Consider the following 225,301-nt stretch of genomic DNA (forward strand, 5'->3'; position numbering starts at 1 on the left):
CCGGTCAGGAAGGTCGAGCGGCCGGCGGTGCAGCTCTGCTCGGCATAGTAGTCGGTGAATTTGGCACCCTCGTTGGCGATCCGGTCGATGTTGGGCGTGGTGTACCCCATGAGGCCGAAACTGTAGGTCGACAGGTTCGTCTGACCAATATCATCGCCGAAAATCACGAGGATGTTCGGCTTTGCGGCGCCATCGCCTCCAGCCGTCTGAGCGGCAGCCTGGCCGCCCACGAGGACAGTGCTGCACATGGCCAATACGGCCAAGAATTCCGTTTTCATCGGAAACTCCTCAAGTTAATGACATTTCTGAATCGAAATGCATGAAAATTTGCGCCGGGCGGACCGGTGCGACGTTCCGGCGGAACGTCATTCAGAGGAAGGCCGGAGCCGGGCAATCGCATGGGTGATCTCTTCTTCGAGTTCGGAGGCGATCCGCGCGTACTCCCGGCTCCTGGCGAGACCGAGTTCTCCTTTCGCTTTCCAGTGTTGTTCGGCTTCCAGGGCGTCACAGAAATCCTCGCAGATCGCCGCGAACTTCTCGTCCACTGCTACGAGGCGGCGCAGTGTGAATTCGTCCAAAGCGAAGTGCGTTTTCAGGAAGCTATGCATCACCCCGTCGACCTCCTGTGGAAAAGCTTCCACAAACAGAGGTTGTGCGGTAAGTTCGAACATGTTCGTACGTGGTGACTCTTTTTACCAACCTTTTGGAACATTGTATTTTTTTGGTGCACTATGACTCTTACGAAGCCGCCCCTTCGCGAAGCGTCGCCACCTGACCTCGAATTTTCGAGCGGGTTGATTCGAACCGAATTGAGGCGTCTGCTGGACGATGCGGATTTCCCCGCCAGCGAAATTCGGCGCAAGCTGTTGGCCCATGTGGTCGAGGAAACGATTTCGGGACGCGGCGAGAAACTGAAAGGCGTCGTCCTGGCGCAGGACGTGTTCGACCGGGACGCCGATTTCAACCAGCAGACCGACCCGGTGGTGCGGATCGAGGCCCGCCGCCTGCGGCGTGACCTCGACAGCTACTACGCCCACCATGCCGACCGCTGCGTGATCCGGTTCAGCATCCCGAAGGGCGCCTATGTGGTTGCCTTCGAGCGTCAGGCCGCGCCGGGCTTTGTTCCCGACACACACCCTCTGGTTGATCCATCCGATGGGGCAACCAAGCGCGGGTCGCGCCTGAGCCTGCCGGTGATCGGCCTCCTGGGCGTGATCCTCGTGCTGGTCGCCGCGGTGGTCGCCGCCTTTTTCTACGGCAAGCGCTTTCCGCAGGCCGCGCCGGCGGAGCTGGCGCCGAAGATCGCCGTGGCGGATGTGCGTAACCTGAGCGGCGCGGACGACCTGACCTATTTCGCCGACGGGCTGACCCACCAGATCATCGACCGGCTGATGCGCTATGACAGCTTCTCGATCACCGCCCTGCCCGACGCGGAGACGGTTCTGACGGCCGAGACGCTCGCGGCGCTGCGAGCCGAGCACGGCATCACCCATGTCGCCAGCGGGTCGCTGATGCCGGGCGGCGGCGATGCGGACCTGCGGTTCCTGGTGCAGCTTTATCGCACCGACGGGCAGATCGTCTGGAGCGGCACCTACGGCGGCGAGATGACCGCGCGCAGCATGCAGCACCTGCAGGAAAGCATCGCGACGCAGGTCGCCGGTGTGCTGGCGCAGACCTATGGCGTGGTGGCGCTGGACGAACACAACCGGGTGCAGCCGGACACCGCTGCCGAAGAACAGACCTTCGGCTGCCTGCTGCGTGCGCATTACTATCGCCGGAACTTTGCCAGGGCGCTGCGGGCGCCGGTGCTCGACTGCCTGCGCGCCGCTACGGTCAGCGAGCCGGACAACTCGGACGCCTGGGCGATGCTGGGCTGGGTCCTGCGCGACGCGGCCATGTTCGAGCCCCATGACGAGACCGAGCGGCGTGCCCTGATGGAGCAGGCCCTTGCCTCGACCGACCGGGCGCTGGAACTGGGCCAGAACAGCCAACTGGCCCTGCAGGCGCATTCGGCGAACCTGTACTACACCGACCACTTCGCCGAGGCGGAGGCCCTGATCCGGCGCGCCCATGACCTGAACCCGCAGGACCCCGAGGTGCTGCACCAGCTGGGTTGGAGGCTGGCCGCGCGCGGTCATCTGAGCGAGGGGGTGGGCTATGTGCGCGAGGCGATCTCGCGCTCGATCGACGCCCCCAGCCGCTACTACAACTTTCTGGCGATCGAGGCCCTGATCGATGGGCGCGACGACGACCTGAGGGGCCCGGCCGAGTTGAGCTCCAACGGTGGCTCCGCCGTGGGTGACATCCTGCTTGCCATCGCGCAGCACAGGGCGGGCGCCGACCCCGCCCAGGTCGAGGCGACGTTCCGGCGGGCGGAGCGCCGCATTCCCGGGATCGTCGCGGACCCCGTCGGTTACCTGGCGGGCCATCGGGTCGTTCCGGAGATCATCAATCCGATCGTTGCCGCAATGAAGGATGCCGGGTGGTCGCCGGACCTGGCAAAGGCACAGTAATTCGGTGGGTCTAATTCATTCGGATTAGATTTCGAGCGAACCGGCCCTGCTACAGCAGAAATCTAATTCGTTGGAGCAGTATCGTTTCGCCATTCGCAGGGATTGCAGAACCCTCAATGCGCGCGATGCATCGAGATGGAATGGGCAATTGCGTTTCGGGAAACGAATGAGACGTCTGTTGCTGGTTGCTCTCGTGGTCAACAGATTGCGATGAACAACCCAAGGTTGCGGCCAGCCCCCTGCCCGTTGCAGGGGCCGCCCGAAACGACCGGCAGAACAGACCGGCCAGACAACACGGCGCGCCCATGCGCTGCCGCGTCAACCGATCCGGAAGAGTGAGAAGTGTTTGGAGCGGGCGATGAGATTCGAACTCACGACCCTAACCTTGGCAAGGTTATGCTCTACCCCTGAGCTACGCCCGCGTCCTGTTTACGACGGCAGTGCCGTCGAAGGGTCCATCTGGAGCGGGCGAGGCGATTCGAACGCCCGACCCTAACCTTGGCAAGGTTATGCTCTACCCCTGAGCTACGCCCGCAACCGATGGTGAGGGGCGATGTAGAGGCTACGGCGACGGTCTGCAAGAGGAAATTTGCGCCTCGCCGCGGAAAACCGCACGCGCCCCCGCGTCGGGGAAATCACGGGGACCGGGGAAGGCAAAGGCGGCAACTGGCCGGGCCCGCGCGCGGGGCGACGGATTTTTCCCGGCGGCGCGTTGCAGATGCTATACTGGCAAGGACCACAAGAGGAGACAGGGTCGATGAAAGGTTTCGAAACGGTGAAGATCGCCGTGCTCGGGGCGCTGATCTTCATCGCGATGCTTCTGCGATAGAGTCAGCCCGCGCGGCACCCAACGTCATTCAGCAAGCATCTCAGCCAGCGACCTGACCGTTCGCAGGTTGCGCGCCGTGGCGTCGCAGCCCAGCAGGTTCGGCAGTTGCGCCGCCAGCTTGGAGCGCCCGATTCCCGAGGGCGCGTGCAGGTAGGCCACCTCCCCCGCGATCACGAGTTCCTCGTCCGCCGCCTGAATCGCGGCGATCCTGTCGGTGTTCGGATTCGCCGGGGCGAACAGGAAGAAGAGATGGACGTGGCGGTCGTCCTCGGGCGTCCAGGGACAGCCTGAGAGCGCCTCCAGCAGCACCTGCCCCGGCAGGACCAGCACCCGCACGTCCAGCCCGGTGTCCTGCGCTATGGCAGCGTGCAGAGCTTCGGAGAGCGCCTTGGGCTGCCCTTGGGACCGGAACAGCAGGTTGCCCGAGGCCAGGTAGGTCCGGACGTCCTGCCAGCCGAGCGATCCGGCGATCGACGTCAGCACCTTCATCGGCAGGCGGTTGGCCCCGCCCACGTTGATGCCGCGCAACAGTGCGACGCTGGTCCCGACGGTCACTTCCCAGACCTCCCGACAGGTTGCCGGGCCACCAGGGGCGGCCCGGCCTGATGCTTCACTCCAGCTCGACCAGCAGGTCCTTGGCGTCGATCTGGCTGCCGGGCTGGACGTGCACGGCCTTGACCGTCGCGTCGCGCTCGGCGTGGAGACCGGTTTCCATCTTCATCGCCTCGATGGTCAGCAGCAGGTCTCCCGCCTTGACCGCCTGCCCCGCGCTGACGCCGATGCTGGCGACGACACCGGGCATGGGCGCGCCGATGTGGTCATGGTTGCCCGGCTGAGCCTTGGGCCGCTGGACCGTCTCGGAGGTGACCATGCGGTTGGGAACCCGGATCACCCGGGGCTGGCCGTTCAGTTCGAAGAACAGCCGCACCTCGCCCTTGTCGTCGGTTTCGCTGATGGCCTGCAGGCGGATTTCCAGCGTCTTGCCTGGGTCGATCTCGGCGCTGATCTCCTCGCCCGGCTCCATCCCGTAGAAGAAGGTATGGGTCGGAAGGGTCCGCACCGGGCCATAGAGCCTGTGACGGCCCATGTAGTCGAGGAAGACCTTGGGATACATCAGGTATCCGTTCAGATCCTCGTCGTCGATCTCCTTGCCGTCGAGCTCTTTCGAGAGCTTGGCGCGGGTCTCGTCGATGTCCACCGGCGCGACGTTCTTGCCCGGACGGTCGAGGTTCGGCTTCTCGCCCTTCAGCACCTTCTTGAGGATGGTCTCGGGAAAGCCGCCCGGCGGCTGGCCGAGGTTGCCGCGCATCATGTCGATGACCGAGTCGGGGAAGGACACGTCGGTTTTGGGGTCTTCGACCTGGGCGCGGGTGAGGCCCTGGCTGACCATCATCAGGGCCATGTCGCCGACCACCTTCGAAGACGGCGTCACCTTGACGATGTCGCCGAACATCTGGTTCACGTCGGCATACATCTGCGCCACATCGTGCCAGCGTTCCTCCAGCCCCATCGAGCGCGCCTGCGCCTTGAGGTTGGTGAATTGGCCGCCCGGCATCTCGTGCAGGTAGACCTCGGAAGCCGGGGCCTGCATGCCCGATTCAAAGGCCGCGTACTGGCCGCGCACGGCCTCCCAGTAGTCCGAGATCTCGCGGATCGCCTTGATGTCGAGCCCGGTGTCGCGGTCGGTGTGGCGCAGCGCCTCGACCACGGAGCCGAGGGTGGCCTGCGAGGTATTGCCCGAGAGCGCGTCCATGGCGCAGTCCACCGCGTCCACACCCGCCTCGGAGGCGGCCATGATGGTGGCGATGGCGACGCCGGCGGTGTCGTGGGTGTGGAAGTGGATCGGCAGGCCGACCTCCTCCTTCAGCGCCTTGACCAGCACGCGGGCGGCGGCGGGTTTCAGAAGGCCCGCCATGTCCTTCAGACCGAGGATATGGGCCCCGGCCTCGCGCAGCTGCTTGCCCATCGCCACGTAGTACTTGAGGTCGTACTTGGCGCGGTCCGGATCGAAGAGGTCACCGGTGTAGCAGACCGTGCCCTCGCAGATCTTGCCCGACTCGACGACCGCATCCATCGCCACGCGCATGTTCTCGACCCAGTTCAGAGAGTCGAAGACGCGGAAGATGTCGATGCCGGTCTCGGCGGCCTGTTTCACGAAGAAGCGGACCACGTTGTCGGGATAGTTGGTGTAGCCCACCCCGTTGGCCCCGCGCAGGAGCATCTGGGTCATCAAGTTGGGCATCCGCTCGCGCAGGTCGCGCAGACGCTGCCACGGGCATTCCTGCAGGAAGCGGTAGGCCACGTCGAAGGTCGCGCCGCCCCAGCATTCCATCGAGAAGAGCTGCGGCAGGTTGGCGGAATAGGCAGGCGCTACCTTGATCATGTCGATCGAGCGCATGCGCGTCGCCAGCAGGGACTGGTGCCCGTCGCGCATGGTGGTGTCGGTGATCAGCAGCTGGCGCTGCGCCTTCATCCAGTCCGCGACGGCCTGCGGGCCCTTCTGTTCCAGCAGGTTGCGGGTGCCCATCATCGGCTCGCCCTTCAGCGCGGGGGGCTTCGGCGCCTTCAGGTCGGTCGCGGGCAACGGGCGGTTCTTGGTCTCGGGGTGACCGTTCACCGTGATGTCGGCGATGTAGGTCAGGACCTTGGTGCCCCGGTCGCGCCGCTTGCGGAAGTTGAACAGCTCCGGCGTCTCGTCGATGAACTTGGTGGTGTACTCGTTGCCGAGGAAGGTCGGGTGCTTGAGCAGGTTCTCGACGAAGGCGATGTTGGTGCTGACGCCCCGGATGCGGAACTCGCGCAGGGCGCGGTCCATACGGGCGATGGCCATCTCCGGGGTCGGCGCCTTGGCGGTGATCTTGGTCAGCAGCGAGTCGTAGTAGCGCGTGATGACCCCGCCCGCGTAGGCGGTGCCGCCGTCGAGGCGGATGCCCATGCCGGTGGCCGAGCGATAGGCGGTGATGCGGCCATAGTCGGGGATGAAGTTGTTCTGCGGATCCTCGGTGGTGACGCGGCATTGCAGGGCGTGGCCGGTGAGGGTCACATCCGCCTGCGTGGCCTTGCCGGTCGCCTCGGCGATGGTCTTGCCCTCGGCGATCAGGATCTGGGCGCGCACGATGTCGATGCCGGTCACCTCTTCGGTGACCGTGTGCTCCACCTGCACGCGGGGGTTCACCTCGATGAAGTAGAACCGGGAGGATTCCATATCCATCAGGAACTCGACCGTGCCCGCGCACTCGTAATCGACGTGCTTGCAGATGCGGTAGCCCAGCTCGCAGATCTCGGCGCGCTGCTCCTCGGTCAGGTAGGGTGCGGGGGCGCGTTCCACGACCTTCTGGTTGCGGCGCTGGACCGAGCAGTCACGCTCGAACAGGTGGTACATGCCGCCGTGCTTGTCGCCGAGGATCTGAACCTCGACGTGGCGCGCGCGGGTGATCATCTTTTCGAGGTAGCCCTCGCCGTTGCCGAAGGCGGCCTCGGCCTCGCGCCGGCCTTCCTTGACCTTCTCGGCCAGTTCCTCGGGCTTGAGGATCGGGCGCATGCCGCGACCGCCGCCGCCCCAGCTGGCCTTGAGCATCAGCGGGTAGCCGATCTCGCCGGCCTCCTTCGCGATGGCCTTCATGTCGTCGCCCAGCACCTCGGTTGCCGGAATCACCGGCACCCCGGCCTCGATGGCGACCTTGCGGGCGCTGGCCTTGTCGCCCAGCTTGCGCATGGTCTCGGCGCGGGGCCCGATGAAGGTGATCCCCGCGTGGTCGCAGGCATCGACGAAATCGGGGTTCTCGGACAGCAGGCCATAGCCCGGGTGGATCGCGTCGGCGCCCGACTCCTTGGCGACGCGGATCATCTCGGGGATCGACAGGTAGGCTGCGACTGGCCCCAGCCCCTCGCCGATGCGATAGGCCTCGTCAGCCTTGAATCGGTGCAGTCCCAGCTTGTCCTCCTCGGCATAGACTGCGACTGTCTTCTTCCCCATTTCGTTGGCCGCTCGCATGATCCGGATGGCGATCTCGCCCCGGTTTGCGATCAGGATCTTGGAAAACTCCGGCATTATTGGCCGCTCCTCGGTTATTCTTTGTCCAGCGCCGGGCCAGCGACGCAGGCAGCAGCAAACGATATGCCGCAGCGCAGCGCAAGGGCGATTAGGTCCTGTTTGCGCTCGCAGCGCCAGGCCCCGGGCGCCGCACTGGATCAGATTGCGCGCATCCTTGCCCGCCGACGAAGACCGAAACGACCGGGCGCCAGACACATACGACATTCCGCGCCCGGACGGGGCGGCCCGAGCCCGGCGTCAGCCGGGCAGATCGACCTCACCGCGCATCAGCACGAACCCCTCGCCCGCGATGCGGACGCCGGTGATGGCGCCGGACGTGCCTACCCGCGTCACCAGGGCGCTGCCGGGGCGGTTCATCCAGTGGCCCTGTTCGGCGGTGAACTGGTCCTTGTCCATGAGGCCCCGGGACCAGAGATAGGCGGCCATCGCGCCGGTGGCGGACCCGGTGAAGGGGTCTTCGGCCGGGCTGGGCGGGGCCAGCAGCAGGCGCGAGAAGGTATCGCCCGCCCCGGTCGCGCCCTTGAGCGTGACGAGGAAAGGTTCGGCCATGTCAGTGCCGTCGTAGCCCGAGGCCTCGGCCAGGTCCCGCAGGGCCCCGACATCGAGTTTTGCCGCGCGCAGCGCCCCGTGATCGCGAAGGACGGTGATGCAGAAGGGCAGCCCGGTCGAAACCACCTGCGGCTGGCCCACGACCTCGTCGGGCGACAGGCGGATGGCGCGAGCCACCAGCGATGGCTCGACCTCGGGGCCGAAGACGGGGGCCACCTGGGTCATCTCGATGCGGTCACCGTCGAGCGTGACCGGCACGATCCCTGCCCCGGTTTCGAGGGTGAGGCTGTTGCCCGCGATCATCCCGCGCGCGCGCATGGCGGCGACAGTGGCGATCGTGGGGTGACCGGCGAAGGGGATTTCGCGCGAGGCGAGGAAATAGCGCACCCGGATGTCGGCCACCTCGGACGGGCCGGTGAAGGTGCATTCGACCAGCGAGGTCTCGCGCACGTAGGCCATCGCCACCTCCTGCGACAGCACGGCGCCGCCATGCACCACGGCGCAGCCATTGCCGCCGAAGGCACGGGAGGTGAAGGCATCGACCCAGTCGAAGGGGAACGTGGTCATCGTCGCGGCTCCTGCTCCGGTTCGCGCCGGGCCGCAGGGCCCCGCACGGGCACAGTCGCCCCCGGGGGAACGGAAATCAACAGAACTGCGCCACTATTGTGTCAAATTGCGCTGACACCTTCCGCGCAGCCCCGCCCCGCGAACGCCCGAGAGGTCAGAGCATGGAAGAGATCCTGAACATCCTGCTGGATGGCGGCCGGAACGTCGTGACCGCGCTGGCGGGCCTTGTCTTTCCCGCCGCGCTGGCGCTGATCCTCGCGATCCTGTTCAAGGGCAAGACCTGGCTGGCGGACCTGCGCCGCGCGATGCCCGAGATGCGGCTGACGCTGAAGATCGTGGTGTTCAACGTCCTCGTCACCGGGCCGATGCTGGTCATCACCATGACCGCGTTTCACCAGTGGCTCGTCAACCTCGGCCTGACCCTGTTCGAACCCGGGGACTGGGACGGCCTGCCGAAATGGCTGGTGATGTTCACTGCCGTCTTCATCTGCGACTTCTTCAGCTACTGGCGGCACCGGCTGGATCACATGCCGCTGCTCTGGCCCGCCCACGCGGTGCATCACTCTGACACCCATGTCACCTGGATTACCTCGGCGCGCTGGCATCCGATCAACCTGCTGACCGTGCGGGGGCTCGTCGGCAGCGCGATGCTGCTGGTCGGCTTCCCGGTCTATGCGTTGGTGTTCAATTCGATGCTGCGCGGGCTCTACGGCTACTTCATCCACATGGACCTGCCCTGGACCTATGGAAAGTGGGGGCAGTACTTTGTCTCGCCCGCGATGCACCGCTGGCATCACTCGGCGGAGGAGAAGGCCTTTGACAAGAACTTCGGCGAGTTCTTCTGCATCTTCGACAAGACCTTCGGCACCTTTTACCTGCCCGGCCCCTGCGACGGTCCGCTGGGCGTGAGCGACGACATCGCGCCGACGCTGCGCAGCCAGATCCTCTATGCGTTTTCGCCGAGGGCCTATGGGGGCGTGATCCGACGCTGGGTCGCGCCGGCGAAGAAGGCGGAAGAGACCGTTCTGTAAGCGGTACGGTCCGGAGCGAGGGGCCAGCCCCTCGCGCTCCCCGGGATATTTGCAACCCAAAGAAGCGGGGCGCGGCGGATCAGCCGCGCCGGGTGCGGACAAGGCCGCGGTTTCCCGCGGCCCTCGGTGCCGTGACGGTCGCCCTCAGTGGACGTTGACCGGTGCGTAGTCGTGCTGGCGCGCCAGCGAGAAGGCCAGCTGGCGGTTGGCCACAAGGGCCAGCTGTTCGCCGTCTGCCCCGTGTACCGCGTAGAGATGCTTTAGCTCGCCCGCTTCGGCCTGAACCTCGGCCGGGAGATCCGCCACATCGACAGGTTTCACGTAGACCAGCCGCTGTGCGGTGTCTTTGAAATCAAAGGTCGTGTTCATGGACTTACCCCTTCCTGATACTGATCGTCTGCACCACCGTCTCGGGGACGGCGCGCGTCAGATCGACATGGAGCAGACCGTTTTCCATAACGGCCTCTCCCACCTCAACGCCTTCGGCCAGCACAAAGGTCCGTTGAAATTGGCGTGCAGCGATTCCGCGGTGCAAGAAGACCCTGCCGGCGCTGTCGTCGCGCTGGCGCCCGCGGATGACCAGCTGACGGTCTTCCACGGTAATGGCGAGCTCATCCTCGGAGAAACCGGCCACGGCCAAGGTAATCCGGTAGGAGTGGTCGGAGGTCTGTTCGATGTTGAACGGGGGATAGCCTTCGCTGCCCGACTTGGCGGTACGTTCCAGGAGGCGTTCCAACTGCTCGAACCCCAACAGGTGCGGGTATGAGCCCAGAGTAAGCTTCGACACTTTATTCGGTCCTTTTACGGCAAAGCGACACGATGCAAGGCCCCGATCCGGCGACCTCACGTCAGGAATATGGGAGCAAAAGCCGGGCGCTACAAGGTCTAGGCGAAAACAACCTGCGACGATATCATGGGCTTCCACCGGACTGCCAGGTCATGAGTCGCCCCTGATGAACGCCCCGCTCGAGATTTCGATGAAGACCGACGATGTGCTGCGCGTCGAGCTGGAAGTGTTCCGCCGCCAGCACCGCGATCTGGACGAGGCGATCACCGCGCTGGTGGAGCGCGGCACCGGCGACCAGCTGACGATCCAGCGCCTGAAGAAGCAGAAACTGCGGCTGAAGGACGTGATCGCGCTGATCGAGGACCGCCTGACCCCCGACATCATCGCCTGAGCTGTTGCCGGTCGCCCGGGCATTGCGCCGGGAGCCGGTTGACGGGTGCGCTGTGGGACGTGCGGCCCCGGATCAGGTCCGGGGCGTGGGGGTTCGGGGTGTGGGGGCGGGTTCGGGGCCCCGGAGCAAGTCCGGGGCGTGGGAGCACGGGGCGTGGGGGTTCTGCGCTTGTGCGGGCCTCGCGCAATATCTGCTGCCCCGCGGTGTGCTCCGTTGCACCCCCGTTCCGAACCGGCTAAGCCACGCGGAACTGCGAGACATGAAGGACAGGCAGATGACGGAACCTTTGCGGCTGGGAATTGCGGGACTGGGTACGGTGGGCGTGGGCGTTGTCCGCATCGTCCGAACCCACGCGGCGCTGCTGGCCGCGCGCACGGGCCGTCCGATCACCATCAGCGCCGTCTCGGCCCGCGACCGGGGCCGTGACCGCGGGGTGAACCTGTCGCAATACGCCTGGGAGGACGATCCGGTCGCCCTTGCCCGCCGCGACGACGTCGACGTCTTTGTCGAGCTGATGGGCGGCTCCGACGGCCCTGCCCTCGCCGCGACGCGGGCGGCGCTGGAGACCGGCAAGGACGTGGTGACCGCGAACAAGGCGATGCTGGCCATCAACGGGCAGTCGCTGGCCGAGCAGGCTGAGGCGGCCGGGCGGGTGATCCGCTTCGAGGCGGCCGTGGCCGGGGGCATCCCGGTGATCAAGTCGCTGACGGAGTCGCTTGCCGGCAACGAGATCACCCGCGTCATGGGCGTGATGAACGGCACCTGCAACTATATCCTGACCCGCATGGAAGCGACCGGACAGGGCTATGACGTGCTGTTCGACGAATGCGCGCGCCTGGGCTACCTGGAAGCTGATCCGAACCTCGACGTGGGCGGGATCGACGCCGGGCACAAGCTGACCCTGCTCTCTTCCATCGCCTTCGGCACGCGGCCCGATTTCGACGGCATGGAGATCGAGGGGATCCAGCGGATCACGCTGGAGGACATCCGGCAGGCCGCCGACATGGGTTACCGCATCAAGCTGCTGGGCGTGGCGCAGAAGACCGGGCGCGGGCTGGAGCAGCGGATGCAGCCCTGCCTGGTTCCCGCCGAGAGCCCGCTGGGGCAACTCGAGGGCGGCACAAACATGGTGGTGATCGAGGGCGACGCGGTCGAGCAGATCGTGCTGCGCGGACCGGGCGCCGGACAGGGCCCGACGGCCAGCGCGGTGCTGGGCGACATCTGCGACATCGCGCGCGGCACCCGCCTGCCGACCTTTGGCCAGCCCGCGGCGACGCTGGAGGCCGCGCCGTCCGCGCGTTCGAGCCTGCCCGCGCCCTACTACCTGCGCATGAGCCTTGTCGACAAGCCGGGCGTGCTGGCCAAGATTGCACAGATCCTGGGCAACGCCGGCATCTCGATCGACCGGATGCGGCAGTACAGCCATTCCGAATCCGCCGCGCCGGTGCTTATCGTGACCCACAAGACCACGCGGGAGGCTCTGGACGAGGCGCTGTCGGCGATGGAGGGGATCGACGTCATCATGACGCGCCCTGTCGCCCTGCGCATCGAAAGCGTGTAAGCCTGTTCGCAAGCAATAGAGTGCCCAGAAGGAGATTGGCATGACCAGCACCGTTGAATTCCATGACCGCATGCTGTCCCTGGGCCTGGCCCGCGTGGCGGAACAGGCCGCGCTGGCCTCGGCCTCGCTGGTCGGGCGCGGCGACGAGAAGGCGGCCGACCAGGCCGCGGTCAACGCCATGCGCGAGCAACTCAACAAGCTGGACATCAAGGGTGTCGTTGTCATCGGCGAAGGCGAGCGCGACGAGGCTCCGATGCTCTACATCGGCGAGGAAGTGGGCACCGGCAACGGCCCCGGAGTCGACATCGCGCTGGACCCGCTGGAAGGCACCACGCTGACCGCCAAGGACATGCCGAACGCGCTGACCGTGATCGCCATGGGCCCGCGCGGCTCGATGCTGCATGCGCCCGACGTCTACATGGAAAAGCTGGCCATCGGGCCGGGCTATCCGCAGGGTCTCGTCACCCTCGACATGCCGCCGGCGACCCGCGTCTCGGCGCTGGCGACGGAAAAGGGCTGCCTGCCCAAGGACATCACCGTCTGCATCCTCGAGCGTCCGCGCCACGAGGAGATGATTGCCGAAGTCCGCTCGACCGGCGCGTCGATCCGCCTGATCACCGATGGTGACGTGGCGGGCGTGATGCACTGTGCCGACAGCGCCACCACCGGCATCGACATGTACATGGGCATCGGCGGCGCCCCCGAGGGCGTGCTGGCCGCCGCTGCGCTGAAGTGCATGGGCGGGCAGATCGAGGGCCGCCTGCTGTTCCGCAACGACGACGAGAAGGCGCGTGCCGAGAAGGCCGGCATCACCGACCTCGACCGCGTCTACCTCCGCGACGAGATGGTGACGCAGGACGTGATCTTTGCCGCCACCGGCGTCACCGGGGGCACCCTGCTTCCCGGCATCCGCCGCGAGCCCGGCTGGGTGACCTGCACCACGCTGCTGATGCGCTCCAAGACCGGGTCGGTCCGGCGCATGGAGTACCGTACCCCGGTCGAGTGAGCCCGGCCCTGCACGGGCGGATCCTGCGGGAGCCTCCGGCGGGAGTATTTGGAAAGAAAAGATGGAACGGGCGCGCGACGAGCGGGCCCGTTTTTCTTTTGCTTTCAGGGGATTCCGGCAGGGCGCGCGGCGCGGGGCGGCGGCAGGCCGCTAAAACTTAGCAGATCGACTAAGTTTTTCTTGCGCGGGCCGGTTGCGGAGCTATAGTTAGCAACATGACTAAGTATGAACCCGATCTTTCGCGCCTGTTTCACGCCCTTGCCGATCCGACCCGACGGGCCATGGTGACCCGGCTGGCGCGCGGCCCTGCCCCGGTGAGCGACCTTGCCGAGCCGACAGGCCTGCGCCTGCCGACGGTGCTGCGCCACCTTGCCGTGCTGGAGGAGGCCGGGCTGATCACCAGCGCGAAGGACGGCCGGGTCAGGACCTGCGCCATCGTGCCGGAGAGCCTTGCCCCGGCGCGGTCGTGGATCGACGAACAGCGGGCGCTCTGGGAGGACCGGTTCGACCGGCTGGACGCCTATGTGACACAGGCAATGAGGGAGACCGAGACATGAGCCAGCAGATGACGGACGAAGCCGATCGCACCATGGTGCTGGAGCGGCGCATCGGGGCGCCGCGCGCCCTGGTCTGGGGCGCCTGGGTGAACCCCGAGACCCTGCCGCAGTGGTGGGGGCCGGAGGGGTTTTCCTGCCGCACCGACCGGATCGACCTGCGCACCGGCGGCGAGTGGGTCTTTGACATGATCGGGCCCGACGGCACGGTGTTTCCGAACCACCATCGCTACACCCTGATCCGGCCCGAGGATCTGATCGAGTACACGCTGCTCTGGGGTGAGAACGGGCCGAAGCATGCCGATGCCACGATCACCTTCGCAGCGGAGGGCGAGGCGACCCGGGTCACCCTGCGGATGGTCTTCACCTCGGCCGCCGAGTACCAGCAGGCCAAGGGCTTTGGCGCCGAGGCACTGGGGCAGGAAACGCTGGGCAAGCTGGAACGCTTCGTGACCGCGCGCTGAGCGGGCCTCAGCCGGACCGGGGCATCTCCAGCGCCTCGTCGAGGCGGCGGTGATCGTCGTCGATGGGCAGCTGTGCCCGTGCCCGGGTTAGCGCCACCTCGAGCTGGCGCCGGGCGGCGGCGCGCGAGGGCTCGGGACCGATCGTGGTCAGGGCCTTCAGCGCCTTGGTCAGCCGGAGCACGACCTCGACCTGGGCCGCGCCGTCGCGGGCGATCAGGTTGAAGGCGTCCTCGAACATGTCGTGGTAATCGAGCGCGGGCACCCGCAGGCGCGGATACTTGGGCTCGACCCTGTCGGCCCCCTCCCAGGCGTCGCCCCAGTAGGAGAGCAGCCGGGTCTGGCGCCCGATCACGTCGATGGCGGTGCCGGGATCGTTGACGCCGGGCGAGAGCGCGCGCTGCGCCACCTCGCAGAGCACAACGAGGCCGAAGCGCGGGTCCTGGTCGATGGTGCGGACGAGACCGATGGTGAAGGTATCGCGGATGCGCTCCGCCGCCTCCTCTGCCACCTCGTCCTGTCCCGCCACCCGCGCCAGCACCGAGCCCTGGTAGACGAAGACACCGGGCAGCACCTGGACGTCGATCTCGGCCCCGAGATCCTCGCAGATGGCAGAGAGCTTGTCGGTGTCGATGAACTGGACATAGCCGACGGTGTCGGAAGGCACCGGCGCGCCCCGCGTTTCGTCGCCGAGCGGACCGCCGCCTAGGTAGGGCAGGTCCACCCGCCCCCGCATCGAGGTGTCCGTGGCTTCCTCAATGCGGTCCACGGTGTCGCGGACGCGGCCGAGCTTGGTCAGCTGGTTGATCCAGCGCAGCAGCGCGATGACGATCAGCAGGATCACCCCGAGGGTGACGAAGAACAGGATGGCGCGGCCCTCGGGTCCGTATACGCTGACCTTGAGGGCGACGATGCCCACGATGCTGAAGAGGAAGGAGCCGACAAAGGTGGCCAGCGCGTTCTGCACCAGCTGGTCCTCGGTCAGCAGCGGTGTCGCGCGGGGCGTCGCGTTGGAGGTGGCCGAGCTGTAGGCCGAGGTGAGCGCGCCGACCGAGAAGCTGGTGACCGTCAGCATGCTGGTCGCGATGATGGTCAAGAGGCCCTCGATGGCCTCGGTGCTGACCTCGACCGGAACGTTGCCGTTCAGGAGCCGCCCCCCGAGCGAGGCGAACATGGCGGCGAGGATTCCGAGCAGCGCATAGGCAGAGACACGGACCCAGAGCGCCCGGGCCAGTCGTGACAGGATCCAGTAGAGTTTGGACAAGGTTCGCTCCGCATTGCCGTGATGCGCCCGCTCGGGCCAAGGCACCATATGGGGCGATGGGAGCGGAGGTAAATCGGCCGCGACCGGAAAACCCGGGCCCGGCCGGCGGGGCCGGTGCTGCGGCGGCGCGTTGACCTCGGGCCCCGGCGTTGTAAACCTGAGCCGGAGTGGTGCAATGGCAAACGGGGGTCGCGGGGTGCTGACAGTGACGGAGACGAGCGGGTTCCTTGGCGTATCGCAGTCGCTGACCGGGCGGCGCTGGGTCGGGCCCGGCATCGAGGTCGAGCGGGCTGCGGAGGCCATCGAGCAGGCGACCGCCCTGCCCCGCGCGGTCTGCCAGGTGCTGGCGCGGCGCGGCGTGCCGGTGGCGGAGGCGACCGGGTTCCTCACCCCGCAGCTGCGCGACCTGCTGCCCGACCCGAGGCGGCTGCGCGATATGGAGAAGGCTGCCGCCCGCTTTCTGCAGGCGGTGCAGCGGCGCGAGCGGATCGCGGTGTTTGCCGACTACGACGTCGATGGCGGCTCCTCGGCCGCGCTGCTGCTGGTCTGGCTGCGCGACATGGGGCTGGAGGCGACGCTCTACATTCCCGACCGGATCGACGAGGGCTATGGCCCCAACGACGAGGCGATGGCGATGCTGGCGGCGGCGCATGACCTGATCGTCTGCGTCGATTGCGGGACCCTGAGCCACGGGCCCATCGCCGCCGCCAAGGGGGCGGACGTGGTGGTGCTGGACCACCACCTCGGGGGCGAGACGCTGCCTCCTGCGCTGGCGGTGGTGAACCCCAACCGGCAGGACGAGGATGGCGAGCTGGGCTATTTCTGCGCGGCGGGGGTGGTGTTCCTGATGCTGGTCGAGACGCGCCGGCAGATGCGCGAGGCCGGGGGCGGCACCGGGCCCGACCTGATGGATCTGCTGGACCTCGTGGCGCTGGCCACGGTGGCCGACGTGGCGCCTTTGATCGGGGCGAACCGGGCGCTGGTGCGGCAGGGGCTGAAGGTGATGGCCCGGCGCGAGCGGCCCGGTCTCGTGGCGCTGGCCGATATCTCGCGCATGGACACTGCGCCGAACACCTATCACCTCGGCTTCATGCTGGGGCCGCGGGTGAACGCGGGCGGGCGCATCGGCAAGGCAGACCTCGGCGCGCGGCTGCTCGCCACCTCCTCGCTACACGAGGCGCAGGCGCTCGCGGAACGGCTGGACCAGCTGAACACGGAACGGCGCGAGATCGAGAACGCGGTGCGTGCCGCCGCGCTGGAGCAGGCGGAGGCGCGCGGGCTGGAGGCGCCGCTGGTCTGGGCCGCAGGTGAGGGCTGGCACCCGGGCGTGGTGGGAATCGTCGCCGCACGGCTGAAGGAGGCGACCAACCGCCCCGCCGTGGTGATCGGGCTGGAGGATGGAATCGGCAAGGGTTCGGGGCGTTCGGTTTCGGGCGTCGACCTTGGCGCGTCGATCCAGCGACTCGCGGGCGAGGGCCTGCTGCTGAAGGGGGGCGGGCACAAGATGGCCGCCGGTCTGACGGTCATGGAAGGCCAGCTGGAGGACGCGATGGCGCGTCTGAGCGACCTGCTGGCACGCCAGGGTGCGGGCGAAGGCGGACCGGCGGACCTCAGGCTGGACGGCGCGCTGATGCCGGGGGCCGCGACCCCTGCCCTGATCGAGCAGATCGAACAGGCCGGGCCCTTTGGCGCCGGGGCGGCGGCTCCGCGCTATGCCCTGCCCGACATGCAGATTCGCTTTGCCAAGCGAGTCGGGGAGAGCCACCTGAAACTGTCGATCAGCGACGGAATGGGCGGCGGATTGGACGCCATCGCCTTTGGTGCCTTCGATACGCCCCTTGGTCCGCGCCTCAGCGAACACGGCGGCCAGCGCTTTCACCTTGCCGGGCGGCTGGAGATCAACACGTGGGGCGGCCGACAGCAGGTCCAGCTGCGTCTGGACGACGCCGCACCCGCCTCGGGAGCATGAAAAAAAGGGGTTTCGGAGGGGGGCGAAAAAATCTTCACCGAGGCCCCATTTTCTCTCTTGCACCCACCTGCGCTATTGCCTAATTAGCCCCTCACCAACGCTGGCCCGTTCGTCTATCGGTTAGGACGCCAGGTTTTCAACCTGGAAAGAGGGGTTCGATTCCCCTACGGGCTGCCACTTGGTTCTCCCCCAAAAGTGCAGCAAAAGACGCCCTAGACGAGCGGTGAACGCGTCTGTCTGGCGGTTGCTTTTCTTTCCATGACTTGACGGTTCGAGCGGTCATCGCGCGGATGCGCGGTGCTCGCCGGGATTCGAAAAGGGCCCGGGTGCGCGAGGCTCCCGGGCCCTTCGTGAATCAAGCGAGTCGCGGTGCCCGGACGAGCGGGCGGGGCACGCTGGGCCCTCGCGACATGCCCTACAGCCTAGCGCCCGAATCCCGCCGCGGCGGGCAGCCATGTGGCGAGTTCGGGCACGGCGATCAGGACGCCGAGGCCGGCGACCATGATTGCGACGAAGGGGGCCGCGCCGCGCACGATGGTGCCGAGTTGCGCTCCGGTGATGCCCTTGATCACGAAGAGGTTCATGCCGACCGGGGGCGTGATCATCGCCAGTTCGAGGTTGATCATCAGCAGGACCCCGTACCAGATCGGGTCGATGCCCAGCGAGATCATGGTGGGCAGCAGGATTGGTGTGGTGATCAGGATGATTGCGATGGATTCGAGGAACATCCCGAGGACAAAGATCAGGCCCATTACCACGAGCACAAAGCCGATCGGGCCCAGCCCGAGACTGACGACCGCCTCGGTGACGCCGACCGGCAGGCGGACCAGCGTGATCGCGTGGCCGAACATGGCGGCGCCCGCGATGATCAGGAAGACCATCATCGAGGTCCGCATGGTCGCGTAGGCGCAGTGCCAGAGGTCGCGCAGCCCGAAATTGCGGTAGACCAGCACCGCGACGAGGATGGCATAGAGCGAGCCTGCTGCCGCGGCCTCGGAGGCGGTGAAGATGCCGAAGTAGATGCCCCCCATCACCACCGGCGGTGCCAGCAGCGCCCAGACGGACCGGCGGAAGGCCGCTACGGCGGCAGGCCAGCCTGCCCAGTCGGGCGCGTCGATGCCGGAGCGGCTGCGAGCCTGGATCATGCAGTAGACCGAGAACATCAGCGCCAGCAGCAGGCCCGGCACGATCCCGGCGAGGAACAGCGCGCCGATGGAGGCCTCCGAGACGATGGCATAGAGGATCATGGGCCCTGACGGCGGGATCAGGATGCCGAGCGTGCCGCCGGCTGCGACGACGCCAAGGGCGTCGCGCTCGGCGTATCCGAAGCGCTTCATCTGGGGAATCGCGCTCGACCCGATGGAGAGCGCCGTTGCGACCGACGAGCCCGAGATCGCGGCAAAGATGGTGCACGCCATCACGGTGGCGACGCCGAGGCCGCCTTTGACATGGCCGATGACCGTATGGGCGAAGCTGTAGAGATCGTCGATGACCTTTGCCCGGATCATGACCTGCGCCATGAAGACGAAGAGCGGGATGGTGCTGAGGATCGGCTTGTTCAGGTGGACGTAGACCGCGTCGCCCAGCCCGTCGACATCCCCCTCGACGATCAGGAGGATCGCGCTGGCCGTCAGGCCGAGCGCGGCGAAGATCGGGATGCCTGTCAGCAGGAGAAGGATCAGCCCGGCAAAGACGATGAGCAGCGTCATTGCGGCAGCCCCCTGATCGAGCGGTAGAGGCCCAGCGCCGCCGTGAGGAACAACAGGGCCATGCCGATGACGACGGGCACCTGCGGGATCCATGTCTCGATCTCGATGTAGCCCACCGAGTAGGAGCCGAAGCTGCGCGCGAAGGCGATGCTGTCCCAGATCGACATTCCCACGATCACCGCGAAGGCCATGATCGAGAGGTTCGCAAAGATGCGCTGGAGCCGTGCCACGCCGGGTTTGAGATGGGCCGAGACGAGGTCGATGGAAATGTGGTCGCCGCGGCGCAGCGCCTCGGCGGCGCCCAGCATCACGAGGGTGACCAGCAGGTAGCCGATCATCTCGTCGTTCCACTGGAGGGGCCGGTCGAAGATGTAGCGCCGGGTCACGGCCACCACGATCTGCACGAAGATGACGAGGATCAGCAGGGTGCTCAGCGCGCCGCAGAGACGAACCAGAGCGATGACGATGCGGTCGGGAAAAAGGGGAGCGTTTGCCGCTCCCCCCTCGCTATTGTGCTGCATGTCCCCGCCGGCTCACATCTTGCCGAGCAGTTCGAGCAGCTTCTGGCTGTCGGCGTCGCTCTCGCCAAAGGACTTGTCGAAGGCCGGACGCATGACGGCCTCGAGTGCCTTGTTCTCCTCGGGCGTGGCGATGTGGACCTTGACGCCCTTCTCTTCCAGTTGGGCAGGCCCTGCGGAACCGGCCTCGGTGGAGGCTTCGATCGCCCATTCGGATGCCTTGAGGCCCGCCTCTTTCAGCGCTTCCTTGGACTTGTCCGAGAGGCTGTCGTAGAAGGCCGGGTTCAGATAGCCGTGCAGGTAGGCGGAGAGCACCGGAACCACGGTGAAGGCATCCTGCACTTCGTAGTACTTGCGCGAGACCGCGGCGGCCACGTCGGTGATGGCACCGTCGATCACGCCGGTTGCCAGCGCCTGATAGACCTCGGAGCCCGGCATCGCCGTGGGGGTCGCGCCCAGCGCCGCGAGCGAGGCGTCGAACGGCGGAGTCAGACCGCGCATCTTGAGGCCCTGGAAGTCTTCCGGCTTGACCAGCGGCTCGCCGTTGGTGGTGAAGACCGAGGTATTGGTCTGGAACATCCAGACGACGTTCTTGACGCCCTTCTCCAGCAGCTTCTCCTCGAGGAAGGCGGCAGCTTCGGAGGTTGGCCATTTCTTCCAGATCTCGATGTCACCGAAGGCGAAGGGCGCGACGGTGACGTTCATGATCGGCAGGGTCTTGCCCCACTGGAAGTTCAGCGAGAAGGCGCATTCGATATCGCCCTTGGCGGTCGACACGATGTTCTCGCGCGCGCCGACAAGGCTGTCTGCGCCAAAGACCTGCACGTCGAGCTCGCCCTCCGAGAGCTTCTCGACCTCGGCGGCCCAGCGGTCGACGACCTTGGCAATGTGGTGCGCCGGGGGCAGCTGGTGGCTGCAGCGCATCTCGGTTGCCGCCTGCAGGGCGGGGGCCGTGCTTGCCAGGAAAGCCGCGCCGATGGCGGCGGATGCGAAATACTTCATATGGTTCTCCTCCCAATTAGTCGGTCAAGCCGCTCCCACGGCCTGCCATGTCGCATTCTTTGGCGGGCCTGCGCGATGCAGGGCGCCGTGGAACTCCTCTCCGGGCATCGCCTCCTCCGCGATGGCCCGTGCGTCTTTCAGTTTCTCGAGGTCGATCCCCGTGGCGAAGCCCATGCTCTCGGCCAGGAAGACGACATCCTCGAAGACCACGTTGCCCGTGGCCCCCGGCGCGAAGGGGCAGCCGCCCAACCCGCCGAGCGAAGCGTCGATCACGCGGGCGCCATTGTCCAGCGCCGCGGCGGCATTGGCGACGCCCATTCCGCGCGTGTCGTGCAGGTGGATGATGAAGGGCCGGTCGCCGCAGAGCCGCGTCATTCGGGCGCAGAGCGCGCCGACCGCCTTTGGTCCGGCATAGCCGACGGTATCGGCCACCCCGACGAGATCGGCCCCGGCGTCGAGGCAGGCCCCGGCCAGGCGCACCACCTCCTCGGGGTTCACGTCGCCGGAGAGGGAGCAGCCGAGCGCCATCGCGATCCCTGCGTTCACGATCTTGCCGGGGGCTGTCGCATCGCGCATGGCGGCGACCTTGCCAACAAGCTCGACCGCCGCATCGCGGGAGCGGCGCATGTTGGCCTGGCTGTGTGCCTCGGTGGCCGAAACCACGCAGACCATCTCGCGGATGTCGGTGGCGAGAGCTGCCTCGGCGCCGCGTTCGTTCAGGGTGAGGCCGGCGGAGTGCAGGCCCATGTCCTCGCTGGCCCGGATCATCGCCTCGATGTCGGCGAACTGGGGAAAGCGGGCGGCGGGCAGGAAGGAGCCGATCTCGTAATGCCGGACACCGGCGGCGTGTTCCCGCCGGAGCCACTCGATCTTGGCATCGGTCGACGGCAGCGCCTTGGCCAGTTGCAAGCCGTCGCGCAGCCCCACCTCTCGCAGGGTCACGCGGTCTGACGGATAGATGCCCTCGAGCCGGTTCATGCCAGCATCTCCACCCCGTCCGCCTGCGCGATCTCGTCCTCGGTCATGCCGAGGGCCGCCAGTACCTCGCGCGTGTCGGCGCCGATGGCCGCGATGTCGAGGTCCCCTCCCCGGATCGGCTGGTCGTCGATCTCGAAGGGCATGGCGGGGGCGCGGTAGGTCCCGCCCTCGGGCAGGGTCGAGGTGAACAGCCCACCCGGACGATTGACGTGCGGGTCATCGTACATTTCCGCCGGGCGGTGGATGGGCGAGAAGGGAATGCCCGAGCTTTCGAACTCGGCGATCAGGTCGGCGAAGGTCCGGCCCCGGACGGCCTCGGCCACGATGGGCAGGGTCCAGTCGCGGGCGTTGATCTGGTCCATGCGGGTCTGGAGGCGCGGATCGGCCTTGAGCTCAGCGAGGCCCAGAAGGTTGCAGAGCGTCACCCACTGCCCCTCGGTCACAGCGCCGATGAAGATCTGGCGGCCCTCGGCGGTCTCGAAGATGTCGTAGACGGGCCAGGAGAACTCGCGTTCCGGCATCGGCGGCGCCTCGCGGCCCTCGATGTCGAACTGAACCATGTGCTGCGCCACGAGGAACAGGCAGTTCTCGAAAAGGCCCGTGCGCAGGACGTGGCCCTTGCCGTCCTTCGCCCGCTCCAGCAGCGCCGCCAGCACGGCGAAGGCGCCGAAGAGCCCGCCCATGATGTCGTTGGCGGAGGAACCGATGCGCAGGGGCCGCCCGGTCGGGCCGGTCATGTAGGCCATGCCGGTCATCATCTGCACGACCTCGTCCATCGCCGTGCGGTTCTCGTAGGGCCCCTTGAGAAAGCCCTTGAGCGACGAGACGATCAGGCGGGGATAGCGCGCCCGCAGATCCTCGGGCGCCAGTCCCATTCGGGCGAGCGACTGGTCGCGGAAGTTCTCGACGAAGACGTCCGCCGTTGCCAGCAGGCGGTGCAGCGCGGCCTTGCCCGCCTCGGACTTGAGGTCGAGCGTGATGCTCTTCTTGCCGCGGTTGAAGGTCGGGTAGAACCCGCGCCCCATTCCGGTCAGCGCGCGGGTCTTGTCGCCCTCGGGCGGCTCGACCTTGATCACCTCGGCGCCCAGCATTCCGAGGAACATGCCGCAGGACGGACCCATGATCATGTGCGTCATCTCGACGACCCGCAGTCCGGCCAGCGGCCTGATGTCCGTTGTCATGAAATCGTCCTCCCGACTCGGACCATAGCCAAATCAGACTCCACGGGATATTATAATGTTTCGATGAAACCGTTCTGGAAAACAGAATGCTCGACACCCGTCAGTTGCAGTACTTCGCGGTCATCTACGAACAGGGATCGCTGGCGCAGGCCTCGGCGCAGCTGCGGATCGCCGCCTCGGCCCTGAGCCATCACCTCGCCCAGCTGGAGGCGCGGTTCGGTGCGCCGCTGTTCCTGCGTAAGCCAAGGGGAATGGAGCCGACCGCCGCGGGCCACCGGCTATATGAACATGCCCGGTCGATCCTGCGCGCGATTGCGGCGGCCGAGACCGACATGAACGACCGCGCCGGGCAGATCTCGGGGCCGGTATCGGTGGGCATGTCCTTTTCCGCGGTCAAGGCCATCGGCGTCGACTTCGTGACGCAGGTCGTTCGCGAATTTCCCAAGGTCCAGCTTGCACTGACCGAGAGCCTGTCTGGCGCCGCCCTGCCCCATCTGATGGCCTCGGACGTGGACCTTGCGCTGGTCTACAATCCGCCGGTGGACCCCGTGTTCCAGTCCGTGCCGGTGCTGGAGGAGAAGATGGTCTGCGTCGGGCGGCCCGAGGTGATCGGCGACACCGACGACCCCATCCCCTTTGCCGAGCTGCTGGATCTGCCGATCATCCTGCTGCGGCAGGGCCTGTCGGCGCGCGCCATCGTGGACGATGTCACGCTGCTGAAGAAGATCGAGTCGCGGGCGATCCTCCAGATGAATTCGGTGCAGGCCATCGCGGGTTCCATCGAGGCGGGGCTAGGCTGTGTCATCGGCACGCGGCTGTTCATGCAGGACCAGCTGGATCGCGGGACGGTCAAGGCGCGCCCCATCGTGCAGCCCGAGCTGTCGCGCACGCTGCACCTCTGCCGGCTGGCCTCGCGTCCGCCGACCTTTGCCTCCGAGGCGATCCGCGACACCCTGCTGGCCCTCGTGCGCAAGGCCGTGCTCTCGGGCGCGTGGGAGGCGCAGATCGTCGAGCCCACGTGACCGGGGGCCGCGCCCGGTCGGCCGACACTGGCCGATTGCGGAGGTTTCTGTCGGGCATTGACTTGGACAGGTGCCCCCTGCCCGGCCTACAAAGGCGGCGGGCAGGAACGAGGTATCGAGCATGAAGAAGGTGGCACTGGCCGCAGCGGCCGGTCTGGTCGCGCTGGTATCGCGAGCGGCGGCGGAAGAGCGCGTGGTCTGCACGCTGGCGTGGGAGTTGGGATCGACCGAGCCGCTGGTGTCGGAGGGCGAGTGCGACACGCGGATGTCCTCGGCCTCGACCTTCAAGATCGCGATCAGCCTGATGGGGTTCGACAGCGGCATCCTGAGCGGCCCCGATCTGCCGGAGTGGCCGTTAGTGGAGGGTTACGCGGACTGGCGCCCGGAGTGGAAACGCCCGCAGACGCCGCGCAGCTGGCTGAAGTATTCGGTCGTCTGGTACTCGCAGCAGATCACCCAGCGGCTGGGGCCGGAGCGTTTCGAGAGCTATGTGCATGCCTTTGGCTACGGCAACGAGGATGTCTCGGGCGACCCGGGCAAGAGCAACGGGCTGACCCGTGCGTGGCTGAGTTCGTCGCTTCAGATATCGCCACAGGAGCAGGTCGCCTTTCTTGGCCGGATGCTGGAGGGCGAGTTGCCGGTGAGCGAAGAGGCGGTGGCGCAGACGCGGGCCATTCTCGACCACCGCGTGCAGCCTGAGGGCTGGGAGACCTTCGGCAAGACCGGGGCCGGGCTGCCGTTCGGGCCGGATGGGACGCACCTGAAGGGCCAGCCCTTCGGCTGGTACGTGGGCTGGGCGGAAAAGGGCGAGCGCCGGGTGATGTTCGCGCGGCTGAGCCGCTTCGATGCGCGCCCCGAGCGGACGCCGGGGGAGATCGCAAGGGACGGGTTGCTCGGGTACCTTTTCGCGTCGGACGGTCCGTTGTCCTAGCTGTTGGCCCGGCCTCTTCGTGTGGGGAGCTAACGTCTGGCGAAGCCTTCGCGGCCCCGGCGCCGGGAATCGCACAGGCGGGGCCACGGGGACCCCGCCTGCGACATGAGCCTGATCAGCAGGCCTGGCGTTGCTTGCGGCGTAGGCCGCCCAGCATGAAGAGCCCCGAGAGCAGCATCATGGCCGGCAGCGGGAGCGGAACCGATGCCACGGCATAGGGATCGGTCCAGGCCAGCGCGAAGGTACCGCTGCCGTTTCCGAACAGGCCCAGCCCCTCGTAGCCTTCGCCGAGCGGCAGGAGCAGGTTGGCGTACTCCATGAAGGTATCGAAGGCGCCGCCGATGGACAGGAACTCGAAGTAGTCCCCTTCCGCCGGGAGGAAGTCGTCGAGGAAGTTGAAGCTGATCGTGAAGTCGGACAGCGCGGTGAAATCGCCACCGACGAAGAGGGTGTCGAAGCCATCGGCGCCGATTTCGAAGTCGAGCAGCGAGGCCCCGAGGACGAGGCTGTCGTCGATGAAGAGCGAGCCGACCCCGTCACCGGGACGCAGCGTGCCATTGTCGGTCAGGACGAGGTTGCCGACGTGGCCATTGCCGCCGAGCGCCGCGCCCGACTGGACCGTGACCTGCGACGAGGAGGCGATCGAGCCGTTCACCAGCAGCGTGCCTGCTTCGACCGAGGTCGCACCGGTGTAGGTGTTGTCGGCGTTCAGACGCAGGGTGCCGGCGCCACGCTTGGTCAGGTCGCCGCTGCCGGAAATCACCTGATCCATCGCGACCGCGGCCTCTGCCTCGACCACATCAATCGAGCCGCCTTCGCCTTCCAGCGAGACTTCGCGGTTCAGGCTGTCCATCTCGGTGCCGTCGATCCGCAGGCCCCCGTTGGCGAGGCGCAGACGGGCGTCGGAGTTGCCCAGCGCGGCATCCTCGGTCACCGCCACCACGCCGCCATCCGCGACCAGCGTCTCGGTGATGAAGGAGTGGTCGTCGATGCAGTACTCGGCAATCGCGCCGGCGAGGCGGCCATCGGTGCTGCCGCAGTCCAGCAAGGTCATCTTCTCGGCGTCGGTGAGCCAGTCGAGGATCGGGATGCCGCTCTCGTCCGACACCTGCCCGAGGTAGACATCGGTGCGCATGTTGTTGCGTGTCAGTTCGAACACGCCGTCACGGGCTTCGAAGGTCGATGCGTCCTTGTCCCAGACCAGCCGCTGACCGGTGCCGTCCTCGGTGTCCATCGACTCGAGGCGCGGCCCGACCCAGGTGAACTCGTGCCCGACGGGTTCGTGATCGGAGAGCGGTACGGTCTGACCGTCGGCGCGTTCGACGTAGACCTTGTCGACCACGCCCAGATATTCGTCCGCCGGATCGTCGGTCAGTTCGTACCACTTGGCATAGGGGCGCGAGACCAGGAAATGGTCGATCTGCACGCGGTCCCAGCTGGCCCAGGTGTTGGTGGCGTCTTCGCCGTAGGACGGCCAGGTGGTGGTGCCGTCACCGGCGGTGTGGGGCTCGAACCCCTCGCGGATCGCGTCGGTCTGGAACATGACGAAATCCTTCTTGAGGATGTTCATCGTGACCGGGGTGTTCTTGCTGACGGGCAGCGTTTCGTTCTTCAGGCCGACATCCTTGCCCTCGCTGCGGGCCGCCTGCAGGGCGTCGCCCCACTGCCGCCACGAGAGACTGTCGATGTCCTGAGAGGGATAGGCCTCCTGAATGATGTTGCGCAGCTGCGCCTCGTCGCCCGAGCGAATGTATTCCCAGCTGAGGTCGCGGTAGAGGCTGTTGCTGCCGACGCTGCGGATCAGGCGGATCTGCGCGTCGATGTCGTGCAGGCCGCGTTCCGAGACGTCACCGGCGTTGAAATCGCCGCCCATGATCACCGGGCCTTGCACCGACTGTGCCCAGGTCGAGAGCGCCCTGGCCTCGGTGATGCGCTTGTCCGACCCGTCGGAGTAGTCGAAGTGGACCGATCCGATGGTCGTGGTGGGACGGCCATCCGCGGCCTCGGCGGTTGCATAGGAGATACTGCGGCCCTGGCTGGACACGCCCGGCAGGGTCACGGTGCCGACGTTGCCCTCGAGGCGCGAGATGATGCCCGCGCTGCCGTTGCGGGCGCCCTGGTAGGTGCCGAGACCGGCGTCTTCGAGGATACCCGGCAGGTCGGTCACGAAGCGGCTGCCGTTCTCTTCCTGAAACAGGACGGCATCGTAGTTGCCCGGAACCAGCAGCTGTGCGGCGGCCTGCGGGTCCTGCTTGAGCTTGTTCCAGATGTTGTAGGTGAGAATGCGCAGCGTGTCCCCGTCCGCATGGGCGACGCTGGCCGTGGAGCCCGCCATCAGGGCGGTGGTCAGCAGGAGGGCGGCACGTTTTCGGATCAGGTTGGCAAGGGTGCCCTTGCCGGTGGAGGAGGGAGTAATCGACATGGTGCAAGTTCCATTGAGAAGTGAATGTACTCGGATGTCGACTTACGACCACAAAATGTCATGTTTATTACAATGTGGCATTTTCTGGGCAGAGCGGGCCCAGTTTTCGAGATTTACTCGGCTACCTTGTTGGTGGGTTTGATGGTTGGGTAACGGCGGCGGCAAAGAAAGCGCGCCCAGCGAGTACGTTACCGATCCGACACGCGCGAGACGGGTGAGATTCTGTCAGTCGGGGGCGTCTTCGCCCGCGACGATGACCCGCCCACCGGCCCGCGACAGAATCTCCAGCACCGAGTCGGGCGGCGCGGCGTCGGTCACGAGGCACGAGACCTCGGACAGGTTCCCCATCCGGACGAGCCCGAGGCTGCCGAACTTGCTGTTATCGACCGCCAGCAGCGTGCTGTTGGCCTGTGCCATCGCCGCCCGCACCACCCGGACCTCGGCGGGGTCGTCATCGGCAAGGTCACCGTTCTCGTCGACCCCGGTCACCGAGAGGACGGCGACGTCGAAACGGAAGCCGGAGAGGAAGCCCGGCGTCGCCTCGTGAAAGATCGCGCCATCGACCGAGCGGACAAAGCCGCCGGGCACCGCCAGAACGAAGCTCGTGTGTTCCGAGAGGAAAGCCGCAATGCGCAGGCTGTAGGTGACGACGCGCAGGTCGCGGCACCGGAGCAGCGCATGGGCGATTGCCTCGCAGGTCGTGCCGGTGTCGAGGAACACGGAGCTGCCATCGGGAATTTCGGCGGCGACACAGGCGCCGATGCGTTCCTTGGCGGCGCGGTTGGCGACGCGCCGGTCGCGCAGCGCCCCTTCGCCGATACGGTCGAGGGTCATCGCCCCGCCCCGGACCCGGCGCAGGTGTCCCTTTTCGTCGAGTTCCTGAATGTCGCGGCGGGCTGTCTGCGTGGTGATCGAGAAGATCCGGGAGATCTCGTCCAACGTCAGGTGGCGGTCGGCCGCCAGCCTCTGGAGCAGGCGCCCCTGACGCAGTCCCTTCTTGTCCCCCGTGGTCTCCATACCGTCCTTTGGCGTCATGGTGTCAGGGCATGTAACAGCGCGAGCCGCACCAACACAACGACAACCCGCGTTGGCGGCGGGCTTGCCGGAGCGGGGGGCTTCAAAAGTTCGCAGCCGGGAGAGAGGGATCGCGAGGCCCGGTGGCGCATTCGGCCGTGTCGGGTCTCGCGATGCAAAGGCACCCTGACCGGGCCGTCACTCGGCCAGCGTGATCTCGGTTTCAAGGTGCGCGCCGTTCACGGCGAGCGCCTTGTGGCTGTTGGAGTAGAGGCCCACCCGGAGGACATTCTGCCCCGCGGGCAGGGCCGCGAGGTGGTACCAGTCCCCGTAGATGCGGGCGATCTTCTCTCCGTTCAGGTAGAGGTGCGCGTGCCCCTCGCCCGGAACGTCGCCCTGCCCCGCGTGTTCGGGCGCAAAGCGGAAGTGCGTGGTGACTATATGCAGGTTCCATCCCGACGCCGGGTCGGGCGCGACCTCGAGGTCCACCGTGGGCGCCTCCGGTCCGGAGACCTCCATCATCTCGTCATGGCTGTGGCTGTGGCCGGTGCCTTCGGCGGCGTCGTGCCCGCCGTGATCATGTCCGCCGTGGTCGTGCCCTTCGAGGGTCACGCCGTAGGAAGCAGCGGTCGCGAAACCGAGACCGCCGCCCAAAACGAGACCGATCAGCAACATGCCAAGAGCTCGGTCGAGCATTCTTCAGGTCCTTTCCGCAGCCGGTCTCAGGCCGCGCGGGGCGCAGGGCTTATCAGCGCCTCGCGGCTCCAGAAGTAGCCGCAGAGCGCGCCCAGCGCGGTCCAGACCGCCAGCCCGGAACCAAGGGCCCGTGCTGCGAAGAGACCCGCGATTTCCGGCGGAACCGGCCCGGTGAAGCTCTCGGGCTCGGGCGCACCGACGAGGTGCGGCGCCAGCATCAGCACTACTGCCGCGCCCCATGCCGTCCAGGACTTGCCAAAGGCGATGAGCCAGACGGCGACCCCGGTGGCGATGATGGTCGCGGCCCACCACAGCTGACGGGCGATCACGTCTGCGGCGGCAACGCCCGGCACTTCGGGCGGCAGCGAGAACGCCGGGGCGAGGTGCACGGTTACGAAGCCGGCGATGCCCCAGAGCAGGCCGGTGCGTGCGTTGATGTTGTCACGCGTGGACATCAGCGCGACCATCACGAGCGCGTAGCCGCAGTAGAGCAGCATGTTGAAGACCACCGACAGACCGTCGCGCACGAGGTCGATGCCGCCGAGGTCGGGGTGGGCCGAAACCGGGGCCGCGCCAAAATGGGCAAGCTGGCCGGATTCGTAGAGTTCGGCATGCAGCAGAACAGGCTGTACGAACAGCAGTTGCAGCGCGGCGGCTACGAGCCCCGCGCAGAATCCAGCGAACAGCGCGCTGGTTACAATCCTGGAAAACATGTCAGTGGCAGGGGAAGCCGGTCGCGTGGCGCACGTCGTGTGCCGCGTCGTGCAGGCTCGACGCCTGGACCAGGCCGGTCATGAAAACCATGCCAAGGCCGAGAGCTGCAGCGAAGACAGCGGCGATTGCGCCGGTGCGGACCGAGCTCTGGCTTGCGGAAGTTGCGTTCATCTTAATCTCCTTTTCTGTCACACCCGACAGATTTGAACGTTCCAATTTACGCCTGGCAGGTCTCCTGGCTCGCGGGTCAGGGCCTTGCACCATCCTTCCCCGCCGTCGATGACGAGTGGTTTCGTTGGCACAGGCTCACCGCTTACAGTCGCGGGGGCGGCTCCGGCATTGGGCTGTGGGGCCCGCACCGTATTCCCTTTTGGCACGGCACCGCCGTGCACCAAGCACTACAGGTCTAGCGCGCCGAACCTTGCCGACGCAATAGATAAGTTCCCCGACTCAGGCCGGACGGCGGCGCAGCAGGTAGATGTCCATGATCCAGCCGTGGGCGGCGCGGGCCTCGGCGCGGGTTTCGACGATCTGGTCGGCGACCTCGGACAGGCGGCCGTGGATCAGCAGTTCCTCGGGCATTCCGAGGAAGGCGCCCCACCAGATGTCGAACTCCTCCGGCGGGAGCGTCAGGAACGAGCATTGCCCGTCGAGCATGAAGGCGGCGGTGTCGACCCCGGTCGGCCAGCCGTTGTCGCGGAGCTGGCGGCCGGTGGTGACCACGAAGGGCGCGCCGATCTCGTTCACCGGGATCGCGTGGGCGGCAGTCAGGGCCTGCAGCGAGGTGATGCCCGGAATCACGCGAATCTGCGGCGCGGGCGAAAGCCGTGCGGCGATGCGCAGGGAACTGTCGTAGAGAGAGGGATCGCCCCAGATCAGCAGTGCCACCCGCTCGGCATTGCCAGCGGCCTCGGCCCAGGCCAGCGCGATGGCGTCGTGCCAGTCGTCCACCCCGGCGCGGTAGTCGCCCGAGGCATCGCGGACCGGCAGGTCGAATTCGACGATCTCGGGGCCCGGCGCGGTCAGCACCCGGTCGCAGATCTGACGGCGGAGGTCGGCCAGGTCGGCCTTGTCCCTGCCCTTGCGCGGAATCAGGATGCGGTCGGCGTCCTGCATCGCCTTGATGCCCGCGCCGGTCAGGTGATCAGGATTACCGGTCCCAATCCCGATCAGAATCAGCTCGCGCATCTCAGTCCTCCGCCAGCGGGCCGTAGAGGATCAGCGCGGGGGTGGTGCTGGACGCGCCCTCCAGCCGGGCCGCCAGCGCGCCCACCGTGGTACGGCTCAGCGCCTGATCCGGCGTGCTCACGGCCTCGGCCAGCAGGGCCGGGGTTTCGGGCGGCAGGCCGTGGTCGGCGAGCATGGCGGCGAACCTGGGGAAGGTGCGTTTGCCCATGAAGACGACTGTGGTCGCCTCCGGGTCGGCCAGCGCGGCCATGTTCAGGTTCTCGGGCAGATCGCCCGTCACGTCGTGGCCAGTGACGAACTGCACCCGGCGCGCGGTGAGGCGGCGGGTTAGCGGGATACCGGCGGCGGCGGCGGCGGCGCAGGCAGAGGGGATGCCGGGAATGATCTCGTAGGCGATTCCAGCCGCACGGAGGGCGACGAGTTCTTCCTCGAGCCGCCCGAACAGGCCGCCATCGCCGCTCTTGAGGCGCACAACGCGGGCGCCGCTGCTGGCGTAGTCGACCAGCAGGCGGCTGACGTGGTCCTGCTTTGGCGAGGGGCGCCCTGCCCGCTTGCCGACGCCGACGAGGTCGGCGGTCTCGGGCGCATGGGCGAGGATCGGACCCGAGGAGAGGTCGTCGAACAGGATGGCGTCGGCGCGCTGCATCCGGTCGACGGCCTTCAGCGTCAGGAGTTCGGGGTCGCCGGGGCCGGAGCCGACGAAGCTGACGAAACCGCTCATGGGCGCGCCTCTGCGATCAGGTGGAAGAAGGTGCCGGTGACGTTGCCGCGGCGCGAGCCGGTCTCGGGCACCTCGGCGCCCTCGGCATCGACCACGCGGGCCAGCGGGGCGTCGGGTTCTTCGAGGATGGTAGAATAGTGGAACTCGTGGCCGCGCAGTTGGGTGCCTGCGGCAAAGCCCGGCATGGCCTCGTGCAGGGTGGCAAGCCGGTACCCGAGGTGGAACTTGCGCTTTTCGTAGGAGGTGACGAGGCCGAGCAGGCCCGCCATCCGGTGGCGGTTGCCCTCCTTGTCGATCAGCGCCTCGCCCAGCGCCATGTAGCCGCCGCATTCGCCGTGAACCGGCTTGGTCTCGGCGTGTTTGCGCAGGCCGGTGCGGAAGGTCTCTGCCGCTGCCAGCGTACCGCCGTGAAGTTCCGGGTAGCCGCCGGGGAGCCAGACGAGATCAGCCGACGGATCCGGGGCCTCGTCGTTCAGCGGCGAGAACGGGATGATCTCGGCACCCCCGGCCCGCCAGCCTTCGAGCAGGTGCGGATAGGTGAAGGAGAAGGCCGCGTCGCGGGCCAGCGCGATGCGCTGCGCGGGGGGGGTCGGCAAGGAGGCCGAGGAGGGCTCGCGAGAGACCGAGGAGGCGGCGGCGCGGATGGCGTCGAGGTCGACATGTTCGCGCAGGAAGGCGGCATAGCCGGCGATGGCCGCGTCGAGGTCGGGGTGCTCCACCGCCTGAATAAGGCCGAGGTGCCGTTCCGGCAGGGTCAGGTCGCCCCGGCGAGGCAGGCTGCCGAGCACGCGGAGTCCCGCCTGTTCCATGCCAAGCCGGGTGAGCCGCTCGTGCCGGGGGCTGGCGACGCGGTTCAGGATGACACCGGCGATCTGCACATCGGGGTTGTAGGTGGCAAAGCCGAGCGCGGTGGCGGCGGCAGATTGCGCCTGACCGCTCACGTCGATCACCAGTACCACGGGCCAGCCCATGCGCACTGCCGTCTCGGCGCTGCTGCCGTGGCCCGTCGCGCCGGGGAAAGCGACACCGTCGAAGAGGCCCATCGAGCCCTCGGCGACGATCAGGTCAGCGCCCTCGGACTGGGCCGAGACCGCGCCCAGCAGCACCTCGTCCATCGACCAGGTGTCGAGGTTGAACGAGGACCGCCCCGCCGCGGCGAGGTGGAAGGCCGGGTCGATGTAGTCGGGTCCGCTCTTGAACGGCTGCACCTTGAGCCCGTCGTCGGCGAAGGCGCGCAGCAGGCCGAGCATCACGGTTGTCTTGCCGGTGCCCGAACTCGGGGCCGAGACCAGGAGGCCCGGAACGTCAGCCATCGGCGCGCGTGCCCGTGGCGCTCTGGGGGCGGAAACGGCGGTCGTAGTCGGTGGAATAGAGGCAGCTTTCGGTGAAGCCCTCGCCCGCGAGCGCGGGGCCGACGAGGATCAGCGCGGTGCGCTCGATCTGGGCGGTCATCTGCTCCTCGATGGTCGCCAGCGTGCCGCGCAGGATCTTCTCGTCGGGCCAGCTGGCGCGGTAGACCACGGCCACCGGGCAGTCCGCGCCATAGGCGGGCGTGAGGTCTTCCACCACCTTCTTCAGGTTGTGGATCGACAGGTGGATCGCCAGCGTCGCGCCGGTGGCGGCGAAGTTGGTCAGCGTCTCGCCCGCGGGCATCGACGACGCGCGGCCCGGGGTGCGGGTCAGAATCACCGACTGGGCGAGGCCCGGCAGGGTGAGTTCGGCGCCGAGCGCGGCGGCGGCCGCGGCGAAGGAGGGCACACCGGGGGTCACGCTGACCGGGATGCCCTCGGCACGCAGGCGGCGGATTTGCTCGCCCATCGCCGACCAGACCGAGAGGTCGCCCGAATGGAGGCGCGCCACGTCCTGCCCGGCATCGTGCGCCTTGCGGCACTCGGCGACGATGGCGTCGAGGTCCAGCGGAGCGGTGTTGATGATGGTCGCATCCGCCGGGCAGTGCGACAGGATCTCCTCGGGCACCAGAGAGCCCGCGTAGAGGCACACCGGGCAGGAGGCGATGATGTCGCGGCCACGAAGGGTCAGGAGGTCGGCAGCGCCGGGGCCGGCGCCGATGAAGTGAACGGTCATGTCTCGGGACTTTCTGCGAGGGCGCATGTGGCCATGTGATCGGGCGACACCGAACGCGCCGCGAGGAGCCGCGCGCCGGGACCGGCGGCGACCAGCGCGGCCGCCTCGGCGACGGAACCGGTGCCGCGCTTTGCCTGCACGCGGAGGGAATGGGTCAGGGTTTCGGGCTGTTCCAGCGCCTCGGCGGGCACCGGGGTGACTGGCAGGCCCAGTTCGGCCGCGAAGGCGGCAAAGGCCGGGGCATCGCACTTGTCGGCGGGGGCGGCGATGGCCTGCGGCGCGCGGTCGCCCGCCGCTTCTGCCAGCGCGTCGCGCAGGCTTTGCACCGTGGCGGCGCCCCGAAATCCAAATCCGGCGGTGATCATCTGGTCACGCTCCATTGCACGATGGGATAGCTCGATTTCCAGCCCCGCTTGCGCCCCAGCGGCGCGGCCTGCGCCAGTTCGATGCGCAGGAGGGTGCCGCCGTGGCTGCCCTGCCAGTCGGTCAGCAGCGCCTCGGAGTCGAGGGTGACCGCGTTGGCGACAAGGCGGGTGGCGGGGGCCATGTCCTGCCAGACCACGGTCAGCAGCGCCTCGGACAGGCCGCCGCCGATGAACACCGCGTCCGGGTCGGCAAGGCCGGTCAGCGCGTCGGGCGCCGCGCCCTCCACCACGGTCAGGCGGTGCGCGACGCCAAGGGTCTCGGCATTCTCGCTGATGCGGGCGGCGCGCTCGGGGTCGGCCTCGATAGCGGTGGCGCGGGTGGTCGGGTGCGCCAACAGCCATTCCAGCGCGATGGAGCCGGAGCCTGCGCCAATGTCCCAGAGGTGTTCGCCGGGGCGCGGCGCGAGGGCCGAGAGGGTCAGCGCCCGCACCGGGCGCTTGGTGATCTGCCCGTCGTTGGCGAACCAGTCGTCGGGCAGGCCCGAGGCATGGGTCAGCACTCTGCCCTCACCCGCAAAGGCCAGCGCGGCGCATACGGGGTGTTGGACATCAGGCAAGTCGTAGCCTGCGGCAATGGTTTCGCGGATGCGTTCACGCGGGCCGCCGAGGGCTTCCATGACGGTCATTGTGGTGGCACCGAAGCCCTGCTCCGTGAGCCAATGCGCCAATGCGCCTACGGCGTCGCCATCGCGCAGCAGGACGATGGCCCGCTCGCCGGGGGCGAGGTGCGGGCGCAGGCGCGTGAAGGGGGCGGCGTGGAGGCCGAGGCAGGCGGTCGCCTCCAGCGGCCAGCCGAGGCGCGACGCGGCAAATGCGAAGGTCGAGACACCGGGAAAGGCGCGCCATTCGCCGGGCGTGAGATCGCGGGTGATGACCGATCCGGCACCGAACCAGAAGGGATCGCCGGAGGCGAGCACGACGGTCGGGCGGCCGCGATGGCCCATCAGCAGCGGCAGACCATCTGCATAAGGAACCGGCCAGGTGACAGTCTCGGCCCTGAGGTCCGGCAGCAGCGCGAGGTGACGCGCGGCGCCCATCACCACCTCGGCACTTTCGAGCGCGGCACGGGTTGCAGGCGACAGGCCATCCGGGCCATCTTCGCCCAGACCCACGATCGTCAGCCAGGGAATTGCGTTCTTGCTCTCAGACATGGCACCGAACCTTCTGGTTCTGGGAGGTACCACCGAAGCGACCGCCTTGGCCAGCGCACTGGCCGCGCGGGGGCTTAGCGGCACCTTTTCCTATGCCGGACGGGTCGAAAGCCCGAAGCCGCAGGCCCTGCCCCTGCGGGTGGGAGGCTTTGGCGGGGCGGCCGGGCTCGCCGCCCATATCCGCGAGGCTGGCATAACCCATGTGGTCGATGCGACCCATCCCTTCGCCGCGCAGATGAGCCGCAACGCGGTGGACGCCTGCGCCGAGACGGGCGTGCCGCTGGTCGCGCTGACCCGCGCGCCGTGGCGCCCGGAGGCGGGAGACGACTGGCAGCACGTGCCCGACATCGCGGGCGCCGTTGCGGCGCTGAGCGGTGAGCGTCGGCGTGTGTTCCTTGCTATCGGGCGCATGCACCTCGAAGATTTCGCCACCCGACCGCAGCACTTCTACCTCGCCCGGCTGGTCGATGCACCCGAGGGCGCCCTGCCCCTGCCCGACTGCGCCGTCGAGGTGTCTCGCGGGCCCTTCACCGTGGAGGGTGACGTGGCACTGATGCAGGCGCATGGGATCGAACTGGTGGTGTCCAAGAACTCCGGCGGCACCGGTGCGCGGGCCAAGATCGACGCGGCGCGGACGCTTGGCCTGCCGGTGCTGATGATCGACCGCCCCGCCCTGCCCGTGAGGGCCGAGGTGCACGAGGTGCAGGGGGTGATCGACTGGCTGGCTCATACGGGGACCGACCTCGGGGTATAGACGAGGTTGCCGATGGGCCGCTCCACGATGCGGGTGAGGCTGGAGCCGACGATGACGACGGTGCGCATGTCGGCCATCTCTTCGGTCGCCTGTTGCAGCGGCACGGTGAGGATATGTTCCTCCGGCGTCGAGACGGCGCGGGCGAAGATGATGGGGCGGTTGTCGCCGCAGGCCTGTTTCAGCAGCGCGAGCGCGCGGCCGAACCCTTCGGGGCGCGACTTGGAGCGCGGGTTGTAGAAGGCCATCGCGAAATCGCCCTCGACGGCGAGGCGCAGGCGCTTCTCGATCAGCTCCCACGGCTTCAAGTTGTCGCTGAGGTTGATGGCGCAGAAATCGTGGCCGAGCGGAGCACCGGCGCGGGCGGAGGCGGCGAGCATGGCGGTGATGCCGGGCAGCACGTCGATCTCGATCTCGCGCCATGCGGCAGGGCCGGCTTCCAGCGCCTCGAAGACGGCGGCGGCCATGGCAAAGACGCCGGGATCGCCCGAGGAGACCACCACGACGCGCCTGCCTTCGGCGGCCATGTCGAGCGCGTGGGCCGCCCGTTCGACCTCGACCCGGTTGTCGGTCGCGTGCAGCGTCAGCCCGTCGCGCGGGGCCACGCGTTTGACGTAGGGGATATAGCCCACCACGTCGGTCGCCTCGGCCAGCGCGGCGCTGACCTGCGGGGTCACGAGATCCTCGGCACCGGGGCCGAGACCCGCGATGGTGACACGGCCCGTCACGGGCGGCGCCCCTGCCCGTGGACCACGACAATGGAGAAATAGGGCTGTTTCTCGCAGTCGGCCTCGGCCAGCGGGGTCACGGTCTGGCCCGGCATGGCGGCGTATTGCACCAGCCACGCGCGGTCCGACAGGCCGGCGGTGTCGAGCGCGCGGCGGATCTTGGCGATGTTGCGGCCGATCTTCATGATCACCAGCGCGTCGGTGTCCTTCATGTGGCGCACCAGTTCGTCCTCGGGCAGCGTGCCCATGAGAACGGTCAGGACGTCATCGCCCCAGGTGATCGGCTGGCCGGTCGCGGTCCAGGCGGCGGACATGCCGGTGGTGGCGGGCACGACCTCGACTTTGCAGACGTCCTTCAGCCGCGAATGCAGGTGCATGAAGGAGCCGTAGAAGAACGGGTCGCCCTCGCAGAGCACCACCACGTCCTCGCCCGCGTCTGCCAGTTCGGTCAGGCGCAGGGCGCAATCGGCGTAGAAGGCCGAGAGGACCTCGTTGTAGCGCGGGTCGTCCAGCGGGATCTCGGTGGTCACCGGGTATTCCATCGGGAACTCGATGGCGCCCTCGGGGATCATGCCATTGACGATCTGGCGGGCCTGCCCCTTTTTCCCGGCCTTGCGGAAAAAGGCGACGTGGCGGGCGTTGCGCAGCAGGCGGTCGGCGCGGACGCTCATCAGGTCCGGGTCACCGGGGCCGAGACCCACGCCGTAGATGGTGCCCCCGCTCATTCCGCGCGACTCGCGATGGCGTTGATGGTGGCGACGGTGATGGCGCTGCCACCAAGGCGGCCCTCGACGATGACGGAGGGCACCGGCTGGGCCTCCCACAGGGCGTCCTTGCTCTCGACCGCACCGACGAAGCCGACGGGGCAGCCGATGATGGCGGCGGGGCGCGGGCAGTCGGGGTCTTCGAGCATGTTCAGCAGGTGGAACAGCGCGGTGGGCGCGTTGCCGATGGCCACCACGGCCCCCGCGAGATGCGGGCGCCACAGCTCCAGCGCGGCGGCGGAGCGGGTGTTGCCCATCTCGGCGGCTTTCTCGCGCACGCCCGCGTCATGCAGGGTGCAGATCACCGCATTGTCGGCGGGCAGGCGCGGACGGGTCACGCCCTCGCTGACCATGCGGGCGTCGCAGAGGATCGGCGCGCCGTTCTCCAGCGCGGTGCGGGCGGCGGTGACGAAACCCGGCGAGAACCTGATGAAGGGCGCGAGATCGACCATCCCGGCGGCATGGATCATGCGCACGGCCACCTGCTCCTCGTCGCGGTCGAAGCGCGCGAGGTCGGCCTCGGCACGGATGGTGGCGAAGGACTGCTTGTAGATGGCGGCGCCATCGGTCTGGTATTCATAGGGCATTCAGAGTGGCTCCGTGCCGGTCGTGAGGTCTTCGGGGGCAAGGCCGCGCCGTTCGGGCTCATCCCATGGCAGGCCGTTGCGGACAAGATCAAAGGCGCCGTCCCGTCCCACCAGAACGACATCGGCGGCGCGCGGCAGGGCACAGCCCTTGGCGCAGCCCGATACGTGGAGGTGGCCCGCGACGCGCGGGGCGAGGGCCAGCGCCAGCGCCCGGGTCTCGACCGTGGCCGAGGGACAGGCAGGCGCGCCGGGGCAGGCATGGGTGCGCAGCGCCGGGTGGTTCGGGTCACTCAGGAAGCCGGGGCGCTTGGCCTCGCTCACGCCGGGCAGGAAAAGCAGGCGCCACGGCGTCAGGCGCAGCTCTTCGGGCCTTGCCTGCAGGATCAGCTCGGCGAGGCCATCCGCGTTCATGCTGCCGAAGGCCGCGCCGAGCAGCAGTCCGTCGCGGTGCTTTCCGGCCCTGATCCGTCCCTGCGGCGGGGCGGAAAGCTCCTGTTTCCAAATCTCCGGCACCTCGGGCGCGAGCCATGCCATGCGCCGACGGTCGGGGGTCTGGTTGCGGGAGAACCAAGCGGCGAGGTCTATCACCGCGTCGATGGCCCTGTCCGCCTCGACCGCCCTGCCCCAGTCGGTGCCGTCCGCGCGGACCACGACGCCGCCGACCGGGTCGCGTTCTACCCGGATGTCGGCGGGGGCATCATTGAGGACGGGCGTGTCGCCGGTATCGAGGGCGAAGCCGAACTTGGCGGGCAGCGGCGGCAGCTCGGGCAGGCGCGCGATCAGTTCTTCGCCCAGTTGCTCGGTCAGGTCGCCGGGCTGCCAGAAGGGCGTCGCGATGATGTTGCGGCGGGTTTCGAGGGCGGGGTCCTCGTCGAGCAGGCCGAGGCCCAACAGGGCCTCGAGCAGCGCCTCGTGCTCCTGCTCCTTCACCCCGCGCAGTTGCAGGTTGGCGCGGTTGGTCAGGTCGATGAACCCGTTGGCAAAGGACTTGGCCGCAGCGCAGAGGCCGAGCGCCTGTGTCGCGCTGAGCCGCCCGAGGCGCGGGCGGACACGGACGATCAGCCCGTCGCCCGAGCGCATCGGCGTATAGGCGCCGGGGCACCATCCCTTGACGTCGAAGGTGCTCATCCCAGCCGCTCCAGCTGGGCCCGGATCGAATTGCGGCGGGTCTGCCAGAGGCCGGACTGGGCCAGCGCCGCGAACTGCGATTGCATGGCGCGCAGCGCCTCGGGGTTGGCCTCGGCGAGGAAGGCGGCGATCTCGGCATCGCCCAGCGTGGCATCGAAGTAGAGGTCGAAGAGATGCGGCTGGACCGCCTCGGCGAGGTTGGCGAAGGCGGCCATGTGGTCGAGCGTCGCCGCGATCTCGGCCGCGCCCCGGAAGCCGTGGCGCTGCATCCCGGCGATCCATGCAGGGTTGGCGGCGCGGGCGCGGACCACGCGGGCGATTTCTTCGGACAGCGCGCGGGCGCGCGGGTCGCCGGGGCGGGTGTTGTCGAGGTGGTAGAGAGCAGCCTTGGCCCCGCCGGTCACCGCCTTGGCGGCGGCGAACCCGGCCTCGTGGGTGGCGTAGTCGGCGGCGAGCAGCAGGTCGGATTCGGCGAGGTCCTGCGGGTGGACGAAGGCATCGGCCTGCGTGATGCGGGCGGCAATGCCGTCGCTGTCCTTTGCGATCTGTTCGCCGTCCATCGCCCATGCGCTGGCATCAAGCCACGCCTGCCCCGCCGCGTGGCGGGCGTCGTCGGTGAAGGTCTCGGCGAGGTGCCCCATGCCCAGACCGTAGCTGCCGGGTGCCGGGCCGTAAACGCGGGGGGTGGCGGGCTGACCGGCGTAGGGGTTCCAGTCGGGTGCCTCGTCGCGTTCGGCCAGCGCGCGGATGGCCTGCGCGTAAAGCGCCGAGAGCGTCGGGAAGACATCGCGGAACAGACCGGAGACGCGCAGGGTCACGTCGAGACGCGGGCGGTCGAGGTCGGTGATGGGCAGGATCTCGATGCCCGACACCCGTTCGCTGCCCGCATCCCACGTGGGTTTCACGCCAAGGAGGTGCAGCGCCATGGCGAATTCCTCGCCCGCCGTGCGCATGGTGGCCGAGCCCCAGAGGTCGATCACCAGCCCCTTGGGATAATCGCCCTCGTCCTGCAGGTGGCGGCGCACCAGTTCCTCGGCGAGCTTCACGCCCTGCGCATGGGCCGAGCGCGTCGGCACCGAGCGCGGGTCGGTGGTGTAGAGGTTGCGCCCGGTGGGCAGCACGTCGGTTCGACCCCGGTAGGGAGAGCCGGAGGGGCCGGCGGGGACGCGTTTGCCGGCGAGCGCATCCATCAGCGATTTCAGCTCATTCTCGGGCGAGCCTGTGGTGTCGAAACTGGCGGGCGTGGTGACCGGCTGGCCGAAGACATGCAGCCCCTCGCCGAACTGGCTTTCCTTGATGTCGCAGACGAAGCGGTCGATCCGGGTGATCGCCTCGGCCGGGCTGGCGGCGGCGTCGAGGCCGAGATCTTCCTCCACGCCCAGCGCCTGCGCCTCGGCCCGGATATCCTCCTGCAGGCGGGTCCGGCGGCGCGGGTCGAGGCCGTCGGCGTTGGAGAATTCGTCGAGCAGGGATTCGAGGCGGACGAACCGCTCGGGAGTGCCGCTGTCGCGCAGGGGGGGCGGCAGGTGGCCGATGGTGACGGCCCCGATGCGCCGCTTGGCCTGCGCCGCCTCGCCCGGGTCGTTGACGATGAAGGGGTAGATCACCGGCAGCGCGCCGGTCAGCGCCTCGGGCCAGCAGTCGTTCGAGAGGGCAACAGCCTTGCCCGGCAGCCATTCAAGCGTGCCGTGGGCGCCGATGTGGATGAGCGCGTCGGCGCGCAGGGCGTGGCGCAGCCAGAGGTAGAAAGCGACGTAGCCGTGGCGCGGGGTGCGCGAAAGGTCGTGGTAGTCGTCCTCGCGGGTGTCGGGCTGGCCGCGCTCGGGTTGCAGGGCGATCAGCGCCCTGCCCCGCCGGGTCGCGGCGAAGTGGAAGGCACCGTCGCGGACCGCGGGGTCGGCTTCGGGGGCGCCCCAGGCGGTGGCGAGGTCATCGCGCAGGGTATCAGGGAGCGTGGCGAGGGCGGACAGGTAGTCGGCGAGCGGCCAGGCGATGGTTTCGGTGGCGAGGGCGAGGTGGAGTTGGGGGGCGACGGGTTCGTTTTGGGCGGGGGCGGCCGGGTTGATCGGGGCCCCGGCTCGAGGCCGGGGCGTGGTGGGGGGGGCGGGCGTTGTGAAGGTAGACAACGCCCCGGGCTCGCCCCGGGGCCCCGAGGTAAGTTCGGGCGAGGCCCCGGCGCAAGGCCGGGGCGTGGCGCAAGGCCGGGGCGTTGCGCCAGGCCGGGGCGCAGGCGCCACATCCCAGCCATCCGCGCCGAGCGCCTCCAGCACGCTCTCGGCCGAGGCGAGGGCGTCGAGGCCGACAGCGTGGGCCATCTGCCAGTTCTTGCCGGGATAGGTCGAGAGCACCAGTACCGGCGTCTTCTCGGCAGCGGGGCGCTTGGCGAGGTTCGCCCAGCCCTGCACCCGGTCGGCGATGGCGGCGATCCGTTGCGGTTCGGCGCGGTGGGCGGCGCGGGCGAATTCGAGGTCGGGGTCGCGCTCGCCCGCTTCCTTGAAGGAGGCGACGCCGGCAAAGATGCGGCCGTCGACCTCGGGCAAGACCACATGCATGGCGAGGTCGGCGGGCGAGAGGCCGCGTTCGGCCTCGGCCCAGGGCTGGCGCGCGTTGGTGGAGAGCGCGACCTGGAACACCGGCACCCCGGCGGCGTCGAGCGGCGAGGCGCCGCTCTCGCCGATGCCGGAGAAGGAGGTGGCGTTGACGATGGCGTCGGGGCGCAGGGCGGCGACCTGTTCGGTCAGCCAGCGGGCGGCCTCGGGCGCCTTGAGCGAGGGCGCGAAGAGCGTGGCGACGTCAAAGCCGCGCGCGGTCAGTTCGCTGTAGAGCGCTTCGATGGGCGCCGTGTCGGCGGCGGAGAGATAGGTGCGGTAGAAGGTGATGAGCGCGCGGGGTTTGCCGCTGTCCTCGGGAAAGGCGGTGTCTGGCGCGATCACGCCGCGCGCGGGGTGCCAGGCGCCGAAGTCGGGCAGCACCTTGGCGCCCATCACCGGGGCAGCGTAGAAGCCGGCGGCCAACGCCATCTGCGCCAGCGCGGCCTGCGCCGAGACGGGCCCGCCGGTGTCGCAGAGGTGCGCGAGCCGCCGCAGGGTCGAGACCGGCAGGGTCGAGACCGCATCGAGCCGCTCGTCCACCCGGCCATCGGCGGGCAGCACGGCGAGCGCGAGACCACGCTCGCGGGCGAGCCGTTCGACCTGCTGGATGCCGTAGGCCCAGTAGGGAATGCCCCCGATCAGCCGAATCAGGATGCCCTTGGCGCCCTCCAGCGTCTGCTCGAGGTAGGTGTCGACCGAGAGCGGGTGTTTCAGCGCGGCTAGGTTGGCGAGGCGCAGGGTCGGCAGCGGCGTGCCCGCGTCGCGCGCCCGGTGCCACCCGGCGGCAAAGGCACCGAGGTCGCTGTCGGAGAAGGAGAGCGCGACGAGGTCCGCGGGGCTCTGCCCGAGGTCGCGGGGGGTGTCGGTTTCTTCCAGACCGTGGGATTCGCGAAAGACGACATGCATGGGTCAGGCTCCGCCCCGGAGGTGGGCCGGGAGATGCCGGTGGTGCGGGGCGAGGCCCCGGCTCGGGGCCGGGGCGTGGGGATGAAGCGGAGCGCGGGGTGAGAGAGTCACGCCCCGGGCTTGACCCGGGGCCTTTTGCTCGGGTGAACGGGGGCCCCGGCTCAAGGCCGGGGCGGAGCTCAAGGCCGGGGTGTGTGGATAGGCCGGGGTGTGTGGATGCGTCACGCCCCGGGCTTGACCCGGGGCCCCGATGAGGCGGGGTACGTGGCCCCGGATCAGGTCCGGGGCGGAGGGGGCCGCCCAGCGCATCGCGTTAGCCTGCGAGGACCGCGTGGATGGCGGCGGGGTCGATGTCGTCGTGCTCGGCAATCACCACGAGGCGGGTGCGTTTGGCCTCGCCTGCCTTCCACGGGCGGTCGTACTGGTGGCGCACGCGGGCGCCGACGGCCTGCACCAGCATCCGCATCGGCTTACCCGTCACGGCGACATAGCCCTTCACCCGCAGGATGTTCTGCTCTTTCGCCAGCGTCTCGATCCGGGCGACCAGATGGGCGGGGTCGGCGACCTCGGGCAGTTCCACGACGATGCTGTCGAAGTCGTCATGCTCGTGATCGTCGGCGCCGTCGTGGTGGCTCGGGCGGGCGTCCATGTCGTCTTCGGCGGCGGCGCCGAGCCCGAGGATCACGCGCGGGTCGACCGCGCCCTCGGCCACTTCGACCACCGGCAGCGGGCGCGGTGCCTCGGCGGCGATCACTTCGCGGGCGCGGGCCAGCCCCTCGGGTCCGGCGAGGTCGGGCTTGGTCAGCAGCACGATGTCGGCGCAGGAGATCTGGTCTTCGAAGACCTCCGAGAGAGGGGTTTCGTGGTCGATGCTGTCGTCGGCCAGGCGCTGGGCATCGACCAATTCGACGTTCGGTGCGAAACGCCCCGCCGCGACGGCCTCGGCGTCAGCCAGTGCGATCACGCCGTCGACGGTGATCTTCGAGCGGATATCGGGCCAGTCGAAGGCCTTGAGCAGCGGCTTCGGCAGGGCGAGGCCCGAGGTCTCGATCAGGATGTGCTCGGGGCGCGGGTCGAGGGCCATCAGCGCCTCGATGGTCGGGATGAAGTCATCCGCCACGGTGCAGCAAATGCAGCCGTTGGCCAGTTCGAGGATGTTCTCCTCGGGGCATTCGGGGATTGCGCAGGATTTCAGGATCTCGCCATCCACACCGACGTCGCCGAACTCGTTGACGATGACGGCAAGGCGCTTGCCCTGCGGGTTCTGCATCAGGTGGCGGATCAGCGTGGTCTTGCCCGAGCCGAGAAAGCCGGTGATCACGGTGACGGGGAGTTTGGCGAGGTCGTTCATTCGGGAAGCTCCAGCGGAGGGATTCGGGCGATGCAGTTCTTGCGGAAATGTTCGGGGCGTTCGCGCCAGGGCACGAGACCGGTGTCGGTCGCATGATAGCGGGTGGCGCCGTCGTGCACGACGCCCGCCATATCGGGGGTCAAGCGGCCGTAGACATAGGTCCAGCGGGCGCCGCCGCCGCGCAGGACGACCGAGCAGCCCTCGTCGCAGTTCGACAGACATTCGACGGGTTTCACCGTCACGCCCTCGGGCCAGTCCATGTCTTCCAGCGCCGACATCAGGCGGGCGCCGGGGCGGACGCCGCCCTCGGGGATCTCCTGCCCCATGCGGCAGGTGGTGCAGACCAGCAGTTCGGTCGGGGCCAGTTCCACGGCCGTCTCGCTATCTTTCACAGGCACGCGCCTTTCAGGTTCGCAGCGGGAAAGGGGAGCCGTGTCCGCTCAGGGACCCGTCCCCAGGGCACCCCGCCTGGTTCACGTCGTCTTGCGCTGGCAGGTCTCCCGGCTTGCGGATGTCGGAGCCTCGGCTCCGGCGATCACCCTGCCTTCCCGGGTGAACCCAGTGGCCAGCGGGCGACCTCTCCGGTCACGGTCGCGGGGGCGGCTGCGCTTGGGGGGTGTCCCCTGTCGCATTCCCTTTTCACCCGGGAGAGCCCCGGGCACCAGCAGAAGGCATCTGCGCAGCGGGCGGGGGGGATGTCAAGCGCGGGGTGGCGGATCAGAGCCCGGGCACGCCGGGGATGCGGGTCTGGCGGATGAAGGCGACGTTGCGCATGTCGTTGTCCCCGGCCCGGGCCGCTGCCTCGTCCGGGCTCAGCCCGTGATCGAGCCAGCGCCGCACCAGCCGGTCGCGGAGGACCTCGTCCGGGGCGTCGATGAAGGCCGCGAGAGACCAGAGCGGCATCAGCTCGTGCCACGGCGCCTGCGCGCAGCAGAGGTAATTGCCCTCGACAACGGCGATCCCGTGCTCGGGCCCCACCACGATGCGCCCGGCCACCGAGAGGTCGGCGGCACGGTCGAAATCGGGCAGGATCACCTCGCCCTCCTGCGTCAGCCGGCGCATCGCATGGACGAAACCGGCGGCGTCGAAGGTCTCGGCCGCGCCCTTGCGCGCCCGCAGGCCGCGCCGGTCGAGCACCGCGTTGTCGAGGTGGAAGCCGTCCATCGGGACGAGGATCGCCCCCTGCCCGCACGCGGTCAGCGCCGCGACGAGGTCGCGGGCGAGGGTCGATTTGCCCGCCGCCGGGGGACCGGCAAGCGCCACGAGGTGGCGGTGCTGCGGCCGGGGCAAGGCGGCGATGTCGTTCAGAAGGCGGGCCAGCGCCGTGCTCATGCGGTGCCCTCGCCTCCGCCGACATCCTCGGGCGCGATGGCCACCGATTTGACGACGGCATGGCATTCGACCCCGACCGCGAGGCCCAGCAGATCGGCCGAGCGCCGCGTCACGCGGGCCAGCACCCGGCCCGCCGGGGTCGCCAGTGCGACCATCGCGCCCGGCCCCTCGCCGCCCCGGATGCTTTCCACCGTGCCGGGAAGGATGTTCAGGGCCGAGAGCCCCTCGGGCCTCTGCCGTGACAGGATCACCTCCTGCGCGGCGATCCTGAGGCGTAGTTTGCGCCCCGCGTCCTGCGGCACGCGCGGGATGAACAGCGGGACGCCCCCCGCCGAAAGTTCGGTCAGCCCGTCCTCGTGATGGCGCACCACCACCGCTTCGAGCAGCGCGCCCGCGCCGCGCACCCCGGTCGGCAGGACCATCGGGTCGCCCAGAACCTCGGCCGCCGGTCCCTGACGCAGCACGCGCCCGTCCTGAAGCGCGACCACGGTGGTCGCGAGCCGCGCGACCTCGGCTGCGGAATGGCTGACGTAGAGGATCGGCACCGACACCTCGTCGCGCAGACGCTCGAAGTAGGGCAGGATCTCGGCCTTGCGGGCCTCGTCCAGTGCGGCGAGCGGTTCGTCGGCGAGGATCAGACCCGGCCCGGAGAGCAGCGCGCGGCCGATGGCGACCCGCTGCCGCTCGCCCCCGGACAGCGCGCCGGGGCGGCGGTCCAGCAGGTGACCGATGCCCAGCATCTCGACCACGCGGGCCATATCCTCGCGCGGGGCGCTGCGCGGCGCGAACCAACGGCCATAGCGCAGGTTGCCCCGGACACTGAGATGCGGGAAGAGCCGCGCCTCCTGAAAGATGTAGCCGAGCCTGCGGCGATGGGTCGGCAGGCTGACGCCGGTGCGGGTGTCGAGCAGCGTGCGCCCGTCGATGGCGATGTGCCCCTCCTCCGGGGTCAGCAGGCCCGCCACGGCGTTGACCACCGTGGTCTTGCCCGACCCGGAGCGCCCGAACAGCACGGTGATCCCCGGCGGGGCGTCAAAGGCGGCGTCGAGCGCGAAGCCGGAAAAGCGGTGCCGGAGCGAGACGGACAGCATCAGCGCCCCCCGACCCGGCGGGCCACGCGCGTGGCGAGCAGTTCCGACAGCAGCAGAGCCGCCATGGCGATACCGACCGAGATCAGCACCAGCCGGATCGCCGACCCTTCGGCACCCGGCACCTCGAGGAAGGCGTAGATCGCCAGCGGGATGGTCTGCGTCTGGCCGGGAATGTTCGAGACGAAGGTGATGGTGGCGCCGAACTCTCCCATCGCCTTGGCGAAGGCGACGATGCCCCCGGCGAGGATGCCCGGCAGGATCATCGGCAGTGTCACGGTGGCGAAGACCCAGGCACGCGAGGCGCCGAGCGTGGCTGCCGCCTGTTCAAGCCTCGGGTCGACCGCCTCGATCGAGAGCCGGATGGCGCGCACCATCAGCGGGAAAGCCATGATCCCGGCGGCGAGGGCCGCGCCGGTCCAGCGAAAGGCGAAGATCACGCCGATCTCCTTGAGCGGCGCGCCGATCGGCCCCTGGGTGCCGAAGAGCAGCAGCAGGATGTAGCCGGTCACCACCGGCGGCAGGATCAGGGGCAGATGCACGAGGCCGTTCAGCAGGGCCTTGCCCGGGAAGGCCCTGCGCGCGAGCAGGTGGGCGGTGAAGACGGCAAAGGGCAGGCTGACGAGGGTGGCCAGCGCCGCCACCCTGAGGGAGAGCGCGACCGCCTGCCATTCCTCCGCGCCCAGCCCCCACACGGCTCAGTCGCCCGTGACGCCGAAGCCCTGCCGTTCGAAGGCGGCGCGCGCCTCCGGCCCTTGCAGGAAGGTGAGGAAATCGGCCGCTGTGGCGCCCTGAGCGGCGGCCAGCAGGGCCACCGGGTAGACGATGGACGGATGGCTGTCCGCCGGGAAGGTGCCGACGACCGCGACGCCGGGCTCTGCCACCGCGTCGGTCGCGTAGACGATGCCCAGCGGCGCCTCGCCCGTGGCGACGTAGGCAAGCGCCGCGCGAACGTTGGCGGCCTGCGCGACCTGCGGCTCGACACTGTCCCAGAGGCCCAGCGAGGTCAGTGCGGCCTTGCCGTAGAGGCCCGCCGGAACCGAGTCGACCATCGCCATGGACAAGTGCCCGCCCGCGAGCATCGCGGAGAGGTCGAGACCGGCCCCGATCTCGACCTTCGGCGCCTGCGCGTCATGGGCCACGAGGACGATGGAGTTGGTCAGCAGGTCGCTCCGGGTTTCGGGCACGATGAGGGATTTGTCCTCCAGTTCGTCCATCCAGCCCGGGTTGGCCGAGAGAAAGATATCGGCCGGGGCCCCTGCCTCGATCTGGCGCGCGAGGCTGGAGGAGCCCGCGAAGGACATCACCACCTCGTCGCCGGTGTTCGCCTCGTAGGCGGCGGCGATCTCCTCCAGCGCGTTGCGGGTGCTGGCGGCGGCAAAGACCGTGACGGTATCGGCCTGCGCGACGGACGCGATGCCCCCCGCGAGGACAAGGGACTGGAACGCGAAGCGCAGGGAGGCACGAGGGGGCATGGGTTCTCCGAAGAAAGCGATATGTTTCTTCGGGTATATCGCAGAGCCCGCGCGGCCCGCGCAACCGTTATTTTCCATCGGACATATCGACATGCATCTCCAGCAGGCGCTGCAGGGGTTCGCGCCCTGCCGCTCCGGCGGCGGCCTCGAGCGCGCGGTAGGCTTCGAGCACCGCCTGCCCCGTTTCCGTCACCGAGGCCCCTCCGCCCTTGGACCCGCCCCGGCTGCTGTGCACCACCGGTTCGCGGAACATCGCGTTCATGGTCTCGACCAGCTGCCACGCCCGCTTGTAGCTCATCCCCATCTCGCGGCCTGCCGCCGCGATGGACCCGGTGCGCGCGATCCGTTCCAATAGTTCCGCCTTGCCCGGCCCCATCATGTCGTCGGGTCCGAAGGTCAGGCGCAGGCGCAGGCGCGGGTAGTCTGGGAGCTGTGTCATGCCCGCAGAATGGCCCGCCGCCCGGGCGCGGGCAAGCGGATGTGCGGTGCCGCGCTTTCGCGACGTGCCGGACGGCCCGGGCGCAAGACGAAGGTGACAGTTTCGTGAAGGGAGATGCTGTAAATTCGCGCGCTAAAACTCCGAAATAAAACGCTTTCTTCTTGAACCCGTTCAGCGCCTGAGGGAATCTGTCGGCAAATGGAGACACGCCTCCCGAATGGAGGCGCATAGCGGAGAAATCGCATGCCCCTCGAAGTGAACCGGCGCGCATTTATCGGGGCCACGGCGAGCTTTATCGCTCTCCACCCCTTCTCGGCACGGGCTGCCGCGAACCAGGCGCACCTGCGAATCATGGAGACCACGGACCTCCACGTCCACGTGTTTCCCTACGACTACTACAGCGACAAGCCGGTCGACACCGTGGGTCTTGCCCGCACGGCGGCACGGATCAAGGAAGTTCGCGACGAGAGCACCAACTCGCTGCTGATCGACAACGGCGACTTTCTTCAGGGCAACCCGATGGGCGATTACATCGCCTATGAGCGGGGCATGAAGGAAGGCGATATCCATCCGATCATCGCCGCGATGAACACCCTTGGCTTCGACGGGTCCACGCTGGGCAACCACGAGTTCAACTACGGGCTCGATTTCCTGACCAAGACGCTGTTCGGCGCCAACTTCCCGGTGGTCTGCGCCAACGTCTCGCTCGACCTCGGCAGCGCGCCCGGCAAGGGCAAGACGCTGCTCAAGCCCTACGTGATCCTTGACCGCACGGTCACCGATGGCGCGGGCACGGTGCATCCGATCCGCATCGGCCTGATCGGGTTCGTTCCGCCGCAGATCATGAACTGGGACCGCAAGCACCTTGAAGGCAAGGTGCAGACCCACGACATCGTGGCCGCCGCCAAGGCCTACCTGCCCGAGATGCGCGAGAAGGGTGCCGACCTGATCATCGCCCTGTCGCACTCGGGGATCGGCGAGGCGGATCATATCGAGGGGCAAGAAAACGCCTCGATCCCGCTGGCCGCGGTCGACGGGATCGACGCGATCCTGACCGGCCACTCGCACCTCGTCTTCCCCGGCCCGACCTATGCCGAGACCCCCGGCGTCGACGTCGCAGCGGGCACCATCATGGGCAAGCCCGGTGTCATGGGCGGGTTCTGGGGCAGCCACATGGGGCTGATCGACCTGATGCTGCAGCGCGATGGCGGTATGTGGAAGGTCGTCTCGCACAGCTCGGAAGCGCGCCCGATCTACCAGCGCAACGAAGACCGGTCGATCACCCCGCTGGTCGAGAGCGTCAGCACGGTGCTGGAGGCCGCGCAGGCCGAGCACGAGGCGACGCTGGCCTACGTGCGCCGGGCCGTGGGCGAGACGGAAGCGCCGCTCTACAGCTACTTCGCGCTGGTGGCGGACGATCCGTCGGTGCAGGTCGTGTCCAATGCACAGACCTGGTACATCGCGCAGATGATGGAGGGCACCGAGAACGAGGGCCTGCCGATCCTCTCGGCGGCGGCGCCGTTCAAGGCCGGTGGCCGCGGCGGCCCGGAGTACTATACCGACGTGGCCGTGGGCCCGGTTGCCATCAAGAACGTGACCGACCTCTACCTCTACCCCAACACCGTGCGCGCCGTGAACATCTCGGGCGCCGAGGTGCAGGAGTGGCTGGAGCGTTCGGCGGGCATGTTCAACCAGATCACCCCCGGCGAGGCGGACCAGGTTCTGCTGAACCCCGACTTCCCCTCCTACAACTTCGACGTGATCGACGGCGTGACCTACAAGATCGACCTGAGCCAGCCGTCGAAATACGACAGCAAGAGCGGCGACGTGGTGAACCCCGAGGCGCAGCGGATCGTCGACCTGTCCTTCGACGGCAAGCCGATCGACCCGGAGGCGCGCTTTGTCGTGGCGACCAACAACTACCGCGCGGGCGGCGGCGGCAACTTCCCCGGTGCCAACCCCGGAACCGTGGTGTTCGAGGGGCCGGATACCAACCGCGACGTGATCGTGCGCTATATCGTCGAGAAGGGCACCATCAACCCCAAGGCCGATGCCAACTGGTCCTTTGCGCCCCTGCCGGGCACCTCGGTCCTGTTCGACACCGGCCCGACGGCGGCGGACTATGTCAGCGACGTGCAGGGCCTGACGATCGAACCCGCCGGCGAGGGCCCCGACGGGTTCGCGCGGTTCCGCATCACGCTCTGACCGGGCGAAACCGTTCTCCTGCGCCTCAGACCATGCGGCGCAGGAGGTTGGTCTTCCACCAGAACTGGTGCACGACCACTGCCGCCACGTGCAGGAGGGCGAGCCACATCAGCACCGTGGTGCCGAACTCGTGCGCCTCGGCCGCGGCGCCCAGCTTGCCGAACCACGCCACCAGCCCGATGACCGGCAGGCCGATCAGCAAGACGTACAGCAGCCCGTGGGCCACCTTCGACACCTGCGCGAAGAGGCGCGGTTCGCCCGCCGGGGCGGCCGGCGCGCCGTGGCGGGCCCGCAGGGCAAGACGCCAGAGCGCCAGCAGCAGAACTGCCACGCCGATGACGATATGGGCGAACACCGTGGTCGAGTAAGCGGCGGCGCCGTCCATCAGCTGGTGGAACGGGCGCCCCATCCCGTCGAACAGCAGGTATTGCAGCAGCAGCAACAGCACGACGGCCCAATGCAGGTGCTTTTGCAGCCCGGTATAGGCGGCGGGAGGGTTGGACATGGCGGTGAATCCTTCTGGCTGGTCCTGAATGCAAGGGTTCAACGCGGCAGCACCGCGTTTCCATCGAAGCTGGTCGCGGATTTTTCTTGCGGGAACCTTACGGTCGCGGGTTTGCGCTCCGGTTGAAGGTCCTCGCTTTGGCAGGTTGCGCGGCGGCGCGGCGCTTTTCAGGCGCGCGCCATCGGCAACAGACGCGGGGAAAGGGCGATAATGCCTCGACATTCGCGCCCCTGCCGCCGATAAGGCAATTTCGGTACAAGCGGTAGCGCATGGATCGCAATGAGCTTTGTCGTCTTCGTCAATGGACTTCTGCTGTTGGGGCTGGGGACACTCATGCTCGGCAACAGCGTGTTCTTTGTCGACACGCGGCAGGTCTTTTTCGAGGCCGGGGTCCTGTCGGTCTTTGCCGGAACCTGCCTCGTGCTCTCCACCTCCTCCTCGCTCAAGGGGCTGCACCGGCTGCACACCTTCATCCTGACCGCCTCGGTCTGGCTGACGGCGGCGGCGGCGGGCGCCCTGCCCCTCTGGATGTGGCACCTGACCGCGACCGATGCCTTCTTCGAGGCCATGTCCGGCATCACAACGACCGGATCGACGGTGATGACCGGCCTCGACAGCACCCCGCGCGGTATCTTGCTGTGGCGCGCGCTGCTGCAATGGATCGGGGGGATCGGCTTTGTCGTGACCGGGATCGCGCTGCTGCCGATCCTGCGGGTGGGCGGCATGCAGCTGTTCCGGACCGAGAGCTCGGAAAAGGGTGAAAAAGAAATGGCCCGCGCGGCCCGGTTCGCCTCGGCCACGGTCAGCGTCTATCTCGGGCTGACCCTGTGCTGTGCGCTGTTCTACCTTGCCGGGGGCATGACCGAGTTCGAGGCGCTGGTTCATGCGATGACGACCCTGTCGACCGGCGGCTATTCGACCTCCGACGCGTCCTTCGGCCATTTCTCAAGCGGTTTCCTCGAATGGTCGGGCACCTTCTTCATGCTGGCGGGCGGCCTGCCCTTCGCTTGGTACATCCGCGTCTACAACACCGGGCAATGGCAGAGCGAGCAGGTGCAGGCGCTGGTCGGCGGGCTGGCGGTCTCGACGCTGGCGCTGACCCTGTGGCTGGTGATCATGAACGGCATGCCCTTCTGGGATACGCTCCGCCATGTGGCCTTCAACATCGTCTCGGTGGTCACCACCACCGGGTTTGCCTCGACCGACTACACCCTTTGGGGTCCGCTCGCGGTCGCGGTCTTCTTCTTCCTGACCATCGTGGGTGGCTGTACCGGCTCGACCGCGGGCGGCGCCAAGGTCATGCGCTGGCTGGTCACCCTGCGCGCGGCGCGGGCCAAGCTGATCTCGGTGCGCTATCCCCACAGCCTGACCACCGTGCGCTACGAGAACCGACCGCTGGACCGGCAGGTGATCAGCGGCATCATGGCGTTCCTGACCATCTACGCGGTGACCATCTCGCTGCTTGCCATGATCCTCGGCCTCTACGGGCTCGACCTGCTGACCTCGGTGAGCGGCGCGGCGACGGCCGTTGCCAATGTCGGCCCCGGCGTCGGCACCATCATCGGACCGGCGGGCAACTTCACCACCCTGCCCGACGGGGCCAAGTGGTTCCTGAGCTTCGGCATGTACGCGGGCCGGCTGGAACTGATGACGGTCTTCGTGCTCTTCACCCCGATGTTCTGGCGCGAGCTGGTCTGAACCCCTCGCCCGCCTGAGTCGCGCGAATCCGGTGAGTCGCGCAGGCCCGGATGCGCCCCCAACTGCCCGAAAAATGAGCCGGTCAGGTGCCTGCGCGTTGCCTTTGCAACCGCAGGTCGCACGGCCCGAAGGGATCGCAACGGCAGCCCGGAGCGTGGCGGGAACCGAATGCCCAAGCTTCCGGCAGTGGGTGATGGAGGGGGTCTGGGGAACGGGCTGCCGCCGCGTTAAGCACATGAAATTTCATATATCTTAGACAAAAGACGCCATCCGCCAAACCGGAAACAAACCGCCTGAAATCCGCGACTTGCAGCGTCCTGCGGCAAGATCAGCCGAGAGCGAAGGCGCCGGAAAGAGCCCGAAAACATGGGTCGCAAAGGCGAGCGTGAAACGTACAAATTACTTTAAGCTTGAAAAACTCTGTACTACGCTCGGCCACAACAACAGCAACAAAGCGCCAGCAACCCAACGGGAGAACAAAATGCTGAAAACCCTCAAGGCAACCATCGCGGCCGTCGTCGCATCGGCGGGTCTCGCCGCGGGCGCGGCCTCGGCCGAAACCGTGCTGACCTATTCCTCCTGGATCCCCTGGACCCACCCGGTGAACCTCGCCGTCTACATCCCGTGGATGGAAGCCGTCGAAGAAGCCAGCGAAGGCCGGATCAAGTTCAACCGCCTGCCCAAGGCCGTCGCCTCCCCGCCGGCGACCTACGACGCCATCCGCACCGGCCAGGCCGACGTATCGTTCTCGGTCCACGGCTACGCGCGCAAGCAGTTCGCCTCCTATCTCTTTGCCGAACTGCCGATGCTGGGCGACAGCGCAGAGACCACCTCGATCGCGCTGCAGCGCACCCATGACAAGTTCATGGCCGACAAGGACCTCTACAAGGGCGTTCACCTTGTCGGGATGCTGATGCACGGCCCGGGCCAGGTGAACCACACCAAGAAGATCATCCAGACCCCGGCCGACATGGAAGGCCAGAAGATGCGGACCGGCGGCCCGATCCCGACCGCGATCACCGAAGCCTGGGGCGGCGTCTCGATCCAGCAGCCCTCGTCCAAGTCCTACGAGATCCTCTCGTCGGGCATCGCCGATGGCATCATGTTCCCCTTCGAGAGCGTGACCAGCTTCAACCTGACCGACATCGTCCCCTACACCACCACCCTGCCGGGCGGCTGGTACTCCTCGAGCCACTTCCTGCTGATGAACCAGGCGGCCTATGACAAGCTGCCCGACGAGGACAAGGCGATCATCGACAAGTTCTCGGGCGAAGCCTTTGCCAAGCTGGCCGGCCAGGGTTGGGACAAGATCAACGCCAAGGGTCTGGAAGACATCCTCGCCAACGGCAACACTGTCGAGGAAGCCTCGCCGGAGCTGATCGCGGCTGTCGAAGAGCTGAAGAAGGGCTTCCTGGAAGAGTACTATGCCGCCGCTGCCGAAGACGGCATCGATGGCAAGGCCGTCATGGAGTACTTCAACGCCGAAGTCGCCAAGCTGGACGCCGAAAAGGCGTCTAACTGATCCGGCGGCAGGAGCGAGACATTGGATCTTCAGCCAGCCAAAGAGACCGCGGAGGACATCCGCGGTCTCACCCCGATCAGCAAGTTCCTTGGCCTGATCGCCTGCTTTCTCCTGTTCTGCATGATGATGGTGACCTTCGTCGACGTGGTCGGGCGCTACCTGTTCTCAAGTCCGCTCCCCGCCGCCTACGAACTCGTCATGCTGATGATGCCCACCCTGATCTTCTGCGCCCTGCCGCTGTCGGTGCTGCGCGAAGGCCATGTCACCGTGGACCTGCTGGACAGTTTCGTTCCCGCATCGCTCGCGAAGTTGCAGGCCGTCCTGATCAACATCTTCTGCGCCGCCTCGATGGCTCTGATCACGTGGCGTCTCGGGGTTCGCTCGATGGACCAGTACACCTTTGAAGAGGTGACCGATGTAATGATCATTCCGCTCTGGCCCGTCAGCGCCTCGATGACCGTCCTCAGCGCCGTCGCCACCATCGCCTTCCTGGCGAATGTCTGGCAGTCCGCGACCCGCCGTTCGTGAGTATCCAATGACCGAAGCGCTTATCGGCCTTGCCGCCCTCCTTATCCTTGCCTTCATGCGGATTCCGATCGCCTTTGTCATGGCCGCGATCGGTTTCATCGGCATGGCCTACGTCAACAACCCGATCGCCGCGCTGTACAATGTCGGGCAGACCACCTTTGACGCGGCGCTGAATTACGAGCTGTCGGTGGTGCCGCTGTTCGTGCTGATGGGCAACTTCGTTGCCCGCGCACAGCTGGCCGCGCAGCTCTACAACGCCTCCAACGCCTTTCTCGGCCACCGCAAGGGCGGGCTCGCCATGGCGACGGTCGTCGCCTGCGGCGGCTTCAGCGCGATCTGCGGCTCGTCGCTGGCCACCGCCGCGACCATGTCCAAGGTCGCCATGCCCTCGATGCGGCGCTACGGCTATGCCGACACGCTGGCCACCGGCTCCATCGCCGCGGGCGGCACGCTCGGCATCCTGATCCCGCCCTCCGTGCTGCTGGTGATCTACGGCATCCTGACCCAGCAGAGCATCGGCAAGCTGTTCGCCGCGGGCATCCTGCCGGGCCTGATCGGCGTGCTGTTCTACCTTTTCGCCGTGCGCTACGTCACCTGGCGCCGTCCCCAGGACGGCCCCGCCGGTGAGCGCATGAGCTGGCCCGAGCGGTTCCGCACCCTGTCGTCCGTCTGGGGCGTGCTGCTGCTGTTCGTCATCGTCATGGGCGGCATCTACGGCGGCGTCTTCAGCCCGACCGAGGCCGCAGGCATCGGGGCCTTCGGCGCCTTCGTCTTTGCACTGGTGCGCGGGGCGCTGACCTGGAAGGTCTTCATCGAGATCATGGAAGAGAGCGTCGCGACCACCGCCATGCTGTTCACCGTGCTGATCGGGGCGCTGCTGTTCGCGAACTTCATCAACCTGACGGACTTCCCGCAGGCGCTGGTGCGCATTGCCAGCCTGTTCGAAGATACGCCGTGGATGGTGATCGTCGCGATCCTGGTGATCTACATCCTGCTCGGCTGCGTGTTCGAGAGCATGTCCATGATCCTGCTGACCGTGCCGATCTTCTTCCCGCTGGTCGACCACCTGGGCTACGACCCGATCTGGTTCGGCATCGTCTGCGTGGTGGTGACCGAGATCAGCCTGATCACCCCGCCGGTGGGCCTGAACGTCTTTGTCCTGCGCGGCGTGCTGCCGGATGTGACCACCGGCACGATCTTCAAGGGCGTGACGCCCTTCTGGGTGGCGGACATCTTCCGCCTTGCCGTGATCGTGCTGGTGCCCTGGGTCTCCCTGTGGCTGGCGGGCTATGTTTCCTGAGCCCGCCGCCGGGTCATGTTCAGCTGAGCGAGAAGGACACCGCGCCAAGCCCGCTCATCTGAACATCGACCCGGGAATTCTCGGGCTTGAGCGTCATCAGAGGCAGGTGGGTGCCGCACATGATCACCATGCCGGGCTCGGCCTTGAGCCCGTGCGCGGCAAGGTGGTTCAGCAGCCAGGCGACCGCGTCCAGCGGATGCTGGGGCGCGGTGTTCACCGTGTCGCCCACGCGGGCGCCGTCGATGTCCAGCGTCACCTGCATGCTGGCAAGGTCGAGGTCGCCCGGCGCGATGCTCTCGGGGCCGAGCACGATGCCCGCGTTGAAGACGTTGAGCGCGATGGCCTGCGCCAGCTCAAGGGCCGGTACGGCGTAGCCGCGCTGGTCGATCAGTTCGATGGCCGGGTGGAACCGGTCGATGGCCGCGAGCGCCCCGGCGCGGTCCACGGTGCCGAAGAGCGCGCTGACGCCCTCGCCCAGCACTGCCGCGATTTCGGGCTCGATGCTGACCGCGTCGTAATCCGCCTTGGGCAGCGCCACACCGCTGTCGTGGACCTCGCCCGCGAAAATCCGCGCCGCCGCCGGGGCGTCCACCCCGAAATGCTTCTGCTGCGGCGCGCCGTTCACCGCCAGCTTGTACCCAGCGACCGGCTTGCCGACCGCGGCGACATAGGCGTCCTGAAAGGCATAGGCCTCGTCGAAGGGCGCGCCGCCAAGTCCCTGCGGCAGCTCGTAGACGGAAACGGAAGCCCGCGCCTCGGCGACGGCTTTGGCGGCGGTATCAAAAGTGCTGGTAGTCATGACAGGTCCTGTGCAGTTTGCGCGCACTGTGACCTGCCGGCGGCCGGATTTCCAGATTGAACATGTCAGTACACTTGTCACAAGGCGGAGGACCCAGATGACAGACGCCCCTACCCCCCCGAAGAAGCTGCGTTCCCGCGTGACGGTCGACGGGCTCGACCGGGTCCCCCACCGCGCGTTCTATCGCGGCCTCGGCCTTGACGACGAGGCGATGTCGCGCCCGATGATCGGCGTGGTCAGCACCCACGGCGAAACCTCTCCCTGCAACGCCAACCTCGGCGATCAGGCGGCGCATGCCTATCGCGGCGTGCAGGAAGCCGGTGGCACCCCGCGCGAGTTCACGACGATCAGTGTCTCGGACGGGTTCTCGATGAACCACCAGGGCATGAAGAATTCGCTGATGTCGCGCGACCTGATCGCGGATTCTGTCGAGCTGGTGATGCGCGGCCATGCCTATGACGGCCTTGTCGGCTATGGCGGCTGCGACAAGAACCTTCCCGCGCTGATCATGGCCATGGTGCGCTGCAACGCGCCGTCGGTCTTCGTGTTCGGCGGCTCCACCCTGCCGGGGATGTACAAGGGCAAGACCGTGTCGATCCTTGATACCTACGAGGGCGCGGGCGCGGTCATGGCCGGGACCATGACGCAGGAAGACCTCGACGGGATGGAACGCGCGGCGATGCCGACCGTGGGCGCCTGCCCGGGCCAGTTCACCGCCAACACCATGGGCATGGTCTCGGAAGTGCTCGGGATCGCGCCGCTGGGCAGCGCCACCATGCCTGCCGTCTACGCCGAGCGCCGCGCGCTGGGGGAAAAGGCCGGGCGGCTGGTGATGGATATCCTCAAGCGCGGCGGCCCCCTGCCCCGCGACCTGATCACCCGCAAGAGCCTCGAGAACGCCTGTGCCATCGTCGCGGCAACCGGCGGCTCGACCAATGCCGGGATGCATATCTCGGCCATCGCGCATGAGGCGGGCATCTCGTTCACCATGGATGACGTGGGCGCGGTCTTCGAGCGCACGCCACTGATCGGCAACCTGCGGCCCGGCGGCGCCTATTATGCGCTGGACGTGCATCGCCTTGGCGGTGTGCCGATCATCATCAAGGAACTGATCCGCTCGGGTCACATGCATGGCGATACGCTCACCCTGACCGGCCAGACGCTGGCCGAGGCGGTGGCCGACGCGCCCGCGCCCGATGGCGAGATCATCCGCCCGGTCGAGAACGCCATCGACACCTCGGGCGGGGTGATCGTGCTGAAAGGCAACCTCGCGCCCGAGGGGGCCTTTATCAAGGTGGCGGGCCTGAAAGTGCGCGTGCACGAGGGCCCGGCCCGCGTGTTCGAGAGCGAGGAGGATTGCATGGCCGCCGTCCGCAAGCGCGACTACAAGGAGGGCGAGGTCATCATCATCCGCAACGAGGGCCCCGCAGGCGGCCCGGGGATGCGCGAGATGCTGGGGCCCACCGCCGTGATCTACGGTCAGGGCATGGGCGAAAAGGTCGCGTTGGTGACCGACGGGCGCTTCTCCGGGGCGACGCGGGGCATGTGCATCGGCTATCTCTCGCCCGAGGCGCACAACGGCGGGCCGCTGGGTCTGGTCGAGAACGGCGACATAATCCGCATCGACACCAATGCCGCCCGCGCCATCGACCTGCTGGTGGACGACGCGACGCTGGAGGCACGGCGCAAGGCGCTGGCCGCCCGCCCGCCACGCCGACTGGCTGGCGCGCACGAAAAATACGCCGCGCAGGTGAAGAGCGCCTATTACGGCGCGGTGACCCACTCCGGTGCGGTGGACTGGCCGATGGATGGACTGGACAATGAGTAAACCGAAACTGGGATATCTCGGCACCGGCCTGATGGGCCTGCCGATGGTGCTGAACCTGCTGAAAGCGGGCTATGACGTGGTGGTGTGGAACCGCACCGCCAGCAAGGCGGATGCCGCCGTGGCGGCGGGGGCGACGCTGGCCGATAGCCCGGCGGATTTGGCCGCCAAATGCGACGTGGTGATGGCCTGCCTCACCAACGCTGCGGCGGTCGAGGCGGTGTTGTTCGGCGAGAACGGGGTGGCCTCGGTCAAGGGGCCCGCGCTGTTCGTCGACTTCTCGTCGATGGACCCGGAACTGACCAAGACCTATGGCGCGCGGCTGCGCGCAGCCAACGGCATGGGCTGGATCGATGCGCCGGTGTCGGGCGGCACCCCCGCCGCCGAGGCCGGGACGCTGACCATCATGGCGGGCGGCACGGAGGCGGATTTCGCCGTGGCCGAGCCGCTGATGGCGCCGATTGCCCAGCGGGTCACGCTGATGGGGCCTGCGGGCGCGGGGCAGATGACCAAGCTGGTCAACCAGATCATCGCGGGCTGCACCATGACCATCGTGGCCGAGGCGGTGAACTTTGCCAAGAAGACCGGCGTGGATGCCACCCGCCTGACCGAGGCGCTGGCCGGGGGCTTTGCCGATTCCAAGCCCTTCCAGATCTTCGGGCCGCGCATGGCGAAGGAGACCTTCGAGAACCCGCTCGGCACCGTCGCGATGATGCTGAAGGACCTCGACACCATCGCCGCCGTGGGCGCGGGCAAGGCGGCCACCCCGATGACCGAGGCGGCCCGTTCGATCATGCGCGAGAGCGTGAACCGGGGCCGGGGCGAGGCGGATATCTCCACCCTCGTCACCACGATCTCCGAGGACAGCTGAACCATGACCCGCATCGGCATGATCGTTCCGCCCGCCGCCGGGCATGTTCCGCCGGAGCCGCCGGAGCTTTACCCCGATCTCGACTTCATCGCCGAGGGCATGGCCCTGCCCCGGCTGACGCCCGAAGGCTATGACAGCGTGATCGACCGTGCCGCCGAACTGGCGGCGCGACTGAAGGAGCGCGGGGCCGAGGCGGTGTCGATGATGGGCACCTCGCTGAGCTTCTATCGCGGTCCGGAGGGCAATGCCGAGGTGCTGGAGGCGATGGGCGCGGCGACGGGCCTGCCGGTCACCACGATGACCGACTCGGTGCTGGAGGCGCTGGCCGCCTTCGGGGCACGGACGGTGGCGGTTGCGACAGCCTATACCGATGCAGTGAACCAGCCGCTGAAGGACTACCTTGCCGCCAGCGACTTTCAGGTCGCCGGGCTGGAGGCGCTGCACCTGACCGGCGTTGCCGAGATTCAGGCCACCACCGAGGAGCAACTCCTCGACCTCGGGGCGCGGGCCATTGCCGCCGCGCCGGGGGCCGAGGCGCTGCTGATCTCCTGCGGCGGGCTGAAGACGATCAACGTCTGTCCGGCGCTGGAGGATCGTTTTGGCCTGCCGGTGATTTCCAGCGCCACCGCCGGGGCATGGGGCGCGGTCCGGCTGACCGGTCATACCGGGAAATCCGCAGGCCACGGGCGGCTCTTCGAGCTCGGGTAACCAAGTCTTTGCCGACGCTGGCGCGAGCCCCTTGGCGGGGTTCGCGCGGCGCGCTATCACGGGCCTCCCGAAGATCAGGAGACCGCCTTGGACATCACCGCCGACCGCATCGCCCGGACCATCGCCACCGAGATCGCCGCGACCTCCAAGCAGGTGACCTCTGCCGTCGCGCTGCTGGATGAGGGCGCCACCGTTCCCTTCATCGCGCGCTACCGTAAAGAGGTGACCGGCGGGCTGGACGACACCCAGCTGCGGACGCTGGCGGACCGGCTGGCCTACCTGCGCGAGCTGGAACAGCGGCGCGCCTCGATCCTCTCGTCGATCAAGGAACAGGGCAAGCTGACCGACGAGCTGGCCAAGGCCATCGCGGGCGCCGAGACCAAGGCGACGCTGGAAGACATCTACCTGCCCTACAAGCCCAAGCGCCGCACCAAGGCGATGATCGCGCGGGAAAACGGGCTGGAGCCGCTGCTGGAGGCGATCCTCGCGGATCGGTCCAAGGCGCCCGACGTGCTGGCCGAGGGATTCGTCACCGAGGCGGTGCCGACGACCAAGGCCGCGCTGGAAGGTGCGCGCGACATCCTCGCCGAGGGGCTGACGGAGAAGGCCGGACTGCTGGGCAAACTGCGCGATTTCATGCGGGCCGAAGCCTTCATTAGCGCCAAGGTGATCCCCGGCAAGGAAGAGGCCGGGGCCAAGTTCTCGGACTACTTCGACCACCGCGAGAAATGGGGCGACATCGCCTCGCACCGGGCCTTGGCCATCCTGCGCGCCTCGAAGGAAGAGATCGTGACCATCGAGATCGCGCCCGACCCGGAGACGGGGGCCGACCGCGCGATCACCATGGTGGCCGCCGAGATCGGCGTGGCAGGCGACGGGCCGGGCGACACCTGGCTGCGCGACGCGGCGCGCTGGACATGGCGGGTCAAGCTGAGCCTGTCGATGTACCTCGACCTGCTGGGCGAATTGCGTCAGCGCGCGCATGAAGAGGCGATCACCGTTTTCGCCCGCAATCTCAAGGACCTGCTGCTGGCCGCCCCCGCCGGGACCAAGGCGACGCTGGGGCTGGACCCGGGCATCCGGACCGGCGTGAAGGCCGCCGTGGTCGATGCCACCGGCAAGCTGCTGGCGACCGAGACGCTTTACCCGTTCCAACCCAAGAACGACATTCGCGGCGCGCAGGCGAGCATCGTCGAGCTGGTCAAGCGCCACGGCGTCGAACTGATCGCCATCGGCAACGGCACCGCGAGCCGCGAGACGGAACGGCTGGTGGCCGAAACGTTGAAGCTGCTGCCCGCCTCCGTCAAGCAGCCGACCAAGGTGGTGGTGTCCGAGGCCGGGGCCTCGGTCTATTCCGCCTCGGAACTGGCAGCGCGCGAGTTTCCCGATCTCGACGTGTCCCTGCGCGGTGCGGTCTCGATCGCCCGGCGCCTACAGGACCCGCTGGCGGAGCTGGTGAAGATCACCCCGCAGTCCATCGGCGTCGGCCAGTACCAGCATGACGTGGACCAGCGCCGCCTGAGCCAGGCGCTGGAGGCCGTGGTGGAGGATGCGGTGAACGCCGTGGGCGTGGACCTCAACACCGCCTCCGCCCCCCTGCTCGCCCATGTGGCGGGCCTCGGGCAGTCGCTGGCGCAGACCATCGTGGTGCATCGCGATGCCAACGGCGCCTTTCCCTCGCGCAAGTCGCTGCTGAAGGTCGCGGGCCTCGGCCCCAAGGCGTTCGAGCAATGCGCGGGCTTCCTGCGCATCCGTGACGGCGAGGAGCCGCTGGATGCCTCCTCGGTTCACCCCGAGGCCTATGGCGTCGCGCGGCGGATCGTGTCGGCCTGCGGGCGCGACCTGCGCGCGATCATGGGCGACGGCAGCGCGCTGAAGACGCTGCGCGCCGAGGATTTCGTGGACGAGACCTTTGGTCTGCCGACGGTGCGCGACATCCTGAGCGAACTCGAGAAACCGGGCCGCGACCCGCGCCCGAGCTTCAAGACGGCGAGCTTTGCCGACGGGGTGGAAGACATCAAGGACCTGAAACCCGGCATGTCGCTGGAGGGCACGGTGACCAACGTGGCCGCCTTTGGCGCCTTCGTGGACATCGGGGTGCACCAGGACGGGCTGGTGCATATCAGCCAGCTGGCCGACAAGTTCGTCAAGGACCCGCACGAGGTGGTCAAGGCCGGTGACGTGGTCAAGGTCCGCGTGACCGAGGTGGACGTGGCGCGCAAGCGCATCGGCCTGACCATGCGCAAGGATGGTGGTGCGGCCACTGGCGGCGGGCGCGAGCGTGACGAGCGCGGCAAGGGCAATGCCAGCGCCCCGCGCCGCGACGGTGGCAAGCCGCAGCGCGGCGGCTACGCGGGCCCGGCCAAGGGTGGCGCCCGGTCCGACGCGCCCGGCGCCCTCGGCTCGGCGCTGATGGACGCCTTCAAGAACAAGAAGTGACGCTGCGCGGCGCGCCGCCCGGTGTGGTGCGCCCGCCTCTCAAAGCCTTTGCACCTTGGCGCGCGCGGCCCTATATGCGGGCGAATGAGCACCAACCCGCCCGATCTGCGCCCCGACCTCGCCCCGCGTGCGAAGTTTGGCGATGCCCCCCGCCCCGGCCAGCCGACAATCGGCATGGTTTCCCTCGGCTGTCCCAAGGCGCTGGTCGACAGCGAGCGCATCCTGACCCGTCTGCGGGCCGAAGGGTACGGCATCTCGCCCGACTACTCGGGCGCCGACGCGGTGATCGTGAACACCTGCGGCTTCCTCGACTCGGCCAAGGCCGAGAGCCTCGAGGCCATCGGTGAGGCGCTGAAGGAGAACGGCCGGGTGATCGTCACCGGCTGCCTCGGCGCCGAGCCCGAGTACATCACCGGCGCGCACCCCAAGGTGCTGGCGGTGACCGGCCCGCACCAGTACGAGCAGGTGCTGGACGCCGTGCACGTGGCCGTGCCGCCCGATCCGGACCCGTTCATCGACCTGCTGCCAGCCTCCGGCGTGTCGCTGACCCCGCGCCACTACAGCTACCTGAAGATCTCGGAGGGCTGTAACCACAAATGTAAGTTTTGCATAATCCCCGACATGCGCGGCAAGCTGGCCTCGCGCCCGGCCCATGCCATCCTGCGGGAGGCGGAAAAGCTTGTGGATAACGGTGTGCGTGAATTGCTGGTTATCTCTCAGGATACCAGTGCTTACGGGCTGGACCGTAAGTACGACACGAACCCGTGGAAAAGTGCCGAGGTGCGCAGCCATATCCTCGACCTCTCGCGCGAGCTGGGCAAGCTCGGCGCGTGGACAAGGTTGCATTATGTCTATCCCTACCCCCATGTGCGCGACCTGATCCCGCTGATGGCGGACCCGGAAAACGGCGTGCTGCCCTATCTCGACATCCCCTTCCAGCACGCCCACCCCGACGTGCTGAAGCGCATGGCCCGCCCCGCCGCCGGTTCGAAGACGCTGGAAGAAATTGCCGCCTGGCGCGCGATCTGCCCCGAGATCACCCTGCGCTCGACCTTCATCGTCGGCTACCCCGGCGAGACCGAAGCCGAGTTCCAGACCCTGCTGGACTGGATGGACGAGGCGCAGCTCGACCGGGTCGGATGCTTCAAGTACGAGAACGTCGACGGCGCGCGCTCAAACGCCCTGCCCGACCATGTTCCCGAAGAGGTCAAGCAGGAGCGCTGGGACCGCTTCATGGAAAAGGCACAGGCGATCTCCGAGGCCAAGCTGGCCGCCAAGGTCGGCAAGCGCCTCGAGGTGATCGTGGACGAGGTCGACGAGGACGCCGCCACCTGCCGCACCTGGGCCGACGCGCCCGAGATCGACGGCAACCTCTTCATCGACGAGGGCTTCGAGGAGCTGAAACCCGGCGACGTGCTGACGGTCGAGGTGGACGAGGCCGGGGAATACGACCTGTGGGGCCGGATCGTCTGACCGGCTCTTCTTTGGGTTTCCAAGTATCCCGGGGAGTCTGAGGGGCAGCGCCCCTCAGTCCCGCATCCGCAGCCTGCGCAACGCTTACTTCCGTCCGAAAACCTCATCCGGCGTCCAGGTGCGCTTGCCGTCCAGCGGGCCCCATTTCATGTGCAGGCAGGAGGTGCCGAGGCGCTGGAAATAGAGGATGTCGACCGGGTACCAGCCGGGCTCGGGCACGCTGACCTCGATCACCCGGGTCGAACCGCAGGCCTGCCGTCCGTCGAAGTGCCCGACCCGTTGTCCGCCGATGCGCGCGTCGAGGCCGTCGTTGGTCAGGAACTCGATGTCATAGGACCCGGCGGCGTCGAACTTCACGTAGCCGGTGATACGGGCCGCCACGTTCTCGACCCGGTCCGAGGTCAGGGTCACCTGCCCGGGGCTCGTATCGGAATAGTCGAGCCCGGTCAGGGGTTTGCCTGCCTTCGGGGCGGCGTTCAGGGCGGCGGTCGCGTCGGCGAGGCTCTTGATGTCGGACCCGGGGTAGGCATAGGTCACCGACAGGCCGGATGACAGCCCGCCCGGCTGCGGCGAGGCCGGGGTGAGCGGCAGCGGATCGGCGGCGGCGGCGCTGGCGGCCAGCGTCAGAGTGGCAAGGAAGGCGGCAATTCGAGTCATCGGTCGGCTCCGGCAGGCAGCTCCGGACGTCCTGTCCGGCCCGGCGAGCCTAGACCGGCAGGGCCGCTCCAGACAAGCGCCGCGTGCCCTGCCCGGTCCGGGGACGGATCCCCTCAGGCAGCCTCGGGCGCCCAGGCCGGGAGACCCTCGTTCCAGAAGGCGATGCGCCGCATCTCGCGACGGTGGCCGTGGTAGTCGTTGATGGCATAGTGCTGGGTCGCGTAGTTGTCCCAGACCACGATCATGTCCTTCTCCCAGCGGATCCGCAGGCTGTGCTCCGGCAGGGTGCAATGGGCGAAGAGCTCCTGCAGGATCGGCCGGCTCATCTCCTCGCTCAGCCCGTCGAGGCGCAGCGCGTAGGTCGGGTTGATGTAGAGCCCCTTGCGGCCGGTGACCGGGTGGGTCAGCACCGCCGGATGCATCCGCTCGCGGTCGGCGTCCGGGTCGCCGCGCTTGGTCGAGCCCTTCATCGCCTGCTCTTCCAGCGGTGGTGCCCACTTGATGCCATAGGGCTTGCCCACGTGGGCGACGCGGCGGCCGTCGAGCAAATCCTTCAGGGCAGGCGCGAGCGAGTCCCACGCAGCCTGTTGCGAGCAGTACATGGTGTCGCCGCCATAGGGCGGCACCTCGAGCGAACAGAGCACCGATCCGCCCGGCGGCTGGTCGAGGAAGCTGAGATCGGTGTGCCAGCCGCCGCCGAAGACGCCGGTGCGCTCGTGCGCCTCCTTCACGATGTAGGTCATTTCGGGGTGCGCCTCGGGGCCCGGGGCATAGGGGTTCACCGCCGGGCGGCCGAACACGCGGGTCAGCGCATAATGCTGGTCCTCCGAGATCGCCTGATTTTTCAGCACGATCACCAGATGATCGGCCAGTGCCTGCCGCAGGAAGGAGGCGACCTCGTCGGTGATCGGTGCGGCGAGGTCCACGCCGGTGATCTCGGCCCCGAACAGGCCGGTGATGGGATGGGTTTGCATGTGAGAGCCTCCGCGCGGTTTGCGGCGAAGGTTCCAGCCCGGGGCCGGGCTGTCAATCCGTTGCCGCGCGCGGTTCGGCCTGCCTGTTCGCGGCCTGCGTCCGGCCCAGCGCCATCAGGAAGACCCGGTTGCGGCAGGGCTCCGGCGGGTCCGCGCGATGCGGATGGCGGTCCAGCCAGTCGGCACAGCCCTCGGCCCAGGCGCAGCCCCGGCAGGAGCGGACCAGATCGCACCAGCCCTGCTGGCTGATCGCACCCGAGTCGTAGGCCGCGGCGAGGTTCACCCCGGCGGCCTGACCCATGCGCATCACCAGCCTGACGTGCCGCCCGGTCTCGCCCAGCAGCTGCATGGTCAGGCCCTCAGGCGCATCAGCAGGTCACGGTTGCGGCAGTAGGAGGGCGTCTGCTCGGCCGGCGTGCCGTGCAGCGCGAGCCAGCCGGCGCAATGGCCCGGATCGGAACAGTCGGTGCACCGCAGCACAGCGTCGGCCAGTTCGTCCATCCGCATGGTCCCGGCGACCAGAACGGCCTCTTCCAGGTCAACGCCCACGGTCGTTGCCATCCGGTCCAGCAGGTCGGCATGCCGCCGCAGCTTGGCTTGTTCGATCATCTCGCAGGTTCCCCGCTTGCTATCGCCCCTCTCGGATCACGATAGCGTGGCGGAGCGCCCGCGGCCTTGATTCAGGTCAAGCGGACAGGGACCCGCTCAGAAGCCCAGCCGCCGTGCCGTCCGCTTGACCGTGGCGATGCGCTCGGCGTTGGGCGGATGGGTCCCGAGGAAGCGGTCGCCCGGGTCGGGAATGCGGGTGAAGTAATTCGCGCCGATCAGGGGATTGAAGCCCGCGCGATAGGCGATGATGGTGCCGAGTTCGTCGGCTTCCAGCTCGAATTCCTTGGAGTAGGTCCGCGCGCCGACCGCCGCGCCCAGCTTCTGGGCATTGGCGACGTCCGCCTCGGTGCCGCCGGTGAGCGTGGCAAGACCGGCGAAGACCACGGCGCCCGCCTCGGCGTTGCGCCGCTGGCGCGCGAGGTGGTCGCGGATGTGGTGCGCGGCCTCGTGGCTCAGGACGAAGGCCAGTTCGTCGGCGTTCTCCGTCCCGGTGATCAGGGCGAGCGTGAAGGTGATGACCGGCCGACCGTTCTCGTCGAGGCTCTGGTAGGCGTTCTCGGGTGCGGACCGGCGCTTGTCCAGCTGGATCAGGAAGTCGCAGTTCAGCTGCGGCGCGTCCTTGCGGCATTCCTGTTCGGCCACCGGTTCGACCCGCCCGACGACCTCGGAAAAGTTCCGCATCGCCTCCTGCGTCGAAAGCCGCCCGTCGTCGCCGTAGCCGACACCCGATCCGACATCGCAGGCCGAGAGCACGGTGAAGAGACACAGGGCCGACAGCATTGAAATGGCGCGCATCGGTACTCCTTCTCACCCTAGTCGCCCGGGCAACCTAGCACAGGGAGATCTTCCTGCCAGCCCAAACGCATGGCCCGTGTCGAAGCGACGCTTGCAATGGCCACGGAGCGACGGCAGACTCGAGGAATGTTTACCATCGAGCACGAGTTCGACTCGACCGTCATCACCCTTGTCGACGAGGGCGCGTCGCCGCTGCAGGAAGACGTGGTGATCAACAGCTTTGCCGAGTGCGTGACGCTCGAGCAGTACGATGCGCGCACCGACACGATGATGCGGATCACCCTCTCGCCCGAGCAGCTGCGCGACCTCGGCGCCGCGCTGGACCTGCCCGAAGGGGTCTATCAAATCCGCGAAGTTCCGCCGGAATAGACGAAGACCTTGTCGCGCGAGGTCTGTCCCCGCACCAGTTCGAGATGGCTGGGCGCCACGCCCATTGCCGTTGCCAGCAACGCCTGCACCGCCGCATTGGCCCGGCCGTTCTCGGGCGCGGCGGTGACCGTCACCCGCAAGGCGCCGTCCCGGCGCTCCATGCCGTTGCGCGCGGCCTTGGGCGTGACGCGCAGCGCGATCTGCGTCCCCGGCACGGCGAGGTCGGTGAGATCCGGCAGATCCCTGGGTTTCGGCTTGGCCATGCTGGCGGCTCCATGCGCTCTGGTTCCCTCTTGTCGCCGCTGGTGGCGCGCATGGAAAGGGCCAAGGCACGCCACCAGTTCCGCGCCCGTTGCGGGCCGCGCGCTGCGAGGGGCCAGCCCCTCGCGCTCCCCGGGATACTTGCAACCCAAAGAAGGCCGGGAATGGGGTGGTGCAATCCGGCGGCAAGAAAGCTAAGCCTGCCGCTTGAAACGCCATTGCGTGACGCCAACATAGTAGCCGGATGTAAAAAGGTTTTACATATGCCCGAAAAGAACAGCGCCGCCCTCGATTTCCTGCTGACCCGCCGCTCGCGACCGGCCAAGACGCTCGCCGAACCGGTGCCCGGACGTGAAGAGCTGATGACCCTGCTCACCGCCGCCGGACGCAGCCCGGATCACGGCAAGCTGGAGCCCTGGCGCTTTATCGTGCTGGAGAAGGGGGCGATGCCGCGGCTGGCCGAGCTGGCCGGGGCGCGCGCCGCGGCGGAGGGGCGGGCCCCCGAGGACATCGAGAAGGCGCGCAACCAGTTCGACCAGGGCAACCTTGCCGTGGTGGTCGTCGAGATCCAGAAGGAGTCGGACAAGATCCCGGCGCTGGAGATGACCTATTCAGCCGGGGCGGTGTGCCTTGCCCTGCTGAACGCCGCGCTGGCGGCCGGATGGGGCGCCAACTGGCTTTCGGGCTGGGCCAGCCACGATGCCGCCTTCTGCCGCGAGGGGCTCGGGCTGGACGAGAACGAGCGGGTGGCGGGGATCATCCACATCGGGACCGAGCGGGCCGCGCCGCCCGACCGTCCGCGCCCCGACATCGCAACCCTGACCACCTGGGTGGCATCGTGATCGTTCACGCCTTCTTCCTCGCCCTCGGCCAGATCGGCGACCGGCGTTTTCGCAAGGTCCTGCTGCTGGGCGTCGGGCTGACGCTGGCGCTGCTGATCGCGACGACCGCCGGGTTTGTCTGGCTGATCGAGACGCTTGCGGGCGATACCGTCTGGCTGCCGGTGCTGGGTGACGTGACCTGGGTGGGCGATCTGCTGAGCGTCGGGTCGGTGCTGCTGATGCTGGTGCTCTCGGTGTTCCTGATGATCCCGGTCGCCTCGGCGATCACCTCGATGTTCCTCGACGAGGTGGCGCAGGCGGTGGAGGACAGGCACTACCCGATGCTCCCCCCGGCGATGCAGGTCTCCTTCGGGGATGCGCTGAAGGATACGGTCAACTTCCTCGGCGTGCTGATTGCCGCCAACCTCGGCGCCTTGGTGGTCTACCTGATCCTGACGCCGGTGCTGCCCTTCGCCGGGCCGATCATCTTCTACGGGATGAACGGCTACCTGCTGGGCCGGGAATACTTCACGCTTGCCGCCATGCGGCGGGTCGGGCGGGACGGGGCGCGCGAGTTGCGCCAGCGCCATTCGCGGACCATCTGGGCGGCCGGGGTGCTGATGGCGCTGCCGCTGTCGATCCCGCTCCTGAACCTGGTGATCCCGATCCTCGGGGCGGCGACCTTCACCCATATCTACCATATGCTCGGCGACCGCCGTGCATAGGGACGGCGCCGGGGGAGACCCCCGGCGCCCCGGTCTCAGCCCGCGAGGGCGGATTTGACCATTTCGGACATCGGCGTCGTCGGACGCCCGATCAGAGCCGAGAGCGCGTGGCTGTCATCGAAGAGACCGCCGCGCGAGGCGCCCACGTCGGAATCGGCGAGGATCTCGGCGAAGGGGCCCGGCAGGCCGAAGCCCTTGAGCGCCTCGGCATAGGCGGCCTGGGGCATGTCCTGATAGGTCACCGGCTTGCCCGACTGGCGCGCGATCTCGGCGGCGAGGTCAGCCAGGGTGAAGGCCGTGTCGCCCGCCAGTTCATAGGTCTTGCCCGCATGGGCCGCCGGATCGGCCAGCACGGCCGCTGCCGCCGCCGCGTAATCGGCCCGCGCCGCTGCGGCGATGCGCCCCTCGCCCGCAGCCCCGATCACCGCGCCATGCTCGGCGGCGGTGGGAACCGACCCCGCATAGTTCTCGGAGTACCAGCCATTGCGCAGCAGGACGTGGTCCAGCCCGGAGGCAGCCAGCGCGGCCTCGGTCGCGCGGTGTTCCTCGGCGAGCGCCAGCGGCGAGCTGTCGGCGTGCAGGATGCTGGTATAGGCGACGAGCCCGACCCCGGCGGCGGCTGCGGCGTCGATCACCGCCTGATGCTGCGGCGCGCGCTGGCCCACCTCGGAGGAGGAGATCAGCAGCAGGGTGTCCACGCCCTCGAGCGCCGGGAACAGGGTCTCGGGCTGTGCATAGTCGGCCTGGCGCAGGGTGACCCCCATGGCCGCGAGATCGGCGGCCTTGGCCGGGTCGCGCACCAGCGCGGCGACCGAGGCGGCGGGCACCTTTTCGAGCAGGGCGTCGATGACGAGGCGGCCAAGCTGGCCGGTGGCTCCGGTTACGGCAATCATGAAGCAATCCTTTCGATGTTTTGCGTTCCGATTGACCATATGGCCCCTTGCAAACTTTTCGTAAGTACGTACATTTTTGTTAGTTTTGAGAAATCGGAGAGATGTCGTGGATCAGCCGCCGAAACTGTCGGAACTGGTGTCGCGCGGGCAGCTGCTGGCCGCCGAGTGCCCCTCGCGCGATGTGCTGCGGCACGTGACCAGCCGCTGGGGCGTGCTGGTGTTCATGGTGCTGGCCGACGGCACCCACCGCTTCAGCGAGCTGCGCGGCAAGATCGGCGGTGTCAGCGAACGGATGCTGGCGCAGACCCTGAAGGCGCTGGAAGCAGACGGCTTCGTGCGGCGGGTGTCGCACCCGGTGGTTCCGCCGCACGTGGAATACTCGCTGACCCCGCTGGGCGAGGAACTGGCGCCCATGGTCACCACCCTCGCCGACTGGATCGAGACCAAGTTCCCCTTCATCCAGGCCGGGATGGCGGCTGAACCGGCGGAGTGACGACGGGGTGACCGCGCCGGGGCGCTAGTTGCCGGTTCCCATCTGGTGGAACCAGTCGAGATCGCGCACCGTGATCCATTCCGAGAGGATCACCGTGGCGATGATGCCCCAGATCACCAGCGCGACGCCGGTGGTGATCAGCGCCTTTTTCTTCAGATGATGGTTCTCCGGCGCGCCTGCGTGGGTGCCTGGCACGACGGACCCCTTGTCGCCCTGCGTCTCGACCCGGATCGGCAGCGCCACGAAGAAGGTCAGGAACCAGATGATGACGTAGAGCACGATGCCCGAAACGACGCCCATGCCAGCCTCCCCGGTCAGACCTGCTCGAGTTCGATGAGGGTGCCGTTGAAGTCCTTGGGATGCAGGAACAGCACCGGCTTGCCGTGGGCGCCGATCTTGGGCTCGCCCGAACCGAGCACGCGGGCCCCGGTGCCCTTCAGGTGATCGCGCGCGGCGAGGATGTCCTCGACCTCGTAACAGACGTGGTGGATGCCGCCCGAGGGGTTCTTGTCGAGGAAGCCCTGGATCGGAGAGTTCTCGCCCAGCGGGTAGAGCAGCTCGATCTTGGTGTTCGGCAGCTCGATGAAAACCACGGTCACGCCGTGGTCGGGTTCGTCCTGCGGTGCGCCGACCGAGGCGCCGAGGGCGCTGCGATACTGCTCGGACGCGGCCTCGAGATCCGGCACGGCAATGGCGACATGGTTCAAACGGCCGATCATCTGGGCTCTCCTCCCCGGTGGGTCTGTCATGACAGGTTGTCTGGGTTATGGGGCCCGGCCCGCGCGAGGGCAAGGGGACGAATGGGCGCGGGCGGGGTGCGAGCGCTCACATCGTCCGGGGGCCGCCATTAACGCCACGTTAGCCAGCGTGACCTAGCCTTTTCCCATGAGCGGAAAGGATGATCTCATGGACGATTCGGAACAGCTCGCCACCCCCCACCCCCCTGCCCAGCCGCAGCGGCCCCTGCTGGGCCTGACCATCCTCGTGGTCGAGGACAGCCGCTATGCCAGCGAGGCGATGCGCCTGCTCTGCCTGCGCAGCGGCGCGCGGATCCGGCGCGCGGATTGCCTGCGCTCGGCGCGGCGCCACCTGCAGGTCTATCGCCCCACCGCCATCATCATCGACCTCGGCCTGCCCGACGGTTCGGGGCTGGACCTGATCCGCGAGCTGCACCACTCGATGCCGCGGATCGGCATCATCCTCGCCACCTCCGCCGATGACCTCGCGGGCCCGGCGCTGGAAGCCGGGGCCGACGGGTTCCTGTCCAAGCCCTACCAGTCGCTGTCGGGGTTCCAGTCCGAGATCATCGCCCGCCTGCCGCCGGACCGCCGCCCGACCGAGCTGCGCCCGATCACGACCGAGCAGGTCCTGCCCGATCACATGGCGCTGATGGACGATCTGGAGCTTGCCGCCAGCGGTCTGACCAGCCCCGGCGAGGGCGCGACGCTCGACTACCTGGCCCAGTTCATCGGGGCGCTGGCGCGCAGCGCGCACGACAGTGACCTCGCCAGTGCGGCGGACCGCCTTGCCCGTGCCTGCGCCTCCGGCCATCCGGAGGCAGACGCCGCCCGGGTTGCCGGTCTGGTGCAGGACCGCATCCAGCAGAAAAGGGCCATCTGAGATGATCGCCACCTTTCTGATCACGCTGCTCACCCTGCTGATCGCTCTCTTCGTGCAGGCGCGCAAGGCCGCGCGCGAGGCGCGGCGCTGTCAGCATCCCCCTGCCCCGGTTCCCGCACTGGGACCGTCGCGGAGGCTGTTGCGGTTCTGAAATGCTACGCGCGGAAAAGGGGCACCAGCGAACGGGCCGAACCATGGCGCCGCTTGAGGCAGAACGCCCCGTGCGCCGCCGGTGCCTTGGCTCAGAGGCTCGGGTCGGAGGCGACCCGCACCGGGGCGGTCAGGTCCTTGAGCGCGATGCGCTGGGTCCCGTCGGATTCGAAATTGGCCGGGTCCAGCCATTGCTCGAAGGCCCCGCGCAGAGTGGTCCAGTCCTTGTCGGTGATCGCGAACCACGCGGTATCGCGGTTGCGGCCCTTCACCACGACCGCCTGCCGGAAGATGCCCTCGTAGCTGAACCCAAGCCGCTGCGCCGCGCGGCGCGACATGTGGTTCAGCGCGTCGCATTTCCACTCGTAGCGGCGATAGCCCGCGTCGAAGGCCCAGCGCATCATCAGGTACATCGCCTCGGTCGCCGCGCGGGTCCGCTGGAGCCTTGGTGCGTAGTTGATATGCCCGACCTCGATGCTCCCGGCCGCCGGGGTCACCCGCAGGTAGGACGCGACGCCGCCGAGCGCGCCGGTCTCCAGGTCGCGGATCGCATAGAACAGCGGATCAGGCTGGCCCTGCATCCCCGCCATCCAGTCGCGATAGCTGTCAGTCGTCTCGAAAGGTCCGTAGGGCATGTAATCCCAGACCCAGTCCTGCCCGGCATAGGCCGGAAACAGCGCCTCGGCATGGGCGGCGGCCTCCAGCGGCTCAAGCCGCGTGTAACGGCCTTCCAGCACCTCGCCGGTGGGGGCCTGCGGAGGGGTCCAGCCGGGAACGAGGGGACCAACGGGGCGGGAGGGATCACGGTCTGTCATGGGCCTGACCTTATGCGTAATCGCGCCGCTGGCAAGCCTCGGCGTCGGGGCCTAGAGCAGCAGACCCGGATCGCCGCCAAGCTCCAGCCCGGGAAAGACCACCTGTTCCAGCGCGGCGCGGTCGAGCCCGGCCATCGCCCGCATCATCCAGGCCGCCGGGGCGCGCACGTCGCGCGTGGGCATCAGGTCGCGCCGCTGGTACAGGCTGGCCTCGTCGAGGCCCGGCCAGTCGCCATAGACCCGGCCGCCGCGCAGCGCCCCGCCCGCCATCACCATCACGCCGCCGGTCCCGTGGTCGGTGCCGCCGGTCCCGTTCACCCGCGCGGTCCGACCGAATTCGGTCATCGCCACCACTGCCGTCTTTTGCCAGACCTCGGGGCCGACGCCGTTCTGCAGGGTCAGGATGGTGTCCGACAGCCGCCCCAGCGCCGGGCGAATGGCGCGGTCCTGCCGGCTGTGCGTATCCCAGCCGTTGATCGAGAAGGAGATGACCCGCGTGTCGCCGCGCAGCTGTTCGGCGGCGAACTGGGCAACCTTGACATGCGCGCCGCCAGCCGGGGCGCGGGCGTTCATCGCGGTGCCGCCCATCATTTCCCCTGCCCCGTCCTCGTCCGCCATGCCGAGCCCGGCCGCGCCATCGCCCGAGAGCAGCATCGCCTCGGAGAGCGCGGCATGGAACGCCGGGTCTTCCTCCATCACCATTTCCGCGAGCCGCACGGCCTGCGGCGACAGCGCGAGGTTGGCATCCGGCGACCAGTCCGACTTGGGCGCGGGCCCGCTCAGCACCTTCATCTCGCCATAGCCGATGGCAAAGGCGGTGCGCGCCTCGACGCCGGGCACCCGCGTCAGCATCCGGTTGAGCCATCCGTCGTGGCCCCCGCTGCGCCCGTCGGTCCCCGCCTCGAGAATGTCCTGCCCGTCGAAGTGGCTGCGCTTGTCGCGGTAGGGGGTCGAGACGGCGTTGAAGAAGCCAAGCTGCTGGCTCTGCCAGAGCGGCATCAGCGGTTCCAGCGCCGGGTGCAGGGCGAAGTACCCGTCGAGATCCAGCGCCCCGCTCTCCGGTCCGCCACCGATCGCGCCGCGCAGGGCGGCATAGGAGGGATCGCCATAGGGCCGGACCACGTCGAGCCCGTCCATCGCGCCGCGCAGGATGATCACCACGAGGCGCGTGTCCCAGGGCGCGGCCGCATAGCTCACCGGGGTCAGCAGCGGGCTCGCGGCGAGGGAACATCCGAGCAGCGCGGAGCGGGAGAGGAAGGCGCGCCGGGACAAGACTGGGGGCATGACGGGCTCCTATCGGCGTTGAAAGGCAGGGGAGGCGAGGATCAGCCCGATGGCGTCGGACTTGCTTTCGGCCGCGCGGGCGGCAAAGTGCACCGGCTCGGTCGCGTAAGGGCCGAGCACCTGATCGACGAAGGCGGTCGGCTCGGGCAGGTCGGGCCGCAGGGTTCGCGGTGCCGAGACGGCCCAGCGCAACCGGGTGGCCACCCCCTGCGGCGTCAGCCATGCCTCGTCGTGTTCCGACCAGCCGTCCGGCCCCACCGGGCGCTGCCACGGCTGGCCCATCAGTTTCAATGGCTGCACCAGCGTGCGCCGCAGGTCGTTGTAGGGCAGCTGCGCCGCATGGTCGGGATCAACCGCCAGCGCGCGCCAGGCCGAGGCGATGAAATCGACCGGGGGCTTGATGTTCACGCGCGGCTCCTGCCAGGCGGCAGGGTGGTCCAGCAGGGCGGCATAGACCTGCATCAGGTCGCCGGCGGTGTCGGCGTAGCGCGCGGCGAGGTGATCGACCAGCTCGTCCGGCGGCGTATCCGCGACGAAATGCACAGCCAGCTTGCGCGCGATGTGGCGCGCCGTCGCCGGATGGACCGCAAGGTCGTGCAGCGCGTCGATGATCGGCTCCACCCGCGCCGGGTTGCCGCCATAGCTCTTGCCCAGCAGGGTCTCGGCCCCCGGTTCGGCCTGGGCCGCGCGGAACACGAAGCCCTTGGCGGGGCTGAAGCCCATGCCGGTGAACAGCTCGGCCAGCTGGCGCACGTCATCCTGCGCATATGGCCCGCCCACGCCCAGCGTATGCAGTTCCATCACTTCGCGGGCGAGGTTCTCGTTCAGACCGAGGCCGCCGCCCTTTTGCAGCGCCGCCTTGCTATCGGGCCCAACCGAGCGGTCCTGGTCGAGGTAGTGCAGCATCAGCGGGTGCGTCGTTACCGCGACCAGCATGTGGCCGAAACGCCCGGTGATCCGGGGCCGGATCGCGTCCTCGATGTAGGGCGTCGTCGCCGTGCCCATGACGTTGTTCTTGCCGTAGGCGGTGAAGTGATCGCTCCAGAACGCGACCAGCCTCTCACGGAAGGGGGTGGTGCTGTAGGTGCAGCGCAGCAGCGTGTTGACGCTGAACTGCATGTCGGTCTGCCGGGCGCGGTCCTTGGCCTGCTGGAAGGCCGCGCGCTTGTCCTTGTCCTGCCGGTCCTTGTTGAAGGCGCGCTGCAACTTGCGGGCCTCGAAGAGGTAGTCGCGGTAGCTGTCGAAGGTGCCGATGGGAAACCGGGCCGCCATGTCGTCGGCATCTGCCAGCCCGTCGAGCATGTCGCCCGCAGAGCGCGGCGGGGTCACCACCGGGGACAGTCCACAGCCAAAGCGGGTTTCCGCAAGCTCGGGAGAGAACACCACCTGAACACCTCTTTCCCTGATCACCTGCCCGCAGGATATCAACGGGCGAAGGCACTTACATTCGCCTTCGGTCCTTGAACGCATCACTTTTGTCTGTCCGTCCCTGCGTCGGCGGATCGGCGCGCGATTAGGGTTTGAGAAACCGCCGCCGTTCTACTATTGTTCCACCTCGGGCTGGCCGATGTTCCGCCCCGGCAAAGACGTGGCGGCAGGAAACTGGCGCGTGACAGAACGGGAAAGGCCGCGCTATATGTTGGATATGTCAGATTCACCCGCACAAGACCTGTCGCGCTTTCTCGGGAAGGACCGGTTCGCCACCGTCATGGCCGATCCGCCCTGGCGGTTCACCAACCGTACCGGCAAGGTCGCGCCCGAGCACAAACGCCTCGCGCGCTATCCGACGATGACGCTGGAGGAAATTTGTGCGCTTCCCGTCGCCGACCACCTGGAAGAGCGGGCGCACTGCTACATGTGGGTTCCCAACGCGCTGCTGCCCGAGGGGCTTCAAGTGCTGTCGTCCTGGGGATTCGAGTACAAGTCGAACATCATCTGGCACAAGGTCCGCAAGGATGGCGGCAGCGACGGGCGCGGCGTGGGCTTCTACTTTCGCAACGTGACCGAGATCCTGCTGTTCGGCACCCGGGGCAAGAACGCCCGCACGCTCGACGCCGGACGGCGTCAGGTCAACATGATCCAGTCGCGCAAGCGCGAGCATTCGCGCAAGCCCGATGAACAGTACGAGTTGATCGAGAGCTGTTCCTGGGGCCCCTACCTTGAAATGTTCGGGCGCGGCGTGCGGCAGGGCTGGACCGTCTGGGGCAACCAGGCCGACGCGGACTACAAGCCCAGCTGGAAGACCTACTCCTACAATTCCGGCGTCGCCGCGGAATAGCGGAAACCATTTTCCGGCCTGTTGCGTTTGCTCCCGGTAGCTAGGGAGCCAATGCAATGAGTGACATCTACAAAGCCATCAAAGCCGACCACGACCGCCATCGCGAGCTGCTGGAAATCCTGGGCAACACCCACGGGGACAGCAAGGAGCGGCAGGAGGCGTGGACCGAATTCTACCACGATGTGAAAAGCCATGCCGCGGCGGAGGAAGAAACCTTCTATTCCAAGCTGATCTCCAAGACATGGGGGCAGGACGATGCCCGCCACTCGGTGCACGAGCACAAGGAACTGGACGATCTGATGGAAGAGCTGCGCGAGACCGACATGAGCTCGGGCGCGTGGCTGCAGAAGTTCAAGAAACTGCGCCACGACTACGAGCATCACATCGAGGAAGAGGAAGACGAGGTCTTTGCCAAGGCGCGCGAGATCATCCCCGCAGCCGATATCAAGGGCTACGGCGACCGTTTTCTCGAGCGCAAGGAGCAGGAAGCCAAGCTGATCGAGAAGAAGCGCGAGGAAGCGCTGGAGGAGTGATCCTCAGCCGAAGAGGTCGGGGGCCGCGTCCGTGGGCGCGGCGTCCGACAGCAGCGTATCGGGCAGCCCGATCAGCAACAGCGGGCACGGGTTGCCCACGCCGCGCGCCACCCGGTCGGCCAGCTTGGACCAGTGGGTTGTGGCCTGCCCGAACTTGCTGTTGACGAAGTTCCGCGCAAAGGCGTCCGGAAAGGGCACACCGCGCGCCACGTGGCGGGCCACGGCGTCCCGCTGGGCACGGGTGCGTTCCGAGATGTTCAGCCGGTCGATGTCCTCTTCCGAGGTCAGGCCCTGCGCCTTCATCCAGTTGGTGACCCGCGGCAGGAACGCCTCCTGCATCGAGGACCCGCGCGTCACGATCATCCCCACCGAGATGGCTGAGAGCGCGTGCAGCCGCTGGAAATTCTCGAGGTCCCGATCGAAGAACGGGTCCTTGTTATTCCACTCGATCTCGAGCGCCAGCGTGCCCTTTTCGGCAAAGCGGACGTGATCCACCTCGTGGCTCACCCCGGCGCGTTCGCGCCCGTCGACGATGGTCTGGACCGAGAAGTGATGCTTGCGCCAGCCGCTCTCGTTCAGCGCGTTGCGCAGCCGCTGGGTCTGCCCGGACTCGCCCCCGCCCCCGCCGACGATCTCGCTGATGCCGATGCGGAAAGCGGTGAGCTGTTCGACGAGGGTCGAAAGCTCACCGGGGAAATCATGGGCGAGGATGGCCTCGGCATGGTTGCGGGTCGCGATGTCGAACCCGGCCTTGCGCAAGGCATCCAGCATTGGATCAGTCCTGCGGGATGACCCGCAGCGACAGCTCCATCAGCTGCTCGGCGGTCGGCTCGCTGGGGGCGTTCATCATCAGGTCCTCGGCGCGTTGGTTCATCGGGAACATGATGACCTCGCGGATGTTCGAGGTGCCGGCCAGCAGCATGACGATCCGGTCGATGCCCGCCGCGCAGCCACCGTGCGGAGGGGCGCCGTACTGGAAGGCGTTGACCATGCCGCCAAAGCGCTTGATCACTTCCTCGTTCGGGTAGCCCGCGATCTCGAAGGCCTTGAACATGATCTCGGGCTTGTGGTTCCGGATCGCGCCCGAGACCAGCTCGTAGCCGTTGCAGGCGAGGTCATACTGGAAGCCCATGACCTTCATCGGGTCGCCGTTCAGCGCCTCCATCCCGCCCTGCGGCATCGAGAAGGGGTTGTGCTCGAAGTCGATCTTGCCGGTTTCGTCGTCCTTTTCGTAGATCGGGAAATCCACGATCCAGGCAAAGGCGAAACGGTCTGTCTCGGTCAGGCCGAGTTCGTCGCCGATGACGGTACGGGCCTTGCCCGCGACCTTTTCAAAGGCCGACGGCTTGCCGCCAAGGAAGAAGGCCGCGTCGCCGACGCCGAGGCCCAGCTGCTGGCGGATCGCCTCGGTGCGCTCTGGGCCGATGTTCTTGGCCAGCGGGCCGGCGGGCTCGACGCCGGAGGCGATGAGGCCTTCGAGAAGTTTTGCAGTCTGTTGGTCTCCAGAACTTTTTGCAGTAGCCAAGCTCTCTGCCACTCCAGCCCAGTACCCCTCCGGCAATACATCTTCAAACCAAGCTTTCCAAATTGCAGCACCATATTCGGAGTTTGTGCTGAAATCTTCGCGCTTAATGTCAGCGATCTTTTTTGCCCTAAGATCAGCATCTTGCGCTGTCAATCTGGCGGAACGTTCGCGCCAGAAGATGTAGCCCATCCCCGGCAGGCCCTCTTTCTGGGCAAAGGCGTTCATGCGGTCGCAGAACTTGCGCGAGCCGCCCGTGGGGGCCGGGATCGCGCGGATCTCGGTGCCGTCCTGCTCCAGCAGCTTGGCGAAGATGGCAAAGCCGGAGCCTGCGAAATGCTCGGACACCACCTGCATCTTGATCGGGTTGCGCAGGTCGGGCTTGTCGGTGCCGTACCAGAGCGCGGCGTCACGGTAGGAGATCTGCGGCCACTCGGCGGGGGCGTCCACCTTCTTGCCGCCGCCGAATTCCTCGAACACGCCTGCCAGCACCGGCGAGACGGTGTCGAACACGTCCTGCTGGGTGACAAAGCTCATTTCCATGTCGAGCTGGTAGAAGTCGGTGGGCGAGCGGTCGGCGCGCGGGTCCTCGTCGCGGAAACAGGGAGCGATCTGGAAATACTTGTCGAAGCCCGAGACCATCATCAGCTGCTTGAACTGCTGGGGGGCCTGCGGCAGGGCGTAGAACTTGCCCGGGTGCAGGCGCGAGGGCACGAGGAAGTCGCGTGCGCCCTCGGGGCTCGATGCGGTGATGATCGGTGTCTGGTATTCGCGGAAGCCGTTGCCCCACATGCGCTTGCGGATCGAGGCCACCACGTCGGAGCGCAGGGTCATGTTCTTCTGCATCACGTCGCGGCGCAGGTCGAGGTAGCGATAGCGCAGGCGGGTTTCCTCGGGATACTCCTGATCGCCGAAGACCATCAGCGGCAGTTCCTTGGCGGCGCCCAGCACCTCGATATCACGGACAAAGACCTCGATCTCGCCCGTCGGCAGCTTGGGGTTCACCAGTTCCGGAGCCCGTGCCTTTACCTCGCCGTCGATGCGGATACACCACTCCGAGCGGACCTTCTCGACATCCGCGAAGGCGGGGCTGTCGGGGTCGCAGAGCACCTGCGTCACGCCGTAGTGGTCGCGCAGGTCGATGAAGAGGATCCCGCCGTGATCTCGGACGCGATGCACCCAACCGGAGAGGCGGACCGTTTCGCCCACATTTTGGGCAGTCAGGGCGGCGCAGGTATGGCTGCGATAGGCGTGCATTCTAGATAATCCTTCGGGCGGGTTTTCCGGGTCGCGCCGATACAGCCTGCCCGGCTTTGGAAGTCAAGGGGGAGGCCAGATTACATGAAACTTGCATACAATTGTTGGCAAACTAAATCTCTGGTGTATGCTGCTGACCGCGCTGGATAAAAAGGTAAACTTTTCATCGGGGGTGAAGGGATGTGGGAAACCATTTTTGACAAAATGCTCTCGCGGCTGGTCCGGGACGGTGAGCTGAGCGTCACTTACCCGGACGGCAAGACGCGATCCTACGGCTCGGGAGGGTCCTACGCTGCGGCGGTGCGGATCAAGGACACCGACACCCTCCGCAAACTCTGCACCGCGCCCGACCTCGGCCTTGGCGAAGCCTATATGGACGAGCGCCTGACGATCGAGAATGACGACATCGAGGGGCTGATCAGCCTGATCCTCAGCAACAGCTACCATGACGTGATGCCCTTCTGGGTCCGGGCGATGGACCGGGCGCGTTTCCGCCTTGGCAACTGGATCACGCGGAACACGCCGCAGATGGCGCAGGCCAACGTGGCCCATCACTACGATATCTCCGACGATCTCTATCGCCTCTTCCTCGATGAGGACATGCAGTATAGCTGCGCCTATTTCTACGACCCCGATATCTCGCTGGAAGAGGCTCAGATCGCCAAGAAGGCGCATATCGCCAACAAGCTGCAGATCGAGCCCGGGATGCGCGTGCTCGACATCGGCTGCGGCTGGGGCGGCATGGCCCTGACGCTGGCGCGCGACTATGGCGCCAAGGTCACCGGCGTGACCCTTTCCGAGAACCAGCTGGCGCGGGCGAAGATGCGCGCCGAGGAGCAGGGCCTGAGCGATCTGATCGATTTCCGCCTGCAGGACTACCGGCTGCTGGACGAACCCTTTGACCGCATCGTCTCGGTCGGGATGCTGGAACACGTCGGCCTGCCGCAGTACTCGGTCTACTTCGACAAGGTTTCGGACCTGCTGGCACGCGACGGCGTGGCGCTGATCCACACCATCGGGCGGACCGGTCCGCCGATGGCCGAATCGAAGTGGATGACCAGGTACATCTTCCCCGGCGGTTACGTGCCCTCGCTGTCGGAACTCGCCCCCGCGATCGAGAACTCGGGTCTCTGGAACCTCGACCTCGAGGTCTGGCGGCTGCACTACGCCTATACGCTGCGGCACTGGCTGCGCCGGTTCGATGCCAACATCGAGCAGGTGAAGAAGATGTACGACGCGCGCTTCATCCGCATGTGGCGCTATTACCTGACCATCTGCTTCCTGAGCTTCGAGCTGAACCGGCAGGCGGTGTTCCACTTCCAGCTTGGACATCAGCGGGATGCGGTGCCGATCACCCGAGACTATCTCTATCGCAGGCAAGACGCGCGCAAGCGCCAGGCGGCGGAGTGACAGGGTTCGGGGGATGGGTCGTCCGACTGGCGGCCTGCCCCGCGCCCGCGCCAAGGGCCCGCCTGCGCTGCCGCGCGGGGCGCGGTCGGAGGCCCTGCGCGAAAGGCCCCTTGCACCCACGCCCTCCATGCCTATAACGCACGACAATTTGGGTCCGCCCTCGCGGACCTGACTCGCGGAAAATGGGGACCGAACGATGCCGAAGAGAACTGATATCAAGTCTATCATGATCATCGGAGCCGGACCCATCATCATCGGGCAGGCCTGCGAATTCGACTATTCCGGCGCTCAGGCCTGCAAGGCCCTGCGCGAGGAAGGCTACCGGGTCATCCTGGTGAACTCGAACCCCGCCACGATCATGACCGACCCGGGCCTGGCCGATGCGACCTACATCGAGCCGATCACCCCCGAGGTCGTCGCCCGCATCATCGAGAAGGAACGCCCCGACGCGCTGCTGCCCACGATGGGCGGCCAGACCGGGCTGAACACCTCGCTGGCGCTGGAAGAGATGGGCGTGCTGAAGAAGTTCGGTGTCGAGATGATCGGCGCCAAGCGCGAGGCCATCGAGATGGCCGAGGACCGCAAGCTGTTCCGCGAAGCGATGGACCGGCTCGGCATCGAGAACCCGCGCGCGACCATCGTGACCGCGCCCAAGGGCGAGAACGGCAAGAAGGACCTCAACGCGGGCGTCCGCCTTGCGCTCGAAGCGCTGGACGACATCGGTCTGCCGGCGATCATCCGCCCCGCCTTTACGCTCGGCGGTACCGGCGGCGGCGTCGCCTACAACCGCGACGACTATGAACATTACTGCCGCTCGGGCATGGATGCCTCGCCGATGGGCCAGATCCTCGTCGACGAGAGCCTGCTGGGCTGGAAGGAATACGAGATGGAGGTGGTGCGCGACACCGCCGACAACGCCATCATCGTCTGTTCCATCGAGAACGTGGACCCGATGGGCGTGCACACCGGCGACTCGATCACCGTGGCCCCTGCCCTGACGCTGACCGACAAGGAATACCAGATCATGCGCAACGGCTCGATCGCCGTGCTGCGCGAGATCGGCGTGGAAACCGGCGGGTCGAACGTGCAGTGGGCGATCAACCCGGTCGACGGCCGCATGGTGGTGATCGAGATGAACCCGCGCGTGTCGCGCTCCTCGGCGCTGGCATCCAAGGCCACCGGCTTCCCCATCGCCAAGATCGCGGCCAAGCTGGCCGTGGGCTATACGCTGGACGAGCTCGACAACGACATCACCAAGGTCACCCCGGCCTCCTTCGAGCCGACCATCGACTACGTCGTCACCAAGATCCCGCGCTTTGCCTTCGAGAAGTTCCCGGGTTCCAAGCCCGAGCTCACCACCGCGATGAAGTCGGTGGGCGAGGCCATGGCCATCGGCCGCACCATCCATGAATCGCTGCAAAAGGCGCTGGCCTCGCTGGAAACCGGCCTGACCGGGTTCGACGAGATCGACATTCCGGGCGCCGACGATCCGACCTCGGGCGAGGCCGCGATCACCAAGGCCCTGTCGCAGCAGACGCCGGACCGGCTCCGGGTCATCGCGCAGGCGATGCGCGAGGGCATCTCGGACGACCAGATCCAGGGCATCACCAAGTTCGACCCGTGGTTCCTGGCGCGCATCCGCGAAATCATCGAGGCCGAGCAGGAGGTCGAGCAGAACGGCCTGCCGACCACCGAGCACGGGCTGCGCGCGCTCAAGATGCTGGGCTTTACCGATGCCCGTCTCGCCAAGCTGACCGACAAGACCGAGAGCGAGGTCCGCAAGGCCCGCACCGACGCCGGTGTCGTCGCCGTGTTCAAGCGGATCGACACCTGCGCCGCCGAATTCGAGGCGCAGACGCCCTACATGTACTCGACCTACGAGATGCCGGTCTACGGCGAGGTCGAATGCGAGGCGCGCCCGTCGGATCGCAAAAAGGTCGTGATCCTCGGCGGCGGTCCCAACCGGATCGGTCAGGGCATCGAGTTCGACTACTGCTGCTGCCATGCCTGCTTTGCGCTGACCGATGCGGGCTACGAGACCATCATGGTCAACTGCAACCCCGAGACCGTGTCGACCGACTATGACACCTCGGACCGCCTGTATTTCGAGCCGCTGACCTTCGAGCACGTGATGGAAATCCTGCGCGTCGAGCAGGACAACGGCACCCTGCACGGCGTCATCGTGCAGTTCGGCGGCCAGACCCCGCTCAAGCTTGCCAATGCGCTGGAAGAGGCCGGGATCCCGATCCTCGGCACAACGCCGGACGCCATCGACCTGGCCGAAGACCGCGAGCGCTTCCAGGATCTGGTGAACCGCCTCGGCCTCAAGCAGCCCAAGAACGGCATCGCCCATTCCGACGCCGAGGCGCTGGAAATTGCCGATAACATCGGCTTCCCGCTGGTGATCCGCCCCTCCTACGTGCTGGGCGGCCGCGCGATGGAGATCGTCCGTGACATGGACGGGCTCAAGCGCTACATCCGCGACGCGGTCGTGGTTTCGGGCGACAGCCCGGTGCTGCTCGACAGCTATCTCTCGGGCGCGGTGGAGCTGGACGTGGACGCGATCTGCGACGGTACGCAGGTGCACGTGGCTGGCATCATGCAGCACATCGAAGAGGCCGGCGTGCACTCGGGCGACAGTGCCTGCTCGCTGCCGCCCTACTCGCTGCCGCAGTCGATCATCGACGAGATCAAGGTGCAGACCGAGGCGCTGGCCCACGGGCTGAACGTCGTCGGCCTGATGAACGTGCAGTTCGCCGTCAAGGACGGGGTGATCTACCTCATCGAGGTGAACCCGCGCGCCTCGCGGACCGTGCCCTTCGTCGCCAAGGCGACCGACAGCGCCATCGCCTCGATCGCGGCACGTGTCATGGCAGGCGAAAAGCTCTCGGCCTTCCCGGCACGGGCGCCCTATGACGCCAATGCCGACTACGACACCGTGCTGCCGCTGGCCGATCCGATGACGCTGGCCGACCCGAACATGCCGTGGTTCTCGGTGAAAGAGGCCGTGATGCCCTTTGCCCGCTTCCCCGGCGTCGACACCATCCTCGGCCCCGAGATGCGCTCGACCGGCGAGGTCATGGGCTGGGACCGCGACTTCCCCCGCGCCTTCCTCAAGGCGCAGATGGGCGCGGGCAACCCCCTGCCCCGCGAAGGCCGCGCCTTCATCTCGATCAAGGACACCGACAAGACCGCCGAGATGCTGGAAGCCGCGCAGGTGCTGGTCGAGCAGGGCTTTGACATCGTCGCGACCCGCGGCACCCAGAGCTGGCTGGAAGGCCACGGCGTGCCGTGCAAGCTGGTGAACAAGGTCTACGAAGGCCGCCCCGACATCGTCGACATGATGAAGGACGGCAATGTGCACCTGGTGATGAACACCACCGAGGGCGCACAGGCGGTCGAAGACTCCAAGGGCATCCGCTCGGTCGCGCTCTACGACAAGATCCCCTACTTCACCACCGCCGCCGGCGCCCATGCCGCCGCGCTGGCGATCAAGGCGCAGGCCGAGGGTGACGTCGTGGTGAAGTCGCTGCAGGCTTGATGATCACAGGGGCGTGCGATGGCGCGCCCCTGACCCAGTTGGGAGTTGTGCGGCTTACCCGCTGTATCTGCGGTTGTTTCGCAGTTTCTGCTGGCGTGCGCGGAAGTACGGCCGCAATGGCGGCCCGAGAACCTTCTGAATGAAGAAGTTCGCCACGGGGTTTGAATTGCGGAACATCGCCCTGGCATAGGCCTCCGCCTCCCGCTCCTGCTCTTCGATCTGGCCACCCTCCTTATGGCCGTGGTGGTGATGCCCTACCTCGTGAAAGAAGGTCATCTTGGCCAGAAGATCCCGCACACGCCGTTCCGAGCGGGATATGTCGACGCCGGACCGGGTCAGAACGATGGAGCCGTAGTGCAACCGGTAGAGGCCAAGATAGCTCAACTCGGGCGATGCCCGGATCACGTCGATCCGCGTCACCGTCGCAATGGCCAGCCCGGGGGTGCGGCTCCATTTGCAGAGCTCGCGAAACACCCGCTCCCGGTCTGCGACCTCGTCCGAAATGTGCACCGGAACACCGCAGTCGAGATGGCCATAGGGCCGCTCGCCCCAGCGCTGCGCCATCAGCTCCACGGTGCGTCGGTGAAGGGGGTTCAGCCTCCTTCGCGAGAGCCGGTCGATTTCTGCCTTGAAGGCAGCCTCGTCAAGCTCGTGCAGCATCGCCAACAGAACCCCAAGGTATTTCGCGGCGGGTCCGACAGGTGCCTTCTCCCATTGACGGCTGTCCAGCTTGGCCAGCACCGCAGGCACCGCCGACGCCCCGGTCTCCAGCAGACCCCGCCAGGCGGACTGGGTGAGCACGATGTTGTCCGATGCAATGCCCCGCAGCAAACGGGCCACCAATGCTTTGACGTCCTCTGAATTGGGCAAGTGGTCGCTCCTGCAGGTTCCGCATCTAAGCGCCGCGCGCTGATGGGAACAAGCCCGGCCGCCCCGTCGTCACAGACAGGTGCGGGGAAAGCACGCCGTTCGGGGGAAGGCGCCGAAATCCCCTCCCCCGCCTTGCCCTCGCCCCATTCCTCGGCAACTCTCCCTCCATCGAGCCAACGACAAGGACCGCACCGAATGCGCCTCGCCCTGACCCTGATCGCCCTCACTGCCCTCTCTGCCTGTGGCGGCGTTCCCTTCGTTCCCCTGATCTGATCCGCCCCAACAGGCTTGCCCAGACGCGCGCGCATGGGTAAAACCGCCGAACCTTTTGGGAGCGGAGCGGTCCTTTGACATATACGCCAGCCATCACCGGCACCGGGGTCTTTACCCCCGAACAGGTCATCACCAACGCCGAGCTGGTGGAATCCTTCAACGCCTATGCCGACCTCTACAACGCCGAGCACGCCGCCGAGATCGAGGCGGGCGAAGTCGAGGCCAAGGCGCATTCCTCGGAAGAGTTCATCGTCAAGGCGTCGGGCATCGAGCAGCGCTTTGTCATGGACAAGACCGGCGTGCTGGACCCGGCCCGCATGTACCCCGCCCTGCGCCAGCGCGCGGACGACGAACCCTCGATCATGACCGAAATGGCGATGGACGCCGCGAAGAAGGCCATCGCCGAGGCCGGCATCGACGCCTCCGAGATCGAGCTGGTGATCTGCGCCGCCTCGAACATGGAGCGCGCCTATCCCGCCGTGGCGGTCGAGATCCAGCAGGCCATCGGCGCGGGCGGCTTCGCCTTCGACATGAACGTCGCCTGTTCCTCCGCCACCTTCGGTCTGCAGGCCGCCGCCGACATGATCCGCGCCGGCTCGGTGAAGAAGGCGCTGGTGGTCGACCCCGAGATCTGTTCGGGCCATTTGGAGTGGCGCGACCGCGACTGCCACTTCATCTTCGGCGACGTCTGCACCGCCATGGTGCTGGAGCGCGCGGAGGACGCCAAAGGCGCCCGCTTCGACATCATCTCGACCCGCTGCGCCACCCAGTTCTCGAACAACATCCGCAACAACAACGGCTTCCTGCGCCGCTCGCGCCCCGATGGCGTGGCCGACCGGCGCGACATGCAGTTCATGCAGAACGGCCGCAAGGTTTTCAAGGAAGTGGTTCCGATGGTGAGCGAGCACATCCTCGACCACATCGCGGCGGACGGTGTAGGGCCGGATCAGCTGAAACGCCTCTGGCTGCACCAGGCCAACAAGTCGATGAACGACTTCATCGGCCGCAAGGTGCTGGGACGCGAGCCCGAACCGGGCGAACAGCCCAACATCCTGCAGGATTACGCCAACACCTCCTCGGCCGGTTCGATCATCGCCTTCTCCAAGTATTCGGACGATTTCGCCGAGGGCGACCTCGGGCTGATCTGCTCCTTCGGGGCGGGCTACTCGGTGGGCTCGGTCCTGCTGCGCCGCCACGACTAAGACGGGACGGGGGCCGCGTGGCCAAGCTCTACTTCAACTACTCGACCATGAACGCCGGCAAGTCGGCGGTTCTGCTGCAGGCCTCGCACAACTACCGCGAACGCGGGATGGAGACCTACCTGCTGACCGCCCGCATCGACGGGCGCGCCGGGACCGGCCGCATCGCCTCGCGCATCGGCATCGGCGCGGATGCCGAACTGTTCTCGCCCGGCGATGACCTCTTTGCCCGCATCGAGGCCCGGCTGGCACAGGGCCCCGTGGCCTGCATCTTCATCGACGAGGCGCAGTTCCTCGAACCGGCGCAGGTCTGGCAACTGGCGCGTGTGGTCGACGACCTCGACGTCCCCGTGCTCGCCTATGGCCTGCGCGTCGACTTCCGCGGCGAGCTCTTTCCCGGCTCGGCCACGCTCCTCGCCCTCGCCGACGAGATGCGCGAAGTGCGCACCATCTGCCGCTGCGGGCGCAAGGCCACCATGGTGATCCGGCAGGACGCCGAGGGCCGCGCCATCACCGAGGGCGCGCAGGTGCAGATCGGCGGCAACGAAACCTATGTCTCGCTCTGCCGCCGTCACTGGCGCGAGGCCGTGGGCGACGCGGCCCGGGACTGACCCTGCGCCGCGCCAGGGACCTGCCGTCAGGCCGTGAGTATTTTTCGAGAAAAGATGGACAAGGGATCTTTCCCGGAACCCATCTTTTCTCTCTAAATACTCACGGCGCGCCCTTCCCCGGGAGCGCAGCGCCTGAGGTCAGTACATCCGCGCGCCGTTCGCGACCGTGATGTCGGGGCGCAGCAGGACGACCTCGTCCTCACCGTCGGGCATCCCCAGCACCAGCACCTCGGACATGAACTTGCCGATCTGGCGCGGCGGAAAGTTCACCACGGCGATCACCTGCTTGCCGACCAGCGTTTCCGGGTCGTAGTGGCGGGTGATCTGGGCCGAGCTTTTCTTCTCGCCGATCTCGGGGCCGAATTCGACCCAGAGCTTGATCGCGGGTTTGCGGGCTTCCGGGTAGGGTTCCGCGCGGGTGATGGTCCCCGCGCGGATGTCGACCTTAAGGAAATCGTCAAAGCCGATCTCAGCCACGGGAGAGCTCCCGGGAGCGTTCCGTCGCCGCGGCGACCGCGCGCTTGAGGAGCGGCGGAAAGCCTGCCTCCTCGTCCATCAGTACCTCGAGGGCTGCCTGAGTGGTGCCGTTGGGGCTGGTCACGTTCACGCGCAGCTGCGACGGGTCCTCGTCTGCGGCCTCGGCCAGCGCACCCGCGCCCGCCACGGTGGCCTTGGCCAGCGCCATCGCGAGGTCGGGTGCGAGGCCCTGGGCCTCGCCGGCGGCGGCCAGCGTCTCGATCAGGTGGAAGACATAAGCCGGGCCGGAGCCGCTGACGCCGGTGACCGCGTCCATCTGGCTCTCGTCCTCGAGGCGCACGGTCTGGCCCACGGCCGACAGCAGGCCCTCGGCCAGCGCCACGCCGTGCTCTCCGGCGTTGGCGTTGCCGATAAGCGCGGTGATCCCACGCCCCACCGCGGCCGGGGTGTTCGGCATGGCGCGCACCACCGGGGTCCGGTCGCCGAGCGCGGCTTCGAAGGCGGAGATCGGGGTGCCGGCGGCGACAGAGACGAAGATTGTCTCGGCGTTGCCAAGGGCCTTCATCGCGGGCAGTGCATCGCCCATCATCTGCGGTTTGACGGCGACGATCACGATGGCGGGGTTGGCGGGCAGGTCAGAGTTCAGGTGAACGCCCTGCGCCTTGACCCAGTCCGAGGGGCGCGGGTCGAGCACCCAGACCGAGGTGGACGGCAGCCCGTCCTTCAGCCAGCCGGCCAGCATTGCCGACCCCATCTTGCCGCAGCCCAGCAGCACAAGCCCCCGGGCCGCGATCTCTGTCATGTCCATGTTCCTGCCCTTTCCCTTGCCGGTTCAGGGCAAGGGTTTAAGCGCGCCCGTAAGCCTCTGCAATGGCGACCTGAAGCGCATCCTTCGGAGACTTGTCGCCCCAGACCAGCAGCTGGATCGCCGGGTAGTAGCGCTCGGCTGCGAGAACCGCGGTGGTGATCAGCGTGTCGATCTGCTCGGGGCTGGCCATCTGGCCGCCGGAGAGCACGAGGCCGTAGCGGTAGACCATGAGCTTCTGGTCGGCCCAGTAGGTAAAGGCGCCGGCCCAGCAGGAGTCGTTCACCGAGTTCAGCAGTTCGTAGAGCGCGGGGAGCTTTTCCTGCGGCGGTTCCATCTCGAACGTGCAGACCATGCGCAGGGTCTCGTCATAGCCCGACCAGGCCAGCGTGATGGAATAGGTTCGCCACTGACCTTCGACCGCCATCGCGATCTGGTCATCCCCGATGCGATCGAAATCCCAGTCGTGGTGCTCGGCCAGGTGTTCGACGATGTCGATGGGGTGAATGTCTTCTTCCAGAAACTGCTCGGAAAGTGCCATGGTGCCACCTCTTTATCTCTAGCGGCGTGGTGCCCGTGAGCCAACGAACGCTAGGTGACTGCTCTACAGGCCGGGGCGATCCCCCATGCCCATACCAGATATGGTGCGACCGGGAGGGCCGTCTGGCAACCCCTTATTTTGGGGATATCTGCAATAAGTTGTGGACAGCCGCTAAAGCCGCTCAACATATCGGCAATCGCTTTTGCGACTGGAAGGCGGGCGGAAACAAGTCCCGGACATTTCCGGGATTCCCGCGCGAACGGAAACGCACGCGCGGGCGGTGCGGCCGGACCAGCCTCAGGAGGCCTTGTCGGCCTTGGCTTCCAGCGCGGCGAGCCGGGCCGAGAGGGCCTCGTTCTCTTCGCGGGCCTTCTGGGCCATCGCGCGCACGGCGTCGAACTCTTCGCGGGTCACGAAGTCGCGATCGGCGAGCCAGCGGTCGATCAGGCCCTTGAATGCGGTCTCCGCCTCTTCCCTCGCGCCATGAGCGACCCCCATGGCGTTGGTCATCAGCTGTGATATGTCGTCCAAAATCTTGTTGCGGGTCTGCATCTGTCGTCTCCGGGTGGGTTGTGCCCTATATGGGCTCCCCGGCGGACGGCGGCAAGGTTGACTTCGCCCGAAGACCAGAGGCATTCACATCGCCATGCAGGCTGTTCTCACCTTCCCGAACCTCTCGCCCGAGCTGTTCTCCTTCACCATCGGCGGCATGAGCTTTGCGCTGCGCTGGTACGCGCTGGCCTATATCGCGGGCATCCTTATCGCGTGGTGGCTGGCGGTACGCGCGGTGCGGTGCCCCGCGCTCTGGCCGGCACAGACCCCGCCGATGACGCCGAAGCAGATCGAGGATCTGCTGACCTGGATCATCCTCGGCGTGATCCTTGGCGGGCGGCTGGGCTTCGTGCTGTTCTACCAGCCCGCCTATTACCTCCAGAACCCGATGGAGATCCTCCGGGTCTGGGAGGGCGGGATGTCGTTCCATGGCGGGATGATCGGCGTCATCGTCGGCACCTGGCTCTACACCGCACGGCAGGGCGTGCCCCGGCTTGCGGCGGCGGACCTGATTGCCCACAGCGTGCCCCCCGGGCTGTTGCTGGGGCGGCTAGCGAACTTCGTCAACGCCGAGCTCTGGGGCCGGCCGAGCGACCTGCCCTGGGCGGTGATCTTCCCCGGTAACGCGGCGCAGGAATGCGGCCAGCTGACCGGTCTCTGCGCCCGCCACCCCTCGCAGCTGTATGAGGCGGCGATGGAGGGGCTGATCCTTGGCGGGCTGCTGTTGTGGCTGGTGTACCGGCGCGGGGCCTTCCGGCGCCCGGGGCTGGTGCTGGGAACGTTCCTTGCGGGCTACGGGGTGGCGCGGTTCATCGTCGAGTTCTTCCGGCAGCCGGATGCGCAGTTCGTTTCGCCGGGCAACCCGCTGGGTCTGGCCTGGCACATCGGCGGCTACGGCCTGACGATGGGCCAGTTCCTGTCGCTGCCGATGATCGCGCTTGGCCTATGGTTCATCTGGCGCAGCCGGACCCGCGCGGCATGACGCTGGGCGAGATCATCGCCGCGCGCATCCGCCAGACCGGGCCGGTCTCGCTGGCCGATTACATGGCCGACTGCCTGCTGCACCCGGTCCACGGCTATTACACCACCCGCGACCCGCTTGGGGCGAAGGGCGATTTCGTCACCGCGCCCGAGATCAGCCAGATGTTCGGTGAGCTGATCGGGCTAGCCCTCGCGCAATGCTGGCTGGACCAAGGGCAGCCCGCGGCCTTTACCCTTGCCGAGCTTGGGCCGGGGCGCGGAACGCTGATGGCCGACGCACTGCGCGCCGCCTCGCGCGTGCCCGGTTTCGCCAAGGCCGCGCAGCTGGTTCTGGTCGAAGCCTCTCCCCTTCTGCGCGACCGGCAGGCCGAGGCTCTGGCCGCGCATCATCCCAGCTGGATCGGTGCGGTCGGGGACCTGCCCGAGCAGCCGCTCTTCCTTGTCGCGAACGAGTTCTTCGACGCCCTGCCCGTCCGGCAGTTTCAGCGGACCGAGACCGGCTGGCGCGAGCGGCAGGTGGGGCTTGAGGGCGGCGCTCTGGCGCTGGGGCTGGCGGCCGAAGGCGCCTATCCCGCGCTGGACGAGCGGCTGGCGGACACCCGGCCCGGCGATATCGTCGAGCTGTGCCCGGCAGCGGCCACGGTTGCCGGTGAGGTCGCCCGGCGCATCGCGGATCATGGCGGCGCGGCGCTGATCCTCGACTACGGCGACTGGCACTCGCTCGGCGACACGGTGCAGGCGCTCAAGGATCACAAATCCGTGTCCCTGTTCGAGACGCCGGGACACGCCGATCTGACCGCCCATGTGGACTTCGAAACCCTTGCTCGCGCCGCGGCCGACAACGGCTGCAGGTATACGCGCCTGACCCCTCAGGGCGTTTTCCTCGAACGGCTGGGCATCACCGCGCGGGCGCAGGCGCTTGCGAAATCCGGTGGCAACGAGACGCTGGAGGCGGTCGCCGCTGCACATCGCCGGTTGACGCATCCCGACGAAATGGGAAACCTGTTCAAGGTTCTGGGGTTCTACCCGGATAACACCGCTCCTCCGCCCGGACTGGAAGCATGACGCTGGAAATCATCACGTCTGATCATCTTGCCCCGCTGCGGCACGGGTTCTTCACCCGTCGCGGCGGCGCCTCCTCCGGCATCTTCTCCGGCCTCAACTGCGGCAGCGGTTCGTCGGACCAGAGCGAGATCGTGTCGATCAACCGCGCCCGCGTCGCCGGCGCGATGGAGCTCGAGCCCGAAGCCCTGCTCGGGGTGCATCAGTCCCATACCGCCGACGTGGTCATGGTTGATGAGCCGATGACCCAGAAACCCCGTGCCGACGCGCTGGTCACCCGCACACCGGGCCTTGCGCTGTCGATCCTGACGGCCGATTGCCAGCCGGTGCTGTTCGCCGACCACGAGGCGGGTGTGATCGGCGCGGCCCATGCGGGCTGGCGCGGCGCGCTTGACGGGATTCTCGGAGAGACCGTGGACGCGATGGAGTCCCTCGGGGCCGAGCGCGGGCGGATCAGTGCGGTGATCGGGCCGACCATCAGCCAGCGCTGTTACGAGGTCGGACCCGAGTTTCTTGACGCCTTCCTCGCCGAAGCCCCCCAGAACGCGAGGTTCTTTGCCAATGGCGAGGGCGACCGATATCATTTCGACCTGCCGGGCTACGGGCTGAAGAAGCTCCGCGATGCCGGGGTCGGTCAGGCCGAGTGGACGCACCACTGCACCTACTCGGACCCGGAGCGGTTCTATTCCTATCGCCGCAGCACCCATAACCTCGAAGTCGACTATGGGCGGCTGATCTCGGTGATCCGCCTCTAGGCGAAAACACCGGGATTGTTTGCGAATTGTGACCACTGCGGCACTGATTTCGCCACAATTCCATGCCCCGCCCCGAGTCGGAAGTCGGGCTGCGCCGAACCAGCCAGAATTTTAGTAAAATTTTCCATGCACTTACCTTGCCCGAGTGGCGCACCCAGCGATTCCTCGCGCTGACCCCGCGGCAGGCACGAATTTCAACAAACGGCCCAATCCCTGCCCGAATGCGGGACGACAGTGAACTTGACCCAGAACAAGGGCGAAGCCCGGAAGTCCAAGAGGAAGAACGCCATGAAGCCCAAGGCCCGTTTTGTGAAATCCGTGACCGAGACCACCCGGAAGACCGAGATCGAAATGCCCTGGACCCGTGGCGCGCGTCGCGCCGCGATGATCGCGCGCCGCAACGAGGCCCAAGCGCCCAAGCGCGTGCTGCGCTCCGCCTGAGGAATTCGCGGCGGGGTGCTGCCCTCGGCCCGCCGCAAAAATGTGTCCGTCTCGTCCCCCCGGCGAGGCGGACATATTCGTTTCGGGGGAGGCTTTTCACTTAACTCGATACCTGCCCCGATTCTGGCCATCAGCCGAATCCCGCAATCAGGACGAGCATGACTCCGCCGATGGATTCGCGGCGATTGCAGCCCGATTGCCGGACAACTGATTAACAATCCGTTAGCGAGATTCCGGATTGTCGACCGAAGCCATAACAATGTTCGAATTTTTTGACATTTTGAGCCAAATTACGCCATGAATGGCCTGTAGCAGATCAAGACCACACTTGTCGTCTTTCTGTCGTTGTCGGTGGGGGCCGACGCAGATACGACCCGCTAGGAAAGGGCCGGTATTCGTATGTCTATCCCCACGTCGCTTTCGCGCGCGGCGAGCCGTGCCGTCCAGGCAACTTCGCCCCAGTTTTCCGACCCTGCTGCCCTCCGAGCCCGCCCCAAGCAACAGCTGCGCCGCTATGATGTCATGGCCCTGCTGCCCAATGGGGACATCTCGGAAACGCGCCATATCGCCCCGGCCCTGCCGATCTTCGAGGATGCCTTCTGCGCCTTTTCGCGCGGGACGCTGATCCCGACGCCCTCGGGTCACATCGCGGTCGAGGATCTGCTCCCCGGCGACGAGATCGTGACGGCCGAGGGGTCGATTCAGACGCTTCTATGGAAGGGCAGCACCGTTCTCGTCCCCGCCCGCCCCGGCCCGCAGGGGCGCAACATGCGCCTGACCCGCGTGGTCGCCGATGCCTTCGGGATGCAGCGCCCGCTGTCGAACGTGGTGACCGGCCATGCCGCGCGCATCCTCTACACCCCGCCGCACCTGCGCGGCGATCCTGCCCACGAGCGCAAGCTGACCCTGGTGCGGGAGTTCGTCGACGGCATGAACGTGATCGAAACCGCGCCGCCGACCCCTGTGGAGCTGTTCCACCTCTGCCTCAAGCGTCACAGCACCTTCCGTGTCGGCGGTCTGGAGTTCGAATCCTACCATCCCGGCCGCAACGCCGCGCGGATGGTCAGCCACCAGATGCGGCAGCTGTTCTTCGATCTCTTCACCCATGTGGATCAGTTCAGCGACTTCGGCCCCCTCGCCTTCCCGCGGGTCGATGATGACCTGCCGCAGGGCGACGCGCTGATCGCCTGAGCCAGCCGACCGGCCGGATCAGGCCGTCCGGCTGAGCCGCTCCTCCAGCACATCGAAGGGCACGCCGGGTTCATCCTTGGCGACCCGGATCACCAGCGACGTCTTCACGCTCGCCACGTTGGGCGTGGTCAGCAGCTCGCCGGTCAGGAAGTTCTGAAAGCTCGACAGGTCAGGCGCGACGCACTTCAGGATGAAGTCCACCTCGCCGTTCAGCATGTGGCACTCGCGCACCAGAGGCCAGTTGCGGCAGCGCTCCTCGAAAGCGGACAGTTCGCTCTGGGCCTGGCTGTCGAGGCCGACCATGGCAAAGACCTGCACTTCGAACCCGAGTTCGCGCGCATTGACATCGGCATGGTACCCACCGATAAGGCCAGCCTCTTCCAGCGTTCTGACACGACGCAGGCAGGGCGGCGCCGAAATGCCGACGCGGCGGGCGAGTTCGACGTTGGTCATGCGCCCATCGGTCTGCAGCTCGGACAGGATTTTGCGATCGATCGGATCCAGCCGTGTCGCGACCATGAAGTTCTCCCAAGCGATTTGCGTTTGTTATAGCAGCGTCCTATCTGCGCGCAATATTATTTCGCAACTGCAATTAATTTGCTGTGCGACTGCAGCAATTCCGCTCGTTCCGATCAGTGCGGACATGCAGATTTCTGGGGTTTAAGCCATGCCCCGGCATGGCTATATCCTGAGACCGGACGGCGCCTGCCGTCACCTGCTGCCAAGGGGAATGACATGAGCGACACCCGCCACACCAAAGTCCTGATCATCGGTTCCGGTCCGGCCGGGTATACCGCCGCCGTCTACGCCTCGCGCGCCATGCTCGAACCGATCCTCGTGCAGGGTCTCGAACCGGGCGGCCAGCTGACCACCACCACCGAGGTCGAGAACTGGCCCGGCGACACCGAGGTGCAGGGCCCCGACCTGATGGTCCGGATGGAAGCCCACGCCAAGGAAATGGGTGCCGAGATCATCGGCGACATCATCTCGGACCTCGACCTGTCCAAGCGCCCCTTCACCGCCAAGGGCGACAGCGGCACCACCTACACCGCCGACGCGGTCATCCTTGCAACCGGCGCCCGCGCCAAGTGGCTGGGCCTGCCGTCGGAGGAGAAGTTCAAGGGCTTCGGCGTCAGCGCCTGTGCCACCTGTGACGGGTTCTTCTACCGCGGCCAGGAGATCATCGTGATCGGCGGCGGCAACACCGCCGTGGAAGAGGCGCTGTTCCTGACCAACTTCGCCTCGAAGGTCACGCTGATCCACCGCCGCGACGAGCTGCGCGCCGAGAAGATCCTAATCGACCGGCTGATGAAGAATCCCAAGATCGAACCGCTGTGGTTCCACGAACTGGAAGAGGTCGTGGGCAGCGACAGCCCGCTGGGCGTTGAAGCGGTCCGAGTCAAGCACGTGAAAACCGGCGAGATAACCGAGATCCCGGCCAAGGGCGTGTTCGTCGCCATCGGCCACGCGCCGGCCAGCGAACTGGTCAAGGACCAGCTCGAACTGCATCACGGCGGCTACGTCAAGGTGAACCCGGGCTCGACCGAGACCTCGATCCCCGGTGTCTTTGCGGCGGGCGACCTGACCGACCACAAGTACCGCCAGGCCGTGACCAGCGCCGGCATGGGCTGCATGGCCGCGCTCGATGCCGAGCGGTTCCTCGCGGCCGAGGGCGAGGCCGAAGTCGCGCCCGAAGCAGTGGTCGCCGCCGGGGCCTGAGAGGCCCCGAACCGGCACCCCGGAAACAATACCTGAGTTTCACCCTGACCGCGCGGGAATGTATCAACATTCACCGCGCGGTTTGCTATTCTCGCCATCGAATTTTTGACCCCGCCCCAGCCGGGCTCTAAGCTCGGCCACCGATGTTAACGAGAGCCCTTTTCCAGTGAGTGACGTCCCCTTGAAGACCGACAAGCATATTTCCAGCCTCGACGGCATCCGGGCGCTCAGCATTCTTCTGGTTCTGTCCTGCCACATGCTGCCCCTCGGCCCCAGCAGCCTGCAGCTGAACTCGCTGGCCGGGGCGCTTGGCATGAGCCTGTTCTTCGGCCTCTCTGGGTTCCTGATCGCGCGGTTTCTCTGGAACGACCAGAACATCCCCAAGTTTCTGGTGCGCCGCCTTGCCCGGATCGCGCCGCTGGCGCTGCTGGTCAGCGCGGTCTACTGCCTGATCCTGCAGTATCGACCCGACAGCTTCGCCGCGATCAATCTCTACGTGCTGAACTACTGGCACAGCGCCATCAATCCCTACGTCAGCCCGCTGTGGTCGCTGGGGGTCGAGATGCACTTCTACGTCGCCATCGCCATCGCGGTCCTCTTCCTCGGGCGCGGCGCGTTCTGGCTGGTGGGGCTTGGCGCGCTGGTGGTCACCGGGCTGCGGATCGAGGATGGCGGCTTTGCGAACATCCAGACCCACCTGCGGGTGGACGAGATCCTTGCCGGATCGCTGGCCGCCATCGCCTACGAGAACCGCGCAAAGCCTGCCGTTGCCCGGGTCTGGCGATTTCTGCCCCACGCGTTCTGGCCGGCGGTGATCCTGCTGGTGCTGTCCAGTTCGCCGCTGACGGACCCGCTCTATTACTTCCGCGCCTATTTCGCCGGGCTCTCCATCGCCTCGGTCGTGGCCATGTCGAACACCTGGCAGACCCGCGTGCTTGGCCTGCCGTCGCTGCGCTACGTCGCCGAGATCTCCTTTGCGCTCTACGTCTGGCATTCACCGTTCCGGCATTTCTGGTGGGACGAGGGCACGACGGTCGAGCGCTACCTGTTCAAGCGTCCCCTCGCCTTCTTCTGCATCTTCGCCCTCGCCCACCTCAGCACCTTCTATTTCGAGAAGCCGATTCAGCGGCTTGCGCGAAACATCCGGTTCGACCGTGCGGGCCGGGCAGGCAGCCGGGCCAAGGCACCGTGACTGAGCGCGAATGCACATAGGCTGACGCTTGACCGTTTCCGTCGGGAAACGCAGTCTGCGCGAAACCCTAGGCGGAGGTCGCATGAAAAGCCGGTGGCGGGGAAACCTGAGAACGCGGATTCGCGTTGCGTCCGGCCTCGTGCTGTTCGCATTCGCCCTCACGCATTTCATCAACATCGGCTTCGGCCTGTTCTCGTCCGAGCTGATGGCGGCGGGTCAGGCCCTGCGCCAGACGGTGACGCGGAGCCTGCCCGGGTCGGTCCTGCTCTATGCCGCGCTGTTCACCCATGCCGGGCTGGCGCTCTACCGGCAGGGGCGGCGCACCACGCTGCGGATGCCGCTCTGGGAAGCGATGCAGATCGTGCTGGGGCTGCTGATCCCCCTGCTGCTGACCGCCCATATCGTGCACACCCGCGTCGCCCATTCCCTCTTCGACGTGAATGACTCGTTCAAGTATCTCGTCGCGCTGATCTTCGACACCACGGACGGCTGGCTGCAAAGCCTGCTGATGCTGATCGTCTGGACCCACGCCTGCATCGGCCTGCACTTCTGGCTGCGTGCCGAAGGCTGGTGGCAACGCTTCCTGCCGGTGCTGGCCGCGCTTGCCGCGCTGGTTCCTGCCTTTGCGCTGGCCGGATTCCTGACCGAGGGCCGCCGCATGGCCCGCGTGCTGGCCGACCCGGAGGGCCGGGAGCAGCTCTATGCCGCGACCAACTGGCCCGACTGGGATGGCTTTGTCACCCTCATGGGCATCGCGTGGGACGCGCGTATGGTCTTCGTCGCGCTGGTTCTGATCACCGCGGCGATCTACGCCGGGCGCAAGCTGATCCGCCGCAACACGGTGCGCATCCGATACGTCGACGGACCCGAGATCTCCTCGCCCAAGGGTCCGACCCTGCTGGAGATGTCGCGGGCCAATGGCGTGCCCCACACCGCCCTCTGCGGCGGACGCGGGCGCTGCACCACCTGCCGGGTCATCGTAGAGGACGGCGGGGCGACCCTGCCCGCCCCGAGCGAGGCCGAGGCACGTAGCCTGCGCGCCGTCGGCGCACCCGCGGGCAGCCGGCTGGCCTGCCAGATCCGTCCGAGCGAACCGCTGACCGTCTACCGCGTGTTCCAGACCGACGGCAAACGCGCCCGCGATCATGCCAGCCACGGGCAGGAACGGCGCATGGCGATCCTGTTTCTCGACATTCGCGGCTTCACCGCTCGCACCACGGGCCAGTTGCCCTATGACGTCGTGTTCCTGCTGAACCGCTTCTTCGACGCCATCGTGCCCGCGATCACCCAGTCTGGCGGCGTCGTCGACAAGTACCTCGGCGACGGCTTGCTGGCGCTTTTCGAGGCGCCGAGCGAGGCGCTCTCGGCGCAGGCGGCGCTGAAGGCAACCGGCAGCATCGGCGCGGCGCTCGAGACCTTCAACGAGACGCTGGCCCGCGAAGGCATCCCGCACATTCGCATCGGCGTGGGCCTGCACCTTGGCGACGTGGTCATGGGCGAGATCGGCGCCGTGGGTAACGCGCCCCGCACCATCATCGGCGAAAGCGTCAACGCGGCGAGCCGTCTGGAGGCCAAGACCAAGGAGCTTGGAGTCGAGGCGCTGATCTCGGCGCCGGTGCTTGCCGGAGCGGGAATCGACTGCGCTCCCCTCGAATTATTGACCCTTGAACTGCGCGGTGTGCATGCCCCCGTGAACGCCCTCGCGGTGTCGCGCGCGGCGGCCCTCGAAACGGTCCTCAAACCGGCCTGAAAGACGCTGGATCGTCCCATTTCGGCAAGCTTTCGCGCCAAAATATCCCAACTTGGCAAAATCGGGTTCCAACACCTAGACTTTGCCTTGCCCTTAAGTCTATTCGCACCCCGACCCGGTGCGACGGGCCCATCCGACACGATGCAGAACGGAAAGATTTGAAATGACCATGCTCAGCAATCTGGCCCCGATCCCGGAGCTGTATGTTTCCTACGACTCCGCCCAGAAACTGAAGGTCGAAGCAGCCGACCTGACGAGCCATGACCTGACCCCGCGCCAGATCTGCGACCTCGAACTGCTCATGAATGGCGGCTTCTACCCGCTGAAGGGCTTCCTGAGCGAGGAAGACTACAACGGCGTCGTCGACGACATGCGCCTGGCCGACGGCACCCTCTGGCCGATGCCGATCAACCTCGACGTGTCCGAGAAGTTCGCCGACAGCATCGAGATCGGTCAGGACATCGCGCTGCGCGACCAGGAAGGCGTGATCCTCGCCACCATGACCGTCACCGACAAGTGGGTGCCGAACAAGGCGAAGGAGGCCGAGAAGGTCTTTGGCGCCGATGACGACGCGCACCCGGCGGTGAACTACCTGCACAACACCGCGGGCAAGGTCTACCTCGGCGGCCCCGTCACCGGCATCCAGCAGCCTGTGCACTACGATTTCCGCGCTCGTCGCGACACCCCGAACGAGCTGCGCGCCTACTTCCGCAAGCTCGGCTGGCGCCGCATCGTGGCGTTCCAGACCCGCAACCCGCTGCACCGCGCGCACCAGGAACTGACCTTCCGCGCCGCCAAGGAAGCACAGGCCAACCTGCTGATCCACCCGGTCGTTGGCATGACCAAGCCCGGCGACGTCGATCACTTCACCCGCGTGCGCTGCTACGAGGCCGTTCTCGACAAGTACCCGGCCGCCACCACCACCATGTCGCTGCTGAACCTTGCCATGCGCATGGCCGGCCCGCGCGAGGCGGTCTGGCACGGCCTGATCCGCAAGAACCACGGCTGCACCCACTTCATCGTCGGCCGCGACCACGCGGGCCCGGGCAAGAACTCGGCAGGCGAGGATTTCTACGGCCCCTATGACGCGCAGGACCTGTTCCGCGAGCATGAGGCCGAGATCGGCGTCGAAATGGTCGACTTCAAGCACATGGTCTGGGTGCAGGAACGCGCCCAGTACGAGCCGATGGACGAGATCGAGGACAAGGACAACGTCACCATCCTCAACATCTCCGGCACCGAACTGCGCCGCCGTCTGGCCGAGGGCCTCGAGATCCCCGAGTGGTTCTCGTTCCCCGAGGTGGTCAAGGAACTGCGCCGCACCAAGCCGCCGCGTTCCAAGCAGGGCTTTACCGTGTTCTTCACCGGCTTCTCCGGCTCGGGCAAGTCGACCATCGCCAACGCCCTCATGGTCAAGCTGATGGAAATGGGCGGCCGTCCGGTCACCCTGCTCGACGGCGACATCGTGCGGAAGAACCTCAGCTCCGAGCTCGGCTTCTCGAAAGAGCACCGTGACCTGAACATCCGCCGCATCGGCTATGTTGCCTCCGAGATCACCAAGAACGGCGGCATCGCGATCTGCGCGCCCATCGCGCCCTACGCGACCACCCGCCGCGCCGTGCGTGAAGACATCGAAGCCTTTGGCGCCTTCGTCGAAGTGCACGTCGCGACCACGATCGAGGAATGCGAGCGCCGTGACCGCAAGGGCCTCTACAAGCTGGCCCGCGAAGGCAAGATCAAGGAGTTCACCGGCATCTCCGACCCCTACGACGTTCCGGAAAACCCGGAACTGCGGGTCGAGACTGAAGGCACCGACGTGGACAACTGCGCCCACCAGGTCCTGCTCAAGCTGGAAAGCATGGGCCTGATCGCAGTCTGATCGCCCTGCCCCACCGACATACGAAAGCCCCGGTCCACATGGTCCGGGGCTTTTGTTTTGGGCGTTTGCCGTTCAGGCGGATGCTACACCGCGGGTACAGCTTCAATTCATTTTACATATAAAGCTTATTGCGCCAATCTGGGGCGGACCAATCAGGACCACCTCTATGCGCTTTGATCTCGACCAGCTCGAAACCCCGATCGTCTACAAGCTGCTGGCGGCCTCGGTGCATCCGCGCCCGATTGCCTGGATCACGACGATGGACGCCGGGGGTGGCGTCAATGCCGCGCCCTACAGCTTCTTCAACGTGATGGGTTCGGCCCCGCCGACAGTGGCCATTGGCTTGCTGGCCGACCCCAAGCGCGGGTTCAAGGACACGGCTCAGAACATCCTCGACACCGGCGAATTCGTGGTCAATCTCGTGCCAGAGCGTTTGGTGGAACAGATGAACGTCACCGCCATTGATGCGCCCCGCGGGACCGATGAGCTGGCCCTCGCCGGTCTGGAAACCGCGCCCTCCAGCCTGATCGCCCCGCCCCGCATCGCGGCGAGCCCGGTGTCGATGGAGTGCACGTCGCTCTCGACCGTGGTCACCGGCCCGTCGCAGTCGGTGGTGATCGGCCGCGTCCTCGCGATTCATATCGACGACGCGCTGGTCAAGGATGCGGCGCGCGGGCACCTGCACGCCGAGGCGCTCGAACTCGTGGCGCGGGGCCACGCCAGCACCTACTTCCGCACCACCGACCGGTTCGAACTCGACCGGCCCTTCTGGTCGGAGACCGAGGCCGCGCCAGCGCCCCGCGCGACCGCAACCGCGCGGGGGGACTGACGGCGCGGGTCAGCGGCCCGGGAGGATTTCCCGGGTCTGCAGCGCGTAGTGGCAGTTGCCGCCCTCGAAGGCGGGGAACTGGGCGAAATCAGCCGACATCCGAGCGCGCACCGGCGACTCGATCGCGGCCATCAGCCCCTCCACCGTCTTGAAGGCGATCTTGTTGCGCTGCATGTAGTTGACGCGCGCCCACGGCAGGAAACCGATCCAGTCCAGGCGCGAACAGACCTCGATCTCGCGGATGCCCGGGAAGTCCTGCATCACCGCGGTATGGTTGCGCAGGTAGTAGTCGAGCCAAACGTTCAGGTCCTCCGCCTTGCCCGGGTAGTGGACGAGGTAGCTGCAGAAGGTCTTGTCCTCCTCGCTCTCGGGAACGGTGTCCTTGAATCGGCGGACGACCATCGCCTGCTGTTCGACCTTGGCCCCGGCGAGGCTCTTGACCGCCTCGGTTCCCAGCAGGCCCTGCAGGTGGCCATCCTTCGCCAGCGCCCCCTCAAGGTCCTCGATGGCGTCGAAGTAGAGTTCCATCGCCAGTTGCGGCGGGGCGTCGTCATTGGGGTAGTACTTGGCGACCGACTGCACACCGGCAAACAGCAATCCGCGCGTCAGGCCGGGCGTCGCCTCGATCAGCTCCGCCACCTGCGCAAGGTCTTCGGCGCCGATTTCGCGGGTCGGCTGGGCAGTGTCGAAGAACGAAAGAAAATAGGCAAATCGCATGGCGGTGAGCACTTTCCTGCTGGCTGTTAGGTGAAATTTTGCACTTTTTTGAGGACGGACCTTTCCCCGGCCCGGGTTCACGTTGACACGCAGGATTTTGTTGGGCAACAATTATTTTATACATAAAGCAAATTCCGGGACCGCGCCGGAAAACTGCTGAAACGGCAGGCTGAGATGCGGGTCCGGGTGCTTTGACATCGCCTGACGGGAGGATAGGCCAATGGGCAGGACCGACAGCATCGACACCAAAGTTCCCGGCCCGGTGTCCCGGCCGCTCTACCGCATGGACCAGACCTTCGAGGTGAACGCAGCGGCGGGTCCGGACTTTGACGGGCCCTTCCCCGCCGTGCCGGTGACGCCGACCAAGGAGTTCTTCGGCCACCCCGTCGCCTCGCGGATCGGGGTTGCCGCCAGCCTCGTCCTAAACAGCGCTTGGGGCGAGACCTTTGGCCGTCTCGGGTTCGATCTCCTGACCTACAAGACCATCCGCAGGCGCAGGAAACTGGCCCACCCTGCCCCGAACTGGCTCTACCCGGATCAGACCAGCGTCTCGAAGAGCCGGGATGTTCCCATGACACTCGGCCTCGCCCTGCCGGGCGATCCGGTTTCGGCCACGGCGGTCGGCTCCATCGGGATGCCCTCGGTCGCGCCCGAGGTCTGGCGCGAAGACATCGGCAAGACCCGGCAGGCCCTGCGCGAGGGACAGGTCCTGATCGTCTCGGTTGTCGGTACGGCGGTCGAGGGGATCACCCCCGAGGCTTTCGTCGAGGATTTCTGCGCCCTTGCCGCCGAGGCAGTGGAAGCCGGCGCGCAGGTGGTCGAGATCAACCTCTCCTGCCCGAACGTTGCCAGCAGCGAGGGCGAGCTCTACCTCGACACGCCCTTCGCGTCGCGCGTCGCGGGGGCGGTGCGCGCGCGGATCGGCACGGTGCCGCTGCTGGTCAAGATCGGCGCGATTGAGGACGACGCGCAGATGGCGATCCTGTTGCGTGCACTGGCGCCCGTCGTCGACGGCGTCTCCATGATCAACGCCCCGAGCCGGGTGCTGCTGAACCGCGACGGCACCCACGCCTTCGGTGAGACCCGCAAGACCGCCGGGATGATGGGGGGCGTCAATTTCGAGATCGGGCTGGACTGCGTCCGGCGCGCGGTTGCGATCATCGACCGCGAGGCCCTGCCGCTGCGCATCCTCGCGGTCGGCGGCGTCACCTCGCCCGAACGGATCGCGGCCTATTTCGAGGCCGGTGCCTATGCAGTCATGGGGGCCTCCGCCCTTGCCTGGGATCCCTATCTCGCCATACGAAGCAAGCAGCTTCACCCGGAGTTCTGACATGCTGGCCATCCAATACGAAGACTTCGGCGCGCCCGATGTCCTGCACCTGCGCGACGTGGCCACCCCCGAGCCCGGCCCCGGCGAGGTGCTGGTCGACCTGCGCGCGGCCAGCGTCATCCCGGCGGACTGGAAGCTGCGCGCCGGGCACCTGAAGGGGATGTTCCCCGTCACCTTTCCCAAAATCCCCGGCCGCGACGGCGTGGGGATCGTCAGCAAACTGGGCGACGGCGTCGATTACGTTTCGCTGGGGGACCCGGTCTGCGTGATCGCGCAGCACACCGAGAACGGCACACATGCCCAGTGCATCGTCCGCGACCGCGACACCCTTGTTCCGCTGCCGGTGGGGATGGATTTCAACCATGCCGCCGCGCTCATGCATGCGGGGATCTGCGCGTGGATCTGCCTGGTCGAAGACGCCAGGGTGCAGCCCGGCCAGCGGGTTCTGGTGCAGGGCGGCGCGGGCTCGATCGGCAGCCTTGGCATCCAACTCGCCAAGCACCTCGGCGCCCATGTCACCACCACCTGCCGCGCGGCGAACGCAGCGTTCGTGCGAGAGATGGGGGCGGATGCCGTGCTGGCCTATGACGAGGTCGACTTTGCCGAGACGCCCGACCGCTTCGACGTGATCTTTGACCTGATCGGCGGCGACACCCACCGCAAGTCCTATGCGCTCCTGAAGCCCGGCGGTCACATGGTCTGCCTGCGCGCGGCCCCGATCGAGGATCTCTCAGCGCAGTACGGTGTCACCATGCACGTTCCCGTGGTGCATGACCGGCTTTACGCCATCGAGGCGACGGTCAAGCTGGCCGAAGAGGGCGTGTTCCGCCCGCAGATCGCCCGGCTTCTGCCGCTGGCTGAGGCGGCCGAGGCGCAGCGGACGCTGGAGGCCGGGGAAGTCACCCGTGGCCGCGTGGTGCTGGAAATCCCGCCGCGCTAACCGTCGGCGCCCAGCATCATGTCGCACATGGTCTCGGCCAGCCGCTCCAGATCGCTGATGTCATTCAGGCGGCGATTGATGACGAAACCGTCGTAGGCCATCATGATCAGGTTCGGCAGGCTCTCGACATCGAGCCGTGCCAGAACCTCCTGGGGCAGACACTGGCGCAGCATGTCCAGCACCCGCTGTTCCGTTGCCTTGAGCAGCGGGGTCGTCTTGCCGCCCACCGGGTCGGCGGCCGACAGCGCCTCCATCAGGCTGTTTGCCAGTCCGATGTTGTCCTGCGGAATGTCCCGCCAGATGCCGAGGAGCAGGCAGCGCAGCTTGTCCCGCGGTGTCGCGGCCCGGTCCAGTTCCACTGCCAGCCAGACAAAGCGCGACTCCTGCCAGGGTTCGTAGACCGCATAGAGCAGCGCCATCTTGGACGTGAAGTAGGAGTAGATGCTGCCGACGCCCACGCCCGCGCCCTCCGCGATCTTCGGCAGCTTGGTCTTGTGATAGCCATGCTCCGAGAACTGCGCGAGGGCGCTGTCGAAAATCGCCTGGCGCACCGCCTCCTTCTTCACCTGGACCAAGCCGGTCCTCCTTTCAGAACGGGATGGTGATCAGCGGCAGCGTCCCCCCGGCGTTCACCAGATCGACCCGCTTGAGCAGGATGCGGTAGGAGTCCCCGACCGGCTCCAGTTCGAAGCTCTGGCGCCCGGCAAAGGTCTTCTGTTCGCTCGACTGGTACTGGATGCACAGAAACGTGCAGTTTGCCCGGACGATCCCGTCGTCACCTTCCTCAACCTCGATGTTGCTCAGCATATGCGTCGTGCTGGGCATCGGGGTCAACACCAGCGCCCGCGCCTCGAACAGGCGCTGCACCCGGATCGAGAGGATCGGGTAGTCCTCGTAGATGATCGAGGCCACGTTCAGCGGGTCGGTCTGCCCCGGCTGGCTGGGCATCCAGTAGACGCCCTCGGGGGCATAGAGCTCCAGCCATGCGGCGAAATCGCCGGTATCGAGCAGGCGGGCTTCCCTGAAGAGAAACGCCTCGACCCGGGATTGCGGTGTCATGTCCAGCATCACGCGGCCTCCCGCGTCATCATCTCGACCCAGGCCTTGAACTGGACCCGCATCGGCATCTCGCTGGCGACACCCGAGACGGCGCCCGTGTCGTCCGTCTGGTCGATGTCGAGCCCGCGCGAGAAATCGACCCAGGGGCTGTCGTCGCGGTCCAGTCCAACCTGGACCCGCTCCAGCATCTCGACGTCATCGGAGAAGATCATCGAGGCGGGCGAGGCCAGCGTCGACAGGAACCGCACCGCGCGATGGTACATCGCATCGGGCGCGCCCTTGAGGCGGAAGCACTGGACGCGCACCAGCGTCCGGTCGTGCGACAGCGGGATGGTGATGCGCATCTGCTGGTGCTGCGCGTTCAGCACCATGTTCGGGTAGATGATGTTGTTGAACCGGTCGACGCTCAGCGTCTCGATGGTCTTTTCCTTGCCGTAGGCCGCGACCAGCTGCTGCTTGTATTCGGCCATCACCGGGTCTTCGTCGCTGTCGACCATGACCCCCTTGCTGTAGAAGTTGGACATGTAGGTATGGCCGTTCGCCAGCCCCTTGAGCTGGATGCCCTCCCACTGCTGCACGCCGAACCCGTTCGCCTCCAGCATGACGCGGGTCTGGTCGCTGTCGATCTTGGAGGCGTTCTGCGGAGCGCGGCGCGCGGCACCGACCGAGGAACTGTGCACGAAGGTCGGGTGGAAGATATCCGCCGCGTTTTCGAGGTGCAGCTTCCAGTTGCCCTTGTACTCGAGCGTGAAGGAGCTCTCGGACAGTTCCACCTCGCCCTCCGGCGCGCGGTCGTTGAGGTTGTCGATGATGTCGGTCATCTCGCCCAGCTGTTCGAGCAGCGGCGCGGGGTCCTCGTTCAGTGTGGCGAAGATGAAGCCGCGATAGGTCTGCACATGCTTGACCCGCTGCATGTGGTTGATCGGGTCCGCCATGTCGAAGCTCTCGGGATAGCTCTGCTTGTGCGGCACGGTCGAGAGGGTCCCGTCGGGACGGAAGGACCACGCGTGGTAGGGACAGTTCAGCAGTTGGCTCTTGCCCTTGTCGACCATGCACATGCGCGCGCCACGATGCGGGCAGCGGTTGTGCAGCACGTAGATCTCGCCATCGGTGTGGCGCGTGACCAGCACCTCGTACTGCGCAAGGCGGGTGCGGAAGAAGGCGCCGGGTTCCTTCACCTGGCTCTCGTGCGCGAGGTAGATCCACATCCGGCCAAAGATGCGCTCCATCTCGAGCTTGAACACCTCGGGGTCGGCATAGGCGCGGCGGTGGACCTGGTGGGGGCGGACGAAATCGCGGATCTCGTCGGTGGTGGGTATCTCTTGCATATCCATGGCTGGATCACCTCTGTTCCTGTTGGGTCATGTCCGGTTCAGTGCGCCAGCACCTTTCCGAATAGCTGTTCGAAGACGGGGAGTTGCTCGAACCCGACGCCGGGTTCCGAGGGAAGCGTCGCGATGCCGTCGGCAATGGGCACCTGTGCGGTGATCTGGCCGAACAGGCTGGCCGTGCTGATCGCCACCTCGGCCAGTCCAAGGCCAAGGCCCGCCGCCGTGTGCATCGCCAGCAGGTGCCCGGCGTGGGGCGCAAAGGCGCCGCGCTGCCAGCCCGCCCCGGCGAAGAGGTCGAGGATGCGGCGATACTCGACGATCCCGTAACTGGCCGAGATGTCGAACTGCAGCAGGTCGCGGTCCGCCCGCAGCCCGCCGTAACGCAGCAGGTTGCGCGCGTCGTCGAAGGAGAACAGGTTCTCCCCCACCGCGAGCGGCAGGGCGGCTTCGGCGGCGATCTCGGCGTTCAGGGCATAGTCCAGCGCCGTGCCGGGTTCTTCCAGCCAGGCGATGGGATAGCCCGCCAGCGCGGCGAGATAGGCGCGCGCGGTGGTCAGATCGAAGATACCGTTGGCATCGAGCGCCAAGGCGCCGTCGCCGACCACCGCCAGCGCGGCCTCGATCCGCGCCATGTCGTCCGCCAGCGGGGCCGCCCCGATCTTGATCTTCATCCGGGTGTGGCCCGCGTCGATCCCCTTTTGCAGGTCGGCGCGCAGCACCTCGCGGTCGTTCTCGTCCGCGTAGTGCCCGCCGCTGGCATAGACCGCCACGCGGCCCGGCGCGTCGGCCTGCCCGTCGAGATCCGCGAGGTAGCGCCAGAGAGGCACCCCCGCGATCTTGGCCGCCAGATCCCAGACCGCCGCGTCGATCACCCCCACCGCGCCGCTGCGCTCGCCATGCCCGCCGAACTTTTCGTTGGCCATGAGGATGCGCCACACGGCGTCCGGGTCGATCTGGGCGCCGTCCCAGTAGAGCTCCGGATCGGCCGACAGCAGGCGCGGGATGAAGCGCTCTCGCAGCAGGCCGCCGTGGCCATAGCGCCCGATGGTATCGAAGCCGTAGCCGACCAGCGGACGCCCCTCCCGGACCACGTCGGTGACCAGCGCCACCGCGCTTGCCGTCATCGCGTCGAAACTGATGTTGGCGCTGCGCGCAGCGACCGAGAGCGGGACGGTCGCCTCGTGGATGGCGACGATCCGCATTACGACTTGCTCTGCAGCCAGTCGTGCGAGGACATGTCGAAGACGACCCCGTTCACGTCCTTGTACTTCTTCTCGGCGTCCACGCCCGGATGCGCTTCGAGTTGCATGAAGAACTCGCCGCCGAACTCCTTGATCTTGGCATCGGTGGCCGCCTCGTCCTCGACCACGAAACCGATGTGGTGCAGGCCCGCCCAGTCCGGGCCACCCTTGCCGCCTTTGGTGCCTTCGGGGAAGTGCAGCAGCGTCAGGTTCATCGTGCCGTCCGACAGCGAGATCGCGTTGCCGATCGGGCTGACGGCCGATCCCACGCGCTTCAGTTCAAAGACGTTCTCGTAGAAGGTCGCGGCCTTTTCCAGATCCGGGACCTGAATGGCGACATGTCTCAGCTTGCCCATGAGTCACTCTCCTTGTTGCTGGCGATACGCGGCTCCCGGATGCCCCGGCCCCGCGCGATTTGTTTTACCAGTAAAAGAACAGCAGAAATCGGGGAGTCGATCAATACCGAATCTCTTTCGGTTTTGGTCAACATCAAAATATCTGCCCTGAATGAATGTTTTTCGAGCGACGACGCGCCTGCGCCTGCCCGGAAACGGAAAACGGCGCACCCCGGGGGGCGCGCCGCCTGTCGCGAATCTGTCTGTCGGGTCAGCTCTCGTGGATCGCGAAAACCCGCAGCGGGCTGCCCGAGCCGCCCTGGATCTTGAGCGGGGCCGCCACGATGACCGCGCCGCGCACCGGCAGCTGGTCAAGGTTCCTGAGGCACTGGAGACCGTAGCGCCCGTTGCCATGCAGGATCGCATGCGCGGGCAGCGGCGGATCAAAGGTGCTGCCCTGCCCCGCGTCGGTCCCCACCGTCTCGACCGCGAGGCCGAAACAGTCGCGGTCGTGGACGAGGAACTCCATCGCCCCGGCGTCGGGCCCCGGCGAATGCGCCCCGTCCTCCCGCAAGTTCAGATAGGCCGCCGTGCCGACCCGCTTGTGCCAGTCCGTCCGCAGGGCGATCCAGTGGCGCGGCGGAATGGGCCCGTTGCGGGCCTCCCAATCTTCGAGAAAGGCGCGGGTCAGCACGAAATCGGCATCCGCCGCCGCCTCTGCCACGATGTCGATCACCACCACCGGGGCCATGAAGTGCTCGGGCGGGACCGCGTCCACCGTATTGTCGGGCAGGTCCCTGCCGGTGACCCAATGCACCGGGGCGTCGAAATGGGTGCCCGTGTGTTCATTCATGGTGATCTGGTTCCAGTACCACGCTGGCCCGTCGGCGTCATAGCGCGAGACCTGCTCCATCCGGAACGGGGCGCACTGGCCGAACTCCTCGGGCAGGACGATCACCGGGAAGTCGGGGCTGAGGGTATTGGTCAGGTCCACCACGCGCAGCCGCCCGTCCGCCAGCGCCGCGATCAGGTCCAGTGCCAGTCCCATCCCTACACCTGCCGTTTCTTCTGGGCGCGCGTGTCGTGAAAGCCGCCTTCCGCCATCGTTTCGGACACCACGTCCTTCAGCGCCCCGCGCTGGATCTTCTGCGTTGCGGTCAGCGGCAGCGAGGGAACGAAGGCGACCCAGCCGGGCACCTTGTAATACGCCATCTGCTCCAACGCCCATGCCACCAGTTCAGTGGCTTTTTCCGCATCGCCCGCACCCTGCTCCAGCCGGATCAGCGCCGCGACCTCGTCGCCCCTGATCTCGTCGGGAACCGCCGCAACCGCGGCCATCGCAATCGCCGGATGGCGATTGAGGATCGCCTCGACCTCGACCGCGGCGATGTTCTCGCCCGAGCGGCGGATCACGTTCTTCTTGCGGTCCACGAAGTGCATCAGACCATCGGCGTCGCGCAGAACGATGTCGCCGGTGTGGAACCAGCCCCCGGCCCAGGCCTCTGCCGTGGCCTCGGGGTTCTTGAGATACCCCTTGGCGAAGCCATAGGTCGGATCCGCCCCGGCGCGGCGCACCAGCAGTTCGCCAGGCATCTCGTCGGCGACATCCGTTCCGGAGTCATCGACGATCCGCACCTCGACCTCAGGCGTCGGACGGCCAAAGCAGGAAGTGCCGATCTTGCGCGGCTCCTCGTGGGCGCTGATCACGCCGCCGTTGCCGGTCTCGGTCATCGCCCAGGCCTCCAGCAGCGGAAAGCCGAACCTGTCCTCGAAGGCCGCGTGCAGCTTCTGATCCACCCCGGCCCCGAAGCCGAAGCGCACCGCATGGTCGCGGTCGGCGGCGGTGGGCGCGGCGCCCATCAGCATCGCGGGCATGACGCCGAGGTAGTGAACCACGGTGGCCCCGCTGTTGCGCACCGAGTCCCACCATGTCCTCGGGTGGAAACGGTCGAGCAGGGTCAGGCAGCCGCCAACGGCGATCATCCCCATCAGCGAGGACGCCAGCGCGTTCATGTGGAACAGCGGCAGCGGCGTCAGCATCCGCTCCGCATCGGGGCGCAGACTGATGTGGCCGCCGGTTGTGGCGTACCAGTCGGCTGAGTTCAGGAAGTACTCGTTCGGCAGGATGCAGCCCTTGGGCCGCCCGGTCGTGCCCGAGGTATAGAGCAGCGCGCATTCCGTCAGGCTGCCCAGCTCTGCCCGGTCCGCCGGGGTCGCCGCATCCGGTACCGGCAGGTCGGGCGTGATGACCCGCGTTGCCAGCCCGGCGTCGCTCACCGCCGCCTGCATTTCCTCCAGCCGATCTGGCAGGACGATGGCCAGCACCATCTCAGAATGTTCGGCCTGATAGGAGAGTTCCGCGCGCCGTAGGTCCGGGTTCAGCGGGACGATGGAAACCCCGAGGGAGTTCAGGGCGAGGAACAGCTCGACCAGAACGGGACGGTTCTGCAACAGCAGCCCGACCCGGTGGCCGGGTCCGTAGCCCGCCGCCCGAAACGCCCCGGCCCAGCCTTCGGCCCGCGTGAGCATCTCGCCATAGGAGAGGTCGCCGGAGGGGATGCCGTAGATCGCCGCCGTCTCTTCCAGCACATGCAGGAAGGGGGCGGCGCCCCGGCGGCGGGCCACCGCCTCGAACAAGGTGAAAACGGTCGTTGCCGTCATGGGCGCATCCCCAGGGTTGCGGGTGGGCGGCCGGGCCGCCCTGCCCCGTCAGTCGCCGATCTTGACCACCGGGTTGCGCAGCACGCCGATGCCGTCGACCCCGCATTCGATCACATCGCCCGGCCACATCCACTCCTGCGGATCGCGCCCTGCGCCGACGCCCGAGGGCGTGCCCGTGGCGATGATGTCGCCCGGCTCCAGCGTGATGCCCGAGGAGATGTCGGAGATCAGCGTCGGGATGTCGAACAGCAGGTGTTTGGTGTTCGAGCGCTGCTTTTCCTCGCCGTTTTTCTTCAGCCAGAGGGTCAGGTCGTGCGGATCGGGAATGTCGTCTGCGGTGACGATCAGCGGGCCGAAGGGCGCGTAGCTGTCCTGCCCCTTGGAAAAAATCCACTGACCGGCGCGGCGGTTGTCGCGGGCCGAGACGTCGTTCATCACCGAGTAGCCGAAGACGTGGCTCATGGCGTCATCCTTGGCGATCCGGGTCGCGCGCTTGCCGATGATCACCGCCAGCTCGACCTCCCAGTCCAGCTGCTGCGTCATGCCCGCGTTGTGCAGGATCGGCTCGCCCGTCGCGATCACGGCGGTCGGCGGCTTGGAGAAGACCACCGGCTTGTCCGGCAGGTTGGCCGAGGTGTCGAGCGACTTGGCGCTCTCGGCGACATGCTCGACGTAGTTCAGGCCGATGCCGAAGATGTTCTTGCGCGGGCGCGGGATGGGCGCCAGCAGCCGGACGTTGGCCAGCGGCACCGCGATGCCCGGACGGCGCGAGGTCGCGGTTTCGGCCAGCGCCGCCTTGAGCGCCGCCAGGGCGTCCGGCCCCATGTCGATGAAGTCGAGCATGGTCGAGGGAAGCGGCAGGGCAACGCTCTCGCCCAGCTTGGCGACATCCACCACGAGGTCGTCCACGATCACGCCAAGGCGGCCCTCCGCAGCAACGGAGGCACGGTAAGTCACAAGTTTCACGGCAGTTTCCTTATTTCTCAGTCGGCGACGATCTGGTGTCCGTCGTTGTCCACCAGCGCCTGTTCCTTGTAGAAGCCCAGCTTCTTCATCACCGGAAGGTCGTTGAACTGGAACAGGCAGGCATCCTCGCTGGCCGAGGCGTTGGCATGTTCGTGCCACATCCAGGCCGGAACGCAGAAGATGTCGTTCTCCTTCCAGTCGAAGCGCTTGCCGCCGATGATCGAATGGCCCGATCCCTTGGCGACGTTGTAGATGATGTTGCCGGTATGGCGGTGTGCCTTGGTGGCTTCACCCGGACGCAGCATCTGCATCGCCGCGCCCATGGTCAGCATCGGATCGCCCCCGGTGTAGGGGTTCACATAGCGCATCATCACCCCGTCGTAGGGCGAGCCATCGGTCACCTTGGCGTAGTTCGACAGCGCCTCGTAGGTCTGCTCCCAGCTGAACTTCAGCAGCGGCGAATAGGGTTTGTCCCAGGTCTCGGTCGCGGGCAGCAGGCCCGGAGCGCCCCATGCCGCGATGCTGTCGTTCACCGGCAGGTTGGAGGACTGGTAGTCGTCGGGGTGCACCGCGTAGAAGTTCGCCTCCAGCGCGTTGGTCAGCGGAATGTCCAGACCATCCTGCCAAAGGCAAGTGGTGCCCGTCTCCTCGATGCCATGCTCGTGCCATGTGCCGTTCGGGGTCAGCACGAAGTCGCGCGCGCCGAGCGTCACCTTGTGGCCATCGACGATGGTATAGGCGCCGCTGCCCTCCATGATGAACCGCAGCGCCGAGGCGGCGTGGTTGTGGGCCCCTGCCCGCTCGCCCTGCTTCATCACCTGGATGCCGGAATAGAGCCAGCCGCAGGCCGCGCTCACGTCCTTGCGCTTGGGGTTGCGCAGGTAGATCACCCGCCGCCCGGCGTCCTCGGGGCGGACGAGGTCGATCGACCGGATCACCTGCTCGCGCAGGTCGGCATAGCGCCAGATCACCGGATCGGACTTGGGCGTCGGCTCCCACGGCTCGATATCGTTGGCGACGGTCCAGAGCGCCCCGGTTTCGAGTTCTGCGAGCTCTTCGTAGTAGGCGGTCAGCTCGGCGCTGTCCTTGACCCGGGCCCGGCCCAGCACGTCGTCGCGGGGATCTGCGTTTGCCATCGTATCGTCCTTTCCTCGCTGTCACGGGCGGTCTCGGAAACGCCGCCCCGATCGCGGTTTCAGCACCCGGCAAGGCGGGGCAGCCGCATGTTCCGAATTTTATTTTACATATAAAATTCTGCATCGCCAGATATTTTTGCCAAGGGCGCGGCCGATCCGCCCCGCACGGGACCAATGCGCTAAAAATGATGCAACAGGCCGATTTCCCCGGGTGTTCGCCGCTACGCAGCGGAAACTCTTGCGCACCGCACCGGCCCGCTGGTACATTTTACATGTAAAATTAATCGAGAGACGCGGGCGACAGGGGCCAATCCCCAATCGGACCGCCCGGCCAGGGGACAGGACGATGAACACTCAGGATACAACGGACAGGGCATTCCCCATCCCTCTGACACGGGCCGCGCTTTCCAAGGCATGCTGGTCGCATCCGGTCACCTTCCGGCACGGCCACTGCGACCCTGCCGGGATCGTCTACACGCCCCAGTTCTTCCATGTCTTCAACGAGGCCATCGAAGCGTGGTTCGGGGCCGAGCTTGGCATCTCTTACTACGACATCATCGGCCCCCGCCGTACCGGGCTGGGCTATGTCTCCGCCTCGTCGGTGTTTTTCCTGCCGTGCCGCATGGGCGAGCAGATCGACATTCACGTCACCGTCGCCCGCGTGGGCCGGACCTCCTACAGCTTGACACTCCACGCGATGCTGGGGGACAGTGAAGCGCTTCGGGGGGAGTTCACGACCGTTACGACCTCGCTGGACACGCACCGGCCGATCCCCGTGCCCGAGGACATCCGCCGCGCCCTGACCGACTATTCCGCCCGCTGCACGTGATTTCACCCAAAGCCCTTTGACCGGACCCAGATGACATTGCACGACGCTTCCTCCGAAGACACAAAGGCCAGCGTACTGGTCGACCGCGACCTGCCCCTGACCGAGCGGCAGAAGGCCGAGACCCGGCTGTGGCTGCAGGTGCTGAACGTGCACCGGATGATCTATGAAGACCTGAACGCGACCATGATCGCCGGGTCGGGTCTCAGCATCCCCAAGTTCGACGTGCTCGCCCACCTCTACCGGTTTCGCGATGGGCTGACGATGGGCGACCTCTCGAAGAAGCTCAAGGTGAGCAACGGCAACATCTCGGGCCTTGTCTCGCGCCTGCAAAAGGACGGCTACGTGGACCGGCGCAACGCGCCGGGCGACCGGCGTTCGTTCCTCGCCTCGATCACCGAGAGCGGGGTGGCGGCCTTCGAGAAGGCGGTGGACCTGCACCACGAGGTGATGACCGAGAAGCTGGAGGGCACGGCGCCCGAAACCATCGACGCGCTGGCCGCCGACCTCAAGGCCATCTCGGACCGCATCCGCAAGGCGCGCCAGGCCTCGTCCTGACGCCCGGTTTCCGGGCGATCCAGGCCGGCCCCGGCGCACTGATCTGCGCAAATTATATGCATATGCAGATGATTCGTTGACCGACACATGAAACTATTACATACATAAAATAAATCACCATACGCAGCACAAGGCTCCGCCCGTGACCGTCTTTGCCGCCTACTCCCAGGATGAACTCGACCGGCAGTACGACCAGTCAAACTGGTCCACCCGCCCGCCGGGAGCCTATGGCGCGGACTACCGGGAGCTGACGGACAAGGCCAAGGCCACGCTGGGCGCGCCGTTGGAGTTCTCCTACGGCGACGGGCCCAAGGAAACGCTCGACGTCTACCGCACGGACCAGCCGGATGCGCCGGTCCACGTCTTCGTGCACGGCGGGGCATGGCGGACGATGGACAAGGCCGACAGCGGCTTTGCGGCTCCCTTCTTCGTGTCGCGCGGCATCCACTTCGTCGCGCTCAACTTCGGGCTCTGCCCCGAGGTGGACCTGCCGACGATGGTGGCGCAGGTCCGCGCGGGGATCGCATGGGTGTATAGCAACGCGGGCCGGTTCGGGGGCAATCCCGAGCGGCTCCATATCAGCGGCCATTCCTCCGGCGCCCATCTCGCCGCCTGCGCGGTGATCACCGACTGGCAGGCCGAGTTCGGCCTCGACGCCTCGCCCATCAGGTCCGCCCTGCTCTGCAGCGGCGGCTACGACCTCGACGCCGTGCAGAAGAGCGCGCGCAACGACTACATGCATATCTCGGACCAGTCGGTCGAAGAGCTCAGCCCCACCCGGCACCCGGAGCGGTTCACCTGCCCCGTCGTGCTCGCCGCCGGGGGGCGGGAGTCCGACGAGTTCACCCGCCAGTCGCAGGCACTGGCCGAGGCCCTCGGGCAGCCGCTGCACATCGCCGAGGGGATGGATCATTTCGAGGTCAGCTTTACGCTGGCAACACCCGACGGGCTGCTCGCGAGATACGCGCTGGAGCTGATCGGCAAGGACTGACGACCGGCAACCGACAACGGCGACACAAGCAGGGGACGACGCGTTGAAAATCTACTGGCAGAGCTTTGTCGACGGTGTTGTCGGCGCCTCCTACCTGGCCCGCCTGCAGGACTACCTGCGCGAGATCGCAGCACCGGGGACCGAGGTCACGGTGTTCGGCATGACCCCGCCCGACCGCGATTTTGGCCGCCTCTCCGAGATGCGCTGCGCCATTCAGGCCGTCGCGGCGGGGATCGACGCCGAGGACGCGGGCTATGACGCCTTCGTCATGGGCCACTTTCAGGATCCGGGCCTTTACGAATTGCGCTCGACCCTGCGGATCCCGGTGATCGGGACCGGCGAGGCCACCCTGCTGGCCGCCTCGCAGCTTGGCCGCCGCATCGGGCTGGTGACGCTGGACCCGGCGTTCGAGGTCTGGCACCTCGAACAGGCCGAGCGCTACGGACTGGGCGACCGGGTGAAGTTCTGCACCGGCATGGGACTGACCCCGCAGGATTTCGACGTCTGCTTTGGCGGGGATTCCGGAAAGCGGCGCGAACTGCTGGACGGCTTTACCCAGATCGCCCGCCCGATGGTGAAACAGGGCGCCGACGTCATCGTGCCCGCGGGCGTCCTCCCCGGGCTGCTGGTCGGCACCGAGAAGGGCTTCAACGTCGATGGCGCGCCGGTGGTGAACTGTGCCGCCGTGGCGCTCAAGTCCGCCGAGATGTGGGTCCAGTTGCACCAGATGAGCGACCTCGAACCGAACCGCGGCGCGGCCTTCGCCCTCGCCCCCCAACGCGCCCGCGAGGATTTCAGGAAACTGGCCGCGCAGGGCATTCCCGCGCTCGCCCAGAACGCCCCGGCCACGCCCGGGACCACCAGCCAAGGAGTATCGGACATGCCCGCCAAGATCGTCTACAGCACCGAAGTCACCGCCACCGGGGGCCGCGAAGGCACCGCCAAAAGCGCCGACGGCAACCTCGACGTTGCGCTGGTCATGCCCAAGGAATTCGGCGGCCCCGGCGGTGACGGCACCAACCCGGAACAGCTGTTCGCCGCCGCCTGGTCGGCCTGCTTCCTCAGCGCCACCAAGCTGGTCGCGCGGCTGAACAAGATCACCCTGCCCGCCGATCCGGTGATCACTGGGCGCATCGACGTGCATTCCGGCGACGATGGCTATTCGCTGGGGGCCGAGCTCAAGATCTCGATCCCCGGTCTCGAGAAATCCGTGGTGCAGGAGATCGTCGACGGCGCGCACCAGCGCTGCCCCTTCTCCAAGGCCACGCGCGGCAACGTGGACGTGATCCTGACGGTGGTCTGATCCCCTGTACTTCCGTCTGACTGGCCCCGGCGATTGCACCCGCCGGGGCCTTTTTCGTCAGGCCGGCTCGAAGGCGCCTTCGAGCAGCTTGCCGTAGCCCGGATAGCGGTCCCCGATGCCGAGCATCCGCAGGCAATGCCAGACCACCGCCTGATTGCTGGCGATGACCGGACGGCCAAAGGCCGCCTCGATCCGTTCCAGCACCGGGCTGATCTGGATCCCCGCGCAACTGATCAGCAGCCCGTCGGCCTCCACATCAAGAAGCGTCAGCGCTTCCTCGTACCAGCGTTCGGGCGGGATCGCCCCCTGATCCAGCGGGTTGGTGCAGGGAATGCCGCCGCAGGCCACGACCTCGAAACCCTCCCTTTCGAGGATCTCGATCTCGGCCCGGTTCACCTCGTCCACATAGGCGGTCATCATCGCGATGCGCTTCATGCCCGCCGCCCGCATCGCCGCCAGCACTGCCTCGAAGGTGGTGGTCGAGGTCACGCCCGTCGCCTTCTCGACCCGCCCGTTGATGACCGAGGGGCCGACCACCGCGCTTGCCGCGGTGCAGTTCAACAGGATCAGCTGCACCCCCGCATCGGCGCCAAGCTGGGCGTGCACCTCGATGTCGTCCACCAGCTTGTGGTCGTCCTCCAGCCCCGAGCGGGTGAAGGTCAGCCGCGTGGTGACGAACTGCACCCCCTCGGGCGCCATCCGCTGCACCTCGAAGTCGCATTGCCCGCCAGAGGGGTAGAGCTGCGCGATCTTGGCGCGCCATCCGTAACCAAGGTACATGGCCGGTCTCCTAGCGGCTGGCGGTCATGCGACCGCCATGCATTCGATTTCGATGTCGAACTCCATCGGCCACGAGGCCACGGTGACGAAGGTCCGTGTCGGAAACGGCGCCTTGAAGTACTTCATGTAGACCTCGTTCACGATCCGGAAGTAGGCCGAGTTGGTGCAGTAGATCGTCGTCTTGACCACCTTGTCGAAGGACGAGTCCGAGGCGGCGAGGATCGCCCCGATGTGGCGCAGCACTACCTCGGTCTGGGTCGCGATGTCGCCGCGCACCAGTTCCCCGGTCTCCGGGTCGATCGGGGGAGCCCCCGAGATGAAGAGGAACCCGTTGGCCCGGATCGCGGGCGAGATCGGGACCTTGTTGGATTCGAGGAAGTCCGAGATGTTGGGCACCCGGATCGCTTCGAAATCGTCGCTCATTTGGTTCTCCTGTCCTGAAGGTTCAAAATCTGTCGGGGCTGCTGGCGGCCAGCGCCTGCGCCGCCTGTGCATCGCCCGTCATCGCGGCGGCCAGAAGCACCCCGCTGCGCGCAGAGAGGGTCAGCCCCAGCATGCCGTGGCCGCAGGCGTACCAGACGCGGTCATCGCCCTTGCGCGGGCCCAGCACCGGGACGCTGTCGGGCGTGCCGGGCCGGTCGCCGTACCAGCGCGTTTCGATCTGGTCTGGCAACGTCGGGATCATGCGCCGGGCCAGCGGCATCAGCATCTCGGCGCGGCGCCAGTCCGGCGCGGCGGAGTGACCGGCGAATTCCATCGTCCCCGCCACCCGGTTGACCCCGCCCACCGGGCTGACGGCGATGCTCATCTCGCCCTCTATGACCGGCCCCTGCAGGGCGTCGGCACCGGGCGGCAGAGTGATGTGGTAACCGCGCTGCGGCTCGATCGGCAGGCGCGGCCCGAACCAGCCCGACACGCCACCGGCAGCACTGCCCGCCGCGACGACCAGCCGTTCGGCCCCGAAGGTCCGGCCGCTGTCAGAGGTCAGGAACGGTTGCCCCTCCACGCTCCGCCCGCCCTTCACGATGCGGCACCGTTCGAACTGGCCCCCCTCGGCAAGGAACTGATCGAAGATCAAGGTGGAGAGCCGCTGGGGATGATCCACGTAGGCGCTGCCCGGAACGTAGACGCCGTGGCGATACTCGGGGGACAGCAGCGGTTCCAACTCGCGGATGCGCGCGGCGTCCAGCACCTCGATCTCGACCCCGTTGTAGCGGCAGGCCTCGATCTTGGCGCGGTAGGCGGCAAAGGCCTGTTCCGTCCGCACGACGTAGAGCTCGCCCCGGTTCCGGATCACCCCGTGGGCCGGGGTGCCCGCCAGCAGATCGTCGAAAGCGCGCCGCGCGCCCGACAGCAGCCCGGCCAGGGCCGCCTCGTTCCGAGCGGTGGCTTCGGGCGTGGCGTTGTGCAGCAGCTTGAGCCCCCAGGGCATCAGCGCGGGCAGATGGCGCCAGCGCATCACCAGCGGCCCCTCCGGGTCGGTCAGCATGCCCGGGACGCGCCGCAGCAGCCCCGGTGCGGCCAGCGGCAGCGATGACCCGATCTGGATCATCGCCGCGTTGCCCGCCGAACAGCCGGCACCGGGCTCTCCCGAATCGATCAGGGTGACTGCCAGCCCCCTGCGTTGCAGCGCCAGCGCCGTGCACAGCCCGACGATCCCCGCACCGAGGACGAGGACTGTGGAACCGGGCTCGACCCTTGTCATCATCTGTTCCCTTTCAAAGGAAAAATGCCCCGCATCGACCAGCGATACGGGGCAAGGTGTCATTCAGCGGCCAGGGATGAGCAGCTGAACAGTCGTTCGTCGTGCACGACCGGCTGACCGAGGTTCAGCGGGGTCAGATAGTATGACAGGTAGGTAACATCGGGATTACCATCCGTCGGACGGGCCGCGCGCAGCGTGGTGCGTTTCTCCTCGATGGCGGCAAGGTCCACGCCGCCGTCCGGCCCCATGATCACGCCGTAGACCGCCGCGGCGTAATCCGGCGTCACGATCTCCAGCTTGACGTCCTCGGCCACCTGCGCCGGGTCCCGCTCCAGCGGATCGCCGTTGCCGGCACCGCCCGCCGAAACGTGGCAGAAGATGTCGCCCTTCTTCATCGGCACCTGCAGCATCGGCATCACCGGCAGCACCTGCTGCCCGGGCCCCGGGTTCAGGATGTTGTAGCTGGGCGTGCCCGGATAGCCCTTGTCGACACCGTAAGGCAGGTGGCGGCGACGGTCCGAGCGCATGATCAGACCGGCCTCGTCGGCCAGCAGCTCATACTCCCGCACGAAGGCCGGAGCGCCCCTGTACTTGCCCGGCCCGCCCGAGTTCTGCACCAGCCCGTAGCGCGTGACGCGCACCGGGAACTGCGCTTCGATCATCTCGACCGGCTGGTTGGTCCCGTTGCCGCCCGGGTTCGGGATGCCATGCTCGCCGTCGCGCCAGTTGAGCGCGCCGCCCGCCCCGGCCAGTGTCTCGGTACAGACGAAGGCCGCGCCGTTGTGACGACCGGCGATCACCGGGAAGGTCACCCCGCCCTCGCCCGCCGCCGGGGTGTTGTCGGGCAGGATCTTGCCCAGCGCCCCGAACAGCGCGTCGAGCATCCGCCAGCCCATCAGCGCGCGCGCGGCGCAGGCGGCCGGCGGACGCGGGTTCACGATGCAACCCTCGGGCGCGATGGTCTTGATCGGCCGGGTGAAGCCCTCGAAATTCGGGATGTCGCTGTCGAGCACGCACTTGATCGCCATGTAGCCGGCGGCCTTGGTGAAGGGGATCGGGCAGTTGATCGCCCCCCTCACCTCGCCCGAGGTTCCGGTCCAGTCGATGGTCAGCTCGTCCCCTGCAACGTGGATCGCCAGTTGCAGGACGATCGGCTCGGGCGTCTCGCCCAGCCCGTCCACGTAGTCGGTAAAGGTGTAGACGCCATCCGGGATCCTCGCGATTTCCTCGCGCATCATCGCCTCGGAGGTGTCGTGCATCTCTTCGACAAAGGCGCGGAAGGTGTCCGAGCCGTATTTCTCCAGCAGCCGCACGAAGGCGCGGTCGGCATTGGTCACGGCGGCGATCTGCGATCGCATGTCGCCCGACACCATCTCGGGCAGGCGGTTGTTCAGCGCCATGATCTCGAAGAAGGTCTCGTTCGGCTTGCCCCGCTCGTAGAGCTTGAGGATCGGGATCCGCACCCCCTCCTGGAAGATCTCCTGCGCGTAGACGGCGGTGGAGCCGGGTGCGAGGCCGCCCATGTCGGTCTGGTGCACCAGCGTACAGGCATAGCCCTCGAGCTCGTTGTTCACGAACATCGGCTTGACGATGTAGACGTCGGGCAGATGCATCCCGCCCGCGACGTAGGGGTCGTTGAAGACGAAGATGTCGCCCGGATAGGTCTTGTCCCGCGTCTTGGCCACCAGCTTCTGCATCGCGTCCGGGAACGACCCAAGGTGCAGCGCCATGGTCATGCCGTGGGCGATCACGCGCCCCTCGCGGTCGCAGAGCCCGGTGGAATAGTCCATCGAGTCGCGCACGATGGCGGAATGGGCGGTGCGCATGATCACCAGCGCCATCTCGTCCGAGATCGAGGAGAGCGCATTGCGGATCACCTGCGCGGTGATGGGGTCGATGGCGTTGCTCATTGCACGTCCTCCTCGCGGGTCAGGATGATGTTGCCGTTCGGGTCAAGCGTCGCCGCCCAGTCGGGCGGCACCACGCAGGTGGTGTCATATTCCTCGACGATCATCGGGCCGCTTCGCGGTGCCGCGCCCAGATCGCTCCGGCGCAGGATCGGGGTGTCGAAGCTGCCCGCCTCCGCGCCGAAGTAGACCTCGCGCCGCCGTGTTTCGGCCTCCGGCTGCGCCAGCGCGGCGCGCAGGTCGACCTCGGCCTCGTCCTTCAGCGCCACGGTGCCGATCACCCGCAGGTTCACGCTCTGCACCGGAGCTTCGTCGGTGCGGTGGCCATAGGTCGCCTCGTGTTCGGCGCTGAAGGCCTCGCGCATCTGCGCCTGATCGCTGCGCCCGCCCGCACCGGACTCCACCGGGACCGTCAGTTCGTGCGCCTGCCCATAGTAGCGCAGGTCGGCGAAACGCTCGATCTCCACCGTCGCAGGGTCGCAGCCTTCCTCGGCCATGAGCGCCAGCAGGCGCGCTTCGAGATCGGCAAAGACCGCGTCGATCCCCTCGCCGCCCGCATCGCCGAGCAGCCCGATGAAGGACTGGGTCAGTTCATGCTGGATCGGGGTGCGCAGCAGGCCATAGGCGCTGAACACGCCGGGGTTCAGCGGGATCACCACCCGTTTCATCTCCAGCGTGGTCGCGATCTCGGTGGCTAGAACCGGCCCGTTGCCGCCCATGGCGAACAGCGTGAAATCGCGCGGATCGCGGCCGCGATAGGTCGACACCGCCTTGACCGCACGCACCATCGTGCCCGCCGCCACCTGGAACACGCCATGCGCGGTCTCGTTCAGCGACTTGCCGACCCGGTCGGCCACCTTCTCGCGCAGGATCGCCTCGGCCTTGGGCTTGTTCAGTTTCAATTCGCCCCCGACGAGGTACTCCGGGTTGATGTAGCCCAACATGATCATGGCATCGGTCAGCGTGGGGTCCTCCCCACCTGCGTCGTAGGCCACCGGGCCGGGCGCCGCGCCCGCGCTGCGCGGACCCACGGTCAGCACGCCTGCCCCGTCGAAGCCGATGATGCTGCCACCGCCCGCGCCGATCTCGGAGATGTCGATGACCGGCAGCTTCAGCGCGTGGCCGCCGCCCATCTGCAGACGGCTGGACAGGTTGATGCCCGCGCCCACCTCGTAGTCCGAGGTCTTGGCGACCATGCCGCCCTCGACCATCGCCGCCTTGGCCGTGGTGCCGCCCATGTCGAGCGTGATCAGGTCCGGCAGGCCGGAACTCCGTGCGAGGTCCGCCGCTCCGATCACCCCGGCGGAGGGGCCGGATTCGACGATGTAGGCCGGTTTCAGCGCCGCCTGCGTCACCGACATCACCCCGCCGTCCGACTTCATGACCTGTACGGGCGCGTCGATGCCGATGGCCTTCAGTTCGTTCACCAGCGAGGTGAAGTAGCGCTCGAGCACCGGGCCGAGATAGGCGTTGATCACCGTGGTAGAGGTCCGCTCGTATTCCCGGATCTCCGGCAGCAGGTCGGCCGAATAGGTGACGAAGGTACCCCCCGGCATGACCTCGGCCAGCCGTTCGGCCACCGCCACCTCGTGCGCCTTGTTGGCGTAGGAGTTGATCAGGCAGACCGCGACCGACTCGACGCCCTCGGAGATCAGCCGCTCGGCAATCGCGTCCACCTCGGCCAGGTCGAGCGGGCGCACTGCGGCGCCATCCGCGCCCATGCGCTCGCCCAGTTCAAAGCGCAGGTTGCGCGGCACCAGCGGTTCGGGGCGCTTGAAGGTCAGCGTATACATCTCGGGGATGCGCAAGCGGCGGAACTCCAGCACGTCGCGGAAGCCCTGAGTGGTGATCAGCCCTGCCTTGGCGCCCCGACCTTCGAGGATCGTGTTGGTCGCAACGGTGGTCGCGTGGATCACCGCGCTGATCCTCCCGGCACCGATGCCGTGCAAGTCCATCAGCTGTGAAATGCCCGAGACGATGCCCCGACCGTAGTTATCGGGCGTCGTCGGCACCTTGCGCGTCAGCAGTGCCCCCCTGTCCCCGACGAAGACGAGGTCGGTGAAGGTTCCCCCGACGTCGATGCCAATGCGGAATGTCTCTGGTTCGGTCACGGTCTTGTTCCTGTCCTGCCGGTCGCCGGCACCTCGCCCCGTTGGAGCGGGGATTCGCCCGGCGGCCTCTTCTGACTCCACCTTAAATGTGAAAACTCACAGGTAAACGATTTAATGTGAATTTTCACATCTTTTGCAACAACTGCCCCTTTTCTCCGCAGAGCCCCCGGCCCTGCCTGCAAACAGAAAGGGCCCGGCGATGATCGCCGGACCCTTCCCCAAGTCGTCCAGATGCACCGGGCCGCACCGCAGAGGCACGGCCCCGCCTCATTGCAGCAGCGCCGGCAGCCACGAGATCGTTCCCGGGAAGAATAGGATGATCGCCAGCACGAGTATCTGCAGCCCGATGAAGGGGAACACCGCCTTGTAGATGGTTCCCATCGACACCTTGCCATCCAGCACCCCCTGTATGACGAACAGCAGGATCCCGAAGGGCGGCGTGCAGAGCCCGATCTCCAGCGCAACCATCATCATCAGCCCGAACCACAGGATATCGACCTGGATCGCGTTGAGGATCGGGAAGAAGATCGGCACCGTCAGCATGATGATCGACGCGGACTCCATGAAGAAGCCAAGCACGATCAGCATTGCCAGCATCATCACCACGATGGCGAAGGGCGTCAGGTTCGAGCCCTCGATCACCGCACGGGTCAGCGCCGAGGTGGCCCCGGTGAAGGCGAGGATCTGCGAGAAGGTGCCCGAGCAGCAGATGATGAAGAGGATCATCGCCGAGAACTTCAGCGACTCCATGAAGGCCGCGAAGAAGTTGGCCAGCGTCAGGCAGCGGTAGGCCACGGCGGCAAGGAACGAGGCCAGCACACCGATGGCCGCGGCCTCGGTCGGGGTCGCGAAACCACCGAGGATCGCCACCACCACCGCGAGGAAGATCAGCATCAGCGGCAGCACGTTGCGCAGCACCGGACCGACCCGCTCGCGGAAGGGCACCCGTTCGCTTTCGGGCTCCATCGGCGCGAGGCTCGGGTTCAGGCTGCAGCGGATCATGATGTAGGCGAGAAAGGCGATCATCATCATGATGCCGGGGATGATCCCCGAGATCAGCAGTTCGTTGATCGAGATCTTGGCAAGGCTACCGAGGATCACCGCCAGCGCCGAGGGCGGGATCAGGACGGCAATGCCGCCGACCGCCGTGGCCGGACCGATGGAGAGCGCGTTGGAATAGCCCAGCGCGCGCATCTCGGGCAGCAGGGTCCGCCCGACGATGGCGGCGTTGGCGACCGACGACCCGGAAAGGGCGGCGAAACTCGTCCCGCCCAGCACCGCCACGACCGACAGCCGCCCGGGCACCCGCGAGATCAGCTTGTCGATGGCCTCGATCGAGCGCTTGGCCATCCCCGTCTGCAACATGATCTCGCCCATCAGCACGAACAGCGGGATCGGAGCCATCGAGTAACTGGCCACCGAGGGGCGCAGGTTGCGGATCATCTGGATGATCCCGATCTCGCCCCCGAAAAAGACGATCGCCCCGATGAGGTTGGCGGTCATGAAGGCCATCACGACCGGAAGGCCGAGCATGATCAGCACGATCACGCTGCCCAGCATGACGCTCAGCGCCAGGATCCATTCCATCCGGTTATTCCTTCGCAGTCTCGTAGGTGGGCGGTGCGTCCGGGTCGGCCAGCACCAGGTCCCTGGCAAAGCCCACCGCGAGCAGCAGGAACGCCACGGGCGCCTGCCATTGCAGGTACCATTCCGGGAAAATCAGCTCGCCAAAGATCAGTTCGTCGCGTTCGACAGAGACGAAGAAGTTGTCGAAGGCGTAGTAGGTCAGGATCGCGCAGACCACGGTGCAGACCGTCAGCGTGAACAGCTCGAGCAGGTAGCGCGCGCGTGGCGGCAACGCCTCGGGCAGGACCATCACCCGGACGTGGGCCCGGTGGTACTGGATCCAGGGTGCCGCCAGCATCGCCATGGCGTAGATGCTCGCCTCGGCGAAATCGACCAGCCCGTAGATGGATGGCATCCCGAGCGCCCTGAGGAAGACCTCCAGCGCGATGCCGGCGGTGATCAGGAAGAAGAGGATGACGGCGATGATCGCCAGCAGGTAAATGAGACCGACATAGCCGGTCTCAAGGGTCTTCATTGCTTGCTTCATGGCACAGTGCCCTACCCAGACAGGTATGTGTTCCCGTTACTTCTGGAACATCTCGCGCAGCTTGGCAGTGCCGTCCGCGTCGATCTTTGCCATTTCACCCCAATAGGTGTCGCCCGCCTGCTTTGCGAACTCCGGTCCGGCGTCGAAGGAGACGATGCCCGCTTCGTCCTGCACCTTCTTGTTCAGCGCGTCCTTCTCGGCGTTGAACTTCGGCAGTTCCTCGTCCAGCCATGCGGCCGCATCTTCCAGAACCTTGCGTTCATCGTCGCTCAGCCCGGCCCAGGTATCGCCGTTCACCAGGATGTTGATGGTCACGTTGTAGAAACCGGGGTCGATGCGGACCTTGGTGTACTTGTCCCAGCCGAGGTCCTGGATGCCCCAGAACGGCCAGCCGTAGCCGTCGACCACGCCGCGCTCCAGTGCGGTGAAGGTTTCCGGCACCGGGGTGTTGGTGGTGCGCAGGCCGAGGTTCTCGAAGAACACGGTATAGAGCGGCGAACTGCGTACGCGCATGCCCTTCAGGTCGTCGAGCGAGCTGATTTCCTTGTTGAGGTAGATGTGGAATCCGACGCCGTCCCCGTAGGTGGTCAGCAGGTAGGAGCCCAGCTGGTCCATGGTCATCTGGCGCAGGTACTCGTAGGCACCGCTTTCGCGCTGCTCGGCCACGGGCACGTCCGAAATGTCCTGTGCGTTGCCCAGCGGAACCTGCTGCTTGTAGAGCGACGGCGGGATCGCCGCGATGTCGAGGAGGCCGCTGCGCAGCGCGTTGGACTGCTCCACCGCCGGGATCGCGTCAGGCCCGACGAGGTTGATCTGCAGAACGCCCTTGCCGATCTCGTTGACCTTGTCGGCGAAGAGGACGGCGGGCTCGGCAAACGCCAGCTGCGTGGGCAGGAAGACAGCTGCCTTCAGGGTCCTTTCGGCCATGGCCGAGGCAGGCGAGAATACGGTTGCTGTCAGCGCAAGCGCCGCAGAAATCGCGGTCATTCGTGTAAACATTGGCTACCTCCTTGTGGGATCGTTTTTCATTACCAAGAACGCTAGCAGAGGTATTTCGTATGTAAATGAAAATGTTTTAGCCTTAAAACATGCAGCCTTTTTTGCCTTCATTTGCCTCAGAAGCGATCAAACCCGAACCAGATTCGGGTTAAATTCCATGACAATTCATACAATATCGCCTGGCGTGACCGGAATCGCCCACCCTGCCCGCGACTCGGTCCCGCGCCGGGTGATGCCGCCCGAGCGCATCGGCGACGGTTCCCGAGTGATCCGATTTACAACCCGCCTCGTAATCCGGTTATGTTGACACGGACCAGAGATCTCACGGCCCAGAAACCTCCCGCGCCGCGACGGTCCGGGAGTGAGAGAGTGAACGTGTCGCAGAACAAGTCGGACCTGTCACAGCAGACCATCTGGATGCTCGCCGTGCGCGACAATCGCGACCGGCAGGCGTTCGCCGCCCTGTTCGATCACTTCGCCCCCCGCCTCAAGGGGTTCATCATGCGCTCCGGCACCTCGTTGGAGCGCGCGGAGGAAATCGTTCAGGACGTCATGCTGACCATCTGGCGCAAGGCGGCGACCTTCGATCCGCACCGCGCACAGGTGTCGGGATGGATCTACCAGATCGCGCGCAACCGGCAGATCGACATCCTCAGAAAGGAAAACCGGCCGCTTCCGGAAGAGCTGAAGGAGGAGCCGGGCCAGGAGCCCGACGCGAGCCAGCTGCTCGCCCTCCAGCAGGAAGCGGACAAACTGAAGCAAGCCCTCGCAAAGCTCAGCGACGAGCAGCGCGAGATGATCGAGAAAGCCTATCTCGGCGAGCTGACCCATCAGGAGATCAGCACCCAGTCCGGCCTCCCGCTGGGCACCATCAAGTCAAGGATACGCCTTGGCCTGGACCGCCTGAGATACGAGCTGAAAGACCTGCAAGAATGAGCAAGATCGTACATCATATCCCCGAAGACATGCTGGCCGCCTATGCCGCCGGTACCCTGCCCCACGGCTTTGCCGTGGTCGTTGCCGCCCACGTATCGCTTTGCCCCGACTGCCGTGCCGCGCTCGAGGCGCATCACGCGGCTGGCGGTGTCCTCCTCGAAAGCGCCGGATCCGTCTCCGTGTCGGACAGGTTGAAGGCCGACCTCCTCTCGCGCCTTGACGAGCCCTTCACGCCCGAGCCGGTCTACGAGCGGTCCGGCGTCTACCCGGGCCCGGTGGTTCAGGCCCTCAAGGGCCGGGCGCCCCGTTGGAAATCGCTGGGCATGGGCGTGCGTCAGGACATCCTGTCGAACGATGCGGAAAGCTCGGTGCGCCTGCTCTACATTCCGGGCGGACAGGCCGTACCCGATCACAGCCACCACGGGCTGGAACTGACTCTGGTGCTGCAGGGCAGTTTCCACGATGAAACCGGGCGCTTTGGCGTGGGCGATCTGGAAATCGCCGATGACACGCTGGAACATACGCCGATCGCCGACGAGGGCGAGCCCTGCATCTGCCTTGCCGCCACCGACGCGCCCCTGAGGTTCCGCGCCCTGGTGCCGCGACTGCTGCAACCCTTCTTCCGGATCTGAGGGATCAACCTCCGCGATAGACGAGGATGTCGGGCAGGTAGTCCAGAAGACGGATCGCCCAGGAGAACGGGGCCGGGAAATCGGTGCGGAACCGCTTCCGGCCCATCGCCTTCAGCACTCGCGCTGCGGCCTCCTCGGGCTCCATCAGCATGGGCATCTTGAAGCTGTTCTTCTCGGTCAGGCGGGTGCGGATGAACCCCGGGTTCACGACCCGGACCGTGACGCCGCTGCCGCGCAGGTCGTGGCGCATGGTTTCTGCGATGCTGACCACCCCCGCCTTGCTGGCGCTGTAGCCGACCGAGGCGGGCAGGCCGCTGTACCCGGCCAGCGAGCCGACGAGGGTGATATCGCCCTGCCCCGCCCGCACGAGGCGCGGCACTACCTCGCCCAGCACCCGCATCGCGCCCATGAAGTTGACCTCGCACATGGTCAGGGCCGCATCGCTCTGCCACTCGGTGGCGCGCATCGGCTCGTAGGCTCCGGCATTGTAGATCAGGCCGTCGATCTCGCCAGCCTTTGCCGCGGCGGCCCGAACCGCCTCGAGGTCGGTCACGTCCAACGGGATGACCTCCGCGCCGCCCAGTTCGTCGGCAAGGCTCCGAAGCCGGTCCTCGTTCCGCGCCGAAAGGATCAGCCGCGCGCCCTCGGCCGCCAGCAGTTTCGCCAGTTCGCGGCCAAGCCCCTCGCTCGCGCCAACCAGCCAGTAGGTCTTGCCCGAGAAGGTCATTCGCCCGGCATCTGCAGCCTGTCGTTGTCCGAGAGCAACCGCTCCGGCGCGGGCTGACGGCGCAGGAAGGGCGCGCGCTTGGTCCAGAGGACCAGGGCCTGCCAGTGGATCAGGGCCAGCACGCGGGCACCGCCGAACGGCCTGCGGACGGCAGCCCAGAGCAGCGACCCATCGCTCGCCGCGCGCCTTGGCCCCGCCAGTGTCGCGATCACCCCCTGAGTGCCATTCTCATAGGCGATGCGGATGCGCACGGCGCTGTCGGTCAGGTCGAAGTTGAAGTGGTACTGCCCGGCGACCGTCTGGAACGGGGAAACATGCATCAGTTTCTCCGCCGACAGCCGGTCCGTCGCAAGGATCGGCCGGAAATCCGGATGCGCACAGAAGTAACAGTGCCGCTGGCCAAAGGTGCTGTTCACCTCGGCGACGAAGGCGCGGGGCGTACCGTCGATCACGGCAATCCAGAAGCTCACCGGGTTGAAGCGGAACCACAACAGGTCCGGCTGGGTCAGAAGCAGCAATTGCGCCTGATCGGCCGGGAAACCGCGCTCGGCCAGAATCTCGCGGAACCATGCCACGCCCTGCCCCTCATCGCGCGGGCCACCGTGGCGCTCGTCCCGCAGGGACCAGAGGTTGAACCGGTTGCGCGAGAACAGCCGGGGCCGCGCCGGGCCAAGATCGCTCAGCACGTAATCGACCCCATAGCGGAAGGCGTTCTTCACGGCGCCGCGCCGGGCATGATGGGTGGTGGCCTGAATGTGATCTAGCATGGTGTCCCTGATACGGGGCGGCACGCGAAACGGATCACCCCCGGCGCATCACTTAGCGCCTTTGATGCGGTCGGACAGGTCGCCGCGCGCATCCCGGAACTATCTGACATCCCTGAATGATCCGAAACGCCCGGCGCCGCGTAGTCTCCACGAATGCAGAAAGACAGAGGACGACATGTTCGACCAGACACAGGGACCGCGCAAGAGGATCGCCATCGTCGGCGGGGGCATCTCGGGGCTCTCCGCCGCCTACTACCTGTCCCCCCGCCATGACGTGACCCTCTACGAAGCCGCGCCGCGCCTTGGCGGACATGCGCGGACCGTGGTCGCGGGGCTGCGCGGCGACCAGCCGGTCGATACCGGGTTCATCGTCTTCAACTATGCAACCTATCCCTATCTCACCCGGCTGTTCCGCGACCTCGACGTCCCGGTGATCAAGTCCGAAATGAGCTTTGGCGCCAGCATCGACGGCGGTCGGATCGAGTACAGCCTGAACTCGCTGCGCGCGATGACCGCCCAAAGGCGCAACCTGCTGCGCCCGCAGTTCTATGGCATGATCGCCGACATCCTGCGCTTTGGCCGTGACGCCGAGACAGCAGCGCGCGACGACGAGGTGACAATCGGCGAATTGGTCGCCGAACTCGGCCTCGGGCGCTGGTTCCGCGATCATTACCTGATGCCCATGTGCGGCGCGATCTGGTCGACCCCGACCGGCAGCGTCGACCGCTTTCCCGCCCGCTCGCTTGTCCGCTTCTTCCGCAACCACGGGCTGCTGGCGGGTGTCGGCACCCACCAGTGGTGGACGGTGCGCGGTGGCAGCATCGAGTACGTCCGCCGGCTCGAGGCCGCGCTGGTCGCCCGTGGCTGCACCCTGCGCCCGGGTACGCCGGTGCGCACCGTCGAGCGTGACGCGCTCGGAGTGACCGTCCGCGCCGATCACTGCGAAGCCGAAAGCTTCGACGAGATCATCCTCGCCTGCCACTCCGACCAGTCGCTCGCCCTGCTCGGCGGCGGTGCCACGGGGGAAGAGAGCCGCGCGCTCGGGGCCATCCGTTACCAGCCCAACCGTGCCGTGCTGCACCGGGACGCCGGGCAGATGCCGCTGCGCCGCGATTGCTGGTCCAGCTGGAGCTATCGTTCGCAGCAGGGCGGGATCGGCATCACCTACTGGATGAACCGGCTGCAGGACATTCCCGAGTCCGACCCGCTCTTCGTCACGCTCAACCCCACCGCCACGATCCCGGACGAGGCGATCTACGACGAAGTGGATTTCACCCACCCGGTGTTCGACCGTGCCGCCATCGCCGCCCAATCCGCCATCCGCGACATGCAGGGCCGCAACCGCACGTGGTTCGCCGGTGCCTACAACCGCCACGGCTTTCACGAGGACGGTATCGCCAGCGCGATGCGGATCGTGCGCGCCCTCAACAGCCCCAACGCCTTCGGAGACCGCGAAGATGAACTTGACCCACAAAGCCCTGAAATCGCAGTTCCTCTCAACCTGCGAGCGTCTGCGTGAGGGCCAGCTGACCCTGCGCACCCCCGAGGGGGAGCGCTACGAGTTCGGCACCTCGGGCCCTGAGGCGGAACTGAACATCAACGACTGGGCGACCGTCTCGGCCCTTGCGTCGAACGGTCAGGTCGGGCTGGGCGAGGCCTATGTGCAGGGCATGTGGGACACGCCCTCGGTCGAGGGGCTGGTGACCCTCGCCCTGCGCAACCGCGACCTGCTGAACCACTACGACAAGGCGGGGGTGATGCAGACCGCCAAGTTCCGCCTTGTCGACACCATGCTGCGCGCCAATTCGCGGCGCGGGGCACGGCGCAACATCCGGTCGCACTATGACGTCGGAAACGAGTTCTACGCCCTCTGGCTCGACGAAGGCATGACCTATTCCGCCGGGCTCTTCGATCCCGCCGATGACGACCTCGCTCTGGCGCAGACGCGCAAGAACGCGCGGATCCTCTCGCGCCTTGCCGATGGCGAGCGTACGCTCGAGATCGGCTGCGGCTGGGGTGGCTTCGCCGAGCAGGCCGCCGACGACGGGCGCGCCGTGACCGGGATCACCATCTCCCGCAACCAGCACAGCTTTGCCGAAGCGCGGCTCGACGGGCGCGCCGATATCCAGCTGCGCGACTATCGCGATATCGAGGGGACCTACGACAACATCGTCTCCATCGAGATGATCGAGGCCGTGGGCGAACGCTACTGGCCGACCTACTTCGCCACCCTCAAGCGCCACCTCGCCGAGGGAGGGCGCGCCGTGGTGCAGGCCATCACCGTGGCCGAAGACGCCTTTGCCACCTACCGCAGCTCGTCGGACTACATCCGCCAGTACGTGTTCCCGGGCGGGATGCTGCTCTCGGACCGCGTGATCGCGGACCATGCCCGCCGCGCCGGGCTGAAGGTTCAGGACAGCTTCGACTTCGGCCAGGACTACGGCAAGACCTGCCGCATCTGGGCCCAGCGCCTGAACGAGCGCAAGCGCCAGCTGACCGAGATGGGGTACGGGGAAGCCTTCTTCCGGAATTGGAAATACTACCTCGAAATCTGCGCCGCCTCCTTCACAGTCGGCCAGACGAGCGTGGTTCAGGTCGAGCTGGCCCATGCCTAGGGCCCTGCTCGCACTCCTCGCGGCCGCATGGCCCGGGCTGGCGTTGGGTTCGGCTCTCTCCTCGGCCCTGCCCGACGCCGAGCTGCGCGGAGAGGCGACCTATCGGCTGGTCGGCCTCCCGGTCTACCACGCGCGGCTCTACACCCGCTCGGGTGGCGCGCTGGACTGGTCCCGCGACTTCGGGCTCGAGCTGACCTACCTGCGCGACCTCTCGCAGCAGATGCTGGTCGACAGCACCCTGCAGGAATTCGACCGGCTGGGTGCGCCGCTGCCGCTGCGCGACGAGCTGACCACCTGTTTTCGCAACGTCGGCAAGGGGGACCGGTTCACCGCGGTTTCGGCCGGGCCGGACCGGCTGAAGTTCTGGTTCAACGACCGCCAGACCTGCGACCTGCGCCACCCGCGCATCAAGGAACGCTTCATGTCGATCTTCCTCGGCCCTGACACCCGCGCCCCGGCCTTCACCCGCCAGCTCAAGAGCGAATGATGATCTACCCGCGCGTCAGCCTCTATGCCCTGATGCTGGCGGCGGTGGGCATCCCGCTCTACATCCACCTGCCGCGCTTTGCCTCGGTCGAACTCGGGATCGGGCTCGGGACGCTCGGCACCCTGCTTCTGGCGCTGCGCGTGATCGACCTCGTGCAGGACCCCGCCCTTGGCTGGGCCATCGACCGCTGGCCCGAGCGGCAGGGCCTCTTCGCCATGCTCGCGGCAACCGGGCTCGCGGTCGGCTTCCCCCTGCTCTTTTCGCTGCAGGTGGGCACGTCGGTCACGCTGAAACTGTTCCTCGTGCTGGTTCTCCTGTTCTCCGCCTACAGCCTCGGTTCGATCCTCCTCTACGGGCGCAGCGCCACGCTGGCCGAGCGCGCCGATGACAGCGGATTGATGACGCTGGCCGCCTTCCGCGAGGGCGGCATGCTGGCCGGGGTCCTCCTGTCAGCCATCGCGCCCGCCGCCCTCGTCGCGCTTGGGGCGGCCCATCAGGGCTATCCCGCCTTCGGCTACCTGCTTGGCGGCCTCGCCATCGCGACCGCAGTGCTGACGCGCCCCATGTGGCGGCGCCCGGTGGTGCGCGGTGAAGGCTTCCGCCTCGCCGATCTTGCGGATGCGGGGGCGCTGCGCCTGCTTCTGCTGGCGCTGGTCAACAGTCTGCCCGTCGCGGTGACCTCGACCCTCTTCCTGTTCTTCGTCGAGGATCGCCTGCAGCTTGCCGGGATGGCGGGCCCGCTGCTGGTCCTGTTCTTTCTCAGCGCCGGGCTCAGCGTCCCGCTCTGGACAGCGGCCAGCCACAGGATCGGGCCGCGCGCCACCCTGCTCGTCGCCATGCCGCTGGCCATTCTCGGGTTTTCCGGCGCGGCCCTGCTGGCGCCCGGCAACCTGGCCGGTTTCGCCCTCGTCTGCCTGCTCTCCGGGGCGGCAACGGGGGCCGACCTCGTGATCCTGCCGGCCATGTTCTCGATCGTGCTGACCCGCTCGCGCATCAACGCCTCGATGGCCTTCGGCATCTGGTCCTTCGCCACCAAGCTGGGCCTCGCCCTCGCCGCCGCCACGCTGCTGCCGCTGCTGGACCGGTTCGGCTTTGTCCCCGGCACGGCGAACAGCGCCCGCAGCCTCGGCGCGCTGAACCTCGCCTACGCCGTCCTGCCCTGCGCGCTGAAGCTGGTCGCGCTGGCACTCGTCTTCACCCTCCCGGCCAAGGAGCACCGCCTCGCATGAAACTGATCGCCGCCCTCCTGCTCCTGATCGTCCTCGCCTTCGCCGCCCGCAGCGTCTGGCTGAGCTTCCGCGCCCAGAGCCCGGCGGACTACGCCGGGACCGAACCCGCCTTCTCGTTGCAGCGCCACCTGTCGGGGGACCTGTTGTGCGAGGGGATCATCTATGGCCCGACCGGCCGCGTCACCAGCCGCTTCACCGCGCGGATGGTCGGGGACTGGGAAGGTGACACCGGCACCCTGACCGAGGCCTTCACCTACGCCAACGGCCGCACCCAGAACCGCAAGTGGACGCTGCTGATGCAGGATGCGACGCATTTCACCGCGACCGCTGATGACATCATCGGCGAGGCGAGGGGGGAGCTTTCCGGCGCGACCCTTAAGATGAGCTATCGTATCCGGCTGCCCGAGGACGCGGGCGGTCACGTGCTGGACGCGACCGACTGGCTCTACCTGACCGGCGATGGGGTCATCATCAACCGCTCGGAGATGCGCAAGTTCGGGATCAAGGTGGCCGAACTGATCGCCACCATGCGCCCCGCGCCCACCGCCCCGGAGTGAGGTCACCCCACTAAGCGATGCGGCAGACGCGAAGGCAGAACCGGGTAATTTCCCTTTTCTGCCAAGGTATTGCCGCACTGCGGCAAATCCTTCCTTGATATCTGACGTCTGGGGGTTAGTCTCTAGCTCACTGGCACCGGCGAGATTTCGCTGGTCGCCGGATCGCCCGGGGGAGGACGTGCCGGGCCATCCGAACCCAAGCCGCGCGGCCTGTGACAGGGCGGGGGAGCGCGCAGAACCAGAACGAGAGACCAGACCGAAGGGCAACCGAAAGGCGCTCCCATCAAGGATACCCCCACGCATAAACCGTCCCGTCCCTTTGGCCGGATCGCCGTGCTCGGCGCTGGCAGCTGGGGAACCGCCCTCGCCTCCGTGCTTGCCCGCAACGGGCGGCAGGTGCGCCTCTGGGCCCGTCGCCCCGATCTTGCCGACAGCATCGCGCGCGCGGCGGAGAACGCCGAGTACCTGCCCGGCGTGACCCTGCCCACAGGCATCCGCGCCACCGCCAGCCTCGCCGAGGCGCTCGACGGCGCCGAGGCGGTTCTGCTGGTCACCCCTTCCTCCACGCTCAGGCCCATGTGTCAGGCCATCGCGCCGCACCTGCCCGACCGCATTCCCATCGCGCTGGCCTGCAAGGGCGTCGAACGCCGCTCGGGCCTGCTCCTCTCCGAGGTCGTCTCTCAGGAACTGCCGGGCCACCCGGTCGGCGCCGTATCGGGGCCCACCTTTGCCCGCGAGACCGCGCTCGACTATCCCACCGCCGCAACCGTCGCGTTTCCCTTTACCTATGCCGACCGTCTCGATCCGCGCAGCAGCCCCGCCGCGCGGCTTGCCATGTCGCTCTCGGGCGGCGGGTTCCGGCCCTATGTCTCGGACGATCTCGTCGGGGTCGAGGTCGGCGGCGCGGTCAAGAACGTGATCGCCATCGCCTGCGGGATGATGTCGGGCGCCGGTTTCGCCGAGAACACCCGCGCCGCGCTGATCACCCGGGGCATCGACGAGATGAAGCTGCTGGCGCAGGCGCTCGGCGGTCGCCGCGAAACGGTGACCGGCCTCTCCGGCGCGGGCGACCTGACGCTGACCTGCTCCTCCACCACCTCGCGCAACATGTCGCTGGGCCACCAGCTGGGTCAGGGCATCGCCCGCCCCTCCTGTTTCGAAGGCCGTAACGTGGTGGTCGAGGGCGAGGTCAATGCCGTGTCGGTCACCGACCTTGCCCATCGCGTGTCGGTCCCCATGCCGATCTGCGAGACGGTGAACGCGGTGCTGCACAAGGGCGCCCGCCTGCAACAGGCCTTCACCGAGCTCTGGGCCCGCCCCATCGAGGCCGAACCCTATGCGCTCGATCTCTCGCTGGACCATCCCTCGCCCGACCTTCCGCTGCAATTCGGAGCCGACTGACCCATGAACGTGCACGCCACACCGCGCCCGGCCATCGCCGCGCGCCGCTTCACCCTTGCGACCGATCTCGATGGAACCTTCCTCGGCGGCAGCGATCAGGAGCGCGCGCGCCTCTATGACTGGATCGAGGCGAACCGCGACAGCATCGGCCTGATCTTCGTCACCGGGCGCGACCCGGATTTCATCATGGAGATGTGCCGCGAACAGGGCCTACCTTGGCCCGAGTACGTGGTCGGCGACGTGGGCACGACGATTGCCGAGGTCCTGCCCGACGGAGCCATAGCCCCCATCGCCCCGCTCGAGGCCGACATCGCCGCGCGCTGGAACGACAGCGGCGACCGTGTGCGCGCCGCCCTTCAGGGGCATCCGGGCCTCACGCTGCAGCCCACCGCCTTCCGCTACCGCGTGAGCTATGACCTCACGCCCGGTGCCTACGATCCCGCCGCCGAGCAGAAGGTCCGCGACCTCGGCCTCGACTGGCTGATCTCCGACAACCGCTTCTTCGACGTGCTGCCGGCGGGCGTGTCCAAGGGCCCGTCGATCCGCCGCCTGGTCGACCACCTCGGCATCCCGGGCGCGCGCGTCCTCTGCGCCGGGGACACCATGAACGACCACTCGATGCTGACCTCCGGCCTGCCCTCCGTCGCGGTCGGCAATTCCGAACCCGCGCTGATCGAGGGGCTGGCCGGGCACGATTGGGTGCACCTCGCATCCGCCCACGGTGCCGCCGGAATCCTCGAGGCCATCGCCGCCTTCGACCTGCACGACATCCCGAAAGGAGCCTGACATGTCTTCCAACCTCGTCATCGTCTACCACCGCCAGCCCTACGAGGAGGTCGAGGTCGACGGAAAGATCGAGTACCGGGAGAACAAGAGCCCGAACGGCATCGTCCCGACGCTCAAGAGCTTTTTCGGACGCTTCGAAAAGGGCGCATGGATCGCGTGGAAACACGCCGACGATCCTTCGGCACCCGACTTCGAACGCGTCATCGAGATCGACGACAACTATGGCAAGTACACCGTCTCGCGCCTGCCGCTGACCCCGGCGCAGGTCACCAGCTTCTATCACGTCTCGTCCAAGGAAGCCTTCTGGCCGATCCTTCACGGCTTCAAGGAACGCTACAACTACGACCCCGTAGACTGGCCGACCTTTCGCGAGGTGAACTGGGCCTTTGCCGAGGCTGCCGCTGCCGAGGCCGCGCCCGGTGCCGTGGTCTGGGTGCACGACTACAACCTGTGGTTGGTGCCCGGATACCTGCGGCGCCTGCGTCCCGACGTGAAGATCTCCTTCTTCCACCACACGCCCTTTCCCGGTGCCGACATCTTCAACGTGCTGCCCTGGCGCAAGGAAATCCTCGAAAGCCTGCTGGCCTGCGACGTCGTGGGCTTTCACATTCCGCGCTATGCCAACAACTTCGTTGCCGCCGCCCGCTCGCTGCTGGAGGTCGAGACGCTGAAGCGCGAGAAGGTGAAACCCGAGCTCTGGTCGGAGAACACCGCGCTGGCGGAACAGAGCATGGTGACCGAGATCGGCTATGGCGGCCGCACGATCCGGATGCAGGCGAGCCCGGTGGGCGTCGACGTCGACTATATCGAGCAGGTGGTCTCGCGCGAGGAAACCGAGCGCCGCGTCGTCGAGATCCGGCAGGAACTGGGCAACCGCCAGCTTATCCTCTCGGTCGGTCGCACCGATTACACCAAGGGGGGCATCGAACAGCTGGAAAGCTTCGAGCGGCTGCTGGAAACCCGCCCCGACCTGCGTGGCAAGGTCCGCCTGATGCATGTCTCGGTCGCCGCCAACCGGAACATGACCGCCTATGTCGAGATCCAGCAGGACCTCGAACAGCTCGCCGGCAAGATCAACGGGCGTTATGGCTCCTTCGACTGGCAGCCGGTCTCGCTGATCTCGCGCCCGGTGCCCTTTACCGACCTCGTCGCCTACTACCGTGCCGCCGATGTCGCGTGGATCACGCCGCTGGCCGATGGCATGAACCTTGTCTGCAAGGAATTCTGCGCGGCCCGCACCGACGGAGACGGGGTGCTGGTGCTCTCCGAATTCGCCGGGGCCGCGGTGGAACTGGCCGCCGCGGTGCCGACCAATCCCTTCTCGCACAAGTCGATGGACAGCGCGATCCAGTTCGCACTGGACATGCCGCGCGAGGAGCGGCTGGGCCGGATGAGGGAAAGCCGCGCGATGGTGCACAAGCAGGACATCCGCTTCTGGGCGGAAGATCAGATGCAGGCCTTTGGCAAGGAGACCTGGCCCGCGCCCGAGACGCAGGAAGTCGCCTAGGCGACCAGTTCCGCCTTGCGCAGGCGGACCTTGGCCTTGGCCCCGCGCGGGTCGAGGTCATAGAGATGCGGCCGCGCCAGCAGGTAGCCGCGCCATGTCTTCTCCGGGTGGCGGCTGATCCGGATGCCGTGTTCGCAGTACATCCGCTCGCTGAGCTTCGAGATCGGGAGGCCGGTTCCATCGGTGCTGTCGCGGACGATCAGCGGTCGGATCAGGCGGTCGATGTCGTTGGTCGAGAGCTTCTTCGGTGTGGCGGAGGTACTGCTGGGCGCGACCACCGCGATAGGCGCCAGTTCGGCGAATGAAGAGCAGGCACTGCGGAACGAGGCGGGCGCCTTGACCTCGCCCATGCCCAGCACGGGATAGCCATATTCCCGCAGCCGCAGGGCGAGATGCGAGAAGTCCCCGTCCGAACTGACGAGGACGAACCGGTCGAGCCGGTTCGACAGCGCCAGTTCCATCGCGTCGATCGCCAGCAGCAGGTCCGAGGCGTTCTTGCCGCACCCCGCGTGGATCATCCGGAACCCGGGCGCCGACAGCCATTCCGACTTGCAGCCCGCATCCGCATAAACCCGCATCACATCGGGCGCGCCGTGTTCGCGCGCCGCCGCCGCGATGCGCGAGGCATAGGCCCCGCTCACATTGTCTCCATCCACCAGGACTGCCAATCGCTCGGTCATCCCGCTCTCCACCTTGGTTTCGAACCCGGGCAGACTGCCAGAGGATTGTGTCGAGCTTTCGGCAGGGATTGGGCAGCCGTTCAGGGCAACAACCGCCGTCCCTGCCCGCCCGCTACGCAACTGCCTCCGCTGCCCCGCGCCCCGGTCACTGGCCCCTTGCCCGTTGCGCAGGCGCGTGGTCGAGTGAGGCAAACCACAGGCTTGCCCCCATGCGTCGCGTACTTCCCTCCCTCCCCTCGCTCACCGTCTTCGAGGCCTCGGCGCGGCACGGCAGCTTTACCCGCGCCGCGGAAGAGCTGAACATGAGCCAGTCCGCCGTGTCCAAGCGCATCGCCGCGCTGGAGGACTGGCTGGGCACCCGCCTGTTCGAGCGCGTCCGCCAGCGGATCGTGCTGACCGAAGCGGGGGCGCATTATCTCAGCCGCATCCGCGAGGCGCTGGAGATCATGGAAGAGGCAACGATGGAGACGCTCGCCTTCCGTCCCGGCGGCGTCACGCTCAACATCGCCACCCTGCCCTCCTTCGGCAATCACTGGCTGCTGCCGCGCATCGCCGCCTTCACGGCGCAGCACCCCGAGATCTCGCTCAACGTCACCTCGCGCCAGTGGCCCTTCGACATGGTGCAGGAGAACATTGACGCCGCCATCTTCTACTCGGCGAGTTCATGGCCCGGCGGGCCCTCGGACCTGCTGTTCGGCGAGCGCATGGTGCCGGTCGCGCGGCCCGGGCTGATCGCGCCGGAGGATGCCGCCGCGCTCGACAAGCTGCCGCTGCTACACCACCGGGCGCGCCCGCGCGACTGGCAGCACTGGCTGGAAGAAGGCGCGCTGAACAGCACGCAGGCCTTTCGCGGCAGCCGGTTCGAGACCTTCGACATGATCATCAGGGGCGCACGCCACGGGCTGGGGGTCGGGCTGGTGCCCAGTTTCATGGCGCAGGAACACGTGGAGGCGGGCGAACTCGACCGCCCCTTTGCGCGCAGCATGAGAACGCCGGGCTCGTATTTCCTGGTCCACCCGGAACGCAAACAGCAGATGGGCGAACTTGCGGCCTTTCGCGACTGGCTGCTGGCCGAGGCGTCGGCGTGGACCGGGGACTAGAGATCATTCCCCAGAGGAATGAATTCACGCAGATTCACCGTTTGGCTGCGCCGCAGCACGCGCATAGCCTGACCCCACAATAACAAGTCCGAAGCGGCACCCCGGAGTCATTGCGATCATGACCTGCGGGACTGGTAAGGACCAAACCTCCGCCTCTTCTCCAACAGGAGCACCCCCATGTCACTTTCCCGCACATCCAGTCTTGCGCGCCTGGCCGGCGGCGTAGCGCTCGCCGCGATCACCGCCGCCGGCGCCGCGCAGGCCGAGGGCACCGTCACCATCGGCCGCACCTCGGACGCCGACCGCTACGATCCGCAGCGCTCCAGCGCCCTTGCCGCCGCCGAAGTCCTCTACATGATGGGCGACACGCTGGTGACGCTGTCGCATGACCTCAAGACCGTCGAACCGGCCCTCGCCGAAAGCTGGGAACTGTCCGACGACGGGCTGACCTATACCTTCCACCTGCGCAAGGACGTGACCTATTGCGACGGCAAGGCCTTCACCGCCAAGGACGTGGTCGGCAGCATGGAGCGCTGGCTCACCCCCGAAGGACCCTATGTCAGCGCGTGGAAGGCGGGCACCGTCGACAGCATCACCGCGCCGGACGACTACACCGTCGTCTACAAGCTCAAGTCGCCGAGCTCGGGCCTGCTCTACCAGATGGCCCAGTTCAACTTCATCATCATCGATCCCGAACAGGCCGCGTCCCTTGGCGATGACTTTGGCGTAAAGGCCTTCAACGGCACCGGCGCCTACTGCTTCGACAGCTGGACCCCGAACGACAGCCTCGTGCTGAAGAAACACGAAGGCTACGCCTGGGGCACCGCCGCACTGGGCAACACCGGCCCGGCCAAGGTGGACGAGGTGGTGTGGAAGATCATCCCCGAGGAAGCGACCCTAGTGGCCAGCCTTCAGGCGGGCGAGATCGACGGCACCTACGCCCTGCCCGCCTGGGCCTTTGCCCAGTTCGAGGCCGACCCCGGCTTCAAGCTGATCCAGCCGGTCGCCAGCTTCCGCACCCACTACGTCGGGATGAAGGTCACCCGGCCGTTCATGCAGGACATCAAGGTCCGCGAGGCGGTGAGCCACGCCATCGACCAGGGTGCGATTGCCGATGCGATCTTCTTCGGCACGGTAAAGCCCGCCGAGGCCTACTATTCCGAGGATGCGCTCGACTTCGACCCGTCCACCGACCTCGCGCCCTTCGCCTACGACCCGGACAAGACCAAGGCGCTGTTGGAAGAGGAAGGCTTCACCATGGGCAGCGACGGGTTCTGGCAGAAGGACGGCGAGAAACTCGCGCTTACCTACTACGGCTTCAACACTTCGCGGGAACAGGCCGAGGCGATCCAGGGCGACCTGCGCAAGGCGGGGATCGACCTGAACGTCGAACTCTACGACTCGACCGCGATCTGGGCCAAGCTGCGCGAGCAGACCTATGACCTCTACCAGATGGACTATCCCTACCTGAACGCAGGCGACGCGCTGAACCTCTACTTCTCGTCCGACTCGATCCCCTCGCCCAACCGGATGATGTGGGACGACGCAGAGACCGACAAGCTGCTGGCCGAAGGCAACAGCGCGGTGAACGACGAGGCTCGCGCCAAGGCGTTCATGGCGCTCGGCAAGCACCTGCACGAGTCGATCCTGTGGAAGCCCCTGCTGCTGGAGAAGCCCACTGTGGCCATCGGTCCGCGCCTCAAGGAGTTCCAGCCCGCCGGGATCTCGGGGGCGGCCTTCGGGACCGGCCTGAACCTCGAATTGAATTGATGACTGCCACTCACGCCAGCCGCCACGGCCTCCCCCGGGGGCCGTGGCACATCCGGAGACCCCAAGCATGATCGCCAGACTGCTCCGCCGCGCCGGAATCTCCCTGATCGTTCTCGCAGGTGTCCTGCTGATCGGCTTCCTGATGCTTCAGGTGATCCCCGCCGACCCCGCGGTCGCCATCGCCGGACCGCAGGGCACCGACGACGAGATCGAGGCCATCCGCCGTCACCTCGGGCTCGACCAGCCGATCCTGCTGCAATTCGTCTGGTACATTTCCCGGGTCGTCACCGGCGACATGGGCCAGTCCGTGATCAACAACGCCTCGGTCTCCGCCGAACTCCTGCGCGCCGCCGGGCCGACCATCGAGCTGATGTGCGCCGCGATGATCTGGGCCGTGCCCACCGCGCTGGCCCTCGGCATCCTCGCCGCGCTGCGCCGGGGCGGCATCGTCGACCGGCTCGTCATGGCCGTCTCGGTCATGGGCGTCTCGGTCCCCGTCTTCTGGGTCGGCCTGCTGATGATCCAGTTCGCCGCCCGCACCCGCGCCTTTCCGATCCAGGGGCGCGGCGGGCCGCTCTGGACCGCCGAGGGCCTGTCTCACATCCTGCTGCCCGCCACCGCGCTTGGCCTGATCCTCGTCGGCCCCGTTGCGCGGATGACCCGCACCACCCTGTCCGACGCGCTGCATGCCGACCATGTGCGCACCGCCCGCGCCAAGGGCGCCTCCGAGCTTCGTGTCGTGCTGAACCACGCGCTGCGCACCGCCCTTCTGCCGATCATCACCCTCGTCGGCCTGCAGGTCGGCACGCTGATGGGCGGCGCCGTGGTGACCGAGACCATCTTCTCATGGCCCGGTGTCGGCCGCCTCGCCGTCGGCTCGATCATCACCGGCGACTACCCGATGGCACAGGGCGCGATCATCTTCCTCGCCTCGGCCTTCATCCTCGTGAACATCACCGTCGACGTGCTGAACGAACTCGCCGACCCGCGCATCGGGTCCAGATCATGACCGACGCGACCTATACCGGCAGCGGCTCGCGCACCTGGCGGCGGCTGCGCCGCAATCCGATGGTGACGATTGCGCTCGGCGTGCTGATCCTGATCGCGCTGGCCGCCATCTTCGCCCCCTGGCTCACGTCCTTCGACCCTTACGAGACGGCCCTGCGTCAGCGCCTGAAGCCGCCCAGCGCCGAGCACCTCCTCGGCACCGACAGCCAGGGCCGCGACCTGCTGACCCGCCTGCTCTACGGCGCCCGCACCACGCTGCTGATCGGCTGCGCCGGGACGGCCTTCGGGGCGCTGCTCGGCGGGGCGATCGGCCTCTGCGCCGCCTTCTACCGCCGCCTCGACGGGGTGTTCATGCGGGTGATCGACGTGTTCCTCTCGTTCCCCTCGATCCTCTTCGGCCTTTCGCTCGCCGCCATCCTCGGCCCCGGCCTCGACAGCCTGATCATCGCCGTCGGCCTCTCGGTCATGCCCGGCATCGCCCGCATCTCGCGCGGTGCCGCGCTCTCGGTCATGGCGCAGGACTACATGGACAGCGGTCGCTCTATCGGTCTGCCCGACCGCAGCCTGCTCGGCCGCTACCTGCTGGCCAACGCCTACCCGCCGATCCTCACCTACACCACGCTGGCCTTCGGCGATGCTGTGCTGCTGGCCGCCACCCTCGGCTTCCTCGGGCTCGGCCTGCAGCCGCCCACGGCCGAACTCGGCTCCATCGCCGCCGAGGGGCGCTCGTTCCTCTTCATCGCACCGCATGTCTCCACCGCCGCCTCGATCCTGATTTTCGTGATCGTCCTCTCCTTCAACCTGCTCGGCGATGCGCTGCGCGACGCGGGCGACCGGAGGGCCTCGTGAAACACATGACCCTGCCCGACTCCGTCATGACCGCCCCGCCGCTCCTCACGGTCGAGAACCTCTCGGTCACCTTCCGCACCGACAGCGGGCCGCTGCCCGCGCTCGACGGCATCAGCCTCTCGATCCGCCCCGGCGAGACGGTCGCCGTGGTGGGCGAGAGCGGCTCGGGCAAGTCCGTCCTGTCGCTCGCCGTGATGGGCCTGCTGCCGCCCACCGCAGAGCTCACCGCCAGCGGCCTGATCTTCGACGGCGAAGACCTGCAGGCCATGTCGAAACGCACCCGCCGCGACCTGCGCGGGCGCGACATGGCGATGATCTTTCAGGAGCCCTCGACCGCGCTGAACCCGGTCCAGCGCATCGGCGACCAGCTGATCGAGGCGATCCGACTGCACGAGGACATCCCGACGCCCAAGGCCCGCGCCCGCGCGATCGAGGCGCTGGCGGCCACTGGCATCCCCTCGCCCGAACTGCGGGTGCGCGCCTATCCGCACGAACTCTCCGGCGGCATGCGCCAGCGCGCGCTCATCGCCATGGCCCTGATCCACCGCCCCCGCCTGCTGATCGCCGACGAGCCGACCACCGCGCTCGACGTGACCGTGCAGGCCCAGATCCTCGACCTGATCCGCGACCTCGCCCGCGACAACGGCACCGCGACGCTCTTCATCACCCACGACATGGGCGTCGTGGCCGAGATGGCCGACCGTGTCGCCGTGCTCTACGCGGGCCGCATGGTCGAGACCGCCAGCGCCTCCGACCTGTTCGAGAGCCCCGAGCATCCCTACACCCTCGGCCTGCTCGGCTCGATGCCCCAGCTGAACCAGCGCGGTGCCGCGATGCTGCCCATCGCCGGTACGGTGCCCGACCTGCGCCAGATGCCCCCGGGCTGCCATTTCCACCCGCGCTGCCCCTTTGCCGACCACAGGTGTGCGACCCAGCGTCCCGACCTGCGCCCGCTGGCAGGCAACCGCCGCTCGGCCTGCCACTATGCCCCGCTGCTGGAAACGCTGGAGACGCGCGCATGACCCTGCTGACCCTGCGCGACGTGACCCGCGACTTTCACCTGCGCGGCGGCGTGCTGGGCCGTCGCCGGACCCTGCGCGCGCTGGACGGGATCGACCTCGTGCTGCACCCGGGCGAGACCCTTGCGCTGGTCGGGGAGTCCGGCTGCGGCAAGTCCACGCTCGGGCGGATCGTGGCCGGATTGCTGCCCGCGACCTCGGGCGAGCTGCTGGTCGAGGGCAAGCCTGCGCTGAAGGGCAAGGCCCGCGCCCGTCAGATCCAGGTAGTGTTTCAGGACCCCTTTGGCTCGCTGAACCCGCGCATGAGCGTTGGCGACCTCATCGCCGAACCCGCCCTGCTGCATGGTCTGGTCGAGCGGCGCGATGTTGGCCGCCGGGTGGCCGAAACGCTGACCCTCGTCGGCCTGCGCCCGGCGCTCGCCGAACGCTATCCGCACGAGCTCTCCGGCGGTCAACGCCAGCGCGTCGCCATCGCCCGGGCGCTCGCCGCCGAGCCGCGCCTGATCGTCTGCGACGAGGCGGTCTCGGCCCTCGACGTCTCGGTGCAGGCCCAGATCGCCAACCTGTTGCAGGACATCCAGCGCCGGACCGGCGTCAGCCTGCTGTTCATCTCGCACGGGCTGTCGCTGGTGCGGCACATCTCGCACCGGGTCGCGGTCATGTACCTTGGCCGCATCGTCGAGGAGGGCCCGACCGAGCAGGTCTTCGACCACCCGCGCCACCCCTATACCCGCGCGCTGATTTCGGCCACGCCCGAGCCGCTGCCCGGCACCACCGGCCCCGGCGCGGCGCTTTCGGGCGAGGTGCCGAGCCCGCTGGCGCTCCCCTCCGGCTGCGCCTTTCGCACCCGCTGCCCCCACGCCACCGCCCAATGCGCCGCCAGCGTCCCCCCGCTGTCCGGCCCCGAACACGCGGTCGCCTGCTGGCACACCGACACCCTGCCGCCCCATGCGGGCCGTCACACCGAACCGACGCCGCGCATGGCCGCCGCGCTCGACCTCTACCGCCGCGCCGCCGCGCGCAGGCAAGACCTCACCGAGGAGACACTGACTTGACCACCCAGATCTGGGCCACCGTCGATTACGAGGCCGAAGGTTACCAGACCGGCGACCTCTGCCTGCCCCACTCGGTGCACCGCTCGGCCTATGGCGTCCTCACCATCCCCGTCGCCGTGATGTCGGGCGGCCCCGGGCCCACCGTGCTGCTGACCGGCGGCACCCACGGCGATGAATACGAGGGACCGGTGGCCATCCGCCGCCTGCTGAACTCGCTGAAGCCCGAGCAGGTCCGGGGCCGCATCATCGCCCTGCCGATGCTGAACGCCCCCGCCTTCCGCGCCGGGCTGCGCACCTCGCCCGAGGACGGTGGCAACCTCAATCGCGCCTACCCCGGTGATCCGGCCAACGGGCCGACCTCGTCCATCGCGCACTATGTCTCCACCGTGCTGCTGCCGATGTCCGACTACTACCACGACACCCACGCGGGCGGCTCCTCTCTGCAGTACCTGCCCTTCGTCTCCACCCGCCGTAGCGGCATCACCAGCCTCGACGACACCGCCCTGACCTCTGCCCGCGCCTTCGGGGCCGAGCGCATCGTGATCTGGGACTACTCCCCCGACACGCGCCTCTCGACCTCCGAGGCAAACCGCCAGCAGGTCGTCTCTCTCGGCGGCGAATTCGGCGGCGGCGGCTCGGTCTCGCGCGGGGGCGTGCGGCTGGTCGAGCGCGGCCTTCGTCGCCTGCTGTCGCACTGGGGGCTGATCGACGAACCGGCACCCGACCTCCCCGCCGCCGCCGAGTACCGCATCGCCGGGCGCGACTACTACGTCTACGCCACCCGCTCCGGCGTCTTCGAACCGGCGGTGGACCTTGGCGACAGGATCGACGGCGGCGCGCTCTGCGGCGCGATCTGGAGCACGGAGGACCTTGCCGACGCGCCCAGCGACCAGCATTTTCAACGCGAGGGCACCGTCTTCTGCCTGCGCCACCCGGGCCTCGTCCAGCGCGGCGACTGCCTTGCCCACCTCGCCACGGAGATCGCGTGATGACCACGACCCTTGCCACCGCCCCCTTCCGCATCGCGCCCGAGGCCCTGCCCGAGGGGGTCGCACCGGCCCAACGACCGCAGGCCGCCCGCATCCACGCCATCGGCATCGGTGACCCGGCCGCGCCCGCCGCCATCGCCGTGCTGCGCCAGCGCCGCACCTCCGAGATGGCCGTGGTGATCGGCTGGCACGCGAACGGTCACGGAACCGCGCTGGCCGAGGGCGTCCTCGCCTTCGCCGAGGCCGAGAGTATCCGCCTGCTCCGCGCCACCCCCGATCAGCCCGAGGCCATTGCCGACCTCGCCCTTACCGACACCGCGCGCGGCTATGCCCAGCGCTGGATCGGCCCCGAGGTCGTCAGCCAGTACGAGACTGGCCAGTACCGACAGAGCACCGGCTTCACCTGCGGCCCCGTCTCGCTCTGCATGGCGATGGCCCCCGAGGTGTCGCGCAGCGAGGAAATCGCCATCTGGCGCGAGGCGACCTCCATCGTCAGCCTCACCGGCCCCGGCGGCTGCGACCCCTACGGCCTCGCACTCTCCTGCGCGAAACGCGGCTTCGACGTGACGGTTTACTTCGACGCCACCGACGCCGTGCTGGTCGACCGCGCCAGCACCGAGGAAAAGAAGGGCATCATCCGCTTTGTCCAGGCCGAGTTCCGGGAACAAGCGCAGGCGAGCCTGCCCATCATCCCAACCGCCATCACCCCCGAACAACTCACCGAGGCCGTGCGCACCGGCGCGCAGGTGATCCTGCTGATCGACCAGTGCCACACCCACGACCACCACGCCCCGCACTGGATCCTGATCCATGCCGAGCGTGATGGGCTGTTTCTGGTCAATGACCCGTGGTCGGAGCCGGAGGATGGCGAGGGCATAGCCGACATCGACTGCACCCCCACGACGCTGGAGAACCTGATGCTCATGGGCGCCTATGGCGACCCGGCCTACCACGGCGCGCTGATCCTGCGGCGTGCCGGTTAGGCAGCCTCAGCGCGGGTCCAGCATCGCCTCGGCTTCGGCGCGCGTCGGGATCGCCCCGACCGCGCCCTTGCGGCCGACCTGCACGGCTGCAGCGGCTGACGCGAGTCCCAGAGCCGCCGCGACCGGGCGGTCGCGGTCCAGCTCGGCAAGGAAGACGCCGAGGAATACGTCCCCCGCCCCGGTGGTATCGACCACGGGCACGCGAAGCGCATCGACGCGCTGGGACCGGCCCTGCGCGATGTACTCCGCCCCCTCCGCCCCGCGCGTGACCAGCAGCGCCAGCCCGGCGGGCAGCCTGTCCTCTCCGCCGACCGCCGTGACCAGCTGTTGCAGTTCCACCGCGTTGACCGACAGCAGGTCCACCGTGTCCAGCAGCGGCACGACCACCTCGGCCACGAAGGGCGCTGCGGAGAGCGCAACGCGCATCCCGTGGGCGCGGGCCAGCCGTGCGCAGTCTCCGGCCTGATTGGTCTCGTTCTGGATCAGCAGCCAGTCCCCCGCGGCAGACTCCCCGATCGCCTGCGCGACGACCTCGTCCGGGATCGCGCGGTTCGCGCCCGGGTCCAGCACGATCAGGTTCTCGCCTTCGCCATCGACGAAGATCGTCGCGCTGCCCGTCTCGCAGCCCTCGACCCCGGCAATCCCTGCTCCGTCCACACCCAATCCGGCGAGCGCCTCGCGAACGCGCTGGTCGTTCGCCCCCACCGCGCCCACGTGACGTACGGCACCGCCCGCGCGCGTGATGGCAACGGTCTGGTTCAGTCCCTTGCCGCCCAACCCGATCTGCACCGAGCTGGCCTGAAGTGTCTCGCCCGGGGCCGGGAAATGCGGCACTCGCAAGACCCGGTCCCAGTTGATCGACCCGACGTTGAGGATGGTCATGCCACCGCCTGCGCCGCGATCTCCGCCCGGAACTGCGTGGTCCCGGTCTCGATATGCTCCAGCAGGTCCATGACCGCCCAGTAGCGCTCGGTGATGTCAAAGTCGGTCACCCGCGAATGGGCCGAGCCGAAGGTCCCGAGGCGCGTGTGATAAATCTTTGCCAGCCCCGGATAGCCCATCGGTTCCGCCATCGCCGCCAGCGCGAGGAAGACTTCCAGCCGCCGCCGCAGGTCGCTGTCGGCATCGCGGTTGGCATAGAGCCAGGCGTAGAGGTCGGGATGGATGTTGGTGAACACCCCGGCAAAGCCCTTGCCCCCGGCGCGCATCGCCTCTGCGGCGATGGCGGCATTGGCATTCACCACGGCAAAGTCCGACCCATCGGCCATCGCCACGCGGCGACGGACGGTGTCGATGTCGCAGGAGACGTCCTTGAGCGTCACGAAGCGCCCCGAGTCGCGGCACAGCTTGAACTCGTCATCGCTCAGCAGGCGTCGGTAGGGCGCGGGGCATTCGTAGAGACCAAGCGGCATGTCCGACGGAACGCTGCCCATCGCGAGGTCCAGTCCGGCGCGAAACGCCTCGGTCCCGCTGTTGTTCGGGTCGAGGTGGTTGGTGACAAAGACCATCGCGTCGACGCCGGTCGCCGCCATCGCCTTCAGCTCCTCGCGTTGCGCCTCGGGCGCGTCGCTGATGTGTCCGGAGCCGATGACCGTCACGCGACCGGCGGCAAACTCCACCGTCCTACGCGCCAGTTCGACCCGTTCCGCAAGGGTCAGGCGCTGCATCTCGCTCGACTGGCACACCGCGAACAGGGTGTCGGCCCCATGATCCACGTACCAGTCGACGAGTCGGCCCAGCCCTTCCCAGTCGATGCGATTGTCGTCGGTGAAGGGCGTGAGCATCACCGGGACGATGCCGTCCGCTTTTTTTTGCATTTCTGCCTCTTTCGGATGGATTTGTAATCAATTTTGTTTTTAGAATAGCATTCCAAATTTAGGCGAAACAAGGAGATTCATCAGGTGAGCGTCAAAAGATGGGAGGATGACGCAACGGTCTGGCACGGTCCGGACTACGGTGCGGAAGCGCTGGAGTATCATCCCGACGTGACCTCGGCAGCGGTGGCCGGGCGGATCATCACCTGTGTCGACGTGGTGGACTGGTCCGGCACCGGCACCCGCGACCTTCTGCTGTCGGCCTGGGACCCCTGCTATGACGGCAAGGTCTTCCTGCGCCGCCAGATCGGCACCCATGACGACGGCACTCCTATTCTCGGCGAAGAGGAAGAGGTCGAGGGCGTACGCGGCTACGTGACCGCGGTGCCTGACGGTGACGTGTTTCACCTCGTCTCGGCCTCGCGGATGCGCAAGACGATCTACCTGTTCCCCAACATCGGCACCAAGGGCGCGCCCGCCTTCGGCGATCCCGTCGTGCTCGAGCTCGACGCCGACTGGGTGAAGGGCAACGAATACTACCACATGGCACGCTTTCACGACATCGACGGCGATGGCGTGCCCGAGCTGATCGTGGGCAGCGACTCGTGGGACGACTACTGGCCCAACGGGCTGGAATGGAACGACCACGGTTACCGCGGCTACGACGCCGCCGGGCGCTGGCTGGGCGGTCCGCTGCGGGGCTTTCTCTACGCCTTCAAGAACACCGGCACCCTCGCCGCCCCGGTGCTGGACAAGGGCCGGCCGATGATGGCGGGCGATACCCCGCTGGAGGTTTACGGTCAGCTGGCCCCGGCCTTCGGTGCCTTCACGCCCGGCCAGCAGAGCCTTGTGGCCGGGGAGTTCTGGAACATCCTCCACATTGCGCGCCAGCGGCCTGACGGGCATTTCGAGCCGAACCGGCTGATCCAGACGCCGGACGACCGGACCCTGGAGCTTGACCAGTGCATCCACCTGCCCTGCGTCACCGACTGGAACGGCGACGGCACGCTCGACATCCTCGTCGGGGCCGAAGACGGCTATGTCACCTACCTGCGCAACCGCGGGCTGGGCGAAGATGGGCTGCCCCGGTTCGAAAAGGTCGGAAGGGTCGAGACCACCAAACCCCTGATCCACGCGGGCGTGCTGCCGAGTCCGGCCGCGCATGACTTCACCGGCAACGGACGTCCCGACCTCGTCGTCGGCAACTCCACCGGTGAGCTGCTGTTCTACGAGAACCGGGGCGACGACGACCCTCGCCACCTCGGCAAGGACGTGATGCTGACCGCCGGGGGCGAACCCGTCCGCATTGCCGCCGGCCTCACCGGCTCGATCCAGGGGCCGTCGGAAAAGATGTTCGGCTATTCCTGCCCCACCATCGCCGACTGGACCGGCAGCGGGCGCGGCGACATCCTGTGCAGCGACGTGACCGGCTACCACCGGCTGTTCCGCAACCTCGGCGGTGGCGTGACCCCGCCGCGCTTTGCCCGCGAGGAGCTGCTGACCTACGAGGGCAAGCCGCTCAAGACGGTCTGGCGGGTCCGGCCCGCCGTGACGGACTGGACCGGCAGCGGCCAGTTGCACTACCTCGCACTCGACGCCGAGGGCGTCCTCTCGGATTGGACCCGCGCCTCCGATACCGAGCTGACGGACAAGCGGCACCTGACATGGGAAGACGGCCGCACGATCCGCTTTACCGTCGACGTCGGCGGCGGGCGTGGCCGGGTCAAGCTGTGCCTCTGCGACTGGGAAGGAACCGGGCGCACCGACCTGATCTTTGGCACCCACGCCCGCGCCTGCGTGCCCGACGACCCGGCGACCGGCGCGCCGCGCAACACCACCAGACAGGCGGGGCTGTTCTATTCCCGCAACGTGGGCACGCCCGAGGAGCCACGCTTTGCCCTGCCCGTCCCGATGAAGCACAAGGGCGAGACCATCGCCATGGCCATGCATGTCGCCTCGCCCGAGGCGGTGGACTGGGCCGGGCGCGGCACGCTCGACCTCGTGGTCGGGGTCGAGGACGGCAGCCTCGTCTGGCTGAAACGGGAGGACCTGTCGTGGCAGTGACGATCAACGGCACCACCCGGCTGATGGGCGTGATCGGCGACCCGATCGCGCAGGCCCGCACCCCCGGCGCGATCAACCCGATCTTTGCCGCCAAGGGCGCAGATATCGCCTGCGTGCCCCTGCATGTGCCGAGCGCCGAGCTTGCCACCGTCTGGGCGGGCCTGCGGGCCATGCCCAACCTCGTGGGGTTCGGCATCACCCTGCCCCACAAGCAGCAGGCGCTGGACCTCTGCGACAGCCTCGACCCGGTGGCGGCGCGCGTCGGCGCGGTGAACCTCGTCCGGCGCGAGGCGGACGGCAGCCTGCGCGGCTACCAGTTCGACGGTGCGGGCTTCGTGCGCGGGCTGCTCACTGCCGGCATCGCCATCGAGGGGCGGAGCTGCCTCATAGTCGGCGCGGGCGGCGCGGCGGTGGCCATTGCCTTTGCCCTGGCCGAGGCCGGGGCGTCGGAGATTGTCGTGGCCAACCGCACGCGCGACAAGGCCGAGGCGCTGGTCGCCAAGGTGAACGCCGACCTCGGGCGGGAGGTCGCCCGCGCAGGCGATCCGCTGCCGCAGGCCGGGCAGCTGGTCGTCAACGCAACCTCGCTCGGGCTGAAGGACAGCGATCCGCTGCCGCTGGACCCGGCCCTGCTGCACCCCGGAATGACCATGGCCGAGGTGATCGCGCAGCCCGAAGTCACCGCGCTGCTGCGCGCCGCCGAGGCGCGCGGGGTTCAGGTCCACTCGGGACTGCGCATGATCGAAGGTCAGGTCGGCGCCATCGCCGACCATATCTGCGAGCTCTGGGGCTAATGATCGCCGGGCCGGTGTCGCAACCGGCCCCGCCTCAGCGCCCGAGCGCCTCGCCCGCGGGCAGCCCGGCGGCAAACCCGGCGATCAGGGCAATCTGCGCCTCCAGCATGTCATTGCCGTCCGAGGTCGCGGCCCCCGCTGCCTTCGCATCGCGCAACAAGGCAGTGTCGCCCTGCAACGCGGCGATGTCGGCCACCAGCATGTCGCCCGTCAGCGCCTCGGCCGGAACCGGGAACCGGGCGTCGCCCTTGATGCCGATGGGCGAGGCATTGACGATCACGTCATAGTCGAAGCCCTCGCCCGGATCGGCGGCAAAGGCCGTCTTCGCCCCGGTGACCGCATTCACCATATCGGCGGTAAAGCGGACCGAGGCCGCATCGAGGTCCATCAACCCCAGTGCCGCGATCCCTTCGCCCGCCAGCGCGTGGGCAATCGCCCGCCCCGCGCCGCCTGCACCCACCATCAACACCCGCGCGCCCCTGAGCCGCGCCCTCGCAGAGCCGAGCCCGAGGACAAAGCCCATGCCGTCGAACAGGGCGCCATGCATCCGCCCATCGGCGCCGCGCTGGATCGAGTTCACCGCCCCCACTGCCCGCGCGGTCGGCGTCAGCGTGGCGCAGCGCTCGGCGGCCGCCACCTTGTGCGGCACCGTCACCCCGATCCCGGCGATGCTGTCGAGGGCCGCCAGCGCATCCCACGTTGCCCCGAACTGTGCGGGCGTCACATGGAAGGGCACGGCAAAGGTATTGACCCCGGCGGCGGCAAAGATCGGGTTGATCAGGCGCGGCGTCTGCACCTGCGCCACCGGATCGCCGAAGACGGCATAGACCCGCGAGGCGCCGTCGAGGTTGGGGATCATGCCCGTCATGCCGCCCGGTCCCGTCCGAAGATTGCCTTGCAGCGGTCCAGCGCGATGTCCATCACCTCTGCCGGATCACGCTGCCACCAGTCTTCCGAAAAGATCTCGACTTCGATCGGCCCGGCGAACCCGGCCCGGCGCACCATGCCCTCGATCCCGGCAAGATCGATGATGCCATCGCCCATCATGCCCCTGTCGGTCAGCAGGTGCCGCGTCGGGATCAGCCAGTCGTTGACGTGAAACCCGAGGATCCGCCCGGCCTTGCCCGCCCGGGCAATCTCGGCCTCAAGGTGTTCGTCCCACCAGAGGTGGTGGACGTCGATGACAACGCCGACCCCCTCGCCCAGCCGCTCGCAGATATCATTGGCATGGCCAAGGCTGGCGATCACCGTGCGGTCGCCCACCAGCATCGGGTGCAGCGGCTCGATGGCCAGTTTCAGCCCGAGGTCCAGCGTCATCGGCAGCAGCCCGGCGATGGCCGCTTCGGCCCGGTCTCGCGCGCGGGGAAGATCTCGCTCGCCCTTGGCCAGCCCGCCGGTGAACAGGAACACATGGTCCGCGCCGAACCGCGCCGCACGCTCCAGCTCCGCCCGGGCCTTGCCCAGACCCTCCGGCGTGAACGGGCCGATGCGGTTGTACCCCGACACGCGCATCCCGTGCGCCCTCAGCGCCTCCAGCGCACGCGCCTCGCCCACCTTCTCGATCTCGTTGCCCCAGATCGAGACCGTGCCCAGCCCGCGCTCGGCACAGAGGTCGAGGAACTGCAGCATGTCGGCCCGATTGCGCACGGTCGCATGGTTGAAGACGACGTCGATCATGCCGGTCAGAACTTGTAGACGCCAAGCTTGGCGAAGATCTTGTAGATGCGTTCGGCGTATTTCGAGAACTCGGGGTACTCGCCCAGATGCGCCGGACGCGGGCGCGGCAGGTCGATCTTGATCTCCTCCACGATCTGCCCGGGGCTCTGCGACATCACCAGCACGCGGTCCGACAGGCCCACCGCCTCCTCGATGGAGTGGGTGATGAAGAGCACGGTCTTCTTGGTCTCCAGCCACAGCATTTCGAGGTCATGGCGGATCTGGGTCCGGGTGATCGCGTCAAGCGCGCCGAAGGGCTCGTCCATCAGCAGCATCGAGGGGTCATGCACCAGCGCCCGCGCGATCGAAACACGCTGCCGCATCCCGCCCGAAAGCTGCCGGGGGTACTTGTTCTCGGATCCGCGGATGCCCAGCCGGTCGAACAGCATCTCGGCCCGCGCGCGGATCTTCTCGGCGTCCAGCTTGCGGATCTCCTGCTGCAGCAGCACGTTCTGCATCGCGGTCCGGAAGTCGAGCAGCAGGTGATCCTGAAACACGATCCCCACCTCCGAGATCGGCTTGGTCAGCGGCTTGCCGTCGACCTCCACGGTCCCGTCCGACACCGGCTCCAGCCCGGAGGTCAGCAGCAGCGTCGTGCTCTTGCCGCAGCCCGAGGGGCCGATCAGGCTGACGAACTCGCCCGGCTTGATGTCGAGGTCGATGGGGCCCAGCGCGTGGAACGGGCTCACCCCGCCCTGCCCGTAGACCTTGGTGATCCCCTTGGCGTGGATCGAGGCCCCGGCGCGGCCGCTGCCGTGGGCGCCAAGGGCGCTTTGCAGGGGCTGGGTGGTTTCGGTCATCTGTGCCATTGTCTTGGTCCTTTGTCTGCGCGGCACCTCAGTGCCCGGCATTGCCCCAGGGCATGAGTACGCGCTCTGCGATGCCCATCGCGCCGTTGAAGATCAGCGCCACGATGGCCGCCGCGATCAGCCCGGCGAACATCAGCGACATGTCCATGAAGCTCGACGCCTGCATGATCATGAAGCCCAGTCCCTTGTTGGAGGCGATGAACTCGGCGATGATCACGCCCTCGACCGCCTTCACCACGCCGATCTTCATGCCCGAAAAGATCGCCGGCATCGCCGCCGGCAGACGGAACTTCCAGAAGCTCTGCCACCTGGTCGCCCCCATCGAGCGCGAGATGTAGAACAGGCGCGGATCCACCGCCCGGAACCCCGACATCGAGTCGACGAGGATCGGGAAGAAGCACATCAGGAAGACGATCAGCGCCGCCACCACCGGTCCGATGCCGAACCAGATGATCAGGATCGGCCCGATCACCGTCTTGGGCATGATGTTCAGGAACACGATCACCGGGTAGAGCCCGCGCTCCAGCGCGGCGATCGAGACGATGGCCAGCGCCAGCGGCACCGCGACGATCACGCTCAGCGCGAAGCCTTCGAGAATGGTCAGCGAGGTCGCCCCCGCGTGGTAGCTGATGGTCTGCCAGTCCGCGACCAGCCGCCCGAGGAAATCCGAGGGTTTCGGCACCAGCCAGGTCGGAACCTCGAACCACACGGCCAGCCATTGCCAGAGGCCCAGCAACGCCGCGATGGCCACGGCACCGATCAGGAAGGACCCGACGAAGGAGCCGTAGAGGCGCCCCAGCGCGTGGATCACGGGATTTGGGCCGGTCGTCTGCATTGGCATGATGTGATGATCTTGGGATGTCGCCATCCAACCTGTCCTGTCGCTCTGTCATGAAGGGCGGCGGGGGCGCCCGCTCCCGCCGCCACGTTACACCCGCTTACGGGCAGGTCACCGGCTCGGCCGGGACGAAGTCGTTGGTGTAGTAGGTCGTCACCGGCTTGTCCGAGGACAGGTCCATCGCCGTGGTCATGACGCTGAACATCTCGTCCCAGGTCTCGGGCGCGGTCACGCCGATGGTGTCACCGGCACCGCCCGGGCAGACCGAGGCAAAGCTGTAGACGGCCGCCTGCTTCAGCGACTCCTTCGAGTTCTCGGTCTCGGGGAAGATCTGCAGCAGGTCGTCAATCGCCTTGTCGGGATCGGCCATCGCCTGTTTCCAACCCTCCGCCGTCGCCTGGATGAAGCGCTTGTAGACGTCGCCATTGGCCGCCAGCTTGTCCTCGCGGGCGATCAGGCTGAGGCTCGCGATGGGCACACCATTGTCATAGAAGTACATGTTGCCCGCCTCGATGCCCTGCGCCGCCAGCGGAACGACGATGTTCTCGGGCGTCTGCGAGACCGCGTCGACCTGATGCGAGGTCAGCAGGCCGAGGAAGGCGGATTCCGATGCGGTGACCAGCTCCACGTCGCCCTCGGCAATGCCGTTGGCCTTCAGGAAGACCGGGATCAGCGGCATCATCGCCGAGCCGGGCGAAACCGCCAGCTTCTTGCCGACGAGGTCCTTGGGCTCCTTGATGCCGGAGTCGGCGAGGAACTGGATCCCGAACTGGCCCGACTTCCAGATCGTCGAGACGATCTTGATCGGTGCCCCCTGCGAAGCGACCTTCAGCGCCGCGCCGGTGTCGGCATAGCCCAGTTCCACCTGCCCGGTGGCGACCAGCTGTGCCGCGACGGACGAGCCGCGCCCTTCCACGAGGGTCACCTCGAGGTCATGGGCGGCATAGATGCCCTCGGCCTGCGCCACCGCGAACCCGAGGTGCGCGGAGTCAGCGGTCCAGTTCATCTGCATGGTGACCTTGTCGGCGGCAAAGGCGCCCGCCGCGACCAGCGATGCGGCCGTGGCACAGACAGAGGTTATAATCAGGTTCTTGAAGCGATACATTGGTCTCCTCCCAAACGTCTCTTTTTACTGGCAGATGTTGCCGCCGGCCGGCTCAGTACCTCCGCCACGGCAGCAGGAGGCGCTCCAGCAACGCCATCCCGAAACTCAGAACCACGCCGATCACCGACCCCACCACCAGCACGGCGAAGATCAGGGGCGTATTGGAACTGTCCATCGCGCGCAGCACCAGGTAGCCGAGCCCGTTCTGCGAGTTCAGCCATTCGACGACGATGACGACGGTCACCGCGATGACGATGGTGATCTTGAACCCCGAGAAGATGCTCGGCGCCGCCGAGGGCAGTTCGAACAGGCGGAAGGTCTGCCACCACGAGGCGCCGACCGACCGGCTCAGGTAGTACTGGCGCGGGTCGATGGACTTGAACCCGGTCACACTGTCGACCAGCACAGGAAAGAAGGTGATGAGCGCCGTCAGCAGCACCTTGGGCAGGTCGCTGAAGCCGAACCAGACCAGCATCAGCGGCGCCAGCGTCACCTTGGGCAGGCCTTGGATGAAGATCACGATCGGATAGAGGATCCGCTCCGCGATGCGAAACTTGGCGATCAGGTAGGCCAGCACCACACCCGGTACCGCCCCCGCCACGAACCCGATGAGGATCAGCTTGGTGGTGATCAGCCCGTGATAGAACAGCCGCTGCCGTTCCTCGACGATATCGGCGAGGAAGTCGGTCGGCGCGGGCAGCACGAAGATCGGCACGTCGAAGGCGCGGACCAGCAGTTGCCACAGCAGCAGCAGCCCGGCAAACCACAGGATCGGCTCCAGCACACGGCGAAGGGGGGAAACGGCGGTCATGTGACGGCTCCGGTTTTCTCTGCGGCGACCCGCTTCATGTCACTCACGCCGCGCTGGCGCATCCGCAGCGGCCAGAGCTGGCTGATCTCGGCGGCGGAGCGGTGCAGCGCCTCGGCCAGTTCCTCCCAGCGCTCCGGCTGGATGCGGACCAGCGGACCCGCGATCGAAATGGTTCCCGCGACCGGATCGGACTCGTCCGGCCCCGAGCGGAAGGGCACCGCCAGCGCGGCGGTGCCTGCCTCGGCCTCTTCGACCGAGGTGCCGAAGCCCCGGCGCCGGGTGTCCTCGAGCCGCTCGCGCAGTTCGTCGATGGTACGGGCGCTGTTCGGCCCCAGCTCGCGGTTGGCCTTGAAGCCCCGCGAATAGACGATGGCAAGCGCCTCTTCCTCGGGAAGGGTCGCCAGCCACGCCTTGCCGTTGGCGGTGGCGTGCAGGACGATCTCCTGCCCCATGTCCGGGTCGTAGCGAAGGCCGGTCACCGCGCCCTGCGCCCGTGCGACCCACACCAGGTCCTGCCCTTCGAGAATGGCAAGGCGGCAGTATTCGCGGGTCTCGGTCGCCAGCCGGTCCAGCGCGGCCTGCACCACGTCAGGCACGTTGCGCCCATCGAGGTTGCGGAAGGCCAGCGTGCTCATGCGCAGCGACAGGGCGTATTTCTGACTGGAGGGGTCCTGCGTGACCCAGCCGTGATCGGCAAGGGTGGTGACAAGACGGTGCGCCGCGCTCGGCGGCACATCGAGCCGGGCCGCCAGCTCGGAAAGTTCGACCGGCTCACGCTCTCCGGCCAGCACTTCAAGCAGGTTAAGGCAACGGGTTACGGCTGCGACTGTCACTTCGAATCTCCTCCTTCGGAAGATGTTATGGGATAAATTTCCAAATTGGAATTACTTTCTAAAAATTAATCAGAGTTCATTCCCCTGCCATATGGCCACAATCCGGACCCCGATGCAAAGCCGCAGCCACCGCGCACGACAAAGGGGACCGGGCGGGCCCGATCCCCTTCTGTCTCTTGCATAAAGTGCGCGCTCCGCTGCCGGAGCGGATGGCAGCGTCAGAGACGGACGGTCTGTCCGCGCCCCTCTGCCTTGGCGCGCTCCAGCACGTGGTGCGCTGCGGCAAGGTCCTGCGCCGCGATCCCGAGCGAGCGGTAGATGGTGATCTGATCGGCACTCTCTCGCCCGGCGACCCCACCCGACAGCAATGCCCCGATCTCGCCCTTCAGGTCCTCCGCGCGGAAGGACCCGGCAGCGATCATGTCGACGATCTCGCCGGCCTGCGCCAGCGTCGAGGGCAGGTAATCCACCCAGATCGCGCCGCGCTGGATCATGCGGTCGTCGACCTCGCGCATCGAGGGGATAGATGAGCCTACCACGTTCACATGCGCGCCGGGCCGCACCCAGTCGCCCATGACAATCGGCGCGGGTGAGGCAGTGACCGTGCAGACGATCTCGGCCCCCTCGACCGCCGCTCGCAGGTCGTCGCCGCTGGTGAACTGCACCCCGGGGTGGTGCTTTGCCGCCGCCTCGGCAAAGGCCGCCGCCTTTTCGGCGGACCGGCCCGCGACCGCGACCTGCCGGATCGGACGGACCGCCAGCATTGCCTCGAGGTGATGCTCGGCCTGTTCGCCATAGCCGATCAGCGCAAGCGTCTCCGCCCGCTCGGGCGCCAGAGCGCGCGTCGCCACGGCGCTGGCCGCCGCCGTGCGCACCGCCGTCAGCAGGCTCGCGTCCATCATCGCCACCGCCGCGCCGGTCTCGGCCTCGAACAGCACGATGGCGCCCCGGTGCGAGGACAGCCCCTTGGCCGGGTTGCCCGGGAACAGGCTCACCAGCTTGACCCCGTAGCACTGCGGATCGGCAATCGAGCCGGGCATGACGCCCATCTTGTTGTCGCCCCCGACCGGCACGATGGCCCGCAGCGGAAGTTGCGCGGTGCGGGCCGAGACGCCCTTCATCACCGTCGCGACAACCTCGATGGCCTCGGTCATCGGCAGCAGGTCGGCGACATCTTCGTGGGTCAGAACGATCACAGCTCGCGCTCCCCGCCGGTGCCCCAGTCGGGTCCGGTGACATCGAGGCCCAGCGCCTGCTCCAGCATGGCGGTATACTCGGCCGGGCGCACCGCGTAGGGGAAATGCCCGCCCCAGGCATAGCGATAGGCGACCGAGGGCTGTACCAGCGCCCGCACCGCCGCGCGCATCTCCTCGGGGATCAGCGGGTCGTCTCCACCCTCCACCGTGATCCGCCGGTCCGCTGGCAATTCCAGCAGCGGCAGCTCGGGCGCGAACTTCAGCGCCTTGAGGCGCATCCTCAGTTCCGGCTCGGGAATGCGTCCCCCCACCTCCTGCATCAGCAATTCAACGAGGTCGCCCTGGTCGGGATGGGTCTCGGCCCAGACCCCGAGCCCACGACCGAACCCGGCGCGCAGCTCCTCGATGGGGGCCGCGTCGAGGTCGCTCGAATAGGGCGGGCGCTCGGAAAGACCCGTCGCCGAATGCAGCGTGTTGGCCGCGAACAGCAGCTCGGTCCGCTCCGGATAGGTCGCCGCGAAGAACTGGGCGAGGTAACCGCCCAGCGACGAGCCGAGAACCGAGGCGCGCGCGATGCCGAGGTGATCCATGAGCGCGGCAAGGTCGTCGCTCCACTCCGCCACGCCGCCAGTTTGCGGATAGGTCACCGCGACGATGCGCAGCCGCCCCCGCAGCGCCTCGATCTGCTGCCAGAAGATATCACCGCGCCCCAGCGTGCCGGGGATCAGCACCAGCGCCGGGCCCTCGCCCGCATCGATGTAGCCCCACTCGTTGCCGTTCAGCGTGATGCGCTGCTCGGGGTTGGCGGCGGCAAAGGCATCTCGGGCGGAAATCAACGGATTGGTCATGATGCAAACGGATCCTCGATGGCGGGGAAATAGTCCCTCTTGCGGATAACATAGGGAATGTTGGGATAATCCGGCGTGATCGAACCGGGCGTCGCCACGCCGATCACCTTCTTGCCGATGGGGTTGAACCCGGCCTCGTAGTGGTTCGACGACTTCACGCAGACATACCGGCGCTGCGACAGGTCGATCCCCAATTGCTCGAAGGCTTCGGGGTGGAAAGTCTGGCTGCGGATATCGTTCAGCACGATGTCGATGCCCTTGTACTCGACCCAGACGACCTCGCCCATCGGCGCGGGCAGCTTGCCAAAGCGCTGGGTCAGCCCCGAGGCGATCCGGCGCACCGTCACTTCCAGGTCGAGCGGATCGCCCGACATCGGGCCGCACTTGCCACCGATACGCAGCTTGAGCGTCGCGCCCTCGCCCGCCTCCTTGCAGATGCGCACGGCGATCGGGTCCCAGAACAGCCCGGTCGCGACACTGGTCATGCCCCGCTCGATCATAGCGCGCAGCAAGAAGGTCGCGTCTGACGGAGCCCCACCGCCCGCGTTGTCGGACATGTCGGCCAGCACCACCGGCCCCTCGGGCTCGGCCTCGGCCATGTCGAGCGCGGTGGCGATGTCCGGCTTGATCTGGTGCAACTCGTGGCGCAGTGCAAAAAGCCGCTGGCCGAGCGCCTCGGCCTCGGCGGCGGCCTGTCCGGCGTCACCGTCACAGATGGCAACCGCATGGGCCCCGGTGCGCGGGTGATCCGACCACGGAAAGCCGTGGATCTGCGACAGCGACAGGACCCCGCCCTGCCCCTCGCGCGCCAGCATGTCATCGACGAAACCGCGCATCGGCTGCTTGGTCGTCGGCATGGCGACGATCATGCGACAGTCCCATTCGCGCATCACCGGCCTGATCTTGCCCTCCGCCGTCTCGGCGGCAAGGCGGAACAGGTCCGCCGCGCGTTCCGGCACGTCCACGTGGGGGTATTCCTTGAAGGCAACGAGCAGCGTGGCCTCGGTCATCATCTTGTCGGTGAGGTTCGAATGCGGGTCCAGCAGGCCGCCGATCACCGCATCGGGGCAGACCGCGCGCAGGTGCGCGATCAGGTCGCCCTCGCAGTCGTCATAGCCGTCCGCGATCATCGCCCCGTGCAGCGCCAGCAGGACAATGTCCGCGCCGCCCGCCTTCTCCAGGTCCGCCACGATCTCGTCGCGGAACCCCTCGTAGACCGATTTCACGGTCGGGCCGGAGGGCTGCGCATGGGCCGAAAGGCTTTCGATCACCTCCCAGCCCAGCGCCTCGGCCTTTTCGCGCCAGATGTGCAGCGGCGCGGTCCAGTACATCGGCGCGTCGCGGGTGGCGTCGCCGTGATGGATCGACCCTTCCTCGAACGAGGCCATGCCCGTCGGCAGGGGAGAAAACGAGTTGGTCTCGGTGCTGAGACCCGCGATGAAGAGCTTCATTTCAGTCGTCCTATTCGGAAATCGCCACCGGCGCGGGCGCCGGCAGTTGCCCGGTGGCCTGCATCAGAACGCGGGCCAGCAGGTGAATCGTGATCAGCGCAAAGGCGAGCGGTACGGCGGCGGTGAACCAGACCATCGGGATGTCCAGCATTTCGGCCTGCCGGTTCAGGCTGCGGCCCAGAAACCCGCGCGCCATGTCCATCTGGCCGTTGAACAGCGAGAACCAGATCACCGGCCCGGCAAAGGCCACGACGCCCGCCGCGCGGATCAGGGCCAGCGCCATGCCCGGCGCCCCGCGCACGGCCTGCATCGCCGGAAACAGCGTCGGGTCGCTGGCCGCGCGGAAGGCGCAGCTCGCCCCCAGCATCCCGGCCCAGACCATGGCGCGGCGCGCCAATTCCTCGGTCCAGATCGGAGGCGACTGCAGCACGTAGCGTGCCAGCACCTGCCAGCCGGCGGCAAAGACCATGGCCAGCACGGCCAGCACCGCCCCCCAGAGGGCGATGCTGTTCAGGACCGATGACAGCCGGTCCAGTGTCCTGGCGAGGGCCTTCATCGGCTCAGTTCCCCTTTGCCGCTTCCCACTCGGCGATCTCTTCCTGACTGATCAGATCGCTGTTGTAGGCTGGGGTAGAGGCTTCGCGGAACTCGGCACGGGCGGCTTCGTCCAGCTTGACCACAGCGACACCCGCCGCCTCGAGCTTGCCGATGACCGCGTCCTGCGTCCCGAGCCATTCGCGGTTCGCCGCGTTCGCCGCTTCGGCAGCCGCGTCGACGGTGGCGCGCTCTTCGTCGCTCAGGCCCTGGTACCAGTCTTCCGAGACGATGGTGATCCGCAGCGAGGGCGAAACCGCCGCGTCGGTGAAGAACTTGAGGAAGTCGGTGTGCCCGAACAGCAGCGGCACGAAGGCCGGGTTCATGTAGCCGTCGGCCACGCCGGTCTGCAGCGCGTTCGGCACTTCCGCCCAGCTGACGATGGTGCCCGCAGCGCCCCATGCCTCGTAGAGCTCGATCTGGCTCTCGTCCAGCGCGCGCATCCGCAGGCCCGCCATGTCGGCGACAGAGTTCACCGGGTGCTTGGAATTGAAGATGCCGCTTGCCTGTCCGACCGTGTTCATGGCCAGCACACGGACGCCCTCGGGCGTGGTGTCCTCGTTGATCTTGGCCAGCATCCCGCCTTCGTAGAGCGCGTGGTCGACCTCGGCCATGTCCTTGAAGAAATAGGGCAGACGCAGGCCGTAGATCAGCTTGTCGATGGAGCCGACGATGTTCAGCGGCGACATCGAGACTTCCAGCAGCCCCTGGCTGACCTGGTCGAACAGTTCGTCATCGCCGCCCAGCGCGCCGCGCTGGAATTCTTCGGCGGCCATGCCGTGTTCGTTCAGGTAGGTGGCAAAGGCATGCGCCCAGACGTAGGACCCCGACCCCTCGAGGTCCGGCGGGCTGTCCAGCGCGATCTTGATCTGCGCCTGGGCGGCCCCGGCCCCCAGCGCCATGGCCGCCGCGATCAGGCCGCCACTCAGGAAATTCGACAGTTTCATCTCAGGTCTCCTTGTTGGGTTCATTCGTGTTGTTATCGTTGTCGCTCGTCTCTCATGGGCTTCCGACCGACAGGCCGAAGGCCCTTGGCAGGAACAGGCTCAGTTCGGGTACCTTCACCAGCAGCACCAGCACCAGAACCTGCGTCAGCACGAAGGGGATCACCGCGCGCGCCAGCTTCCAGTAGTTCACGCCGGTAACGGTCGAGACCACCAGCAGGCAGCCCCCCATCGGCGGCGAAACCAACCCGATGCAGAGGTTGAAGCACAGCACGATGCCAAGGTGCACCGGGTCGGCCCCCTGCTCCAGCGCGACCGGCGCCAGCAGCGGCACCAGCAGGGCCAGTGCCACGGGAATATCGAGGACCATGCCCGCCAACAGGAAGATCACGTTCATCACCAGCATGTATCCGGCGGGGCCCAGCCCCAGATCGGCCACCATGCCCGAGATCGCCTCGGGGATTCTCTGCAACGCACCGAGGTGGCCCAGCACCGACACCGCGCAGATGATGACGAAGATCGAGCCCGAAAGGATGGCCGTGCGCCGCAGCGCCTCCAGCACCGCGCCCGCCGAAAGCCCGGAATAGAACCACCCGGCACCAAGCGCGGCAAAGACTGCGACACCGGCAGCCTCGGTCGGGGTCATCCAGCCGAAGACGATACCGCCGAGGATGATGATCGGCAGCGACATGGCAGGCAGCGAATGCACCAGTGTGGGCAGGAAGGGCGGCATGTCGGCCTTCTCGACCCGCGGGTGATCCTGCCGCGCGGCATAGACCGCGTTGACCGCCAGCAGCGCCGCCGCCAGCACCAGCCCCGGGATGATCCCGGCAAGGAAGAGCGCGGTGACCGATGTGCCCATCAGTGCTCCGTAGAAGATCAGCACGATCGAGGGCGGCACGATCGGCCCGATGATCGACGAGGCGGCAGTGACCGCGCTGGCATAGGTCAGCGTGTAGCCGCGCCGCGTCATCTCGGGCACCAGCGTGTTCGAGAGCGCGGCCGCATCGGCAACTGCCGATCCCGAGATCCCGGCGAAGAAGACCGAGGTCAGGATGTTGACGTGCCCCAGCCCGCCCCGCACCCGGCCCACCAGCGCCATCGACAGGTTGATCAGCGCGCCTGTGATCCCGCCCCGGTTCATCAGCTCGCCCGCGAGGATGAAGAGCGGCATCGCCATCAGGGCAAAGACGTCGATCTTGGAGAAGATCTGCTGCGGCATGATCGCGAGGTAGCGCGTGTTGTCGGTGGCCACGAAGGCCAGCACCGCCGCCCCGCCGATCACGTAGGCGATGGCCAGCCCCGAGAACAGGAACAGCAGCGCCGCAAGTCCGACCAGCATCATCATACGGCGAGGCCCTCCCTGCCGGGTGCGAGCAGGGCGCGAGAGACGCCCTCGTCAATCACGTCGCCCGGCAGATCGCGGCCCAGCGCCAGCGCCGCTGCGGCGCGCGCCATCGCGGGCGCGGTCTGGATGCCATAGCCCCCCTGCCCGGCGAGCCAGAAGAACCCCGGCGCCCCGGCGTCATATCCCACGGCGGGCATCTTGTCGGGCAGGAAGCTCCGAAGCCCCGCCCACTTGTGCTCGATACGCCGGACCTCGAGGTCGAACGCCCCCTGGATGCGGTCCACGCAGATCGCCACATCCATCTCGTCGGGCTGCGCGTCCGAGGGCGGCGCCGGTGTCTCGTCGGCGGGCGACAGCAGCAGCTTGCCCGCGTCGGGCTTCAGGTAGAAATCCTCGTCGACATCCACGACCATCGGCCAGGCGTCCGGCACCACTCCCGCCGGAGGCGCCACCAGCAGTGCCGTCCGGCGCAGGGGCCGCAGCCCCAGCTGGGCGACCCCGGCCATGCGCGCCAGTTCGTCGGCCCATGCCCCGCCCGCGTTGATCACCACGGGCGCCCGGAAGGTGCCCTGACGGGTCTCGACCGACCAGTCGCCGCCGTTTTGCTCGAGCCCCAGCACCTCGGTCTTGAGGTGCAGCGCTCCATCACGGGCGCGGAAGGCGCGCAGGTAATGCTGGTGCAGCCCGTGCACCTCGATATCGGCGGCCAGCGGGTCGCTCATCGCCGAGGCGACATAACCCTCGCGCAGGATCGGAACCATGCGGCGCGCCTCGTCGGCCGGCACCGGGGTCACCGCATCGCCCAGTTCGTCCGCCAATTCTTCCCGCGCCTCGGCCTGATCCTCGCGGGCGATGAACAGCACACCGCGCGGACGCACCAGACCCGGCGGCGGCTCGCCCGGTCCCTCGCCCCGAAAGAAGGCATGGCTGGCGCGCGACAGGGCGCGGATCACGGGAGGCCCGTAGGCGACGGTGAACAGGGCGGCGGACCGGCCCGTGGTGTGATAGCCCGGCTGCGTCTCGCGTTCGAGCAGGACCACCCTTGCCTCGCGCGACAACTCGGCCGCCACGGAGGCCCCGGCCATCCCCGCCCCGATCACGATGAAATCTGCCCGCACGTCTTCCTGCGCCATCGTCCCTTCCCGGATTCCCTATTCTGAAGGGGAGCCTAGCACCGGTTTTCCAATCGGAAAACAAAAATTTTCCTATCGGAAAAATTCTTGGCTCTCCAGTGATTTGGAAGTAAACTGCCGCCATGACAGATACCCTCGACGCCCCGAACGCCCGCGCCGATTTCGGCCGCCGCCTGCGCCAGCTGCGGCAGGATCGCGGCTGGACCCTCACGGATGTCTCGCAGCGTTCGGGCCTTGCCATCTCGACCATTTCCAAGGCCGAGAGGGGCGTGATCTCCCTGACGTATGACCGGCTGTCGCAACTCGCGCGCGGGCTCGACGTCGACCTTGCCGCGCTGTTCCATGCCGAGGGGCACAGCTTTGAACCCGGCAGCTTTGCCGTCGCCCGCAAGGGAGAGTTCAAGCGGCAGGAGACCCCGAACTACGTCTACGAGATGCTGTTCCCGGACATGTGGAACAAGGCGATGACCCCGATGATGGGCTCACTCAAGGCGCGGGAATTCGTGCAGTTCGAGGACTTCGTCCGCCACCCCGGGCAGGAGTTCCTCGTGGTGCTCGACGGGTCTGTCACCGTCTTCGTCGAGGGGCGCGAGCCAGTGCTGCTGAATGCCGGAGACAGCATCTATTTCGACAGCTCGGTGGGCCACCTCTACGCGTCCGACGGCGACCGCGACGCGCGCATTCTGGTGGTCTGCGTCCCCTCGCCGGGGGTCTGAGCCGCGCCGCTCAGGCGGCGGCGCCGGTCTCGAGCATCTCGCGCAGCGGCGCCATCTCGGCGGCGCGCATCTTGCCGTCCCGCATAACGAAGAGGCCGCGCAACTCGTGCCCCTGCACGACAACCCGGTCATCGACCCGGCCTTCGTAGCGCAGGCGCAGCGTCTTGCGGCCCCATTCCTCGATGGACATGCTCAGCATCAGCTCGTCGCCCTCGGTAGTCGGCGAGGGAAAGTTCGCGCCAAGGTCGATCAGGCCGATGCCCTTGGCCCCCAAGGCCGCGCAGATCGCCCGGTGCCCGCCCGCGCGCTCGGCGAGGAAGGTGTGAAAGCATCGGTCGAACCAGCGGAAGTAGTTGGGATAATAGACGATCTCGGCCGGATCGCAGTGGCCAAAGCTGACACTGACGGGAAGGGTGAAGGCGCTGGTCATCAGGGGCTCCTGGTCGGGGTCTGGGGGATCGTCCGAAAGCCGGAACGATCCGAGTGAATTCCCCTCCCCGACCGCGACGCGCTGGCCCCTGGTCCCACCAGCCCCGCGTCGCGTTCCCTGGTCCGCCCCGATCAGGACAGTACGGCGGTGGCCTCGATTTCGACCTTCGCCTCGTCCTCGACCAGTGCGGACACCACGACCATGGTCATGGCCGGGAAGTGATAGCCCATGACATCGCGATAGGCCATGCCGACTTCGGCTTGTTTCGCGACGTATTCCGCCTTGTCGGTCACGTACCAGGTCAGCCGGGTGATATCGGCGACCGAACCGCCGGCGGCCTCGACGACCTCACGGATGTTCAGCAGGGCCTGGCGCATCTGGCCGATGAAGTCCTTGGCCTCGAAGACCTGGTCGGCGGTCCAGCCGATCTGCCCGCCGACGAAGAGCACGCGGCCCTCGCCGATCATGCCGTTGGCATAGCCCTTGGCGGGCTTCCAGCCCTCGGGGTGAACGGTGATGGTGGCCATATGCATCCTCCATTGGCAGCGGACCATTCCCGCCTGCAGCTCGGATTGCTTCAGGCAAGAAATTTTAAGGTTGAAATAAATATGCCGAATTGACCTCGGCGGGCAAGGGCCATCAGGCCCTTGCAGTGATTTCCGTATCCGGCGTGACGAACGAGCGGATGGTGGCCAGCGCGCCATCCAGCGCCTCGCCTTTCGGATCCGCGAGCGCGGCCGCGATCAGCCGGCCCATCCAGTCGCCCGCGTCCTGCCGCGCCGCGACCAGCGCACCGCCCTGCATCACGCGGTCGAACTTGCCAAGGCCCCGCGCATGGGTGTCGCTGTAGCCCTTGATCAGGCGGCGCGCCTTCAGCGTCTCGGTGGCAAAGGCATAGTCCTTGGGCAGACGCGCCAGCGCGGTGTCCAGCCAGACTTGCATGTGCGCCATCTCGCGGCTGTGGCGCAGCAGCGCGCGGCGCCAGTGGCGCAAGCCGCCCATGAAGTAGAGCATCGTGAACGGCACCATCCGGTCCGAGCGCATGCGGCGCCCTTTGTTCACCATCCGGTCGATCAGCTTGTAGAGGCCCGGGCTCTTCTCGATCCCGGCCCCCAGCCAGCGCGGCATCAGGCTGACGAACTCCGCCGCCCCCGGATGCACGAACTCGGTTACCTGCACCAGCGTCTCGGGGCGCGCGCTGACCTCGGCGGCGACGCGTTCGAAGCGCGTGCCACGGGTCTTGAGGTCGGCCACCCGCAGGATATCGTCGTAACACATTGCATTCGCGATGTATTTCGCCGCGTTCAGGGTAAAGTCAAAGCCATGCTCGGCCCCGCCCGCCGCCGTATCCGCCGCCGCGACGGCATCCAGCCGGTCAAGGTACTCGGTCCCGTAGGCCAGGTCCTGATAATCCACCACCTTGCGCAGACCGGCCTTGGCCATGTCCTGCGCGGGCAGCGGCAGCGCCGCAAGGCGCGCACCGAGCGCCTCCAGTTGCTTGACCTGCCGCGCCGGACCGTCCGCCGTCAGCGGACGTGCCTTCGGCGGGACCACCTCGGGGTCGCGGCGCCGCTCGAGCGCGGCCTCGCAGGCAAGGTCGAAGGCCGCCAGCGACTTCTCGACGCCCCGACCAGAGGCGCGGATGGTCTCGCGGTAGCTCTCGATCTCGAACGGCAGCGCGCCGGAACCGGCAAGTGCGCCGAACAGGCTGGCCGAGATCACCGACCCGGCCTTGAGCGCCAGCGCCTCCATGTCGAAGGCGATGAAGGTCTTGGCGGATTTCTCCGCGACCTCACGCACGGTCGCGCTGTCGGAGATCCCGCTGCCCGGCACCACCTTCTCGACCGTGGCGAGGTTGCGGTGGGTCGAGGCGATCAGCGTCGTCTGGTCCGGCGTCACGAAGCCGCGCATGATCGCCCGGCCCGCCTCCATCATCTCGGCGGCGATCAGGATGTCGACGTCGCCCTCGGCGGGCGCCAGCGAGAACACCGGCTGCGCACCGGATTCCGGCAGCATCTCGACATAGTAGATCGTCGCGCCGGTCCGCTGGGCCACGCCCGCGACCGAGGTGGACTGCACCGCGTAGCCGTTGCGCTCGGCCACCGCGACGATCCAGTTCGACAGCACCCCGCCGCCCTGCCCGCCCACGGCGAGCACGGCAAGCTTGATGATCTGGTCGACCCGCAAATCGCGCTGCCCGGCCGGGAGGATCTGTTCCATCTGGGTCATTCCGCGGGCTCCATCGTTTCGATCCACGTCAGGCGTTTCGCGGCGCGGCGGCGTTGCAGCCAGCCAATTGCCTTGCTGTTCACCCCGGCCCACCACTTCTCGAAGCCCGAGGGATTGTGCACGAGGTCGGCGCGGTAGAACGACGGGCAGAGCACCGCCTCGTCCGCCACCTCGCCACAGTTGCCGCAGCCGACGCAGGAGGTGTCGATATGGGCGACCGGATCGTCCTTGAGCGGATCCTCGGGCATCTTCAGCGTCAGCGAGGGACAGCCCGACAACCGCATGCAGGCGTGATCGCCGGTGCAGACATCCTCGTCGACGCCGAACTTTGGCTTCTCGACGCGGCGGCCTTCCTTGATGGCCTGCGCCATCAGGGGTTTCTCGCGGCGCTGCCGGTTCAGCATGCATTCCGACGAGGCGACGATGACCTTGGGGCCCTCGTGATCGGTGCTCAGCGCTTCCTTGATGGTGGCGCGCATCTTGCCCACGTCATAGGTCCGGTCGATCTGGCGGACCCATTTCACCCCGATCCCCTCGATTGCCTTCGAGATCGGGTTCTTGGTCTGCTTGGTCGCGTTGCTGGCCCGGCTCGACAGCACGTCCTGCCCGCCGGTCGCGGCCGAGTAGTAGTTGTCGACGATGACCGTGACACCGTCGGACTTGTTGAAGACCGCGTTGCCGATCGAGGAGGTCAGACCATTGTGCCAGAACCCGCCATCGCCCACGAAGCTGACCGGGCGCCGCTCGCCGCCGCCGTCAAACGCGGCGTTGGAGGCAGGGCCGAGGCCATAGCCCATCGTGGTGCCGCCCAGTTCGAACGGTGGCATGATCGAGAACAGGTGACAGCCGATGTCACAGGAGATCTGGTGCTGGCCCAGTTCCTCCTCCACCAGCTTCATCGCGGCGAAGATCGGACGTTCCGGACAGCCGGTGCAGAACCCGGGCGGACGGATCGGCACGATCTTGGACAGGTCGGGCACATCGTCGGCATCCTCGGGCCGGTTCGGCGCGCGCTTGCGGGCGGGCAGCAGGTCGGCGGCATGGGCGCGCAGGAACCCTTCCAGCGCCTCCAGCATCACCTTGCCGGTGTATTCGCCCGCCATCGGCAGCATGCCCTTGCCCTCGATCCGGACCGGGTTGTTGCCCGCCTTGTGCAGGATCGCGCGGAACGCCTGTTCAAGGTAATCCGGCTGGCCTTCCTCGACGATCAGGACCGCATCCTTGCCTGCGCAGAAGTCGAGGAACTCGTCCTCCATCACCGGATAGGCCACGTTCATCACGTAGAGCGGCAACTCGGTCTCGCCGTGCACATCGGCCAGCCCAAGCCGTTGCAGCGCGCGGATCAGGCCGTTGTACATGCCGCCCTGCACCACGATCCCGACCTTGCCCTGTTCGGGGCCAAAGTGCTCGTTCAGCTTGTTCTTGCGGATGTACTCCATCGCCGCTGGCAGGCGCTGGCTGATCTTTTCCTGCTCGTGCATGTACGAATAGGGCGGCAGCACGATACGCTTGGTGTCGCGGCGCGGATTGGACAGCGCGTCGCGGACGCTCAGCTCGGGCTTGCGGTTCTCGCCGGCCACGAAGGCCCCGTGCACGTGGCACGAGCGGATCCGCATCAGCATCATCACCGGGGTATTCGACGCCTCCGACAGCTCGAACCCGTGCTTCACGGTCTGGGTCAGCGAGGTCAGATTCGGGCGCGGGTCCAGCAGCCACATCTGGCTCTTGGTCGCGAAGGAATGGCTGCGCTCCTGCATGATCGACGAGCCTTCGCCGTAGTCCTCGCCGACGATGATCAGCGCGCCGCCGGTCACCCCGCCCGAGGCGAGGTTGGCCAGCGCGTCGGAGGCCACGTTGGCGCCCACCGGCCCCTTGAAGGTCACAGCGCCGCGAATCGGATATTGCACCGAGGCGGCGAGCATGGCGGCGGCGGCGGCCTCCGAGGCGTTGGCTTCGAACCGGACACCCAGCTCGCCCATCAGCTCCTCGGCATCGGCCAGCACGTCCATCAGGTGGCTGATCGGCGCGCCCTGATAGCCGCCGACATAGCCGACCCCATTCTCAAGCAGCGCCTTGGTGATCGCGAGGATCCCCTCGCCGCGAAAGACTTCGCCCGCTCCGATACGAAGCTGTTCGACTTCCTTCTTGAATGACCGCTCGGCCATGAGTCTTCCTTCCTTCCCGGGTGGGTACAGCCCAGAAATATCCAAATGCATATTGTTTGGGAAGAGAGAGTTTCGAAATTGCACGCCGGAAGGGTCGCGGGGACAGCTTTCACCGGCCAGCAGCATACATTTTGATCGAATCCTGCGCGCCCCGGGGGGCCGAACCGGACAGCCCATCACCCCGCGCGGAGGGCGTCCGGCGCAGACAGGGATTCGGCAGGTGGGCGGTCAGGTGGTTCGGTCAGAAGACCTTGAAGGTCATCGTGGTCAGCGAGCGCTCGATTCCCTCGATAACCAGCAGGTTATCGTTGATGAAATAGCCAACGTCCTGACCTTCGGGGATGTAGAGCTTCATCAGCAGATCGTAGTCGCCGCTGGTGGAATAGAGCTCGGAATGGATTTCCCTCAGCGCGATTTCCTCGGCGACCTTGTAGGTGGTCCCCGGCTTGCATCGGATCTGGATGAAAACGCATGTGCTCATGTGGCGCGGCCTCGGCTTTGTTCCGCCGCCAAGCTGACACGTCGCGCGGGGGCTGCGCAATCCCCCAACGCGGCAAAGCAGGTCGCAGAACCGGCACGGCGCGGGCATCGCCGATTTGCCGGATGACAATCCGGCGGCCCGGCCCTAGCGTTATGCAATGATCCTCAGCCCCGGCCGCCGCTACGTCTTCATCCACATTCCCAAGACCGGGGGCACCTCGCTTGCCCTGGCGCTGGAAGAGCGTGCGATGAAGGACGACATCATGCTCGGCGACACGCCAAAAGCCCGCCAACGGCGCAAGCGCGTGCAGGGGATCGAGGCGCGCGGGCGGCTGTGGAAGCATTCGACGCTGGAAGACATCGAGGGGCTGGTGACCGACGAGGTGCTCGACGGGCTCTTTGCCTTTACCCTTGTCAGGAACCCCTGGGACCGGATGGTCAGCTATTACCACTGGCTGCGCCAACAGTCCTTTGCCCACCCTGCCGTATCGTTGGCGCGGAGCTCCGATTTCGCCGATTTCGTGATAGCGCCCGCCACCCGCAGCTCGTTCCGCGCCGGCCCCGCCGCCAGCTACATGCGCCGCTCGGACGGGCGCGAACAGTGCCACGCCTATATCCGGCTCGAACACTTCGAGGAGGATTCAGCTCCGCTCGCGGCACACCTCGGGTTCGACCTCGCCCTGCCCCACGCCAACCGGTCCGAGCGCCGTGCCGACTTCCGCAGCTACTACACCGACCGCACCGCCGAGGCGGTCGCCACCGCCTGCGCCGAGGACATCGGGCGGTTCGGCTACAGCTTCGACGGGCCTCAGTAGCCCACCACCCGGCGGCTGTTCCCGGCCAGCACCAGCTTGATCCCGCCCGCGATCGCCATGCAGAAGGCAACGTTGACCGCCGTCACCAGCCACAGATCGACCCAGGGCAGCCCGGTCACGCGGGTATGTCCCAGCGCCCCGAGGATCAGCAGTCCGATGGGGTGGAGGAAGAAGATGGAAAAGCTCATGTCAGACACCCTGACCAGCAGGGGCGACGACCAGTCCGACCAGCGCTCGAGCACGGCAAAGAGGGTCAGCGAGATCAGCAGCTTCTGGATCAGCATGATATCCGGCGGGGCCAGTTCGAACATCGGTTTGACCGCGTTGCCGGGGACGGTCACCGCCGTCTGGACGGCGACAAGGGCCAGCGATGCGACGATCAGCAGGGGCTCCTTGCCCCGCACCCAGTTCAGGAACGGCTCGCGGTAGACCGAGGTCAGGATGCCGATCAGGTAGACCGGCGTGTAGTAGACGACCGACTGGATCACGTTCAGGTTCGCCACCGGGCGATATGCCAGCAGACCCAGCACCAGCGTCACCGCCACCACCGCGGCCTGCACCCGGCCCGGCGCCTTGGCAAAGAGGTAGTGCAGCGGCGACAGTGCGAACATCACGATGATGAAGGGCACGAACCAGTAGGCCACCATTACGTTGCCGGTCGCCACCAGCTTGGCCCCCTGCCACAGCGGATGCGACTTGCCCACGGCCCATGCGCCGTAGTCGGGGTCGCGGGTCAGGAACCACACGGCGGCGAGGCTGGCGAAGATCAGGTAGGGCGTCAGGACGTTGTTCACCTTGCCGCGCATGAACTTGCCATAGGCATATCGCTTCACGAAGACATGGTTGAACATGTAGCCCGAGATGAAGACGAAGAACGCCGTGCCGCCGGTCACGATGTTGATCGCATAGGCCGAGGCATAGCTCTGCCCGGTGATCCCGGCGAGGTCATAGCTGTGGCCCGCGACGATCAGCAGGATCACGATGGCCCGGAAATAGACGATGGACGACAAGTGCAAGGCGACGCATCCCGAACTGTTTGCCCGGGTGAGCTAGCTCAGTTCCGGTGCAAGCCCAACGGGAATGTAACGGGATGGCAAAACGCCGCCGCAGGTCCGGCAGCGCGCGGCCTACTCCATGGCAAGGATCATGTTGCGCACCACCGGGTAGATCTCCTGTTCCCACCGGCGGCCGTTGAAGACGCCGTAGTGGCCCACGTTGGCCTGCAGGTGATGGCGCTTGAGGTGCGGACGCAGGGACGAGCAGAGATCATGCGCCGCCGTGGTCTGCCCCAGCGAGCAGATATCGTCGCGCCCGCCTTCCACGGTCAGCAGCGCGGTCTTGCGGATGGCCGAGGGCTCGACCGGGTCGCCCCGGTAGGTGAACTCGCCCTTGGCGAGTTCCGCCCGTTGGAAGATCCGGTCGATGGTCTCGATGTAGAATTCGGCGGTCAGGTCGAGCACGGCAAAATACTCGTCGTAGAACTCCTTGATCTTGCGCGCTTCCTCGTCCCTGCCCTCGGCCAGCAGGTCGTAGAGCTTCTTGTGCTGCTCCTGATGGCGTTCCATGTTCATCTGCATGAACGAGAACAGCTGGACAAAGCCCGGATAGACCCGCCGCCCGGCGCCCGGATAGCGGTAGGGCACCGTCGCGAGCACATTGCGCTTGAACCAGCTCAGCGGCTTGCCGAACGCCAGTTCGTTCACCACCGTCGGGCTCTCCCGCACGTCGATCGGCCCGGCCATCAGCGTCATGGTGCGCGGCGTGCAGGGGTGATCCTCCTTCGACATCACCGCCACGGCGATCAGCGCCTGCACGCAGGGCTGGCAGACCGCCAGCACGTTGTTCTCGGGTCCGAGCACCTCGAGAAAGCGGATCAGGTACTCGACATAGTCCTCCACCCCGAACTCGCCCGCCTCCAGCGGGATGTCGCGGGCGTTCTTCCAGTCGGTGATATAAACGTCGTGATCCTGCAGCATGGTGCGGACCGTGCCCGCCAGCAGGGTGGCGAAATGGCCGGACAGCGGCGCCACGATCAGCACCTTCGGCTGGGGCGCGTCGATGTCCTTGGCAAAGTGCAGCAGGTTTCCGAACGGCAGGTCCAGCGCCACTTCCTCGGTCACCGCCACGTCGCGGTTGCCGACCCGCACGCTCTCGATCCCGAAGGGTGGACGCGCGTGGGTCAGCTGGAACCGCGCGATCATCTCCATCATCGCATCCAGCCGCAGCGCGCTGCCGTTCATGTACCGCGTCCAGGGCAGATCGTTGAACCGGGTTCGCCCCGCAAAGGCCCGCATCGGGGCGATCATGTCGTCCTGCCACTGGTACATCTGGTAGAGCATTTTTTCGTCCTTCCACCCGGCAGACGACCGGACTCACTAAAAAAGTAGTGCATAAAATGCTGCACTGCGACAGAATTATCTGCAGTGCAGCACCGAAAGGACTCGGCATGGCTCAGGCAACACTCACCATTACATCAAAGAACTATGGCGCGTGGTCGCTGCGGGGCTGGCTGCTGTGCAAGATGGCGGGTCTGGATTTCGTCGAAAAGCCGGTGGACATCGACGACCCCGAGATCCGGCAGGAGTTGCTGCTGCTCGCGCCCTCGGTGCGGGTGCCGCGCCTCGTGCACGCGGGGGTCGAGGTCTGGGATACCCTCGCCATCGCCGAATACCTGAACGAGATCGAGCCCAAGGCCAACCTGCTGCCCCGCGCCCGCAAGGCGCGCGCGCACTGCCGCGCGGTGTCGGGCGAGATACACTCGGGCTTCTACAACCTGCGCTCGGCCCTGCCGATGAACATCAAGGCGCAGCACCAGAGCTTCAAGATCTTCTCGGGCGCCCGCCCCGATGTGCAGCGGGTCAAGGAAATCTGGGCGGAATGCCTCGAGACCTACGGCGGCCCCTTCCTGTTCGGCAAACCGACCATCGCCGATGCGATGTATGCCCCGGTCTGCACCCGGTTCCGCACCTACGCGGTCGAGCTGGAGCCCGAACTGGAGGCCTACTGCGACACCATCTACAACTGGGCCCCGATGAAGGAATGGATCGCCGCGGCGATGGAAGAGCCCGACGAGGTGGTGGAACTCGAAGTCGAGTTCTGACCCCGCCCTCAGCGGAGCCCCGCCAGACGCACCATCCCATGCTTGGAAGGCGCGCGCCTTACCTCTAGGCTGATCCCGTCAGGGTTACCGAGGGGAGCGTTCTTCATGCCGTCAAAGGGTCTTCGCCGCGCCGCGCGCGCCCTTCTTGTTATGCTTGCGCTCACCCTTGCGGGACCGGCCCCGGCCCAGAACAAGGCCAAGGTCGAAGCACAGTTCCGCACATGGCTGGAACAGACGGTCTGGCCCCGCGCCCGCGCCAAGGGCGTGTCCCGGAACACCTTCGAGGCCGCCTTCTCCGGCGTCACCCTGAACTGGGAGCTGCCCGACCTCGTGCCGCCCGGAACCAAGCAGAAGACACCCAAGATCCAGCGGCAGGCCGAATTCGGCGCCCCGTCGAAGTACTTCAACCGGGGCTCGATCGACGGCGCGACCCGCACCGGCCGCAGCATGGCCAAGCGCCACGCCATCACCCTCGCCAGTGTCGAGCGTCAGACCGGCGTGCCGAGCCGCATCATCCTCGGGATCTGGGGCCGGGAAAGCGGCTATGGCCAGGTCCCGATCCGCCACGACGCCTTTCAGGTCCTTGGCACCAAGGGCTTCATGAGCACCCGCGCGGACTATTTCACCGACGAGTTGGTCGCCGCGCTCCAGATTGCGCAGGCGGGTCACGTGTCCCCGCGCGGCATGAGGAGCAGCTGGGCCGGCGCGCTTGGTCAGCCCCAGTTCATGCCCACCAACTTCCTTGCCTTCGCCGCCGATGGCAACGGCGACGGGCGCGAGGACATCTGGACCTCCGACGCCGACACCATCGCCTCCATCGGCAACTACCTGCGCCGTCATGGCTGGAAGTCCGGGCGCGACTGGGGCTTCGAGGTGACGGTGCCCCCCTCGGTTTCCTGCACGCTGGAAGGCCCCGACCAGGGCCGCGCGATCTCGAAATGGGCGGCGATGGGCATCCAGCGGGTGAATGGCCGCGCCTTCCCCGACAACGAATTGCGCGGCGAGGGCTTCCTGCTGATGCCCGCCGGCCGTCACGGCCCCGCCTTCATCGTCACGCCCAATTTCTACGTGCTGAAGGACTACAACATGAGCGATCTCTACGCGCTCTTCGTCGGTCACGTGGGCGACCGCATCCAGTACGGCGTCGGCGATTTCTCGGCACCTTGGGGCAATGTCGGAACGCTCTACCGCTCGGATGTAGCGACGATGCAGCAGGCACTGGAGCGCATGGGCCACGACGTCGGCGGTGCCGACGGCCTGCCCGGCTTCAAGACCCGCCGTTCCATCGGGCGCTGGCAGGAATCCACGGGCCGCGCCGCGACCTGCTTTCCCGAGGCCAGCATGAAATCGGCATTGCGCCGCTGACCCCGGCGCCCCGAAACGCTCAACTCATGGGCGTTTTCGGTGCCGCCCCGGACAGGCTGGGATTGATCCGCCTCCGGTGATCACCCCATTTCGACATCACCTTTTCACGTAGTTCTGGCGATATGCCGCGTCTCCTCTATACTCGTAGGCGTTCCGAATTTGATTTCACCGGGACCGCTGAAGACCGGCACCGCCGCCTCGCGCCGCATTCTTGAGAATGAATTTACCGGGTGTCGAGGCACCTCGCCCGTCCACAGCGATACTGTGGAAGACGCCATGTTCGCACTACGTCCGGCCCTTATCCTGGCCCTGTTCATCCTGTGCCTCGGCAGACCGCTGGGGGCGGAACCGCGCTTTGCTCTCGTGGTCGGCAACTCCGACTACCAGCACGTCACGACGCTCCCCAACCCCTCCCGCGATGCCGAGACCATCGCCAAGACGCTGGAGGCGCTGGGGTTCGAGGTGATCGAACTGATCGACGTCGACCGCACCGGCCTGACCCGTGGCATCGTCCAGTTCGGTCGCAAGCTGCGCGAGGCCGGCAGCAGCGCGACGGGGCTGTTCTACTACGCCGGGCACGGGGTCCAGTCCTTCGGGGCGAATTACCTGCTGCCCGTCGATGTCGAACTGATCGACGCCGCCGACCTCGGGCTGGTCGCGCTCGACGTGCAGACGGTGCTGCGCCAGATGTACTCGGCGGGGAACCGCACCAACATCATGATCCTGGACGCCTGCCGCAACAACCCGTTCAGCGCCCTGCCCGACTTCAACGAAAAGGGCCTTGCCGAGATGCAGGCGCCCACCGGCACCTTCCTTGCCTATGCCACCGCGCCGGGCAGCGTCGCGCTGGACGGCGCCGGATCGAACAGCCCCTTCACCAGCGCGCTGGCCCGGCTGATGCCGACGCCGGGCCTGCCCATCGAACAGATGTTCAAGCAGGTGCGTATCGAGGTGTTGAAGGAGACCGGCGGGATGCAGACGCCGTGGGACTCCTCCTCGCTGACCGGGGATTTCTCGTTCGTCGAGGGCGAGAAGCTGACCGCGCGCGATCTCGAGGCCCAGCAGTTCTGGGAGTCGATCAAGGAAACCCGCGACCCGGTGCAGATCATGCTGTTCCTGCGGGGCTACGGCGACACCGCCTTCGCGGGCGAGGCGCGCGGCCTGCTCTCCAACATCATGGAACAGGAACTGGCCGGGGTGCCAAAGGCGCCCGAACCCGAGGCTGGCCCCTCCGACGACGAGGTCCGCCTGTTCGAGACCGCGCGGGAGGAGAACACCATCGCCGCCTACGAGGCCTACCTCGCGCGGTTCCCCAAGGGTGTCTTCGCCGAGATGGTCCAGCAGGAACTGGTCGCCTTGCGCGAGAAGTCCGGGCACGACCCGGTGGGGCCCGGCACCGCCACGGGCCCCGCGCCCAAGCCCCCCGCCGCACCGCAGCCGGTCGCGACGCTGGAAAACGTCACCTTCACCTCGCCCATCCCCTCGGACACGCCCCAGGTGAACGGGCGTTCCATCGCCCAGCTGATCGACTCCGAGCCGCTGTTCCCGCCCATCGAGGGATTGCCCGAGACCTACTGGAAGGGGCAGCACTGTTCCAACTGCCACCAGTGGACCGAGGAGCGGATCTGCACCCAGGCGCAGACCTACCTGTCGCCCGAACTTCAGCACTCGCTCGACAAGAAGCACCCGCTGGGCGGTTCGTTCAAGCGCGCGCTCAAGGTCTGGGCCGAGGGCGGCTGCCCCTGACGCCGCCGCCCGCCAGCGCTAAGTCCTCGCCGCTCCGGCTGCGGTCTCCCCGGCCACGCCCCGGCGTCGGTGCCAGACCAGCAGCAGGGCGAACACGCCGAGCGCGGGCAGGCAAAGCCAGATCGACTTCTGCAATACCAGCAGCACCAGCCCCAGCCGCAGCAGCCCCTCGACCCGCCCGATCGGCCGTGCCTCGAACCGGGCCAGGACACTGGCCAGCAGGTAGAAGGCGACCACAACCCGCAGGATCACGAAGGCCAGACCGCCAAGGTGGATGCTGCCGTCATAGCCGGGCAGATAGCGCTCGCCCCCCGGCAGCGGGTTCAGCTGCGCCGCGTCGATCAGCAGGAGCTCCGGGTAAAAGGCGAAGATGAATGGAATGACAAAGATCACCACGCCCGCACGCACCGCCGCCAGCCCCGTCCGCATCGGATCGGCCCGGGTGATCGACGAGGCGGCAAAAGCCGCCACCGCCACCGGCGGCGTGATCGCGCTCGCCACCGCGAAGTAGAAGATGAACATGTTGGCGGTGAAGTTGGCGATCCCCAGCCCCACCAGCATCGGCCCCATCAGCAGACCGACGTTGATATAGGCCGGCACCGTCGGCATCCCCATACCCAGCAATATCGCCATCACGGTCGTTGCCAGCAGTGCTACGAAAAGGAACAGCGCATTGTCCCCGATGGCCCCGCCGGAGGCCCGCAGCCAAGAGATGATGTCGACCGCCACGTAGTTCGAGAAGCCGGTGAAGTTCAGGCAGAAGTCGATGACCGACACCGCGAGGAACATCAGGTAAAGCCGGCTGACCAGCAGCCCCGCGTCGGCCAGCGCGGCGACGATCCGGCCCGGCGCCTGCCGGATCTCGTGATCGAGGAAGAACAGCACCACCAGCAGCGCCGCTGCCCACCAGCCTGCCGATCCTGCGTCCCCGGCCGAATTCTGGAACAGTTGCAGCAGCCACGGCAGGTTCTCGGCCCGGCAGCCGTTCTCGGTAATGATCCGCTCCACGCCCCAGATCCCGGCGAAGGGACCGCAACCGATGGCCTCTTTCGGGGTCAGCAGCAGGACGAGGATCAGGAAGATCGGGGCGAAGATCATCAGCAGGTGCAGCCGGTCGGCGCCGGTCAGGCGCATGTCCTCGCCCGCGTCGCCGATGGGCTCGATGCCCATCTTGCGCGACTGGAAGACGACGGTCAGGAACAGGCACCCGAAGTAGGCCAGCGCGGGCAGCGCGGCGGCGATGATCAGCTCCCGGTAGGGCACCAGCGTCATCGCCGAGAGGACAAAGGCCGCGACGCCCATCACCGGCGGCATGATCTGCCCGCCCGAGGAGGCCGCCGCCTCGATCCCGCCCGCAAAGACCCGGTTGAACCCGCTCTTCAGCATCATCGGGATGGTCAGCACCCCGGTCGAGAGGACGTTCACCACCGGACCGCCCGAAATGGTCCCGAACATGGCCGAGCTGACGATGGCCGCATGGGCCGGGCCGCCGCGCAGGTTGCGGGTCCAGAGAAAGGCGATCTTGATCAGCGCCCGCCCCCCGGCCGAGACGCCAAAGAGCGAGCCCAGCACGATGTAGGGAAACACGGTGTCCATCAGGATGCCCATGAACCGCCCCAGCAGCCCCTGCGCATTGTTGACGAGGATATCCTGTATGTTCGGACGTCCGTCGATCAGCTGTCGCGGCTCACCGCCCAGCTTGGTGACGAGGTACTTGTTGATGTCGTCCGCCCCGAACCAGTACCAGATCAGCACCGTCAGCAGCGTGTAGCAGGCCACCAGGATCGCCACCGCGACCAGCGGAAAGCCCCAGACACGGACGTTGTAACCAAGGAAGATACCGACCGCGATGGCCACCAGCGGAAAGATCCACAGCCCCAGCGTATTGATGCAGGAGGGATCGTCTACGCTTGTTGGCGGCGGCAGCCCCATGGACTCGTTGAATTCCTTCTCTTCCTGCAGCGCCTTGGCAATCAGCTCGGCCCGCTCGCCGGTGAACTGGTCGATCAGGCAGACGCTGTCGATCTCCACCAGATAGCCCAGCGCGATGGCGACGGCGGCCACCACGAGCGCGATGTCCATCGCCAGACCGAAGCCGAACCAGCCCGCGCCCCGCGCCCGGAAGTCCCGGGCAAAGGAGTTCTGGATGGCCACGGCCACCATCATGATCACGAAGACCAGCGGATAGAGAAACTCGTAGGGAAAGCGCCGGATCGACATGCCGTCCCCCAGCACCCGCTCGACCCATTCGTCGAGCCCGGGGATCGAGGGCATGGTGTTCATCAGACCGATTATCACCAGCGTCAGGCCCAGCGTCAGGGCAACCCCGCGCAGGACACCGCGCGGTTCGGCAGGGGCTTCGTTCATGGCATGTCTCCCGCAGAAAGATAGGCTCAGGCCGGGGCCGGGTCATGCCCGGCCCCGCGTGGTCCTATTCCTTGGCGCAGTCCGGCACGGTGTAACCGGCCTCTTCCCAGGCGGCGACGGCGCCCGGATGGTACTTGACCGGGTTCACCCCGCAGAAGCCGGACAGCTCGGGGGTCAGTTCGGCCAGCCCGACGTTCTTCATGTAGGGCGTCTTGGCCTTCAGACGGTCAAGGTTCGCGATATAGGCTGCGACAAGGCCCTTGGCGGTCTCGAAGGGCATGCTCTTGTTCACCACGTCGGTGAATGCGGTGCCGAGCCCGCGGAACGTGCCGTCTTCCGAGACCAGCCGGATGCCCTTGCCGTCCTCGTAGCCCATGTCCTCCCACTTCACGACGATGGGCACGTTGCCCGGCGCCTTGAAGATGTTCTGATAGCTCTCGCTCTCAAACGTGTCCTTGGGGGTCGAGACGATCACCACGTTGCCCGCCGCCTGCATGGTGGTGGCGCGCGCCGAGGGGAAGGTCAGCGGAAAGACGAAGGCGTCCATCGAACCATCGACCAGTGTCGTCGGCAGCTGGCCCCAGTTGGCCTGATGCCCGGTGTAGTCGTCGCCGTCCTTCAGGCCCGACGCCAGCACGATGGCCTGCCGCGCATTGACCAGAGCCGCGCCGCGCGGCGGGCCGTTCCAGACGTTCTTGCCCTTCAGCTTGTCCCAGCTGTCGATACCCTCGCTCTCCAGCGCGATCAGGCCATAGGCCCCCGCGTTGTAGGGGTAGAGCGCCCGCAGGTTCGCGGCCAGCTCGGCGCCCTTCTCACCCTGCTTCGAATAGGGCCCGCGGCCCTTTTCCAGCAGGAAGCCAAGGATCAGCGGCATCGACGAGATGTCGGTGCGCCCCTCGGCCACGTTCAGCACCGAGTTGGTCAGCGTCTGGCCTTCCTGCACCTGCAGGTTCGCCACACCGGCCTCCGAGGCCACTTCGGCAAGGTACAGAACCGAGACATGGGGCGAATTGCCCGGGCTTGCGGTTTCGGCGGTCAGGTTCGACTGCGCCGAGGCGCCGCTGGCGGCAAGCGCCCCGGCAAGGCACAGCGCTCCGAAGTGCCGGGTAATCTTGGTCATTGGGTCTCCTCCCTGGGTTTGGGGAGCGGCTCCTCTTCCGCCCCCGTCGTCCTGTCAGCCGACCTTGGGCCCGTTTCGCATGTCGGGCGCCTTGCGGCCGCGATAGTTCACCGTCAGTTCCAGCGGCGTGTCGTTCTCGTCGTAAACGCCGATCACCACGCCCCGCCGCCGGGTCTTGGTCCGCATCTCGACCAGCTGTTCCTCGCTGCGCGTGGTGCGCTGCGACTGGCGCCGCGTCCATTCGAAGAGCTTGTCGTACATCCCGCCGATGACCTCGGCGAGGTCCTCGCGGTCGCCCAGATCGACCAGTTCGTCCGGGTCGTTCTCGAGGTCGAACAGCATCGGCCGGTGACCGCCCTCGAAATGGATAAGCTTCCACTTCTTGTCGGCCACCATGAACATCACCGCGTCGCGCACCGCCACGTCGTGCAGGTGGGCGACCGGGGTCGCCGAAAAGTCGTACTCGCAGATGACGTAGTCGCGCAGCGTGTCAGTGCGTTCGCCATGCAGGATCGGCAGCAGGCTCTCGCCCTCGAGGATGTGGTAGGCCGGTTTGCCCCCGGCCACGTCCACGAAGGTCGGGGCAAGGTCGATGCATTCGACCAGCGCGTCGCAGACCATGCCGCGCGTCGCGTCGGCCTCGGGCGACGGGTCGTAGATGATCAGCGGTACCTTCGTCGAACTGTCCTGGAAAAAGGTCTTTTCCCCCATCCAGTGATCGCCGAGGAAATCGCCGTGGTCGGAGGTGATCACGATCATCGTGTCCTCCATCCGGCCCGTGTCCTCCAGCCACTTGAACAGGCGGCCCATCTGGTCGTCCGCCTGCTTGATCAGCCCCATGTAGGCGGGGATCACCGCCTCGCGCACATCCTGCCGCGAGAAGGTTTCGCCCACCTTGGTATCCATGAAGAACTTGAAGACCGGGTGCGCCTGCTGGCGTTCCGCGTCCGAGCGCACCACCTCCTGCACATGCTCGGGCCCGAACATCGAGGCATAGGGTTCCGGCACGATGTAGGGCCAGTGCGGCTTGATATAGCTCAGGTGGCAGCACCACGGGCCGGTCTGGCTCTCGATGAAGTCCATGCCGCGCCCGGTCAGGTAGGGCGTCTCGCTGTCCGGCTCGGCAATGTTCGCGGCCTCGGACGAGTTCTTGAGGAACCAGCCCGACAGCACGTTGCCGTCCTCGTCCAGCCCCGAGTTCGCAAAGTCGTGCCAGGGGTTGTCGCTCTCGTAACCCTTCGCCTTCAGCCAGGCGTTGTAGTTCCTGGCCCCGTCCGGGTCATAGGACCCGTCCGGCCCCTCCGGCAACATCCCGTCGTCACGCTCGAAGACGTCGAAGCCGCATTCCGACACCCGCGCGCCGATGATCGAATCCGGTTCGATCCCCAGCCGTGCCATGCCTTCCTCGTCGGCCCGCATGTGGGTCTTGCCGACAAGGTGGCAGCTCATGCCGACCTTGCGCAGGTGGTCGCCCATGGTGATCTCGCCCACCTTCAGCGGGATACCGTTCCAGCTTGCCCCGTGTGAGTGCACGTAGCGCCCGGTATAGGTGCTCATCCGCGAGGATCCGCAGATCGGCGACTGGATATAGGCCCGGGTGAACCGCACGCCCATCGAGGCGAGCCGGTCGATGTTCGGCGTTTTCAGGTGCTTGTGACCGGAGCAGCTGAGGTAATCCCAACGCAGCTGGTCGAACATGATGAACAGGATATTCTTGGCTTTGCCCAATGCGATCTTCACTGTCGCGCGCAGCTCGTCCGCCCCGCCACGAGGGCGGTTCACCGGTCGCGCGACACCTCCTCCCTGATGTCGTTCTGGGCCTGACGATAGCGAGAGGGGATCCGTGTGAGAAATACTTAATGCGCCGGAGCTATAACAATTCAGCTATATAGCCGCCCGGCCGTTTCTTCTCCTCCACCTCCAGCCGGATCATCTCCATCAGCCGCGCCGTCGCCGCGCTGACGCTGCGGCCCGCCGGCGTGGTCAGGCCCACCGCCCCCACCAGCTCGCCCACGGCAAAGTCCAGACGCACCACTTCGCCCTCCGCCAGTTCGCGGTGCATCGCACCAAGCGGCTGGAACACGATGGCGTCGCTCATCTCGACATAGCTCCGCGCGAATTCGAACGAGATGGTCTCGGTCACGTTGGAGAAACCCGAGAGCCCCTTTGATATGACGAAGCGGTCCAGCTCTGCCCGGATGATGGTATCGGGGATCGGCATGACCACCTCGAAGCGGTCGAGGTCATGGACCGTGAGATTACGCTCGCCCGCCAGCGGATGCCCCGCACGCACGAAAAACACCAGAGGTTCGCTGAACAGCTGCTCGAAGGTCAGCCCGTCCATGTGCTCGGGCGCCAGCAGTCGGCCGAAGCCAAAGTCGACCCGGCCCGCGCGCAGGTTCTCGTGCAGCCCGCCGCCGGTGGTCGCCAGAAAGCTCAATACAGTGCGCGGGTACTCTGCCTTGAACCGCCGCACCGCCCCCGGCATCAGCACGCGGATCACGTTGGGCAAGACGTAGGCAGAGACCCGCTCCTCCCCCAGTTCGCCGCGCAGCGCGTCGAATCCGCGATCGACCATGCCCATGCCGTTGGACACGTAGGAGAACAGCCGCGTGCCCGCCGCGTTCAGCACGAGCCCCGAGGCGGTGCGATCAAAGACCGGGCTGCCCAGCTCCTCTTCCAGTTCCCGGATCGAGCGCGAGACACTCGGCTGTACCGTGCCCATGACCTCCGCCGCGCGCGAGGCCGACCCGTGCCGCGCTACGGCAAGGAAACAGCGCAGGTGGCGCATCCTGATACGGTTTGCCGGCATGGTGGTCCCTCCCCGTGATCCCGGCGCCATCCTGTGACGGATGGGCCGGGATTACAAAGGGGGACTCAGTGCTTGTCCTGCCGAAGGTAGATGAACCCCAGCGCCGAAGGCTCGCCCGACGACGCCCCCCGCCGCAACGAGGCGATGGTCAGCACCACCAGCGTCAGCGCGTAGGGCAGCATCGCCCCGAGGTAGACGGGAAAGTCGACGCCAACTGCCTGCAGCCGCAGGGTCAGCGCCTCGGTCCCGCCGAAGAGGAGCGCGCCCCACAGCACCCCGGCAGGACGCCAGCGCGCGAAGATCACCAGCGCCACCACGACCCAGCCGCGCCCGGCCACCATGCCCTCGACCCAGACATGTGCCGAGGCAACCGACAGGTAGGCCCCCGCCAGACCGCAGAGCGCGCCCGAGCCCAGCACCGCAGCCAACTGGATCGCCTGCACGTTGGCCCCCGCCACGTCCGCCGCCGCCGGATCCTCGCCCACCGCGCGCAGGCGCAGCCCCGCGGCGGTGCGGAACAGGACCCACCAGACCGCGACCAGCAGGACCAGCGCCACGGGGATCAGCAGCGTCTGCTGCCCGATCAGCCGGGGCAGGTCCGCGCCCCAGCCGGTTTCGGACAGGCGCGCCAGCCCCTCGAAGGGTTTCTGCACATGGGCCCGCCCGATCACCCCGGTGATGCCCAGCCCCAGCGCGACGGTCGCGAGCCCCGCCAGAGTCTGCTCGGCGCGAAAGACGACGACGGCCAGTCCGAACCCCAGCGACAGTGCCGTTCCGGCGGCCACCCCGGCCAGCACGCCGGTCCAGGGATCGTGGCCGCCAAGCACGGTCAGCGCCCCGGTCATCGCGCCGACCGCCATCATCCCCTCGGGCGCGAGGTTCAGGACCCCTGCCCGCTCGGACAGGACAAGGCCAAGCCCCGCCAGCAGCAGCGGCGCGGCATAGCTCGGCAGCACCGTCAGCCAGGCCAGAAGAAATTCGCTCATGCCCGCCTCCGCGTGACGATCCGGTAATCTCCGAACAGTTGGGCGCAGAGCACCGACATCAGGACGATGCCCTGCGCCAGCAGCACCACTGCCTCGGAGACGCCGTAAAAGACTTTCAGCACGTTGCCCGCCGTGTAGATGCCGCCCAGCACGAAGGCGACGACCAGCACGCCCAGCGGATTGGACCGGGCGAGGTAGGCCACGACGATCCCGCTGAACAGGTAGCCGGCACCGATGGACTGGGTCAGGCGAAACTCGGTCCCCGAGACGATCACCGCGCCCGCCAGCCCGCAGAGCGCGCCGGAGCCCAGCACGAAAACGCAGACGGTCAGCAGCACCGGCAGCCCCGACGCCAGCGCGGCGCGGCGGTTCGCGCCGACCGCACGGGCATAGAACCCCAGCCGCGTAACCCCGGTCAGCAGCGCACAGACCACCACGGCGGCCAGCGCGATCCACAGCCCGGCATGCAACTGGTCCCAGCCAAGCAGCGGCAGCCGCTCGACAGGATCGAGCGTCGTCGATGTGGGGAACCCGGTCGCCGCATCGCGCCATGCGCCGAACAGCAGGTGCTGCACCCAGAGAAAGGCGATAGAGCCCATCAGCAGCGTCGAGATCACCTCGCTGACGTTCCACAGCAGCTTCAGCGCCAGCGGCAGCGCCATCCACAAGGCCCCGGCAACCAGCGCGGCGGCCATCATCAGCCACAGGCGCAGCGGCCCGGGTCCGAAATCATGCAGCGAGATCCACGTGGCCGCCATGGCACCCAGCCAAAGCTGCCCCTCGATCCCGATGTTCCAGAACCGCACCCGCATCGACAGGGCCGCACCAAGGCTGACCAGTACCAGCGGAATGGCCGCGGTCAGGGTCTGGCCCAGCCCCTGCTGTGTGAGGAAGGTCTGAACCACGAACTCCTGCCACAGCGCATTGGCGGGGACGCCGAGTTGCACGAGACACAGCGCGGCAGCACAGAGACCAAAAATCAGGCCACCGGCATAGGTGGCCACCGACAGCCAGACGGGAACGTCCTGGCGCCGGATCAGCAAAGCGGTATCAAGCATGGCCCACCATCAGTTCGCCCAGCCGCGCGGGCGTCGCCTCGGCGGCATTCAGCGGCGCGCTCAACGCGCCGCGGTTCATCACCGTGATCCGGTGCGACAAGGCGATCACCTCTTCCAGTTCCTCGCTGACCAGCAGGCAGGCCGCGCCCTGCGCCACCGCCTCGACCAGCGCCACGTGCACGGCCCGGGCCGCCCGCATGTCCAGCCCGCGTGAGGGCGAATGGGCGACGATCACCCGCGCGCCCCCGGCAAGCTCGCGCGCCAGCAGCAACTTCTGCGCGTTGCCGCCCGACAGCAGCGCCGCCTGTGTCGCGGGGCCGCCGCCCCGGATCTCGCGGTCCGCAATGGCCTGCTCCGCCGCCTTGCGCATGGCACCCCGGCGCAGGCGAAAGGCTCCGCCGTAGGCTCCGGTCGGCACCTCGGTCATGGCAAGGTTCTCGGCCAGCGTCAGCCCCCGTGCCATGGCGCTGTCAAAGCGATCCGCCGGGATCACCCGCAGCCCCGCCGCGCGCCGCGCCGCGATGCTCGCCCGGGTCATGTCCACGCCGTTGATGTCCAGATGCCCGCCCGCAACCGAAAGCAGCCCGTTCAGGCAGGCCACCAGTTCCGACTGGCCATTGCCGCCGACTCCCGCGATTCCGAGGATTTCTCCCGCCCTCAGGCTCAGCGACAGGCCGTCCACTGCCAGCCCGCCCCCCGCGCGCGCAATGGAAAGGCCCTTCAGCGCCAGCACCTCCGCCCCCGCGCTCTCGGCGGCGCTGCGCACCGGCGCCGGGCTGGTCTCGCCCACGGCGTGACGCGCGACCTCTTCCATGGTCACCGAGGCAATCGGGGCCTCGGCCAGCACCGTGCGGCCCTGCCGCATCACCGTGATCCGGTCGCAGTAGCCCGCCACTTCGCGCAGCTTGTGGGTGATCAGCACCACCGCATGTCCCTGCCCTGCCAGCCCCTTCACCAGCGACAGCAGCGCCTGCGCCTCGTCCTCGGTCAGCACCGCCGTCGGTTCGTCCAGCACCAGGATACCCGCGCCCAGCAACAGCACCTTCAAGATCTCGGCGCGCTGCTGTTCGGCCACCGACAGCGTCTCGATCCGCGCTGCTGGGTCGAGGCGGAAACCGATCTCGGCGGCCTTCTCGCGCACCAACCGCGCGGCCTCGGCCACCGAGCACTTGCGCCCGGCCCCGCCCAGCGACAGCGCCACGTTCTCGGCCACGCTGAAGCGGCCCACGAGGCGGAAGTGCTGGTGCACCATACCGATCCCCGCCGCGATGGCATCGGCCGGGTTCTTCAGCGGCACGTCGCGCCCGTCGACCACGACCTCGCCCGCATCCGCCGCGTAGACCGCCGCCGCGATGTTCATGATGGTGGACTTGCCCGCGCCGTTCTCGCCGACCAGCGCGTGCACCTCGCCCCATTCGAGCCGAAAGCCCGCGTCGGTCAACGCGGGCTTGCCGTCAAAGGCCTTGTCGATGCCGCGCAACAGCAACGCCGGAGCACGGCCCGTCCCCTCGTGAGGGCCTGGCCGTGCCACCGGTGTGGGCGCATCCGCGCCCGCTGTCATTCCTGGGCGGCCGGCATGGTGCCGGTGATGCCCGTCACGAAGAAATCCATGCCCCACAGTGCCTCGTCCGACAGCACTTCGCCAGCGGCAACCTTCTCGTCCCCTTCGCGCGAGGACAGCGGCCCGGCGAAAGGCGCCAGCTCACCGGCGATGATCGCGGCCTTGGCCGTCTCGACCTTGGCCTTGGTCTCGTCCGACACGCTCGGGCCATAGGGGGCAAGGCCGACCACACCGGCGGACAGGCCCTCGAAATAACCCCACTCCTCCGGCTCCCAGCTGCCGTCGATCACCGCCTTGATGCGCGGCACTAGGTACTGATCCCAGTGGAAGACGACCGAGGTCACGATGCCCTCGGGCGCGGCGGCCGACATGTCGAGCTGGTAGCCGATGGACTTCGCGCCGCGCTTTTCGGCTGCGTTCAGGGCCGAGGCGGCGGAGAGGTCGGTCGCCACCACGTCGGCGCCCTGGTCGAGGATCGCCTCGGAGACCTGCCCTTCCTTGACCGGGTCCCACCAACTGTTGGTGTAGACCGCGACGGTCTCGATATCCGGGGTCACCGACTTGGCGCCCTGTGCAAAACCGTTGATGTCCCAGTTCACGACGCCCACGGGGAAGCCCGCCAGCATCCCGATCTTGCCGCTTTCCGAGGCGTCCGCCGCCACGATCCCGGCAAGGTACCACGCCTCGTAGGTCCGGGCGTAGAAGCTCTCCATGTTCTCGCTGTTGTGCACGCCCGACGCGTTGAAGAAGGCGACGTCGGGATAGGCGGCAGCGGCTTCCGACATGGCTTCGGAATAGCCGTAGGTGGTGCCGACGATGATGTTGTAGCCGCGCTTGACGTAGAGGTCGATCGCCGCGCGCAGGCGGGTCGCTTCCTCGGGGATGTTCTCGGCCACGGCAACGTCCAGCCCCAGCTCGCTTTCGACCGCGGCGCGGCCCGCGTCCAGCGCCTCGTTCCAGCCGCCATCCTGTGCGGTGCTGGCGTAGATGAAGGCCACCTTCGGCGCGCTCTTCAGCTCGAACGCCGCAGCGTCGAGCGGCAGGAGCAGGGCCAGAAGGGACGTGGCGGCGAGTATCGTGTTGGGCGCTTTCATCGGCTGGTCTCTCTTGTTGTTCGCGACGGCCCGGCACAGGCTTCCACCCCGGAAAAACACTGATTTTTCAATCAGTTCCGGGAGAAAAAGGCTGGGCTTCCATCCTTGCACAAACAGCTAAACCAACCTACCATCGTTCACGCAAGCCGAAAATTTTCGGCCAAAATGACTAAAATCGTCTAACATTCTGGACAGTACATCGTGGATTTTCAGGCACTTGACTGCTTCATCAAGGTTGCGGAGGCGCATTCGCTTTCCGCGGCGGCCCGACTCCATGACCTGCCGAAATCGACCATCAGCCTGAAATTGAGGCAGTTGGAGGAGCAACTCGGGGCCGAATTGTTCACCCGACAGGGCAAACAGCTGGAACTCACCGATTCGGGGCGCGTCCTGCTGGAACGCGCCCGCCGCATCCTCGCGCTCTGCGACGATACCGCCGCCGCCGTGGCCTCGGTACAGGACGAGGCGGCGGGTGTGCTGCGCATCGGCGCGACCGGCGAATTCGGCACCGCGCTGAACGCCCAGATGCTGAACGCCTTCCGCGCCGCATACCCCCGGATCCAGCTGGACCTCGTGTTCTTCTCGCCGAGCCTCTTCCTCGACCTGTCCCGCCAGCGCGCCTTCGACGCCGTGCTGTCCTTCGACGAGGGCGATGCCAAGGGTGCCGAAGTCCTGACCGAGGTCAGTCACGCGCTCTTTGCCAGCCCCCGCTACCTTGCCGAGCACGGGATGCCCGGGGATACCGACGCGCTCGCCTCCCACCGCGGTGTGCTCTACCGCGCGCCGGAGGGCGTGCAGCCCTGGCGCCTGAAGAAGGGCAAGCGCAGCGTCGAACACCTGCCGCCCGCCGATATCGTCGCCAACGACTACTGGACGCTGAAGTACTTCGCCGTGGCCGGGGCGGGCATCGTGCAACTGCCCGAGTTCTTCACCGAACTCGAATGCCGCGAAGGCCACCTGGTGCCGGTGCTGCCCGGCTGGTCCTCCGACGCACGGCCCATCACGATCCGCGTGCCCGACCCGCGCTACGTCGCCCCCAAGACCCGCGCCTTCATCGGCTTCTGCAAGGACTACTTCCAGCCCGGCTTCGTCTTTGCCGGACCCCGCTATTACGTCGAGGCGCTGGATGTGCCCTCGGCGGGAACCGCCACCGGGCCGGACCGGCCCAGAACAGGAGTCTCCTCATGACCACCCTCACCACCGGAAACGGACCCCGCGTCCTCAAGAACAGCGGTCTCGACGCCGACCGCGTTCCCTTCGACAGCCTCCCGGTGATCGACCTCGCCCCGATCTTCGGCGCCGATCTCGACGCCAAGGCGAAACTGGCCGCCGACCTGCGCCGCGCCTGCACCGAGGTCGGGTTCTTCTACATCAAGAACCACGGCGTGCCGCAAACCGTGATCGACGGCGCCTTCGACACCGCCGCGCGCTACTTCGCGCAGCCGGACGAGGCCAAGATGGACATCCACGTCGCCAAGTCCCGCAACAACCGCGGCTACGCGGCGATGCTGGAAGAGAACACCGACCCGACCGCGCGCGGCGACCTGCACGAAAGCTGGGACATGGCGCTGGAAGTGCCCGCCGACGACCCGGACGTTCTGGCCGGCAAGGTGCTCTACGGCCCGAACCAGTGGCCCGTGGGCGACGCCGCCTTCAAGGACAGCGTCGAGGCCTACTATGCCGAGATGATCAAGCTGAGCCACAACCTGCTCCACGCCTTCGCACTCTCGCTGGAACTGGAGGAACGTCACTTCGACGCGATGGTCGACAAGCCGCTGGCCACCCTGCGCCTGCTGCACTACCCGCCGCAGTTCGGCGAGATCGACGAAAAGCAGATCGGCATCGGGGCCCATTCGGACTACGAATGCTTCACCATCCTCGCGCAGGGCGGCGGCATCGAGGCGCTGCAGGTGCTGAACTCCGATGGCGACTGGGTCGCCGCGCCGCCGCTGCCGGGGCATTTCGTGGTCAACGTGGGCGACCAGATGGCCCGCTGGACCAACGACCTTTTCGCCTCGACCGTGCACCGCGCGATCAACCGCTCCGGCAACGAGCGCTACTCGATCCCCTTCTTCTTCGGCCCGAACTACGACGCCATGATCGAGCCGCTGGAAAGCTGCGTGGATGCCGAGCACCCGGCCAAGTACAAACCGATCAGCTCGGGTGACTACGTGAACGGCCGCTTTGCCGAAACGCTGGCGCACTACGACCCCAGCAAGGAACTTCCGGCGGAGTAACCACCGGGGGGCGGCGCTCCGCAGCGCCGCCCCGATCTCTCAGATGTCCTTCAGCAGGCGCAGGGCATCATAGACCGCCGCGTGGATATTGCGCGACGACACCGCATCGCCGATCCGGAACAGCCGGTAGCCGCCCTCCGGGTTCCGCACGACCTCCTGCGGGCGTCCCGCGATCAGCGCCTCGTAGTCGACCTCGCCCAGGTTCACCGACCCGGGTTTCAGCGCGAAATACAGCTCGTCCAGCGGCCGCGTGCTGTTGTTGACCACCACCTGATCCACCCGGCGTTCCCGCGTCGCACCGGTAAAGTCGCTCCCCAGCACCGCCACCAGTTCGTTGCCGTCACGGCGCACCGCGTCGAGCTTCCATGTCACGGTGAAGGTCACGTCGCGCTGTTGCAGCACCCGCATCGCCGGGGTCAGCGACATGGTCATGACCTCGGGCGAGAAGATGCGCTCGCGCGAGAGGATCTCGACCCGCGCCCCGGTCTCCGAGATCTTCTCGGCGGCCTGCAAGGGCGGGTAGTCGCCCGCATCGTCGAAGATCAGAACGTTGCTGCCCGGGCGCACGTCACCCGACAGGATGTCCCAGGTCGAGACCACGTGCTCGTTCCCCTCCTGCAGGACCTCGGTGTAGGGCAGCCCGCCGGTCGCCACGATCACCACGTCGGGCCTGTCCTCCAGCACCGTCGCCTCGTCGGCGAAACTGTTGAAACGAAACTGCGCACCCATCCGCGTCGCCTCTTCGAACCGCCAGTCGACCACGCCGATCATCTCCGAGCGCCGCGCGGTCTGCGTCAGCAGCCGCACCTGCCCGCCCGGATCGTTCGCCGCCTCGTGCACGATCACCTCGTGCCCACGCGCCGCCGCGACCCGCGCCGCCTCCAGCCCGCCGGGACCCGCGCCGACGATCACCACGCGCTTCTTTTCGGGCGACTCCGAAACCACGTTGGGCACCGAAAGCTCCCGTCCCGTGGCCGGGTTATGGATGCAGAAGGCCGCACCGCCCTGGTAGATGCGGTCGAGGCAGTAGTTGGCCCCGACACAGGGCCGGATCCGCTCCTCCTGCCCCGCGACGATCTTGGCGACGATCAGCGGATCGGCCAGATGCGCCCGAGTCATGCCCACCATGTCGAGCTTGCCGCTGGCCACCGCGTGCCGCGCCGTGGCCACGTCCTGGATCCGCGCCGCGTGAAAGGTCGGGATCTGCGAGGCCGCCCGGATCTCGCCCGCGAAGTCGAGATGCGGGGCGCTCTTCATGCCCTGCACCGGGATCACGTCGGTCAGCGCGGCGTCGGTCTCGATATGCCCTCGGATCACGTTCAGAAAGTCGACCAGCCCGCTGTCCTTCAGGCGCCGGGTGATCTCCAGCCCCTCGGTCTTGTCGATCCCGCCCTGCATCATCTCGTCGCCGACATAGCGGATGCCGACGATGAACTCCTCGCCCACCCGCCTGCGGATCTCGCGCAAAACCTCGAACGAGAACCGCATCCGGTTGTCGAGGCTGCCGTTGTAGTCGTTGTCCAGCGTGTTCTGCGCGGGCGACCAGAAGGCATCCATCAGGTGCCCGTAGGATTCGAGCTCGATCCCGTCGAGACCCGCCGCCTTCATCCGTTCCGCCGCATCGCCATAGTCCTTGACGATCCGGTCGATGTCCCACTCCTCGATCAGCTTCGGAAAGGCCCGGTGCGCCGGTTCGCGCATGTGCGTCGGCGCGACCGAGGGCAGCCAGTCACCGGCATCCCAGCGAGTGCGCCGGCCCAGGTGGGTCAGCTGGATCATCACCGCGCAGCCATGATCGTGACACTCGTCCGCCAGCGCCTTGAGCCAGCCGACCACCTCGTCCTTGTAGGCCAGCACGTTGTTGAAAGCGGGCGGACTGTCCTTTGAAATAGCGGCCGAACCCGCCGTCATCGTCATCGCGATCCCCGCCTTCGCACGTTCCACGTGATAGGCGCGGTAGCGCTCCTTGGGCATGCCGTCCTCGGCATAGGCGGGTTCGTGGGAGGTGATCATCAGCCGGTTCTTCAGCGTCAGATGCTTGAGCGTGTAGGGCTGGAGAAGCGGGTCGTTGGACATGGCAGGCTCCCTGGCGAGTCACCGGAGATTTCCGCAGAATGTTCATATCTGTCAAGTTTTCATTCAGTACTGTCCATTTTTCTTGTTCCCGGCCCGTGGGCAGGGTAATTTCCGGGCATGGAGACGCACCACGACCCTGTTCCGAACGACAAGACCAGCGGCTGGCGCGGCTCGCGCGAGGTCTGGCTGGATGCCGCACGGCAGGCCTTGCTGGAAAGCGGGCTCGACGCGGTCAAGATCCAGCCGCTGGCCACCCGCCTCAACCTGTCGCGCACCAGCTTCTACTGGTTCTTCAAGGATCGCACCGCCCTGCTCGACGCGCTGCTGCAAGCCTGGGAGGAAAAGAACACCGGCGCCTTCCTCGATGCCTGCGCCGAATACGCGGAAACCCCGTCCGAGGCGGTGCTCAACCTCACCGGCGTCTTTTTCGACGAGTCCCGCTTCGAACCCCAGTTCGACTTTGCCGTGAGGGGCTGGGCGCATCAGTCGGACGCGGTCATGGCGCGGGTCAACCGGGCCGACGAACAGCGCCTCGCCGCCATAACCGCCATGTTCGAGCGGTTCGGGGTCGAGCCCGTCGAGGCCGATGTCCGCGCCCGCACCATCTACCTCGTCCAGATCGGCTACATCTCGATGCAGGTCCGCGAGAGCCTCGAAACGCGGATGAGCCGGGTGCCGGATTACATGGCGATCTTCTCGGGCCAGCGCCCCAGCGAGAGCGAACTGGCCCGCTTCCACGCGCGCCACGGTCACGTCCCGGCGGGCGGCAACTGAACAGGCGTTGCGCCCGGCGAATGACGGCTATACCGCTGGGCGGGCTGTCACATCTGCGTGCCGCGCTACCTCTGCCAGACATCGACTGACACGGATCCTGCCTTGAGCGAAACTTATCTCCTGATCTTCGCCGCCCTGATCGTCGGCATGTCCAAGGGCGGCCTCTCGTCGGCCGCCGCCATCGCGGTGCCGATGCTGGCGCTGTTCATGAACCCCATCAAGGCGGCGGCGACCCTGCTGCCGGTCTACATCGTGACCGACTGGATCGGCGTCTGGCTCTACCGCCGCGACTTCTCGCGCCGGAACGTCCAGATCCTCGTCCCCGCGATCCTGCTCGGCGTCGCCATCGCGACGCTGATCACCCCCTACGTCTCGGAGGGCGCGCTGCTCGTCTTCACCGGTGCCATCGGCCTCTGGTATTGCGCCCGCGCATGGTTCAGACGGGCCTCGACCGAGGTGCAGGAGGCCCGCGTGCTGCCCGGCCTGTTCTGGGGCACGATCACCGGGATCGCCAGCTTCATCACCCACTCGGGCGCGCCGCCATCGCAGGCCTACCTGCTGCCGCAGCGGCTGCCCAAACTCCAGTTCGCCGGCACTGTCGCCATCAGCTTTGCCATCGGCAACCTCGTAAAGCTGCCCGCCTACTACGCCATCGGCCAGCTCGAAGGGCTGAACTGGCCCCTGATCGCCGGGCTGGCGCTGACCGGGATCATCGGCACCTATTTCGGGCGCTGGCTGACCCACCTGCTGCCCGAGGCGGTCTACATGCGCACCATTCAGGGGATGCTGCTGATCCTCTCCGTCATCCTGCTATGGCGCGGCGGGGTCGAGATGATGGGGCAGACCGCCGGTCAGGGCTGACCGCCCTTGGGCGCGTAGTCGGCCGGATTCACCCGCGTCGGCCGCCCGGGCAGCGAGAGATCGGCCTGCACCACCGGCATGCGCGAGATCACCGTGCCGCCCTTGATCACCGCCAGCCGGTTGGCCTTCAGCCGGATCGCCTCGATGGTGTCCTGCGCCTGCAGCAGCACCATGTCGGCCTTGCAGCCGACCTCGAGCCCGTAGCCCTCCAGCCCCAGCGCCTTGGCCGGGTTCACGGTGACCGCGTCGAAACAGCTGCGGATCGCCTCGCGCGAGGTCATCTGTCCTACGTGCAGCGCCATATGCGCCACCTCCAGCATGTCGCCCGAGCCGAGCGAGTACCACGGGTCCATGACACAGTCGTGCCCGAACGACACGTTGATCCCCGCCGCCATCAGCTCCGGCACCCGGGTCTGGCCGCGCCGCTTGGGATAGCTGTCGTGCCGCCCCTGCAGGGTGATGTTGATCAGCGGGTTGGCGATGGCCTGAATGTCGGCCTCGGCCATCAGCGGCATCAGCTTCGAGACATAGTAGTTGTCCATCGAATGCATCGAGGTCAGGTGCGACCCGGCCACCCGCCCCTGCAGTCCGAAGCGCACCGCCTGTTGCGCCAACGTCTCGATATGGCGGCTCATCGGATCGTCGCTCTCGTCGCAGTGCAGGTCCACCCGCAGCCCGCGATCCGCCGCGATCCGGCACAGCGCCTCGACCGAGGCCGCACCGTCGGCCATCGTGCGTTCGAAATGCGGGATGCCGCCCACCACGTCCACGCCCATGTCGAGCGCCCGCTCCAGCGCCTCGGCGGCGCCCGGCGCGCGGAAATAGCCGTCCTGCGGGAAGGCCACCAGTTGCAGGTCGATGTAGGGCTTCACCCGCTCGCGCACGTCCAGCAGCGCCTCGACGGTCAGCAGCCGCGGGTCGGACACGTCCACATGCGAGCGGATCGCCAGCAGCCCGCGCGACACGGCCAGATCGCAATAGCGCAGCGCCCGCTCCACCAACCCCTCGTGGGTCAGCAACGGCTTGAGCTCCCCCCAGAGCGCGATGCCTTCGAGCAGGGTGCCCGAGGTGTTCATCCGCGGCATCCCCAGCGACAGCGTCGCGTCAAGGTGGAAATGGCTGTCAACGAAGGGCGGCGAGACCAGCAGCCCGCCCGCGTCGATCACCTCGCCCGCCTCGGCGGTCAGACCAGCCTCGACGGCCTCGATCCTGCCACCGCGCGCGCCGATGCTCATTCCGGTGCGCCCGTCGGGCAGCGTGGCGTTGGTGATCAGCAGGTCGAACATGGGAGAGGCCTTTCCGTCAGGGTCGCCCTCTTGTTGGCGTCACTTCGCGCCCGGCACAAGGGCCAGATCGACGAAACCGTCCTGACGGCGGTCAGCACCAAACTCTTCAAAGAGTTTTGCCAGGAATATTTGAGTATTCCTGCCCCAGATCGGCGGTCAGTGCGCGTCGACCGCCTTGCCTTCCGGGGGCTTCTTCATCAGCAGCGCCATGATCGCCAGCCCGCCGAACACCACCGAGATCAGCACGAAGATGTCGATGAAGGACATCACCGCCGCCTGCCCGTGCAGGCGCGACGCCATCTGTGCCAGCGCTCCGGTCGACGCCGCCGCGCCGTGGACGCCATGCGCCTCGAGGTTCTGGGTCATGATCCCGATCTGCCGCATGGCCTCGGGATTGCTCCATGTGATGTCCTCCGACAGGCGCTCGTAGTGCAGCACCTGCCGGTTGGTCAGGATCGTGTTGATGATCGCGAGGCCCACCGCACCGCCGAGGTTCCGCATCAGGTTGTAGAGCCCCGAGGCGCCCTTGATCTTCTCGGGCGGCAGCGTGCCCAGCGACAGGTTGTTGATCGGTACCATGCAGATCATCAGCGACATACCCCGCAGCACCTGCGGCAACAACAGTTCGCGGAAATCCCACTGATCGGTCATACCCGTCAGCATCCAAGTCGAGACCCCGAAGCCCACGAAACCCAGCAGCAGCATCACCCGCAGGTCAAGCTTCTGCGACAAGACCCCGGCCAGCGGCGCGGTAAAGAACATCGCCATGCCCGACACAAAGACGGTTTCGCCGATCTGCAGGCTGTCATAGCCGCGGATCTGGGCAAGGTAGAGCGGGTAGAGATAGGTCAGACCGTAGAGGCCGATACCCATCACGAAACTGAACACCGACCCCACCGCGAAGTTCGCGTTGGAAAAGGCCGAGAAATCGACCAGCGGCTCGTCGCGGGTGAAGGCCCGGTAGAATGTCACCACACAGCCGACGACCATGACGACCGAGAGGATGGCGACGACCTCGTCATGCAGCCATTCGTTGCTCGGCCCTTCCTCCAGCACGTATTCCAGCGCCCCGAGAAAGGCCGCCAGCGCGCCGAGCCCGATCCAGTCGAACTTGTCGAAGAGCTTCCACTCCGGCTTGTCGAAGTCGATCATCATCCAGGCCCCGATGGTCACCCCGATGCCCGGGATCACGTTGACCAGGAACAGCCAGTGCCACGAGAAGGCGTGGCTGAGGTAACCGCCCACGGTCGGCCCGACGGTGGGGGCCAGCGTGGCGACAAGGCCGATCATCGGCGAGACGATGGCGCGCTTGGAAGGAGGGAAGACGGTATAGGCGGCGGCAAAGACCGCAGGGATCATCCCGCCGCCCAGGAACCCCTGCAGCCCGCGCCAGAGGATCATTTCCTCGATCGAACTCGAGGTCGCGCAGAGAAAGCTCGACAGGGTAAACCCGGCGGCGGCGATGCTGAAGAGGATCCGGGTGGACATCAGCCGGGCGAGAAAACCCGACAGTGGGATCATGATCACCTCGGCGATCAGGTAGCTGGTCTGGACCCAGCTGATCTCGTCGGAGGAGGCGGAGAGACCGGCCTGGATATCGGTCAGCGAGGCCGAGACGATCTGAATGTCGAGGATGGCCATGAACATCCCGAAGACCATGACCATGAAGGCCGCGATACGCCGGGGCGTCAGCTCCGGCGTCTGCGATTGGGCTGCGTCCATGACACGTGCCCTCTTTACTCGGCCGCGGCGAGGCGCGCCCGCTGGTCCGGAACGGTCCGGCTGTCGACGTTCACCTCAACCGAGAGACCGGCGCGAAGCTGCCCGGTGGCCAGGGCCTCCTCGGGGATCTCGATGCGCACAGGCACCCGCTGAACCACCTTGGTGAAGTTGCCCGTCGCGTTGTCGGCGGGCAGCAGGGAGAACACCGAGCCGGTGGCCGGGGCGGCCGAGGCGACCTTACCTTCGAATTCACGGTCCGGCAGCGCGTCAAAGCTGAGCGTGACCTCTGCCCCGGCCGCGATGCCTTCCATCTGCGTTTCCTTGAAGTTCGCCTCGATGTAGAAGCCCTGATCCGGAACCAGCGCGGCCAGGCGCGTGCCCGCGCTCACAAGGTCGCCCTTTTCCATGTTCAGGTTGGCGATCACGCCGTCGGCGGGCGCGCGCAGGACGGTGCGCTCAAGGTCCAGTTCGGCCTGTTTCACCGCCAGCTCCAGCTGATGCTTGGATCCTTCGGCCTCGGCGCGCTGCGCCTTCAGGACACTGACCTGCGCCTCGGCGCTGACCACGGCCGCCTTGGCCGAGGCGAGGCTCGCGGTCGCGGTGTCCAGCGTCTCGGTGGCGGTATCGAGCGCCGCCTGCGTGGCAACCGCGCGATCCTTCAGGCCCTTGGTCCGGTCATAGCTGGAATTGGCGCTGCGCAGCGTGGCCTCGGCGGCGTCCTGCCCCGCGACTGCCTGCGACACGGCCGCCTTCGCGGCGGTGATCTGCGCGTCGATCCGCGCCAGCGTCTCGTCGGCGCTGGTCACCTTGCTGCGCGCCGTTTCCAGGGCGATGCGATAATCGCCGTCATCCAGCCGGACCAGCACGTCACCCTTTTTGACATGGGTGTTCGCCGATACCGGCAGCTCGGTCACGTAACCGAGCACCTTGCTCGAAATCAGGGTGATGTCTGCCTGTACGTATGCGTCGTCGGTCGACTCCATGAACCGCCCCACGGTCCAGTACTTGTAGCCTTCGTACCCACCTGCCCCGAGCACCAGCAGCGCCACGAGACCGAGGATGGCCTTCTTGCGCGAACCTCCACCGGCCTTGCCGGCAGGCGCTTCGGGGGCCTTCGGCGCCTCGACGGGCGCGGCTTCGGCTTCGGGGGTGACAGCGACCGAGTCGGGATCTTGGGAGGGCAGCGGGCGGTCGTGTTTCATGACGAGGCAATCCTTGGGTGCGCGAAGACGCGCGAAGGGGGGCAGCAGAATCGGCGGAGGCGCGCCGATGGTCGAACCGAGCGGTTCGATCCGTCACGTAATCTATTGCGTTCTCCATTTCAAGGGTTCATCGAACCGTTTGGTTCGATTATATAGGACCCAGGCAATCCTGCCCCGGAGAGACCCGCGCCCATGAGCGACCAAGCCGACAAGACGTCCGACTGCTGCATGCGCCGCACCCGCCACGCGGCCGGCACCGATCCGGCCAAGCGCGACCAGATCCTCGACGGGGCCTACCGGGTGTTCTTCGACAAGGGTTTCGACGCCACCAGCATGAACGACGTCTGCAAGACGGCCGGCGTGTCCAAGGGCACGATCTACGTCTACTTCGCCGACAAGACCGACCTCTTCGAGGCGCTGGTCGGCCGCGAGCGCGACCGGCTGTTCACCGGGCTCGACGCGCTGCTGGAGTCCGACCGGCCCCTGCGCGACAAGCTCATCGCCTACGGCACCGCGCTGGCGACGGCGCTCTGTTCCGAGCGCGTGATCAGCGCTCAGCGCATCGTGATCGGGACCATCGAAAAGCTGCCCGACATGGTGCGCCGCTTCTATGACGCGGGCGCCCAGAAGTCGCACAACCGTCTCAGGCAGCTGCTGGAACAGGAGATCGCCGCCGGGCGCCTCCAGCTCGAAGACACCGAGTTGGCCAGCTATCAGATCATCGAACTCTCGACCGCCGGCCTCTGGCGCCAGCGCATCTTCAACAAGCGCCCCACGCCGCCCTCTCCCGAGGAGATCGACCGCGTGGTGCGCAGCGGCGTGGACATGTTCCTCGCCGCCTCCGCCCCCTCCGAGGCGTGACCCGCCTCAGATCGGGTAGTGCAGCGGACCGTCCTGCACGGTGATCCAGCGCAGCTCGGTGAACTCGGCCACGCCCCAGGTTCCGCCGAACCGGCCATAGCCCGAGGACTTGACCCCGCCAAAGGGCATCTGCGCCTCGTCGTGCACGGTCGGGCCGTTGATGTGGCAGATGCCGCTCTCGATCCGGCGCGCCACGGCCATCGCGTTCATCACGTCCCGCCCGAACACGGCCGAGGACAGGCCGAACTCGCTGTCATTGGCGATCCGCACCGCCTCGTCCACCGACTGCGCGCGGATGATCGCGACCACGGGGCCAAAGCTCTCTTCCGAGTAGAGCCGCATCTCGGGCGTCACATGGTCGATGGCGGCGGCGTTCAGGATGGTGCCCTCCCCGCCCCCGGCGATCTGCACCGCGCCCTTGTCCACGGCATCGGCGACGAGGTCGCGCACCCGGTCGGCCGCCGAACGGTTGACCAGCGACCCCAGCGGACTGCTGCCCTCGCGCGGATCGCCCGCCGTCAGGGTCTCCACCTTGGCCGCGAAGGCCTCGGCAAAGGCGTCGCCCGCCGCGCCCACTGTAATGATCCGTTCGGTCGACATGCAGATCTGACCCTGGTTCATGTAGGCGCCAAAGCCCGCCGCTGCGACCGCCGCGTCGATGTCGCCGTCCTCCAGCACGATCATCGGAGCCTTGCCCCCCAGTTCCAGCAGCGCGGGCTTCAGATAGCGCCCGGCCAGTTCGCCGATCACCTTGCCGACCCGGGTCGAGCCGGTGAAGTTCACGCGCCGCACCGCCGGGTTGGCCACCAGCGCCTCGACCAGCGCCGGGGCATCCTCGGGCGCGTTCGAAATCGCGTTGACCACGCCTTTCGGGAACCCGCCCTCGGCCACCGCCTCGACGATCAGCGCATGGGTGCGCGGGCACAGCTCGGAGGTCTTCATCACCACGGTATTGCCACAGGCCAGCGGCGTCGCGATCGAGCGCACGCCAAGGATCACCGGCGCGTTCCACGGCGCCATCGACAGCACCACGCCCGCGGGCTGCCGGATCGCCATCGCCATGCTGCCCGGACGGTTCGAGGGCACGATCTCGCCCTTGATCTGGGTGGTCAGCGACGCCGCCTCCACCAGCATGTCGGCGGCCAGCATCACGTTGAACCGCGCCCAGGCCTCGGTCGCGCCGATCTCGTCCTTCATCGCTGCGACGATGTCGTCGCCCCGGGCACGCAGCGAGTCCGCGGCGGCCAGCAGCGCCGTGCGACGCGCCCCCGGCCCGGTCTGCGACCAGCCCGCATAGGCGCGCGCCGCCGCATCCACGGCGCGGGCGGCGTCTTCCAGCGAGGCTGCCGCCGCGCTCGTCACCACCTCGCCCGTCACCGGATTCTCGCGGGTAAAGGTCCGGCCGCCCTCGGCATCCAGATGGGCGCCGTCGATGTAGAGTTTGAGTTGTTCCATGTCCTGTCCTTTTACGAAGTCCCGGCAGAGGCGCCGCCGAGGAAGGCGCGCACCACGGCGGGGTCATTTCTCAGTTCCTCGGCCCGGCCGGACCCGATGATCCGCCCCGCCTCGATCAGGTAGGCGCGGTCCGCCAAAGCCAGCGTGGCCCGCGCGTTCTGTTCCACGATCAGCACCGTCAGCCCGGTCGCCCGGATCCGTTCGAGCGCGCAGAAGACGCCCTGCGTCACCACCGGGGCCAGCCCCAGCGAGGGCTCGTCCAGCAGCAGCAGGTCGGGGGCCGACATGAGCGCGCGCCCGATGGCCACCATCTGCTGCTCGCCGCCCGACATGGTGCCCGCGATCTGGTCGCGCCGCTCGGCCAGCTTGGGGAACAGGTCAAAGACCTCCATGCGCTGCGCGGCGGCGTCCCCCCGCGCACGATCGGGAAAGGCCCCGAGGGCAAGGTTCTCGGCCACGCTCATCGCCGGAAAGATGCCCCGCCCCTCCGGCACGATGGCGATGCCCATCTCGACCAGCCGGTGCTGCGGCACCCCGGCCAGGGCCCGCCCGCGATAGGTGATCTGTCCGGCCCGCGCCGCGACCCGCGCACTGATCGCGCCCAGCAGCGAGGACTTGCCCGCGCCGTTCGCCCCGAGGATCGCCACCATCTCGCCCTGCCCGACCGACAGCGAGACATCGTTCAGCGCGACGTGCTTGCCATAGGCGACCGTAAGCCCCTCGACCTCAAGCATCGCTCACCTCCCCCAGATAGGCTGCGATCACCTGCGGATCGGCCAGCACGGTGCCGGTCTCGCCGTCCGCGATCAGCTTGCCCGAATTCATCACCAGCACGCGCGGACACAGCGCCCGGACCGCCTCCATGATATGTTCCACCATGACGATGGTGATGCCCGAACCGGTCAGCGCGCGGATCAGCGCGATCCCCTCGGCCAGTTCCGTCGGGTTCAGGCCCGCCAGCCATTCGTCCAGCAGCAGCAGCCTCGGCTCCGCCGCCAGCGCCCGCGCCAGTTCCAGCCGCTTCTGGTCGATATAGGTCAGCTCGCCCGCCGTGACGCCCGCGCGCCCGGCCAGCCCGACCTGCTCCAGCGCCCGCGCCGCCACCTCGCGCGCCGCCGCGCCCCAGTGCGCCCGCGCCCCGAACACCGCCGGGATCATCACGTTCTCCTCCAGCGTCAGCGAGGGCAGGATGCGCACCAGCTGAAAGGTCCGCGCCACGCCCGCGCGGGCGATCCGGTCGGCCCGCTGACCGGTCAGGGTGACATCTCCCAGCCGGACGGTTCCCGCCGTCGCCGGAAAGGCCCCCGAGACGAGGTTGATCAGCGTCGTCTTGCCCGACCCGTTCGGCCCCAGCAGCCCGACGATCTCGCCCTCGGCCACCGTGAAGGACACATCGTCGACCGCCCTCAGCCCGCCGAAGGACTTGGCGAGCGCCTTTACCCGCAGCAGCGTCATGACCGTGCCTCCCGCCGCCGGGCCCGCAGCTTCTCGATCCCGGCGAGCACCCCGTCGGGCAGCAGGAAGACCACCGCGATGAACAGCAGGCCAAGGAAGATCGGGTAGGTGTCGGGGAAGTGCACCGACAGGTATTCGAACACCAGGAACAGCGGTGCCGCGCCCAGCACCGGCCCCCACAGGCGGTTCGCTCCGCCCAGCAGCGCCATGATCACCGTCAGGAAGCTGACCGTCGGATTGAACACGATCGCGGGTTCCACGTAGACATAGCGCGGCGAGGCGATGGCCCCGGCGACCGTCAGGATGGTGGCCGAGAGGGCAAAGGCGACCAGCTTGGTGCGGGCCAGCGGAATGCCGGAATGCGCCGCCACGACCTCGTCGTCCCCGACCACGCGCAACGCCAGCCCCAGCCGGCTGCGATGAACCCAGGCGGTCAGGGCGATCGTCGCCGCGCCCAGCGCCAGCATCTGCCAGTAGATGCCCCGCGCGGTCACGTCGAGGAAGATGTAGCGCCCCAGCGTCCCGGTCACGTTCACCTCGTACCAGGTGATCAGCTGCCGGACGAGTTCGGCGAGGCCGAAGGTGAAGATCACGAAGTAGATGCCCGCCAGCCTGAGCGTCGAGAGCCCCACGACCAGCGCCATCGCCAGCCCGACGCCCGCCGCCGAGAGCAGGACCAGCGGATAGGGCAGCACCTCGTTCAGCACGGCGACCACGTAGGCCCCCGTCCCGTAGAAGGCCGCCGTCGCCAGCGAAATATAGCGCGTGTGCCCCGAGAACAGCGCCCAGGCCGAGGCCAGCGTCACATAGGTCACGAGGCCGATCATCAGGCCGAGACCATATTCGCTCAGCCACATCGGCATCACGGCAAGGGCCGCGAGACCGGCAAGGGGAAGAATAAACCGCATCTGCCTCACCCCCGCCCGAACAGGCCCTGCGGCCGCCACAACAGGACCACGAGGAAGATCGCGAAGGTCGCGGCCAGTGTCAGGCCCGGGTCGATCGCCGTGGCCACGAAGGTCTCGACCAGCCCCAGCGCCAGCCCGGCGATCAGCGCGCCGGTCACGTTGCCGACCCCGCCCATGATCACGATGATCAGCGCCTTCATGGTAAAGATCACCCCGTCCGTCGCCGAAAAGGTCTGGTACATGGCAATGCTCGCCCCGCCCGTCGCCGCCAGCGCGGTGCCCAGCGCAAAGCCCTGCCGCGCCACCCGGTTCACGTCGATCCCGACCAGCGGCGCCGACCCCGGCGTAAGCGCCACCGCCCGCATGGTCAGCCCCCAGCGCGTCCGCGTCATGGCCAGCGCCAGCCCGCCCCCGACGACCACGCAGATCCCAAAGGCGATCAGCCGGTTCAGCGCCACCGAGACGCCAAGCACGGAAACCCCGCGGTCGAGGTAGGAAATGGAGGTGAGGTTCGCCCCGAAGATCACCAGCAACACGCCCTGCACCACGAACAGCAGCCCGAAGGTGGCAAGGATCGAGTCGACCTCCAGCCGCCCCGACGCGCCGGACCGGCGCACCAGCGGGCGCATCATCACGGTATAGAGGAGCCAGCCCACGCCATAGCCCGCCGGTGCGATCAGCACGATTGCAGCCAGCGGCGACAGCCCCAGACCGCTGAACAGCGCCACCAGCACAAAGGCGGCGGCCAGCGTCAGTTCGCCATAGGCAAGGTTCATGATGCGGGCGATGCCGTACTGCAGGGTCAGGCCAAGCGCGAGCAGCGCATAGGTTCCGCCCAGCACAAGGCCGAGGATAAGCGTTGTCATGATCATGTTTCTTCAGGGTTGATCGGCCCACCCAGCGCGGCAGCATGTCCGCCGCGCTGGGTGGAGCTCAGGGTCTTACCATTCGGGCTTCGGAATGGTCGGCGCCGAGGCGCCCGGCTTGTCGGAGGGGTTCACGCCCTTGAACACGCCGTCCTGCCACTGCCCGACCCACCAGAGATCGCGCAGCTGGTTGTCCTCCAGCTTGACCGTCCCGATGAGGGTGTCGAAGGAGCCGGTCGACAGTTCCTCCGCCAGCGCGGCGTGGTCCAGTCCGACCCGCTTGACCGCCTGCTCCAGCATCTGCAGCGAGGCGTAGGTGATGGCCGAAGCCCAGCTGTCGGGCGGGTTGCCCGTCACCTCGGCGTGGTGGGCGAAGTAGTCCTTGATCCCCGGCCCGTTCACGTCCACGCCGCCGATCGACATCACGCCGTCGGATTTGCCCTCGGTGATCCCCGGGTAGATCGGGAAGGCACCGCCGACACCAACGTAGAACACCGCCGGGTTGTAGCCCATCGAGATCGCCGTCTTGGTCATGCCGAAGCTGTCCGGCGGATAGGAGAAGGCGACGAAACTGTCGGCCTCCGAATTCTGCGCCTCGCTCATCATCGCGGCGAAGTCCGAGGTGCCCAGCGGATAGCTCTTGTCATAGACGAGGTCGAAGCCCGCCTCTTCAAAGGCCGGGCGCGCGCCGTTGATCAGGTCGATCCCGAACCCGTCCGCGACCGAAACCACCGCGACCTTGTCGTTGATCTTGCCCGCCTCGCGCGCCGCCGTCAGCACCTCGACCAGCCCCTTGGCATAGTCGTGCCCGCCGCCCAGCATCCAGAAGCTCCGCTTCCATCGCCCGGCGAACTCCGGGGCCTTGTCGGTCACCGCGGTCACCGCCAGCTGCGGATAGCCGAACCGGTCCATCAGCGGTGCGATGGCCAGGTTGGCCCCGGTGCTCCAGGGTGGCAGGATCAGGTCGACCTTGTCCTGCGATGCCAGCCGTTCGATGGCGCGCACGAGGTCCTGGTTCGAGGAACGGTCGTCGTACTCGATCACCTCGATCATCCGCTTCGAGCCGTCGGGCATTTCCAGCCCGCCGGCATCGTTCACGTCCTTCACCCACAGCTTGTAGTTCGGGATCGTGGTGATCCCGGCCCCAGTGGCATTGGGCCCTGTCAGCGATACCGCGTAGCCGATCTTGACCGTCTCGCCATCTGCCAGCGCCGGCTGCGCCGTCAGTGCAACCGCGGCAAGCGCCATCGCGCAGAGCGACCTGCGTCGTGTGAACTTGTCCATTCTGTCCTCCCTTGCGGCCCGCCCGCAGCAGGGCCGTCTTGTCCCGCCGTCCCCCCTCGGTCTCCTCCCGGGATGCCGGCGCAGGACACAGTCTAGCGCTGGCCCCCGGCTTCAAAAATGCACATATGCGGCGAACTCTTGTACTTTTGCTTGATTGTATGGCTTCACCGCGCAAGGCTGCCCGCACCATGCACCAGCCCACACCGCCCCGCCTCGCCGTTTCTGTCCAGACCATCCGCAACCCGCTCACCCGGGCCGCCTATGGCCTGCGCAACGGGGCCGCGCACCTTCTCGTCCTGCAGTCGGGCGCCGCCCAGCTGCGCAGCGAGGGCGACCTCGCCGCGACCGAGGCGCCGCGCCTTGCGTGGTGGCCCGACGGCGGTGGTCGCGAATGCGTGGTGGAACCGGGCAGTCGCGGCACCCTCGTCTCGATCCCCGAGATCCTTCTGCTGCACGGCATTCCCGCGACACCGCTTGGCGACCACATGCGGCGCACGCTGGCACAGCGCCTCTCGCTCGCCCTCTCCCCCGACCTGCGCATCGCCCCGCTGCTCGACAACCTCGCGCAGGAGCGCGCCTCGGCGCTGCCCGGCGGCGAGGTGGCCGAGACCCACATCCTCGGGCTGCTGCTGATCCAGCTCTGGCGCGCGGCGCGGGCCGACCTGCTGGACCATGGGCACAGCCCCCAAGGACTGGCCGAGCGCTTCGTGCAACTGGCGAGCCGCCACCGGCTCGAACATCGCACCGTCGCGGATTACGCGCGGCTGCTCGGGGTCACCCGCGACCGGCTGGGCTCGGCGGTGCGGCGGGCTACCGGCTTGTCGCCACAGGGCTACCTGCACCGCGACCTCATGCGCGAGGCCTGCGAGCTGCTGGCCAACACCGGGATGCAGGTCGGTCAGGTCGCCTTCCGGCTCGGGTTTTCCGACCCGGCCTATTTCACCCGCTTCTTCGCGCGCCAGACCGGGCTCAGCCCCGCCCGCTACCGCCGCCGCGCGCAGGACCGCCGCGCCGCCGGTGACCGCTCCTACGCCGCCTGGCCGTAGCTATCGCCAGCCCGCATGGCACCCCCCTGAATCCGGCAATTGAACTTTTCGCTCAACAGGCGTTCCATTCGACTCTTGATTGCGGCAATACCTGCCGGAAGTGGGGAGGACAGCATGACCGCATTTGATCAATCCGCCATCGAGGCGGAAATCCGAGAGGCCGTGGGCGCTTATGAACACGCGCTCGGGACCAACGACATCACGACGCTCAGCACCTTTTTCTGGGAGGACCCGCGCGTCGTGCGCCTCAGCCCCGATGGCGGTCTCTACGGACACCAGCAGATCTCCGACTTTCGCCGCGCGCGTGACATCAGCGATATCGAACGCGAGGTGACCGACCTGCGCATCCTCGTGCTGGGCCCCGATACCGGCGTGGCGACCTGCGAGTACCGGCGCACCGGCTCGGGACGACGCGGCGCGCAGAGCCAGGTCTGGAAGCGCACGCCCGAGGGCTGGCGCATCGTGGTGACCCACGTCAGCCTGAACTGCGTGAACGGCTAGCGCCCGGAGACCAGCGCGAGGATACGCTCGGCCGCGAGCCGGACATGGCCCTGCGCGCGCATGAAGGCCCCGTTCTCGCGCAGCCGCTCCTGCATCCCGGTATCCGCCAGCAGCCCCTCGACCGCGGCGCCCAGGGCCTCGGGCGTCCAATCCCAGCGGTGGAGCATCTGCCCCGCGCCGCAGTCGACGGCGCGCCGGGCATTGTCGTGCCCGTCCCAGCAATAGGGCAAGATCAGCGAGGGCACGCCAAAGTACAGCGCCTCGCAGAAGCTGTTGTTGCCGCCGTGGTGGATGAACAGGTCGCATTGCGCCACCACCGAGGGCTGCGGGAACCAGTCCTGCAAATGCACGTTGTCGGGCACCCGCGAGTAATGCTCGATCTGCGCCCCCACGTTCACGAGGAACCGCGCGGGCAGCGTCTCGAAGACGTCGATCAGGCGCTGGAAGAAGGCCACGTCCATCGCGCCGAGGCTGCCGAAGCTGACATAGACCAGCGGCCCGCCGTCCCGGGGAAACTCCGGCACGCGGTAAGGACTCTCCTGCCGCACGCACCCTTCGAGGAACACGAACCGGTCCGGGTCGAGCGGCCGGCTCCGGTCGTGACGCACCAGCGAGGGCGAGAGCAGCAGGTTCAGGTCGGGCGAGGCTTCCATGAACTCGCCATCGGGCAAGGGGTCCAGCCCGCTGTCCCGCCGGAACGCGTTGTAGCGGTCATGCGCCGCCCCGGTCTCGGCGACGTAGCGCGCGCGGAAGGCGTCGCAGTCCTCTCCGGCAGCCAGCCCCGAGAGGTACGGCGGCACCCCCGGGTCGGCCAGTTCGGTCTCGGCACAGGACACCACCCGCACCCATGGCGCGCCCTGCCGCGCCACGGCAGGAAAGGTGATGACGTTGTCGACCACGACGACATCGGGACTGAGCCGGTCGAGCAGCGCCGCCAGCCCCTCCTCGGCTCCGAGCGCAGAGTCCACGATCGCCTCCCAGACCGGCGCCACGTAGGTCGGCAGCTGCGCCTCGGGCGTCAGGTTGAAGTGCGGCAGGTGCTGGTTCAGGAACGCCTGCCAATAGCTGCGCGTCTCCTCCGCCGAAAGCTCGGCCTGACCGGGGATCGCGTATTCGTCGAAGCCATAGCCCGAGAACACCCCCTCGAACCCGCCGTGTGTCAGGAACACCGGGTTCGCCCCCAGCCGCCGCAACTCCTGCGCGATCCCCACGCAGTTCAGCGCCGCCCCGAAGCTGGCTTCGGGAAACATCGCGATGACCGGGGCTGTGGATCGGTTCATACCTGTCTCGTCTCAGCGCGCCTTGGCGTCCCTGTGGCTCATCGCGCGGCCCGCAGCGCAAAGGCCAGCGCGGGCGCCCCCCGGTTGGCCACGCTCGGCCGGCGGTTGCGGGAAATGCGCAGGTGTACCCGCATCAGGTCCGCCGCCAGCTCATATTGATCCTGGCTCAGATAGTCCAGAATCCGCACATGCTCGTCCAGCGCCTGCCGGATGCGGAAGTCGTTGAGGTCGCCGCTGTCCCCCGCCATCGCCCGCAATCCGTGATGCGCCATCAGCGTCTCGGTGACAAAGGCGTTGCCGGACGAGCGCGCGATGAGCCGGTGAAAGGCAAGGTCGATCTCGCGGAAGTCGGCCGGGTCGATGGAATGGTCCGACTGCGCCAGCAGCGCCTCGGTCCGGGTCCGCACCAACGTCGCCCGCGCCTCGTCCAGCCGGAACCCCGGCGACAGGATCGCCTGCGGTTCGAGCATCAGGCGAAAGTCGTAGCTGTCGGCCAGCGCCGCCCGGTCTCCCGGCATCCGGGCAAAGACCCACGACTGCCCCTCGGCGCGCTCGATCACCCCGCGCCGCTGGAGGGTCTCCAGCGCCTTCTGCGCCGCGTTCCGGGTCACCGCGTAGCGCCGGATCAGGTCCGAGATGTTCACCGCCGAATCGAGCCGCCGCGCGTTGCGGTCGCGGATGATGCGCTCGGCCAGTTCACCGTCGCGCCCCCCGCTCCCTGCCCGCAGCCGCGCCACCGCATCGTCCGCATCGCAGGCGAGGACAAATCCGCCATCTTCGGGCTTCTCCGCAACCCCTTGCCCCTCAAGGAATTTCAGCGCCGACCGGATCGGGGTGCGCGAGACGTTGCAGGTCTCGGCCAGCTGCTTCTCCACCAGCCGGTCACCGCGCCGCAGCCCCATGCCCAGCACGGCATCAAGGATCTGTTCCGCCAGCTTCGCGTGCCTGTCGGCGCCCGCCATGTCGCATCCCCTTCCGCAGGAAGACTATTTTTTCATCAATAAAAACTGCGCTTTACCGATTGGAACACGGCCCAACAAGATTTCCAACAAAATTGTTGTGTTTTTTTGACGTAAAAAATACCGTCATCTCATAAACAAGCGAAAACCGCAAAACATACGTCTCGACACAACAGGGAGACCCCGATGACCACCTCCGATGCACCACGTCGCACGTTCGCGCGCCTGACCGCGTCCACCGCCTGCGCCCTCGCGCTGCTGGCCGGCGCGGCCCATGCCGACAAGATCGTCATTTCCAACTGGGACGGCTACATGCCCCCCGACCTGCTGGAAAAGTTCACCGCCGAGACCGGCATCGAGGCCGAGCTCTCGGTTCACGCCACGAACGAGGAGATCATGGGCAAGGTCGTCGCCGGTGGCGGCAAGGGCTATGACGTCCTCTTCGTCTCCTCCCCCTTCGCCGAGGCACTGCACAACCTCGGCCTCGTCGCCGACATCGACCACGCCAAGGTGCCCAACGTCGCCAACCTCTACCCCGAGGCGACCGAGCTGGCGCACGATCCGGGCAACGCCTACTCCATGCCCTACGCCTGGGGCACCACCGGCCTCTGCTACCGCGCCGACCGCATGGAAGAGCCCACCTCGTGGATGGATCTGCTGGCGCCCGCCGACGATCTCAAGGGCAAGGTCACCATGCTCTCGACAGACCGCTGGCTGATGGGCGCCGCCGCCCTCGCCCTCGGCAAGTCGCTCAACGACACCTCGACCGGCACCCTGACCGAGGAAGAGGAGCTGCTGATCAAGGCCAAGAAGGACCTGCTGGCCTACGACGACTCGACCTTCTACCTCAAGCTGGTCTCGGGTGAGGCGACGATGGTTCAGGCATGGGACGGCTGGTGCAACTACGGCATCGCCGAGAATGCCGAGATCAAGTACACCATTCCCAAGGAAGGGTCGGACCTCTGGGTCGATACCATCGTGATCACCAAGGCCTCCGAGAACAAGGATGCGGCGATGAAGTTCGTCGATTACGTCCTTGGTCAGGACACCGGCGTCTGGGTGGCCTCCAACATCCTCTACAAGACCCCGAACAAGGCGGCGATGGAGGCCCTCGATCCGGCGCTGATCGAAAGCTTTCCGAACATGGGCATGAAGCCCGAAGAGCTGATCAAGTACGAGCAGCTTCGTGACCTCGGCAAGGGTCAGAAGGAGTTCGCGCGGACGGTGACCCAGATCATGGCCGCGCAGTAAGGCTACATACAGGCAATCCGGTCCGGCCCGCTGCGAAAGCGGGCCGGACCGCTCGACCGGGCAGGCTGCCGAACCTCATGAGAAACACGCTGAAATCGGTGATCCTGCTGGCCCCCGGGCTGGGCTGGCTGGCCCTGTTCATGGTCATCCCCTGCGCGCTGATCTTCACCTACGCCTTCTTCGAGCGTGGGGTCTACGGCGGCATCGACTACATCTTTACCTTCGAGAACTTCCAGCGCGCGGCCGACCCGCTCTACCTCGGGATCTTCCTGCGCTCGGCCAAGATCGCGGGGCTGGCCACGCTCTTCGCCATCCTGCTGGCCTATCCCGCCGCCTATGCGATCACCCGGGCGCCCCAGCGCTACCAGACCGCGCTGCTGATTTTCGTGATCCTGCCCTTCTGGTCCAACTACCTGATCCGCACCTACGCATGGATCGTGATGCTGAACCGCGAGGGGCTGATCAACCAGTCGCTGATCGGGCTCGGCGTCACCAGCGAACCGCTGCCCCTGCTCTACAACAACTTCGCCGTCATCGTCGGGCTGGTCTACAACTACACGCCCTTCGTGGTGCTGGCGATCTACTCCTCCCTGAACCGCATCAACCGCGAGACCATCGAGGCCAGCGAAGACCTCGGCGCGCCGGGCTTCACCACCTTCCGCCGGGTGATCCTGCCGCAGACCATCACCGGCGTCGCCGCCGGGGGCGTCTTCGTCTTCGTGCTCTCCATCGGCAACTTCATCACGCCCGACCTGCTGGGCGGTGGCCGCCTCCAGATGGTCGGCAACCTGATCTACGACCAGTTCCTCTCGGCCCGCGACTGGCCCTTTGGCGCGGCCCTGTCGATGTTCCTGATCGCAGTGATGATGGCGCTGCTGTTCACCCAAGCCGTTCTGACCAACCGCGCCGCCGGCGAAGGACGGGCATCATGAAGATGGGCGCCGGTCTGAAACTGCATCTCGTGCTGTTCTATGCCTTCCTCTACGTGCCGATCCTCGTGCTGATGGCCCTCAGCTTCAACCGCGCGGGTCTGCCGACGGTCTGGACCGGCTTCTCGCTCGAATGGTACGGCAAGCTCTTCACCGCCGACCCGATCATCAAGGCCGCGCGCAATACGCTGATCGTCGCCGTGATCTCGACCGTGCTCGCCACCGTGATCGGCACCGCGCTCGCCGTGGGGGTCGAAACCCGCCGCAAGTCCTCGGCACTCGATGCGGTCCTCTTCGCCCCGATGATCATCCCCGACATCGTGCTCGCCATCGCGCTGCTGTCGTTCTACTCGTTCCTGAACGTGACGCTGGGGCTGCACTCGATCATCCTCTCCCACGTGGTCTTCAACATCGCCTTCGTGGTCGCCGTGGTCCGCACCCGGATGCGCAACTTCGACCATTCGATCCTCGAGGCCAGCGCCGACCTCGGCGCGTCCGAGTTCACCACCTTCCGCCGCGTCCTGCTGCCCGCCATCGCGCCGGGTGTCATCGCGGGCGCGCTGCTGAGCTTCACGCTCTCGGTCGATGAGTTCATCATCGCCTTCTTCACCGCCGGGCCGGGCTCCTCCTCCACCACCCTGCCGATGCAGATCTACGCGATGATCCGTTTCGGCGTGACGCCCGAGATCAACGCGATGGCGACCATCGTCATGCTTGTTTCCTTCACGCTGGTGCTGGTGGCCCAGCGCGCAGACAAAGAGGTTTTCACCCGATGAGCACAGGCGTCGAGCTGCGCAATATCGTCAAGCGCTATGGCACCTTCACCGCCATTGACAGCGTGTCGCTGTCGATCCGCGACAACGAATTCTTCGCCCTGCTCGGCCCCTCTGGCTGCGGCAAGACCACCCTGCTGCGCACGCTGGCCGGGTTCGAGATGCCGCAGGAAGGCACCGTGCTGGTCGGCGGACAGGACGTGACGCACACCCGGCCCCGCAATCGCCCGCTGAACCTGATGTTCCAGTCCTACGCCCTGTTCCCCCACATGAGCGTGGAGCGGAACGTGGCCTACGGGCTGGAGATGGAGAAGCTGCCAAGGGACGAGATCCGCTCCCGTGTGGCCGAGGTTCTGGCCAGCGCCCAGCTGACGCAGTTCGCCAACCGCAAGCCCGACCAGCTCTCCGGCGGTCAACGCCAGCGCGTCGCCCTCGCCCGCGCGCTGGTGAAACGCCCGCGCGTGCTGCTGCTCGACGAACCGCTCTCGGCGCTCGACAAGAAGCTGCGCGAGGAGATGCAGCTGGAACTCAAGCGGATGCAGTCCGAGGTCGGCATCACCTTCCTCATCGTCACCCACGACCAGGAAGAGGCCCTTGTGATGGCCGACCGCATCGCCGTGCTGCGCGACGGGCGGCTGGAACAGGTCGGCGCGCCGCAGGAACTCTACGAACATCCCTCGTCCCGTTTCGTCGCGAACTTCATCGGCGTGATGAACTTCCTAGACGGCACCGCCACGCGGGAGGGCGTCGAGGTCCCCGGGATCGGCCTGCTGAAGGGCGAGAGCACCCTCTCCGGCCCGGCCTCCATCGCCGTCCGCCCCGAGCGCGTGACGCTGACGACCGAGGCCCCGACAGACGGGCGCAACGCGGTTCCCGGCACGGTCGAGGACATCGCCTATCACGGCATCGACCTCGTCGCGCATGTGCGCGCCGCCGGCACCTCCATCGCCGCCCGCATCCCCGCCGCCCGCGTGGGCGAAAAGGTGCCGCAGCCGGGCCAGCCCGTCTTTTGCGTGTGGGAGCCGGAGTATTCCCGCGTCCTGCCGCTCAACTGAACAACGAACAAAACAGGGAGTCACCGCATGTCACAGAAAACCATCGCCTTCTTCCCCGAGGCCGCGTTCGGCCCCGCCCTCAACTCGGTCGGCATCGCGCAGGCCTGCGAAAAGCTCGGCCACCGGGCCGTCTTCCTTTCCGACCCCGGCTTTGTCGATGTCTACAAGGGCTACGGCTTCGAGGCGCACCCGGTGGCGCTCTCCGAACCGATGGACCCGGAGGTGATGGCGAAGTTCTGGGAAGACTTTATCAACGGCCACATCCCCAACTTCCGCAAGTCGCCGATCGAGCAGATCGACAACTACGTCAAGGAATGCTGGGAGGCGATCGTGGACAGCGCCAAGTGGGCGCAAAAGGACCTGCCGGGCGTGCTGGCCGCCATCAAGCCTGACATGATCTGCGTCGACAACGTGATCATGTTCCCCGCCATCAAGCAGTTCGGCGTGCCCTGGGTCCGCATCATCTCCTGCTCGGAGAACGAGATCCCCGACCCCAAGGTGCCGCCGCATCTCTCCGGTGTTTCGGTGAACGACCCCGAGGGCATGGCCGCCTATGACGCGCGGTTCAAGGAAGTGATCCAGCCGATCCACGACGACTACAACGCCTTCCTCGCCGAGAACGACGAAGCCCCCTATCACCTCGGCGAATTCTTCGAGCCCTCGCCGACCATGAACCTCCTGCTCTACCCCGAGCCCGTCGCCTTCGAGCGCGAGACGCCGCTTGATCCGGGCCAGTTCCAGTACCTCGAAGGCTGCGTGCGCGAGGAGGAGCCCTACGAGGTGCCGACCTTCAAGGCCAACAACGACAAGCCGCTGCTCTACGTCTCCTTCGGCTCGCTCGGTTCTGGCGACACCGACCTCTTGAAGCGGATCATCAAGACCCTCTCGGGCCTGCCCTACCGCGCACTGGTCAACGTGGGCGACTACATCGGCGAGTACGCCGACATCCCCGACAACGTGCATATCGCCAGCTGGTATCCCCAGCCCTCGGTGATCCCGCAGGTCGACGCGGTGATCCACCACGGCGGCAACAACTCCTTCACCGAGTGCCTCTATTTCGGCAAACCGGCGATCATCATGCCCTATGTCTGGGACGGCCACGACAACGCCATGCGCGTGCAGGAAACCGGCCACGGCTTCGGCTTCCACCGCTACGACTGGACCGACGAAGAACTGGCCAAGGCGCTGGAAACCTGCCTGACCGATGCGGCGATGCAGGCCAAGCTGGCAGAGACCTCGGCCCACATGCAGTCGCGCCACGGTCCGACCAAGGCGGCGAAAATCCTCGACGGGATCCTGTCCAAGTGAGCAGTGCACCGCACCTCTACGACGTCTCCACCCGAACCGATCTGGTCGACTGGGGCGTTCAACCGGCAGCGCTGGAGGGGCAATCCCGTTCCTCCGGGCGTCTGGTCCACAAGGGCCCCGACAACCGCCCCGAGATCGGCACATGGGTCTGCACCCCGGGCCGCTGGCGTCTGGCCCTCCCCGCCGACGAGCTCTGCCACTTCGTGGCGGGCCGCGCCACCTACACCTCCGACGAGGGCGAGGTGATCGAGGTCAGCGCGGGCACGGTGGTGATGTTCCCCAAAGGCTGGAGCGGCGAATGCGCCGTCCACGAAGAAATGCGCAACGTCTATGCGCTGTTTTGAAAGGTAGAAACCGATGACGACTCCGGTGATGAACAAACCGCTGGAACAGGACAACCTCGTTGACTGGGGCGTGATCCCCACGATGATCGAGGGCAGCTCGCACACCTCCGGCAAGGTCCTGCACAAGGGCCCCAATGGCGAGAGCGAATGCGGACTCTGGGTCTGCACCCCCGGCAAGTGGGAGTGCCACGTCACCCGTGACGAATTCTGCCACTTCCTCGAAGGGCGCTGCACCTATGTCCATGAATCGGGCGAGGTGATCGAGATCACCCCCGATACCGCCGCCTTCTTTCCGCAGGACTGGAAGGGCGTCTGCACGGTCCACGAGACGATCAAGAAGGTCTACATGATCCGCTGAGCGCGGGTCATCCGAAAGGTTTCCCCATGTTCGACCCCGCCAAGCCCAGCTATTTCCTGAACCCCGCGCATGTCCCGCTCGACGGCGCCGGGGTGACGCTGATCAACCCCTCCACGCTGGAGCCCGCCGGGGTCTATGGCGAACCCGGCCCGGAGGTGATCGACAGCGTGCTCGCCCGTGTGAACGCGGCGCAAAAGGGCTGGGCGGCGCTCGACCAGAAGAGCCGCGCGCGCATCCTGCATCAGGTCGCGAACGATATCGAGGCGGGCGACATGACCGAGGTCGCCCGCCTCATGACGCTTGAGACGGGCAAGCCCTTCCCCGAGGCCATCGGCGAGATCGCCAACATCCCGCCGGTGTTCCGCTATTACGCCGAAATGGCCCGCAACGACGGCGGCAAGATCGCAGGGACGATGCAGCCCGGTTCGTTCCAGTTCCAGACATGGGAGCCGCTGGGCACCACGGTCCATATCGTCCCCTACAACTTCCCCCTGATCCTCGGCTGCTGGTCCATCGCTGCCTCGCTTGCTGCAGGCAACGGCATCGTGTTGAAGGCCGCCCCCGCAGGCACCCTCTGCGCGATGAAGTTCATGGAGTTCTTCCACGCTCTTCCGACCGACCTCATCGCCTGCCTCCCCGGCGGTGGTGCGGTCGGGCAGCACCTGATCGACAGCCCGAAGACCCACGCTGTCGCCTTCACCGGCTCGGTCCCCACGGGCAAGGCCGTGGCCGTCGCCGCCGCGCAGCACCTGAAACCGGCAGTGATCGAGGCCGGGGGCAGCGATCCGCTGATCGTCTCCAAGCACGCCGACCTCACCGTCGCCGCCGCCGGAGCCGTCACCGCCGCCTTCCTGCAATCGGGGCAGGTCTGCACCTCGACCGAGCGCATCTATGTGGTGGACGAAGTTCACGATGCCTTTGTCGCGGCCTTTGTCGCCCACGCGCAAAAGCTCCGCATCGGCGACGGCATGGGCATCTCCGAAATCGGCCCGCTGGTCTCCGAACCCGCCCGCGCCAAGGTGATGCGGCTGGTCGAGGACGCGGTGGCGCAGGGCGCCACCATCGAATGCGGCGGCAAGATCCCCGAAGGCGCGGGCCCCGGCTGGTTCTACGAACCCACCATCCTCACCGGCGTCAAACCCGGCATGGCGATCCTGACCGAGGAAATCTTCGGTCCTGCCGTCTCGATCATCCGGGTCAAGGACTTCGACGAGGCGCTGACGATGGCCAACGACAGCCCCTTCGGCCTCGGCGCCTGCGCCTTCACCGATGATCTGGAAGAAGCCTTCCGCGCGGTGAACGAACTGCAAGCCGGCATGGTCTGGGTCAACAACCCGCTGGTCGACAACGACGCGCTGCCCTTCGGCGGCATCAAGAATTCCGGCCTCGGCCGCACGCTGGGGCGGCAGGGGCTCGACGCCTTCCGCCAGCCCAAAATGGCCGTGATCGACCCCAAGGCAAGGCTCGCCGACTGGTGGTACCCCTACCCCGACGGCTGGTTTTACTCCGAGGACGCACAGGGCGGCCGCAGCCACGTGGCTGGCTGATCAGCCGAACACGATATCGTCGCGCAGGTCGGCGATGGTGATGTTCTGAACCGTCAGGATATCGCCGTCGCCGAAGTCGAATACCACGTTGCCCGAAACCTCGCTGGCATGACGCAGGGCCTGCCGCAGGGTCGACACCCCCAGATCGGGCAGCAGCTTGAGCGTGTCGTGGTCGTCCTGAAAATCGATGATCCGGTCGCGGTCGTCGCCCGCACCAAAGACAAAGGTGTCCTTCCCGGCATTTCCGCGCATCACGTCGTTGCCTGCCTCACCGCGCAGGCGGTCGTTGCCCGTGCCGCCCTTGAGCACGTCCTTGCCCGCGCCGCCCAACAGGATGTCGCGCCCCGCGTCCCCGTTCAACTCGTCGTTGCCGCCGTCCCCGCGCAGCCGGTCCGCACCTTCGCCGCCCGAGATCGTGTCGGCCCCGGCCCCTCCGCGCAGGTCGTCGTCGCCCCGCCGCCCGCCTATACGGTCGTCCCCGCCGCGCCCCATCAGCGTGTCGTCAAAGGCCTGCCCGGCCATGACCTCGCCCCGGTTGGCACCAAGGCGATACATTCCGGTCGTGACCTCCGGCAGGTCACCCACCAGTTCGATCGCCCTTATGTCGAGCATCCCGGTCTCCGGGTTCGCATCAACGCTGACATAGCGCAGCACCCCGTTGTCGAAGGTCGGCAACGTGTGCGAGCCAAAGAAGTAGGTCTGGTCGGACTCGACATCGACCGCATCGTAGATCTGGAAAACGCCCTCGCCGCCGTTCAGCAGCAGCACCGGGAACGCGCCGTCGTTGTAGGGCCCGCTCCAGCCCTGCGGCACGATGTCGAGGCGCCCGTCGCCGTTCACGTCGTAGAAGTTCAGCCCGTAGGGAATCTGGGACCCCGAGAAATAGCCCGCGTCGGCCCCGAACCACCGCGCGCTGTCATCGGTCACCTTGCCGTTGTCCGACACCTCGAAGACCTGGATCGCGAACTCCGAGGTGTAGCCCTCGCCCGCGCGACGCCCCTGACCGATCATCACCAGTTCAAGGTCGCCGTCGCCGTCGAGGTCGACGGCCTGCAGGTCGATCACCTCCTGCGCGTTCCTCAGCTTCTTGTGGTCCGGCAGAACGACGGCATGGTCGTCGTCAAAGCTGCCGCCCTGATTGAAGAAGATCCACGATTTGCGCGGCGGATTGGTCCCGGGTTCCTCCTGCTTGCCGACGATCAGGTCCGCCAGACCGTCGTTGTTCAGGTCGGCGAACTCGGCCCATTGCTGGCGAATGTAGCTGCTGGAATCGTTCTGCGTCGCGATGCTCTCGGGCAGCGCGCTGCGGTCGAGGGTAAAGCTGCCGCTCCCGTCATTGATCAGCAGGAACGGCTGCGCGTTGTCCTCGTCGCCGTTGGTCTGCACGAAGATGTCGAGGTCGCCGTCGTCGTCGATGTCGCCTATGGCGACGCTGTGCGAGAACCCGGTCGCCGGGTTGGGAAACGACACCGCTGTCCAGCCGCCCGCCCCGTCGCTCATCATCAGGACGTCTTTCTCGCCCGGCGCTTCGGAGGTGTCGGGCCCGGTGTAGGCCACGTAGAAATCCATGTCGCCGTCGCCGTTCAGGTCGCCCACGGCAGCATCGCGGGGCACGTAGCGGCCGGGCAGTTGCGCCCCGATGGAAAAGCCCCCGTTGGCGTCGCCCAGCAACAGGTACGCCGCATAGTCGGTGCTGTCGTCGCCGTAGTTGTCTGTGGCGGCAAGGATATCGGTAATGCCGTCACCGTTGGCGTCGAAGCTGCGCGTGTAGGTGATGTTCGGCAGCACGTCCGGCATACCGAGCGATGCAATGTTGTAGTTCCACTGGAACCGGTCGGAAATATCCATCGGGCAGTCTCAATCACGCGCTGACAATGACAGCGGGGATCTCTCCGCAGCGGGGTCCGGCCTGTCAACGCGCGGGGCCCACGGCCCGCGCGTTTAGGGGCCCGCTGTGGCCGCCCTGCCGCGTGGCGCCTCGCCCTCAGGCCACGGCCTGGCAGAACTTCTTGCCCTCGCGCTCGATCTCCTCGATCTCGCCGCGCCGGATCAGTCGGTTGGCATGCGCCAGCGTCTCGGTGAAGGCAAAGCTCATCTGGTGCGGGTCGAGCGGCCGGGTGAACAGGATCGGCACCAGCTCGGCGATGGAATGGGGCTTCTCGGCGCAGGCCGCGCGGATGCGGTCGCAGCGCTCCTCGTGATGCGCCTCCAGTTCCTCGCAGCGGTGGTGCAGCCCATGAAACGGCCGACGGTGCCCCGGCAGAACCAGAACGTCATCGGGAATCTCGGCGCGCAGGTAACGCAGGGTGCGCAGGAAGTGACCCAGCGGATCGCCGTTCGGCTCGCCCGCCCAGACGCTGACGTTGGGCGAGATCTTCTCGAGCACCTGATCGGCGGCGAACAGCAGCTTGTCGGCCTCGCTGTAGAGCATGATCTGCTCGGGCGCGTGTCCGTCACCGGTAAAGACGCGGAACTGCCGCTTGCCGATGGTCAGCTGGTCGCCCAGCAGCAGGCGCAGGAAGGTCGGCGGCAGGTTGTCGACCAGCTTGAGATACTCGTTGCCCTGGATCGCGACGAGGCCGGCGGCCTCCTCGCTCATCCCGTGGCTGCGGTAGAAATCGAAGTAGTAGCGCGAGCCGAAGTCCTGCGGCGCGAGCGAGATCACCCGGCTCGACATATAGGCGGTCTGGCTGGTCAGCAGCGGCGCACCGCTCTTTTCGCAGAGGTAACCGGCCAACCCGATGTGGTCGGGGTGGTGATGGGTCACGATCACCTTGGTCAGCTTGAAGCCCTTGAGAGCCCCGTCGAACAGGGTCTCCCACATGTCGATGGCCTTCTTCGTCTTGATCCCGGTATCGACCACCGCCCAGCCGTCGCCGTCCTCGATGAGGTAGATGTTCACGTGATCCAGCTGAAACGGCAGCGGGATGCGGAACCAGAGGATGCCCGGCGCGATCTCCTGCACCGCGCCGTATTCGGGCACCTCGGCAATCGGAAAGGTCAGCGCATCATGGATCTTGGCGGCGGCGTTGGTCAGGGGCATTCGGGTTCACTCGACAGTGGCAGTGGCGGCGCAGGACTGCGCCGCGGGGCGTTTCAACGGGAGCGCCGGAGGGCGATCAGGCCATCGCGGCAATCGGCGGCTCGGCGCTTTCCGGCAGCGGGCAGACGTATCCCGCGGGCCCGGTCCGGCGCGCAAGGTCTTCCTTGGCCCGCGCCCGCAGGTCCGGGTCGCGCATCGCGTCGGCCCCGGTCGCGGCCATGACCGCCGCCGCGTGCACCATACCCTTGATCGCCGGCTGGCTCTTGCCCTGTGCAACCACCTGCCAGCTGTGCAGCTGCGTCCCGATGGCATGGGTCGCGCCCCAGAGCTGGATCGTCGGCACCACCCAGCTGACGTCCGACACGTCGGTCGAGCCGCCCATCGGCACCACCGGGGCGTCGGCGGGCACCACGAAATCGGCCAGCGGCTTGCGGCTTTCCTCGACGAGGCCCATCGACTTGTAGGCGGCAAGGATGTCGTCCTCGCTCAGCGTGGCCTGGAACCGCGCCGCATAGGCCCGGTCGACGTCCGAAAACGGCGGCGGCCCGAGCTGTTCGAGGTTGCGCTGCATCGCCTCGCCCAGCGGGGCGTTGTAGATCAGGTTCGACACGGCGGCGAGGACCTCGTCCGACACCTCGGTCTCGGTCATCATCGCCGCGCCCTTGGCGACCTTGCGCACGCGGGCCAGCAGCGCCAGCATTTCCGGTGCCGTCGCCGCGCGGACCACATAGCGCACCTTGGCATGGGCCTGCACCACGTTGGGTGAGATGCCGCCGCCGTCGATGATGGCGTAGTGAATCCGCGCCTCGTCGGGCATGTGTTCGCGCAGGTAGTTGATGCCGACGCTCATCAGTTCGACACCGTCGAGCGCGCTGCGGCCGAGGTGCGGCGCGCCTGCCGCGTGCGAGGCCTTGCCCTCGAAGGTGAAGTCGACCCGCGCATTCGACAGCGAACTGCCCTTCAGCACCCCCGGAATGCTGCCCGGGTGCCACGTGATGGCGATATCGACGTCATCGAAGGCACCGTCGCGCACCATGAATGCCTTGGCCGCGCCGCCCTCTTCCGCGGGGCAGCCGTAATAGCGCACCCGACCCGGCGTTCCGGTTTCTTCCAGCCAGTTCTTGACCGCCGTCGCCGCCAGCAGCGCGGCCGAGCCCAGCAGGTTGTGCCCGCAGCCGTGCCCGTTCGCCCCGGCAACCAGCGGCGCCTTCTCGAAGACGTCGGCCTCCTGGCTCATGCCCGCCAGCGCGTCGTACTCGCCAAGGAAGGCGATCACCGGACCACCCTCGCCCGCCTCGCCCATCACCGCGGTCGGGATGTTGGCAAGGTTCTCGGTCACGCGGAAACCCTGAAAGGTCAGTTCCTCAAGGTGCGCGGCGGCGCTCGCCTTTTCGGCATAGCAGGTCTCGGGGGTGGCCCAGACCTTGTCGCTCAGCGCCTTGAACCGGTCCTTTGCGTCCTCGACATATGTCCACAACGGGTGTTCGTTCATCGCGCCGGCTCCTGTGTTCGGAAAGATCGGCAGGATGGATGGTCCCGCCCCGCCGGGATGTCCCCGAACCTAGAACCGCGATACGGGATTTGCAATCGGAGGCGGGACATGCGCCCGCACGTCACCGCGCCTCTGCCGTTTCGGCAGGCTTGTCGCGGGTCGCCCCGGCCGGAAACACCAGCGAGACCCGCAGGCCCGGCGCGGCATCGCCCAGCACAAGCCGCGCCTCGTGCAGCCGCGCGACCACCGAGACAAAGTTCAGACCCAGCCCCGAACCGGGCGTGCCGCGGCTGCGGTCCAGCCGGTAGAGGCGGCGCAGCACCTTGTCGCGTTCCTCTTCGGGGATGCCGGGGCCATCGTCCGCCACGTCGAGCACGACCCGCCCGCCCTCCTGCCGTAGGGCAATCGCGATGCGGGTGCCGTCCGGCGTGTGGCGCAGGGCGTTCTCGACAAGGTTCGCCAGCAGTTGCAGCAGCAGGTTGCGCTCTCCCTCGACCATCGCGACCGGGCCCTCCCGGGGCACCGCGACCAGCTGGTGGCCGGTTTCGCCCGCCATCGGCTCGTAGAGCTCGACACAGGTCTCGATCAGCGCGGCAAGGTCGACCGGCGCGAATTGCGAGCGGGGCGTGCCCGCCTCGATCTGCGCGATCTGCAGCAGCGCGTGGAACACCGCCACGATCCGGTCCAGCTCGTCCGTCGCCCGGTCCACGAGGTCGCGCGCCTCGCCGTCGAGGCTCGGGTTGCGCGACAGCTCGTCGAGGTGGACCGCGACCCGCTGGATCGGTGTCTTCAGGTCATGGGCGATATCGGACGAGACCTGTCGCAGCGAGGCGACCGAAGCCTCCTGCGCCTCCGCCATCTGGTCGATCTTGGCACCAATCTGGGCAAGGTCGTCGGACCAGCCGCGCTCGGGCTGGACCCGCGCGCCGAGGTTGCCCGTGGTCAGCCGGTCGAGCGTGCGTCCGACCCGGTCGACATGCCCCGCGCTGCGCGAGGCGATGTAGACGGCCCCCGACAGCGCGATCAGGAAGGTCGGCACGAGGCTGATGACGAGGATGTTCAGGAACACCCGGCGCAGCGCCTCGATCTCACTGCGGCTGCGGGCGATGGTCAGCTGGCCGCCGTAGAGACCGGTGGTAAGAGCAAGGTAGCGTCCCTCGACTGTCTTGCCGTTCTGCGCGACGGAGACGACGTGGTACCCTTCGTTGTCCCGCGCGATTGCGGCATTCCCGAAGTGCCGCCCGTTGGGCGCAAAGTAGCTCAGCACCATGCGCTCCGGATCGGTGCTCTCGGCCTCGGCCCGCACCAGCGTCGCCACGGCCGCCGCGCTGGGGGCGGCGCGGAACCCGGCGATGTCCTGCACGAGATCCTCGCGCATCTGCTGTTCCATCGAGCGTTGGGTGACCACGTAGCTGGCGCCGAAACTGAGCAGGCTGACCATCGCAAAGACCGCGACCAGCCCAAGCGCAAGCCGCAGGGGCATCGAGCGGATCAGGCTGCGCAGACGGCTCCTCACGCGTCGATCCGGTAGCCCGCGCCA

Annotated in this window: 217 protein-coding genes, 3 tRNA genes and 2 riboswitches (2 of these 222 running past the window's edge); of the genes, 91 read left to right on the forward strand and 129 right to left on the reverse strand. The window is 67.2% G+C overall.

Going from position 1 to position 225,301, the window contains the following annotated elements:
- Positions 1-278: the 5' end (the start) of an arylsulfatase gene (locus DDT93_RS14415; RefSeq protein WP_198654854.1), read on the reverse strand. It extends 1,303 nt beyond the left edge of the window; 278 of the gene's 1,581 nt are visible here — the first part of the coding sequence; it begins with the start codon at positions 276-278; the stop codon falls past the left edge of the window.
- A gap of 87 nt (positions 279-365) precedes the next feature.
- Complete coding sequence (locus DDT93_RS14420) at positions 366-671, reverse strand: hypothetical protein (RefSeq protein ID WP_109466552.1); 306 nt, start codon at positions 669-671, stop codon at positions 366-368.
- A 138-nt stretch (positions 672-809) separates the two neighbouring features.
- Here DDT93_RS14420 and DDT93_RS14425 point away from each other — a divergent pair, with 138 nt between their 5' ends.
- On the forward strand, positions 810-2,513 hold the full coding sequence (locus DDT93_RS14425) for a hypothetical protein (RefSeq protein WP_109466553.1): 1,704 nt from the start codon (positions 810-812) through the stop codon (positions 2,511-2,513).
- Positions 2,514-2,860: 347 nt separating this feature from the next.
- On the opposite strand, the gene DDT93_RS14430 is transcribed toward DDT93_RS14425, so the two are convergent.
- Both DDT93_RS14430 and DDT93_RS14435 read right to left on the reverse strand, forming a co-directional pair.
- Positions 2,861-2,935 (reverse strand) — tRNA-Gly (locus DDT93_RS14430).
- A 38-nt stretch (positions 2,936-2,973) separates the two neighbouring features.
- Positions 2,974-3,048: transfer RNA gene (locus DDT93_RS14435), tRNA-Gly, on the reverse strand.
- Between the two features lie 54 nt (positions 3,049-3,102).
- Between DDT93_RS14435 and DDT93_RS14440 the strand changes: the two genes are divergently transcribed.
- Positions 3,103-3,342 (forward strand): hypothetical protein, encoded by a 240-nt coding sequence (locus DDT93_RS14440; protein ID WP_109466554.1) that lies wholly within the window; start codon positions 3,103-3,105, stop codon positions 3,340-3,342.
- Positions 3,343-3,366: 24 nt separating this feature from the next.
- Here the strand turns inward: DDT93_RS14440 and DDT93_RS14445 are convergent, their stop codons facing one another.
- The 3 genes from DDT93_RS14445 to DDT93_RS14455 form a co-directional block, all read right to left on the reverse strand.
- A complete protein-coding gene (locus DDT93_RS14445; RefSeq protein WP_109466555.1) occupies positions 3,367-3,897 on the reverse strand; it encodes a DUF1697 domain-containing protein in 531 nt (176 codons plus the stop codon).
- Between the two features lie 55 nt (positions 3,898-3,952).
- Positions 3,953-7,393 (reverse strand): pyruvate carboxylase, encoded by a 3,441-nt coding sequence (locus tag DDT93_RS14450; protein ID WP_109466556.1) that lies wholly within the window; start codon positions 7,391-7,393, stop codon positions 3,953-3,955.
- 240 nt (positions 7,394-7,633) lie between these two features.
- Entirely contained in the window at positions 7,634-8,512 is an 879-nt protein-coding gene (locus DDT93_RS14455) for a PhzF family phenazine biosynthesis protein (protein ID WP_109466557.1), read from the reverse strand.
- 161 nt (positions 8,513-8,673) lie between these two features.
- Here DDT93_RS14455 and DDT93_RS14460 point away from each other — a divergent pair, with 161 nt between their 5' ends.
- Positions 8,674-9,543 (forward strand): sterol desaturase family protein, encoded by an 870-nt coding sequence (locus tag DDT93_RS14460; protein WP_109466558.1) that lies wholly within the window; start codon positions 8,674-8,676, stop codon positions 9,541-9,543.
- Between the two features lie 144 nt (positions 9,544-9,687).
- Here DDT93_RS14460 and DDT93_RS14465 read toward each other — a convergent pair whose 3' ends face one another.
- Complete coding sequence (locus DDT93_RS14465) at positions 9,688-9,912, reverse strand: DUF1150 family protein (protein WP_109466559.1); 225 nt, start codon at positions 9,910-9,912, stop codon at positions 9,688-9,690.
- 4 nt (positions 9,913-9,916) lie between these two features.
- Positions 9,917-10,330, reverse strand: a complete 414-nt coding sequence (locus tag DDT93_RS14470; protein WP_109466560.1) for an Hsp20 family protein — start codon at positions 10,328-10,330, stop codon at positions 9,917-9,919.
- 166 nt (positions 10,331-10,496) lie between these two features.
- Here DDT93_RS14470 and DDT93_RS14475 point away from each other — a divergent pair, with 166 nt between their 5' ends.
- The 5 genes from DDT93_RS14475 to DDT93_RS14495 all read left to right on the forward strand — a co-directional run bounded on the left by DDT93_RS14475 (position 10,497) and on the right by DDT93_RS14495 (position 14,306).
- Positions 10,497-10,721: a YdcH family protein gene (locus tag DDT93_RS14475; RefSeq protein ID WP_109466561.1), complete on the forward strand. Its 225-nt coding sequence runs from the start codon at positions 10,497-10,499 to the stop codon at positions 10,719-10,721.
- Between the two features lie 274 nt (positions 10,722-10,995).
- Positions 10,996-12,282, forward strand: a complete 1,287-nt coding sequence (locus tag DDT93_RS14480; protein ID WP_109466562.1) for a homoserine dehydrogenase — start codon at positions 10,996-10,998, stop codon at positions 12,280-12,282.
- Between the two features lie 40 nt (positions 12,283-12,322).
- Complete coding sequence (gene glpX, locus DDT93_RS14485) at positions 12,323-13,288, forward strand: class II fructose-bisphosphatase (RefSeq protein ID WP_109466563.1); 966 nt, start codon at positions 12,323-12,325, stop codon at positions 13,286-13,288.
- Between the two features lie 215 nt (positions 13,289-13,503).
- The gene (locus DDT93_RS14490) at positions 13,504-13,845 is read left to right on the forward strand and encodes an ArsR/SmtB family transcription factor (protein ID WP_109466564.1); all 342 of its coding nucleotides are present in this window, start codon (positions 13,504-13,506) and stop codon (positions 13,843-13,845) included.
- Complete coding sequence (locus DDT93_RS14495) at positions 13,842-14,306, forward strand: SRPBCC family protein (protein WP_109466565.1); 465 nt, start codon at positions 13,842-13,844, stop codon at positions 14,304-14,306. Before DDT93_RS14490 ends, DDT93_RS14495 begins: the two co-directional genes overlap by 4 nt.
- A gap of 7 nt (positions 14,307-14,313) precedes the next feature.
- On the opposite strand, the gene DDT93_RS14500 is transcribed toward DDT93_RS14495, so the two are convergent.
- On the reverse strand, positions 14,314-15,567 hold the full coding sequence (locus DDT93_RS14500; RefSeq protein WP_109466566.1) for a DUF2254 domain-containing protein: 1,254 nt from the start codon (positions 15,565-15,567) through the stop codon (positions 14,314-14,316).
- A gap of 175 nt (positions 15,568-15,742) precedes the next feature.
- Between DDT93_RS14500 and recJ the strand changes: the two genes are divergently transcribed.
- Together recJ and DDT93_RS14510 are read left to right on the forward strand one after the other, a co-directional pair.
- Positions 15,743-17,536, forward strand: a complete 1,794-nt coding sequence (gene recJ, locus DDT93_RS14505) for a single-stranded-DNA-specific exonuclease RecJ (protein WP_109466567.1) — start codon at positions 15,743-15,745, stop codon at positions 17,534-17,536.
- 102 nt (positions 17,537-17,638) lie between these two features.
- Positions 17,639-17,713 (forward strand) — tRNA-Glu (locus DDT93_RS14510).
- Between the two features lie 245 nt (positions 17,714-17,958).
- Here the strand turns inward: DDT93_RS14510 and DDT93_RS14515 are convergent.
- From DDT93_RS14515 to DDT93_RS14535, 5 genes are read right to left on the reverse strand one after another with little or no spacing between them, the layout of a single operon-like run.
- Positions 17,959-19,245, reverse strand: a complete 1,287-nt coding sequence (locus DDT93_RS14515) for a TRAP transporter large permease (RefSeq protein WP_109466568.1) — start codon at positions 19,243-19,245, stop codon at positions 17,959-17,961.
- A complete protein-coding gene (locus DDT93_RS14520; protein ID WP_109466569.1) occupies positions 19,242-19,766 on the reverse strand; it encodes a TRAP transporter small permease in 525 nt (174 codons plus the stop codon). Before DDT93_RS14520 ends, DDT93_RS14515 begins: the two co-directional genes overlap by 4 nt.
- A 12-nt stretch (positions 19,767-19,778) precedes the next feature.
- Positions 19,779-20,765 carry a TRAP transporter substrate-binding protein DctP gene (gene dctP, locus DDT93_RS14525; protein WP_109466570.1) on the reverse strand — a complete coding sequence of 329 codons (987 nt, stop codon included), beginning with the start codon at positions 20,763-20,765 and terminating at the stop codon, positions 19,779-19,781.
- A gap of 24 nt (positions 20,766-20,789) precedes the next feature.
- Positions 20,790-21,743 carry a hydroxymethylglutaryl-CoA lyase gene (locus tag DDT93_RS14530; protein ID WP_109466571.1) on the reverse strand — a complete coding sequence of 318 codons (954 nt, stop codon included), beginning with the start codon at positions 21,741-21,743 and terminating at the stop codon, positions 20,790-20,792.
- A complete protein-coding gene (locus DDT93_RS14535) occupies positions 21,740-22,924 on the reverse strand; it encodes a CaiB/BaiF CoA transferase family protein (RefSeq protein WP_109466572.1) in 1,185 nt (394 codons plus the stop codon). The genes DDT93_RS14530 and DDT93_RS14535 overlap by 4 nt, the downstream gene beginning before the upstream one ends.
- 86 nt (positions 22,925-23,010) lie before the next feature.
- On the opposite strand from DDT93_RS14535, the gene DDT93_RS14540 reads away from it, so the two are divergent.
- Entirely contained in the window at positions 23,011-23,946 is a 936-nt protein-coding gene (locus tag DDT93_RS14540; RefSeq protein ID WP_109466573.1) for a LysR family transcriptional regulator, read from the forward strand.
- A 121-nt stretch (positions 23,947-24,067) separates the two neighbouring features.
- Entirely contained in the window at positions 24,068-24,877 is an 810-nt protein-coding gene (blaOXA, locus tag DDT93_RS14545) for a class D beta-lactamase (protein ID WP_109466574.1), read from the forward strand.
- Between the two features lie 115 nt (positions 24,878-24,992).
- Here blaOXA and DDT93_RS14550 read toward each other — a convergent pair whose 3' ends face one another.
- The 11 genes from DDT93_RS14550 to cbiE all read right to left on the reverse strand — a co-directional run bounded on the left by DDT93_RS14550 (position 24,993) and on the right by cbiE (position 35,293).
- Positions 24,993-27,299 (reverse strand): autotransporter-associated beta strand repeat-containing protein, encoded by a 2,307-nt coding sequence (locus DDT93_RS14550; protein ID WP_157960181.1) that lies wholly within the window; start codon positions 27,297-27,299, stop codon positions 24,993-24,995.
- Between the two features lie 225 nt (positions 27,300-27,524).
- Entirely contained in the window at positions 27,525-28,316 is a 792-nt protein-coding gene (locus DDT93_RS14555; RefSeq protein WP_109466575.1) for a DeoR/GlpR family DNA-binding transcription regulator, read from the reverse strand.
- A gap of 195 nt (positions 28,317-28,511) precedes the next feature.
- The gene (locus DDT93_RS14560) at positions 28,512-29,009 is read right to left on the reverse strand and encodes a hypothetical protein (RefSeq protein WP_109466576.1); all 498 of its coding nucleotides are present in this window, start codon (positions 29,007-29,009) and stop codon (positions 28,512-28,514) included.
- A gap of 26 nt (positions 29,010-29,035) precedes the next feature.
- Positions 29,036-29,722 carry a CbtA family protein gene (locus DDT93_RS14565; protein WP_109466577.1) on the reverse strand — a complete coding sequence of 229 codons (687 nt, stop codon included), beginning with the start codon at positions 29,720-29,722 and terminating at the stop codon, positions 29,036-29,038.
- 1 nt (position 29,723) lies between these two features.
- Entirely contained in the window at positions 29,724-29,894 is a 171-nt protein-coding gene (locus tag DDT93_RS14570; RefSeq protein ID WP_109466578.1) for a CbtB domain-containing protein, read from the reverse strand.
- A gap of 37 nt (positions 29,895-29,931) precedes the next feature.
- A riboswitch (cobalamin riboswitch) is annotated at positions 29,932-30,134 on the reverse strand.
- A 39-nt stretch (positions 30,135-30,173) separates the two neighbouring features.
- Complete coding sequence (cobF, locus tag DDT93_RS14575) at positions 30,174-30,911, reverse strand: precorrin-6A synthase (deacetylating) (protein WP_109466579.1); 738 nt, start codon at positions 30,909-30,911, stop codon at positions 30,174-30,176.
- 1 nt (position 30,912) lies between these two features.
- Positions 30,913-31,632 carry a uroporphyrinogen-III C-methyltransferase gene (gene cobA / locus DDT93_RS14580; RefSeq protein ID WP_109466580.1) on the reverse strand — a complete coding sequence of 240 codons (720 nt, stop codon included), beginning with the start codon at positions 31,630-31,632 and terminating at the stop codon, positions 30,913-30,915.
- Entirely contained in the window at positions 31,629-32,945 is a 1,317-nt protein-coding gene (locus DDT93_RS14585; RefSeq protein ID WP_109466581.1) for a cobyrinate a,c-diamide synthase, read from the reverse strand. Before DDT93_RS14585 ends, cobA begins: the two co-directional genes overlap by 4 nt.
- Entirely contained in the window at positions 32,938-33,717 is a 780-nt protein-coding gene (cobM, locus tag DDT93_RS14590) for a precorrin-4 C(11)-methyltransferase (protein ID WP_109466582.1), read from the reverse strand. Before cobM ends, DDT93_RS14585 begins: the two co-directional genes overlap by 8 nt.
- Positions 33,714-34,082, reverse strand: coding sequence for a cobalamin biosynthesis protein (locus DDT93_RS14595; protein ID WP_109466838.1), 369 nt, complete (start codon positions 34,080-34,082; stop codon positions 33,714-33,716). The genes cobM and DDT93_RS14595 overlap by 4 nt, the downstream gene beginning before the upstream one ends.
- Positions 34,079-35,293 (reverse strand): precorrin-6y C5,15-methyltransferase (decarboxylating) subunit CbiE, encoded by a 1,215-nt coding sequence (gene cbiE / locus DDT93_RS14600; RefSeq protein ID WP_109466583.1) that lies wholly within the window; start codon positions 35,291-35,293, stop codon positions 34,079-34,081. The genes DDT93_RS14595 and cbiE overlap by 4 nt, the downstream gene beginning before the upstream one ends.
- Between cbiE and DDT93_RS14605 the strand changes: the two genes are divergently transcribed.
- Positions 35,292-36,047: a cobalt-precorrin-6A reductase gene (locus tag DDT93_RS14605; protein WP_109466584.1), complete on the forward strand. Its 756-nt coding sequence runs from the start codon at positions 35,292-35,294 to the stop codon at positions 36,045-36,047. The two genes, cbiE and DDT93_RS14605, sit on opposite strands and share 2 nt — an antisense overlap.
- On the opposite strand, the gene cobJ is transcribed toward DDT93_RS14605, so the two are convergent.
- From cobJ to DDT93_RS14665, 12 genes are all read right to left on the reverse strand, one after another.
- Entirely contained in the window at positions 36,020-36,772 is a 753-nt protein-coding gene (gene cobJ, locus DDT93_RS14610; protein ID WP_109466585.1) for a precorrin-3B C(17)-methyltransferase, read from the reverse strand. The genes DDT93_RS14605 and cobJ overlap by 28 nt on opposite strands.
- A complete protein-coding gene (locus tag DDT93_RS14615; protein WP_109466586.1) occupies positions 36,769-37,497 on the reverse strand; it encodes a precorrin-2 C(20)-methyltransferase in 729 nt (242 codons plus the stop codon). Before DDT93_RS14615 ends, cobJ begins: the two co-directional genes overlap by 4 nt.
- The gene (locus DDT93_RS14620) at positions 37,494-38,123 is read right to left on the reverse strand and encodes a precorrin-8X methylmutase (RefSeq protein WP_109466587.1); all 630 of its coding nucleotides are present in this window, start codon (positions 38,121-38,123) and stop codon (positions 37,494-37,496) included. Before DDT93_RS14620 ends, DDT93_RS14615 begins: the two co-directional genes overlap by 4 nt.
- Positions 38,124-39,251 carry a precorrin-3B synthase gene (cobG, locus tag DDT93_RS14625; RefSeq protein ID WP_109466588.1) on the reverse strand — a complete coding sequence of 376 codons (1,128 nt, stop codon included), beginning with the start codon at positions 39,249-39,251 and terminating at the stop codon, positions 38,124-38,126.
- Positions 39,248-42,748 carry a cobaltochelatase subunit CobN gene (cobN, locus tag DDT93_RS14630; protein ID WP_109466589.1) on the reverse strand — a complete coding sequence of 1,167 codons (3,501 nt, stop codon included), beginning with the start codon at positions 42,746-42,748 and terminating at the stop codon, positions 39,248-39,250. Before cobN ends, cobG begins: the two co-directional genes overlap by 4 nt.
- A gap of 313 nt (positions 42,749-43,061) precedes the next feature.
- Complete coding sequence (gene cobW, locus DDT93_RS14635) at positions 43,062-44,099, reverse strand: cobalamin biosynthesis protein CobW (protein ID WP_109466590.1); 1,038 nt, start codon at positions 44,097-44,099, stop codon at positions 43,062-43,064.
- Positions 44,096-44,497 carry a DUF1636 domain-containing protein gene (locus DDT93_RS14640; RefSeq protein WP_269800949.1) on the reverse strand — a complete coding sequence of 134 codons (402 nt, stop codon included), beginning with the start codon at positions 44,495-44,497 and terminating at the stop codon, positions 44,096-44,098. Before DDT93_RS14640 ends, cobW begins: the two co-directional genes overlap by 4 nt.
- A gap of 75 nt (positions 44,498-44,572) precedes the next feature.
- A riboswitch (cobalamin riboswitch) is annotated at positions 44,573-44,780 on the reverse strand.
- Positions 44,781-44,816: 36 nt separating this feature from the next.
- Positions 44,817-45,431 (reverse strand): nucleoside/nucleotide kinase family protein, encoded by a 615-nt coding sequence (locus tag DDT93_RS14645; protein WP_109466591.1) that lies wholly within the window; start codon positions 45,429-45,431, stop codon positions 44,817-44,819.
- Complete coding sequence (modC, locus tag DDT93_RS14650) at positions 45,428-46,522, reverse strand: molybdenum ABC transporter ATP-binding protein (protein ID WP_109466592.1); 1,095 nt, start codon at positions 46,520-46,522, stop codon at positions 45,428-45,430. Before modC ends, DDT93_RS14645 begins: the two co-directional genes overlap by 4 nt.
- A complete protein-coding gene (gene modB, locus DDT93_RS14655; protein WP_109466593.1) occupies positions 46,522-47,214 on the reverse strand; it encodes a molybdate ABC transporter permease subunit in 693 nt (230 codons plus the stop codon). Before modB ends, modC begins: the two co-directional genes overlap by 1 nt.
- 3 nt (positions 47,215-47,217) lie before the next feature.
- Positions 47,218-47,994: a molybdate ABC transporter substrate-binding protein gene (modA, locus tag DDT93_RS14660; RefSeq protein WP_109466594.1), complete on the reverse strand. Its 777-nt coding sequence runs from the start codon at positions 47,992-47,994 to the stop codon at positions 47,218-47,220.
- A 67-nt stretch (positions 47,995-48,061) separates the two neighbouring features.
- Entirely contained in the window at positions 48,062-48,433 is a 372-nt protein-coding gene (locus DDT93_RS14665; protein WP_109466595.1) for a winged helix-turn-helix domain-containing protein, read from the reverse strand.
- A 243-nt stretch (positions 48,434-48,676) separates the two neighbouring features.
- On the opposite strand from DDT93_RS14665, the gene DDT93_RS14670 reads away from it, so the two are divergent.
- On the forward strand, positions 48,677-50,638 hold the full coding sequence (locus DDT93_RS14670; protein WP_109466596.1) for a bifunctional 2',3'-cyclic-nucleotide 2'-phosphodiesterase/3'-nucleotidase: 1,962 nt from the start codon (positions 48,677-48,679) through the stop codon (positions 50,636-50,638).
- Positions 50,639-50,663: 25 nt separating this feature from the next.
- On the opposite strand, the gene DDT93_RS14675 is transcribed toward DDT93_RS14670, so the two are convergent.
- On the reverse strand, positions 50,664-51,143 hold the full coding sequence (locus DDT93_RS14675) for a cytochrome b (RefSeq protein ID WP_157960182.1): 480 nt from the start codon (positions 51,141-51,143) through the stop codon (positions 50,664-50,666).
- 279 nt (positions 51,144-51,422) lie between these two features.
- On the opposite strand from DDT93_RS14675, the gene DDT93_RS14680 reads away from it, so the two are divergent.
- From DDT93_RS14680 to DDT93_RS14695, 4 genes are all read left to right on the forward strand, one after another.
- A complete protein-coding gene (locus DDT93_RS14680) occupies positions 51,423-52,841 on the forward strand; it encodes a TrkH family potassium uptake protein (RefSeq protein ID WP_109466598.1) in 1,419 nt (472 codons plus the stop codon).
- Between the two features lie 481 nt (positions 52,842-53,322).
- Positions 53,323-54,363: a TRAP transporter substrate-binding protein gene (locus tag DDT93_RS14685; protein ID WP_109466599.1), complete on the forward strand. Its 1,041-nt coding sequence runs from the start codon at positions 53,323-53,325 to the stop codon at positions 54,361-54,363.
- 21 nt (positions 54,364-54,384) lie between these two features.
- On the forward strand, positions 54,385-54,891 hold the full coding sequence (locus DDT93_RS14690) for a TRAP transporter small permease (RefSeq protein WP_109466600.1): 507 nt from the start codon (positions 54,385-54,387) through the stop codon (positions 54,889-54,891).
- A 7-nt stretch (positions 54,892-54,898) separates the two neighbouring features.
- Positions 54,899-56,191: a TRAP transporter large permease gene (locus DDT93_RS14695; protein WP_109466601.1), complete on the forward strand. Its 1,293-nt coding sequence runs from the start codon at positions 54,899-54,901 to the stop codon at positions 56,189-56,191.
- Between the two features lie 19 nt (positions 56,192-56,210).
- Here the strand turns inward: DDT93_RS14695 and DDT93_RS14700 are convergent, their stop codons facing one another.
- On the reverse strand, positions 56,211-56,990 hold the full coding sequence (locus DDT93_RS14700; protein WP_109466602.1) for a 2-keto-4-pentenoate hydratase: 780 nt from the start codon (positions 56,988-56,990) through the stop codon (positions 56,211-56,213).
- A gap of 97 nt (positions 56,991-57,087) precedes the next feature.
- On the opposite strand from DDT93_RS14700, the gene ilvD reads away from it, so the two are divergent.
- From ilvD to rimO, 5 genes are all read left to right on the forward strand, one after another.
- Positions 57,088-58,818: a dihydroxy-acid dehydratase gene (ilvD, locus tag DDT93_RS14705; protein ID WP_109466603.1), complete on the forward strand. Its 1,731-nt coding sequence runs from the start codon at positions 57,088-57,090 to the stop codon at positions 58,816-58,818.
- Positions 58,811-59,686 carry an NAD(P)-dependent oxidoreductase gene (locus tag DDT93_RS14710; RefSeq protein ID WP_109466604.1) on the forward strand — a complete coding sequence of 292 codons (876 nt, stop codon included), beginning with the start codon at positions 58,811-58,813 and terminating at the stop codon, positions 59,684-59,686. The genes ilvD and DDT93_RS14710 overlap by 8 nt, the downstream gene beginning before the upstream one ends.
- Positions 59,687-59,689: 3 nt before the next feature.
- Positions 59,690-60,394 carry an arylmalonate decarboxylase gene (locus DDT93_RS14715; RefSeq protein WP_109466605.1) on the forward strand — a complete coding sequence of 235 codons (705 nt, stop codon included), beginning with the start codon at positions 59,690-59,692 and terminating at the stop codon, positions 60,392-60,394.
- Positions 60,395-60,481: 87 nt separating this feature from the next.
- The gene (locus DDT93_RS14720; RefSeq protein ID WP_109466606.1) at positions 60,482-62,833 is read left to right on the forward strand and encodes a Tex family protein; all 2,352 of its coding nucleotides are present in this window, start codon (positions 60,482-60,484) and stop codon (positions 62,831-62,833) included.
- An 84-nt stretch (positions 62,834-62,917) separates the two neighbouring features.
- The gene (gene rimO / locus DDT93_RS14725) at positions 62,918-64,306 is read left to right on the forward strand and encodes a 30S ribosomal protein S12 methylthiotransferase RimO (protein WP_109466607.1); all 1,389 of its coding nucleotides are present in this window, start codon (positions 62,918-62,920) and stop codon (positions 64,304-64,306) included.
- A gap of 84 nt (positions 64,307-64,390) precedes the next feature.
- Here the strand turns inward: rimO and DDT93_RS14730 are convergent, their stop codons facing one another.
- From DDT93_RS14730 to DDT93_RS14750, 5 genes are all read right to left on the reverse strand, one after another.
- Complete coding sequence (locus tag DDT93_RS14730; RefSeq protein WP_109466608.1) at positions 64,391-64,963, reverse strand: PA14 domain-containing protein; 573 nt, start codon at positions 64,961-64,963, stop codon at positions 64,391-64,393.
- A 113-nt stretch (positions 64,964-65,076) separates the two neighbouring features.
- Positions 65,077-65,937, reverse strand: coding sequence for a TauD/TfdA dioxygenase family protein (locus tag DDT93_RS14735; RefSeq protein ID WP_109466609.1), 861 nt, complete (start codon positions 65,935-65,937; stop codon positions 65,077-65,079).
- Between the two features lie 52 nt (positions 65,938-65,989).
- Positions 65,990-66,286 (reverse strand): DUF6455 family protein, encoded by a 297-nt coding sequence (locus DDT93_RS14740; RefSeq protein WP_198654855.1) that lies wholly within the window; start codon positions 66,284-66,286, stop codon positions 65,990-65,992.
- A gap of 2 nt (positions 66,287-66,288) precedes the next feature.
- On the reverse strand, positions 66,289-66,546 hold the full coding sequence (locus DDT93_RS14745; protein ID WP_109466610.1) for a DUF6455 family protein: 258 nt from the start codon (positions 66,544-66,546) through the stop codon (positions 66,289-66,291).
- Positions 66,547-66,642: 96 nt separating this feature from the next.
- Positions 66,643-67,341, reverse strand: a complete 699-nt coding sequence (locus DDT93_RS14750; RefSeq protein WP_109466611.1) for a M48 family metallopeptidase — start codon at positions 67,339-67,341, stop codon at positions 66,643-66,645.
- A 126-nt stretch (positions 67,342-67,467) separates the two neighbouring features.
- Between DDT93_RS14750 and DDT93_RS14755 the strand changes: the two genes are divergently transcribed.
- Entirely contained in the window at positions 67,468-67,710 is a 243-nt protein-coding gene (locus tag DDT93_RS14755) for a hypothetical protein (RefSeq protein WP_109466612.1), read from the forward strand.
- Here the strand turns inward: DDT93_RS14755 and DDT93_RS14760 are convergent.
- Positions 67,683-67,973 carry a DUF167 domain-containing protein gene (locus DDT93_RS14760; protein WP_109466613.1) on the reverse strand — a complete coding sequence of 97 codons (291 nt, stop codon included), beginning with the start codon at positions 67,971-67,973 and terminating at the stop codon, positions 67,683-67,685. The genes DDT93_RS14755 and DDT93_RS14760 overlap by 28 nt on opposite strands.
- A gap of 261 nt (positions 67,974-68,234) precedes the next feature.
- Between DDT93_RS14760 and DDT93_RS14765 the strand changes: the two genes are divergently transcribed.
- Positions 68,235-68,813 (forward strand): nitroreductase family protein, encoded by a 579-nt coding sequence (locus DDT93_RS14765; protein ID WP_109466614.1) that lies wholly within the window; start codon positions 68,235-68,237, stop codon positions 68,811-68,813.
- Positions 68,810-69,517 (forward strand): EI24 domain-containing protein, encoded by a 708-nt coding sequence (locus tag DDT93_RS14770; RefSeq protein ID WP_109466615.1) that lies wholly within the window; start codon positions 68,810-68,812, stop codon positions 69,515-69,517. Before DDT93_RS14765 ends, DDT93_RS14770 begins: the two co-directional genes overlap by 4 nt.
- 35 nt (positions 69,518-69,552) lie before the next feature.
- Here DDT93_RS14770 and DDT93_RS14775 read toward each other — a convergent pair whose 3' ends face one another.
- Positions 69,553-70,410, reverse strand: a complete 858-nt coding sequence (locus tag DDT93_RS14775) for an NmrA family NAD(P)-binding protein (RefSeq protein ID WP_109466616.1) — start codon at positions 70,408-70,410, stop codon at positions 69,553-69,555.
- A gap of 106 nt (positions 70,411-70,516) precedes the next feature.
- Between DDT93_RS14775 and DDT93_RS14780 the strand changes: the two genes are divergently transcribed.
- Positions 70,517-70,903: a winged helix-turn-helix transcriptional regulator gene (locus DDT93_RS14780; protein ID WP_198654856.1), complete on the forward strand. Its 387-nt coding sequence runs from the start codon at positions 70,517-70,519 to the stop codon at positions 70,901-70,903.
- Positions 70,904-70,927: 24 nt separating this feature from the next.
- Here DDT93_RS14780 and DDT93_RS14785 read toward each other — a convergent pair whose 3' ends face one another.
- Together DDT93_RS14785 and mce are read right to left on the reverse strand one after the other, a co-directional pair.
- Entirely contained in the window at positions 70,928-71,203 is a 276-nt protein-coding gene (locus tag DDT93_RS14785) for a DUF1467 family protein (protein WP_109466618.1), read from the reverse strand.
- Between the two features lie 14 nt (positions 71,204-71,217).
- Positions 71,218-71,622, reverse strand: a complete 405-nt coding sequence (gene mce / locus DDT93_RS14790) for a methylmalonyl-CoA epimerase (RefSeq protein ID WP_109466619.1) — start codon at positions 71,620-71,622, stop codon at positions 71,218-71,220.
- Between the two features lie 187 nt (positions 71,623-71,809).
- Between mce and DDT93_RS14795 the strand changes: the two genes are divergently transcribed.
- Both DDT93_RS14795 and DDT93_RS26535 read left to right on the forward strand, forming a co-directional pair.
- On the forward strand, positions 71,810-72,523 hold the full coding sequence (locus tag DDT93_RS14795) for a response regulator transcription factor (protein WP_109466620.1): 714 nt from the start codon (positions 71,810-71,812) through the stop codon (positions 72,521-72,523).
- Between the two features lies 1 nt (position 72,524).
- Entirely contained in the window at positions 72,525-72,674 is a 150-nt protein-coding gene (locus DDT93_RS26535) for a hypothetical protein (protein ID WP_157960183.1), read from the forward strand.
- A 91-nt stretch (positions 72,675-72,765) separates the two neighbouring features.
- Here the strand turns inward: DDT93_RS26535 and DDT93_RS14800 are convergent, their stop codons facing one another.
- Genes DDT93_RS14800 through DDT93_RS14810 form a run of 3 tightly spaced genes read right to left on the reverse strand, consistent with a single transcriptional unit; the run spans position 72,766 to position 76,158 of the window.
- On the reverse strand, positions 72,766-73,488 hold the full coding sequence (locus tag DDT93_RS14800) for a GNAT family N-acetyltransferase (protein WP_109466621.1): 723 nt from the start codon (positions 73,486-73,488) through the stop codon (positions 72,766-72,768).
- A 51-nt stretch (positions 73,489-73,539) separates the two neighbouring features.
- Complete coding sequence (locus DDT93_RS14805; protein WP_109466622.1) at positions 73,540-74,772, reverse strand: DUF1501 domain-containing protein; 1,233 nt, start codon at positions 74,770-74,772, stop codon at positions 73,540-73,542.
- Between the two features lie 9 nt (positions 74,773-74,781).
- Positions 74,782-76,158: a DUF1800 domain-containing protein gene (locus tag DDT93_RS14810; RefSeq protein ID WP_109466623.1), complete on the reverse strand. Its 1,377-nt coding sequence runs from the start codon at positions 76,156-76,158 to the stop codon at positions 74,782-74,784.
- A 259-nt stretch (positions 76,159-76,417) separates the two neighbouring features.
- On the opposite strand from DDT93_RS14810, the gene DDT93_RS14815 reads away from it, so the two are divergent.
- Positions 76,418-77,050, forward strand: coding sequence for an MT-A70 family methyltransferase (locus tag DDT93_RS14815; protein ID WP_109466624.1), 633 nt, complete (start codon positions 76,418-76,420; stop codon positions 77,048-77,050).
- A 56-nt stretch (positions 77,051-77,106) separates the two neighbouring features.
- Positions 77,107-77,583 (forward strand): hemerythrin domain-containing protein, encoded by a 477-nt coding sequence (locus tag DDT93_RS14820; protein ID WP_109466625.1) that lies wholly within the window; start codon positions 77,107-77,109, stop codon positions 77,581-77,583.
- A gap of 3 nt (positions 77,584-77,586) precedes the next feature.
- Here DDT93_RS14820 and DDT93_RS14825 read toward each other — a convergent pair whose 3' ends face one another.
- Positions 77,587-78,354, reverse strand: coding sequence for a BglII/BstYI family type II restriction endonuclease (locus tag DDT93_RS14825; protein ID WP_109466626.1), 768 nt, complete (start codon positions 78,352-78,354; stop codon positions 77,587-77,589).
- A gap of 4 nt (positions 78,355-78,358) precedes the next feature.
- Entirely contained in the window at positions 78,359-80,362 is a 2,004-nt protein-coding gene (aspS, locus tag DDT93_RS14830; protein WP_109466627.1) for an aspartate--tRNA ligase, read from the reverse strand.
- Positions 80,363-80,542: 180 nt separating this feature from the next.
- Here aspS and DDT93_RS14835 point away from each other — a divergent pair, with 180 nt between their 5' ends.
- A complete protein-coding gene (locus DDT93_RS14835; RefSeq protein ID WP_109466628.1) occupies positions 80,543-81,772 on the forward strand; it encodes an SAM-dependent methyltransferase in 1,230 nt (409 codons plus the stop codon).
- A 196-nt stretch (positions 81,773-81,968) separates the two neighbouring features.
- A complete protein-coding gene (carB, locus tag DDT93_RS14840) occupies positions 81,969-85,313 on the forward strand; it encodes a carbamoyl-phosphate synthase large subunit (RefSeq protein ID WP_109466629.1) in 3,345 nt (1,114 codons plus the stop codon).
- A gap of 54 nt (positions 85,314-85,367) precedes the next feature.
- On the opposite strand, the gene DDT93_RS14845 is transcribed toward carB, so the two are convergent.
- Positions 85,368-86,183, reverse strand: coding sequence for a hypothetical protein (locus DDT93_RS14845; protein ID WP_157960184.1), 816 nt, complete (start codon positions 86,181-86,183; stop codon positions 85,368-85,370).
- 347 nt (positions 86,184-86,530) lie between these two features.
- Here DDT93_RS14845 and DDT93_RS14850 point away from each other — a divergent pair, with 347 nt between their 5' ends.
- Together DDT93_RS14850 and DDT93_RS14855 are read left to right on the forward strand one after the other, a co-directional pair.
- Positions 86,531-87,658: a beta-ketoacyl-ACP synthase III gene (locus DDT93_RS14850; RefSeq protein WP_109466631.1), complete on the forward strand. Its 1,128-nt coding sequence runs from the start codon at positions 86,531-86,533 to the stop codon at positions 87,656-87,658.
- Between the two features lie 17 nt (positions 87,659-87,675).
- A complete protein-coding gene (locus tag DDT93_RS14855; protein WP_109466632.1) occupies positions 87,676-88,266 on the forward strand; it encodes a thymidine kinase in 591 nt (196 codons plus the stop codon).
- A 138-nt stretch (positions 88,267-88,404) separates the two neighbouring features.
- Here DDT93_RS14855 and DDT93_RS14860 read toward each other — a convergent pair whose 3' ends face one another.
- The 4 genes from DDT93_RS14860 to DDT93_RS14875 form a co-directional block, all read right to left on the reverse strand.
- Positions 88,405-88,743 carry a tRNA-binding protein gene (locus DDT93_RS14860; RefSeq protein WP_109466633.1) on the reverse strand — a complete coding sequence of 113 codons (339 nt, stop codon included), beginning with the start codon at positions 88,741-88,743 and terminating at the stop codon, positions 88,405-88,407.
- A complete protein-coding gene (gene proC, locus DDT93_RS14865; RefSeq protein WP_109466634.1) occupies positions 88,736-89,551 on the reverse strand; it encodes a pyrroline-5-carboxylate reductase in 816 nt (271 codons plus the stop codon). Before proC ends, DDT93_RS14860 begins: the two co-directional genes overlap by 8 nt.
- A gap of 37 nt (positions 89,552-89,588) precedes the next feature.
- Positions 89,589-90,089 (reverse strand): type III secretion system chaperone family protein, encoded by a 501-nt coding sequence (locus DDT93_RS14870; RefSeq protein ID WP_109466635.1) that lies wholly within the window; start codon positions 90,087-90,089, stop codon positions 89,589-89,591.
- A 297-nt stretch (positions 90,090-90,386) separates the two neighbouring features.
- Positions 90,387-90,641, reverse strand: coding sequence for an accessory factor UbiK family protein (locus DDT93_RS14875; protein WP_109466636.1), 255 nt, complete (start codon positions 90,639-90,641; stop codon positions 90,387-90,389).
- 94 nt (positions 90,642-90,735) lie between these two features.
- On the opposite strand from DDT93_RS14875, the gene lgt reads away from it, so the two are divergent.
- From lgt to DDT93_RS14895, 5 genes are all read left to right on the forward strand, one after another.
- Positions 90,736-91,623, forward strand: a complete 888-nt coding sequence (gene lgt / locus DDT93_RS14880; RefSeq protein ID WP_109466637.1) for a prolipoprotein diacylglyceryl transferase — start codon at positions 90,736-90,738, stop codon at positions 91,621-91,623.
- Entirely contained in the window at positions 91,620-92,687 is a 1,068-nt protein-coding gene (locus DDT93_RS14885; protein WP_109466840.1) for a class I SAM-dependent methyltransferase, read from the forward strand. Before lgt ends, DDT93_RS14885 begins: the two co-directional genes overlap by 4 nt.
- Positions 92,684-93,439, forward strand: a complete 756-nt coding sequence (pgeF, locus tag DDT93_RS14890) for a peptidoglycan editing factor PgeF (protein ID WP_109466638.1) — start codon at positions 92,684-92,686, stop codon at positions 93,437-93,439. Before DDT93_RS14885 ends, pgeF begins: the two co-directional genes overlap by 4 nt.
- A 288-nt stretch (positions 93,440-93,727) precedes the next feature.
- Entirely contained in the window at positions 93,728-93,880 is a 153-nt protein-coding gene (locus tag DDT93_RS26750) for a hypothetical protein (protein ID WP_198654857.1), read from the forward strand.
- A gap of 399 nt (positions 93,881-94,279) precedes the next feature.
- A complete protein-coding gene (locus DDT93_RS14895) occupies positions 94,280-95,071 on the forward strand; it encodes a Hint domain-containing protein (RefSeq protein WP_109466639.1) in 792 nt (263 codons plus the stop codon).
- An 18-nt stretch (positions 95,072-95,089) separates the two neighbouring features.
- Here DDT93_RS14895 and DDT93_RS14900 read toward each other — a convergent pair whose 3' ends face one another.
- Positions 95,090-95,590 (reverse strand): Lrp/AsnC family transcriptional regulator, encoded by a 501-nt coding sequence (locus DDT93_RS14900; protein WP_109466640.1) that lies wholly within the window; start codon positions 95,588-95,590, stop codon positions 95,090-95,092.
- A gap of 216 nt (positions 95,591-95,806) precedes the next feature.
- On the opposite strand from DDT93_RS14900, the gene trxB reads away from it, so the two are divergent.
- The 5 genes from trxB to DDT93_RS14925 all read left to right on the forward strand — a co-directional run bounded on the left by trxB (position 95,807) and on the right by DDT93_RS14925 (position 102,440).
- Complete coding sequence (gene trxB / locus DDT93_RS14905) at positions 95,807-96,790, forward strand: thioredoxin-disulfide reductase (protein ID WP_109466641.1); 984 nt, start codon at positions 95,807-95,809, stop codon at positions 96,788-96,790.
- 181 nt (positions 96,791-96,971) lie between these two features.
- Positions 96,972-97,982, forward strand: coding sequence for an acyltransferase family protein (locus DDT93_RS14910; RefSeq protein WP_157960185.1), 1,011 nt, complete (start codon positions 96,972-96,974; stop codon positions 97,980-97,982).
- Between the two features lie 82 nt (positions 97,983-98,064).
- Entirely contained in the window at positions 98,065-99,732 is a 1,668-nt protein-coding gene (locus DDT93_RS14915; RefSeq protein WP_109466643.1) for an adenylate/guanylate cyclase domain-containing protein, read from the forward strand.
- Positions 99,733-99,895: 163 nt separating this feature from the next.
- Entirely contained in the window at positions 99,896-101,611 is a 1,716-nt protein-coding gene (locus DDT93_RS14920; protein ID WP_109466644.1) for a bifunctional sulfate adenylyltransferase/adenylylsulfate kinase, read from the forward strand.
- A gap of 166 nt (positions 101,612-101,777) precedes the next feature.
- Entirely contained in the window at positions 101,778-102,440 is a 663-nt protein-coding gene (locus DDT93_RS14925) for a flavin reductase family protein (protein ID WP_109466645.1), read from the forward strand.
- A 9-nt stretch (positions 102,441-102,449) separates the two neighbouring features.
- Here the strand turns inward: DDT93_RS14925 and DDT93_RS14930 are convergent, their stop codons facing one another.
- Complete coding sequence (locus DDT93_RS14930; RefSeq protein ID WP_109466646.1) at positions 102,450-103,157, reverse strand: hypothetical protein; 708 nt, start codon at positions 103,155-103,157, stop codon at positions 102,450-102,452.
- A gap of 220 nt (positions 103,158-103,377) precedes the next feature.
- Between DDT93_RS14930 and DDT93_RS14935 the strand changes: the two genes are divergently transcribed.
- Both DDT93_RS14935 and DDT93_RS14940 read left to right on the forward strand, forming a co-directional pair.
- Positions 103,378-104,487 carry a beta/alpha barrel domain-containing protein gene (locus DDT93_RS14935; protein WP_109466647.1) on the forward strand — a complete coding sequence of 370 codons (1,110 nt, stop codon included), beginning with the start codon at positions 103,378-103,380 and terminating at the stop codon, positions 104,485-104,487.
- Between the two features lies 1 nt (position 104,488).
- Positions 104,489-105,427 (forward strand): NADP-dependent oxidoreductase, encoded by a 939-nt coding sequence (locus DDT93_RS14940; RefSeq protein WP_198654858.1) that lies wholly within the window; start codon positions 104,489-104,491, stop codon positions 105,425-105,427.
- On the opposite strand, the gene DDT93_RS14945 is transcribed toward DDT93_RS14940, so the two are convergent.
- The 9 genes from DDT93_RS14945 to DDT93_RS14985 form a co-directional block, all read right to left on the reverse strand.
- The gene (locus tag DDT93_RS14945) at positions 105,424-105,993 is read right to left on the reverse strand and encodes a TetR/AcrR family transcriptional regulator (protein ID WP_232825474.1); all 570 of its coding nucleotides are present in this window, start codon (positions 105,991-105,993) and stop codon (positions 105,424-105,426) included. The genes DDT93_RS14940 and DDT93_RS14945 overlap by 4 nt on opposite strands.
- Positions 105,994-106,015: 22 nt before the next feature.
- A complete protein-coding gene (locus DDT93_RS14950; RefSeq protein ID WP_109466650.1) occupies positions 106,016-106,495 on the reverse strand; it encodes an aromatic-ring-hydroxylating dioxygenase subunit beta in 480 nt (159 codons plus the stop codon).
- Positions 106,495-107,820: an aromatic ring-hydroxylating oxygenase subunit alpha gene (locus DDT93_RS14955; RefSeq protein WP_109466651.1), complete on the reverse strand. Its 1,326-nt coding sequence runs from the start codon at positions 107,818-107,820 to the stop codon at positions 106,495-106,497. The genes DDT93_RS14950 and DDT93_RS14955 overlap by 1 nt, the downstream gene beginning before the upstream one ends.
- Before the next feature lie 38 nt (positions 107,821-107,858).
- Positions 107,859-109,019, reverse strand: a complete 1,161-nt coding sequence (locus DDT93_RS14960) for an enolase C-terminal domain-like protein (RefSeq protein ID WP_109466652.1) — start codon at positions 109,017-109,019, stop codon at positions 107,859-107,861.
- Positions 109,019-109,414, reverse strand: a complete 396-nt coding sequence (locus DDT93_RS14965; RefSeq protein WP_109466653.1) for a VOC family protein — start codon at positions 109,412-109,414, stop codon at positions 109,019-109,021. The genes DDT93_RS14960 and DDT93_RS14965 overlap by 1 nt, the downstream gene beginning before the upstream one ends.
- Positions 109,415-109,664: 250 nt before the next feature.
- The gene (locus DDT93_RS14970) at positions 109,665-110,441 is read right to left on the reverse strand and encodes a cyclase family protein (protein ID WP_109466654.1); all 777 of its coding nucleotides are present in this window, start codon (positions 110,439-110,441) and stop codon (positions 109,665-109,667) included.
- A 2-nt stretch (positions 110,442-110,443) separates the two neighbouring features.
- Complete coding sequence (locus DDT93_RS14975) at positions 110,444-112,054, reverse strand: AMP-binding protein (protein WP_109466655.1); 1,611 nt, start codon at positions 112,052-112,054, stop codon at positions 110,444-110,446.
- 48 nt (positions 112,055-112,102) lie between these two features.
- Entirely contained in the window at positions 112,103-113,020 is a 918-nt protein-coding gene (locus DDT93_RS14980; RefSeq protein ID WP_109466656.1) for a fumarylacetoacetate hydrolase family protein, read from the reverse strand.
- A gap of 17 nt (positions 113,021-113,037) precedes the next feature.
- A complete protein-coding gene (locus DDT93_RS14985) occupies positions 113,038-114,156 on the reverse strand; it encodes a cupin domain-containing protein (RefSeq protein ID WP_109466657.1) in 1,119 nt (372 codons plus the stop codon).
- A gap of 346 nt (positions 114,157-114,502) precedes the next feature.
- Between DDT93_RS14985 and DDT93_RS14990 the strand changes: the two genes are divergently transcribed.
- The 4 genes from DDT93_RS14990 to DDT93_RS27070 all read left to right on the forward strand — a co-directional run bounded on the left by DDT93_RS14990 (position 114,503) and on the right by DDT93_RS27070 (position 117,834).
- Positions 114,503-114,985, forward strand: coding sequence for an acyl-CoA thioesterase (locus tag DDT93_RS14990; protein ID WP_232825465.1), 483 nt, complete (start codon positions 114,503-114,505; stop codon positions 114,983-114,985).
- Positions 114,986-115,015: 30 nt separating this feature from the next.
- A complete protein-coding gene (locus DDT93_RS14995) occupies positions 115,016-115,540 on the forward strand; it encodes a MarR family winged helix-turn-helix transcriptional regulator (protein ID WP_109466658.1) in 525 nt (174 codons plus the stop codon).
- A 142-nt stretch (positions 115,541-115,682) separates the two neighbouring features.
- A complete protein-coding gene (locus DDT93_RS15000; protein ID WP_157960186.1) occupies positions 115,683-116,531 on the forward strand; it encodes an alpha/beta hydrolase in 849 nt (282 codons plus the stop codon).
- Between the two features lie 43 nt (positions 116,532-116,574).
- Positions 116,575-117,834 carry an Ohr family peroxiredoxin gene (locus DDT93_RS27070; RefSeq protein ID WP_269800950.1) on the forward strand — a complete coding sequence of 420 codons (1,260 nt, stop codon included), beginning with the start codon at positions 116,575-116,577 and terminating at the stop codon, positions 117,832-117,834.
- Between the two features lie 57 nt (positions 117,835-117,891).
- Here DDT93_RS27070 and DDT93_RS15015 read toward each other — a convergent pair whose 3' ends face one another.
- From DDT93_RS15015 to dctP (DDT93_RS15050), 8 genes are all read right to left on the reverse strand, one after another.
- A complete protein-coding gene (locus DDT93_RS15015; protein WP_109466660.1) occupies positions 117,892-118,614 on the reverse strand; it encodes a maleate cis-trans isomerase family protein in 723 nt (240 codons plus the stop codon).
- Positions 118,615-118,638: 24 nt separating this feature from the next.
- The gene (locus DDT93_RS15020) at positions 118,639-119,037 is read right to left on the reverse strand and encodes a Rid family detoxifying hydrolase (RefSeq protein ID WP_109466661.1); all 399 of its coding nucleotides are present in this window, start codon (positions 119,035-119,037) and stop codon (positions 118,639-118,641) included.
- A 22-nt stretch (positions 119,038-119,059) separates the two neighbouring features.
- Entirely contained in the window at positions 119,060-120,319 is a 1,260-nt protein-coding gene (locus tag DDT93_RS15025; protein WP_157960187.1) for an NAD(P)/FAD-dependent oxidoreductase, read from the reverse strand.
- Positions 120,320-120,378: 59 nt separating this feature from the next.
- On the reverse strand, positions 120,379-122,229 hold the full coding sequence (locus DDT93_RS15030; RefSeq protein ID WP_109466663.1) for a hydantoinase B/oxoprolinase family protein: 1,851 nt from the start codon (positions 122,227-122,229) through the stop codon (positions 120,379-120,381).
- A complete protein-coding gene (locus tag DDT93_RS15035) occupies positions 122,226-124,337 on the reverse strand; it encodes a hydantoinase/oxoprolinase family protein (protein WP_109466664.1) in 2,112 nt (703 codons plus the stop codon). The genes DDT93_RS15030 and DDT93_RS15035 overlap by 4 nt, the downstream gene beginning before the upstream one ends.
- 267 nt (positions 124,338-124,604) lie before the next feature.
- Positions 124,605-125,924, reverse strand: a complete 1,320-nt coding sequence (locus DDT93_RS15040; protein ID WP_109466665.1) for a TRAP transporter large permease — start codon at positions 125,922-125,924, stop codon at positions 124,605-124,607.
- Between the two features lie 4 nt (positions 125,925-125,928).
- A complete protein-coding gene (locus DDT93_RS15045) occupies positions 125,929-126,438 on the reverse strand; it encodes a TRAP transporter small permease (RefSeq protein WP_157960188.1) in 510 nt (169 codons plus the stop codon).
- Between the two features lie 48 nt (positions 126,439-126,486).
- Positions 126,487-127,449 (reverse strand): TRAP transporter substrate-binding protein DctP, encoded by a 963-nt coding sequence (dctP, locus tag DDT93_RS15050; protein ID WP_109466667.1) that lies wholly within the window; start codon positions 127,447-127,449, stop codon positions 126,487-126,489.
- 300 nt (positions 127,450-127,749) lie between these two features.
- Here dctP (DDT93_RS15050) and DDT93_RS15055 point away from each other — a divergent pair, with 300 nt between their 5' ends.
- Together DDT93_RS15055 and DDT93_RS15060 are read left to right on the forward strand one after the other, a co-directional pair.
- The gene (locus tag DDT93_RS15055; protein WP_109466668.1) at positions 127,750-128,385 is read left to right on the forward strand and encodes a sigma-70 family RNA polymerase sigma factor; all 636 of its coding nucleotides are present in this window, start codon (positions 127,750-127,752) and stop codon (positions 128,383-128,385) included.
- Positions 128,382-129,017, forward strand: coding sequence for a ChrR family anti-sigma-E factor (locus DDT93_RS15060; protein WP_109466669.1), 636 nt, complete (start codon positions 128,382-128,384; stop codon positions 129,015-129,017). Before DDT93_RS15055 ends, DDT93_RS15060 begins: the two co-directional genes overlap by 4 nt.
- A gap of 4 nt (positions 129,018-129,021) precedes the next feature.
- Here DDT93_RS15060 and DDT93_RS15065 read toward each other — a convergent pair whose 3' ends face one another.
- Positions 129,022-129,744: an SDR family NAD(P)-dependent oxidoreductase gene (locus DDT93_RS15065; protein WP_109466670.1), complete on the reverse strand. Its 723-nt coding sequence runs from the start codon at positions 129,742-129,744 to the stop codon at positions 129,022-129,024.
- Positions 129,741-130,511, reverse strand: a complete 771-nt coding sequence (locus tag DDT93_RS15070; protein WP_109466671.1) for a DUF1365 domain-containing protein — start codon at positions 130,509-130,511, stop codon at positions 129,741-129,743. Before DDT93_RS15070 ends, DDT93_RS15065 begins: the two co-directional genes overlap by 4 nt.
- Before the next feature lie 175 nt (positions 130,512-130,686).
- Between DDT93_RS15070 and DDT93_RS15075 the strand changes: the two genes are divergently transcribed.
- From DDT93_RS15075 to ggpS, 8 genes are all read left to right on the forward strand, one after another.
- Positions 130,687-132,030, forward strand: coding sequence for an NAD(P)/FAD-dependent oxidoreductase (locus tag DDT93_RS15075; RefSeq protein WP_109466672.1), 1,344 nt, complete (start codon positions 130,687-130,689; stop codon positions 132,028-132,030).
- A complete protein-coding gene (locus tag DDT93_RS15080; protein ID WP_109466673.1) occupies positions 131,969-133,126 on the forward strand; it encodes an SAM-dependent methyltransferase in 1,158 nt (385 codons plus the stop codon). Before DDT93_RS15075 ends, DDT93_RS15080 begins: the two co-directional genes overlap by 62 nt.
- The gene (locus DDT93_RS15085) at positions 133,119-133,613 is read left to right on the forward strand and encodes a hypothetical protein (protein ID WP_109466674.1); all 495 of its coding nucleotides are present in this window, start codon (positions 133,119-133,121) and stop codon (positions 133,611-133,613) included. Before DDT93_RS15080 ends, DDT93_RS15085 begins: the two co-directional genes overlap by 8 nt.
- Positions 133,613-134,842, forward strand: a complete 1,230-nt coding sequence (locus DDT93_RS15090) for an MFS transporter (RefSeq protein WP_109466675.1) — start codon at positions 133,613-133,615, stop codon at positions 134,840-134,842. The genes DDT93_RS15085 and DDT93_RS15090 overlap by 1 nt, the downstream gene beginning before the upstream one ends.
- On the forward strand, positions 134,839-135,399 hold the full coding sequence (locus tag DDT93_RS15095; protein WP_109466676.1) for a DUF3833 domain-containing protein: 561 nt from the start codon (positions 134,839-134,841) through the stop codon (positions 135,397-135,399). The genes DDT93_RS15090 and DDT93_RS15095 overlap by 4 nt, the downstream gene beginning before the upstream one ends.
- Before the next feature lie 333 nt (positions 135,400-135,732).
- Complete coding sequence (locus tag DDT93_RS15100; RefSeq protein WP_109466677.1) at positions 135,733-136,800, forward strand: NAD(P)H-dependent glycerol-3-phosphate dehydrogenase; 1,068 nt, start codon at positions 135,733-135,735, stop codon at positions 136,798-136,800.
- Positions 136,801-136,803: 3 nt separating this feature from the next.
- Positions 136,804-137,586: an HAD family hydrolase gene (locus DDT93_RS15105; RefSeq protein WP_109466678.1), complete on the forward strand. Its 783-nt coding sequence runs from the start codon at positions 136,804-136,806 to the stop codon at positions 137,584-137,586.
- Position 137,587: 1 nt separating this feature from the next.
- A complete protein-coding gene (gene ggpS / locus DDT93_RS15110; RefSeq protein ID WP_109466679.1) occupies positions 137,588-139,093 on the forward strand; it encodes a glucosylglycerol-phosphate synthase in 1,506 nt (501 codons plus the stop codon).
- Here ggpS and DDT93_RS15115 read toward each other — a convergent pair.
- Positions 139,090-139,773, reverse strand: a complete 684-nt coding sequence (locus tag DDT93_RS15115; protein WP_109466680.1) for an NYN domain-containing protein — start codon at positions 139,771-139,773, stop codon at positions 139,090-139,092. The two genes, ggpS and DDT93_RS15115, sit on opposite strands and share 4 nt — an antisense overlap.
- Positions 139,774-139,982: 209 nt before the next feature.
- Between DDT93_RS15115 and DDT93_RS26335 the strand changes: the two genes are divergently transcribed.
- The 8 genes from DDT93_RS26335 to DDT93_RS15155 all read left to right on the forward strand — a co-directional run bounded on the left by DDT93_RS26335 (position 139,983) and on the right by DDT93_RS15155 (position 148,546).
- Entirely contained in the window at positions 139,983-140,873 is an 891-nt protein-coding gene (locus DDT93_RS26335; protein ID WP_112314408.1) for a LysR substrate-binding domain-containing protein, read from the forward strand.
- A gap of 177 nt (positions 140,874-141,050) precedes the next feature.
- Positions 141,051-142,643 carry an ABC transporter substrate-binding protein gene (locus tag DDT93_RS15125; protein WP_109466681.1) on the forward strand — a complete coding sequence of 531 codons (1,593 nt, stop codon included), beginning with the start codon at positions 141,051-141,053 and terminating at the stop codon, positions 142,641-142,643.
- A 67-nt stretch (positions 142,644-142,710) separates the two neighbouring features.
- The gene (locus DDT93_RS15130; RefSeq protein ID WP_109466682.1) at positions 142,711-143,652 is read left to right on the forward strand and encodes an ABC transporter permease; all 942 of its coding nucleotides are present in this window, start codon (positions 142,711-142,713) and stop codon (positions 143,650-143,652) included.
- A complete protein-coding gene (locus DDT93_RS15135) occupies positions 143,649-144,500 on the forward strand; it encodes an ABC transporter permease (RefSeq protein WP_109466683.1) in 852 nt (283 codons plus the stop codon). The genes DDT93_RS15130 and DDT93_RS15135 overlap by 4 nt, the downstream gene beginning before the upstream one ends.
- A 5-nt stretch (positions 144,501-144,505) precedes the next feature.
- Positions 144,506-145,522, forward strand: coding sequence for an ABC transporter ATP-binding protein (locus DDT93_RS15140; RefSeq protein WP_232825475.1), 1,017 nt, complete (start codon positions 144,506-144,508; stop codon positions 145,520-145,522).
- A complete protein-coding gene (locus tag DDT93_RS15145) occupies positions 145,519-146,574 on the forward strand; it encodes an ABC transporter ATP-binding protein (RefSeq protein WP_109466684.1) in 1,056 nt (351 codons plus the stop codon). Before DDT93_RS15140 ends, DDT93_RS15145 begins: the two co-directional genes overlap by 4 nt.
- Entirely contained in the window at positions 146,571-147,563 is a 993-nt protein-coding gene (locus DDT93_RS15150; protein WP_109466685.1) for a succinylglutamate desuccinylase/aspartoacylase family protein, read from the forward strand. Before DDT93_RS15145 ends, DDT93_RS15150 begins: the two co-directional genes overlap by 4 nt.
- Positions 147,563-148,546, forward strand: coding sequence for a peptidase C39 family protein (locus DDT93_RS15155; RefSeq protein WP_109466686.1), 984 nt, complete (start codon positions 147,563-147,565; stop codon positions 148,544-148,546). The genes DDT93_RS15150 and DDT93_RS15155 overlap by 1 nt, the downstream gene beginning before the upstream one ends.
- 6 nt (positions 148,547-148,552) lie before the next feature.
- Here DDT93_RS15155 and DDT93_RS15160 read toward each other — a convergent pair whose 3' ends face one another.
- Positions 148,553-149,428, reverse strand: coding sequence for a ribokinase (locus DDT93_RS15160; protein ID WP_109466687.1), 876 nt, complete (start codon positions 149,426-149,428; stop codon positions 148,553-148,555).
- Positions 149,425-150,363, reverse strand: a complete 939-nt coding sequence (locus DDT93_RS15165; RefSeq protein ID WP_109466688.1) for a dihydrodipicolinate synthase family protein — start codon at positions 150,361-150,363, stop codon at positions 149,425-149,427. Before DDT93_RS15165 ends, DDT93_RS15160 begins: the two co-directional genes overlap by 4 nt.
- Positions 150,364-150,447: 84 nt before the next feature.
- On the opposite strand from DDT93_RS15165, the gene DDT93_RS15170 reads away from it, so the two are divergent.
- Positions 150,448-152,424: an FG-GAP repeat domain-containing protein gene (locus DDT93_RS15170; protein WP_109466689.1), complete on the forward strand. Its 1,977-nt coding sequence runs from the start codon at positions 150,448-150,450 to the stop codon at positions 152,422-152,424.
- Positions 152,415-153,218 carry a shikimate dehydrogenase family protein gene (locus tag DDT93_RS15175; RefSeq protein ID WP_198654859.1) on the forward strand — a complete coding sequence of 268 codons (804 nt, stop codon included), beginning with the start codon at positions 152,415-152,417 and terminating at the stop codon, positions 153,216-153,218. Before DDT93_RS15170 ends, DDT93_RS15175 begins: the two co-directional genes overlap by 10 nt.
- Before the next feature lie 34 nt (positions 153,219-153,252).
- On the opposite strand, the gene DDT93_RS15180 is transcribed toward DDT93_RS15175, so the two are convergent.
- From DDT93_RS15180 to DDT93_RS15245, 14 genes are all read right to left on the reverse strand, one after another.
- A complete protein-coding gene (locus DDT93_RS15180; RefSeq protein WP_109466690.1) occupies positions 153,253-154,086 on the reverse strand; it encodes a shikimate dehydrogenase family protein in 834 nt (277 codons plus the stop codon).
- Positions 154,083-154,895 (reverse strand): sugar phosphate isomerase/epimerase family protein, encoded by an 813-nt coding sequence (locus DDT93_RS15185; RefSeq protein ID WP_109466691.1) that lies wholly within the window; start codon positions 154,893-154,895, stop codon positions 154,083-154,085. Before DDT93_RS15185 ends, DDT93_RS15180 begins: the two co-directional genes overlap by 4 nt.
- Before the next feature lie 5 nt (positions 154,896-154,900).
- Positions 154,901-155,743, reverse strand: a complete 843-nt coding sequence (locus DDT93_RS15190) for an ABC transporter ATP-binding protein (protein WP_198654860.1) — start codon at positions 155,741-155,743, stop codon at positions 154,901-154,903.
- Positions 155,744-155,771: 28 nt separating this feature from the next.
- Positions 155,772-156,611 (reverse strand): ABC transporter permease, encoded by an 840-nt coding sequence (locus DDT93_RS15195; protein ID WP_109466692.1) that lies wholly within the window; start codon positions 156,609-156,611, stop codon positions 155,772-155,774.
- Positions 156,612-156,681: 70 nt separating this feature from the next.
- Entirely contained in the window at positions 156,682-157,686 is a 1,005-nt protein-coding gene (locus tag DDT93_RS15200; RefSeq protein ID WP_109466693.1) for an ABC transporter substrate-binding protein, read from the reverse strand.
- 52 nt (positions 157,687-157,738) lie between these two features.
- Positions 157,739-158,497 (reverse strand): ABC transporter permease, encoded by a 759-nt coding sequence (locus DDT93_RS15205; protein WP_109466694.1) that lies wholly within the window; start codon positions 158,495-158,497, stop codon positions 157,739-157,741.
- Positions 158,494-159,330 (reverse strand): IclR family transcriptional regulator, encoded by an 837-nt coding sequence (locus DDT93_RS15210; RefSeq protein ID WP_109466695.1) that lies wholly within the window; start codon positions 159,328-159,330, stop codon positions 158,494-158,496. The genes DDT93_RS15205 and DDT93_RS15210 overlap by 4 nt, the downstream gene beginning before the upstream one ends.
- A gap of 218 nt (positions 159,331-159,548) precedes the next feature.
- Positions 159,549-160,526: an ornithine cyclodeaminase family protein gene (locus tag DDT93_RS15215; RefSeq protein WP_109466696.1), complete on the reverse strand. Its 978-nt coding sequence runs from the start codon at positions 160,524-160,526 to the stop codon at positions 159,549-159,551.
- A complete protein-coding gene (locus tag DDT93_RS15220) occupies positions 160,523-161,374 on the reverse strand; it encodes an alpha/beta fold hydrolase (RefSeq protein ID WP_109466697.1) in 852 nt (283 codons plus the stop codon). The genes DDT93_RS15215 and DDT93_RS15220 overlap by 4 nt, the downstream gene beginning before the upstream one ends.
- The gene (locus DDT93_RS15225) at positions 161,371-162,825 is read right to left on the reverse strand and encodes a M81 family metallopeptidase (RefSeq protein ID WP_109466698.1); all 1,455 of its coding nucleotides are present in this window, start codon (positions 162,823-162,825) and stop codon (positions 161,371-161,373) included. The genes DDT93_RS15220 and DDT93_RS15225 overlap by 4 nt, the downstream gene beginning before the upstream one ends.
- A 10-nt stretch (positions 162,826-162,835) precedes the next feature.
- A complete protein-coding gene (locus DDT93_RS15230; protein ID WP_109466699.1) occupies positions 162,836-163,381 on the reverse strand; it encodes a TRAP transporter small permease in 546 nt (181 codons plus the stop codon).
- Positions 163,382-163,385: 4 nt separating this feature from the next.
- Positions 163,386-164,366: a TRAP transporter substrate-binding protein gene (locus DDT93_RS15235; RefSeq protein ID WP_232825466.1), complete on the reverse strand. Its 981-nt coding sequence runs from the start codon at positions 164,364-164,366 to the stop codon at positions 163,386-163,388.
- A 52-nt stretch (positions 164,367-164,418) separates the two neighbouring features.
- Positions 164,419-165,711, reverse strand: a complete 1,293-nt coding sequence (locus DDT93_RS15240; RefSeq protein ID WP_109466700.1) for a TRAP transporter large permease — start codon at positions 165,709-165,711, stop codon at positions 164,419-164,421.
- Entirely contained in the window at positions 165,708-166,844 is a 1,137-nt protein-coding gene (locus tag DDT93_RS15245; RefSeq protein WP_109466701.1) for an NAD(P)/FAD-dependent oxidoreductase, read from the reverse strand. Before DDT93_RS15245 ends, DDT93_RS15240 begins: the two co-directional genes overlap by 4 nt.
- 122 nt (positions 166,845-166,966) lie before the next feature.
- On the opposite strand from DDT93_RS15245, the gene DDT93_RS15250 reads away from it, so the two are divergent.
- Entirely contained in the window at positions 166,967-167,560 is a 594-nt protein-coding gene (locus DDT93_RS15250; protein WP_109466702.1) for a helix-turn-helix domain-containing protein, read from the forward strand.
- A gap of 10 nt (positions 167,561-167,570) precedes the next feature.
- Here the strand turns inward: DDT93_RS15250 and DDT93_RS15255 are convergent, their stop codons facing one another.
- The 5 genes from DDT93_RS15255 to DDT93_RS15275 all read right to left on the reverse strand — a co-directional run bounded on the left by DDT93_RS15255 (position 167,571) and on the right by DDT93_RS15275 (position 172,865).
- Positions 167,571-167,990 (reverse strand): acyl-CoA thioesterase, encoded by a 420-nt coding sequence (locus tag DDT93_RS15255; protein WP_109466703.1) that lies wholly within the window; start codon positions 167,988-167,990, stop codon positions 167,571-167,573.
- 131 nt (positions 167,991-168,121) lie between these two features.
- Positions 168,122-168,517 (reverse strand): RidA family protein, encoded by a 396-nt coding sequence (locus DDT93_RS15260; RefSeq protein WP_109466704.1) that lies wholly within the window; start codon positions 168,515-168,517, stop codon positions 168,122-168,124.
- 112 nt (positions 168,518-168,629) lie between these two features.
- Positions 168,630-170,219, reverse strand: a complete 1,590-nt coding sequence (locus tag DDT93_RS15265; RefSeq protein ID WP_198654861.1) for an indolepyruvate oxidoreductase subunit beta family protein — start codon at positions 170,217-170,219, stop codon at positions 168,630-168,632.
- Positions 170,216-172,384, reverse strand: coding sequence for a thiamine pyrophosphate-dependent enzyme (locus DDT93_RS15270; protein ID WP_109466706.1), 2,169 nt, complete (start codon positions 172,382-172,384; stop codon positions 170,216-170,218). Before DDT93_RS15270 ends, DDT93_RS15265 begins: the two co-directional genes overlap by 4 nt.
- A gap of 241 nt (positions 172,385-172,625) precedes the next feature.
- The gene (locus DDT93_RS15275; protein ID WP_109466707.1) at positions 172,626-172,865 is read right to left on the reverse strand and encodes an Lrp/AsnC family transcriptional regulator; all 240 of its coding nucleotides are present in this window, start codon (positions 172,863-172,865) and stop codon (positions 172,626-172,628) included.
- A 157-nt stretch (positions 172,866-173,022) separates the two neighbouring features.
- Here DDT93_RS15275 and DDT93_RS15280 point away from each other — a divergent pair, with 157 nt between their 5' ends.
- Complete coding sequence (locus tag DDT93_RS15280) at positions 173,023-173,679, forward strand: sulfotransferase family 2 domain-containing protein (protein WP_109466708.1); 657 nt, start codon at positions 173,023-173,025, stop codon at positions 173,677-173,679.
- On the opposite strand, the gene DDT93_RS15285 is transcribed toward DDT93_RS15280, so the two are convergent.
- Positions 173,673-174,695, reverse strand: a complete 1,023-nt coding sequence (locus DDT93_RS15285) for an acyltransferase family protein (RefSeq protein WP_109466709.1) — start codon at positions 174,693-174,695, stop codon at positions 173,673-173,675. The two genes, DDT93_RS15280 and DDT93_RS15285, sit on opposite strands and share 7 nt — an antisense overlap.
- 111 nt (positions 174,696-174,806) lie before the next feature.
- The gene (locus DDT93_RS15290) at positions 174,807-176,018 is read right to left on the reverse strand and encodes a polyhydroxyalkanoate depolymerase (RefSeq protein WP_109466710.1); all 1,212 of its coding nucleotides are present in this window, start codon (positions 176,016-176,018) and stop codon (positions 174,807-174,809) included.
- A 107-nt stretch (positions 176,019-176,125) separates the two neighbouring features.
- Here DDT93_RS15290 and DDT93_RS15295 point away from each other — a divergent pair, with 107 nt between their 5' ends.
- The 3 genes from DDT93_RS15295 (at position 176,126) to DDT93_RS15305 (ending at position 179,890) form a co-directional block, all read left to right on the forward strand.
- On the forward strand, positions 176,126-176,779 hold the full coding sequence (locus tag DDT93_RS15295) for a glutathione S-transferase family protein (RefSeq protein WP_109466711.1): 654 nt from the start codon (positions 176,126-176,128) through the stop codon (positions 176,777-176,779).
- A gap of 105 nt (positions 176,780-176,884) precedes the next feature.
- Positions 176,885-178,144 (forward strand): lytic murein transglycosylase, encoded by a 1,260-nt coding sequence (locus tag DDT93_RS15300; protein ID WP_109466712.1) that lies wholly within the window; start codon positions 176,885-176,887, stop codon positions 178,142-178,144.
- 276 nt (positions 178,145-178,420) lie between these two features.
- Positions 178,421-179,890 carry a caspase family protein gene (locus tag DDT93_RS15305; RefSeq protein WP_109466713.1) on the forward strand — a complete coding sequence of 490 codons (1,470 nt, stop codon included), beginning with the start codon at positions 178,421-178,423 and terminating at the stop codon, positions 179,888-179,890.
- Positions 179,891-179,908: 18 nt separating this feature from the next.
- On the opposite strand, the gene DDT93_RS15310 is transcribed toward DDT93_RS15305, so the two are convergent.
- From DDT93_RS15310 to DDT93_RS15345, 8 genes are all read right to left on the reverse strand, one after another.
- Positions 179,909-182,257, reverse strand: a complete 2,349-nt coding sequence (locus DDT93_RS15310) for a TRAP transporter large permease subunit (RefSeq protein ID WP_232825467.1) — start codon at positions 182,255-182,257, stop codon at positions 179,909-179,911.
- A 64-nt stretch (positions 182,258-182,321) separates the two neighbouring features.
- Complete coding sequence (locus tag DDT93_RS15315; RefSeq protein WP_109466714.1) at positions 182,322-183,377, reverse strand: TAXI family TRAP transporter solute-binding subunit; 1,056 nt, start codon at positions 183,375-183,377, stop codon at positions 182,322-182,324.
- A 54-nt stretch (positions 183,378-183,431) separates the two neighbouring features.
- Entirely contained in the window at positions 183,432-185,105 is a 1,674-nt protein-coding gene (locus DDT93_RS15320) for a sulfatase-like hydrolase/transferase (RefSeq protein ID WP_109466715.1), read from the reverse strand.
- A gap of 142 nt (positions 185,106-185,247) precedes the next feature.
- Positions 185,248-186,189, reverse strand: a complete 942-nt coding sequence (locus DDT93_RS15325) for a LysR substrate-binding domain-containing protein (protein WP_198654862.1) — start codon at positions 186,187-186,189, stop codon at positions 185,248-185,250.
- A gap of 65 nt (positions 186,190-186,254) precedes the next feature.
- Positions 186,255-187,175 carry an ABC transporter permease gene (locus DDT93_RS15330; RefSeq protein ID WP_109466717.1) on the reverse strand — a complete coding sequence of 307 codons (921 nt, stop codon included), beginning with the start codon at positions 187,173-187,175 and terminating at the stop codon, positions 186,255-186,257.
- A complete protein-coding gene (locus tag DDT93_RS15335) occupies positions 187,172-188,233 on the reverse strand; it encodes an ABC transporter permease (protein WP_109466718.1) in 1,062 nt (353 codons plus the stop codon). The genes DDT93_RS15330 and DDT93_RS15335 overlap by 4 nt, the downstream gene beginning before the upstream one ends.
- On the reverse strand, positions 188,226-189,713 hold the full coding sequence (locus DDT93_RS15340) for an ABC transporter ATP-binding protein (protein ID WP_198654863.1): 1,488 nt from the start codon (positions 189,711-189,713) through the stop codon (positions 188,226-188,228). Before DDT93_RS15340 ends, DDT93_RS15335 begins: the two co-directional genes overlap by 8 nt.
- A 77-nt stretch (positions 189,714-189,790) precedes the next feature.
- The gene (locus tag DDT93_RS15345) at positions 189,791-190,888 is read right to left on the reverse strand and encodes a BMP family ABC transporter substrate-binding protein (RefSeq protein ID WP_109466720.1); all 1,098 of its coding nucleotides are present in this window, start codon (positions 190,886-190,888) and stop codon (positions 189,791-189,793) included.
- Between the two features lie 201 nt (positions 190,889-191,089).
- On the opposite strand from DDT93_RS15345, the gene DDT93_RS15350 reads away from it, so the two are divergent.
- Both DDT93_RS15350 and DDT93_RS15355 read left to right on the forward strand, forming a co-directional pair.
- Complete coding sequence (locus DDT93_RS15350; RefSeq protein WP_109466721.1) at positions 191,090-192,076, forward strand: LysR family transcriptional regulator; 987 nt, start codon at positions 191,090-191,092, stop codon at positions 192,074-192,076.
- On the forward strand, positions 192,073-193,125 hold the full coding sequence (locus tag DDT93_RS15355; RefSeq protein WP_109466722.1) for an isopenicillin N synthase family dioxygenase: 1,053 nt from the start codon (positions 192,073-192,075) through the stop codon (positions 193,123-193,125). The genes DDT93_RS15350 and DDT93_RS15355 overlap by 4 nt, the downstream gene beginning before the upstream one ends.
- 39 nt (positions 193,126-193,164) lie before the next feature.
- Here the strand turns inward: DDT93_RS15355 and DDT93_RS15360 are convergent, their stop codons facing one another.
- On the reverse strand, positions 193,165-195,201 hold the full coding sequence (locus DDT93_RS15360) for an NADH:flavin oxidoreductase (protein WP_109466723.1): 2,037 nt from the start codon (positions 195,199-195,201) through the stop codon (positions 193,165-193,167).
- Between the two features lie 117 nt (positions 195,202-195,318).
- Here DDT93_RS15360 and DDT93_RS15365 point away from each other — a divergent pair, with 117 nt between their 5' ends.
- The gene (locus tag DDT93_RS15365; RefSeq protein ID WP_109466724.1) at positions 195,319-195,975 is read left to right on the forward strand and encodes a TetR/AcrR family transcriptional regulator; all 657 of its coding nucleotides are present in this window, start codon (positions 195,319-195,321) and stop codon (positions 195,973-195,975) included.
- 102 nt (positions 195,976-196,077) lie between these two features.
- Entirely contained in the window at positions 196,078-196,836 is a 759-nt protein-coding gene (locus tag DDT93_RS15370; RefSeq protein ID WP_109466725.1) for a sulfite exporter TauE/SafE family protein, read from the forward strand.
- On the opposite strand, the gene DDT93_RS15375 is transcribed toward DDT93_RS15370, so the two are convergent.
- The 3 genes from DDT93_RS15375 to DDT93_RS15385 form a co-directional block, all read right to left on the reverse strand.
- Complete coding sequence (locus tag DDT93_RS15375) at positions 196,827-198,122, reverse strand: amidohydrolase family protein (protein ID WP_109466726.1); 1,296 nt, start codon at positions 198,120-198,122, stop codon at positions 196,827-196,829. The genes DDT93_RS15370 and DDT93_RS15375 overlap by 10 nt on opposite strands.
- A gap of 156 nt (positions 198,123-198,278) precedes the next feature.
- On the reverse strand, positions 198,279-199,844 hold the full coding sequence (locus DDT93_RS15380) for a DHA2 family efflux MFS transporter permease subunit (protein ID WP_109466727.1): 1,566 nt from the start codon (positions 199,842-199,844) through the stop codon (positions 198,279-198,281).
- A gap of 14 nt (positions 199,845-199,858) precedes the next feature.
- Entirely contained in the window at positions 199,859-201,046 is a 1,188-nt protein-coding gene (locus DDT93_RS15385) for an HlyD family secretion protein (RefSeq protein ID WP_109466728.1), read from the reverse strand.
- A gap of 192 nt (positions 201,047-201,238) precedes the next feature.
- On the opposite strand from DDT93_RS15385, the gene DDT93_RS15390 reads away from it, so the two are divergent.
- Positions 201,239-201,907 (forward strand): TetR/AcrR family transcriptional regulator, encoded by a 669-nt coding sequence (locus tag DDT93_RS15390; protein WP_109466729.1) that lies wholly within the window; start codon positions 201,239-201,241, stop codon positions 201,905-201,907.
- A gap of 6 nt (positions 201,908-201,913) precedes the next feature.
- On the opposite strand, the gene DDT93_RS15395 is transcribed toward DDT93_RS15390, so the two are convergent.
- From DDT93_RS15395 to DDT93_RS15420, 6 genes are all read right to left on the reverse strand, one after another.
- On the reverse strand, positions 201,914-203,362 hold the full coding sequence (locus DDT93_RS15395; protein ID WP_109466730.1) for an aldehyde dehydrogenase: 1,449 nt from the start codon (positions 203,360-203,362) through the stop codon (positions 201,914-201,916).
- An 11-nt stretch (positions 203,363-203,373) separates the two neighbouring features.
- Positions 203,374-204,096, reverse strand: a complete 723-nt coding sequence (locus tag DDT93_RS15400; RefSeq protein WP_109466731.1) for an ABC transporter ATP-binding protein — start codon at positions 204,094-204,096, stop codon at positions 203,374-203,376.
- The gene (locus tag DDT93_RS15405) at positions 204,089-204,817 is read right to left on the reverse strand and encodes an ABC transporter ATP-binding protein (protein WP_109466732.1); all 729 of its coding nucleotides are present in this window, start codon (positions 204,815-204,817) and stop codon (positions 204,089-204,091) included. Before DDT93_RS15405 ends, DDT93_RS15400 begins: the two co-directional genes overlap by 8 nt.
- Positions 204,814-205,725: a branched-chain amino acid ABC transporter permease gene (locus DDT93_RS15410; RefSeq protein ID WP_109466733.1), complete on the reverse strand. Its 912-nt coding sequence runs from the start codon at positions 205,723-205,725 to the stop codon at positions 204,814-204,816. Before DDT93_RS15410 ends, DDT93_RS15405 begins: the two co-directional genes overlap by 4 nt.
- 5 nt (positions 205,726-205,730) lie before the next feature.
- Positions 205,731-206,591 carry a branched-chain amino acid ABC transporter permease gene (locus DDT93_RS15415; protein WP_232825468.1) on the reverse strand — a complete coding sequence of 287 codons (861 nt, stop codon included), beginning with the start codon at positions 206,589-206,591 and terminating at the stop codon, positions 205,731-205,733.
- 75 nt (positions 206,592-206,666) lie between these two features.
- The gene (locus tag DDT93_RS15420; RefSeq protein WP_109466735.1) at positions 206,667-207,875 is read right to left on the reverse strand and encodes an amino acid ABC transporter substrate-binding protein; all 1,209 of its coding nucleotides are present in this window, start codon (positions 207,873-207,875) and stop codon (positions 206,667-206,669) included.
- Positions 207,876-208,063: 188 nt separating this feature from the next.
- Here DDT93_RS15420 and DDT93_RS15425 point away from each other — a divergent pair, with 188 nt between their 5' ends.
- Positions 208,064-208,921 carry a helix-turn-helix domain-containing protein gene (locus tag DDT93_RS15425; protein ID WP_157960189.1) on the forward strand — a complete coding sequence of 286 codons (858 nt, stop codon included), beginning with the start codon at positions 208,064-208,066 and terminating at the stop codon, positions 208,919-208,921.
- Between the two features lie 114 nt (positions 208,922-209,035).
- Positions 209,036-209,422 carry an AtzH-like domain-containing protein gene (locus DDT93_RS15430; protein WP_109466737.1) on the forward strand — a complete coding sequence of 129 codons (387 nt, stop codon included), beginning with the start codon at positions 209,036-209,038 and terminating at the stop codon, positions 209,420-209,422.
- Here the strand turns inward: DDT93_RS15430 and DDT93_RS15435 are convergent.
- Positions 209,419-210,702 carry a nucleotide disphospho-sugar-binding domain-containing protein gene (locus DDT93_RS15435; RefSeq protein WP_109466738.1) on the reverse strand — a complete coding sequence of 428 codons (1,284 nt, stop codon included), beginning with the start codon at positions 210,700-210,702 and terminating at the stop codon, positions 209,419-209,421. The genes DDT93_RS15430 and DDT93_RS15435 overlap by 4 nt on opposite strands.
- A gap of 38 nt (positions 210,703-210,740) precedes the next feature.
- A complete protein-coding gene (locus DDT93_RS15440; protein ID WP_109466739.1) occupies positions 210,741-211,664 on the reverse strand; it encodes a GntR family transcriptional regulator in 924 nt (307 codons plus the stop codon).
- Positions 211,665-211,847: 183 nt separating this feature from the next.
- Here DDT93_RS15440 and DDT93_RS15445 point away from each other — a divergent pair, with 183 nt between their 5' ends.
- The 8 genes from DDT93_RS15445 to DDT93_RS15480 all read left to right on the forward strand — a co-directional run bounded on the left by DDT93_RS15445 (position 211,848) and on the right by DDT93_RS15480 (position 219,226).
- On the forward strand, positions 211,848-212,912 hold the full coding sequence (locus tag DDT93_RS15445) for a polyamine ABC transporter substrate-binding protein (protein ID WP_109466740.1): 1,065 nt from the start codon (positions 211,848-211,850) through the stop codon (positions 212,910-212,912).
- Between the two features lie 77 nt (positions 212,913-212,989).
- Positions 212,990-213,844, forward strand: a complete 855-nt coding sequence (locus DDT93_RS15450) for an ABC transporter permease (RefSeq protein ID WP_109466741.1) — start codon at positions 212,990-212,992, stop codon at positions 213,842-213,844.
- Positions 213,841-214,617: an ABC transporter permease gene (locus DDT93_RS15455; protein WP_109466742.1), complete on the forward strand. Its 777-nt coding sequence runs from the start codon at positions 213,841-213,843 to the stop codon at positions 214,615-214,617. Before DDT93_RS15450 ends, DDT93_RS15455 begins: the two co-directional genes overlap by 4 nt.
- Positions 214,614-215,669 (forward strand): ABC transporter ATP-binding protein, encoded by a 1,056-nt coding sequence (locus DDT93_RS15460; protein ID WP_109466743.1) that lies wholly within the window; start codon positions 214,614-214,616, stop codon positions 215,667-215,669. Before DDT93_RS15455 ends, DDT93_RS15460 begins: the two co-directional genes overlap by 4 nt.
- Positions 215,670-215,696: 27 nt before the next feature.
- Entirely contained in the window at positions 215,697-216,977 is a 1,281-nt protein-coding gene (locus DDT93_RS15465) for a nucleotide disphospho-sugar-binding domain-containing protein (protein ID WP_109466744.1), read from the forward strand.
- A complete protein-coding gene (locus DDT93_RS15470; RefSeq protein ID WP_109466745.1) occupies positions 216,974-217,321 on the forward strand; it encodes a cupin domain-containing protein in 348 nt (115 codons plus the stop codon). The genes DDT93_RS15465 and DDT93_RS15470 overlap by 4 nt, the downstream gene beginning before the upstream one ends.
- A 13-nt stretch (positions 217,322-217,334) precedes the next feature.
- A complete protein-coding gene (locus DDT93_RS15475; protein WP_109466746.1) occupies positions 217,335-217,679 on the forward strand; it encodes a cupin domain-containing protein in 345 nt (114 codons plus the stop codon).
- A 26-nt stretch (positions 217,680-217,705) separates the two neighbouring features.
- Positions 217,706-219,226: an aldehyde dehydrogenase family protein gene (locus DDT93_RS15480; protein ID WP_109466747.1), complete on the forward strand. Its 1,521-nt coding sequence runs from the start codon at positions 217,706-217,708 to the stop codon at positions 219,224-219,226.
- On the opposite strand, the gene DDT93_RS15485 is transcribed toward DDT93_RS15480, so the two are convergent.
- The 5 genes from DDT93_RS15485 to DDT93_RS15505 form a co-directional block, all read right to left on the reverse strand.
- The gene (locus DDT93_RS15485; protein ID WP_109466748.1) at positions 219,227-221,074 is read right to left on the reverse strand and encodes an FG-GAP-like repeat-containing protein; all 1,848 of its coding nucleotides are present in this window, start codon (positions 221,072-221,074) and stop codon (positions 219,227-219,229) included.
- Positions 221,075-221,210: 136 nt separating this feature from the next.
- Positions 221,211-222,269 carry an MBL fold metallo-hydrolase gene (locus tag DDT93_RS15490; RefSeq protein ID WP_109466749.1) on the reverse strand — a complete coding sequence of 353 codons (1,059 nt, stop codon included), beginning with the start codon at positions 222,267-222,269 and terminating at the stop codon, positions 221,211-221,213.
- Between the two features lie 76 nt (positions 222,270-222,345).
- Entirely contained in the window at positions 222,346-223,761 is a 1,416-nt protein-coding gene (locus tag DDT93_RS15495) for an amidohydrolase (RefSeq protein WP_109466750.1), read from the reverse strand.
- A 121-nt stretch (positions 223,762-223,882) separates the two neighbouring features.
- Positions 223,883-225,277: a sensor histidine kinase gene (locus DDT93_RS15500; protein ID WP_109466751.1), complete on the reverse strand. Its 1,395-nt coding sequence runs from the start codon at positions 225,275-225,277 to the stop codon at positions 223,883-223,885.
- Positions 225,274-225,301: the 3' end of a winged helix-turn-helix domain-containing protein gene (locus DDT93_RS15505; protein WP_109466752.1), read on the reverse strand. The gene runs 644 nt beyond the window's last position; 28 of the gene's 672 nt are visible here — the last part of the coding sequence; its start codon lies beyond the right edge, outside the window; its stop codon occupies positions 225,274-225,276. Before DDT93_RS15505 ends, DDT93_RS15500 begins: the two co-directional genes overlap by 4 nt.

The sequence above is a fragment of the Albibacillus kandeliae genome (assembly GCF_003116585.1).
In the GTDB taxonomy this organism is placed as follows: domain Bacteria; phylum Pseudomonadota; class Alphaproteobacteria; order Rhodobacterales; family Rhodobacteraceae; genus Albibacillus; species Albibacillus kandeliae.

Bases quoted from the DNA above. Each gene is read 5' to 3' on its own strand.
- DDT93_RS15290 (WP_109466710.1), bottom strand. From the start codon at position 176,018: ATGCTCTACCAGATGTACCAGTGGCAGGACGACATGATCGCCCCGATG.
- DDT93_RS15055 (WP_109466668.1), top strand. From the start codon at position 127,750: ATGTTGACACGGACCAGAGATCTCACGGCCCAGAAACCTCCCGCGCCG.
- DDT93_RS15025 (WP_157960187.1), bottom strand. From the start codon at position 120,319: ATGACAAGGGTCGAGCCCGGTTCCACAGTCCTCGTCCTCGGTGCGGGG.
- DDT93_RS14495 (WP_109466565.1), top strand. From the start codon at position 13,842: ATGAGCCAGCAGATGACGGACGAAGCCGATCGCACCATGGTGCTGGAG.
- DDT93_RS14595 (WP_109466838.1), bottom strand. From the start codon at position 34,082: ATGATCACCGCCGGATTTGGATTTCGGGGCGCCGCCACGGTGCAAAGC.
- DDT93_RS15230 (WP_109466699.1), bottom strand. From the start codon at position 163,381: ATGAAGGCCCTCGCCAGGACACTGGACCGGCTGTCATCGGTCCTGAAC.
- cobA (WP_109466580.1), bottom strand. From the start codon at position 31,632: ATGAGCGGTTTCGTCAGCTTCGTCGGCTCCGGCCCCGGCGACCCCGAA.
- DDT93_RS15390 (WP_109466729.1), top strand. From the start codon at position 201,239: ATGAGCGACCAAGCCGACAAGACGTCCGACTGCTGCATGCGCCGCACC.
- DDT93_RS14875 (WP_109466636.1), bottom strand. From the start codon at position 90,641: ATGCAGACCCGCAACAAGATTTTGGACGACATATCACAGCTGATGACC.
- DDT93_RS15155 (WP_109466686.1), top strand. From the start codon at position 147,563: ATGACCACGACCCTTGCCACCGCCCCCTTCCGCATCGCGCCCGAGGCC.
- DDT93_RS15375 (WP_109466726.1), bottom strand. From the start codon at position 198,122: ATGTTCGACCTGCTGATCACCAACGCCACGCTGCCCGACGGGCGCACC.
- DDT93_RS15475 (WP_109466746.1), top strand. From the start codon at position 217,335: ATGACGACTCCGGTGATGAACAAACCGCTGGAACAGGACAACCTCGTT.
- DDT93_RS15255 (WP_109466703.1), bottom strand. From the start codon at position 167,990: ATGACCAGCGCCTTCACCCTTCCCGTCAGTGTCAGCTTTGGCCACTGC.
- DDT93_RS15095 (WP_109466676.1), top strand. From the start codon at position 134,839: ATGAAACTGATCGCCGCCCTCCTGCTCCTGATCGTCCTCGCCTTCGCC.
- lgt (WP_109466637.1), top strand. From the start codon at position 90,736: ATGCAGGCTGTTCTCACCTTCCCGAACCTCTCGCCCGAGCTGTTCTCC.
- DDT93_RS15480 (WP_109466747.1), top strand. From the start codon at position 217,706: ATGTTCGACCCCGCCAAGCCCAGCTATTTCCTGAACCCCGCGCATGTC.
- DDT93_RS14995 (WP_109466658.1), top strand. From the start codon at position 115,016: ATGACATTGCACGACGCTTCCTCCGAAGACACAAAGGCCAGCGTACTG.
- DDT93_RS15190 (WP_198654860.1), bottom strand. From the start codon at position 155,743: ATGGCACAGATGACCGAAACCACCCAGCCCCTGCAAAGCGCCCTTGGC.
- rimO (WP_109466607.1), top strand. From the start codon at position 62,918: ATGAGCACCAACCCGCCCGATCTGCGCCCCGACCTCGCCCCGCGTGCG.
- DDT93_RS14885 (WP_109466840.1), top strand. From the start codon at position 91,620: ATGACGCTGGGCGAGATCATCGCCGCGCGCATCCGCCAGACCGGGCCG.
- DDT93_RS15360 (WP_109466723.1), bottom strand. From the start codon at position 195,201: ATGTCCAACGACCCGCTTCTCCAGCCCTACACGCTCAAGCATCTGACG.
- DDT93_RS14990 (WP_232825465.1), top strand. From the start codon at position 114,503: ATGAACACTCAGGATACAACGGACAGGGCATTCCCCATCCCTCTGACA.
- DDT93_RS15065 (WP_109466670.1), bottom strand. From the start codon at position 129,744: ATGACCTTCTCGGGCAAGACCTACTGGCTGGTTGGCGCGAGCGAGGGG.
- DDT93_RS15460 (WP_109466743.1), top strand. From the start codon at position 214,614: ATGAGCACAGGCGTCGAGCTGCGCAATATCGTCAAGCGCTATGGCACC.
- DDT93_RS14920 (WP_109466644.1), top strand. From the start codon at position 99,896: ATGACCATGCTCAGCAATCTGGCCCCGATCCCGGAGCTGTATGTTTCC.
- DDT93_RS14775 (WP_109466616.1), bottom strand. From the start codon at position 70,410: ATGATTGCCGTAACCGGAGCCACCGGCCAGCTTGGCCGCCTCGTCATC.
- DDT93_RS15410 (WP_109466733.1), bottom strand. From the start codon at position 205,725: ATGCGGTTTATTCTTCCCCTTGCCGGTCTCGCGGCCCTTGCCGTGATG.
- DDT93_RS14985 (WP_109466657.1), bottom strand. From the start codon at position 114,156: ATGGCAAACGCAGATCCCCGCGACGACGTGCTGGGCCGGGCCCGGGTC.
- DDT93_RS15015 (WP_109466660.1), bottom strand. From the start codon at position 118,614: ATGTACCTTGGTTACGGATGGCGCGCCAAGATCGCGCAGCTCTACCCC.
- DDT93_RS14925 (WP_109466645.1), top strand. From the start codon at position 101,778: ATGCGCTTTGATCTCGACCAGCTCGAAACCCCGATCGTCTACAAGCTG.
- DDT93_RS15345 (WP_109466720.1), bottom strand. From the start codon at position 190,888: ATGAAAGCGCCCAACACGATACTCGCCGCCACGTCCCTTCTGGCCCTG.
- DDT93_RS26535 (WP_157960183.1), top strand. From the start codon at position 72,525: ATGATCGCCACCTTTCTGATCACGCTGCTCACCCTGCTGATCGCTCTC.
- DDT93_RS14900 (WP_109466640.1), bottom strand. From the start codon at position 95,590: ATGGTCGCGACACGGCTGGATCCGATCGATCGCAAAATCCTGTCCGAG.
- DDT93_RS14475 (WP_109466561.1), top strand. From the start codon at position 10,497: ATGAACGCCCCGCTCGAGATTTCGATGAAGACCGACGATGTGCTGCGC.
- glpX (WP_109466563.1), top strand. From the start codon at position 12,323: ATGACCAGCACCGTTGAATTCCATGACCGCATGCTGTCCCTGGGCCTG.
- DDT93_RS14740 (WP_198654855.1), bottom strand. From the start codon at position 66,286: ATGCAGCTGCTGGGCGAGACCGGGCGGCACGTCAGGCTGGTGATGCGC.
- DDT93_RS14805 (WP_109466622.1), bottom strand. From the start codon at position 74,772: ATGCCCCCAGTCTTGTCCCGGCGCGCCTTCCTCTCCCGCTCCGCGCTG.
- DDT93_RS15145 (WP_109466684.1), top strand. From the start codon at position 145,519: ATGACCCTGCTGACCCTGCGCGACGTGACCCGCGACTTTCACCTGCGC.
- DDT93_RS15040 (WP_109466665.1), bottom strand. From the start codon at position 125,924: ATGGAATGGATCCTGGCGCTGAGCGTCATGCTGGGCAGCGTGATCGTG.
- DDT93_RS15490 (WP_109466749.1), bottom strand. From the start codon at position 222,269: ATGCCCCTGACCAACGCCGCCGCCAAGATCCATGATGCGCTGACCTTT.
- DDT93_RS14785 (WP_109466618.1), bottom strand. From the start codon at position 71,203: ATGGGCGTCGTTTCGGGCATCGTGCTCTACGTCATCATCTGGTTCCTG.
- DDT93_RS14455 (WP_109466557.1), bottom strand. From the start codon at position 8,512: ATGACCACGTTCCCCTTCGACTGGGTCGATGCCTTCACCTCCCGTGCC.
- DDT93_RS15130 (WP_109466682.1), top strand. From the start codon at position 142,711: ATGATCGCCAGACTGCTCCGCCGCGCCGGAATCTCCCTGATCGTTCTC.
- DDT93_RS14965 (WP_109466653.1), bottom strand. From the start codon at position 109,414: ATGGGCAAGCTGAGACATGTCGCCATTCAGGTCCCGGATCTGGAAAAG.
- modA (WP_109466594.1), bottom strand. From the start codon at position 47,994: ATGCCCCCTCGTGCCTCCCTGCGCTTCGCGTTCCAGTCCCTTGTCCTC.
- DDT93_RS15160 (WP_109466687.1), bottom strand. From the start codon at position 149,428: ATGACCATCCTCAACGTCGGGTCGATCAACTGGGACCGGGTCTTGCGA.
- DDT93_RS15225 (WP_109466698.1), bottom strand. From the start codon at position 162,825: ATGAAGCTCTTCATCGCGGGTCTCAGCACCGAGACCAACTCGTTTTCT.
- DDT93_RS15385 (WP_109466728.1), bottom strand. From the start codon at position 201,046: ATGAAACACGACCGCCCGCTGCCCTCCCAAGATCCCGACTCGGTCGCT.
- trxB (WP_109466641.1), top strand. From the start codon at position 95,807: ATGAGCGACACCCGCCACACCAAAGTCCTGATCATCGGTTCCGGTCCG.
- mce (WP_109466619.1), bottom strand. From the start codon at position 71,622: ATGATCGGCCGTTTGAACCATGTCGCCATTGCCGTGCCGGATCTCGAG.
- DDT93_RS14685 (WP_109466599.1), top strand. From the start codon at position 53,323: ATGCTGAAAACCCTCAAGGCAACCATCGCGGCCGTCGTCGCATCGGCG.
- DDT93_RS14960 (WP_109466652.1), bottom strand. From the start codon at position 109,019: ATGCGGATCGTCGCCATCCACGAGGCGACCGTCCCGCTCTCGGTCGCT.
- DDT93_RS15205 (WP_109466694.1), bottom strand. From the start codon at position 158,497: ATGACCGCCGTTTCCCCCCTTCGCCGTGTGCTGGAGCCGATCCTGTGG.
- DDT93_RS15465 (WP_109466744.1), top strand. From the start codon at position 215,697: ATGTCACAGAAAACCATCGCCTTCTTCCCCGAGGCCGCGTTCGGCCCC.
- DDT93_RS15310 (WP_232825467.1), bottom strand. From the start codon at position 182,257: ATGAACGAAGCCCCTGCCGAACCGCGCGGTGTCCTGCGCGGGGTTGCC.
- cobW (WP_109466590.1), bottom strand. From the start codon at position 44,099: ATGAACGACCTCGCCAAACTCCCCGTCACCGTGATCACCGGCTTTCTC.
- modC (WP_109466592.1), bottom strand. From the start codon at position 46,522: ATGCTGTCCGTCTCGCTCCGGCACCGCTTTTCCGGCTTCGCGCTCGAC.
- DDT93_RS26750 (WP_198654857.1), top strand. From the start codon at position 93,728: ATGAAGCCCAAGGCCCGTTTTGTGAAATCCGTGACCGAGACCACCCGG.
- DDT93_RS15455 (WP_109466742.1), top strand. From the start codon at position 213,841: ATGAAGATGGGCGCCGGTCTGAAACTGCATCTCGTGCTGTTCTATGCC.
- DDT93_RS15070 (WP_109466671.1), bottom strand. From the start codon at position 130,511: ATGCTAGATCACATTCAGGCCACCACCCATCATGCCCGGCGCGGCGCC.
- DDT93_RS14680 (WP_109466598.1), top strand. From the start codon at position 51,423: ATGAGCTTTGTCGTCTTCGTCAATGGACTTCTGCTGTTGGGGCTGGGG.
- DDT93_RS14825 (WP_109466626.1), bottom strand. From the start codon at position 78,354: ATGCTGGATGCCTTGCGCAAGGCCGGGTTCGACATCGCGACCCGCAAC.
- DDT93_RS14615 (WP_109466586.1), bottom strand. From the start codon at position 37,497: ATGAGCGGGGGCACCATCTACGGCGTGGGTCTCGGCCCCGGTGACCCG.
- cobN (WP_109466589.1), bottom strand. From the start codon at position 42,748: ATGCATGTCGTCTTTCGCGAATCCCACGGTCTGGAAGAAACCGACACC.
- ggpS (WP_109466679.1), top strand. From the start codon at position 137,588: ATGTCTTCCAACCTCGTCATCGTCTACCACCGCCAGCCCTACGAGGAG.
- DDT93_RS15450 (WP_109466741.1), top strand. From the start codon at position 212,990: ATGAGAAACACGCTGAAATCGGTGATCCTGCTGGCCCCCGGGCTGGGC.
- DDT93_RS14755 (WP_109466612.1), top strand. From the start codon at position 67,468: ATGTTTACCATCGAGCACGAGTTCGACTCGACCGTCATCACCCTTGTC.
- DDT93_RS14460 (WP_109466558.1), top strand. From the start codon at position 8,674: ATGGAAGAGATCCTGAACATCCTGCTGGATGGCGGCCGGAACGTCGTG.
- DDT93_RS15185 (WP_109466691.1), bottom strand. From the start codon at position 154,895: ATGATCGACGTCGTCTTCAACCATGCGACCGTGCGCAATCGGGCCGAC.
- DDT93_RS14955 (WP_109466651.1), bottom strand. From the start codon at position 107,820: ATGGATATGCAAGAGATACCCACCACCGACGAGATCCGCGATTTCGTC.
- DDT93_RS14715 (WP_109466605.1), top strand. From the start codon at position 59,690: ATGACCCGCATCGGCATGATCGTTCCGCCCGCCGCCGGGCATGTTCCG.
- DDT93_RS14480 (WP_109466562.1), top strand. From the start codon at position 10,996: ATGACGGAACCTTTGCGGCTGGGAATTGCGGGACTGGGTACGGTGGGC.
- DDT93_RS15365 (WP_109466724.1), top strand. From the start codon at position 195,319: ATGGAGACGCACCACGACCCTGTTCCGAACGACAAGACCAGCGGCTGG.
- cobF (WP_109466579.1), bottom strand. From the start codon at position 30,911: ATGCGCGAGCTGATTCTGATCGGGATTGGGACCGGTAATCCTGATCAC.
- DDT93_RS15090 (WP_109466675.1), top strand. From the start codon at position 133,613: ATGATCTACCCGCGCGTCAGCCTCTATGCCCTGATGCTGGCGGCGGTG.
- DDT93_RS14975 (WP_109466655.1), bottom strand. From the start codon at position 112,054: ATGACGGCAACGACCGTTTTCACCTTGTTCGAGGCGGTGGCCCGCCGC.
- DDT93_RS15380 (WP_109466727.1), bottom strand. From the start codon at position 199,844: ATGGACGCAGCCCAATCGCAGACGCCGGAGCTGACGCCCCGGCGTATC.
- DDT93_RS15060 (WP_109466669.1), top strand. From the start codon at position 128,382: ATGAGCAAGATCGTACATCATATCCCCGAAGACATGCTGGCCGCCTAT.
- DDT93_RS14970 (WP_109466654.1), bottom strand. From the start codon at position 110,441: ATGGGACTGGCACTGGACCTGATCGCGGCGCTGGCGGACGGGCGGCTG.
- cobM (WP_109466582.1), bottom strand. From the start codon at position 33,717: ATGACCGTTCACTTCATCGGCGCCGGCCCCGGCGCTGCCGACCTCCTG.
- cobG (WP_109466588.1), bottom strand. From the start codon at position 39,251: ATGAGCACCTTCGACGTCAAGGGATGGTGCCCCGGCGCCTATACGCCG.
- DDT93_RS14930 (WP_109466646.1), bottom strand. From the start codon at position 103,157: ATGCGATTTGCCTATTTTCTTTCGTTCTTCGACACTGCCCAGCCGACC.
- DDT93_RS15430 (WP_109466737.1), top strand. From the start codon at position 209,036: ATGACCGCATTTGATCAATCCGCCATCGAGGCGGAAATCCGAGAGGCC.
- DDT93_RS15125 (WP_109466681.1), top strand. From the start codon at position 141,051: ATGTCACTTTCCCGCACATCCAGTCTTGCGCGCCTGGCCGGCGGCGTA.
- DDT93_RS15030 (WP_109466663.1), bottom strand. From the start codon at position 122,229: ATGAGCAACGCCATCGACCCCATCACCGCGCAGGTGATCCGCAATGCG.
- DDT93_RS15405 (WP_109466732.1), bottom strand. From the start codon at position 204,817: ATGACGCTGCTGCGGGTAAAGGCGCTCGCCAAGTCCTTCGGCGGGCTG.
- DDT93_RS14450 (WP_109466556.1), bottom strand. From the start codon at position 7,393: ATGCCGGAGTTTTCCAAGATCCTGATCGCAAACCGGGGCGAGATCGCC.
- DDT93_RS14820 (WP_109466625.1), top strand. From the start codon at position 77,107: ATGAGTGACATCTACAAAGCCATCAAAGCCGACCACGACCGCCATCGC.
- DDT93_RS15180 (WP_109466690.1), bottom strand. From the start codon at position 154,086: ATGACGGGCATGATCCCCAACCTCGACGGCGCCTCGCGGGTCTATGCC.
- DDT93_RS15315 (WP_109466714.1), bottom strand. From the start codon at position 183,377: ATGACCAAGATTACCCGGCACTTCGGAGCGCTGTGCCTTGCCGGGGCG.
- DDT93_RS14550 (WP_157960181.1), bottom strand. From the start codon at position 27,299: ATGTCGATTACTCCCTCCTCCACCGGCAAGGGCACCCTTGCCAACCTG.
- DDT93_RS14535 (WP_109466572.1), bottom strand. From the start codon at position 22,924: ATGACAACGGACATCAGGCCGCTGGCCGGACTGCGGGTCGTCGAGATG.
- DDT93_RS14695 (WP_109466601.1), top strand. From the start codon at position 54,899: ATGACCGAAGCGCTTATCGGCCTTGCCGCCCTCCTTATCCTTGCCTTC.
- DDT93_RS15300 (WP_109466712.1), top strand. From the start codon at position 176,885: ATGCCGTCAAAGGGTCTTCGCCGCGCCGCGCGCGCCCTTCTTGTTATG.
- DDT93_RS14765 (WP_109466614.1), top strand. From the start codon at position 68,235: ATGCCCGAAAAGAACAGCGCCGCCCTCGATTTCCTGCTGACCCGCCGC.
- DDT93_RS15295 (WP_109466711.1), top strand. From the start codon at position 176,126: ATGGCTCAGGCAACACTCACCATTACATCAAAGAACTATGGCGCGTGG.
- proC (WP_109466634.1), bottom strand. From the start codon at position 89,551: ATGGACATGACAGAGATCGCGGCCCGGGGGCTTGTGCTGCTGGGCTGC.
- DDT93_RS14520 (WP_109466569.1), bottom strand. From the start codon at position 19,766: ATGCAGCACAATAGCGAGGGGGGAGCGGCAAACGCTCCCCTTTTTCCC.
- DDT93_RS15080 (WP_109466673.1), top strand. From the start codon at position 131,969: ATGAACTTGACCCACAAAGCCCTGAAATCGCAGTTCCTCTCAACCTGC.
- DDT93_RS15140 (WP_232825475.1), top strand. From the start codon at position 144,506: ATGACCCTGCCCGACTCCGTCATGACCGCCCCGCCGCTCCTCACGGTC.
- DDT93_RS14795 (WP_109466620.1), top strand. From the start codon at position 71,810: ATGGACGATTCGGAACAGCTCGCCACCCCCCACCCCCCTGCCCAGCCG.
- DDT93_RS14710 (WP_109466604.1), top strand. From the start codon at position 58,811: ATGAGTAAACCGAAACTGGGATATCTCGGCACCGGCCTGATGGGCCTG.
- DDT93_RS15250 (WP_109466702.1), top strand. From the start codon at position 166,967: ATGACAGATACCCTCGACGCCCCGAACGCCCGCGCCGATTTCGGCCGC.
- DDT93_RS15305 (WP_109466713.1), top strand. From the start codon at position 178,421: ATGTTCGCACTACGTCCGGCCCTTATCCTGGCCCTGTTCATCCTGTGC.
- DDT93_RS15355 (WP_109466722.1), top strand. From the start codon at position 192,073: ATGACCACCCTCACCACCGGAAACGGACCCCGCGTCCTCAAGAACAGC.
- DDT93_RS15420 (WP_109466735.1), bottom strand. From the start codon at position 207,875: ATGGACAAGTTCACACGACGCAGGTCGCTCTGCGCGATGGCGCTTGCC.
- DDT93_RS15440 (WP_109466739.1), bottom strand. From the start codon at position 211,664: ATGGCGGGCGCCGACAGGCACGCGAAGCTGGCGGAACAGATCCTTGAT.
- carB (WP_109466629.1), top strand. From the start codon at position 81,969: ATGCCGAAGAGAACTGATATCAAGTCTATCATGATCATCGGAGCCGGA.
- DDT93_RS14605 (WP_109466584.1), top strand. From the start codon at position 35,292: ATGGCACCGAACCTTCTGGTTCTGGGAGGTACCACCGAAGCGACCGCC.
- DDT93_RS14935 (WP_109466647.1), top strand. From the start codon at position 103,378: ATGGGCAGGACCGACAGCATCGACACCAAAGTTCCCGGCCCGGTGTCC.
- DDT93_RS14420 (WP_109466552.1), bottom strand. From the start codon at position 671: ATGTTCGAACTTACCGCACAACCTCTGTTTGTGGAAGCTTTTCCACAG.
- DDT93_RS14570 (WP_109466578.1), bottom strand. From the start codon at position 29,894: ATGAACGCAACTTCCGCAAGCCAGAGCTCGGTCCGCACCGGCGCAATC.
- DDT93_RS14815 (WP_109466624.1), top strand. From the start codon at position 76,418: ATGTCAGATTCACCCGCACAAGACCTGTCGCGCTTTCTCGGGAAGGAC.
- DDT93_RS15165 (WP_109466688.1), bottom strand. From the start codon at position 150,363: ATGCAAAAAAAAGCGGACGGCATCGTCCCGGTGATGCTCACGCCCTTC.
- pgeF (WP_109466638.1), top strand. From the start codon at position 92,684: ATGACGCTGGAAATCATCACGTCTGATCATCTTGCCCCGCTGCGGCAC.
- DDT93_RS14565 (WP_109466577.1), bottom strand. From the start codon at position 29,722: ATGTTTTCCAGGATTGTAACCAGCGCGCTGTTCGCTGGATTCTGCGCG.
- DDT93_RS14540 (WP_109466573.1), top strand. From the start codon at position 23,011: ATGCTCGACACCCGTCAGTTGCAGTACTTCGCGGTCATCTACGAACAG.
- DDT93_RS15200 (WP_109466693.1), bottom strand. From the start codon at position 157,686: ATGTATCGCTTCAAGAACCTGATTATAACCTCTGTCTGTGCCACGGCC.
- dctP (WP_109466570.1), bottom strand. From the start codon at position 20,765: ATGAAGTATTTCGCATCCGCCGCCATCGGCGCGGCTTTCCTGGCAAGC.
- DDT93_RS14675 (WP_157960182.1), bottom strand. From the start codon at position 51,143: ATGTCCAACCCTCCCGCCGCCTATACCGGGCTGCAAAAGCACCTGCAT.
- DDT93_RS15105 (WP_109466678.1), top strand. From the start codon at position 136,804: ATGAACGTGCACGCCACACCGCGCCCGGCCATCGCCGCGCGCCGCTTC.
- DDT93_RS14800 (WP_109466621.1), bottom strand. From the start codon at position 73,488: ATGACAGACCGTGATCCCTCCCGCCCCGTTGGTCCCCTCGTTCCCGGC.
- DDT93_RS15045 (WP_157960188.1), bottom strand. From the start codon at position 126,438: ATGAAGACCCTTGAGACCGGCTATGTCGGTCTCATTTACCTGCTGGCG.
- DDT93_RS15115 (WP_109466680.1), bottom strand. From the start codon at position 139,773: ATGACCGAGCGATTGGCAGTCCTGGTGGATGGAGACAATGTGAGCGGG.
- DDT93_RS14465 (WP_109466559.1), bottom strand. From the start codon at position 9,912: ATGAACACGACCTTTGATTTCAAAGACACCGCACAGCGGCTGGTCTAC.
- DDT93_RS14870 (WP_109466635.1), bottom strand. From the start codon at position 90,089: ATGGCACTTTCCGAGCAGTTTCTGGAAGAAGACATTCACCCCATCGAC.
- DDT93_RS14530 (WP_109466571.1), bottom strand. From the start codon at position 21,743: ATGAACCGGCTCGAGGGCATCTATCCGTCAGACCGCGTGACCCTGCGA.
- DDT93_RS15445 (WP_109466740.1), top strand. From the start codon at position 211,848: ATGACCACCTCCGATGCACCACGTCGCACGTTCGCGCGCCTGACCGCG.
- DDT93_RS14620 (WP_109466587.1), bottom strand. From the start codon at position 38,123: ATGCCCTATGAATACCAGACCGATGGCGCCGCCATCTACAAGCAGTCC.
- DDT93_RS14915 (WP_109466643.1), top strand. From the start codon at position 98,065: ATGAAAAGCCGGTGGCGGGGAAACCTGAGAACGCGGATTCGCGTTGCG.
- DDT93_RS15395 (WP_109466730.1), bottom strand. From the start codon at position 203,362: ATGGAACAACTCAAACTCTACATCGACGGCGCCCATCTGGATGCCGAG.
- DDT93_RS15435 (WP_109466738.1), bottom strand. From the start codon at position 210,702: ATGAACCGATCCACAGCCCCGGTCATCGCGATGTTTCCCGAAGCCAGC.
- DDT93_RS15085 (WP_109466674.1), top strand. From the start codon at position 133,119: ATGCCTAGGGCCCTGCTCGCACTCCTCGCGGCCGCATGGCCCGGGCTG.
- DDT93_RS15240 (WP_109466700.1), bottom strand. From the start codon at position 165,711: ATGATGATGCTGGTCGGACTTGCGGCGCTGCTGTTCCTGTTCTCGGGG.
- DDT93_RS14895 (WP_109466639.1), top strand. From the start codon at position 94,280: ATGTCTATCCCCACGTCGCTTTCGCGCGCGGCGAGCCGTGCCGTCCAG.
- recJ (WP_109466567.1), top strand. From the start codon at position 15,743: ATGGCAAACGGGGGTCGCGGGGTGCTGACAGTGACGGAGACGAGCGGG.
- DDT93_RS15335 (WP_109466718.1), bottom strand. From the start codon at position 188,233: ATGCTTGATACCGCTTTGCTGATCCGGCGCCAGGACGTTCCCGTCTGG.
- DDT93_RS14490 (WP_109466564.1), top strand. From the start codon at position 13,504: ATGACTAAGTATGAACCCGATCTTTCGCGCCTGTTTCACGCCCTTGCC.
- DDT93_RS14555 (WP_109466575.1), bottom strand. From the start codon at position 28,316: ATGGAGACCACGGGGGACAAGAAGGGACTGCGTCAGGGGCGCCTGCTC.
- DDT93_RS15325 (WP_198654862.1), bottom strand. From the start codon at position 186,189: ATGCCGGCAAACCGTATCAGGATGCGCCACCTGCGCTGTTTCCTTGCC.
- DDT93_RS15415 (WP_232825468.1), bottom strand. From the start codon at position 206,591: ATGACAACGCTTATCCTCGGCCTTGTGCTGGGCGGAACCTATGCGCTG.
- DDT93_RS14950 (WP_109466650.1), bottom strand. From the start codon at position 106,495: ATGCTGGACATGACACCGCAATCCCGGGTCGAGGCGTTTCTCTTCAGG.
- DDT93_RS14760 (WP_109466613.1), bottom strand. From the start codon at position 67,973: ATGGCCAAGCCGAAACCCAGGGATCTGCCGGATCTCACCGACCTCGCC.
- DDT93_RS15400 (WP_109466731.1), bottom strand. From the start codon at position 204,096: ATGCTTGAGGTCGAGGGGCTTACGGTCGCCTATGGCAAGCACGTCGCG.
- DDT93_RS14585 (WP_109466581.1), bottom strand. From the start codon at position 32,945: ATGGCTGACGTTCCGGGCCTCCTGGTCTCGGCCCCGAGTTCGGGCACC.
- DDT93_RS15220 (WP_109466697.1), bottom strand. From the start codon at position 161,374: ATGACCAATCCGTTGATTTCCGCCCGAGATGCCTTTGCCGCCGCCAAC.
- ilvD (WP_109466603.1), top strand. From the start codon at position 57,088: ATGACAGACGCCCCTACCCCCCCGAAGAAGCTGCGTTCCCGCGTGACG.
- DDT93_RS15260 (WP_109466704.1), bottom strand. From the start codon at position 168,517: ATGGCCACCATCACCGTTCACCCCGAGGGCTGGAAGCCCGCCAAGGGC.
- DDT93_RS14515 (WP_109466568.1), bottom strand. From the start codon at position 19,245: ATGACGCTGCTCATCGTCTTTGCCGGGCTGATCCTTCTCCTGCTGACA.
- blaOXA (WP_109466574.1), top strand. From the start codon at position 24,068: ATGAAGAAGGTGGCACTGGCCGCAGCGGCCGGTCTGGTCGCGCTGGTA.
- DDT93_RS15265 (WP_198654861.1), bottom strand. From the start codon at position 170,219: ATGACCCAGATGGAACAGATCCTCCCGGCCGGGCAGCGCGATTTGCGG.
- DDT93_RS15485 (WP_109466748.1), bottom strand. From the start codon at position 221,074: ATGGATATTTCCGACCGGTTCCAGTGGAACTACAACATTGCATCGCTC.
- DDT93_RS15280 (WP_109466708.1), top strand. From the start codon at position 173,023: ATGATCCTCAGCCCCGGCCGCCGCTACGTCTTCATCCACATTCCCAAG.
- DDT93_RS14940 (WP_198654858.1), top strand. From the start codon at position 104,489: ATGCTGGCCATCCAATACGAAGACTTCGGCGCGCCCGATGTCCTGCAC.
- DDT93_RS15135 (WP_109466683.1), top strand. From the start codon at position 143,649: ATGACCGACGCGACCTATACCGGCAGCGGCTCGCGCACCTGGCGGCGG.
- DDT93_RS15275 (WP_109466707.1), bottom strand. From the start codon at position 172,865: ATGAGCACATGCGTTTTCATCCAGATCCGATGCAAGCCGGGGACCACC.
- DDT93_RS14730 (WP_109466608.1), bottom strand. From the start codon at position 64,963: ATGACTCGAATTGCCGCCTTCCTTGCCACTCTGACGCTGGCCGCCAGC.
- DDT93_RS14700 (WP_109466602.1), bottom strand. From the start codon at position 56,990: ATGACTACCAGCACTTTTGATACCGCCGCCAAAGCCGTCGCCGAGGCG.
- DDT93_RS15195 (WP_109466692.1), bottom strand. From the start codon at position 156,611: ATGGCGACATCCCAAGATCATCACATCATGCCAATGCAGACGACCGGC.
- DDT93_RS15245 (WP_109466701.1), bottom strand. From the start codon at position 166,844: ATGGCGCAGGAAGACGTGCGGGCAGATTTCATCGTGATCGGGGCGGGG.
- DDT93_RS14670 (WP_109466596.1), top strand. From the start codon at position 48,677: ATGCCCCTCGAAGTGAACCGGCGCGCATTTATCGGGGCCACGGCGAGC.
- DDT93_RS15235 (WP_232825466.1), bottom strand. From the start codon at position 164,366: ATGAAACTGTCGAATTTCCTGAGTGGCGGCCTGATCGCGGCGGCCATG.
- DDT93_RS26335 (WP_112314408.1), top strand. From the start codon at position 139,983: ATGCGTCGCGTACTTCCCTCCCTCCCCTCGCTCACCGTCTTCGAGGCC.
- DDT93_RS14835 (WP_109466628.1), top strand. From the start codon at position 80,543: ATGTGGGAAACCATTTTTGACAAAATGCTCTCGCGGCTGGTCCGGGAC.
- DDT93_RS14750 (WP_109466611.1), bottom strand. From the start codon at position 67,341: ATGCGCGCCATTTCAATGCTGTCGGCCCTGTGTCTCTTCACCGTGCTC.
- DDT93_RS14645 (WP_109466591.1), bottom strand. From the start codon at position 45,431: ATGAGCACGGCGCTGGCCCGCCTTCTGAACGACATCGCCGCCTTGCCC.
- DDT93_RS14665 (WP_109466595.1), bottom strand. From the start codon at position 48,433: ATGACACAGCTCCCAGACTACCCGCGCCTGCGCCTGCGCCTGACCTTC.
- DDT93_RS14745 (WP_109466610.1), bottom strand. From the start codon at position 66,546: ATGATCGAACAAGCCAAGCTGCGGCGGCATGCCGACCTGCTGGACCGG.
- dctP (WP_109466667.1), bottom strand. From the start codon at position 127,449: ATGTTTACACGAATGACCGCGATTTCTGCGGCGCTTGCGCTGACAGCA.
- DDT93_RS15425 (WP_157960189.1), top strand. From the start codon at position 208,064: ATGCACCAGCCCACACCGCCCCGCCTCGCCGTTTCTGTCCAGACCATC.
- DDT93_RS15075 (WP_109466672.1), top strand. From the start codon at position 130,687: ATGTTCGACCAGACACAGGGACCGCGCAAGAGGATCGCCATCGTCGGC.
- aspS (WP_109466627.1), bottom strand. From the start codon at position 80,362: ATGCACGCCTATCGCAGCCATACCTGCGCCGCCCTGACTGCCCAAAAT.
- DDT93_RS15330 (WP_109466717.1), bottom strand. From the start codon at position 187,175: ATGAGCGAATTTCTTCTGGCCTGGCTGACGGTGCTGCCGAGCTATGCC.
- DDT93_RS15270 (WP_109466706.1), bottom strand. From the start codon at position 172,384: ATGGCCGAGCGGTCATTCAAGAAGGAAGTCGAACAGCTTCGTATCGGA.
- DDT93_RS15020 (WP_109466661.1), bottom strand. From the start codon at position 119,037: ATGAGCGACGATTTCGAAGCGATCCGGGTGCCCAACATCTCGGACTTC.
- cbiE (WP_109466583.1), bottom strand. From the start codon at position 35,293: ATGTCTGAGAGCAAGAACGCAATTCCCTGGCTGACGATCGTGGGTCTG.
- DDT93_RS14735 (WP_109466609.1), bottom strand. From the start codon at position 65,937: ATGCAAACCCATCCCATCACCGGCCTGTTCGGGGCCGAGATCACCGGC.
- DDT93_RS14560 (WP_109466576.1), bottom strand. From the start codon at position 29,009: ATGCTCGACCGAGCTCTTGGCATGTTGCTGATCGGTCTCGTTTTGGGC.
- DDT93_RS15495 (WP_109466750.1), bottom strand. From the start codon at position 223,761: ATGAACGAACACCCGTTGTGGACATATGTCGAGGACGCAAAGGACCGG.